175 protein-coding genes, 4 tRNA genes and 2 pseudogenes (1 of these 181 cut by a window edge) are annotated in these 230,686 nt (G+C 28.7%); 56 read left to right on the top strand and 125 right to left on the bottom strand.

The genetic code is table 11. The annotated features are described in order from the left end of the window. Both fbp and MPF13_RS12700 read left to right on the top strand, forming a co-directional pair. A protein-coding gene (fbp, locus tag MPF13_RS12705) for a class 1 fructose-bisphosphatase (RefSeq protein ID WP_249983049.1) crosses the window boundary here: on the top strand, positions 1-44 show its final stretch. Its footprint begins 967 nt before the window's first position; the window shows 44 of its 1,011 coding nt (coding positions 968-1,011); its start codon lies off the left edge, out of view; the stop codon is at positions 42-44. Between the two features lie 112 nt (positions 45-156). Further along, complete coding sequence (locus tag MPF13_RS12700) at positions 157-765, top strand: superoxide dismutase (protein WP_249983047.1); 609 nt, start codon at positions 157-159, stop codon at positions 763-765. Between the two features lie 68 nt (positions 766-833). On the opposite strand, the gene MPF13_RS12695 is transcribed toward MPF13_RS12700, so the two are convergent. The 37 genes from MPF13_RS12695 to MPF13_RS12515 form a co-directional block, all read right to left on the bottom strand. Beyond that, positions 834-3,176, bottom strand: coding sequence for a glycoside hydrolase family 2 protein (locus tag MPF13_RS12695; RefSeq protein ID WP_249983045.1), 2,343 nt, complete (start codon positions 3,174-3,176; stop codon positions 834-836). Positions 3,177-3,187: 11 nt separating this feature from the next. Continuing rightward, positions 3,188-4,711, bottom strand: a complete 1,524-nt coding sequence (locus tag MPF13_RS12690) for a sulfatase family protein (protein WP_249983043.1) — start codon at positions 4,709-4,711, stop codon at positions 3,188-3,190. A gap of 3 nt (positions 4,712-4,714) precedes the next feature. Further along, entirely contained in the window at positions 4,715-6,139 is a 1,425-nt protein-coding gene (locus MPF13_RS12685) for an arylsulfatase (protein ID WP_249983041.1), read from the bottom strand. 126 nt (positions 6,140-6,265) lie between these two features. Then, entirely contained in the window at positions 6,266-9,004 is a 2,739-nt protein-coding gene (locus MPF13_RS12680) for an outer membrane beta-barrel protein (protein WP_249983039.1), read from the bottom strand. A 61-nt stretch (positions 9,005-9,065) separates the two neighbouring features. Continuing rightward, positions 9,066-11,579: an alpha-amylase family protein gene (locus tag MPF13_RS12675; RefSeq protein ID WP_249983037.1), complete on the bottom strand. Its 2,514-nt coding sequence runs from the start codon at positions 11,577-11,579 to the stop codon at positions 9,066-9,068. Positions 11,580-11,585: 6 nt separating this feature from the next. Further along, complete coding sequence (locus MPF13_RS12670) at positions 11,586-13,046, bottom strand: arylsulfatase (protein WP_249983035.1); 1,461 nt, start codon at positions 13,044-13,046, stop codon at positions 11,586-11,588. Between the two features lie 11 nt (positions 13,047-13,057). Next, positions 13,058-14,617: a sulfatase family protein gene (locus tag MPF13_RS12665; RefSeq protein ID WP_249983033.1), complete on the bottom strand. Its 1,560-nt coding sequence runs from the start codon at positions 14,615-14,617 to the stop codon at positions 13,058-13,060. Between the two features lie 98 nt (positions 14,618-14,715). Then, positions 14,716-15,207, bottom strand: a complete 492-nt coding sequence (locus tag MPF13_RS12660; RefSeq protein WP_249983031.1) for a hypothetical protein — start codon at positions 15,205-15,207, stop codon at positions 14,716-14,718. Positions 15,208-15,218: 11 nt separating this feature from the next. Beyond that, positions 15,219-16,934, bottom strand: coding sequence for a RagB/SusD family nutrient uptake outer membrane protein (locus MPF13_RS12655; protein WP_249983029.1), 1,716 nt, complete (start codon positions 16,932-16,934; stop codon positions 15,219-15,221). A 12-nt stretch (positions 16,935-16,946) separates the two neighbouring features. Next, positions 16,947-20,084: a SusC/RagA family TonB-linked outer membrane protein gene (locus MPF13_RS12650; protein ID WP_249983027.1), complete on the bottom strand. Its 3,138-nt coding sequence runs from the start codon at positions 20,082-20,084 to the stop codon at positions 16,947-16,949. 277 nt (positions 20,085-20,361) lie between these two features. Then, on the bottom strand, positions 20,362-21,738 hold the full coding sequence (locus MPF13_RS12645) for a sulfatase (protein ID WP_249983025.1): 1,377 nt from the start codon (positions 21,736-21,738) through the stop codon (positions 20,362-20,364). Between the two features lie 8 nt (positions 21,739-21,746). Beyond that, positions 21,747-23,321, bottom strand: a complete 1,575-nt coding sequence (locus MPF13_RS12640) for a T9SS type A sorting domain-containing protein (protein WP_249983023.1) — start codon at positions 23,319-23,321, stop codon at positions 21,747-21,749. A 57-nt stretch (positions 23,322-23,378) separates the two neighbouring features. Next, positions 23,379-25,199 carry an alpha-1,3-galactosidase-related protein gene (locus MPF13_RS12635; protein WP_249983021.1) on the bottom strand — a complete coding sequence of 607 codons (1,821 nt, stop codon included), beginning with the start codon at positions 25,197-25,199 and terminating at the stop codon, positions 23,379-23,381. A gap of 119 nt (positions 25,200-25,318) precedes the next feature. Further along, complete coding sequence (locus MPF13_RS12630; protein ID WP_249983018.1) at positions 25,319-28,696, bottom strand: T9SS type A sorting domain-containing protein; 3,378 nt, start codon at positions 28,694-28,696, stop codon at positions 25,319-25,321. Positions 28,697-28,805: 109 nt separating this feature from the next. Then, positions 28,806-32,036 (bottom strand): glycoside hydrolase family 2 TIM barrel-domain containing protein, encoded by a 3,231-nt coding sequence (locus MPF13_RS12625; RefSeq protein WP_249983017.1) that lies wholly within the window; start codon positions 32,034-32,036, stop codon positions 28,806-28,808. Between the two features lie 108 nt (positions 32,037-32,144). Then, the gene (locus MPF13_RS12620) at positions 32,145-34,553 is read right to left on the bottom strand and encodes a glycoside hydrolase family 2 TIM barrel-domain containing protein (protein ID WP_249983015.1); all 2,409 of its coding nucleotides are present in this window, start codon (positions 34,551-34,553) and stop codon (positions 32,145-32,147) included. Positions 34,554-34,580: 27 nt separating this feature from the next. Beyond that, positions 34,581-36,086, bottom strand: coding sequence for a sulfatase family protein (locus MPF13_RS12615; RefSeq protein WP_249983013.1), 1,506 nt, complete (start codon positions 36,084-36,086; stop codon positions 34,581-34,583). Between the two features lie 6 nt (positions 36,087-36,092). Further along, positions 36,093-37,628: a sulfatase gene (locus MPF13_RS12610; protein WP_249983012.1), complete on the bottom strand. Its 1,536-nt coding sequence runs from the start codon at positions 37,626-37,628 to the stop codon at positions 36,093-36,095. Then, positions 37,625-39,151, bottom strand: coding sequence for a T9SS type A sorting domain-containing protein (locus MPF13_RS12605; RefSeq protein ID WP_249983010.1), 1,527 nt, complete (start codon positions 39,149-39,151; stop codon positions 37,625-37,627). Before MPF13_RS12605 ends, MPF13_RS12610 begins: the two co-directional genes overlap by 4 nt. Positions 39,152-39,156: 5 nt before the next feature. Then, complete coding sequence (locus tag MPF13_RS12600; protein WP_249983008.1) at positions 39,157-41,820, bottom strand: hypothetical protein; 2,664 nt, start codon at positions 41,818-41,820, stop codon at positions 39,157-39,159. A gap of 11 nt (positions 41,821-41,831) precedes the next feature. After that, positions 41,832-43,376, bottom strand: a complete 1,545-nt coding sequence (locus MPF13_RS12595; RefSeq protein WP_249983006.1) for a sulfatase family protein — start codon at positions 43,374-43,376, stop codon at positions 41,832-41,834. Positions 43,377-43,483: 107 nt separating this feature from the next. Next, positions 43,484-45,412 carry an FAD-dependent oxidoreductase gene (locus tag MPF13_RS12590; protein WP_249983004.1) on the bottom strand — a complete coding sequence of 643 codons (1,929 nt, stop codon included), beginning with the start codon at positions 45,410-45,412 and terminating at the stop codon, positions 43,484-43,486. A 181-nt stretch (positions 45,413-45,593) separates the two neighbouring features. Beyond that, positions 45,594-47,135, bottom strand: a complete 1,542-nt coding sequence (locus MPF13_RS12585) for a sulfatase (protein ID WP_249983003.1) — start codon at positions 47,133-47,135, stop codon at positions 45,594-45,596. A 5-nt stretch (positions 47,136-47,140) separates the two neighbouring features. Beyond that, positions 47,141-48,562, bottom strand: a complete 1,422-nt coding sequence (locus MPF13_RS12580; RefSeq protein ID WP_249983001.1) for a sulfatase — start codon at positions 48,560-48,562, stop codon at positions 47,141-47,143. Positions 48,563-48,653: 91 nt separating this feature from the next. Continuing rightward, positions 48,654-50,189 (bottom strand): sulfatase family protein, encoded by a 1,536-nt coding sequence (locus MPF13_RS12575; protein WP_249982998.1) that lies wholly within the window; start codon positions 50,187-50,189, stop codon positions 48,654-48,656. Between the two features lie 8 nt (positions 50,190-50,197). After that, positions 50,198-51,082, bottom strand: coding sequence for a sialate O-acetylesterase (locus tag MPF13_RS12570; protein WP_249982996.1), 885 nt, complete (start codon positions 51,080-51,082; stop codon positions 50,198-50,200). A gap of 187 nt (positions 51,083-51,269) precedes the next feature. Continuing rightward, positions 51,270-52,163, bottom strand: a complete 894-nt coding sequence (locus MPF13_RS12565; protein WP_249982994.1) for a sialate O-acetylesterase — start codon at positions 52,161-52,163, stop codon at positions 51,270-51,272. 6 nt (positions 52,164-52,169) lie between these two features. Then, complete coding sequence (locus MPF13_RS12560) at positions 52,170-54,476, bottom strand: beta-galactosidase (protein WP_249982992.1); 2,307 nt, start codon at positions 54,474-54,476, stop codon at positions 52,170-52,172. An 8-nt stretch (positions 54,477-54,484) separates the two neighbouring features. Beyond that, complete coding sequence (locus tag MPF13_RS12555) at positions 54,485-55,921, bottom strand: family 43 glycosylhydrolase (RefSeq protein WP_249982990.1); 1,437 nt, start codon at positions 55,919-55,921, stop codon at positions 54,485-54,487. Between the two features lie 2 nt (positions 55,922-55,923). Then, the gene (locus tag MPF13_RS12550) at positions 55,924-57,738 is read right to left on the bottom strand and encodes an alpha-1,3-galactosidase-related protein (protein ID WP_249982988.1); all 1,815 of its coding nucleotides are present in this window, start codon (positions 57,736-57,738) and stop codon (positions 55,924-55,926) included. A 14-nt stretch (positions 57,739-57,752) separates the two neighbouring features. Beyond that, positions 57,753-59,219 (bottom strand): sulfatase family protein, encoded by a 1,467-nt coding sequence (locus MPF13_RS12545; protein ID WP_249982987.1) that lies wholly within the window; start codon positions 59,217-59,219, stop codon positions 57,753-57,755. Between the two features lie 26 nt (positions 59,220-59,245). Then, positions 59,246-60,796, bottom strand: a complete 1,551-nt coding sequence (locus MPF13_RS12540) for a T9SS type A sorting domain-containing protein (RefSeq protein WP_249982985.1) — start codon at positions 60,794-60,796, stop codon at positions 59,246-59,248. A gap of 138 nt (positions 60,797-60,934) precedes the next feature. Further along, entirely contained in the window at positions 60,935-63,772 is a 2,838-nt protein-coding gene (locus MPF13_RS12535; protein ID WP_249982983.1) for an outer membrane protein assembly factor BamB family protein, read from the bottom strand. Positions 63,773-63,929: 157 nt separating this feature from the next. Continuing rightward, positions 63,930-64,109: a hypothetical protein gene (locus tag MPF13_RS12530; RefSeq protein WP_249982981.1), complete on the bottom strand. Its 180-nt coding sequence runs from the start codon at positions 64,107-64,109 to the stop codon at positions 63,930-63,932. Between the two features lie 22 nt (positions 64,110-64,131). Beyond that, entirely contained in the window at positions 64,132-66,759 is a 2,628-nt protein-coding gene (locus MPF13_RS12525) for a T9SS type A sorting domain-containing protein (RefSeq protein ID WP_249982979.1), read from the bottom strand. Between the two features lie 286 nt (positions 66,760-67,045). Further along, entirely contained in the window at positions 67,046-68,338 is a 1,293-nt protein-coding gene (locus tag MPF13_RS12520; RefSeq protein ID WP_249982977.1) for a T9SS type A sorting domain-containing protein, read from the bottom strand. Positions 68,339-68,500: 162 nt separating this feature from the next. Beyond that, positions 68,501-72,631, bottom strand: a complete 4,131-nt coding sequence (locus MPF13_RS12515; protein WP_249982975.1) for a hybrid sensor histidine kinase/response regulator transcription factor — start codon at positions 72,629-72,631, stop codon at positions 68,501-68,503. A gap of 262 nt (positions 72,632-72,893) precedes the next feature. Here MPF13_RS12515 and MPF13_RS12510 point away from each other — a divergent pair. Together MPF13_RS12510 and MPF13_RS12505 are read left to right on the top strand one after the other, a co-directional pair. Beyond that, a tRNA-Gly gene (locus MPF13_RS12510) sits at positions 72,894-72,965 on the top strand. Positions 72,966-72,986: 21 nt separating this feature from the next. Next, positions 72,987-73,072: transfer RNA gene (locus MPF13_RS12505), tRNA-Leu, on the top strand. Positions 73,073-73,342: 270 nt separating this feature from the next. Here the strand turns inward: MPF13_RS12505 and MPF13_RS12500 are convergent. The 10 genes and pseudogenes from MPF13_RS12500 to pdxA form a co-directional block, all read right to left on the bottom strand. Beyond that, positions 73,343-74,049, bottom strand: a pseudogene (locus tag MPF13_RS12500) (LytR/AlgR family response regulator transcription factor). Positions 74,050-74,064: 15 nt separating this feature from the next. After that, a complete protein-coding gene (locus MPF13_RS12495; protein WP_249982973.1) occupies positions 74,065-74,382 on the bottom strand; it encodes an Hpt domain-containing protein in 318 nt (105 codons plus the stop codon). Between the two features lie 34 nt (positions 74,383-74,416). After that, positions 74,417-74,824 carry a response regulator gene (locus MPF13_RS12490; RefSeq protein WP_249982971.1) on the bottom strand — a complete coding sequence of 136 codons (408 nt, stop codon included), beginning with the start codon at positions 74,822-74,824 and terminating at the stop codon, positions 74,417-74,419. A 124-nt stretch (positions 74,825-74,948) separates the two neighbouring features. Then, positions 74,949-75,398 (bottom strand): Lrp/AsnC family transcriptional regulator, encoded by a 450-nt coding sequence (locus tag MPF13_RS12485; protein ID WP_249982969.1) that lies wholly within the window; start codon positions 75,396-75,398, stop codon positions 74,949-74,951. Positions 75,399-75,489: 91 nt separating this feature from the next. Next, entirely contained in the window at positions 75,490-76,827 is a 1,338-nt protein-coding gene (accC, locus tag MPF13_RS12480) for an acetyl-CoA carboxylase biotin carboxylase subunit (protein ID WP_249982967.1), read from the bottom strand. 85 nt (positions 76,828-76,912) lie between these two features. Continuing rightward, positions 76,913-77,392 (bottom strand): acetyl-CoA carboxylase biotin carboxyl carrier protein, encoded by a 480-nt coding sequence (accB, locus tag MPF13_RS12475; RefSeq protein WP_249982965.1) that lies wholly within the window; start codon positions 77,390-77,392, stop codon positions 76,913-76,915. 24 nt (positions 77,393-77,416) lie between these two features. After that, on the bottom strand, positions 77,417-78,412 hold the full coding sequence (locus MPF13_RS12470) for a beta-ketoacyl-ACP synthase III (protein ID WP_249982963.1): 996 nt from the start codon (positions 78,410-78,412) through the stop codon (positions 77,417-77,419). Between the two features lie 154 nt (positions 78,413-78,566). After that, positions 78,567-78,761, bottom strand: a complete 195-nt coding sequence (rpmF, locus tag MPF13_RS12465; protein WP_036826951.1) for a 50S ribosomal protein L32 — start codon at positions 78,759-78,761, stop codon at positions 78,567-78,569. Between the two features lies 1 nt (position 78,762). Further along, positions 78,763-79,299, bottom strand: coding sequence for a YceD family protein (locus MPF13_RS12460; RefSeq protein WP_249982961.1), 537 nt, complete (start codon positions 79,297-79,299; stop codon positions 78,763-78,765). 71 nt (positions 79,300-79,370) lie between these two features. Then, entirely contained in the window at positions 79,371-80,405 is a 1,035-nt protein-coding gene (gene pdxA / locus MPF13_RS12455; RefSeq protein ID WP_249982959.1) for a 4-hydroxythreonine-4-phosphate dehydrogenase PdxA, read from the bottom strand. A 59-nt stretch (positions 80,406-80,464) separates the two neighbouring features. Here pdxA and MPF13_RS12450 point away from each other — a divergent pair, with 59 nt between their 5' ends. Further along, positions 80,465-81,049: a riboflavin synthase gene (locus MPF13_RS12450; RefSeq protein ID WP_249982958.1), complete on the top strand. Its 585-nt coding sequence runs from the start codon at positions 80,465-80,467 to the stop codon at positions 81,047-81,049. Here the strand turns inward: MPF13_RS12450 and MPF13_RS12445 are convergent. The 3 genes from MPF13_RS12445 to MPF13_RS12435 all read right to left on the bottom strand — a co-directional run bounded on the left by MPF13_RS12445 (position 81,039) and on the right by MPF13_RS12435 (position 82,423). Further along, positions 81,039-81,218, bottom strand: a complete 180-nt coding sequence (locus MPF13_RS12445) for an Fjoh_0651 family PID-CTERM protein (RefSeq protein ID WP_249982956.1) — start codon at positions 81,216-81,218, stop codon at positions 81,039-81,041. The two genes, MPF13_RS12450 and MPF13_RS12445, sit on opposite strands and share 11 nt — an antisense overlap. 95 nt (positions 81,219-81,313) lie before the next feature. Further along, a tRNA-Ile gene (locus MPF13_RS12440) sits at positions 81,314-81,387 on the bottom strand. 64 nt (positions 81,388-81,451) lie between these two features. Continuing rightward, on the bottom strand, positions 81,452-82,423 hold the full coding sequence (locus MPF13_RS12435; protein ID WP_249982954.1) for a polyprenyl synthetase family protein: 972 nt from the start codon (positions 82,421-82,423) through the stop codon (positions 81,452-81,454). A gap of 126 nt (positions 82,424-82,549) precedes the next feature. On the opposite strand from MPF13_RS12435, the gene MPF13_RS12430 reads away from it, so the two are divergent. The 5 genes from MPF13_RS12430 to MPF13_RS12410 all read left to right on the top strand — a co-directional run bounded on the left by MPF13_RS12430 (position 82,550) and on the right by MPF13_RS12410 (position 89,794). Continuing rightward, positions 82,550-83,149, top strand: coding sequence for a TetR/AcrR family transcriptional regulator (locus MPF13_RS12430; protein WP_249982952.1), 600 nt, complete (start codon positions 82,550-82,552; stop codon positions 83,147-83,149). 9 nt (positions 83,150-83,158) lie between these two features. After that, positions 83,159-84,568 (top strand): TolC family protein, encoded by a 1,410-nt coding sequence (locus tag MPF13_RS12425; protein WP_249982951.1) that lies wholly within the window; start codon positions 83,159-83,161, stop codon positions 84,566-84,568. 7 nt (positions 84,569-84,575) lie between these two features. Next, complete coding sequence (locus MPF13_RS12420) at positions 84,576-85,748, top strand: efflux RND transporter periplasmic adaptor subunit (protein WP_249982949.1); 1,173 nt, start codon at positions 84,576-84,578, stop codon at positions 85,746-85,748. A 10-nt stretch (positions 85,749-85,758) separates the two neighbouring features. Then, positions 85,759-89,244, top strand: a complete 3,486-nt coding sequence (locus MPF13_RS12415; protein ID WP_249982947.1) for an efflux RND transporter permease subunit — start codon at positions 85,759-85,761, stop codon at positions 89,242-89,244. Between the two features lie 76 nt (positions 89,245-89,320). Beyond that, entirely contained in the window at positions 89,321-89,794 is a 474-nt protein-coding gene (locus MPF13_RS12410; RefSeq protein WP_249982945.1) for a regulatory protein RecX, read from the top strand. 104 nt (positions 89,795-89,898) lie between these two features. Here the strand turns inward: MPF13_RS12410 and MPF13_RS12405 are convergent, their stop codons facing one another. Next, a complete protein-coding gene (locus MPF13_RS12405) occupies positions 89,899-90,420 on the bottom strand; it encodes a nuclear transport factor 2 family protein (protein WP_249982943.1) in 522 nt (173 codons plus the stop codon). After that, positions 90,420-91,028 carry a hypothetical protein gene (locus MPF13_RS12400; RefSeq protein ID WP_249982942.1) on the bottom strand — a complete coding sequence of 203 codons (609 nt, stop codon included), beginning with the start codon at positions 91,026-91,028 and terminating at the stop codon, positions 90,420-90,422. Before MPF13_RS12400 ends, MPF13_RS12405 begins: the two co-directional genes overlap by 1 nt. A gap of 210 nt (positions 91,029-91,238) precedes the next feature. Between MPF13_RS12400 and MPF13_RS12395 the strand changes: the two genes are divergently transcribed. Together MPF13_RS12395 and MPF13_RS12390 are read left to right on the top strand one after the other, a co-directional pair. Continuing rightward, on the top strand, positions 91,239-91,850 hold the full coding sequence (locus MPF13_RS12395; RefSeq protein ID WP_249982940.1) for a thioredoxin family protein: 612 nt from the start codon (positions 91,239-91,241) through the stop codon (positions 91,848-91,850). A gap of 90 nt (positions 91,851-91,940) precedes the next feature. Continuing rightward, positions 91,941-92,426 (top strand): ABC transporter ATPase, encoded by a 486-nt coding sequence (locus MPF13_RS12390; RefSeq protein WP_249982938.1) that lies wholly within the window; start codon positions 91,941-91,943, stop codon positions 92,424-92,426. Positions 92,427-92,435: 9 nt separating this feature from the next. On the opposite strand, the gene MPF13_RS12385 is transcribed toward MPF13_RS12390, so the two are convergent. Next, positions 92,436-92,822: a pyrophosphohydrolase domain-containing protein gene (locus MPF13_RS12385; protein WP_249982936.1), complete on the bottom strand. Its 387-nt coding sequence runs from the start codon at positions 92,820-92,822 to the stop codon at positions 92,436-92,438. Positions 92,823-93,004: 182 nt separating this feature from the next. Here MPF13_RS12385 and MPF13_RS12380 point away from each other — a divergent pair, with 182 nt between their 5' ends. Further along, on the top strand, positions 93,005-93,211 hold the full coding sequence (locus MPF13_RS12380) for a hypothetical protein (protein WP_249982935.1): 207 nt from the start codon (positions 93,005-93,007) through the stop codon (positions 93,209-93,211). 6 nt (positions 93,212-93,217) lie between these two features. On the opposite strand, the gene MPF13_RS12375 is transcribed toward MPF13_RS12380, so the two are convergent. From MPF13_RS12375 to MPF13_RS12365, 3 genes are all read right to left on the bottom strand, one after another. Beyond that, positions 93,218-94,135: an ion channel gene (locus tag MPF13_RS12375; RefSeq protein ID WP_249982933.1), complete on the bottom strand. Its 918-nt coding sequence runs from the start codon at positions 94,133-94,135 to the stop codon at positions 93,218-93,220. An 18-nt stretch (positions 94,136-94,153) separates the two neighbouring features. Then, positions 94,154-94,915 (bottom strand): hypothetical protein, encoded by a 762-nt coding sequence (locus MPF13_RS12370; RefSeq protein ID WP_249982931.1) that lies wholly within the window; start codon positions 94,913-94,915, stop codon positions 94,154-94,156. Positions 94,916-95,148: 233 nt separating this feature from the next. Beyond that, positions 95,149-95,706: a DNA-3-methyladenine glycosylase I gene (locus MPF13_RS12365; protein WP_502924446.1), complete on the bottom strand. Its 558-nt coding sequence runs from the start codon at positions 95,704-95,706 to the stop codon at positions 95,149-95,151. 99 nt (positions 95,707-95,805) lie between these two features. Between MPF13_RS12365 and MPF13_RS12360 the strand changes: the two genes are divergently transcribed. After that, positions 95,806-96,237: a DUF6146 family protein gene (locus tag MPF13_RS12360; RefSeq protein ID WP_249982928.1), complete on the top strand. Its 432-nt coding sequence runs from the start codon at positions 95,806-95,808 to the stop codon at positions 96,235-96,237. Here MPF13_RS12360 and MPF13_RS12355 read toward each other — a convergent pair. Then, the gene (locus tag MPF13_RS12355) at positions 96,230-96,724 is read right to left on the bottom strand and encodes a dihydrofolate reductase (RefSeq protein WP_249982926.1); all 495 of its coding nucleotides are present in this window, start codon (positions 96,722-96,724) and stop codon (positions 96,230-96,232) included. The two genes, MPF13_RS12360 and MPF13_RS12355, sit on opposite strands and share 8 nt — an antisense overlap. A gap of 298 nt (positions 96,725-97,022) precedes the next feature. Between MPF13_RS12355 and MPF13_RS12350 the strand changes: the two genes are divergently transcribed. Further along, positions 97,023-97,319, top strand: a complete 297-nt coding sequence (locus MPF13_RS12350; RefSeq protein ID WP_249982924.1) for an isoamylase early set domain-containing protein — start codon at positions 97,023-97,025, stop codon at positions 97,317-97,319. A gap of 71 nt (positions 97,320-97,390) precedes the next feature. Here MPF13_RS12350 and MPF13_RS12345 read toward each other — a convergent pair whose 3' ends face one another. The 5 genes from MPF13_RS12345 to MPF13_RS12325 all read right to left on the bottom strand — a co-directional run bounded on the left by MPF13_RS12345 (position 97,391) and on the right by MPF13_RS12325 (position 102,422). After that, complete coding sequence (locus MPF13_RS12345) at positions 97,391-98,215, bottom strand: thymidylate synthase (RefSeq protein WP_249982923.1); 825 nt, start codon at positions 98,213-98,215, stop codon at positions 97,391-97,393. Positions 98,216-98,326: 111 nt separating this feature from the next. Further along, on the bottom strand, positions 98,327-99,730 hold the full coding sequence (locus MPF13_RS12340; RefSeq protein WP_249982921.1) for a NupC/NupG family nucleoside CNT transporter: 1,404 nt from the start codon (positions 99,728-99,730) through the stop codon (positions 98,327-98,329). A 17-nt stretch (positions 99,731-99,747) separates the two neighbouring features. Then, positions 99,748-100,359 (bottom strand): bifunctional nuclease family protein, encoded by a 612-nt coding sequence (locus MPF13_RS12335; RefSeq protein WP_249982919.1) that lies wholly within the window; start codon positions 100,357-100,359, stop codon positions 99,748-99,750. Between the two features lie 338 nt (positions 100,360-100,697). Next, positions 100,698-101,654, bottom strand: a complete 957-nt coding sequence (locus MPF13_RS12330) for an electron transfer flavoprotein subunit alpha/FixB family protein (RefSeq protein WP_249982918.1) — start codon at positions 101,652-101,654, stop codon at positions 100,698-100,700. Between the two features lie 21 nt (positions 101,655-101,675). Continuing rightward, positions 101,676-102,422, bottom strand: a complete 747-nt coding sequence (locus MPF13_RS12325) for an electron transfer flavoprotein subunit beta/FixA family protein (protein WP_249982916.1) — start codon at positions 102,420-102,422, stop codon at positions 101,676-101,678. Between the two features lie 374 nt (positions 102,423-102,796). Here MPF13_RS12325 and MPF13_RS12320 point away from each other — a divergent pair, with 374 nt between their 5' ends. The 4 genes from MPF13_RS12320 to MPF13_RS12305 all read left to right on the top strand — a co-directional run bounded on the left by MPF13_RS12320 (position 102,797) and on the right by MPF13_RS12305 (position 108,767). Further along, positions 102,797-104,302: a phosphoethanolamine transferase gene (locus MPF13_RS12320; protein ID WP_249982915.1), complete on the top strand. Its 1,506-nt coding sequence runs from the start codon at positions 102,797-102,799 to the stop codon at positions 104,300-104,302. Positions 104,303-104,418: 116 nt separating this feature from the next. After that, positions 104,419-105,396 carry a pyruvate dehydrogenase complex E1 component subunit beta gene (locus MPF13_RS12315; protein WP_249982913.1) on the top strand — a complete coding sequence of 326 codons (978 nt, stop codon included), beginning with the start codon at positions 104,419-104,421 and terminating at the stop codon, positions 105,394-105,396. A 172-nt stretch (positions 105,397-105,568) separates the two neighbouring features. Then, positions 105,569-106,102: an inorganic diphosphatase gene (locus tag MPF13_RS12310; protein ID WP_249982911.1), complete on the top strand. Its 534-nt coding sequence runs from the start codon at positions 105,569-105,571 to the stop codon at positions 106,100-106,102. 277 nt (positions 106,103-106,379) lie between these two features. Then, complete coding sequence (locus MPF13_RS12305; RefSeq protein WP_249982909.1) at positions 106,380-108,767, top strand: sodium-translocating pyrophosphatase; 2,388 nt, start codon at positions 106,380-106,382, stop codon at positions 108,765-108,767. 46 nt (positions 108,768-108,813) lie between these two features. Here the strand turns inward: MPF13_RS12305 and MPF13_RS12300 are convergent, their stop codons facing one another. The 6 genes from MPF13_RS12300 to MPF13_RS12275 all read right to left on the bottom strand — a co-directional run bounded on the left by MPF13_RS12300 (position 108,814) and on the right by MPF13_RS12275 (position 114,515). Further along, positions 108,814-109,662 carry a 5-oxoprolinase subunit C family protein gene (locus MPF13_RS12300; RefSeq protein WP_249982907.1) on the bottom strand — a complete coding sequence of 283 codons (849 nt, stop codon included), beginning with the start codon at positions 109,660-109,662 and terminating at the stop codon, positions 108,814-108,816. Then, positions 109,655-110,386, bottom strand: a complete 732-nt coding sequence (pxpB, locus tag MPF13_RS12295; RefSeq protein WP_249982905.1) for a 5-oxoprolinase subunit PxpB — start codon at positions 110,384-110,386, stop codon at positions 109,655-109,657. Before pxpB ends, MPF13_RS12300 begins: the two co-directional genes overlap by 8 nt. After that, positions 110,379-111,110 (bottom strand): 5-oxoprolinase subunit PxpA, encoded by a 732-nt coding sequence (gene pxpA / locus MPF13_RS12290; protein WP_249982903.1) that lies wholly within the window; start codon positions 111,108-111,110, stop codon positions 110,379-110,381. The genes pxpB and pxpA overlap by 8 nt, the downstream gene beginning before the upstream one ends. Beyond that, a complete protein-coding gene (locus tag MPF13_RS12285) occupies positions 111,111-112,337 on the bottom strand; it encodes an Nramp family divalent metal transporter (RefSeq protein WP_249982901.1) in 1,227 nt (408 codons plus the stop codon). Between the two features lie 92 nt (positions 112,338-112,429). Further along, positions 112,430-114,040, bottom strand: coding sequence for a phosphoenolpyruvate carboxykinase (ATP) (gene pckA / locus MPF13_RS12280; protein WP_249982899.1), 1,611 nt, complete (start codon positions 114,038-114,040; stop codon positions 112,430-112,432). A gap of 91 nt (positions 114,041-114,131) precedes the next feature. Next, positions 114,132-114,515, bottom strand: coding sequence for a DUF423 domain-containing protein (locus MPF13_RS12275; RefSeq protein ID WP_249982898.1), 384 nt, complete (start codon positions 114,513-114,515; stop codon positions 114,132-114,134). A 69-nt stretch (positions 114,516-114,584) separates the two neighbouring features. Here MPF13_RS12275 and MPF13_RS12270 point away from each other — a divergent pair, with 69 nt between their 5' ends. Further along, the gene (locus MPF13_RS12270) at positions 114,585-115,955 is read left to right on the top strand and encodes a saccharopine dehydrogenase family protein (RefSeq protein ID WP_249982896.1); all 1,371 of its coding nucleotides are present in this window, start codon (positions 114,585-114,587) and stop codon (positions 115,953-115,955) included. Here the strand turns inward: MPF13_RS12270 and MPF13_RS12265 are convergent, their stop codons facing one another. From MPF13_RS12265 to MPF13_RS12250, 4 genes are all read right to left on the bottom strand, one after another. Then, the gene (locus MPF13_RS12265) at positions 115,956-116,624 is read right to left on the bottom strand and encodes a tRNA1(Val) (adenine(37)-N6)-methyltransferase (RefSeq protein ID WP_249983083.1); all 669 of its coding nucleotides are present in this window, start codon (positions 116,622-116,624) and stop codon (positions 115,956-115,958) included. It lies immediately after the preceding gene. 129 nt (positions 116,625-116,753) lie between these two features. After that, positions 116,754-116,840 (bottom strand) — tRNA-Ser (locus MPF13_RS12260). Continuing rightward, a complete protein-coding gene (gene rimM, locus MPF13_RS12255) occupies positions 116,839-117,363 on the bottom strand; it encodes a ribosome maturation factor RimM (RefSeq protein WP_249982894.1) in 525 nt (174 codons plus the stop codon). Before rimM ends, MPF13_RS12260 begins: the two co-directional genes overlap by 2 nt. A 19-nt stretch (positions 117,364-117,382) precedes the next feature. Continuing rightward, entirely contained in the window at positions 117,383-117,919 is a 537-nt protein-coding gene (locus MPF13_RS12250) for a 30S ribosomal protein S16 (protein WP_249982892.1), read from the bottom strand. 318 nt (positions 117,920-118,237) lie between these two features. On the opposite strand from MPF13_RS12250, the gene dnaE reads away from it, so the two are divergent. The 6 genes from dnaE to MPF13_RS12220 all read left to right on the top strand — a co-directional run bounded on the left by dnaE (position 118,238) and on the right by MPF13_RS12220 (position 127,839). Further along, positions 118,238-122,575: a DNA polymerase III subunit alpha gene (dnaE, locus tag MPF13_RS12245; RefSeq protein ID WP_249982890.1), complete on the top strand. Its 4,338-nt coding sequence runs from the start codon at positions 118,238-118,240 to the stop codon at positions 122,573-122,575. Position 122,576: 1 nt separating this feature from the next. Further along, on the top strand, positions 122,577-123,194 hold the full coding sequence (locus MPF13_RS12240) for a hypothetical protein (RefSeq protein ID WP_249982889.1): 618 nt from the start codon (positions 122,577-122,579) through the stop codon (positions 123,192-123,194). A gap of 69 nt (positions 123,195-123,263) precedes the next feature. After that, positions 123,264-125,114 carry a hypothetical protein gene (locus MPF13_RS12235; protein WP_249982887.1) on the top strand — a complete coding sequence of 617 codons (1,851 nt, stop codon included), beginning with the start codon at positions 123,264-123,266 and terminating at the stop codon, positions 125,112-125,114. A 1-nt stretch (position 125,115) separates the two neighbouring features. Beyond that, positions 125,116-125,799, top strand: a complete 684-nt coding sequence (locus tag MPF13_RS12230) for a hypothetical protein (RefSeq protein WP_249982885.1) — start codon at positions 125,116-125,118, stop codon at positions 125,797-125,799. A 76-nt stretch (positions 125,800-125,875) separates the two neighbouring features. Further along, on the top strand, positions 125,876-127,189 hold the full coding sequence (locus MPF13_RS15665; RefSeq protein ID WP_249982883.1) for a D-arabinono-1,4-lactone oxidase: 1,314 nt from the start codon (positions 125,876-125,878) through the stop codon (positions 127,187-127,189). Next, the gene (locus MPF13_RS12220) at positions 127,189-127,839 is read left to right on the top strand and encodes an HAD family hydrolase (RefSeq protein ID WP_249982881.1); all 651 of its coding nucleotides are present in this window, start codon (positions 127,189-127,191) and stop codon (positions 127,837-127,839) included. The genes MPF13_RS15665 and MPF13_RS12220 overlap by 1 nt, the downstream gene beginning before the upstream one ends. 4 nt (positions 127,840-127,843) lie before the next feature. Here the strand turns inward: MPF13_RS12220 and gldA are convergent, their stop codons facing one another. The 6 genes from gldA to MPF13_RS12190 form a co-directional block, all read right to left on the bottom strand. Next, entirely contained in the window at positions 127,844-128,737 is an 894-nt protein-coding gene (gldA, locus tag MPF13_RS12215; RefSeq protein WP_249982879.1) for a gliding motility-associated ABC transporter ATP-binding subunit GldA, read from the bottom strand. Positions 128,738-128,784: 47 nt separating this feature from the next. After that, a complete protein-coding gene (locus tag MPF13_RS12210; RefSeq protein WP_249982877.1) occupies positions 128,785-129,555 on the bottom strand; it encodes a hypothetical protein in 771 nt (256 codons plus the stop codon). A gap of 73 nt (positions 129,556-129,628) precedes the next feature. Then, on the bottom strand, positions 129,629-132,361 hold the full coding sequence (locus MPF13_RS12205; protein ID WP_249982876.1) for a carboxypeptidase-like regulatory domain-containing protein: 2,733 nt from the start codon (positions 132,359-132,361) through the stop codon (positions 129,629-129,631). A gap of 23 nt (positions 132,362-132,384) precedes the next feature. Next, positions 132,385-133,260 carry a GLPGLI family protein gene (locus MPF13_RS12200; protein WP_249982874.1) on the bottom strand — a complete coding sequence of 292 codons (876 nt, stop codon included), beginning with the start codon at positions 133,258-133,260 and terminating at the stop codon, positions 132,385-132,387. Between the two features lie 90 nt (positions 133,261-133,350). After that, entirely contained in the window at positions 133,351-134,172 is an 822-nt protein-coding gene (locus tag MPF13_RS12195; protein WP_249982872.1) for a GLPGLI family protein, read from the bottom strand. Positions 134,173-134,175: 3 nt separating this feature from the next. Then, the gene (locus MPF13_RS12190) at positions 134,176-134,511 is read right to left on the bottom strand and encodes a hypothetical protein (RefSeq protein WP_249982870.1); all 336 of its coding nucleotides are present in this window, start codon (positions 134,509-134,511) and stop codon (positions 134,176-134,178) included. A gap of 124 nt (positions 134,512-134,635) precedes the next feature. Between MPF13_RS12190 and MPF13_RS12185 the strand changes: the two genes are divergently transcribed. The 3 genes from MPF13_RS12185 (at position 134,636) to MPF13_RS12175 (ending at position 137,558) form a co-directional block, all read left to right on the top strand. Continuing rightward, a complete protein-coding gene (locus MPF13_RS12185; RefSeq protein ID WP_249982869.1) occupies positions 134,636-136,210 on the top strand; it encodes a sensor histidine kinase in 1,575 nt (524 codons plus the stop codon). After that, a complete protein-coding gene (locus MPF13_RS12180) occupies positions 136,203-136,880 on the top strand; it encodes a response regulator transcription factor (protein WP_249982867.1) in 678 nt (225 codons plus the stop codon). The genes MPF13_RS12185 and MPF13_RS12180 overlap by 8 nt, the downstream gene beginning before the upstream one ends. A 63-nt stretch (positions 136,881-136,943) precedes the next feature. Then, the gene (locus MPF13_RS12175; protein WP_249982865.1) at positions 136,944-137,558 is read left to right on the top strand and encodes a deoxynucleoside kinase; all 615 of its coding nucleotides are present in this window, start codon (positions 136,944-136,946) and stop codon (positions 137,556-137,558) included. A gap of 307 nt (positions 137,559-137,865) precedes the next feature. Here the strand turns inward: MPF13_RS12175 and MPF13_RS12170 are convergent, their stop codons facing one another. Next, positions 137,866-138,432 carry an RNA polymerase sigma factor gene (locus MPF13_RS12170; RefSeq protein WP_249982863.1) on the bottom strand — a complete coding sequence of 189 codons (567 nt, stop codon included), beginning with the start codon at positions 138,430-138,432 and terminating at the stop codon, positions 137,866-137,868. 199 nt (positions 138,433-138,631) lie between these two features. On the opposite strand from MPF13_RS12170, the gene MPF13_RS12165 reads away from it, so the two are divergent. The 3 genes from MPF13_RS12165 (at position 138,632) to MPF13_RS12155 (ending at position 141,729) form a co-directional block, all read left to right on the top strand. After that, the gene (locus MPF13_RS12165) at positions 138,632-139,495 is read left to right on the top strand and encodes a sigma-70 family RNA polymerase sigma factor (RefSeq protein ID WP_018942691.1); all 864 of its coding nucleotides are present in this window, start codon (positions 138,632-138,634) and stop codon (positions 139,493-139,495) included. A 221-nt stretch (positions 139,496-139,716) separates the two neighbouring features. After that, positions 139,717-140,373, top strand: coding sequence for a ribulose-phosphate 3-epimerase (rpe, locus tag MPF13_RS12160; RefSeq protein WP_249982862.1), 657 nt, complete (start codon positions 139,717-139,719; stop codon positions 140,371-140,373). Continuing rightward, a complete protein-coding gene (locus tag MPF13_RS12155; protein WP_249982860.1) occupies positions 140,374-141,729 on the top strand; it encodes an exonuclease domain-containing protein in 1,356 nt (451 codons plus the stop codon). A gap of 38 nt (positions 141,730-141,767) precedes the next feature. On the opposite strand, the gene MPF13_RS12150 is transcribed toward MPF13_RS12155, so the two are convergent. The 10 genes from MPF13_RS12150 to MPF13_RS12105 all read right to left on the bottom strand — a co-directional run bounded on the left by MPF13_RS12150 (position 141,768) and on the right by MPF13_RS12105 (position 150,201). Next, positions 141,768-142,184: a CBS domain-containing protein gene (locus MPF13_RS12150; protein WP_249982858.1), complete on the bottom strand. Its 417-nt coding sequence runs from the start codon at positions 142,182-142,184 to the stop codon at positions 141,768-141,770. A 156-nt stretch (positions 142,185-142,340) separates the two neighbouring features. After that, positions 142,341-142,790, bottom strand: a complete 450-nt coding sequence (locus MPF13_RS12145; protein ID WP_249982857.1) for a GatB/YqeY domain-containing protein — start codon at positions 142,788-142,790, stop codon at positions 142,341-142,343. A gap of 18 nt (positions 142,791-142,808) precedes the next feature. After that, entirely contained in the window at positions 142,809-143,258 is a 450-nt protein-coding gene (locus tag MPF13_RS12140; RefSeq protein ID WP_249982855.1) for a retropepsin-like aspartic protease, read from the bottom strand. Between the two features lie 52 nt (positions 143,259-143,310). Further along, the gene (locus MPF13_RS12135; protein ID WP_249982853.1) at positions 143,311-144,102 is read right to left on the bottom strand and encodes an alpha/beta hydrolase; all 792 of its coding nucleotides are present in this window, start codon (positions 144,100-144,102) and stop codon (positions 143,311-143,313) included. A 93-nt stretch (positions 144,103-144,195) separates the two neighbouring features. Then, the gene (gene nqrF, locus MPF13_RS12130; protein ID WP_249982852.1) at positions 144,196-145,506 is read right to left on the bottom strand and encodes an NADH:ubiquinone reductase (Na(+)-transporting) subunit F; all 1,311 of its coding nucleotides are present in this window, start codon (positions 145,504-145,506) and stop codon (positions 144,196-144,198) included. Continuing rightward, positions 145,506-146,243 carry an NADH:ubiquinone reductase (Na(+)-transporting) subunit E gene (nqrE, locus tag MPF13_RS12125; protein ID WP_249982850.1) on the bottom strand — a complete coding sequence of 246 codons (738 nt, stop codon included), beginning with the start codon at positions 146,241-146,243 and terminating at the stop codon, positions 145,506-145,508. Before nqrE ends, nqrF begins: the two co-directional genes overlap by 1 nt. Positions 146,244-146,249: 6 nt before the next feature. Beyond that, the gene (locus MPF13_RS12120; protein WP_249982848.1) at positions 146,250-146,897 is read right to left on the bottom strand and encodes an NADH:ubiquinone reductase (Na(+)-transporting) subunit D; all 648 of its coding nucleotides are present in this window, start codon (positions 146,895-146,897) and stop codon (positions 146,250-146,252) included. Position 146,898: 1 nt separating this feature from the next. Further along, the gene (locus tag MPF13_RS12115; protein WP_249982846.1) at positions 146,899-147,645 is read right to left on the bottom strand and encodes a Na(+)-translocating NADH-quinone reductase subunit C; all 747 of its coding nucleotides are present in this window, start codon (positions 147,643-147,645) and stop codon (positions 146,899-146,901) included. A 2-nt stretch (positions 147,646-147,647) separates the two neighbouring features. Continuing rightward, positions 147,648-148,847, bottom strand: coding sequence for an NADH:ubiquinone reductase (Na(+)-transporting) subunit B (locus MPF13_RS12110; RefSeq protein WP_249982844.1), 1,200 nt, complete (start codon positions 148,845-148,847; stop codon positions 147,648-147,650). A 4-nt stretch (positions 148,848-148,851) separates the two neighbouring features. Continuing rightward, on the bottom strand, positions 148,852-150,201 hold the full coding sequence (locus MPF13_RS12105; protein WP_249982843.1) for a Na(+)-translocating NADH-quinone reductase subunit A: 1,350 nt from the start codon (positions 150,199-150,201) through the stop codon (positions 148,852-148,854). Between the two features lie 204 nt (positions 150,202-150,405). Between MPF13_RS12105 and MPF13_RS12100 the strand changes: the two genes are divergently transcribed. From MPF13_RS12100 to MPF13_RS12085, 5 genes and pseudogenes are all read left to right on the top strand, one after another. Beyond that, positions 150,406-151,623, top strand: coding sequence for a type IX secretion system plug protein (locus MPF13_RS12100; protein ID WP_502924420.1), 1,218 nt, complete (start codon positions 150,406-150,408; stop codon positions 151,621-151,623). 50 nt (positions 151,624-151,673) lie between these two features. Beyond that, a complete protein-coding gene (apaG, locus tag MPF13_RS12095) occupies positions 151,674-152,060 on the top strand; it encodes a Co2+/Mg2+ efflux facilitator ApaG/CorD (protein WP_249982840.1) in 387 nt (128 codons plus the stop codon). Beyond that, positions 152,006-152,353 (top strand): annotated as a pseudogene (locus MPF13_RS15710) (DUF3667 domain-containing protein); the annotation flags it as partial. The gene apaG and the pseudogene MPF13_RS15710, both read left to right, overlap by 55 nt. A 303-nt stretch (positions 152,354-152,656) precedes the next feature. Then, a complete protein-coding gene (locus MPF13_RS12090; RefSeq protein WP_249982839.1) occupies positions 152,657-153,178 on the top strand; it encodes a hypothetical protein in 522 nt (173 codons plus the stop codon). Between the two features lie 154 nt (positions 153,179-153,332). Continuing rightward, entirely contained in the window at positions 153,333-156,011 is a 2,679-nt protein-coding gene (locus tag MPF13_RS12085; protein WP_249982837.1) for a chondroitinase-B domain-containing protein, read from the top strand. An 82-nt stretch (positions 156,012-156,093) separates the two neighbouring features. Here MPF13_RS12085 and MPF13_RS12080 read toward each other — a convergent pair whose 3' ends face one another. After that, on the bottom strand, positions 156,094-156,798 hold the full coding sequence (locus tag MPF13_RS12080) for an NRDE family protein (protein ID WP_249982836.1): 705 nt from the start codon (positions 156,796-156,798) through the stop codon (positions 156,094-156,096). Positions 156,799-156,953: 155 nt separating this feature from the next. Here MPF13_RS12080 and pruA point away from each other — a divergent pair, with 155 nt between their 5' ends. Further along, a complete protein-coding gene (gene pruA / locus MPF13_RS12075; protein ID WP_249982835.1) occupies positions 156,954-158,579 on the top strand; it encodes an L-glutamate gamma-semialdehyde dehydrogenase in 1,626 nt (541 codons plus the stop codon). 65 nt (positions 158,580-158,644) lie between these two features. Here pruA and MPF13_RS12070 read toward each other — a convergent pair whose 3' ends face one another. Continuing rightward, complete coding sequence (locus tag MPF13_RS12070) at positions 158,645-161,932, bottom strand: zinc-dependent metalloprotease family protein (RefSeq protein WP_249982833.1); 3,288 nt, start codon at positions 161,930-161,932, stop codon at positions 158,645-158,647. A gap of 59 nt (positions 161,933-161,991) precedes the next feature. Here MPF13_RS12070 and lipB point away from each other — a divergent pair, with 59 nt between their 5' ends. Continuing rightward, entirely contained in the window at positions 161,992-162,696 is a 705-nt protein-coding gene (gene lipB / locus MPF13_RS12065; protein ID WP_249982832.1) for a lipoyl(octanoyl) transferase LipB, read from the top strand. An 80-nt stretch (positions 162,697-162,776) separates the two neighbouring features. Here lipB and MPF13_RS12060 read toward each other — a convergent pair whose 3' ends face one another. Next, entirely contained in the window at positions 162,777-163,829 is a 1,053-nt protein-coding gene (locus MPF13_RS12060; protein ID WP_249982830.1) for a nucleoid-associated protein, read from the bottom strand. 163 nt (positions 163,830-163,992) lie between these two features. Further along, a complete protein-coding gene (gene rnhB, locus MPF13_RS12055) occupies positions 163,993-164,592 on the bottom strand; it encodes a ribonuclease HII (RefSeq protein ID WP_249982828.1) in 600 nt (199 codons plus the stop codon). A gap of 83 nt (positions 164,593-164,675) precedes the next feature. Between rnhB and MPF13_RS12050 the strand changes: the two genes are divergently transcribed. Further along, positions 164,676-166,646, top strand: a complete 1,971-nt coding sequence (locus MPF13_RS12050) for a putative porin (protein WP_249982826.1) — start codon at positions 164,676-164,678, stop codon at positions 166,644-166,646. A gap of 23 nt (positions 166,647-166,669) precedes the next feature. After that, positions 166,670-166,906: a hypothetical protein gene (locus tag MPF13_RS12045; RefSeq protein WP_249982825.1), complete on the top strand. Its 237-nt coding sequence runs from the start codon at positions 166,670-166,672 to the stop codon at positions 166,904-166,906. A gap of 1 nt (position 166,907) precedes the next feature. On the opposite strand, the gene MPF13_RS12040 is transcribed toward MPF13_RS12045, so the two are convergent. Continuing rightward, positions 166,908-167,366 (bottom strand): GNAT family N-acetyltransferase, encoded by a 459-nt coding sequence (locus MPF13_RS12040; RefSeq protein WP_249982823.1) that lies wholly within the window; start codon positions 167,364-167,366, stop codon positions 166,908-166,910. Beyond that, on the bottom strand, positions 167,366-168,850 hold the full coding sequence (gene nhaC, locus MPF13_RS12035; RefSeq protein ID WP_249982822.1) for a Na+/H+ antiporter NhaC: 1,485 nt from the start codon (positions 168,848-168,850) through the stop codon (positions 167,366-167,368). The genes MPF13_RS12040 and nhaC overlap by 1 nt, the downstream gene beginning before the upstream one ends. 78 nt (positions 168,851-168,928) lie before the next feature. On the opposite strand from nhaC, the gene MPF13_RS12030 reads away from it, so the two are divergent. Both MPF13_RS12030 and MPF13_RS12025 read left to right on the top strand, forming a co-directional pair. Next, entirely contained in the window at positions 168,929-169,693 is a 765-nt protein-coding gene (locus MPF13_RS12030; protein ID WP_249982820.1) for a metal-dependent hydrolase, read from the top strand. Positions 169,694-169,695: 2 nt separating this feature from the next. Next, positions 169,696-169,950 (top strand): hypothetical protein, encoded by a 255-nt coding sequence (locus MPF13_RS12025; protein WP_249982818.1) that lies wholly within the window; start codon positions 169,696-169,698, stop codon positions 169,948-169,950. On the opposite strand, the gene MPF13_RS12020 is transcribed toward MPF13_RS12025, so the two are convergent. Together MPF13_RS12020 and MPF13_RS12015 are read right to left on the bottom strand one after the other, a co-directional pair. Continuing rightward, positions 169,947-170,585 carry a MarC family protein gene (locus MPF13_RS12020; protein ID WP_249982816.1) on the bottom strand — a complete coding sequence of 213 codons (639 nt, stop codon included), beginning with the start codon at positions 170,583-170,585 and terminating at the stop codon, positions 169,947-169,949. The two genes, MPF13_RS12025 and MPF13_RS12020, sit on opposite strands and share 4 nt — an antisense overlap. 13 nt (positions 170,586-170,598) lie before the next feature. Next, positions 170,599-171,798: an aminotransferase class I/II-fold pyridoxal phosphate-dependent enzyme gene (locus MPF13_RS12015; protein WP_249982814.1), complete on the bottom strand. Its 1,200-nt coding sequence runs from the start codon at positions 171,796-171,798 to the stop codon at positions 170,599-170,601. Positions 171,799-171,954: 156 nt separating this feature from the next. On the opposite strand from MPF13_RS12015, the gene MPF13_RS12010 reads away from it, so the two are divergent. Together MPF13_RS12010 and MPF13_RS12005 are read left to right on the top strand one after the other, a co-directional pair. Beyond that, complete coding sequence (locus MPF13_RS12010) at positions 171,955-172,413, top strand: Lrp/AsnC family transcriptional regulator (RefSeq protein WP_249982813.1); 459 nt, start codon at positions 171,955-171,957, stop codon at positions 172,411-172,413. A 2-nt stretch (positions 172,414-172,415) separates the two neighbouring features. Then, the gene (locus MPF13_RS12005; protein ID WP_249982811.1) at positions 172,416-173,042 is read left to right on the top strand and encodes a CPBP family intramembrane glutamic endopeptidase; all 627 of its coding nucleotides are present in this window, start codon (positions 172,416-172,418) and stop codon (positions 173,040-173,042) included. Between the two features lie 3 nt (positions 173,043-173,045). On the opposite strand, the gene MPF13_RS12000 is transcribed toward MPF13_RS12005, so the two are convergent. From MPF13_RS12000 to rsgA, 9 genes are all read right to left on the bottom strand, one after another. Continuing rightward, positions 173,046-175,004 carry a DUF3858 domain-containing protein gene (locus tag MPF13_RS12000; protein ID WP_249982810.1) on the bottom strand — a complete coding sequence of 653 codons (1,959 nt, stop codon included), beginning with the start codon at positions 175,002-175,004 and terminating at the stop codon, positions 173,046-173,048. Positions 175,005-175,009: 5 nt separating this feature from the next. After that, positions 175,010-177,016, bottom strand: a complete 2,007-nt coding sequence (locus tag MPF13_RS11995; protein ID WP_249982808.1) for a DUF3858 domain-containing protein — start codon at positions 177,014-177,016, stop codon at positions 175,010-175,012. A 13-nt stretch (positions 177,017-177,029) separates the two neighbouring features. Continuing rightward, on the bottom strand, positions 177,030-178,988 hold the full coding sequence (locus MPF13_RS11990; RefSeq protein WP_249982807.1) for a transglutaminase family protein: 1,959 nt from the start codon (positions 178,986-178,988) through the stop codon (positions 177,030-177,032). 9 nt (positions 178,989-178,997) lie between these two features. Continuing rightward, the gene (locus tag MPF13_RS11985) at positions 178,998-180,917 is read right to left on the bottom strand and encodes a DUF3857 domain-containing protein (protein ID WP_249982805.1); all 1,920 of its coding nucleotides are present in this window, start codon (positions 180,915-180,917) and stop codon (positions 178,998-179,000) included. Between the two features lie 100 nt (positions 180,918-181,017). Beyond that, complete coding sequence (locus tag MPF13_RS11980; protein ID WP_249982804.1) at positions 181,018-181,656, bottom strand: YceI family protein; 639 nt, start codon at positions 181,654-181,656, stop codon at positions 181,018-181,020. Positions 181,657-181,737: 81 nt separating this feature from the next. After that, positions 181,738-182,451, bottom strand: a complete 714-nt coding sequence (locus MPF13_RS11975; protein WP_249982802.1) for a tRNA threonylcarbamoyladenosine dehydratase — start codon at positions 182,449-182,451, stop codon at positions 181,738-181,740. Beyond that, positions 182,448-183,092, bottom strand: a complete 645-nt coding sequence (locus MPF13_RS11970) for a TatD family hydrolase (protein WP_249982800.1) — start codon at positions 183,090-183,092, stop codon at positions 182,448-182,450. The genes MPF13_RS11975 and MPF13_RS11970 overlap by 4 nt, the downstream gene beginning before the upstream one ends. A gap of 5 nt (positions 183,093-183,097) precedes the next feature. Next, entirely contained in the window at positions 183,098-183,550 is a 453-nt protein-coding gene (gene dtd / locus MPF13_RS11965; protein WP_249982799.1) for a D-aminoacyl-tRNA deacylase, read from the bottom strand. A 3-nt stretch (positions 183,551-183,553) separates the two neighbouring features. Beyond that, positions 183,554-184,519 (bottom strand): ribosome small subunit-dependent GTPase A, encoded by a 966-nt coding sequence (rsgA, locus tag MPF13_RS11960; protein ID WP_249982798.1) that lies wholly within the window; start codon positions 184,517-184,519, stop codon positions 183,554-183,556. Between the two features lie 101 nt (positions 184,520-184,620). Here rsgA and MPF13_RS11955 point away from each other — a divergent pair, with 101 nt between their 5' ends. Further along, positions 184,621-185,268 carry a hypothetical protein gene (locus tag MPF13_RS11955; RefSeq protein ID WP_249982797.1) on the top strand — a complete coding sequence of 216 codons (648 nt, stop codon included), beginning with the start codon at positions 184,621-184,623 and terminating at the stop codon, positions 185,266-185,268. Positions 185,269-185,324: 56 nt separating this feature from the next. Here MPF13_RS11955 and MPF13_RS11950 read toward each other — a convergent pair whose 3' ends face one another. From MPF13_RS11950 to MPF13_RS11860, 19 genes are all read right to left on the bottom strand, one after another. Continuing rightward, entirely contained in the window at positions 185,325-186,407 is a 1,083-nt protein-coding gene (locus tag MPF13_RS11950) for a bifunctional 3-deoxy-7-phosphoheptulonate synthase/chorismate mutase type II (RefSeq protein ID WP_249982795.1), read from the bottom strand. Between the two features lie 63 nt (positions 186,408-186,470). Continuing rightward, positions 186,471-187,322, bottom strand: coding sequence for a prephenate dehydrogenase (locus MPF13_RS11945; protein WP_249982794.1), 852 nt, complete (start codon positions 187,320-187,322; stop codon positions 186,471-186,473). A gap of 3 nt (positions 187,323-187,325) precedes the next feature. Then, positions 187,326-188,468 (bottom strand): pyridoxal phosphate-dependent aminotransferase, encoded by a 1,143-nt coding sequence (locus MPF13_RS11940; RefSeq protein WP_249982792.1) that lies wholly within the window; start codon positions 188,466-188,468, stop codon positions 187,326-187,328. Continuing rightward, positions 188,465-189,292, bottom strand: a complete 828-nt coding sequence (locus tag MPF13_RS11935; protein WP_249982790.1) for a prephenate dehydratase — start codon at positions 189,290-189,292, stop codon at positions 188,465-188,467. Before MPF13_RS11935 ends, MPF13_RS11940 begins: the two co-directional genes overlap by 4 nt. A 302-nt stretch (positions 189,293-189,594) precedes the next feature. Continuing rightward, positions 189,595-191,070 (bottom strand): aminotransferase class V-fold PLP-dependent enzyme, encoded by a 1,476-nt coding sequence (locus MPF13_RS11930; protein ID WP_249982789.1) that lies wholly within the window; start codon positions 191,068-191,070, stop codon positions 189,595-189,597. 1 nt (position 191,071) lies between these two features. Beyond that, complete coding sequence (locus MPF13_RS11925; protein WP_249982787.1) at positions 191,072-193,093, bottom strand: protein-disulfide reductase DsbD family protein; 2,022 nt, start codon at positions 193,091-193,093, stop codon at positions 191,072-191,074. Between the two features lie 258 nt (positions 193,094-193,351). Next, positions 193,352-195,757: a T9SS type A sorting domain-containing protein gene (locus MPF13_RS11920; protein WP_249982785.1), complete on the bottom strand. Its 2,406-nt coding sequence runs from the start codon at positions 195,755-195,757 to the stop codon at positions 193,352-193,354. Positions 195,758-196,092: 335 nt separating this feature from the next. Beyond that, a complete protein-coding gene (locus MPF13_RS11915; RefSeq protein WP_249982784.1) occupies positions 196,093-197,001 on the bottom strand; it encodes a glycoside hydrolase family 17 protein in 909 nt (302 codons plus the stop codon). A 23-nt stretch (positions 197,002-197,024) separates the two neighbouring features. Continuing rightward, positions 197,025-198,449 carry an MFS transporter gene (locus MPF13_RS11910; RefSeq protein ID WP_249982782.1) on the bottom strand — a complete coding sequence of 475 codons (1,425 nt, stop codon included), beginning with the start codon at positions 198,447-198,449 and terminating at the stop codon, positions 197,025-197,027. Positions 198,450-198,453: 4 nt separating this feature from the next. Further along, positions 198,454-199,902, bottom strand: a complete 1,449-nt coding sequence (locus MPF13_RS11905; RefSeq protein ID WP_502924445.1) for a glycoside hydrolase family 30 protein — start codon at positions 199,900-199,902, stop codon at positions 198,454-198,456. A 55-nt stretch (positions 199,903-199,957) separates the two neighbouring features. Then, the gene (locus tag MPF13_RS11900) at positions 199,958-201,232 is read right to left on the bottom strand and encodes a glycosyl hydrolase family 17 protein (RefSeq protein ID WP_249982778.1); all 1,275 of its coding nucleotides are present in this window, start codon (positions 201,230-201,232) and stop codon (positions 199,958-199,960) included. A gap of 39 nt (positions 201,233-201,271) precedes the next feature. Continuing rightward, positions 201,272-203,089 carry a glycoside hydrolase family 3 protein gene (locus MPF13_RS11895; RefSeq protein WP_249982777.1) on the bottom strand — a complete coding sequence of 606 codons (1,818 nt, stop codon included), beginning with the start codon at positions 203,087-203,089 and terminating at the stop codon, positions 201,272-201,274. 9 nt (positions 203,090-203,098) lie between these two features. Then, a complete protein-coding gene (locus tag MPF13_RS11890; RefSeq protein WP_249982775.1) occupies positions 203,099-206,557 on the bottom strand; it encodes a 1,3-beta-D-glucan phosphorylase, GH149 family in 3,459 nt (1,152 codons plus the stop codon). 54 nt (positions 206,558-206,611) lie between these two features. Continuing rightward, a complete protein-coding gene (locus tag MPF13_RS11885) occupies positions 206,612-207,910 on the bottom strand; it encodes a glycoside hydrolase family 2 TIM barrel-domain containing protein (RefSeq protein WP_249982774.1) in 1,299 nt (432 codons plus the stop codon). Between the two features lie 90 nt (positions 207,911-208,000). Next, entirely contained in the window at positions 208,001-209,662 is a 1,662-nt protein-coding gene (locus MPF13_RS11880; RefSeq protein WP_249982772.1) for a family 16 glycosylhydrolase, read from the bottom strand. 18 nt (positions 209,663-209,680) lie between these two features. Further along, a complete protein-coding gene (locus MPF13_RS11875; protein ID WP_249982770.1) occupies positions 209,681-211,729 on the bottom strand; it encodes a PKD domain protein in 2,049 nt (682 codons plus the stop codon). 11 nt (positions 211,730-211,740) lie between these two features. Then, positions 211,741-213,225, bottom strand: a complete 1,485-nt coding sequence (locus tag MPF13_RS11870; RefSeq protein WP_502924409.1) for a RagB/SusD family nutrient uptake outer membrane protein — start codon at positions 213,223-213,225, stop codon at positions 211,741-211,743. Between the two features lie 11 nt (positions 213,226-213,236). Next, positions 213,237-216,239, bottom strand: coding sequence for a SusC/RagA family TonB-linked outer membrane protein (locus MPF13_RS11865; protein ID WP_249982769.1), 3,003 nt, complete (start codon positions 216,237-216,239; stop codon positions 213,237-213,239). A 221-nt stretch (positions 216,240-216,460) separates the two neighbouring features. Beyond that, positions 216,461-219,250 carry a helix-turn-helix and ligand-binding sensor domain-containing protein gene (locus MPF13_RS11860; RefSeq protein WP_249982767.1) on the bottom strand — a complete coding sequence of 930 codons (2,790 nt, stop codon included), beginning with the start codon at positions 219,248-219,250 and terminating at the stop codon, positions 216,461-216,463. 373 nt (positions 219,251-219,623) lie between these two features. Here MPF13_RS11860 and MPF13_RS11855 point away from each other — a divergent pair, with 373 nt between their 5' ends. The 10 genes from MPF13_RS11855 (at position 219,624) to MPF13_RS11810 (ending at position 230,456) form a co-directional block, all read left to right on the top strand. Further along, positions 219,624-221,396, top strand: coding sequence for a helix-turn-helix domain-containing protein (locus tag MPF13_RS11855; RefSeq protein ID WP_249982766.1), 1,773 nt, complete (start codon positions 219,624-219,626; stop codon positions 221,394-221,396). Between the two features lie 189 nt (positions 221,397-221,585). Continuing rightward, a complete protein-coding gene (locus MPF13_RS11850; protein WP_249982764.1) occupies positions 221,586-222,839 on the top strand; it encodes a serine hydrolase domain-containing protein in 1,254 nt (417 codons plus the stop codon). 54 nt (positions 222,840-222,893) lie between these two features. Next, entirely contained in the window at positions 222,894-223,751 is an 858-nt protein-coding gene (locus tag MPF13_RS11845; protein ID WP_249982763.1) for an SDR family oxidoreductase, read from the top strand. Between the two features lie 77 nt (positions 223,752-223,828). Next, complete coding sequence (locus MPF13_RS11840; RefSeq protein WP_249982762.1) at positions 223,829-224,428, top strand: hypothetical protein; 600 nt, start codon at positions 223,829-223,831, stop codon at positions 224,426-224,428. Between the two features lie 7 nt (positions 224,429-224,435). Continuing rightward, positions 224,436-225,305, top strand: coding sequence for an alpha/beta fold hydrolase (locus MPF13_RS11835; protein WP_249982760.1), 870 nt, complete (start codon positions 224,436-224,438; stop codon positions 225,303-225,305). Continuing rightward, complete coding sequence (locus tag MPF13_RS11830) at positions 225,302-226,429, top strand: serine hydrolase domain-containing protein (protein ID WP_249982759.1); 1,128 nt, start codon at positions 225,302-225,304, stop codon at positions 226,427-226,429. The genes MPF13_RS11835 and MPF13_RS11830 overlap by 4 nt, the downstream gene beginning before the upstream one ends. Positions 226,430-226,491: 62 nt before the next feature. Further along, positions 226,492-227,733, top strand: a complete 1,242-nt coding sequence (locus tag MPF13_RS11825) for a S41 family peptidase (protein ID WP_249982757.1) — start codon at positions 226,492-226,494, stop codon at positions 227,731-227,733. A 2-nt stretch (positions 227,734-227,735) separates the two neighbouring features. After that, positions 227,736-228,365 (top strand): CatB-related O-acetyltransferase, encoded by a 630-nt coding sequence (locus tag MPF13_RS11820; RefSeq protein ID WP_249982756.1) that lies wholly within the window; start codon positions 227,736-227,738, stop codon positions 228,363-228,365. Positions 228,366-228,607: 242 nt separating this feature from the next. Further along, on the top strand, positions 228,608-229,765 hold the full coding sequence (gene xerA / locus MPF13_RS11815; protein ID WP_249982754.1) for a site-specific tyrosine recombinase/integron integrase: 1,158 nt from the start codon (positions 228,608-228,610) through the stop codon (positions 229,763-229,765). Next, positions 229,731-230,456 (top strand): toxin-antitoxin system YwqK family antitoxin, encoded by a 726-nt coding sequence (locus tag MPF13_RS11810; protein ID WP_249982753.1) that lies wholly within the window; start codon positions 229,731-229,733, stop codon positions 230,454-230,456. The genes xerA and MPF13_RS11810 overlap by 35 nt, the downstream gene beginning before the upstream one ends. Positions 230,457-230,686: the final 230 nt, after the last annotated feature.

Here is a 230,686-nt window from a genome sequence, read left to right as displayed (position 1 = left end):
TGGTTGAAGAATTAGAAGAATTTATGCAAAAATACGGAGAATAAATCTTCTTTATACTTCTATAAATTTTCAAAACGTAAACTTCTTGTAAGAATATCTATTTATAGTTAATTTTACAAGCGTAAAAAGAATACACTAACTTTAAAATATATAACAATGGCTTTTGAATTACCAGAATTAGGATACGCTTATGATGCGTTAGAACCAAATATTGATGCAAGAACTATGGAAATTCATCATGGTAAACATCATAATGGATATACAACAAAATTAAATGCTGCTATTGCAGGTACTGATTTAGAAGGAAAATCTATAGAAGATATTCTTACTAATTTAGATATGAGTAATGGTGCAGTAAGAAATAATGGTGGTGGATATTATAACCACTCTTTATTTTGGACAGTAATGAACCCTGAAGGTAGAGGATATTTATCTGGAGAATTAAAAGATGCTATAGAAGCAGCTTTTGGTTCTAAAGATGCTTTTATTGAAGCTTTTTCTAAAGCTGCAGCTACACAATTTGGATCAGGTTGGGCATGGTTATGTGTTTTACCAGGAGGTAAAGTAGAGGTTTGCTCTACACCAAACCAAGACAATCCATTAATGCCAGGTGTTACTTGTGGAGGAACTCCTATTTTAGGATTAGATGTTTGGGAACATGCATATTACTTAAACTACCAAAACAGAAGACCAGATTATATTGATGCATTTTTTAATGTAATTAACTGGAATGAAGTTGAAAGAAGATATGCTGAAGCTAAATAGTTTCTAAATAACTTATATAAAAAAAGCATCCTTTAAGGATGCTTTTTTTTTGCTTTAATAATTACTAATTAAAATGTAAACTTATTAGATTTTAAATTCTTTGATTTTGCTGAAACAGTTCCGCTTAAAGAATTACCAACTCTAATTAACGCTGTTGCAATACCTGCTTCTGCTTTTATAGCATCTGGATTCATTATTTCTACTTCTCCATTTAAGGTAACATCTATTTCTTCTGAAAACTCCGTATTTATTGTGCCATTTTCATCTACAGCTGCTATATAACAAAATACAACGTCATTAACACCTGCTTCTGGTTTTTTACCACTTTCATCAATCCAAATTTTTAATTTAGTAGGTTCTTTAGCTGTTTGCACTGTACTTACTGAAACTTGTTTTCCGTTTACAAAACCAATTGCTTTTAAAGTACCTGCTTCAAATTTTGGAATTTTAAACGTAAATGGGGGATGATTTAATTTATCTGTATTTTTTCCTGTATCTGGTTTTTGTGATGCAATTAATTTATCATTTAAATATAATTTTACTTCATCTGCATTAGAAAATACTTTAACATCTAATGGCGATTTTTCATTCCAATAAGTTGCAATTTCTAAAACATTACCAGCACTTACATCTTTTTGACTTTGGTAAAAATAATATCCAAACTTTGGCAATCTAAAAAGATCCATTACTCCAGAATATTCAATATCATCATGATACCCTCTGTTGTAATCATACATTACCCAATAACTATCTGAATAAGCAACAGTATGCATATTGTCATTGTGAGATTCTTGTAAATTATAAGCCATATTTAACAATCTTTGTTCACCAAAAGCTCTTGCTTGTCTACTACTTAATTCTGCACGCATATCATTAGGTAAATTATCTTGATTTAAACCTGCGTTTTTAGAATGGTATTCCCAATCTCCATATTCAGAAACAGAATAAGGTTTGTCTTTTAAATCATGTGGGTGTAATATTCTATGCTGACGTGCTTGGAAATAAATATCGTACACATCATCTTTCCAACCACAAGAATATACATTCTCTCCTGGATATTCTGCATGTGTAATTCTATTTAATTCTGCCATAAAAGGTATTGTCATTGCTTTGGTTTCATTTAATGAAACTTCCCAAGCTAAAACAGAAGGTCTGTTTCTATCTCTTCTAATTAGTTCTGTAGCAGACCTATAACAATACTCTCTAAAAGCATCTGTATCATTATAGTATTGCCATCCCATAATTGCATCTACCACAACTATTCCTAATTCATCACAAGCATCCATAAATGCAGGAGATTGAGGGTAGTGAGATAATCTTATATAATCAAAACCACCATCTTTTATCTTTTTTGCATCTCTATATTGAGCATTATCTGATAAAGCATATCCTATAAATGGATATTCTTGATGACGATTTACACCTCTTAAAAATGTTTTTTCTCCATTGATGTATAATTGATTTTCATCATCAAAAGTAAAAACTCTTATTCCGAATTTTGTAGTTTCAACATCAATTTCCTTTTCACCTTTAAAAACTTTTGTTTCTAAACGGTATAAATTAGGATTCTTTGGAGACCAAAGTTTTGCTTCATTTATTGAAAATGATTCTTTAATTTCTACATCACTTCCTCCTGCAATTTTCTTTGTAGAAGTTTGTTCTTGCACCAACACATTATCAAAGAAAATACTATTAACAATTTTAATTTCTACCTCTTCTTTTTCTTCATTAATTACGTGTGTTTTTACTGCAACTTCAGAAACTTCTTTAGATACTTTAGGATACGTTACAAAAACTCCACCACCAGCAACTTTGTTTGCTAAAACTGGATCAGAAATGTATACTTTTTCAGAAAAATGTAACCAAGCATTTCTATACAAACCACCATACATATTAAAATCTAAACGTTTTAATGGTTTGGGCCCTGTAATATCGTTATCAGTATTATCTAATCTAATAGCAACTACATTTTTTCCTTTATTTACATACTTTGAAATATCTACTTTTACTGGTAAATATCCTCCATGATGTTCTGAAACTAATATTCCATTAATCCAAATTTTAGAAAAATTCATAGCAGCTTCTAATTCTAAAAACACTTTTTTTGAAGAAGGATTTACTCGTACATCAAAACTTTTTCTATACCATGAAACTCCTTGCCATTGATTATTTACTACTTGTGGTTCTATGTTTGCTGTATGTGGTAAAGAAACATTAGTCCAAGATTTATCATCAAAAACAGTTTTGCTGTAAGCAATATCTGAAGAAGTTGTTTCTTTTAATTTAATAAATTTCCAATCTTGATTGAAATTAACTTTAGATTCATAATTATCTTCTTCGCAAGAAATTAAATTAAATGCAAAAATTAACAAGAATGAATATTTTAATAAATTTTTAAAACTGATTTTCATTATTTTGATTTTTATTTACTTTTTTTATTTTTTAATTGCTTTTTAAAAGCACTACTATACTTTTTATAACCAACCTCTACACCTTCTTTCATTTGTTTATATGCTTCTGGTTGTTCTTTTCTAAACCACTTTACTAGTTCTTGACCAGGCACTGAAGTAGGTTTATAAATACTACTAACAGGAGTCATTTGTTTATCTAACTCTAAAGTTTTATTTCTAAGTTTTTCTAAAACTTCTTTATACTCTATATTAGAAGCTAGGTTATTTAATTGGTGAGGGTCATTTTTTAAATTATAAAGTTCTTCTTTTGGTTTTGTAGGTTCAAAAAACGGTTTCTGATTTTCATTTAATTTACCTTCTTTGTACAGTTGTCTCATAATGTGAACTGCAGGTCTGTAAAACTCTAAATATGCTTGTTGAGCATCATAAGGAACTTCTGGCATATCATTTCTAATATAAGACCATTCTCCAGACGTAATTGCTCTTGATTTTTCTTCAATTTCATCCCATAGATCTCTAGCTCCATAAGCAAATTTTCTATCGAAATTCTTGTTAAAAATTGGTTGCCCTGTCATATAATCTGGCACTTCAATACCTGCAAAATCTATAATAGAAGCTGTAATATCTGTTGCTGAAACAACATCTTTTCTTACTTGAGCTCCTTTAAACTTTTTTGGATAATACATAATAAAAGGAATTCTTAAACCTGGGTCTTGTAAATATCCTTTTCCTTTAATATTACAACGTCCATTATCTCCAATAAAAATTACAATGGTGTTGTCTGCCATTCCTTTATCTTCTAATTCTTTAAAAATCATTCCTACTTCATTGTCCATATACTCTATTTGGTCTAAATATTTAGCCCAATCTAAACGTACTGCAGGATGATCTGCCATATATGGTGGCAAAGTCAACGTTTTTGGATTTACAGGGTGTTTAGATTCTTCTCTAACTTTATTCCACCAATCTCCTCTATGTGTTACCACTAATTGAATTTGCGCAAAAAATGGTTGGTCTTCTTTTTCGAAAGTATCATACTTATCAAACAAACCAAATTCTGTTTTACCATCCCAATTACCTATTGGTTTGTGTTTAAAATTTACATCAATTTTACGACCTTTTTTCATTACTGCATGATTTCCTAAAATGGTAGTATAACCAGCATCTCTTAATAATTTTGTAAAAGGTTTAAATTGAGTGTCTAAAGGAATTTTTCTATTACTTCTATGATGATGAGAGTTGGTTTTAACTTGGTGTGTACCAACCATCATTGCTGATCTACTAGGAGAACAAATTGGGTTTGTAACAAAGGCATTATCAAAACGAATACCTTCTGAAGCCATTTTATTTAAATGTGGTGTTTTAACATCTGGCATTCCATAAGTTTCTAAATCTGTACTCATGTCTTCTGCCATAATCCAAATAATATTTGGACGCTCATTTGTTACATTTTTTTTAGCTACTACTTCAGTTGTTTTTTTACAAGAAATAGTAATTAAAGCTAAACTTAGAATTGTAAATTTAATATACTTCATAAATTACTTTTTAAATACTCCTCCAGAATAAGGAAAATGTGGGTTCTTAATACTTTCTTTTTTTAAAATTTCATTTGCCTTTTTAACTAAAGCAGGGTGTTGTTTTGAAACATCATTTTTTTCTGAAATATCTGTAGACAAATCATACAATTCTGTATGGTAAGAATTTGCTATTCTTACTGCTTTCCATTTTCCAAAACGTGTTGCTTGTTTAAAACCTCTTACACTTCTACCTTCTTGAATTTCGAAATATAAGAAATCGTGTTTTTTCTGATTATCCTTACCTAATAATTCTGGTAAGATTGAAATTCCATCTGTTTTATTTGGTGATGTTGTACCTGCAACTTCTGCAAAAGTTGGCATAATGTCGTAAAAAGCACTTTGCAAATTAGAAGTAGTTCCTGCTTTTATTTTGTTTTTCCAATAAGCAATCATTGGTTCTCTTACTCCACCTTCATACAAATCTCTTTTACCTCCTTGTAAAATTCCTGAACTTTTAAAAAATTTGTAACTATGATGATTTTCTTTTGTTGAGCCATTATCACTCGAAAAAACAATTAAAGTATTATCTAACTCGCCACTTTCTTTTAATTTAGTAAACAACCTTTTAATTTGTTGGTCTAACATTGTAATTCTTGCTGCATGTCTTCTCTCTATTTCTGGCCATTCTTCAATTTTATCAAGATACAAATCTGTTTTGCTTAAAAAATATTCATGTGCATGAGGTGTTCTGTAAGACATGTATAAAAAGAATGGTTTTTCTGTAGATTTTTTATCTAAATAATCTAAGGCAAAATTTGTTCTAAATTCATCCAAACATTTATGATTGTTATAATTATAGAAAATTGAATCTTGGTTATTATTTACCCAATGAACTCGTTCATCTATTTCTTTACCATTTACATCTTTACCCCATTGTTCTTGCACTGCATAATCAAAACCTCTGCCTTTTGCCCAAGTAGATGTATCTTCTGGTACACCTAAATGCCATTTACCAATCATTGCTGTTTGATAACCTACGTTTTGAAGCATTTCTCCTATAGTTTTTTCCGATTTTTTAAGAGGAACTCTATCCCAATTACCATTAATATCTCCTTTATTTCCACGAATTGTAACATGACCTGTATGTAAACCTGTCATTAAAACTGCTCTAGATGGAGAACAAACTGCTGTACCTGCATAAAAATCTGTAAAACGCATTCCTTGAGAAGCTAAAGAATCTAAAAAAGGTGTTTTAATATCTTTTTGACCATAAGAACCTAATTCTCCATACCCCATATCATCTGCCAATAAAAATATTATATTAGGCTTTTTACCTTTATATACTTCTTTTTTTATAGTAGGGTTTTCTTTTTTTACAGAATCATTACAACTAGTAAATGCAAAAAAACTAAGGAATATTATTAATATAATGTTTGATAATTTCATGAATCCTTTTTTAAATCGGTTTGTTTTTACTTTTAATATTAATGTAAAAATGAAAAAAAAAGAATAGCTATGTGTTTGTATAAATGTAGAAAATGTATTTTAGAGTAAATTAAGCAATAATTTTTATTATTTCTTTTTCTTACGTTTTCTTTTACCTGTATTTAACTTGTAAGTATAACTTAATACTACATAACGTCCTAAACTTTGAAGATTTGTTTCTTCAAAATAATTTAAGGTACTTCTTCTAAAAACATCTACATTTTTGTCTAATAAATCTATTAAAACTAACTTTAAAATGTTGTTGTTTTTTGATAATGAATAAGACATTGCTGCGTTCCAAATAGGAATTTCTTGTTTAATAGAAAAATTGTTATCTGTATAAACAATATAATCTAATTGGGTATTTACATTAAACCTTTTTGTTACATCAAAATCTACCATTCCAAAATATTTTTGTGAAGTAAATTTTCTATTTAAATCATTTTCTATAGAAAAACTGGTATTATTTATTTTGTAGGTTGCTCCTGCTTTTAAATCTACTCTTCTTTTTCTATTATTTTGAATTAAAAAATTTACTAAATAATCTTGAGATACAACATTATTAAGTTCATAGTTTACAACAGAATTTACAGAGTTATATGAAAACCTGTTTTTAAGACTCAAACGAATTCCTAAACTATTTACTTTTTTACTAAAGTTTGCTAAAGCGTTAAATCTTGTTCTATTTCCGTTATTTTGATAACTAATTGTTCTAATATAATTATTATCTATACTTACATTTCTAATGATTGCATCAGAAGAAATAAGGTATTGTAACCTTCCATTAAAACTTAAAGATGAATTAAAATCATGCACATTAGCAATGGCTAAAAAAGAGTGTGTTTTTTCTGTTTTTAAATCTGGATTTCCTGTAAAAATTGCATACGGATTTATATCATTATAAAAAGGATTTGTTTGACTTGCTCTTGGAGCTCTAATTAACTTTCTATAAGTAAATCTATATTTTTTGCCTCTTTTAGGTTTGTATTGAAAAAAGAAATATGGATTTGCATACAATTCTTCTCTTTTAAATTGATGCTTATTTACCTCTCCAAAACTTCTGTTTAATGTTTGAAACTCTAAACCTGTAGAAACATTTAAGGTAGATTTATTATAACTATGGTAGAACTTTGTTTTAAAACTATTTTCAGAATATTTATAATTATAAGCTATAAAATCCTCTTCTGTTGTTGTTTTTACAGTTTTTCTGTTTTGATTGGTATTTTCTTTACCAGATAAGGTTTGAGATGAAGCTTCTGTATTAAAATAATGATTTCCTCCTAATGGTTCTGTATATTTAATTCTTAAAAATATATTTGCCGAATTTATATTTTGATTTCTATAAATATCATAACTAGTATTTGAAGTATTTGTGTTATTTATATTTCTAGTTATAAAAATATCTTGGTCGCTATCTTTATTATAATTATTTATAGTAGTTATAAAAACTGTACTAAAACTTCTTCCTTGTTTGGGTAATCTTTGATAATAATTTACATTTAAATTCCCGAATTTCTTTAAATTTTTATTTGATGAAATATTGTCGTTCGTAGTTACTAACTCATCAAGTTCGTTAAAAAAAGAGCCTCCTCTATTAAGAAGTGATGTTCTTAAATCTGAATAAAACCTCCCTTTAATTCTTAAACTTTTAGTTTTACTAGATTTATTGTTATAATTAAAATTTAAATTATGATTATCTGAAATATTTAAATAAGAGTTTTCTGAAGAATAATTAAAATTATTACTGTTTGAAAAAAATACTCTTTTGGTATCTGAAACACCATTGTTTTCTGATAAATTATAAAAATAATCTACATTAAAAGATTCTTTTTTCTTGAGTTCTTTACCATAATGAATACCTGCAACAACTGTTTTTAAATATCCATTTAAGTTTTTTTGCTGCTTTATAAAATCATCTTCCCCATTATCATCAGAATCATCAGAAATGCCATCTGCATTTTTTAAAAAACCTTGAATGTTAGAACCTGTTACATTAATATTATTAAATTTTCCTATTACAGATAATTGTGCTTTTGTATTAAATTGATTGTAATTTAGGTTACTAAAATATCTATTATCTAATCCTAAACCACCAGCAACCTTTCCAAAACCTCTATTTTTCTTAGATTTTTTAAGTGTAAAATTTATTACAATTTCTTTATTACCATCATTTACACCCGTTAATTCTGCCTCATCACTTTTTTTATCTATTACTTCAATTTTAGCCACAACATCTGCAGATAAATTTTTAAGAACTATAGATGGGTCACCACCAAAAAACTCTTTACCATCAACAAAAATCTTAGTAACAGTTGTTCCTTGAGCTATAACTTTACCTTCTTCTATTTCTATACCTGGAAGTTTATTTAATAAACCTTCTATATTATCATCATGGTTTATTTTAAAAGAATTGGCATTAAAACTAACTGTATCTTTTTTTATTTGAACAGGTACAACTGCAGTTATAACTACCTCATCTAACAATCCTATATCTTCTTTTAAAACTATATTTTTAAGATCTAGTAATTGATTTTTATAAATTATTTTTTTTGAAAATGTTTTAAATCCTAATAAATTTAATTGAAGAATTATAGTGTCTTTAGGAATATTATTTAAGCGAAAAAATCCTTTTTCATCGGTTGTTGTGTAACTTAAAAAAGTATTGTCTTTTGGACTAATAAGCGCAACAGAAACCATTTCTAAAGGCACTTTTTTTTCATCAGTTACAAATCCTTTTATACCAGACTGACTGTAAAAATTTAATGAAACACAAAATAAAAGTATAAATAATCTAAAATTTTTAGAATATTTTTTTGATGAAAACATGCTAGTTAGACTGCTCAAATTTTAAAAAGTTTAATAAAGAATAATATATTTTTAAGTAAAATTAATTCTTAATTACTGATACTCTTTTTTCTTTGTTTTCAATAATTAATTTCACAAAATACACTCCACTACTATATCCACTTAAATCTAATTGAATATTATTTTTAGCAACATAAATTTTATCTATTTGTTGTCCTAAGGAATTATAGATTGTTAAATTATTAATTATCTTATTGTCTTGAAATTTTATAATTCCAGATGTAGGGTTTGGAAAATATTTAAACTCATCTATAATTTCTTCATTATTAGAAAGAGAACTTGGTGTAACTTCTAGCAGTAAAACATCATCTCTTTTCATTGTAAAGTTTGTAGATAACTCTTTACCTGTTAATAAATTTTTTATAGAACTTATTGTTCCATTATCTCTCATAGATAAAGAAACTTGTGTACTTTCTTTACCCAAATTAACAATAGTTATAACTTCTTTTCCATTTTGTTTAGATATGGTTCTAGAAAAACACCCCTTAATATTTAAACTATTAGTTTCTACTATTTTTAAATTTGGTAATTCATTTTTATCAGAAAGTAAATCAAAAGCTTTGGTTTTAAAACTTGCTAAAGAAGAAGCTTGTAAAATAGTTCCATTACTTACATTTAAATTCATAGAATGATTTGCACCATATTCATTTTTCTTAAGACTTTCTGAGTCTATAATTATTGTACCTCCATTATCTAAATAGGTTTGCAAAGCATTAAATTCATCAACAGTTACAAATTCTGTTTTGTAAACCAAAATTACATTCCAATCGTTATTATTGTTTTCTTCTATAATTCCTTTTGATGCAAAACCAATTGGTGAACCATCAAAATACATAGATTCATATAAACTAAATACCTCATCTAAATGGTTGCTTTTATTAATTGCCGAAGTTTTAGAATAAAAAATTCTAATCGGTTTTTTTAATTGTTGAAAAGCGTAAATATCTTCTGCATTGGCATTTAAATCTAAAACAGTAGATTCTACTTCGTTGATAATTCTTGGTTGCTGATTGTTAGAACCTGCATAACCTTTTCCTGCATTATTTCTAATAGAACCATCTGCTTGTCTTGCCCAAAACCAAGTTTGAGAAACATTCATACCAGAAACATATGCTAACCAATAAGAAGCTCTTGCATAAGAAGGTTTTAAATACAAATCTCTAAATTTATTTGTAGATAAAAAATGAGATTCAGAATTGTAAATTATTTTATTAGGACTTACAGATTTCATAAAATCATAAGCCATACTCACCTCTCTCCAATGAAAAGAATAGTGTTCTTCCCATTCTTCTGTAGAGCCCCACATATAAGAATTCCAGCTTTTAGCATCATTACCAATAACTCCTGTTAATCTTGTTAAAGCTTCTAAATCTATACCACTATCTTTAGAATTATCTGACCAAAGGTGAGGCATAATTTTAATATGTGTTTTTGCATCTGGGTCATTTTCTTTTATCTTATTTTTTAAAAAAACAAACCAATCTGTTACCCTATACATATTAAAAGTCATCCAATCATACCAAATTGGTTTTCCTTGTAAATTTTGCTGCATAGGTATTTCTATAGTAACATCATTAAAACTTGCAAAATTTGTATTCCACAAAGAATTTAACTTACTAATTGTAGTGTGCTTATTAGATAACCAAGTTCTAAATTTTGCCTTAGTATATTCTGAAACTGGGTCAGATTCCCAAGTATTTGCTATAGAATTCCAATGAGGTTCATTTGTTAACATATACCCCATTTTAGTATAATTTTTACCAGCCATTAATGGGACACATCCATCCAATAAAAAACTTTGCATTTCTCTGGCTCCAGGATTATCTATATCATACGTTGTAAATAAAGTTCCACCAACTGTAAAATTATCATATTTGTCAAGTGCCCATTGTGGAGGCCCCTTGTGATTTAAAAAAACACTTCCAAATTTACCATTTGGTTTCGATTGTAATTCATTTATAACATTAGTTTTAATGTTACCTTGAGCATCAGCAACATCTGAAGAAGTCATAAAATATCCATCTTTATCTCCAAAAAAACCATTTAATTGAGTGGTAGATGGTCTCCAAGTATAATCAGATAAAAAAACTGGTGTATTATTAGACAACACTATATTGCCTTTTATACTAATGTTTTCCCAATCTATATTTGGAACCGGTTTACGAACAATTGTACCTGCTATAACTTGGTTTATTGTAGCAATTGCTTCATCTAACATTAAAATAACTTCTGAACGTTCAAAATCAGGGAGATCAGCAGCCATTTGAGCTGCGTTATCTTTATATCTAGTAACCAATTCAAAATGAGATGTATTTTCAGCAATATTATTTTCATCCCAATTAGCAAATTCTAAAAATACTTCTGCTGTTCTAACAGTAAGTTTCTCTTTAAAAACATCTAATCCTGCATTTTCTGCTTGGGTTATTTTTGCTTTTAATTCATTAATTTTAGTTATTGCAGTTTGTTCTAATTGGGCGTGAGCATAATTTGCCAACCCCAAAAAAAAGAAAATTATTATTGTTTTTAGGAATTTCATGCCCTATTATTTTTGTTTAAATGGAAATAATGTTGATTCTGTTCTAGAACTTATTAATAATTGTTTTAATTCTGAGGCAACCTCAGGATGTAATTTCACAACATTATTGGTTTCTGATACATCTTTAGACAAATCATAAAGCTCAAATGAACCTTTCTTTTTTCCTTTAGAATTTATATTGTGCCAAACACCTTTCCAGTTTCCTTTTCTAATGGCTTTTCTACCTCCTCTAATATTAAATTCCCAATAAAGATGACTGTGTGTTTCTTGATTTCCTTTTTCTAATAAAGTTGGCAAAAAAGAAATTCCATCAATATTTTTTGGATTCTTTGTATTTGTAATTTCTGTTATTGTTGGTAAAACATCCCAAAAAGTTGATACATGATTTGTAACAGTACTTTCTTTAATTTTATTAGGCCAAACTACTAAAAATGGTGCTCTAATACCACCTTCATATAAATCTCTTTTATAACCTCTAAACTCACTGTTACTATCAAAAAAATCTGGATTTGTACCTCCTTCTGGAGAAGGACCATTATCACTAGTAAACATAATAATAGTGTTTTCTGAGAGTCCTAATTCTTCAACTTTATCAATAATCTGACCTACATAAGCATCAATTCTTGTAATCATTGAAGCATAAGTTGCTAAAGGTTTTTCTACAGATGCATACTCATGAGGTACAATATCTGGACCATAATCTGACGTATATTTATTATCTACAGTATAAGGAGTTTCTTTAAACTTACCATCATACATTTTAAAAATAGAATCGTTTGGTGAAATTATTTCTGCATGAGGCAACACTAATGGAATATAGGCAAAGAAAGGTTTGTCTTTATTTTTTTGAATAAATTGTAATCTATGTTCTTGTATTTTATCTGGAGCATAGGTTACTTTATTTGTCCAATCATTTCCTTCTAAAGAATCTCTTTTTTGATTGTGATTTAAATATGGAGGATAATAACGATGTGCTAATTTTTGATCATTATAACCATAAAACTCATCAAAACCTTGATTGTTTGGATCACCTTCTCCAAAACCTAATCCCCATTTACCAAACATTCCTGTGGCATAACCTGCTTCTTTTAGAATTTCAGCAATTGTTATAGAATTTTTAGGCAAAGGCACTTGACCTTCTTTGTTTTTTTTAAACTCTCTATTACCTCTAATTGGTGTATGACCTGTGTGTTGACCTGTCATTAAAGTAGCTCTAGAAGGAGCACAAACTGCTGCTCCACTATAATGCTGAGTAAACTTCATTCCTCTTGCAGCTAACTTATCTAGGTTTGGGGTTTTAATAATTTTTTGCCCATAAGCACCTAAATCTCCAATACCCATATCATCTGCTAAAATGTAGATGATATTTGGTTGTTGTTTAACATTTTGTTCAACTTTTTTTTCTTGAGCACAAGAAAAAAGTATTGATGAGAATGAACAAACTAATAATAATTGCTTAAACACCATTAATTATTCTTTTATCTAAAAATTACTTCTTTTACTCCTTTTTTAAAATCTAATCCTCTTAACTTTTGAAAAGTTGCTTTCATTTCTGTTAATTTATCAGAATTAGTTTCGGCTAAATTATTGTGTTGTCCTAAATCCTCTTTTAAATTGTACAATTGTTCAAAAGGGAAATTACCTACTTCAATTCCTACTTTTTCTCTAAAGTTTTTTCCTTTATAAGCAGGGATATACAACCAATCGCCACTTCTTAAAGCTGTTTTACCTGTAGCTTCAATTACTAGATTATCTCTTCCTTTGTCCGAATTTCCTAAAAATGCATTTAAAACATTTTTACTATCTGTTGATGTTTCTTCTGTACCCACTAACTCAGCTATAGAAGCCATTAAATCCATTTGACAAACTACAGCATCTGAAACTGCAGGTTTAATTTTTCCTTTCCAATACGTAATAAAAGGAACTCTAGTACCAGCTTCAAAAATACTATACTTACCACCTCTTAAACCTCCTTTTGGATCGTGTTTTCCTAATTTTTCAACTGCATCATCATAATATCCATCATTTAAAACTGGGCCATTATCACTAGAAAAAACTATTAATGTGTTTTCTAAAATACCTTCTTCTTTTAAGGTTTTCATAAACTCTCCAATCATCCAATCTGCTTCTAAAATAACATCCCCTCTTGGTCCCATTCCAGATTTACCTACAAAACGTGGGTGTGGAGTTCTTGGAACGTGAGGTTGCTGCATTGCATAATATAAAAAGAATGGATTGTCTTTATGCGTCTTTACATAATTTTGAGCTTTTTTTAAGAAATGATCTGCCATATCTGTATCTACCCATTTTGCAGATTCACCACCTTTCATAAAACCAATTCTTCCAATACCATTTACTATACTATTATTATGTCCATGATGCCATTTCATGTCTACCATTTCTGGATTTAAAACCGCAGTTGGTTCTCCTTCAAAATTTTCTTTATAATTTACTTGAATTGGGTCATTTTTATCTAAACCAACAACATTACCGTCTTTAATATAAACAGTTGGTACTCTATCTTGAGTTGCTGCTAAGATGTATGATTTATCAAAACCTACTTCATTAGGACCAGGAGAAACTCTTTCATTCCAATTTACAATACCTGTTCCTAAACCTAAATGCCACTTACCTACAATTGATGTTTGATACCCTTGTTTTTTAAGCATTTTAGGTAATGTTTGTTGCTCTGTACTAATTAACAAAGGTGCTGTTCCTGGTAAAATTTTTGCTTTTTTATTACGCCAAGGATACATACCTGTTAACAAAGCATATCTACTTGGAGTACAAGTTGCTGAAGAAGCATAACCATTTGTAAACTTTATACCTCCAGTAGCCAAAGCATCTATATTTGGTGTTTGTAATTCTGTAGCTCCATAAGAACTTAAATCTCCATATCCTAAATCATCTAAATAAATAACAACAATATTTGGTTTTTGTTCAGACTTTTTCGCTACTTTTTTTTCAGATTGATTTTTACATCCAATTGCAAAAACTAGCGTAAAAACTAATAAAACATTTAATTTAATTATTTTCATTATTCTCTTTTTAGATTTACTTCTTTGAAGTTATATTTTCTTATTTATTTAAAAAAAAATAATCCCACCAACAAAGGTGGGATTATCAACTATTAAAATTAATCTACTGTTATAGTAAACTTCTTATTAACTTTCCATACTCCGTTTTCATTAACAGATTCTGATACTTCTTCATTAAAAGTGTTTACTAATAAAATTTCATAAACTCCTTTTTCTGTAAAAAGCACATTTGCGTGTTTATCTGTTGTAGAAGAACCAGCATTAGGTATTATGTATTTAGTGTAAACAGAATCAGTTTCTGAAATTGTTTTTGATAATAACTTTGTAGTAGCAGGTATTTTCCATTCATGTGAAACAACTCCTCTTGATAAGTCATAAAAAGCAATAAACTTATCTACACCTATTGTTTTTTCTGTTGAACTATAAATAGGTTCATTTGAAGTAGTATCTGTATTAATTCCTGGAGTAGACCACCATGTTAAAGATGAAACTTCATTAAAAGGAGGAACATAATCATTCTCTTCTTCACAAGCATTAAACACCATTGTTACAACTAAGAACAATGCAAATAATTTATATATATTTTTCATAATATAATTTTTTAATTAGAGTTTTGATTATTTAAAGTCTCACTTTGAGGTAAAGGTAAATATCCATTATAACCTGCTGCCCATGCTGCAGCTGCCTCTGTATATTCTGAAAACTGATTAGCACCTGAGCCTAATTGTATTAAACTATTATTACGCCTTGCAGTAGCTCCGTTTGTTTTTGTATAGGTATAATTTGCATAACCATAAACTTGAGTACTTAAATCTTGAAATCTTTGAGCTGCAACACCCCATCTTCTTAAATCTATAGATCTTGTAGAAAAACCTTCTAAAGATAATTCTAAAGGATATTCATTATACATTAATTGATCCATAAATGAAGCTTGATTAAAAGTTGTTGCATCTAATGGTAATAACCCCCATCTTGTTCTAATTTGATTTACTAAATCAACAGCTGCAGGAACATCTGTTTGCGCTAAACATTCTGCATACATTAAATAAACACCACTCAATCTATTAATAACAACATTTCTACCAGATTCCCATGGAGTAGTATTTGTATCAAATTCTGTTGTACCTGTTAAATGATTGGTATATTTTTTAAACATAGAAAATAATGTACCAGCAAATCCATAGGCTTGTGGAGATGTATAACCATAATACATTGAACTTTCGTCATTTACCAAAGCAATACTCTTAGAAGCTCTAATAGAATTGTTTTTTAACGGTTGTGTAAGATCATTATTAATGTGATTTCTTGGATCTGCAGGATCCATTTCTAAACTTTCTTGCATGTATTGGTAAGTTAACCAAGCAGAAGGAACTACCCAACCTTGACCACCAAAAGCTTTTTTAGCTTCTAAGTTTCTTCCTGGAGGAGCTGTTCTTCTTGCCAATCTATTTTGAAAAGAACGCTCATCAAAAAATGCATCTTCTGGTCTTAAATTATCAGCATAATTAATTTCAAAAATAGACTCTGAATTAAAGTCTCCACTACTTGGAAACATCTTATCTACATCTTGCTCTAAAGATAAACCATAAGCGCCATTAGTAACCACATCTTTAAAATATGGTATTGCTAAAGCATGCTCTCCTTGATATAAATGACTAGTACCTAAAATTGTAGCAGCAACTGCAGCATCTACTCTAGAAACTGTTTTACCTTGTGCAGGTAAGTTTGCATATGCGTATTCTAAATCTTCTCTAAAGAATTTTATTACTTCTTCTGAAGTAGAAACTGGTTTAGAAAACTCTTCTGCAGTTAAAGGAATACGATCTCTAATTATAATTTTTCCTTCATTAAAATTAGAATGTAAATAAAAATGCATTAACCCTCTAAAGAATCTAGCTTCTGCCATTTGTCTTGTCCATTCAGGATCAGACTTAAATTCAGCATCCATTCCATTTAATCCCTCAATTAATTGATTTGCTCTCCAAATTACTTGATATTTAGCATCCCATCTATCTCCTAATTCTCTATTATCTGATGTTACTCTTTGTTGGTACCAAGTTAAATATTGACCTGTAGGTCTTGTTCTTCTACCTGGATAAGCAATATCAGTTCTTGTAAACTCTTCTGCAATAGAAAGTACATATGTATGTAACATTGCAGAATAAACAGATGTTAAATTTGATTCTGAATCATCTAAATCTTTCCAAAAAGTACCCGTTGATAATTCGTTTGGGTTATTTTCTTCTAAATAACTTGAACAAGATTGCAAAATTCCAACTAAGAATACTGCAGCAAGGATGTATATATATTTTTTCATAATTTCTGTTTTTTAAAATTCTAAATTAAACCCTAATGAATATAAAGAAGTTAAAGGAAATCTTGCAGAATCTATACCTCTTCTTGTAACATTACCTCCAATTTCTGGATCAAAACCATCATAACCTGTAATTGTAATTGGGTTTTGAGCAGAAAAGAATAATCTAAACTTAGAAGCTCCAATTTTACTTGCTACTTCTTTTGGTATCGTATATCCTAAAGATACTAACTTTAGTCTTAAGTAATCTCCATTCTCTACCCACAAATCAGAATCTCCATTGTAATTTGGATGTCTTCCTTCTCTTTCAATCCAAAAAGGAATTTGAGATGTTGGGTTTTGAGGTGTCCACATATTAATTAAATCTTTGTGTCTTGTTCTTGCAAAAGCATCTGCTTTTGTAGCGTTTATTACTTCTGCACCTACAGACGCATACCAATTCATAGTAAAATCGAAGTTTTTGTAAGAGAAGTTTGTGTTAAATCCAATTTCAAAATCTGGTAATCCACTACCTGCATAATCACGGTCTAAATTATCAATAACTCCATCACCTGCATCAGGAATTCCATCATTATCAGTATCTACAGTTAACTTATCTATATACTTTAAATCTCCTGCTTTTGCATTACTATCTACATTTGTTTGATATTCTAAAAGTTCTGCTGCTTTTTCTGGAGTATGATCAGAAAGTACACCATCTGTTGGTTTTAACCAAAATGCTCCTGCTTCTCTACCTAATGTAAATACTGTTACTGGTGTTCCTAAAATGTTTGAGTTAGAATTGTAAATAATATCTACTCCATCAGACATTTTAGTAATTTCATTTTGATTTTTAGTAAAATTAATTCCTAAATTTAATCTACCATCTCCAATATTACCTTTATAGTTTAGTGCTAATTCTAAACCTTTATTAGTCATATCTCCAATATTTCTAATTTGGTCTTGATCTCCACTATTTCTAATAACACCTGCAGAACCTGGTAATCTAACAGGAAAAAGCATATCTTCTTTTTCTGTTAAATAGTAATCTGCACTAAAACTAAATTTGTTTCTTAAGAATCCTAAATCTATACCAACATTACTTGATACTGAAGTTTCCCATTTGATAATTGGGTTTGCAAACCCAGTAACTGCAGAACCTAAAGTTTGGTTATTATCTGTAGTATCGAATATATAATCTAATTCTCTTGTAATTGTTGCTGCATACTGATAATCATCAAAACTATCATTACCTGCAGTACCTCTACTTAATCTTACTTTAAAATTATTAATTGTTCCTTTTAAAGGTTTCCAAAACTTCTCACTAGAAACATTCCAAGCTAAAGAAACAGAAGGAAAAGTTCCCCATCTATTTTCAGATCCAAATTTACTTGATCCATCTCTACGTACAAATGCAGATACTAAGTATTTACCTTTATAGTTATATTGAGCTCTTGCTAAAAAACCTACATTTTTTCTAACGTAATTAGCTCCTGAATCTGCAACAGGATCTTGACTAGATCCGTTTAAAACCTTAATTGAATTATCTAAAACTCCATTTCTTGAAGCTGTAAAAGACTCAAAAGTACGCTCATCTGCAGACATACTTGCTAATAAGTTAATACTATGTTTACCTATTTTTTTCTTATAAGTAAAAAATCCATCTACACTAAATACGTTTAATCTAGAAGAAAATGCAGAAGTTCCACTAAATGTTGGATCAGACTCTACAATACCTGTTTCTAAATCTACTAACTCAAATTTAGATCTAAAAATATTACGATTTACGTTATCTATGTTTGTACCTATTCTTGTAGTAAAATCTAAATCTTTAGTTATTTTTCTAGTAGCACTTAAACTTAAGTTTAATTTATCATTTCTTTGATTATCTTCTCTTTTAATTGCTTGAGCTAAAGCATTTAATGGTGTAGTAACACCTCCATTTCCTTCTTCAGAAATAAATTGATCAGCAGTTAAATCTACTAATGGAAAATATGGTTTATAACGTGTTGCTAAAGTAATTAATTGATTTGGAGAACGATCTCTATCTTCTAAAATAAAACCTATACTTGAATTTATATTCCAGTTGTCTGTATTATAAGTTGTAGAAATTCTACCATTATATCTTTTAAAGTTAGATCCTATAAGTACCCCATCAATATTTTGATAACCCCCAGTAACATTGTAAGTAAAACCTTTAGTACCACCAGAAACTCTAATGTTATAAGATTCACTTTCTGCACCATCAACTAATACTAAATCTGAAAACACGTTATCATTAGATAACCAACTAGCTCTATTAGGACCAGGTGTAAAAAACGAAATACCTAATTGTTGTTTATAATTAGCTCTTGCAGTTTCAAAATAAAGTTGTTCTTCAGAATTCATTAAAGGAGTTCCAGAACCAAGTGCTTGTACACCATAAGAATGATCTAAACTAACAGCCATTTTACCTTCTTTACCTTTCTTAGTTGTTATTAAAATAACTCCTGCTGCACCACGTGTTCCATAAATTGCAGCAGAGGCTGCATCTTTAAGAACATCAATAGTTTCAATTTCATTACTTGCTAATCTTGGATCTCCTTCTTGAGGAATACCATCTACAACAAATAAAGGTGTGTTACTACCAGATAAAGATGTAATACCTCTAATTTGAATATTAGATTGCTCTCCTGGTTCTCCAGAATTTGCAGTAATATTTACCCCTGCAACTTGCCCTTGCATTGCAGAAGCAATATCTGGAGTTACAAATTGTTTAATATCATCTGCTTTTACTTGAGCAACAGAACCTGTTAACTCTTTCTTTTTTACAGCTCCATAACCAATTACTACAATTTCTTCTAACTCTTCTGTACTAGAAGTCATTTTTACATTGTGTTTTGGTCTTTGAATTTTAACATTTCTGTTTTTCATACCTAAGTATGCAAACACTAAAGTTTGGCCTATTTCTGCTTTTATAGTATAGTTACCATCAAAATCGGTAGAAGTACCATTTTGGGTTCCTTTAACTACAACAGATACTCCTGGTATTGGAGAATTATCTGCACTATCAGTTACGACTCCTTTTACTGTAATTTGTTGCGCATTTGCATTAAAACTACAGAACAATACAGCAAATAAGCTTAAAATACTGTATTTCGTAATCTTGTTTTTTAATAAAAATTTTATTTTCATGGGTTGACTTTTAATCGTTTTTATTCAATTTAGGTTTTAAGTTAATTGTTTCAATAGTAATTTAATTCATAATTTTTTAATGGTTATTTTTTTATTTAAAGTTAAATTTTGTTAAAATTCTAGTAATATTTTATCTAGACAGTATAAAATTGATGATTTTGTAATATTACTATGTAGATTTTAGTAAATTAAATGTACTTGATAGTAAATACACACACAATACATTGATTTAAAACAACTTAAATAAAACAACTACTGTTTTTAACATCAATAATTATTAATATTTAGGAATAAAATTCATTTCCCAATTCTTAATATCTTCTTTTAATTTAGTCTCAATTTCTAATCCTGTACCTATTAAATTGGTTTGCTCACTTATATCATTTTTAATATTAAATAATTGATATTTTCCTGAGTGATATTTTATCAATTTCCAATTATCTGAAATTACAGCAGCATATTGATCTTCATAACTTCTTAAAAAATACAAATTACGTTTAGCAATTTTATCGCCTTTTAATATTGGTAATAAACTAACTCCTTGTATTTTATCATTTTTATACTTTGTACCAGTTGCTAACTCCATTAATGTTGGGTATATATCTATAGACTGCACAGGTATATCTGTTTCTGAGTTAGATTTTGTAACCCCTGGATAAGAAATTAAAAGAGGTACTCTAGCTCCACCTTCACCTAAAGTATTTCCTCCTTTTTTACCTCCAGATAAAGGTGCGTTTGTATAAGCTCCTCCTTGATCTGAAAGAACAATAATTACTGTATTATCTTCTATACCTTTGTCTTTAATAGCTTTTCTAACTCTTCCTACAGATTCATCCATAGCTTCTACCATTGCTGCATGATGTGCATATTTACCTTTTAAACCTGCATCTTGATATTTCTTTAATAAATCTTTTCTTCCAACAGAAGGACCATGAACAGAATAATACCAAAAAGACAGCATAAAAGGTTCTGCTTTATCATAGTTTTCTATAAAATTAACAGCTCCATCTGTTAAAACATCTGTTAGATAATCTCCTTTTTTATATGATTTCATAAAGTTTCTAGGATCACCACTTTTAAAGAAAGGATAATAATAACTCTTTGGATGACCATGATCTGTAACACCAAACTCAGCATCAAAACCTTGATCTATTGGATATTTACCTACATGACCAACATGCCATTTACCAATAAAATAATTATAATATCCATATTTTTTTAACTCTTCTGCATAGGTTACTTCTTCTAATGGTAAGTAATTTCTAGAAGGTCTTTGCACAGGGTCTTTTGGCCAAATATTATAAGCTTCGTTTATAAATAATTCTTCTCCTGGAATGTGTCTAGAAAAACCAATTCTTGCAGACTCTTTTCCTGTTAATAAAGAAACTCTACTTGGACTACAAGTTGGTGTAGGGATATAAGCTCTTGTAAAATCTAAACTTTCTTTTTTAAATTGATCTAAATTTGGAGTTTTAAAAGTTGTATTTCTATAACCAATATCAGACCATCCATAATCGTCTACAAATAACAAAACGATGTTTGGTTTTTTATAAGACTTGTTTGTATTTGTTTTTGCTTGATTGCTTTTACATGAAAACATTAACGCAAAAACACCAAGATTTAAATAAATTAGAACCTTTTTATTAATACTCATTTTTAAATTTATTTAATAATTATTTTTTTTATGAACTGATTTCCATCAATATTAAAATGAAAAACATACATACTTTTTGACAAATTAGAAACATCTAAACTCATTATCTCTGTATTTTTCTCTTCTTTTAATACTAACTGACCTAAAAAATTGTAGACTTCTATCTTAGCTTTTAAATTACTTTTTATAGTAATAAATTTAGAATTCTCTTTTTGATATATTAAAAATGAATTATCCTTTAAAAAATCATCATTATTTAAAATTTCTGCTACATAAGAAGTCTGTAAAGGGTTTGGTGTATTTTTATCATCTCCTTTAATCCAAATAGGAGAATCATTAATATCACATCCTTCAAAATCATTTTCTCCTCCATCTGTAATTAAACCATCTGCTCTAATTTCTGAAGAAAAACCAGTATGTGTTACGTTTTCTAAAACTATTTTATATCTCCCTTTTGGGTTACCTAAAGAAACATAATCTTCTAAAGCTAAATAATAAACTGGCGCTAAAGAAGGTGATTTATAAGACTCATCATCTGGATTTTTTTCTTCTAAATGAATATAACCTCTTAAAGCACAAGGAACATGTCTTAACCTTGCACTTCTAACTTGTGCTTCTACTCCATAAGTTGCTGAGACATTTGCTATTACAGAATTTTCTGAAAATGTACCTTGATTATGGCCATTTATTGGATTACCATTTGAATCTGATTGACCTTTGCTTTCTGATAAAAAACCAAAATTAATTGAAACAACAGCCTCACAACTTGTTCCGCTAATATCTCTTACATCTACCATACCTTGGGTAATAGTGTGTGGAGATAGCATTACTGCATGAGCACCTTTTGTACAAGAAATATTTCTACCATACACATTATTTATAATTGGAGTCTTGTCTGTTACATATAAATCTGCCAAACCTTTAAAACCAGATTCTAATCTTAAAGTGACACCTCCTTCTCCAGATAAATTTCTAAATAGAACATCTTGAATAACTTGATTTTGAGTTAAACCATAGCCATAATGTGCTTTTTTAATATCTAGATTTTCAATAATACCAAAGGATGCAAATTTTGCTGGAGAACTTCCTACTGCTCCTGAAGAAACTGCATTAAATTTGGTAAAATTATCTAAAACCAAAAAATCTGATAACTTAAAGTTATTGGTATTCCCTAATTGAAAAGCTCTTATTCCTTCACCTGGATTTAATTCTGAAAAATCAAATGTAAATTTCTCACCATTTGTACTTTGAAAACTCCAATTACTTACATTGGCAAAGCTATTATCATATCCTGCTCTAAATAATGAATTTCTTGGTTCAGATTTAAAAACTACATCTGGATGCACTCTAATATGCACACCTGTTTTCATGTGTACTTGACTTAAAGTGTAAGTACCTGCATTAATTGTTAATACTCCACCACCTGCATTAGACAAACTATTAATCATAGATTGTAATGCTGATGTAGAACTAGATCCGTTTGGAAAAGTTGCTTGATTAGAAGTATTAATTGTTGGATTGTAAAAATAATTATCTGCAGGAAGCACTCTATCTATTGGCTGTTGTCCTAAAACAATGCTCATTGAAAATAGAAAACATAACAGCAATATCTTTTTAAAAGTCATCATACAGTTCTAAATTTACTTTACCCCTTTATTTCTTTTTACTTTTACAGAAGTACAGTTTTCTTTCTTATCAATACGTATAGGGAAATCGAAATTTTTATATTTATTTTTTTCAATGGTAACATCTTCACAATAATCTAAACTAATTGATGGTAATTTTGATCCTGTTGGGTAGTCTTTAACCATTTCTATAGTATTGTTAGTTATTTGAAGTCCTTTTACAGAAAAAGCTTGAGCTACATGACCGTTAAAACTTTTAATAATGTTATTACTAAAATTAATATTACGATGAAATTTTTTATCTCCAATTCTCTGACTTGGTGTAAATAAAGGAGAGGCTAATAATGGGTAAGACAAACCATTACCATAACCAATTGTATTAAAAGTATTGTTTCTAATAGTAATGTCTTGTACTCCTCCAGATTCGTACCATTTGTTATTATCTCCTTCAATAAGAATACCGTGCATTTGAGAAGAAAAATAGTTGTTTTCTACAAGTACTTTTCCTTTGGTAGTAATCAGCGCACTTCTTGCTCTATTTTCTCTGATAATATTTTTATTCATGTATAAATCAGGATACCAAGTAAGGTTCTCTAAAGATAATTTTCCTTCTGGCAATGCTTCTGGCATTTCTGTAACTGTAATTAATGTTCTTCTTTCGTTAAGAATTTCTACATCTTCAATTTCAGTTTTAAAAACAGGAAGAATTGTTTCTCTTGAAGTTATCATAACCTCATCTCCTTTTTCTCCGAAAAGAAATCCTATTTGTTGTACGTGACTTGTTTCACATAAAAAAGTTTTATTTCCTAAATACTTTACAACTTTTACATAAGCTCCATGAACATTTATACCATCATCTAGCATATGTTCAAACAAACAGTTTTCTAACTTAATTGTTCCTTTACATCCTAAAAAGTGGGTAGCATCTGCACGTGCTGCAATTGTTCTGCCATCTCTAGAAGTAACTATAAATTTATCTAAAGATACATTTTCACATCTTTCTGCAATTAAACCCATTCCTCCAGATTGTAGCACTGTAACATCATTTAAAAAATTATCTTTAGAGTTTGATAAATGAATACCTGGTGCTAATCTATTTGACCCTGGACTTTTACCATAAGTTGCAATAACGGTTCCAATTGGTGGCGTTTTTTTAGTATAATTAACAAACTTAATTGTATTCTTATCTAGCTTAATTACTTTTGATGCCTTTTTTGGTTGTGGCTTTAAATAATAACTTCTTGTTTGCCAAATAGGAGATCTTGTTTCTGAGTCAAAAGCTATATTTTGTCCGATAATATCTTGCCAACTATAATGGTTAAATAAAAGTTGATTGTTTTTAATTTCGAATCCAAATTTATTATTAGCTACCTCAACTACAAAAGAGTTTTCTTCAGTATTATTTTTAATAACTTTTAATTCATTTACAAACGATTTATCCCAATCAATACTAAAGTTTTTTAAGGTTGTGTTTCTAGAACCTTCAACAACAATTGGAGATATTAATCCATGAAACATAAATGTAGATCCATTACCATCTAAAGTAAAATTATCAAAATTATAAATTGGTAAAGCAATCTTTTTCATACTGTTATCATGATTGGTAACAGCTCTATATTCTTCATAGGCATTTTCTGGATAAAACTCATATTGCCCTTTTGGAAAAAATAATGTAATATTTTTCTTTCCTTCTAAAGATTTTATTAATTGATAGACTTCTAGTGTAACATCTTTACCTGGTTTTATACCATGATCTGCAACATTTATAGTTTGATTTTGTGCACTACAATTAAAACTTAAAAGTAACACAAACATGAAAGTGAAAAAGTTCTTCATAAACATAAAATTATAATTTCTTAATGTAAACCTAATCACATTAAGAAATTAAACTGTATTTCTGAGTATAAAGTATGTATTTATAGGTTTAAGTATTCTATTTACAACCCTTACAAGTTTTATTTAATAAGCAGTCTTTTACTTAATGTACCTAAAGTAGTTTTAACTTTAACTAAATAAACTCCTTTAGATAATTTTGGTATTGAAATTTCTTTAATTTCATTGGCTTTAAATGAAGTTTGCAATACTTGCTTACCAAGAACATTAAATAGTGAAACATTTGTTTTTTCTGCTTTTAAACCTAATATTTTTAACTTAGAATTGTTTAGTTGATAAATACTTACATTATCTATCATAGAATTTTTAGTAGATAATATTGAACTTTTGGTATGCAAATAAAAACGTCCAATTTCATCAGCATTATTGACTAAGTTCACTTTGTATTCTGTATTTATTTCACTTAACTCTATAAACTTATTTTCTAATGTATCTTCTAAAAACACTTTTAAGCCAGAAGGAATATTATCTGTTTCTAATTTAAAAACATGTTCTGAATTATCATTAACTTTAATACCTATTGGAACAATCAAAGTTTCAAAATCTAAATTTGGTAAAGCTTGAATTTGATATTTTTTCCCTTGATTATTTTCTAATAAATGTGTGTATAAAGAAAAACTATCTGTTATTCCTCCAAAAACTTCTCCATCATAACCTCTATCATAACCTTTAGTAGCATCTTCTATATAATAGATTTCTGCATATCTATGCGTTTTTCCATTTGCTACTGTTAATTTTAATTTAGTATTGGATGATTTTTGAAAAGTATCTCCACCAATTTCTTGATTAGATTTTGCAAAATTTAATGTTGTTTCTTTGTTTGCTTTTATAAAAAAGGCTTGTCCTGGTGATACTTTAAAATCACTTAAATTGTTAAATGTATTGTAAGTGTTTCCATTATCATTCCAAACATAAATTTCTTGCTCTGCTAAATCTCCTGTATTATCTTCTAAAAATTTCTTACTACTTATTTTAGCTGTATAAGGATTTCCTAATAAGTTAAATCCACTTCCATCATTTTTAACTAAAATATTTACTCCTGTTTCTTCTGTATTCATAGCTCCTTCAAAAGTAATTGTACCATTTGTACTTTTAACAATATAACCTTTACCTGCAGTAAAATTAGTTGTTGTACCATTAAAATAAGCCCAAGAATTGGTGTCTTCTAAGTAAGTAGCAATACCTCTTTTTCCTGATAAACTTGTAGCTAGCGAATTAGCATCTACCCAAGCTGTATTCAATATTTCTCCAGAAACTGGTGGAGAAACAGAAAACCAACCTTCTAAATTAGTTGCTGCTCCATCACTTGTAGTGTTTAATGTTCTTTTATAAATAGCATTACCTGAAGCTGTTCCTGAAATCTTTAATTGAGCTCCAGATTCTAAAACTAACCCATTATTAGTGGTAATGTTAGAATTTAGAACTAATGAATTTCCAGAATTTATAGTTAAGTTTTTTCCAGAATTTATAGTAATTGCTCCATCAGAAACTACACTAGAATTTATGGTAACATTACCCAGAATTGTTTTTAAATCTGACTGAACAGGTAATATTCCTCCCCAAGTATTAGCATTTTCCCAAACTCCATCAGAAAATGCATGAAGCGATTTTAAGGTTGATGTTTGCAATGGATTTGTTGTATTTTTTTCTGATCCTGGAATCCAAATTGGAGTTCCATCTACATCACACCCTTCAAAATCATTATCTTCTTCATTTGTAATAAAACCATCAGATCTAATTTCTGATAAAAACCCTGAATGTGTTAGATTGTCTACTACAACTTTGTATGTTCCTGCTGGATTATTAAAAGAAGTATAATTTTGAAGTGCTAAATAATAAACAGGAGCTAAAGCTGGAGATTTATAAGACTCATCATCTAAATTTTTAGTTAATGTTACATAACCTCTTAATGCACAAGGCACGTGTCTTAAACGCGAACTTCTTACTTGTGCTTCTAATCCAAAAGTTGCTGTAATATTTGCTATTACAGATTCTTCTGAAAAAGTACCTTGAGTGTGTCCATTAATAGGATTTCCATTTGAATCTGCCTGTCCTTTTGATTCAGATAGAAAACCATCTTTAATAGATACTACAGCCTCACAGCTTTCGCCAGAAATATCTCTAATATCTACTACTCCATGTGTAATTGTATGAGGAGATAACATTACTGCATGCGCTCCTTTAGAGCAAGAAATATTTCTTCCATATACTCTTTCTATTGTTGGCGAATTATCTTGCAGATATCTATTAGCAAGCCCCTCATAACCAGATTCTAAACGCAAAGTAACACCTCCTTCTCCAGATAGATTTCTGAATAGTGCATCTTGAATTACTTGATTTTGGGTTAATCCATATCCATAATGAGCTTTTTCTATAGATAGATTTTCTATAATTCCAAAACTTGGAAATTTTGCAGAATCTTGAATATAATCTCCACTTACATCTGGGTCTCCAACAGCTCCAGAAGAAACAGCGTTAAATTTTGTAAAGTTGTCTAAAACTAAAAAATCTGCCAATTTAAAGTTATTGCAATTACCTAACTGAAAAGCTCTTATATCATCTCCAGGGCTTAATTCAGAAAAATCAAAAGTAAATTTAGCACCTGTAGTACTTGTAAAACTCCAATTATTAACATTTGCAAAACTATTTGCAAACCCTGCTCTAAACAACGCATTTCTTGGAAGCGATTTAAAAACAACATCTGGATGAACACGAATGTGAACTCCTGTTTTCATATGTACTTGTTCTAAAGTATACGTTCCTGCATTAATTGTTAAAACTCCACCACCAGAACTTGATAAATTATCAATCATAGTTTGTAATGCAGATGTAGAAGTATCTCCATTTGGAAAAGTAGCAGTATTTCCGGTATTTATTGTTGGATTATAAAAATAACTATCTGCAGGTAATGCTCTACTTAAGGGCTCTAATGAATTGTAAAATGTTATTTCATCAATAAAAATACTACCTTCTACTGCAGCAAACCCAGATCTAAACATTAAATTTATTTCCTCTGTGGTTGTTGTCGCATTTTTCCAAGTATCATGTGCATCTAAATCAAATATATAGGTTTTAAATTCAGAGTCATTTGCAGTAATAACAAAATTCATCGTTTTATCACTACTGTTGGTTGTTTGTGCTTTAACTCTAAATTGAATAGCATTACTTTCATTTTTTATAACAAGCCTAAGATAATTTTTTGTTGTAGGATCTATAGTTGCTGTAGCAGGATCTAATGTTAAGGTAGAATTATCGTTTTCTCGAACACATTTTAACGTATTTCTACCTGTTGAATTATCTAAGTCTGCAGATGTCATTTGATAACCAGCATCCCATCCTCCTTTTTGAGTTTCAAAATCAAAAGTTTGCCCTTGAGTTTGTACAACTAAAAAGAGACCTAAAACAACTACTAAATTCTTAAGTATATTTTTCTTTTTCATTTTTCCTTTTTTATTAAAAAACAGTGACTTTACTCAAAATCAACCAACTGATTGAATATTTAAGAGTAAAACCACTGTCTTTTTTTTATAAACTATTTAATTTATAGTTTTAGTTTTTGGTATTTAATATAAATTCTAACTCAAATTTTCCTGATGGAATTTCATATTTAGGCACAACTTCAGACAAAGTTCCATTAACACTCATTTGAATGGAATGAATATTCAATGTATAAAAACCTTGTTTTTCTAAATCGAAAGGATGTTTAGATTTTTGTATGTTTTTTTCTGAATAAGGCCAAATTGAAAATCCAAAAGTTGGAGCTCCAGAAATCATTAAATGATTCTTTTTATTTAATAATTTCAACCATCTTGTGTCAGAACGATTTCCGTTTTCTTGTGGTAAAATATAGTTGGTAAACAAATCATCTGTTTTAAAAGTAAACTCATCTACAACAGTTCCTCTTTTTCTATCTATATAATTTTCCCAAGGTCCTTTTCCGTAAAAAGTAGTTGTGTTATAAGTAGAAGAAACGCCCATTGTCATTCCAAACTTAATAAGATTTGGTAAACTTTCTTTGGCATCCATTTTTTGGTTTACTACAATCCTACCATCACTTAAAAAGTGATATTTGATTGTTAAACTTACTTCTTCTTTATATTTTTTTGATACAGAAACCGTAATTTCATTCTTCTTTTCAGCATCTTTTTTGAAAGATGTAACTTTTAATTTGTTGTTTAACGTTTCCCAATATTTACGCTGTTTTCTGAAGTTTCCACTACTTGCTCCACGCAAATCATTATCTGCAGGAGGTCTAAAAAAGTTCGATTTTAAAGGTGATACCAACTGTTCTTTACCATTTTTGATAAAAGAAATTAACTCTCCTGTTTCTTTAGAAACCTTTGCACTATATTTTTTTCCAAATATTTTTATAGTTGAAGCATTTTCTGAAAACTCTAATTTAGAGTTTGATGAAGACGCATACTTATTTGTAGCAACTTTGTCTTTGATTGATAACTGCTCTTTAGCTACTTGATAGCCTTTTGTTGCCCAAAGTGTATTTTGTTTTTCGTGTACAGAAATTTGCAACCAATATTCGTTTTTATCTTTAAAACGGATTTTTTTAAATGGAATATTTAGGGTTGATGATGAACTTGGTTTTACATCAAGATTTTGTAAAATTCCAGATTGAATTTCTTTTCCATTTTCAGAAATCGTCCATTTTACTTCATAAGCATTTAAGTTCGTTTCGTTTAAATGATTTACAGCTGTAACTGTTCCTTTTTTAAAATCTACATTTTTAAAACTAAATGGTTGATGAATGTATTTTACTTCCCAAGCGTGTGGATTTGGTTTTCCATCAGGAGAAAAAACACCATTGATACAGAAATTTTTATCATTTGGATAATCCCCAAAATCGCCTCCATAAGCATAGAAATCATTTCCTTTTTTATCTTTTTTAACCAAACCTTGGTCTTTAAAATCCCAAATAAAACCACCAATTAAATTCTTTTTAGAATTGATTAAATCCCAATATTCACCTAAATTCCCTATAGAATTCCCCATTGCATGGGCATATTCACACATAACAATAGGTCTGTTGATGTATTTGCTTTCAGACATTGCTTTTAGTTGATAAATCTCAGGATACATTCTACTCAAAACATCTACATAATAAGGATCTGTTGGATTAGCGTGTGCTTTTCCTCTAAACACTTTTTGTCCTTCTTCTCCTTCTTTATATTCAGGATGAGTAGGATCTCCTTGTGCGCCTTCATAATGTACAAAACGTGATGCATCATAATCTTTTACCCAACTAGCAGCTGCTGCAAATGCAGGTCCTGTTCCTGCTTCATTACCTAAAGACCAAGAAATTATAGATGGATGATTTTTATCTCTATCTACCATTCTCATTACTCTACTTAAAATAGGAATTGCCAAACTTGGTTGTTGTGGTGCATAACTTCCTAAATGATGATTTTCGATGTTGGCTTCATCCATCACATAAATTCCGTATTTATCGCACAGATCATAGAAATACGGATCATTTGGATAATGTGAAGTTCTTACTGCATTAAAATTGAATTGTTTCATCAATATTACATCATCTTCTAAATCTTTTCTGGTTAAAGCTTTTCCTCTTATAGGATGATGATCGTGTCTATTTACACCTTTTATTTTAGTCGGTTTTCCATTAATTAACAACTCGTTTTCTTTGCTAAAACTAATTTGTCTAAAACCTATTTTTTGACTTCTAGATTCAATAATTTTTCCTGAAGCATCTTTAACATCAAACACCAAAGTATATAAATATGGGTTTTCTGAAGACCATTTTTTAGGATTCTTAATTTGTGCTTCTAAAAAAGCAAACTTGTTAATATCTCTTTGATTCCATCTTTCAAAATGAACACTTTCTACAGCGCAAGTCATTGCTTTTGTAGTTACTTTATTGTTTCCTGCGTCATATAAATTTGCAGAAATAGTCCAATTTTTAAAACTGTTTTCATCACCTTTCATCCAAATATGTGGACGAATTTCTAGTTTTGCATTCTCTAACTTATCATCGAACTTTGTTCTCACAAAAAAGTCATTTAAAGAAACTTTAGGTTGTGCAATTAATAACACTTCTCTATGAATTCCGCTTAAACGCCACATATCCTGGTCTTCGAAATAACTCCCATCACTCCATCTAAAAACCTGAACTGCAACTCTGTTTTTTCCTTCTTCTAAAAACTCGGTAATATCAAATTCTGCTGCCAATCTACTACCTTGACTATAACCAACTTTTTTACCATTTACCCAGACATAAAATGCTGATGAAACTCCACCAAAATGTAAAACTACTGATTGATTATCCCAATCTTTTGGGATGGTAAAATCTCTATAATAAGACCCTACAGGATTATCTCTGTACTTTTCTATAAATGGAAATTGAGGTGGATGTGGTCCCAAATAACTATATTTTCTTTTCCCTCCAGTTTTAATATGTGGTGTAAATGGATAGATAATATTAGAATAAATAGGGATATCATATCCTTGTAACTCCCAATTAGAAGGCACAGGAATGTCTTTCCAACTTGCATCATTAAAATCTTTTTTGATAAAATCTTGAGGTCTTTCTTTAGAGGTAGGTACAAAGTTAAATTTCCAAGTTCCATTTAACGATTTTATTCTAGCATTTTCTCTATTACCTTCCAAAGCATCTGCATGTGTTTTGTAAGAATAACTCGGTACTCTAGAACGTAGTTTGTTTTGTTCGAACATTAATTCATTTTCCCAATCGTTTTGTGAAAAAATTAGTTGTGAAAATAGAAGTAATACAATAAGTGGGTTGATTTTCATTTTAATAAATTAATTGTTATAAATGTAAAAACATACTTAGACAAGTAATAAAATAAAATTATCTAAGTACAATCGTTTATTACCTTAAGTAGTTATTTTTTAGATATGTTATTCTTTTTTTAAAATTGTCTTTTCTTTTTTTATTTGATTGTTAAAAGCAATTAAACTAATGTCTTTTTTTGTATTTTCTACTTGTATAAGTACCAAACATCTACCGTTTTTTATAATTCCAGTTTTGGTATTGTTAAAATTTGATGCATCTGTAACATCTCCATTATCAATACCAATTATTTTGGCGTTTCCGTTAATTTTAAAATTAACTTTAGTGGGTATATGACTGACTAAAACTCCTTTTCTATCAGTTAGATTTACTTCTACTTGAATAATTTTTCTTGTAGTAATTTCTTTAGGAATAAATTTAAAAGAACTTGGTTTTTTTGATGTTCTTATAACATATTCACAAACCGGTTTTCCGTTAATAATTCCAACTGCTTTTAAAGTTCCAGGTTTATAATTAACATCTCTCCACTTTACAATCCAATTAGAGAAATCTTTTAGTTTTTTATTTCCAATTTTCTTTCCGTTTAAATATAAGTCTACAGAATCGCAGTTTGTGTATGTAACTAAATCGTACTTTTTGTTTTTTTCTAAATTCCAATTCGATTTCATTGGTGGAGAACCCCATCTACCTGAGGTAGAAAAATCATCTGCTTTTCCATCATAAACCGCAATTCTTACCATTGGTTTTTTAGACCAAAAAGCTTCATATAAATAAGAAATTTCTTTTCTAAAACCTGCTCTATCTAGCAACCCAGAATCAGAACCTAGTTTTGGAAAATTTCGAGATTCTCCTAAATAATCAATCCCAACCCATAAAAATAACCCCATATTATGGTTATTTTCTAACACATCAATCCAAGGTGCTTTTTCTATGTTTGCAAATCTTTTTTTAGGTGTACTATTAAAATATATATAACTTTCTGTGCTAACATAAGGTTTATCAGGATTTTGCAAACCAATTTCTTTCACCCATTGTTCACCATAATTCATAGCAATTAAATCCATTTCATTAGTAGTTTTTATAATGGCTTTAATTTTTTCTGATGGATCTCCATCTTTTCCTCTTTCCATTCCAGAAACAACAGGTCTTGTAGGGTCTAAAGAACGTACAAAAGCAGTATATCTTCTGAGTCCTTCAATTTGTTCTACAGTTCCTGGAGAATGATTTTCGTTACCAACACTCCAAATAATAACACATGGATGATTTCTATCTCTTAAAATGGTTGTTTTATAATTTTTCTGCCATTCAAACTCAAAAAATGGATCTGCAAAACCACTTGGATTAAAAAAAGTAGGATGTTTTTTTGGCGCCCAAACTAAAGAAGCATCAGAATTCCATTTATCTACAAACTCATTCATCACCAAAAACCCCATTTCATCACATAAATCTAAAAACTCCTTAGACATTGGGTTATGAGCAGTTCTAATAGCATTGCAACCAAAACTTTTTAACGTTTTTAATCGCGATTTCCAAATATCTATAGGAACTGCAGCTCCTAAAACACCTGCTTCATGGTGCAAGCAAACTCCTTTTAATTTTAAATTTTCTCCATTTAAGAAGAAGCCATTTTTAGGATGAAACTCTAGAGTTCTAATACCGAATTTGGAATTATAAACATCTAATACTTTACCATTTTTAGAAATGACACTTTTTGCAGAATAAGTTTTAGTGTCTTGCAGAGACCAAAACTCAGGTTTATTAATAGTTACTTGTTGATTAATTTTTGTTGTAGTTCTATTCTTTAAGTTCTTATTTGACTTTACAGAGCCAACTTTTAATCCTTTGGCGTTATAAATTACAGTTTCAATGCTAATACTCTCAGAATTACTATAATTTCTAATAGTTGTTTCAATATTTACAAGAGCTATATCTTCCGATATTTTTGGAGTAGTAATAAATGTCCCAAACTGATCAACAGCAATTTTATTAGTTTTAACTAACCAAACATTTCTGTAAATTCCAGAGCCTGAATACCACCTGCAATTGGGTTGTATTGAATTATCTACTTTAACTGCAAAAGTATTTTTCTCTCCAAATTTTAAGAAGGAAGTAATATTGTAATGAAAATTAGTGTAACCATCATTTTGGTTCCCTACATAATGTCCATTTATCCAAAGCGTCGAATTTTTATATACACCATCAAATTCAATCAAAAATTCTTTATCTGCATCTTGTTTAGCTATAACAACCGACTTTCTGTACCAACCAATGCCTCCTGGTAACCATGCATTTCTTCCAGAATTATTTTTACTAAATTCTTGTTCTATACTCCAATCGTGAGGTACATTTAAGGTGCGCCAATCTTCATCTAAATAATCTGGTTTTGAATATTCTCCTTTATTAGATAAATTAAATTTCCAGTTATTATTAAAATTTATTCTACTTCTAACCTCATCGTTTTGAGCTATCAAAATGGTGGTAGTAATAAAAAGTAATAAAGAAAATAGCTTTTTCATCCGTTTTAAATCAGCATAAATAATTGATTATTTTGTTTTATAACCTCCCTTTTTTAAACCAGGTTCGTCATACTTTTCTAATTGCTTAAATAATTCTGTTTGCATCTTTTTAGCAATGGCTGCATACTCTTTATCATAATAGAAATTTATCAATTCATCTGGATCTTTTTGTAAATCAAATAAATACGGTTTTTCTTTTTTATCAATCACCAATTTATATCTATCATTAACTGCAGAAACCCACCATCCACCAGATTTTGCAAAATAGGTAATTCTATCGCTTGTTATTTCTTTTTTATTATTTGTAAAATCATCAGAAGTGTCTAAACCATGAAACTTTGCATTACTTTTTACATTCATTAAACTTAAAATAGTTGGAACAAAATCTACATTTGTATATGCAGTATTTAATACTTTTCCTGAAGGAATTTTATTAGGATATCTTATTACAAACGGAATTCTAGCAGAACCTTCATAAGGCACGCCTTTGTTACGTCTATTGTGTTCAAAAAACATATCTCCATGATCTGAAGTAAACACTACAATTGTATTTTCTGATAAATTATTATCATCTAAAAATTGTAATATTCTACCTACAGAATCATCTATATGGCTTACCATACCAAAATATTGTTTCAATGCATTTTTTTCATTTTCAAATGATTTTTTTCCTACAGCCTCATTTTTATCATTCTTATTCATACTTCTAGCCCAAGATGGTTTTAAAGCTACATATTCTGGTGCCATAGTTTTAGGCGCTTTAATATCTAAATCTTGATACATAGTATTGTAAGGAGGCTTTGCATAATCTGGTGTATGTGGATCTGGAATAGAAAGCATTAGAGCAAAAGGTTTGTTTTTATCTCTTTCTAAAATTTCTAATGTTTTATCAGTAAAAAAGTCGGTTAAATGAATTACTTCTTCTTTTGGTAATCTTGCAGCAGCTTTTTCATTTATCCCTTTAAATTTTCCATTTTTTATATGAAAATAAGGAGCATGACCACCTCTCATCATATATCTATTATCCTCAAAACCTGCTTTGTATTCTATATCAAAAACATATTTTTTATGACCAGCTAAATGCCATTTACCTACATAAGACGTTGCATAACCCTGATCTCTTAAGATTGTAGCAAAAGTTGGAACATCTTTGCTAATATGCAATCCATTTTTTGGAGCTCCTGTAGCTTGAGGATATAATCCTGTAACCAATGAAGCTCTAGAAGGAGTACAAACAGGTGAAGCACAATAATAACTAGTTGCTATTGCCCCTTCGTTTGCAATTTTATCGATATTTGGCGTTTTAGAATTGTTTCCTTTTCCCCAAACAAAAGCTTGTTCTTCTGGTAATAACTTTTGATAAGCACTTAAAGTTCTAAAATTATGCTCATCTGTATGAATGATTATTAAATTTGGCTTCTCTTTTGATTCTACTTTATTCTTAGTAGAATTAGAAACTGTTTTTTGACCTTTACAACTTAAAAGAGCAATGATAATTATTGCAGTAATTGTTAAAATAATTTTTGATTTCATTTGATATTATTTTTTAAAAACGCGTGTTGCTTTTATGGTTGGATCTTGATCTGCATCCACATAGTTTTTTGGCTTTTTATACCTTTCTTTACTCGCTTTTTTCCTTTTCTTAGGAATCCACTTTTTTAACTCTTTAATCTCTTTTTTATACCTTGAATCTTTAATTAAATTATTCCATTCATGGGGATCATTTACAATGTCATACAATTCTTCTTCACCAGATAAATATTTAATATAATGAAGTTTTTCTGTTAAAACTGATGTTCCATTTGCTGAAACAGTAACACCAGGGTATTTCCAATTAGAAGAAGGATTTTTTAATAATTTAGAAAAATCATGTCCATCTAAATTATCTTTCTTAGGCAAATTTGCTAAACTGATTAACGTTGGATATAAATCTAATAAACTTACAGTTTTATCTGATATAATTGTCTTTTCCATTCCTGGGAGCTTCACAAAAAATGGAGGTTTTACAGCTTCAGACCACAAAGTATTTTTTAAATAACGTTGTTTTTCACCTAAATGCCATCCATGGTCTCCCCAAATGACAATAATAGTATTGTCTGCATAACCACTTTTTTCTAAAGCATCCATTACAATACCTAAACACTTGTCTACATAACTTACGTTTGCCAAATATGCTCTTGTAGCTTCTTTACTAAGATTGTGTTTTTTAATCCACTTGTATTCTGCAGTTGGTTTAAATTTCTGCTTTCCTTGGGCATTTGTTATGTCTGCTAAATCATCTTCTTTAATTATTAAATCTTCTATTTTATTGATATCATACATATCAAAAAACTCTTGAGGAACAAACCATGGTAAGTGTGGTTTTATAAAACCAACTGACATGAAAAAAGGCTTGTCAAAATCTCTTTGTAGTTGTTTTCTTGCCCAATCTGCAACACCAAAATCTACCGTTTTTTCAAATTTATCTTTTGTTGGTCCCCAACTAAGTTTTGCTTTTTTCTCTTTGTATTCTAGTTTTACAACTCCATTAATTGCTCCTGCTTTAGAAGATGTAACATATTTATTATTTACAGCATCTTTATTATATCTTCTAGCTCTTGAAAATTCATCAAAAGCCCAAGCACCAAAATCTGTTTTTCCATTTTTTGTACCATGTTTATGAAACATTTTTCCATTAGATAACGTATGATAACCATTTAATGAAAAATATTCTGGTAAAGTTGGATTTTTCTGAACTAACTCTGAATATAACATGTCATGTGAATTCGCATAAACACCTGAAGTGCTAGGTAAAAATCCAGATAAAATTGCTGAACGAGATGGCCCACAAATTGGGGCTGGAGTAACTCCATTTTTAAACACCACTGCTCCACTTTTAGTTAGTTTATCCATATTTGGAGTGATGGCTTGTTTGTTCCCTTCAAGTGGGCTTACCCAATCATTCAAATCATCAATAGCAATAAAAAGAATATTTGGTTTTTGTTGTTTTTGGGCAAATGCTGAAAATCCAATAAGGCTTAAGGTTAAAAAAAGAATGGCAATTTTCAGTTTTTTTATACTATTTAAACAAATCATATTTTTTGCAATTTTATGTTTATTGATGGTTTTGATGAATCTTCTTTAATTTTTAGAAAATAAACTCCAGTTTTTAGGCTTCTTACATCTACTTTAATGGCCTTATTATTTCTTAGAAACGAAATATTATCCATTCTTTTTCCTAAAATATTATATAGGGTAATACTTTCTACATTTGGAAGATTAATATGTACAAAATCTTTAGTAGGATTAGGATATAAAATGAATTCTTCTAATAAATTACTACTATTTACAGACAATGAAGACTCACAATATGGCCAAGAATTTTTAGTAGTATCTGTATTATCTTCAGTTGTTAACATGGTTTTAGATTGATATTCAAAACCATTTTGAATAACATTAGAAAAATTCACATTAAAAGTTCCAGCACCAGTTCCTGTAGCTGTATTAATAATAGCAGCAATTGCTGGAGCATTATAACTTTCTCCATCTGGATTATAAGTTGTAGAAACTAAATCTCTTATTGCTTTGTCACAAGGTAGGTATTTTACTCTCCACCAATTTAATTGTGCATTTACACCATAATTAGCAGTTACATTTGATACAATACAATCATCAGAAAAAGTACCTGCTGGGTACCCATGCTCATCAAAACCTTTATCAATTCTTACTGCAGTTGCACAATCTGTTGTTGTTACATTCTCTACATCTACTTTACCATTTGTCATTGTATGAGGAGAAATCATAAGCGCAGAATTACAATTTGATCCTGAAATATTTCTTCCAACAATATCAAAAATTCCTAAATCATGAGTTTCTTCATGCAATTCTACAATTTGTAAAGAACCAGATTCTATTCTTAAAGTTACCCCTCCATTTCCAACCAAATCTTTAAACAAAATATGTTTACCAATTCTTACTTGCGCAATTCCATAGCCAGCATGTGCTCTGTTATCGCTTGCATTTTTAAAAACTCCATTTTGTGGTCCATAAAATTGACCATTGTAATCAGTAAACCCAAAATTAGCAGCATTAAAAATTGTATTGTCATCTAATAAATGAAAGTTGTCAATTAAAAAATTATCAACATTTAACATTAAAAAAACTTGTCCTCTTAAATTTTTAGAAATATCTGGAACTCTAAAATCTATTGTAAACTTACCTCCATCACCTCTAATGCTAACATCTTTAACTGTTGCACTTTTTTTACCAAATGAAAAAACTCTCCAATTACCAGAATCTGGAATTATAGGTTTAACTATAGCATCTTTATCAAATACCAAATGGACTTTAGATTTCATATTAATATTACCCAAATAATAAGTACCAGCAGGAATTATAATTTTACCTCCATTTGCTAATGCTGTAACATTATTAATGGCAGCTTGCATTGCACTTGAATCATCTAGGGCGTCATTACCATTAGCACCAAAGTCTGTAACTAAATTTTTTGTAACACCATTATTCCAAGTTTCTGTATAGAAATCGCTTTCATTTTGTGAATACAAAGAAAAATTGAAACAAATAATAACTGCTAATAAAATCTTTTTTAGTCCAATCACTTTTTTTAATATTTAATATCTATAAACTGCAAAGAACCCGCTAAAACTTTGGTTTCTAACTTATTATTTTTGATTTTAAGCACATCATTACTTAAAATATCTTTAGCTGATTTTGGTTTTCTATTTTGAAACGTAATGGTTACATCTCTATCTTGAGGCTCAATATAACCTTGATCCATTAAAATAATTCTTGTATGATTTTCATCAATTTTAATAGCAGACCAAGCAGCACCTTTAACAATTATTGGTAATTGTTTAGCACCTTTTTCTACTTGATTTTTTAATGTTGATTGATATTCTTTAGCTGATACAAACTCATTGTTTAAATACCCTTTTTTACCATTACTAACACTAAAAGGAATGTTCTTTTTTACTAACATTTCTTTAGATTCAATAGGAGCAATTGGCACCATTCCATTTGGAGTTTCAGGCATATAATTTAACCACCTGTAATGAACACCTAAGGCTATTTTAGAAAAATCATTTTCAGGAATATTTGTTCCTGCCCAATGCATTTGGCCAACAGAAAAAACTGCATTTTCATCATCCTTTTTATATTGATTGATACTGTGATGTGTATCTACAGAATGTACCAATTTTTCATCTACATCTTTTATCAAATGCCAAGAACCAATAGATTGTATATTTTCTTTTTCTACTATAGGTAATACACCAGATTTCATCATTGCAAATAAAATATTAAGACCTGGTTCTTCAACAAATCCGCCATTAAATAAAACTCCATAACGTGCTCCATAAGCAGCCATCATAACCCCTTGCCTTAAATAAGGTGAAACAGAGTTTTGACCTCCAGGAGTTAATGGTCTCCAACTTGTAGGATTATCATCTATCAATCGCATTGTAAAATCGTTGATATATCCACCTGCAAACATTCCTACTCTACCTGCTAAATTTAAATCTTGAATTCGATTACTTGTATCTTCTGAAGCTGGAGCTAAAAAATCACTATATTTCCCTGAGAAAAACATTTCTTTCCAAAGAGGTAAGTGTGATGTTGCTGCCCAAAACATATTTTTGTATCTAAAATATAATTTTGCTCTATTATTTTTACGAATTGCTTTTGCCAACCTTGGCATATATTCTTTTACAAAATGAATAACTCTTGGATCATCTACCTTATCCATTTCTGCATACACAAATCCGTAACAAGTTGTAGGAGCAACTCTTAATATTTCTTCTAAAGTTTCTATTTGAATGTAAAAAGGATCATTTCCATGACCAGCCCAAAAAGTAAAAGGTTGTCCTTTTGCTTCATAGTCTTTTGCCATTTGAATGATGTCTTCTCTAGAATCCTGATATTTTCCTCTTTTGTCTTTTTTTAGTGCAATTTTTCCTAATTTCTGAACTAAATGTGTTCTATCTGTAGATTCTTTAGGCGATTTTTGAATAACAAATTTTATAGAATTTCCATCAAGTTTATCTAGTTTAGAATCTAAATCTGCTTTGGTAACCATTACCCAAGGTTTATCAGACTTTTGCTGATAATTAGGCATTTTAAAATTAAGAACTTGTTTATAGAGTTTGTCTAGATTCTTTTCAACCGCTAACATGCTACCTTGTTTTTGGTATTTTGTTTTGTGCCAATTGTTTTTTGATACATTATAAAAATCTACATTGTTACCTCCATCTACTGTACCTGTAGCAATTAATTGATTGGTTTTAGATTCATACACAAAATTGCTATACACACCTTTACCATACCTTTCTCCACCAGTATTTTTTAGTTTTCCTTTATGATCTAAAACAATTAAAATACCTCCATGCTGAAACATAATTTCATTTCTTTTTGGTAAAAAAGTACCTTGAGAATGTGCATAACGTTGTGTCTGCTTTCTGTTTCCTTCATATTCTGCTATGACATTAAAATTAGCATCTAGTGTTGTGAAAAATGGTCTAAACTTAGTATCACCAAAAAACAAAATATCATCTTTATGATCTTTATTGATATCTGCAATTTCAATATCTGTAACCATTATTTTAGACAAAGATTTTAAATCGTTTTTCTTATAACTTACTTGTTTAATAATTGCTTTGGTTTCTGGATTTAAAAAGCCCATAAATTCCCATCTGAATTTATCGTGCACATAAGTCATTAAAAACAACGTTTCTTTAGAGGAATCTAAGAATTTACCTGATTCTATTTTTCTAACAACTCCTTTAATTTTAGTTTTTGAAACTAATTTTCCTTGAGTATTTAATTCATATAATTGGTAGTTGTTTCCACCCGCAAAAATTTGAATTTTATCATTGTTTTTTACAACTGCAATTTCAGATAAACGTGTTTTTTGTTCTGGTGAATATTTCCACAATAATTTTCCATCACTGTTGATACAATACACAATTCCATTTCCTGCAACTGCTAATAAATCATCATTGCCATCATTATTGATGTCTTCTGCTAAAATTTCAAAAATTACTGATGGGTTATCAATTTTAAAGTTCCATAATTCTTCGCCTTTTAAAGTATAAGCAGCTAAACTTGAACTTAAACTAGATAAAAACAAAACAGGTTCCTGATTAATTTCAGCAACTACAGAGTTTCTAATATTGTTTGTCTTTGTTGAAAAATTTTGAGCATTGGCTGAAAGCGAAAAGAAAACAATTGCTAACAGTAATATTTGACTTTTATATATTTTTATATTCTTCATCTTAAATTATTTTAGTAGTTAAACGCTTGTTTTCCTTTAAAATGAGGGTCTTTATAAACTGTCATTTGTTTTTTAAGCTCTTGCAACATTTTAGATGAAATATCTTTATAACCTTTTTTATTGTAAACATTATACAACTCATTAGGGTCTTTCTTTAAATCGAATAACCAAGGCTTTTCTTTTTTTGATAAGATTAATTTATAATTATCAGACACTGCTGTTACCCAAGTACTGGTATTTCTTGTATAAGTAATCCTTTCTGAAAAAACTTCTTTTTGATTGTTTTGTAAAACCTTACTATCATCTATTCCATGTGTGTTTGGTATTGGTTTTGCATCCATTAATGATAATATTGTTGGCGCAAAATCTGCAGTTGTATATGCTTTATGTATAACCTTACCCGCTTTTATTTTTTTTGGATATTTAATCAAAAAAGGAATTCTTGATGATGACTCATAAGGAACACTTTTATTTCTTCTTTTGTGTTCAAATAACATATCACCATGATCTGAAGTAAAAACTACAATTGTATTTTTTTCTAGGTTATTGTCTTTTAAAAACTTTAAAATTCTACCAACACTATCATCAATAGATTTAACCATACCAAAATAATTTCTCAAATAGGTTTGATTAAATTCCTTGGCTTCATTCTTATTTTTAGGGGAACCAGATTTTGGTCTTTCAATATCTGTTATTACCCTCATAGTTTCAGGAATTTCAAACTTCATGTTTTTATACATAGAAGTATATGGTTCTCTTGAAACATTTGGTGTATGTGGATCTGGAATAGATAACATTAAACAAAATGGCTCGTTTTTATCACGCTCTAAAATTTCTAAACTTTTATCCGTTAAGAAGTCAGTAAGATATTGCAAACCGTCTTTAGATTTTCCGTTTTTATCTAGCTCTCTAGATTTTTTTCCGTTCACAAATTTTAACCTACCGTCTTTTAATTCTTTGATGTAAGGTGAATGTCCATTATTAATCATAAACCTATTATCTGTAAAACCGAATTTACGTTCTGGAATAAAACAGATTTTAGATTTCTTATCATTAGCTAACTCTTTTTTAGAGCGTCCTTCTAAATGCCATTTACCCACATAAGAAGTAGCATAACCATCTCTTCTTAAAATTTCTGCGAATGTTACAATATTATCTTTTAAAGGATTATCATTTTTATCTGCACCAGTTGCATAAGGGTATAAACCTGAAACAAAAGATGCTCTAGAAGGAGTACAAACAGGAGATGTAGAATAGTAACTAGTGTAGATTGCACCTTCTTCTGCTAAAGAATCTATAAATGGAGTTTCTATTTTAGCATTTTCTCCCCAAACTAAAGCTTGGTCTTTAGATAATAATTTTTGATAAGCACTTAAAGTTCTAAAATTATGCTCATCAGTTTGTATGATTATTAAATTAGGTTTCGGTTTAACCTTCTCTTTAAGAATTGGTTTTGAGTTTTTTTCGTTACTATGTTTATTAATTTTTATAAAGCTTAAAAAACATAGAATTATAAAAAGGAATAATACTTTTTGAAATAAATTAGTTGTTTTCATTTTATCATTATTATTTCTAATAAGACTAAATAAAAATAAAAAGTTTAATCCAAAAGAATAAGATTTTACAAAAAATCTTACTCTTTTGTTAATATTTGTTACTAATTTTAATAACATCTTATCTCGTACATTCTTATATTCTCTTTACCATGTGTGTTTTTTAATTTTAAACGAATTGCTGTTGCTTTTACTTCATTAAAATTAATTTTTACCAAACGTGTAAGGTTGTATTCTTTTTTACCAACTTCTTTCCACTGACCATTAACTCTTGCTTCTACAGTAAAATCTTTAACCAATTCTGGTGGAACTGCAGTAACTTGGTTTTTGTTTTTAGCAGGGTTCTTATGCATCATCATATTACGTTGCAAATTGGTATCGAACTTCATTTCTACACTTGTAAATTTTTGAGGTCTGCTCCATTCTAATTGCAATTCTGCATTTAATCCTGATGATTGCCAATGATTAATTTTATCTACTAAATCTCTACCTACACCATTTGTTAAATTTTTTACATCTCCTGAGCTTGTAGAAGAAGCAAAAATTAAACTCGCTGATTTTGCTTTATCATTTTTATCTTTTGCAGGTCTGTTAGGAAAATAAGAATCGTCTCTTAACAATTGCTCTTGCAGTTCATTAATATTTTTTTGATATAATTTTCTTGGTGAAACTCCTTTTTCTGCACACATTGCTCCTGCAGTACCTACAGCTTGTCCCATCATACAACAAGTACCAATAATTCTTGTTGATGAAAGTGCCATATGGGTTACACTTACATTTCTTCCTGCAAATAATAAATTTTCTATGTTTCTAGAATACAAACTTCTAAAAGGTACTTGATATACTTCTTTAAATCTTGAATGAAAATAACTTGCTGGTTCATCTAAATTTTCAATTCCTCCAGGACAATGTTCATCTAAAGACCAACCACCAAAAGCAACAGCATCATCAAAATGTCTTGCTTCTAATAAATCTCTTTCATTTAAAATATAATCTCCCATAAATCTTCGAGATTCTCTTCTACCAGGAATAGAACCAATCCAATCTAAAGCAACATTTTCAGCTTCAGGAAAATCTCCTGAGTTTTTAACATGATCCCAAACTCCGTAAAAATGTGCTAATAATCTGTGACGAATTTCATCTCTTTCACCAATAATATCTACATCACTACTTAATTCTACCCACCAAAAACCTTCTTTAACTTGTTTTATTTTTCTGTGTTTATCTTTTAATGCTTTTTCTGCATCAAAAGGAATTGCATAATCTGGAGCATGAAAAGGCACAGGTTTTCCCATATCTTTTGTAGACATCATAATACAATCTCCCATTACCCAACCATCTGGTTCATCTGGTGCAAATTGTTCATTAAATTCTGCTTTACCTTCACGTCCTTGTCTAAATTCTGCTCCTGCACTTGCAGCCATAAAACCATCTCCAGAGCAATCAATAAAAATTGGGGCTTTAATAGTAAAATCGGTTTCTGTTGTTAATTGACGACAAACAACTGATTTGATTTTATTTTTAGAAACCTCTACATCTAATGCAGTTGTATTTAATAATAAGGTTATATTTTTTTCACGAATTACATAATTGTACAAAACATGATCCCATACATGATAAGATTCTTGTGGATTGTAATGCCAGTTTTCTATTAATAATTCTTCTACAATTCCTGTTTCTCGTTCAATTTTATGTTTATTCGATAAATTTTTTACACCATTTACAGTTACTCTCATTTCACTAGAAGCATTTCCTCCTAATACAGGTCTATCTTGTACTAAAACAACTTTTGCTCCATTTCTGGCAGCAGAAACCGCAGCAGAAATACCAGACATTCCTCCACCAATAACAGCAACATCAACCTTTAAATTCTTTCTGTGAATAGGGTCTTTTTTTAAAGTCTTTTTCAGTGCTTCTTCTTCTTTAAATAAAAGGTTTTTACTATTAGAGGTTTGTGCAGAAATATCGCCCATAATTGGAAATAAACTAGCAGCTACAACACCTTTTGTTCCTTTTTTAAAAAAATCTCTTCTTTTCATTGTTACTATTGTTTCATTTATATGATAAATTTAAAGCAACTTATATGAATTAATGTTTCTAAAAATAAATTTAATGTGTTTGTTAGTTTATCTAAAACTATAAAGCATAAAAAAACACCTCAATATGAGGTGTTTATAAAAACATTAATACTAAAGTACAAAGTTTGCTCTTTTTTATAATCTAAAACTTAAGAATAGAGTTTGGTGGTAAAGGAACTTTATTTTCTTTTCTCCAAGTAACCAATTCTCTCAATAAATTCTGAGTTGTTTTTAACTCAATGTTCGATAAATTTTTAGATTCTTTAGGATCTTTTTTTAAGTTGTATAATTCTAATTTTCCATCTGCTAAAAACTGAATTAATTTATAATCTCCTTTTCTAATTACTGAGCAAGTACCGTGTTTAAAACGACTAGCTAAATGCCAAAACAATGGTCTTTCTTTTAATTTTTCATCATCTTTAGAAAACAAATCTGTCATTGAATTCCCATCTAAAGTTCCTTTAAAATCATTAACATTTGCTAAATTCATTAAAGTAGGAAAAACATCTAAACCACTTACAGCAACTTCACTTCTTCTTGGAGTAACTTTCTTTGGCCAGTTTACAAACATTGGCACTTTAATTCCACCTTCATAAATATGCCCTTTTGCTCCACGCATTTGTTTATTGGCACTTGCCATACTATGGTAACCATTGTCTGAAGTAAAAATAATTACAGTATTTTCTCTTAAATTATTTTTATCTAAATAGTCTGTTATACGTTTAATATTATCATCTACAGACGAAACCATGGTTGCATAACTTGCAAAATATTCGTGTTTCTTCTTTTTCTTATTTGCTCCTTGGCCAGTTACAGTATCTTCTGCTTTCTTTAAAAAATATTCATACTGTTCTTTACTTCTATACCTAATTGGCCTATGTACTGCATAATAATTTAAATTGATTAAAAAAGGCTCGTTTTTATGCTCATCCATAAATTCAATAGCATCATCTGTTAAACGATCTGTTAACCAATTATCTGTTGGTTTTTTGTCTATAAATGGATTGCTAAAAGGTGCCCAATAACCACCTGCAACACTTTTATAACCACCTTCTTCTAAAGCTGGATCTCCTCTAAAAGTCCCGCCAACATTTTTTATAAAGCCTCTTCCTTCTGGATAATATTGTTTTATATCTGGTTTTTTATGAGCTTCTACCCAAGTATAATCTCCAGGGTTAGGTTGCTTTAATTTTTCTTTTAATGGATACTCTTTTGCCAATTCTTTCTTAGGATAAGGACCAACGATATGCCATTTACCTAAATGAATTGATTTGTAACCTTCTTTTGCTAAAGGTTCAGCATAAATTGGATGCTCTTTTCCAACAGTCCATCTTGAAAAAATATTTTCTTGATCATCTCCTTTTTCTAAAACAGGTACTGTATATACACCTGTTCTAAAAGATTGTTTTCCTGTAAAAATTGCAGTTCTAGATGGTGAACATGTTGGATACATATAAGCATTATCTAACACCAAACTATTATTTGCTAAAGCATCAATATTTGGAGTTTCAAAATATTTAGAGCCATTAAAACCAACATCTGCATATCCTAAATCATCTACTAAAACAAAAATGATATTTGGTTTCTTATCATTTTTAATTGCTTCTTTTTTTGATTTTGTACAAGAAATAAAGAAAGAAAAAACAATAAATGCTATGTATAAAAATTTTGTATTAAAATTCATTTAAGTTATTTTAAAATTCTTTTTAATTCTTTTCTAAACTTTTTCAAAACTTCTTTATTAGAAGAATTCTTAGCTATATTTTTCCATTCATTTGGGTCGATTTCATGATCGTATAATTCTTCAAAACCATCTGAATAAACTGTATATCTGTATTTTTTACTTCTTAAAGAATGAATTCCTTTAGATTTAGATGTTAGCACATATTCTTTTAATTCTTTTTCTGGTTTACGAACTAAATCATAAATACTAGCACCTTCATTTTCTTTGTTTTCTGGTAAGTTTGCCATTTCTACTAAAGTAGGATATACATCTAATAAAGAAACAATAGAAGTACTCACTTTTCCTTTTCCACCTCTTGGATCAAAAATTAACAAAGGTGTTTTTGCAGAACGTTCCCATAATACATTTTTAGACCAGTGTTCTTTTTCACCTAAATGCCAACCATGATCTCCCATTAAAACTATAATTGTATTTTCTGCATACTTACTTTCTTTTAAACCATTTAATAAATGACCCACACAAGCATCTGCAAAAGAAATATTTGCCATATATGCCCTTACAGCTTCTTTCCATTTACCGTTTTCAATAATAGATTTATGTACTCCTTTTTTAGCCATGTTATTTCCCATTCTACCAACATCATCTAAATCATTTTTTAAAGTTTTAGGTAGTTTAATTTTATCTAAATCATACATGTCAAAAAACTGTTTTGGAGCAAACCAAGGCAAATGAGGTCTAAAAATTCCGCAAGCTAAAAAGAATGGCTTGTCATGCTCTTCTTCTAAGAATTTTGCAGCATAATCTGCAGATTTAAAATCATTATTATCTTCTAAAGTTACATCTACTCCATACCAATCAAAAGAACGTAAAAAAGAACCTTTTACTCCATATTCTTTTAGATTTAACCCATGAGAATGTTTGTTTTTCTTATCAGGATAAGTACCTCCTAAACCACCTTTTCTTTCTTGTTGAAAAGATCCTGGGTCACTTCCTGGTTTTGGATTTTTTCCATTTCCTCTTGGGCTATGAAATATTTTTCCTGCTGCTGCAGTTTTATATCCATTTTTTTCAAAATATTGAGGAATTGTTACTGTATTTTCAAAACCTTTAACATCTCTAAAATGTTCTTTATTTCCATAAACACCAGTGGTTGAAGGCCTGTAACCAGACATGATACTTGCTCTTGATGGATTGCATAAAGGAGCAGAACAATAGGCGTTTTTAAAGATGGTACTTTTACTTGCTAATGCATCAATATTAGGAGTAATCGTTTGTGGATTACCACCAAATGCACCTACCCAATCATTTAAATCATCAACCATAATAAATAAAACATTTGGTTTTGATTTATCGTTTTGACTAAAAGTTGAAAATGTAATTAAGGATAAAGCTAAAACACATATAATTTTGATGCTCTGAGTTTTCATACTTACGTTATTTATTTTTTAACGAAGTTCGCTCAAAACATCAAAAAAATTGTATTTTTTAGTACATAAAATGTATTTAATAGTAGAAAAACTATTTCTTAAACTGGTCGTACTCAGGATTTATTTTTGCGTTTTTAAACCTTGGTCTGTCTTTCCATAAATTATAAGTAGCTTCTAACTGTTTTGCATCTTCTGGGTGCTGACCTTTATCACCTGTTTTTACAATCCAATCTTCTAAAACAGTTCTATGCTTTTTTAAAACATCAGCATATGCTGCGTTTAAAGCTAAATTATTCATTTGATGAGGATCTTTTTTCAAATCATATAATTCTTCTGATGGTCGTTGTCCAAACCAATGTTCTTCTTGATAAAGAGTTAATTTACCTTCATTATGTAACTTCTTTAAATCTTTTACAATAGGTTTATTATCTCTATAACCAGCTTGCATCATAGGTCTATCTAAAAAGTAATTTTTGATGTACCTATAATCTTCAGATACTACAGTTCTAATTTTATCTATCGTATAATCACATCTATCTCTGGCTCCTACAACATATTCATTTTCATTATAATTTGTAGAAAATAAATTTTGCCCATCCAAGTAATTAGGCATTTCAGCTTTACCTAACGCTAAAGTTGTAGCAGAAACATCTAATAGAGAAACTAAATCTTTTCTAACATTTCCTGCTTTTAAAGCAGGATGATTTCCTTTTATAATTAAAGGAATTAGCATTCCTCCTTCATAACAAAATTGCTTGTGTCTTAAAGAGGTTGGACTACCATGATCTGAAAAGAAAAAGATAATAGTATTTTCTAATTCTCCATCAGCTTTTAATTGCTTTATTATTTTTTCTAGAGTCACATCAGAACCTCTGTTTGCATTATAATGCAGAGTCCAAGCTTTTCTTTGTGATGGTATATTTGGAAAATATGGTGGTAATGGAACATCATTAGTTGCTAGTTTTTCTCCTTTTCTTACGTATTTATAATCCTTTTTTCCTCCCATAATTTGAACTTGCCCAAACCAAGGTTGATTTTTATCTTTTCTAGCATTCCATACATAATCTTTAACGGTCATATAGTCAATTGCAACATTACCTTGCCAACCGTTCATACCTGCTTTGTAATTTTCTTTGGTACCTACATCATACAAAGCTCTTCTATCATAGTGAAAATTGTAATCGTCTTTACCACTATTAAAAGTAAAATATCCAGCTTTTTTCATCAACTCAGGAATCGTTTTCATTTCATTTGGCAAATGAATTTGAAGTTCTTTTGGCACAATAGAATCGTTTGTAAACCTACTAGATCTATGGTTATGTGTACCTGTTGTAGTTTGATAAACACCAGTAATTAATGCAGATCTTGCCGCAGAACAAACTGGAGCAGTTGCATAAGCTCTTTTAAAAAGTACACCATCTGCAGCCAATTTATCAATAACTGGTGTATGACCTATATTTATAGAATCACCATAAGCTCCCATAAAAGGGGATAAATCTTCAGCAATGACCCATAAAATATTTGGCTTTTTAACCTGTTTTTCCTTTTGACTACAAGCTATAAAAGTAGCGACTAACATTAAAAACAGTACGATTTTTGATGTTGTTTGTAAAGTTCTATTCTTCATTTTTATATTTATTTTTTTAATAGTATTTGTAATTTATTAGCAAAGGCAATTCCTAGTCTTTTTTGTCCTTCTGTTTTGTAATGTAAATTATCTGAGTGTTTTGGAAAATCATTCCAAGGTTTACCAAAAGTCGTTTCTATAATTGCAACTTTATCATCTGCTTTAGCTACTGTTAACATAGCTTCTCTAACTTGTTTTGGTCCTGTTTTATACTTTCTTGGTAAAGGATTTACTTGACCAATAACAAAAGGCATTTCTTTAGATGACAACTTTGTTCTGTAAGCCGCAATTAAATTTGTTAAGTTTTCTTGATAACTTGTAGCTGTAATTTCTTTATTGGTATCACTCTCTCCTTGCAACCAAAGAGCACCCAAAATTTTAAACTTTATTCCTTTTTCTTTTAAATTATTTAAATTTCTTTGGATATTGTTTATATGCGCAGAAAATAACTTTAGTTTTTTTCTAACCTCTCCTCTTTCTGACGCATTCGATTTTTCTTGATTCCAATTTGGATTCCAAGCACCATATAAGGAAGTTCCTCCAACTGCTTTTTTTATCAATAAAAATTTCTTTTTAGGGAACTTTTCTGCCAATGTTAATCCTACAAATAACTCTGGCCCAAAATGTTTATCAAAATTATATTTTTTCCCATTTAAGGTATAATATGATAATGGTTTTGCATCACCTTTAGAAGAACTTAATAAAACCCTATCTGATATTTTAGCAATTCTTTTTTTGATACTTTCATCTAAGGCATCATAATTTCCATGGCCAACCATATTTGATTGTCCTGATAATAAAATTACTTGTACTTCATTATCTTGTGCATCATTTTTTGTTACTGCACAAGCAATAAAAATTATTAGAATAAATAAATAAGTAAGTCTTTTCATATTATTATTTTTAACTATTTAACCAACTCAAAACTTTATCAATTACTACTTTTTTGACCTATTTAATGATCTTCAGAATTTTCGAAACATTTTTACAGAAGCATTATGCTTTTTAATGTTTCTACATCTTTTTCATTTCTCTTATTTGCTCTTTTGTCTTTTAAGCCTCATCTTTAAAACAATCAGATTATCTTAATAATTTTTCTTTTATTTCAAAAAAAGCTTTTGCAAATGCAATACCTAAACGTTTTTGTCCTTCTGCATTGTAATGCACATTATCACTCCATTTAGGAAAATCGCTCCAAGAAGTATCTTTAGTGGTTCTAATTAATTTTGAATAATAATCTTGAACCTCAAATTTTTCCATGTTTTTTCTTACCAAATCTGCACCACCTTTTACTCCATATCGTGAGTTAATTTGTCCAAATACAAATGGTAATTCTTTGTCATCAAATTCTTTACGATAAGCGTAAACCAAGGACCTTAAATTGTTTTTATAATTTTTTGCTGATACTTCAGAGATAGCATCATTTTCTCCCTGCATCCAAAATAAACCAATAATATTATACGATTTTTGAGTTTTTTCTAATTCTTTTAAATTTCTTTTGATGTCTGAAATATGGAGCTCATAAAGTTTCATGTTTTGCTTTTTTTCTCCTTTTTCCATCATTTTTGCTTTATCAGCAGTCCAATTTGGGTTCCAAGCACCATGTAAAGAAGTACCTCCTTGAGATCTTTTAATCAACAAATATTCTTTGTCAGGATTTTTCTCTGCAAGTGTTAATCCTAAAAGTAATTCAGGTCCAAAACGTTTTAAAAATTTATATTTTTTGCTAGGTTTATTCTTATAATAAGAAAGTGGCTGTGCTTTTTTACCGTTAAAACTTAAAGAAACTCTATGTGCAACTTTTTGTATTCTTAGTTTAATTGTTTCATCTAAATCATCATAATCTCCTGCACCTGCCATGTTAGATTGACCTGCTAACAGTAAAACTTGAACTTCATTTTTATCTTGAGATACAATCATATTAGAAAACAAGATAAATGCACAAAAAACAACAATAAACCTAACTAACTTCATTTTTATTTATTTTTTTGATGTAATTTCTACAAAAAACACTTCATGTGGTTTTAAAACAGGTTTTGAAGAAACAGTAATTCCTTTTATTAAATCTTTACATACAATATTATTATTATCATTTAAAGAAATAGAAAGAGTTGCCTCTGATTTACCAACATTAACAACAGAAAGCACATGATTTCCTTCCTTATTTTTTACCACTCGCCAAATACAACCTTTAGTTCCCATTGAATTTTTCTCTTCAATTTTTATTTGAGAGAGCAATTGTTTTTCCTTTAAAATATTTAATGCTTTTGCTTTTATTTTAGAAATAGCATTCAATTTAATAATCGTTCCTTTTGATTCTTTTAAAGGTAATAAAGTGTTTCCATATTCGTTTTTCACTAAACTTTCATCATCAATAATAATAGTTCCTCCTTTATTTAAATACGATTGAAGAGCTTGTAATTCAGTATTTGTAACAAAAGGAGTTTTATGAATCATAACTACATCCCAAGAGTTATTGTCTTGTTTTTTAATGATGTTCTCTGTAACAAAACCTAATGGAGTTCCTTCAAAATTTAAACTTTCATACAATTTAAAAAGATCATCCATATGTTCTTTTTTGTTAATTGCTGATGTTTTAGAATAAAAAAGACGAAGCGGTTTTCTTTGTCTTTGAATAGACATTATTTCTTCTGCATAAGAGTTTAAATCTATTAATGTTAATGCAACTTCATTGGTAACTCTTGGTTGCTGAATATTAGAACCAGCATATCCTTTGTCTTTTAAAGCTTTTTTAGAAATAGAACCATCTGCATTTCTTGGCCAATACCAAATTTGACTTGCTGTCATTCCATAAGAATGTGCTAACCAAAATGTTGCTCTTGCATATGATGGATGTAAATCCAATTTTCTTGATCTAACTGTAGACAAATAATGTAACTCTGAGTTAAAATTAATTTTCATTGGGCTTACAGATTTCATAAAATCAAATCCCATACATAATTCTCTCCACTCAAAAGCATAATGTTTTTCCCATTCATGAGCTTTACCCCAAATCTTGGTATGGTCTGCTCCAGAATCATTACCAACAATACCACTTAAATCCGTTAATGCTTCTAAATCTATTCCATGAACTCTTTTGTTTTCTGTCCAAAGACTTGGCATAATTTTAAGATGCACTTTTGCATCTGCATCTTGTTTGGTAATTTCAGATTTTAAGAACGTGTACCAATCTGTAACTCTATCCATGTTAAAAGAAGTCCAATCAAACCAAATTGGAGTTCCTTTTAATTCAATATCAATTGGAATATCAATTTTTACATCGTTAAAATCTTTAAAATTGGTATTCCAAACAGCATTTAAGTTTTCTATTTTCTGATGTTTTTCTGATAACCAAACTTTAAATTTACTAATTGTAAAATGAGAAACACCTCCAGATGCCCAAGGCAGTTTTTTTCTTCTAGAATCTTTATAGGTGTAAAAATGAGGTTCATTGCACAACATATAACCTAACTGTGTAAACTTTTTACCAGCCATTTTTGGCACAACAGCACTCAATAATTTTTGCTGAATTTCTCTTGCTCCTGGATTGTCTATATCATATGCAGTATAGGTGTCTTCACGCATACTAAAGTTGGGTCCATATTTTTGTTTAGACCATTTTGGAACTCCTTTATGATTCATAAAAATAAAACCTAATGAACCATCTGTTTTCTCATTTAACAAGTTCATTCTATATTTATGAATTGTTCCACTTTCATCAGTAACATAAGAGGGCGTTAAGAAAAAACCATCTTGATTTCCATGAAATTCTGTAAGCTCTTTGATTTTTGGTTTCCAAGTATAATCTGCTAAAAATACAGGACGATTTTTATAAGTTAGTTGGTCTTTTTCTACTGAAACTTTTGTCCAATCTACTTTTGGAGTTGGTTTTCTAAAAGTTTTTTTAGCTATCAAAGATTTAATTTCTATAATAGCTTTATCTAACATTAAGTTTACCTCTTTTCTCTCAAAATCTGGCAATTCACTTGCCATTTTAGAAGCTTCTTTTTTAAAAGAAGGCACCAATTTAAATAAATTAGCATTTGGCTCTATGTTTTTTTCATCCCAATTGGCATACTTTAAAAACACTTCTGCTGTTCTAATAGTTGTTTTTTCTTTTAAAACATCAATCCCTTTTTTATTAGCTTTTTTAACTAATTTTTTTAATGTTTTAATTTTAGCGTTTGCTTCTTTTTCTAAAATTTGGGCACTTGTACTAACTGTAACAAACATTACCATTAAAAATGCTATAGCTTTTATGCTATTAATTGCTTTTTTTAAACTCATAGTTTTTATTATTTAATACTTATATATTCTATTTCCCAACTCCCTTTTTTTTCTCTAACAGCAGGTTCTATTCTTAGTTGTTTTAAAAATGTTTTTAAGTTTTCAACTTTTGAAAGATCAATTGTATAACTTAAAAATTCGTTACTATTTGGTACTATATCAATAAATACACTTTGCTCTTTTTCCCAGTAAATCTTATTATCTAACCAAAATCGTTTACCTTTTTCAATATCATAGGATGCTATTGAAACTCTTGCTTGAGTAGCTTCACTTTGGTTTTTTAATTTGATTTCTAAAGTATGATAGTTTGTGAGGTTTGTTAGTAACCACATACTACTTTCAATGGTTGTGTTTTTGGATACTTTACCTTTAATACTTCCGTTTTTGTTCCATTCTAAATGAGGTCCTTTAACGGTTTTCCAGCCCATTTCAGAATGAGAAAACGTCCAAGTGCGTCCATCATGAGGATATTCTTTGTCTCCTTTTGGAATTTTTATCGTTCCGTCTTCATTAAAGTATAATGGTTTTAACGAAACGCCTCGATAAAACAAACTAATATCTTTATTTTCCATAATCACATACCATTGTCCATTCCATTGAAACACATTATTATGCCCTCCTTTTAGAAATTTCCCTTGATAAATATAAGGTCCTCGAAGGTGTTTTGACATGGCATAATTTGATCCCCAAACCAAGTAATAATTATCGCCTTTTTTAAAAACAGTAGATTTATCATTTGTAAATTTTTTCTTTCCGTCTTTTGTTTTTACCACAATAGGCTGTGGCTTATCTGCAAGGGAAATCATATCATCTGCAAGTGTTACAGCATAGTAAGTTCCTGCAGAAAAAAACATGGTATAAACTCCGTTTTCTTCATAAACCTCAGGATCGTATGGATGTCCTTTTATGATGTCTTTAGGCAATAATGGTTTTCCGAGAACGTCTTTAAATGGTCCTGTAGGTGAATCGGAAACCATAACTCCTGTATCTATATTTTTGTTGGAAAAATACCAATAATATTTATCGTCTTTTTTTATAATATCTCCAGCCCAACAATTAGAATAATTACCTATATAAGTATCTTTTGGAAAGATATTACTTTCGTGTTTCCAATCTTTTAAATTGGAAGTTGACCAAATCTCCCACCTATCCATTCTCCAAGTATCAACAGTATTCCACGACTCGTCATGACCTCCAAAAAGAAAAAGTCTTCCGTTATCAATTATTGTATGAGGATCAGTAAATCCATGATCTGGAAACATATTTAAAATAGTAAATGGCTCATGAGAATATTTCTCTAGCTTATTTCCTGCTCCTGCCATATTAGATTCTCCTTCTAATAAGACTACTTGATTAGGTTCTTCTACTATTTTTTGGACACGCTTTTTACAATTGAACAGTAACAATACCGTAAAAAGAAGAAGTCCAAATTTGGAGTTTCTCATAATTATAGATTATTAAACCCTTTATTTTTCTTAATTTTTAGTGTTTTGCTTGAATTATCATCTGCTTTTAAAACATTCTTATGATTACCTGAGTAAGAATTTTTTGTAATTTCTACATTATCACAATGAATTAAATCAAATAAATAAGCATTTGGAAATTGAGCTTTAAAAGTGGTAGTTTGTTTGATGGTATTACCTTTAATAGTTAAGCCATCTACTCTATCTGCCCAAATAATTCTATTGCCAAAAGTTTCAATTTTATTGTTTTCAAAAGTGATATTTCTATCGTAAGTAATGGTTTTATCAAAAGTTTTACCTAACCTTGGAGACACCTTTAAAATAGCATGTTCCATACCTCCATAGGCACAATCTACAAACCTGTTGTTTCTTATAATTACTTCTTCTACATTACCAGATTCAAACCAATAAAAAGTTTCTCCTCTTAACATGATAGATGACATCATAGATGATAAATCATTGTCTTCAATAATTATTTTCTTTGGTGTTTTTATAATAATATTTCTTGCTCTGTGATCTCTAATCACATTTTTACGCATTGTAAAAGTTGGATTCCAAGTTTTGTTTTCTAGAATATCTCCTGTTTTTAAATCTGAAGGAATTTCATTTGCAAACGTTAAATCTGTAAAATAATCATTAATTACTCTAACTGAAGTAACTGTATTTGTTTCTGCTCTTTTTGGATTTGGTTGCTTTATAAACCAAATTTCATCATCAACACCAGCAAATTCAAATCCCATTTGCTGATCGTGTTTTAAAGCAACTCTCACAGTTTTATTATCCAATATTTTATTTACCTCAACATAGGTTCCATGTACGTTTGTTCCATCATCATACATCCCTTCAAAACGACAACCTTCAATTAAAATATCTCCTTTACAGTTGGCAAAATGGGTTGCATCTGCTACTATAGACATTACTCTGTCTGAACCTTCTCTTATGAAAATTCCTGAATTTAAAATTTTAATATCTTCTGATCTTTCAAACAAAAAACCCATACCTAATGCATGATGAATTGTAACATAATTAAACGTTACATTTTTAGAATTCTTCGTTAAAAAAGCAGGTGCATATCTGTTGCTTTTTTTATCACCTTTAGATTGAAAAACTGAACCAACTCTTGGATATTTTTTTAAGCCTTTATCATAAAAACGTAAAATTCCATTTGGACGTTTTTCTACATAATTAGATTTTAAACCTTGATCCCAAGCACCATAATCTACTGCTTTGGTTTCTTTATCATGAGACAATGAGCTACCTAATGAAGTAAAATTAAAATGATTGATTCCTGGAAATTCAATTCTACCTTTTCTTAATTTCCAAGAAAACCCTTTCTTATATGGCTTTAATTCATACCAACCTTCTTTTTTATTGATAGCAGTAACATCTCCTTGAAATGAAAAAGGAATATCCCAATCTATGGTAATATTCTGAACTTTTATGTTGTTAAGATTTGTAAAGTAGAAAGGTAAAACTTGCCCTCTAAAAATGAACTCAGAGTTATTTCCTTCTATTTCTACAGAATTGAATTCTTCGAAATTAAAAATGATTTTCTTAAAACCATTTCCATGATTTGTTACATATAAATACTTACCAACAGCATAATCTGTTTTAAAAAAATAGTTTCCTTTTTCGAATACGAGTTTAATGTCTTTGGTTTTTGCATTTTCAATAGCTTCTCTTACTACCAAAGTCATATCTCCTTTTACATGCTTAATATTTATGATTTCTGTTGCATTAAACCCAACTGAAATAAATAAGATAATAACCGTAATTATTTTAAGTGTATTGCTTTTCATTTTTTGTTTTTTATTTACAAATTAACTCCAGAACCTTGTAAAGATGCATCATGACCCCACATTATATTCCAAGGATCTTTTGTTTTTGTCTGAAACTGTTTCATTTTATTTTTCATGGTTTCAAAAACCTCTCCAAATTCTTTTTGTGTTGCTAAATTATTTAACTCATCTGGGTCTTTTGCCAAGTCATACAATTCAAACTCAGGTCTAAAGAGATAATCTTGTACTTTTTTTGGTCCAAAATTTTCAATTTTATTTCTGTAAATCCCTTGCCATGTAGAAGAAGCCCATAAATCTGAGGCGAATGGATATTCTAATCTCCAAGCGATATTCCAAATTAGTTTGTAATTTTTACTTCTAACCACTCTCATTGGGTAATACATTGTTATCTCATGAAATGTGTGTGATGCATAAATTTCATCCCATCCTTCAGGATTTGATTCTTTAATAATAGGATTGAAAGACTTACCATGAAATTGCTCTTTATTGTAGTCAATTTTTGCCATGTCTAAAATAGTTGGCGTTAAATCTACCCAAGAAATCATTGCATTATTTGTTGCGTTTTTAACTCCTTTGGTTGGGTCTTTTATAATACAAGGCAATTTAATTCCTGGTTCGTGCACTGTAGTTTTTGCACCTGGAAAAGCCATACCGTTATCAGAAATATAGATAACAATTGTGTTTTTATCTTTACCTGTGTCTTTTAACATTTTCATTAACTTACCAAAACCTTGATCTATTCTTGAAACACTTTGGTAATATTGTGCAATCTCTTCTCTACTTTGTTTAGTATCAGGTAAAAAAGAAGGTACTAAAACATCTTCTGGTTTATAAGTAATTTCATTTACACCTGTGTAACCTCCTTTTTTATTTCCAAATGTATTTGGTGTATCCCAAGGATCTGGTTCAAAAGGATGACCTCTGTGAGGATCATCTGTACAAAAATATAAGAAGAAAGGTTTGTCAGATTTTAAAACATCTGCACAAACTTCTGCCATTTCTACAGTATTTCTAGGGTCTGCTTCTAAAACAGTATTAAAATGATATACTTTTTCTGGAGCAACATGATATTTACCAATTCTTGCAGTTTCATAACCTTGTTTTTCCATGATAACAGGTAAAGAGGTTTCTCCTTCATATGTACTAAAGTGATGATAATCATGCACATGACCATAAGAACCAGTTGCATGACCAAATTTACCAGAAAGAATAACAGATCTACTTGCTGCACAACTTGCACTTGTGCAATATGCATTATTAAACTTAACTCCTTCAGATGCTAATTTATCTAAATTTGGTGTTTGAATTACTTTGTTACCATAAGCACCAATTGCATCTGTACCATGATCATCTGCTACAAATAAAATGATATTGGGTTGATTCTTTTTTATCTCTTTTTGTTTTGGTTCTTGCGAACACCCTATTAACAAAAAGGTAATAAGAGCTAAAACTAAGTAGTTATTTTTCTGAATTATTTTCATTCTATAGGTTTCTTTTAGTTAGAGTTTTATTTGAGTATTATTTTTTTGATGACATAAGAATCATCAATTAAGCATTTTACAATGTACATTCCTTTTGCTAAATTTGATAGATCTAATTTAACAACTGAAGTTCTTAACTTATCTAATTTTATAACTTCTGTACCTGATAAAGTAAAAAGAGCAACACTTTTTAAACCTTCTACATTTCTAAAATAAAGAGAATTTGAAGTTGGATTTGGATACATATTAAAAAGACTTTCTTTTAAACCTTTATCTGAATTTGATAAAGTACTACAATCTATTGTTAAGTATTCTGCAGGAATTATATCTTCTTGATATAAAAAACCTGTTCCATTTATTGGTTCTTCTACAATTACAGTTTTTACTCCATTAGTACAAGTGTAATTTGCATCTGCTAAAACAGAGGCTATAGATGCCCCAACATAAACTTTAGTTTCGTTTTCGTTAATGTAACTTGCAACAGTTGTAGGAGGTGTAATTTCTGAAGGGTAATAATTAAAATGTTTCGATTTTATTTCTGCTTTTTCACCATAGGTAGCAGTTACATTTTTTATTCTTACCTGCTCAAAAGTACCCACAGTTAACCCAATTGTTTGATCATATTTATTTGAGATAAAACCAGCTTCTACTCTTACTGCAAAACCTGCACTAATGCTATGAATCCCTTCTGCATCTACAGTTCCATTATGCATTGCATGTGGAGATACCATTAGCGCAGAATTACCATTAGTACATGAAATATTTCTTGCCACCATTTTGTGAATTCCACCTATTCTTTTTACTCCACTAGATAAATTACTTCCTTGTAAATTATTTAACCCTGTAAAACCTGTTTCTAATCGTAAAGTAGCTCCTCCTGTACCAGATAAATCTTTGAACAACATATTTTCCGCAGATTGTGTTTGTACAACTCCATAACCATAATGTGCATTTTGTACATCTATATCTTTAACTACACCATTTTTTGGAAACAAATAAGATCCATTATAATCATCTCCTCCTGTGGTTACCGCAGAAAATTTTGTATAACTATCTAAAACATTAAAATTTGCTATTTTAAAATTCGTCACTTTTTGACAGTTTACCACAGCAACATTTGGGTTGTTGTTATTAGTTAAATCTACTGTAAACCTATTATTAGAAAGACTCGTTATTGAAATATTTTGAATTGGGTTTGTATTGCTGCCTAACTTAAATATTGCATAATTTTTTAATTTACCATCACTTGGTATTTCATAAAAAGGTCTGATTACAGCATTTTCATCAATTTTTATATGAACATTCGATTTTAAATTGATATCTCCAAGACTATAATTTCCTGAAGGGATTGTTAATACACCTCCTCCGTTTGTAGAAATATCATCTATTGCTGTTTGAGTTTTGCTACTATCATCTGTTGCAAAATTGATATCTACATTATAATCTGTAACTAAATTTTTATGATAATTTGCATTAGCAATGGGTGTATAAAAATTAGCTTCATTATCTATTTGAGAAAAAGATAAAACTGATTTTAATAGTATAAAAATTAAGATGTATTTATTTAAAATATTCATTTAAAAACATTCATTATTATAAAAAAAACCGAAAATTATAGTTTCGGTTTTTTATAATTAGTTACTGTAAAGTTCTCTAACAATACAAGAGTTATTGTTTTTGAGGATACATTTATTGTATCTAAGAATAATTTATTATTACAAGGCCTCTTCTAGTTCAATATCTATAAAACGGAAAGCACCTAAAGGAATATTTATTTTTACTGAAGAACTTTGTTTTTTAAACTCTTCTTTATTTAAAATATCTACAATTTTTTTAATCTTAATATTATTAAAATTTACAATAGCAGTACTTTTTTCTGGGTTTATATATCCATTATCTATAATAGTTAACCTAAGGTGTTTTGGTGCAGTTTGAGCAACTACCCAAGCAACATCTCCAGAAACTGTAATTGGTAATTTTTTAGAACTTTCTTTAATCTCTTTTTCAATTACTTTGTAGTATTTATCTGCTTTAAAAGTTTGCTTACCGTCTGCAGAATAATAATTTCTACCATCAGTAATATATTCTTTTAAGATGTTTTTATAAAAAGGATGTAAATTATCTATTAGTTTTTTTCTTACTACATTTTTCTGTGCAAAAACGCCTTCTTGTGTTGGTGTTATTAAAACCAATCCATTTTTATAAGGTGCTAAAAAATTTAGTCTTCTATCTTTTACACCTGCTGCATATCTAGAAAAATCCCATTCTGTTACTGGGGCTCCAGGCCAAGAACCATTTAATCTACTCAACACAAAAGGGTTTTCTTTTTCAAACTTTTCATCATAAAAAACGCTCCATTTTACATTAGAACCATCATCTATAAAATGATGATCTGGATCTTTCATACTTAGATGAATTGGAGAAAAACTTAAAATTTCATTCCTTTTAGGCACATATAAAGCTCCTTTTCCAATCAACTCCCAATAAATACTCATATACTGTTGGTCTATTGAAAAATTGTTAATGAATTGGGCTCCATAAGATGTATGAAAAATTAACATTCTTAAAAAGTGATTTGGTAATCTTTGGTAACCCAATTGTCTAGATCTATCAAAAGATGTATTATCTGGAACAGCTCTTGTTCCCCAAGAATTTACAACTCCACTAGACCATAAACCTAAACGTCCTGCCAAACTTAATTCCATAGATTTGTCTGTAGTTTCTTCCATAGAAGGCACAAAAACATCTGCAAATTCTCCAGACATTAATCTATCCCACTGCTCTAAATAACAAGTACCCAACCAAGCATTGTGTTTGTTTCTTAAAAAGATATTAGCATTTTTATTTTTTGCATATTCTGCTAATGGATATACTAAATCATTTACCAAATACTTTGCATTTTCTGTATGATCTTCCATTTCTGGATAAATCAAAACAGTTTTTTTATTTTCGCTATTGGCTTTATCAATAACTCTTTTTGTAGTATTAATATGAAACATATAAGGATCATTTCCATGACCTGCCCAATATGCTACTCCAGAAGTTCCTTCTAATTTTTTTGTTATTTGATTGTATGATTCATCACTTGTTAATGTGTATCTTTTTCTTCGATCTCTAGATTTTTTATATTTTTCATTTGGAACATTAGACCTATCCCAATTTTCAACATTTCGCATATTTAAAGAATTAAAAAAATATGGATTTTGGTACTCTTTGAACAATTTTTCTTTAAGACTTACTAAATTTGATGGTATTTTTTCTGTCATCAAATACACTTTTTGAGATTGGTTTTCAACAACAGGTTTTGTATATTTTTTTAGATTGTTTTTAATCTTATTTGTATTTTTTATTATAGTCGTTATTTTTCCTTTAGGAACTAAATTTTTAAAACTATTTTTCCAGTTAGAATTATCTAAGTCAATAATATGGATTGCACTACCTCCACTCTGACTACTTGCTAAAATTACTTTATTTGAGTTAGGTATTTTACATATATCATTATACGCATATTTACCTACAATTCTTTCTATACTTTTATTTGATTCTCCTGGTTGATACAAATGAATTTTGCTACCCACTCTTGTAAAATAAGTGTTTTTTCCTTTTTGAAATACAACCTCTGTGTGAGCAATATCGTATCCAAAAGAAATTTTTGAAATTTTATCGGATAAAAATTTACCACTTTTAGTGTTATATGTTGTAACCAACATATCATTTACATGTGCAGAAGCTCCTAGTACAATTTCTTGGTAACCATCATTATCAAAATCAACTAGTTTAAAATCGCCAATTGGCCTAATTCTTAACTTGCCTTTAAAAGATTTTCCTTTAGTTATTTTTTTACTTTTAAAAGGCTTAATTTCTAAAGGGTTAAAAAAATACAAGGTACCAACTGTTTGCATATGGTTGTTTGTTCCTAAAACCACTAAGGTTTCTTTTCCATCAGGATTTTTAATTGTTCTGATAAAATTTGACATGCTAACATTTTCTTTTGGTATTTTTTTACCACGAAATTCTCGAAGTCTTTCTTTTGAATAGGGTTTAGAGTTGATTTTTTTTACAAATTTTCCATTTGCACTTAAATAATAAATAGAATTATCAAAACCACCAGCTACAACATAAGTATTATTTCCTTTTTTAATTGCAGAAACAGCAAACATTGGTGCATCATTTTTTTTAAAACTCCACTGTAAATCTCCTTTAGAATTTAAACAATAAATACTACCATCTGCATTTGCTGTTAAAATTTCATCTGAACCATCATTGTCTATATCTCTAATATATACATCATGATTTATAAAACCAGACAATGTGTTTTTCCAAAGAATTTTTCCTTTATTAGACAATCCAATTAATGTGCCCTCATAACTATTTGCAACAATAAAAGAATTTCCATTAGACACAGCTGTTCTTACTTTTAATATTGTTAAATCTGTATCTATACTTACTATGGCTTTAGTATCTTTTACAACACTTGTTTTCTTTGAAGAACAATTAAAACTTATTAATGCGATAAAAATTACAAGCGTATATTGTTTAAAAAAATGATTCATTTTAGTATTTTTTTATTCTTGATATAAATTTCGTGATTTTAATATTTCAAATTGTATCTGTAAATATATTTAACGTACGTTAAAGTAAAACTAAGTTTTATGAAACAAAAAAAGCGCCACAAAAATGTGACGCTTTTTAAATTTATTTAATTTATTATTAAAACCCTTCTCCTGGTGCTTCTGGACTTTGAGCTTGCGCTTTTTGAGGATTTAAAATCATATAAGTACCCAAAGCAGTTAAAGCTGCATATTTTCCGTAATTACCAATCTTCTTGATAGCTTCTTTACGAGAAATGTCTTGTGTTTTATCTTCTTTATTTTTTATTGAATCTTTCATTATATCTAAATTTTTCTCGTTATTACTCTAAAATTATTTTCTTACTTATTTTACCTGAAACAGTTTCTACATTTACAAAATAAACACCTGCTGCTAATTTTGGTAAAAGAATATCTTTTGCACCATTAGCTTCGAATTTATTAGTTAAAACTTGTTTTCCCAGAACATTAAATAAAGAAACAGATGCTTTACCATTTGGTAAACCTGCTACTCTTAAAGTAGATGCACTTAACTTAAATATACTTACTCCATTTAACTTAACACTATCATCAACACTTAAAGCAGATGATCTTGTATGTAAATAAAATCTTCCAACTCCATTAATTGCTTCTGTTAAAGTAATTTTATACTCACTATTTACCTCATCTAAACGTGTAAAAGTACTTGCCACTCTATCTTCTAAATAAACATTTAATCCTGAAGGAATATTTAATGCTTCTGCAGTAATTGTAACTTCCTTACCTGCTTCAGCTTTTAACCCAACAGGAATTATATTCGTTTCAAAATCTGAATTTGGAAATGATTGCACTTGATAAGATTCATTTAGGTCTCCTTCTAACATTTGAGTATAAATTGATAACTTTTGAGAAGTTCCTTTAAAAACTTTACCTTCATAACCACTATCAAATCCTTTAGTTGCATTATCAAAATAATATACTTCTGCATACCTTTTATTAGCCCCATCAGTAACATTTAAAGTAATTTTTCTTTCAGAACTTTTTTGAAATGTATCACCTCCAATTTCTTGGTTACTTTGCTCAAACTTAAGTGAACCAGCAGCATTAACTTGTACAAAGAAAGCTTGACCTGGTGCTAATTTAAAATTCATAGCAGTTGGTTTAGAATTATACGTATTACCATCATCATTCCATATCCAAACTTCTTGAGAAGCCAATTTAGTTGTGTTATCTGTAATAAATTGACCACTATTTACTAAAGCAGAATAAGGGCTTCCTAATAAATTAAAACCATTACCATCTTTAGTAACAGCAACTTCAACTCCATCTTCACTAGAATTAATTGTTCCTGTAAAAGTTATATCTCCTGCAGTAGATTGTTTTATAATATACCCTTTACCTGCTTGAAAAGTAGAACCTAAAGCTGCTACATTAGTATCATCATTTTTTAAATAAGCCCAACTATCTCCGTTTTCTACATATGTTGCTAATCCTCTATTATTACTTGCACTAGTTGCTAAACCATTAGAGGTTGCCCATGCATTATTTATAGACGCACCAGAAAAAGGAGGAGACATAGAAAACCAGCCATCTAAAGTAGCGTCTCCACCATTTGCAGCTGGTAAAGTACGAACAAAACTAGCATTTCCTGCTGAATTACCTTTAACTATTAATTGAGCTCCATGTTCTAAATTTAATGTTCCATCAATTTGAATATCTGAATTTAATGTAAGAGAATTTCCTGCTTTAATTGTTAATGTATTACCTGTAGTAACTTCTATAGGTCCATCTGAAACAACCGCAGAATTAACATCAATATTATTATTAATTGTTTTTTTATCTCCTTGATTTGGAACTGCACCTCCCCAAGTTCCTCCAGTTGCCCAATTACCAGGTGTTGTAGATGCTGATACTGGAAAAACAGCAGAAGTAATTTTATCTATTTGAATAATATCTCCATTTGTTAAATTAGAAGTACCTCCTCCAGCATCATACCCAATACCTATCCAGTTAGTAAATGCATCTGATGCTGCCGTAATTGGAATATCAAAAGTAAGTTGTTCCCAAGTATTTACTGCTGTAGAAGTATTTTGCGTAGCTGTTTTATTTTGACTAGTAGCACCATCTAATTCTTCTGTTTTTATTCTTGAAATAATATTGATACTGTTGGCTGTATTCTTTTTTACCCACATCTTTACTTGTAGAATTGTACCAACTGGAAAATCTACACCTCCATATGTTTTTTGAAAAGAACTAAAAATAAAATAACCAGCTGTAGCATCTCCTGTCCAAGTTAATTTAAGATTATTAATACCATCTTTAGCATTTGCTGAAGCTTCAATCTCTAAATCAACAGGTTGAGAAGCAGTATCACTAAAAATAGCTGTACCTGAACCATCTTCAAAACTTGGGCTTTGTACAAATTCTGAATAATTCTTATCAGAAGTAACAAATTCTATTTCATCAACATAAAAGTTACCTTCTCCTGCTGCATAATTTCTTCTAATTAAAATATCTAAATTATTTACTGTCCCATTCCAATTTGTTGTAGATGACATATCTATAAATGCAGTTTTCCAAACTCCATTACCAGGAGTTCCTGCAGCTATAGTATAAATTGTATGAGAAAGTTGAACAGTATTTGCTGCGTCTTTACTTCCTTGAACTCTTATATCCGTTCCAAGAGTTTCATTTTTGTATCTTATTTTTATATACTTATATGTATCTGCATCAATTCCGGCAGAAGTTCCTAATCCAAAATTGGAGTTATTACTATCTCTTGTTAAAACTAAAGCCCCATCTCCTTTAACTCCTTCTGTTTGACTATGAGTAACAGGTCCTGCAGCTCCATAAGCAACACTCCAACCTCCTAGATCACTAGTACTAAAAGTTTCTTGTCCATTCATATTAAAACTTACAAGTCCTAAGACTGCAAGTAACATGAATGATTTTTTAAGTATTCGTTTTTTCATAATTGTTAAATTAAATATTTAGTTAATTGTTTTTGGTAAAACTAAACAAGAAGTTTAGTTTTTATTTCTTAAATATTACCTTGTAAGTACACTAAATTACCTCCTATGTGTACTATATTAATATTTTACACTTGATTTTAAATTATTTCTCAAAAAAAGCAAAAGACATACTTCTTTATATTTATAAATAATAATGTACAGTATAATACTTTACTTATATTCCTTATTTTTAACAATCAAGTTTCAACTTAGCATGAAACTTGATTGTTAAAACTGTTGTATTGATTTATTTAATTACAACTTTTGTGGTTTTAGATTTGTTCTCAGAAAATATTTTTAACATATAAACTCCTCTTGGTAAATCTGAAACTGATAACTGCAAAATATCTGAATTGTTTTTTGCAGACTTTACTTTTGCTCCTAAAATATTAAACAAACTAATTTCACTATTTATAGGGCTTTTTATATTTAAAATATCGTTAGCTGGATTAGGGTATACAGATACACCTTGTAAAATATTAGACTCTAAATTTGCTGTTGCTGCTGTTATGGTTGCTGTCATTTGATCAAAATAAACAATATCTCCTGCAACTAAATTGGTAGCAGCTCCATCTATATGATCTAAAGCAAACCAAAATAAAATTCCATCAAACTCTTCTACATTTTTTAAATCGAAAGTTAATTCTTCCCAATCACCAGAAGTATTTGTTGTAGTAACAGATGCAATTGGTTTTGTTGCAGTATCTACACCACCATCTGTAGTTTTTACTCTAGATGACACTGAATAAGGAGTTGTTCTGTTAGATTTTACCCACATTTTAATTTGAATATCAGAATTTGCAGGAAACTTAGTAGTATATTTTTTTTCATAACTAGTAAAAGTCCAAAAAGGTTTATCAGGATTTGCAGTATACTCCTTTTTTAAACTTTGTGTACCATCATGAAATACTGTAGAAGTAATAGATCTAGTAGCAAAAGTAACATTACCACTTAAATGAGATACCCCAGTAGGACCATCAAAACTTGGGTTTAGAATAAATTCTGAATAAGTTTTAGCTGGTGCAGAATTTTGAAATTCAATTTCATCTAAATAAAAATTACCTTCTCCATCTGCGTAATTTGCTCTAATTAAAACATCGAAGTTATCAATTGTATTATCCCAATTAGTAACTGCACTCATATCTAAATACATTGTTACATACTCTGAAGAGTTTGGAGTAATGTTAAATATCGTATTCGGAATTTTTAAATCTGAATTGTCTGCTGGTTGAGCTCCTTGTACTCTTAATTGTGTACCATTGGTTTCATTCTTAAATCTTATTTTTATGAATTTTTTAGTACTAGCATCTATACCTGCAGGATTTAAACCAAAGTTAGAATTATTATTAACTCTAGTTAAAACTAGAGCCCCATCTCCATTTACACCTTCTGTTGTTGAATGAGATACAGGATCTGCTGAACCATAGGCAGAACTCCACCCTTCTAGACCCGAACTAAAGGTATATGTTTGAGCATTTAATGCAAAAGCACAAAAAACCAATAGTAAAAAAACGTTTTTTCTAAGTAAATTTTTTATCATAATAAGCTGTTGTTTAATTATTTGTTTTCAAATTAACTAAACATGTTAAGTTTTTTTGTATCTAAAAATAAATACATTGTTGTTTTTAGTAAATATCAACAGAAATAAAAAAAAAGCGTTACTAACTAATTAGTAACGCTTTAATAATATTAAATAGAATTTTTATGAAAAATTCTTTTCACTTTCAGAAGCATATTTACTTGGAGAAACATTGTATTTTTCCTTAAATATTTTGGTAAAATGAGTTCTGCTTTTAAAACCAGTCATAAGAAAAACTTCGTTTACAGATAGTTTTTTTTGCACTAGAAACTGTGCTGCTTTTTTAAGTCTATACATTTTAATCAACTCAAAAGGAGTTTGATTGGTAAGTACTTTTACTTTTTGATAAAAATGAGTTCTGTTTAAATATAATTCTTTTGCTAATGTATTAATATCAAAATCTTGATTGTCTAGATTTTCTTCCATAATACTATATAGCTTTTCTAAGAAAGCATTATCATTTCTATTATTTTTATTATTTTCTTTAGTTAATGGTATACCTACTTGGTACCTTTCTCTTAATTGTTTTCTGTTATTTAATAAAGCTTCTGTATTTGTTATTAAACGTTGAACATTAAAAGGTTTTTTAATATAAGCATCTGCACCATCTCTAATACCTCTTACATGATCTTCTATATTTGTTAAACCTGTTAAAAGTATTACTGGAATATGACTTGTTTTTAAATCTGATTTAATTGCAATACATAAATCTAAACCATCTAAATGAGGCATTTGAACATCACTTATTACAATATCTGGCCAATCATTTTCTAAGGCATCTAAACATTCTTGACCATCTCTAAATACTTTTACTCTAAAATATTTGGATAAAATACCTGAGACATAAGTTCGCATTTCTAAATTGTCTTCTGCATAAAAAACTAAAGCATCAGAAAACTCGCCACTTACATCAATTGTAGTTAGAGCTTCTTCTTGTAAAAACTGTTTGTCTACTACAATTTCTTTTTCCTTTGGAAGTTCTATCGTTTTTTTATCAAAAATTTCATCTTCTTCTACTTGTTGCTTAACTATTGGCAACTGAAACCCTATAGTTGTTCCTTCATTTACTTTACTGCTTACATTAATATAACCATAATGCATTTCTACTAGCTTCTTAGAAAAAGCCAAACCAATACCAGAACCTGCTATATGCTCTTTTTGAGTAGATTCTGATTGATAAAATCTTTCAAACACATGTTCTAAATCTACTTCATCTATTCCCATTCCTGTATCTGTTACAGATACATATAAGTCTTTTTCATCACTACTAAACTCAATCTTTATTGTGTCTTCTGCTTTTGTATATTTAAAAGCATTGTTAATTAAGTTATTACAAATTTTCTCAATTTTATCTTTATCTGCAGAAACTATAATGTTTTTATCTTTTGCAATAAGTTCAAATTTCTTTTGATCTTTACTTGCCAAAAACATAAAATCATTTGCTAATTCTTGTATAAATTCGTTAAAATTAAATCTAGAATAATTCATTTTTAGAAGGTTTGCTTCTGCTCTTCTAAAATCATGAACTTGCTCTACTAATTGTCTTATTTTTTTTGTTTGACGTTTTACTAACCCAAGTTTTTCTGAAACATCAAAGTTATTTTTATACCTATCTAACAATACTTCTACAGGGCCATTTATAAGGGTTATAGGAGTTTTAATTTCATGAGATATATTTGAAAAGAACCTTAACTTAGATTCATTTAAATCTTTTACAGTGTCTTTTTCTAATTTTTCTATAACTACTTTATGATTTAAAGATTGAATTTTTGTAATTGTAGATATTACCAAATAAAGAATCAAAATGATTGCCAATAGGTATAAAAAATATGCTGTATTTGTTTTCCAAAAAGGAGGAATTATAGTTATTGATATTTTTTTAGGAGCAGTCCATTCATTTAAAGAATTAGAAGCCATAAAACTTAATTCATAATTTCCTGCTTGTAAACCACTGTAGTTAATTGTATTATTATTTGAAGATGTTTCTACCCAATCTTTATTTATTGGAGATAATTTGTATTTTATTAGATGATTTTTTGGGTTAGAAAAATGCAAACTAGCAATATCAAAAGAAAATACATTTTCATCATGGTTTAAATTTATTTCATTTAACTCAAACAAACTTTTATTTAAAATTACCCTATTGTTTATTGTATCTCCTGGATATATTTTTTTATTATATAATTTAAAATTTTCTAATAAAACATTAGGTAAAGCTTCATTACTCGTAATTTTTTCTGGATTAAAATAACACAAACCATCTAACCCAGAGAATAAGAATGTTCCATTTTTTAATTTTTCGGATGTAAACCAAAAATCTTCAAAAGGTAAACCATCAACTAAATTAAATCTTCTAAAAACCTTACTTTTTAAATCAAATTTATTTAATCCAATATTTGTAGAAATCCATAAACTATTTTCGTTATCATAATTTATACTTTTTACAACATTATTAGAAAGACCTTCTTTTTCTGTATAGGGTATAAATTCTAATTTATCTTCTTTTTCTTCTACTTTACAAATACCTCCACTTTCTGTTCCAACCCAAAGTTCTTCATTAGGTAATCTTAGAACAGAAGTTACAAAATTGCTTGATAATGATTTTTTATTTTTTTTGTCATTTAGAAATTGAGAAATTTTTATTTTATTTAAATCAGTATCTTTTTTATTATCTAATCTAAATAATCCATCAGAATCTGCCCCAATCCATATAAAATCTTTTAAAGGATCTGAATATACATATCTAGCCAAAGTAATTTTATTTGAAATAAAATATGGGTTTTCATTTAAGGATTCTAATTTTATAACATCATTAAATTTATCTATACTTAATTTAAAAACATCTTGTGAGCAACCAATCCAAATATTACCATATTTATCTTCAGTGTAAGATCTAAATGGTAAAGCCTTTGTAGCTTCAAAATATTTACTATCAATTTTTTCTAATCTTGTTTCACCCTTTTTTACTCTAAAAAAACCTACCCCAGTTATTTTAATCCAAGTATTTTTTTTAGAATCTACAAAAACTGATGAAACATTTAGTAAATACCTTTTAGAAATATTAAAAGGTAACTCTTCAAACTCTTCTAATTCTGTATTAAATAATGCTATACCTCCAAAGGTTGCAGTAAGAAACACTCTTTTATCATCTAGAGCAGATATATGAGTAATACTGTTTGAAGCAATTCCGTTTTTATAACCCATTTCTATACGATACTTTTTAAATGGGTTTTCTTTAATATTAAATTGATATAATCCTTCGTTAAAAGAACCAATCCAAATATTATTATTTGAAGAAAAAATACTACTTATTCTAAGTCTATCTACATCATCATTAAAATATTTTTTTTGTAATTCTTTTACATTATTACATGCAATTAAAGATTTTACATTGTTTATTTTTACTACTCCTTTATTTAAAGTTCCTAACCATAAATCTTCATTATCATCAATACATAAATTATTAAATTGATTTTCTAATAATATTTTATTGGTAAGGCTAAATTTATTGTTGTTTGAATCATAACATAATACTCCAACACCAAATTGTAGGTTTATTAAAAATAAAGATTCACTAATACCAATAATAGCATTTGAGTAATTAACTTTTTGTGATAAAATTTGCTGAAAACTATTTTTAAGAGTATTAAATAAGTATAAACCATTTGAAGTAGCAAATATTAAATTCCCGTTTTCTAATTCTATTACATCTAAAAATATTAGTTCTTCAGAATCATTTATTAAAGGTATAAATTGATTTAAAAGTTTATAATTTTCATCAAAAAGAAAAACACCATCTCCTTGTGTTAAACAAAATATTTTGTCGTTTTTCTTATTTATATAAATCTTTCTAATAATGGGTCCATTATTATTTTTTCCTATTAAACTATTAGCATAAATTTTTTCAAACTTTTCTTCAGATGATTTATAAACTGTTAAACCTTCATCTGTACCAATCCATAAGTTTTTCTTATTATCTTCAGAAATTGCTCTTACTCTATTACTTGTAAGAATATCTTGATCAATATTATTTTTAAATGTTGTTAGTTTATAACCATCATATTTATTAATCCCTTCATAAGTACCAACCCATAAAAACCCATTACTATCTTTTAAAACTGAAGTTACTCCATTATGAGCTAACCCATCAGAAATTGTAATTTTTTTAACATTTGCAAATTCATTTTCTTGTGCTTTTACACTAGAAATTAAAACTGCAAATAACAAAAAGAAAGAATAATATTTATTTACCATACTTATATAAAAAGGAACAAATTATTTTAAATAATTTATAATACTTAAAGGAATGTAAAATTGTATAATTAAATTGAAATTACATAAATTAATTTGAAATAAATTCACTTTAAAAGAAGAAGTTCATCGTTTTGAAAAAAAAATTACTTTTTTTCAAAAAAAAACACAAAAACATTTGCAGTAACCATAAAACGTATTATATTTGCACCGCTCTTAAGAAATGTAGGAGGATAAACACTAAGTTCTATAAAAAATAATGACTGCGAAAGTAGCTCAGGGGTAGAGCATCACCTTGCCAAGGTGAGGGTCGCGGGTTCAAATCCCGTCTTTCGCTCTATACTATAAACATACCAATGCTGAAGTGGTGGAATTGGTAGACACGCTGGACTTAAAATCCAGTGAGCAGTAATGCTCGTATGGGTTCAAGTCCCATCTTCAGTACAAAAACCGTAACAATTAATTGTTACGGTTTTTTTTGTTTACATACTTAAAGTTTAGAGCACAAAAAAAGAGCTGATGAGAATCAGCTCTTTTTATATCAATCTATAAATCCCCCAACTTATGATTGCTTACTTTAATTAAACCCAAAACTATGTATTAACAATAACATAATTACACTACAAATATAGTATGGATTTAAACTTTAGAATTGGATTTTCGATTGATGAGTACTAAATATCGGCGAGTGACAATGAAACGTCGTTAAATGAATTAAAGCAGATTTAATCTTTTCATTAATTCACTCTTATTAGATCTACTAATTGGTATTACACTCTTTTTAATTAAAACACTATTATCTTCAATATCTATAATTTGTGAAGTATTAATAATAAATGATCTATGTATTCTAAGAAATAAAGATGAAGGTAATTTATCTTCTATTTTCTTTAATGTAGAATGTACTATGTAGTTTTTCTTTTCTGTTTTTATACTAATATAATCTCCTTTTGCTTCAACAAAATAAATATCTGGAATATTAATTTTAACTAGTCTTCTATCTACACTAACATAGATAAATTTAACATTTTTAGTTGGGAAATCTTCTTTAACAGCTACATTAGCTTCTTCTAAATGAGAAAGTTTTAACAATGATTTATCAAACACCTATCTTTTGTAATTGGTTTTACTAAATAATCTATTACACATTCGTATTCAAAATCTTGTAATGCAAAGTTTTTATCTGAAGTTGTTAGAATAATTTTAGGCGGAGATTTAAGTGTTTGAATAAAATCAAACCCAGAAAATGAAGGCATATGAATATCTAAAAATATTAAATCTACTTCATTAGAATTCAAATATTTTATAGCTTCTATTGCAGAACTAAATTCCTCTTTCACAGAAACTTGCTCAGAAACACCACATAACTGCTTTATAATTAATCTTGCAGTTTCATCGTCATCAATAATTATACTATTCATATTATTATAGAGGTATTATTCAACCTTTAAATATACATGAATTTTATTTAGAATTTTTACAAAATCTGGATATAATTTTATGTCTTGTTTTTTTAAATCTTTTTCAAAAGTAGATGTTAATTCTAGTCCCTTTTTAAAACCTAAAATACTAATTTTATGCTTTATTTTGTGAACATTATTAGCTGCTTCAGTGTAATTTTTATTTTCAAAATTTTCATTAAAAAGAGAATATTCTATAGGAAATTCTTTTTTTAAAACACTTATTATACTTTTTTCAAACTCAAGATCTCCTCCCGAAAGTTCTTTAATATAATTTAAATTAGGTTGTTCCATATTAATTTTTAATTCCTTAAAATAAAGTAAAATATTATTTAATAAGCTCATTACGTTTCCAATATTTTAATAATGACTTTACTTTTTTTGAGTATTTAGAGTATTGTGCTGGCTTTGTAAAATATCCAGAAATACCATAATCGTAACATTTCTTAAGTTCTCTATCATCTTCAGAATTAGACATAATGATAATAGGAATGTTTTTAAATTCAATTTTAGATTTTAACTCTTTTAATAATTCTAATCCATTCATCTTAGGCATATGCAAATCTAAAATGATAATATTAAATTTATTTTCTATTTTATTTAAAAAATTCAAAGCTTGCCTTCCATTTACTGCTTCTACTATTGAACAAGAAAAACTAATATCAGTACAAACTTTTTTAAATTTCATTCTTTCTATTTCATCATCATCAATAAGTAAGATAGAGAGGGATTTCATCTTTTTAAATATTTACAAATTATTACATTGTAAAAATGAAACAATAAAATTTAAAAAAAATATTTGTTAGTTTATTTGTTTAAAAGCCTCGTTAAATGGTATATAAGCTTTGTTAAAATATTTCTTATATATGTAATTGCCTATCAATTTGTTGATTTAAAGAAACAAAAGTTTCAAACTTTTTAACTCCTTTTATTACCTTTATTTTTTCATCTAACAACTTCATTAAAGACAAATCATCTTTACAAAATACTTTTACTAAAAGCGAATAATTACCTGTAGTATAATGACATTCTACAACTTCTAACACCTCTTTTAACCTTTTTATTACAGAAGATAAAACTGACGATGTTTCTAAATGAATCCCAACAAAAGCTGTAGTAGTATAACCTAAAGATTTAGAGTTAATTTTCATATAATAACCATCTATTAAGTCAGATTTTTCTAATTTTCTTAAGCGCTGATGGATTGCAGCACCAGAAATACCTATATCTCTTGCAATACTTAATATTGGTGTTCTTGCATCTTTTACTAAACTTCTAATAATTTTCTTGTCAATTCCGTCAATTTTCATGTATAATTATTTAACTATAAATATAAAAAAAATAGAGAATACATATTGTATTCTCTATTTTAATATAAATTTTAAACTAAATTTTAGTTTTCTATTTCATTTCGAAATCTTCCATAAATTTAGTAGTATAGTTTCCTGCTACATAATCTGGATGATCCATTAACTGTCTATGAAAAGGAATTGTAGTTTTAATACCTTCAATTACAAACTCATCTAAAGCTCTTTTCATTTTATTAATTGCTTCTTCTCTTGTTTGAGCAGTAGTAATTAACTTAGCAATCATAGAATCATAATTTGGCGGAATCATATATCCTGCATACACATGGGTATCTATTCTAACACCATGACCTCCTGGAGCATGAAAAGTTGTAATTTTTCCTGGAGCTGGTCTAAAATTATTATGAGGATCTTCTGCATTAATTCTACATTCTATAGAGTGCATTTGTGGAAAATAATTTTTACCAGAAATTGGCACACCTGCAGCTACTAAAATTTGCTCTCTAATTAAATCGTAATTAACAACTTCTTCTGTAATTGGGTGCTCTACCTGAATACGAGTATTCATCTCCATAAAATAGAAGTTTCTATGCTTATCTACTAAAAACTCTACAGTTCCTGCACCTTCATATTTTATAAATTCTGAAGCTTTTACAGCAGCTTCTCCCATTCTATTTCTTAAATCATCAGTCATAAAAGGAGAAGGAGTTTCTTCTGTTAATTTTTGATGACGTCTTTGAACAGAACAATCTCTTTCAGATAAATGGCAAGCTTTTCCAAATGAATCTCCAACAATTTGTATTTCAATATGTCTTGGCTCTTCAATAAGCTTTTCCATATACATATCGTCGTTACCAAAAGCTGCTTTAGATTCTTGTCTTGCAGAATCCCATGCCTCTTTTAAATCTTCTGATTTCCAAACAGCACGCATACCTTTACCTCCACCACCTGCAGAAGCTTTTAACATTACTGGGTAACCTGTTTCTACAGCTAATTTTTGGCAAGTTTCAAAATCTTCAATTACACCTTCACTTCCTGGAACACATGGCACACCTGCAGCAATCATTGTAGATTTTGCATTAGCCTTATCTCCCATTTGGTCAATCATATCTCCTGTTGCTCCAATAAATTTTATATTATGCTCTTCACATAATCTAGAAAATTTGGCGTTTTCAGATAAAAAACCATAACCTGGATGAATTGCATCTGCATTTGTAATTTCTGCAGCTGCAATAATGTTAGACATCTTTAAATATGATTCTGAACTTGGAGCTGGACCAATACAAACTGCTTCATCTGCAAATCTTACATGTAAGCTTTCTTCATCTGCTTTAGAATAAACAGCAACAGTTTTTATGCCCATTTCTCTACAGGTTCTAATAACACGTAATGCTATTTCACCTCTATTGGCAATTAATATTTTTTTAAACATCTTTTTAAAGTTTAGATTAGTTAGACAATTTGATTACTGATTTATAGATAATTACCTAAAAACCTTTAAATCTAATGATCTAAAATTAAGATGGGTCTACTAAAAATAATGGTTGATCAAATTCTACTGGAGAAGAATCATCAACTAACACTTTAACAATTTTACCTGAAACTTCAGATTCTATTTCGTTAAATAACTTCATTGCTTCAATAACACACACTGTGTCTCCAACAGCAATTTCAGAACCAACATCTACAAAGTTTGGTTTATCTGGAGCTGGTTTTCTGTAAAAAGTTCCAATAATAGGAGATTTTACAGTTATATATTTAGAATCATCACTTTCAGACTTTGGTGCTGAAGCTTCAACTGCAGCTACTGGTTGTTGTGCTATTGGAGCAGCAACTTGAGGCATTGGTGCCATTTGAGCAGCCTGAACTATAGTAGTTTCTGTTTTTCCAGAACCTGTTCTAATAGTAATTTTCACATCTTCCATTTCTAACTTTACCTCGCTTGCGCCAGATTTTGCTACAAATTTTATAAGATTTTGAATTTCTTTAATATCCATACTTCTTAATGTTTAGTTGTTTATTTATGAATTGTAAGCCCATTTAATATAAGCGGCTCCCCATGTGAAACCACCACCAAATGCGGCAAAAATTAAATTATCTCCTTTTTTTAATTGACTTTCATAGTCTGCTAATAAAAGTGGTAAAGTTGCAGATGTTGTATTTCCATATTTATGGATATTCATCATTACTTTTTCTGCAGAAACCCCTACTCTTTTAGCAGTTGCCTCTATAATTCTTTTATTTGCTTGATGAGCTACTAACCATTGAATATCTTTTTCTGTAAGATTATTTCTAGTTAACATTTTTGCTGCAACATCTGCCATATTAGAAACTGCATATTTAAATACAGTTTTTCCTTCTTGGTAAACGTAATGTTTGTTCTCATCTAGCGTTTGTTGAGTTGTAGGCATTAAAGAACCACCTGCTTCTATTCTTAAGAAATCTCTTCCAACACCATCACTTCTTAAAAATTCGTCTTGTAATCCTAATCCTTCATTATTTGGTTCAAATAATGCAGCTCCTGCTCCATCACCAAAAATAATACAAGTTGCTCTATCTTTATAATCTATAATAGAAGACATTTTATCTGCTCCTATTAATAATACTTTTTTGTACCTACCAGATTCTATATAACTAGCTGCAGTAGACATTCCGTATAAAAAACTAGAACATGCAGCTTGCAAATCATATCCAAAAGCATTTACAGCTCCTATTTCTGAGGCTACATATGCTGCAGTTGATGCTACAGGTAAATCTGGAGTAGCCGTTCCAACAATTACTAAATCTATTTCTTCTGGGTTGATATTTGACTTTTGCAACAATTCTTCTGCTGCTTTTATAGCCATATATGAAGTACCTAAACCTTCACCTTTTAATATCCTTCTTTCTTTGATACCAGTTCTACTTGTAATCCAGTCATCATTAGTATCCACAAGGGTTTCTAACTCTTTATTTGTTAAAACGTATTCAGGAACATATTTCCCAACAGCTGTAATTGCTGCAGTAATTTTTGTCATAATTTTTATTATTTTCCTTATGGTTAGGAAAATCAAAAGTAATAAAATTTATTACACTTTTATGAGTAAAAACTATCAAATGAGACAACTTTTACTTAAAAAACGCAAAAAAACCCTCAATTAATGAGGGTTTTTAAATAACTTTTGATTTCTACTATGCTTCAGCTGCTGCAGATTCTAATACTACTTGACCTCTGTAGTATAATTTACCTTCATGCCAGTGAGCTCTGTGATATAAATGCGCTTCTCCTGTTGTAGGATCTGTCGCTATTTGTTGAGATGCTGCTTTATAGTGCGTTCTCCTTTTATCTCTTCTAGTTTTAGATATCTTTCTTTTAGGATGTGCCATTTTATGTCTTTTTTTCTGTTATTAAATTCTTTAATTTATCCCACCTTGGGTCTGTTTCTTCAACAGTTTTTACTTCTTTTATTTCTAATTCTTTTAATTTATCATAGGCTTTAGAATTCATTGTTCCATTTATAACTTGAGGATGAATTCTTTTATTTGGAACTGATAAAACTATCATTTCATAAATAAATTGAGCAACATTAAATTCATAAGCTTCATGAGGTAAAATTAAAATTTCCTCATTATCATCATTAAACTCTGGTCCAAAATTCACCACTAAAGGTAAAACTGCTTGAATATCTTGATTATAAAGTTCATTTGTTAAATCACAAGGAATTTCTACATAACCTTCTGTGGTAAAAACCAACTCGAACAAAGTACTTTTTTTAATAAAGTTTAACGATACTTTAATTGATGAGTTTTCAAATTCATCATAATTAAAGGCTTCAAAGAACTTATTATCAATCTCATATTCAAATAAATGAGTTCCTTCTTTTAATCCTACAAACTGTATGTTGAATTTCTTTAAGTATTTCATTACCAAACATCAATTGAGCGTGCAAAGATATAAAAAAATATTATTTTACAATCTTTTCTTTAAAAAGTTTTTTACTTTACTAAAAGAGTATTTTTAGAAAGCTCTTTATATTCCTTTTTTGTTTTAAAAACTTGAATAGCAGTAAATAATGCTTCCTTAAATGACGAAGGGTTTGCCTTATTTTTTCCAGCAATATCAAAACCTGTTCCATGATCTGGAGATGTTCTAATTTCACTTAAACCTGCAGTATAATTTACACCATTTCCAAAAGATAATGCTTTAAATGGAGCTAAACCTTGATCATGATAAGTTGCTAAAACACCATCAAACTGCTTGTATGTTTCTGAACCAAAAAAACCATCTGCAGCATATGGACCAAATACTAATTTTCCTGATTTTTTTATTTCTTCTATAGTAGGACTTATTATTTCATCATCTTCTACCCCAATAACACCTTTATCTCCACAATGGGGATTTAAAGATAACACAGCAACTTTTGGTTTATTTATACCAAAATCTTCAACCAACGAAGTATACATCGTATTCACCTTTTCTAGAATCAATTCTGGAGTAATTGCTTCAGATACTTTAGATATAGGAATGTGCCCAGTAATTAAACCTATTCTTAATTCTTCTGTCATTAAAATCATTAAACTTTTTCCATCTAAATTAGCTTCTAAATACTCTGTATGACCAGGGAATTTAAAATTTTCTGACTGAATTGTTTCTTTATTAATAGGTGCAGTTAGTAAAATATTAATCTTTTTTTCTTTTAAAAATTTAACAGCTGTTTCTAAAGATTTTGCTGCATATTTTCCAGATATTTCTGTAGCTTTTCCAAATTCTATAGCTACTTCTTCTTTCCAAATATTTAAAACATTAACCTTATTATGGTTTATTTGGTTTAAAGAGGTGATTCCATGAACCTGTGTATCTAATTTTAAAGCTTTTTTATGAAAAGAAACAACTTTTGTACTTCCAAAAAGTAAAGGAGTACAAAAATCTAACATTCTTTTATCTTGAAAAGTTTTTAGAACAACCTCTAAACCTATACCATTTAAATCTCCTATTGAAATACCAACTATAATTTTATCAGATTTATCCATACTTACTCTTCTATTATTCCTATTTTTGAATAATACAAAAGTAACTAAATTTTACAGATATGTTTACCGGAATTATAGAAACACTTGGCTCAATTACAAACCTTATTAAAGACCAAGATAACATACACTTAACTATAAAGAGTAATTTTACCCATGAATTAAAAATAGACCAAAGTGTTGCTCATAATGGAGTTTGCTTAACGGTTGTAGACATTAATAATGATGAATATACTGTAACTGCAATTAAAGAAACTTTAGACAAAACCAATATTGGTAGTTTATCTAAGTCTGATTTTGTAAACCTTGAAAGAGGCATGAAATTGGGTGACAGGTTAGATGGACATATTGTTCAAGGCCATGTAGATCAAACTGCTACTTGTGTAAATATTAAAAAAGAAAACGGAAGCACTATTTTTACTTTTAATTACGACCCTAAAAATAAAAACATCACTATAGAAAAAGGCTCTATAACAGTAAGTGGAGTTAGTTTAACAGTTGTAAACTCTAAACAAAACGAGTTTAGTGTTGCAATTATTCCTTACACAATAGAAAACACAACGTTTAAATACATTAAAAAAGGAGATATAGTAAATTTAGAGTTTGATGTTATAGGTAAATACGTAAGTAGATTAACTAATCTCTAACCTTCTTTACACCGTAAAAAATACCTGAAATTATTAGAAAAATTAAACCTCCATTTATAGGTAAACCAGGTGGAGGTGGAGGAGGTGCAGGTGGTGGTACAATTTGACCACTAACTACACAAGTAAATGCAAGCATTATTATTAATGCTAAATATTTTTTTTCTTTCATTTTTATCCCCCCAGATTAAAATTTTGAAACTATTTTATGTCTATTTACATTGCAAATATAAGAATTTATATAGTAAACAAACATTTAAATAAAAGTGGTCCCACTTGGGCTCGAACCAAGGACCCTCTGATTATGAGTCAGATGCTCTAACCAACTGAGCTATGGGACCAATTATTTGGCTGCAAATGTACTGTATATTTTTATATTATTAATACATTTTTTTAAAAAAATATTTACACACTTCTATTCATTAACCAAAGTCCGAATTTTTTTAACCCTTGTTTACTTTCTTCAGAAATATTCATTGAAGATAATGTACTGAAAGCCTTATCAGTATAATTTTTAATTTCTTCTTTTATTAATAAAGGGATGTCATTTAATTCAAATATCCTTGTTACTTCTGTTATTTTAGTTGAATTATCTTCTAGTTTATGACTGAAAAAATACAATAATTTATCTCTATCAACTTCATTTGCCACTTCTAATGATTTTAAATAAAGAAAGGTTTTTTTATTTTCTATAATATCCCCTCCTATTTGTTTTCCAAAAGTTTCTGGATTACCAAATGCATCTAAAAAATCATCTTGTAATTGAAATGCTAATCCTAAGTTTAATCCAAAATCATAAATTAAATCTGCATCTTCATCTGAAGCTTCAGCTACGATAGCACCCATTTTTAATGCAGCTGCTACCAATACAGATGTTTTTAATCGAATCATATTAATATACTCTTCAATAGTAACATCATTTCTTGTTTCAAAATCTACATCTAATTGCTGACCATCACAAACTTCTAATGCAGTTTTACTAAAAATTTGAGCTAATTTTTGAAATATTTTAGGCTCATAATTTTCAAAATATTGATATGCTAAAATTAACATAGCATCTCCAGAAAGTATCCCTGTATTCACATCCCATTTTTCATGAACAGTTACTTTACCCCTTCTTAAAGGAGCATCATCCATAATATCATCATGAATTAAAGTAAAATTATGAAACACCTCTACAGCTAAAGCAGCTGGTAATGCGTTTTTATATTCTCCAGAAAAAATATCTGCTCCCATTAACGTTAAAATAGGTCGTATTCTTTTTCCTCCTAATTTTATAATATAATCAATTGGTTCATATAAGTTTTTAGGCTCTCTAACCCACTCTTTAGAATCTAAATAATTGATAAAGTCTGCTTGATAATGTAAAATATCCAAATCTCTAATTTTTTGTAAAAATAATGTAAAGAAATTTCTCTTTTAAAAACAAATGTTAAAAATATTTAAAACTTTGGAAACTTTTATTGTTTCTTAAGTTTCCATTTGTATATTTGCACCCGAATTATGAGAAATAAAATTTTACAAAAAGCAGGAGACATGTTTTTAAGCTTAGGCTTTAAAAGTGTTACAATGGATGATATTGCCACAGAAATGGGAGTATCAAAAAAAACTATTTACAAATACTTTTCTAATAAAGTTAAACTTGTAGAAGCTGTTATTGAAGAATTTCAAATTAAAATTGACGAAGAAATTTTAAGGGTAAAGAACAAAAACCTAAATGCAATTGAAGAAGAATTTGCTGTAAAAGCAATTTTTAAAGACATGTTTAAGAACGCAAAAACTTCTCCAATGTTTCAACTAAAAAAATATTACCCTCAGATTTTTGAGAAATTAATGGAAAGAGAAGTTTGCACTTTTGAAGAGTGTAATCTAGATAATTTAACAAAAGGAAAACTACAGGGTTTATATAGAGAAAACATTAATAATAATTTAATCTCTAAATTTTATTTTACCCTAATCTTTGAAATTTATGAAACAGACATTGCAGAAAAAAATATGCAAACATTAATTAACTTAGAATATAAAGTATTAGAATATCACATAAGAGCTATTGCAACCCCTAAAGGAGTTGAAGAATTAGAAAACCAATTAAAACTGAAATAAACAAACCTCATGAAAAAAATAATTTTGGTATGCTTAAGTACCTGTTTTTTCTTAATAACTAACGCACAAGAAAAACCCAAAAAACTATCTTTAAATGAAGCTATAAAATTTGCTATTGAAAATAGCTATAATACAAAAGCATCTAAAAACGATATAAAATCTGCTGAAGAAAAAGTTTGGGAAACAACCTCTACTGGTTTGCCTCAAATTAGTGCAGCCGTAGATTATCAAAACTTTTTAAAACAACCTGTTTCTCTTCTTCCTGCAGCTGCTTTTGACAACACAAGTGCTGTTGTAGAAACTGTTGAAGATTATTTTGGACTAACAGCATCTAGTACCCCTTCTGTACCAGAAGGCTTTTTGCCATTAACTTTTGGAACCAAACAAAACATTAATGCTTCTGTAACTTTAAGACAATTATTATTTGATGGATCTTACTTAGTAGGTTTACAAGCCTCTAGAACGTTTCTTAAAATTTCTAAACAGGCTAATGAAAAGACTGAGTTACAAACTAGAGAAGCAGTAATAAATGCTTATGGAAATGTTTTAGTAACAGAAAACAGCATTGTCATTTTAGAAAAAAACATTAAGGTTCTTAAGAAAAATTTAAATGATGCAAAAAAAATCTACGAGAATGGTTTTAATGAAGAAGAAGATATTGAGCAGTTAGAGATTACTTTAGGTAACTTAAAAAATCAATTAAACAGTGTTTTAAGAATGAAAGTTATTGCATATCAAATGCTAAACATTTCTTTAGGAACACCAATTGAAACTAAAATAATACTAACAGACTCTTTAGATTCTCTTGCAGAAAGCAATATAAATTTAGGCTTAGTTTCTGAAACTTTTAACTACTCTAACCATATAGATTTTAAAATAGCAGAAAACGACAGAGAATCTAAACGCCTTTTAATGAGATTAGAACAAAGTAAGGCTTTACCAAGTTTAAGCGCTTTTGTAAATTATGGAGCACAAGCTAATTCTGATACTTTTTCATTTTTAAAAAGCGATCAAAATTGGTACAACTCATCACTTCTAGGTGTTAGTTTAAACATTCCTATATTTAGTAGTTTTGGTAGAGCTTCAAAAACTAAACAAGCAAAAATAGCCTTAGAAACTGCAGATTTTAGATTAGAAGAAACTAAACAAAGGTTAAATTTATTAGCCAGAAAAGCTAAAAGCGAATACCAACTTAGTATCGAAAATTATAACACTGCAAAGAAAAACGTTGGTTTAGCAGAAAGAATAGAAAAAAAACAGAGAATTAAATTCTTTGAAGGAATTTCTTCTAGCTTTGATTTGCTACAAGCACAGAATCAACTATACTCTCAACAACAAAATTACATTCAATCTATGTTAAATGTAATTGCTAAAAAAGCAACATTAGAAAACGCATTAAACTTACCAATCAAAAAATAATCAGGCAATGAGAAAAATATATTCATTATTAATAATTACAGTTGTTTTAATTTCTTGTGGAAAAAAGGAAACAACATCTATTGAAGAATTAACTACTTCAGGAACTCTAAAAGAATTAACAGCTAAAAAGAAAGAATTATCTGCTAGCTTAGAAAAAATAAATAAAGATCTTGAAGTAATTAATACAGCAATATCTAAAAAAGACACTGTTAAAAAACTTCCATTAATAACAACCTTTACAGCAAAAGAAGAAATTTTTAAACATTATCTAGAAATTCAAGGAAACGTTAAAACAAAACAAAATATTTTAATATACCCTGAAATGCCAGGAATTTTAAAAAGTATTTCTGTAAAAGAAGGTCAATTTGTTAGAAAAGGGCAAGTTTTAGCTACTATTGATGATGGTGGTTTGAGCAATCAAGTAGCTCAATTAGAAGCTACAACTCAACTAGCAAAAACTACTTACGAGCGTCAAAAAAGATTATGGGAACAAAAGATTGGTTCTGAAATTCAGTTTCTTCAAACAAAAACAAATTACGAAGCTCAAAAAAACACTTTAGAGCAACTTAAAAGTCAACAATCTAAAGCTGTAATTAGAGCTCCTTTTTCTGGTGTAATAGATGATGTTGTAAAAGAACCTGGAACAGTACTTGCTCCTGGTCAAGGATCTGAAGTATTTAGAATTGTAAATCTAAACAACATGTATATTGAAGCTGAAGTACCAGAAAGATATATAGCAAGTATTAAAAAAGAGAAGGCTGTAAATGTAAATTTCCCTGTTTTAGGTAAAACAATCAAAAGTAAAATAAATCAAGTTGGTAGCTTTATAAATCCTAACAATAGATCTTTTAAAGTTGAAGTTCCAGTTTCTAATAAAAGCGGAAATATAAAACCTAATTTAACCGCTAAACTTCAAATTAATGATTATACAGATACGAATGCAATATTAATACCACAAAGCATTATCTCTGAAAATGCAAACGGAGACCAATATGTATATATCATTAAAAATAAAAAATCTAACAACGAAGCTGTTGCTGAAAGGTTAATTATAAAAACAGGAAAAACTCAAGGAGATTTTATTGAGGTTTTAGAAAACTTAACTGCTGGTATAGAAATTATTAAAGAAGGTGCACGTAGTGTAAATAACGGACAAACAGTAAAAGTTATCAATAATTAAAATTCTAAAGATGGCTAAACAAAAAAAACAAGTAGATAAAGAGTTTAAACTATCATCTTGGGCAATTGGTAATAAAACAACCATTTATGTAATAATGGCTGTTCTTTTCTTCTATGGTATTTCTGCTTACCTAAGTATGGCAAGAGAAAACTTTCCTGAGGTAAAAGAAACAAAAATATACATAAGTACTGTATACCCTGGAAATACAGCAGAAGATATAGAAAAACTAATTACAGACCCATTAGAAGATAAAGTAAAAACAGTAAGTAATGTTGTTGAAGTAACTTCTACATCTCAAGAAGACTATTCTATGGTTATTATTGAGTTTGATGAAAACATAACTGTAGAAAAAGCGAAACAACTTATTAAAGATGAAATTGACACAGAAACTTCTAATGAAGATTGGCCAACATTTAATGGTGCTAAAATAGAACCAAATGTTTTTAACCTTAGTTTGTCTGAAGAAATGCCAATTTTAAATGTAAATATATCTGGAGATTATCCTGTATATAAACTTAAAGAATATGCAGAGTATTTACAAGATGAGATTGAGGATTTACCAGAAATTAAAAAGGCAGACATTAGAGGTGCTCAAGAAAAAGAAGTAGAAGTAGCTGTAGACATTTATAAAATGATGGCTGCTAAAGTTAGCTTTAATGATATTACTACAGCTATTAGTAATGGTAATGTTACAATGTCTGCAGGTAATTTTATTACAAGTGGACAAAGAAGAACAATTAGAATTATTGGTGAAATTGATAAACCTTCTGAACTTAATGATTTTGTAATAAAATCTGAATTTAACAACCCTATTTACCTTAAAGATGTTGCAACAGTTTCTTTTAAAGATAAAGAAAAAACTACGTATGCAAGAGAGTTAGGTAAGCCAGTAGTAATGCTCGATGTTAAAAAAAGAGCAGGAGAAAATATGGTTGCTGCATCAGAAAAAATTAGAGAAATTGTTTCAGAAGCAATTAAAAATAATTTTCCACAAGATTTAAATGTTACAATAACAAATGACCAATCAGACAAAACTATTGGACAAGTAGATGACCTAGTAAACAATATAATTTTTGGAGTCTTTTTAGTTGTTACTGTACTAATGTTTTTCTTAGGATTTAAAAATGCAGTTTTTGTTGGATTTGCAATTCCTATGTCTATGTTTATGTCTTTAATGATTTTAAACTTACTAGGCTACACAATGAATACCATGATTCTTTTCGGATTAATTATGGGTCTAGGAATGTTGGTAGACAATGGTATTGTTGTTGTAGAAAATGTTTATAGGTTGATGGATGAAGAAGGCATGACTAGAATTGAAGCAGCAAAAAAAGGAATTAGCGAAATTGCTTTTCCTATTATAATTTCTACTGCTACAACTGTTGCTGCTTTTATTCCACTAGGTCTTTGGCCTGGAATTATGGGAGATTTTATGATGTTGCTTCCAATTACTTTATCTACAGTTCTTGGTTCATCTTTATTGGTTGCTATTTTCTTCAATTCTGTATTGGTATCTCAATTTATGAGTGTAGAAGATGTAGATATGCCTTTTAAAAAGATTATCATTTTAACAAGTGTAATGACTGTAATAGGAATCTTAGTTTTAATATCTGGTAGTGCATATAGTGCTTTAGGAACGCTAATGATTTTTACTGCAATTATGTTATGGATATACAGACTTTTCCTAAGAAATTGGGCTAATAGTTTTCAAACAAAAGTTTTACCTAGATTAGAAAGATGGTATGAAAAAAGGTTAACAAATGCGCTTTCTGGTAAAAAACCATATGTATTGGTTGTATTAACTTTTGTTTTATTAATTGCTTCTTTTATGGCTTTTGGTTGGTCTCTTGACACACAAAGAACAAGTGTAGAATTCTTTCCAGATAATAAACCAAACCAAATTATTGTTTATATAGAATATCCTGAAGGAACTGATATTGAAAAAACAAATAACATCACCAAGTTAATTGAAGAAAAAGTTGCTGACGTTTTATACAGTGATGATTATATGGATGGTAACCATAACTTTATGATAGAAAGCCTTGTATCTCAAGTTGGTGCTGGTGCTGGAAACCCACAAACAGACATGGGTTCTGCAGCAGAAATGCCTAACAAAGGTAAAATTACAGCTTCTATGCGTGAGTATAAATACAGAAGAGGTTTAGATAGTGAGTTATTACGTCAAAAAGTACAAACAGCATTAGTGGGTATTTATCCTGGAGTATTAATTTCTGTAGAAAAAGATGCAAATGGACCACCTGTTGGATCTCCAATTAATATTGAAATAGAAGGTGATGACTATGCTGAATTAATTCAGACTGCTCAAAGAATGAGAGACTTTATTAATACCAAAAGTATTTCTGGAATTGATGAATTAAAAATTGATGTAAATAGAGATAAACCAGGAATGCAAGTAATTGTAGATAGAAAAAAAGCTGGTGAATTGGGTGTTAGTACAGGACAAGTTGGCCAACAATTAAGAGCTTCTATTTTTGGTAATAAAGCAGGAGTTTATAAAGAAAAAGGAGATGATTTTGATGTTTATGTACGTTTTAAAAAGGAAGACAGATACAACTCTAGTGCACTTTTTAATCAAAACATAATCTTTAGAGACATGGCTTCTGGTAAAATTAAAGAAATACCAGTTTCTACAATTGCAAAACAAAAAAACAACTCTGGGTTTAGTGCTATTAAGCATAAAGATTTAAAAAGAGTGGTAACTGTTTATTCTGCTTTGGCTCCAGGAGAAACAGATGCTGGTGCAGTTGTTAGCAAAATTCAAGCAGAAATGAAGAATTTTAAAGATTTACCTAAAGGGATTAAAATTGATTATACAGGTCAAATTGAAGAGCAAAACAAACAAATGGCTTTCTTAGTTGGAGCGTTTTTTACAGGATTAGCTTTAATTTTCTTTATATTAATTTTCCAATTTAACTCAATTTCTAAACCTGGTATTATTATGCTAGCTATTTTCTTAAGTTTTATTGGTGTATTTGGTGGATTGGTAATTTCTGGAAATGCATTTGTTATTATGATGACAATGATGGGTATTATTTCTTTAGCAGGTATTGTAGTTAACAATGGTGTTGTTTTACTAGATTATGCTCAATTATTAATTGACAGAAAGAAGATTGAACTTGGTTTAGATGAAGGAGAATATTTAGATAAAGAAACATTATTTAAAACAATTGTAACTGCAGGTAAAGCTCGTTTAAGACCAGTATTATTAACAGCAATCACTACTATTTTAGGGTTAATTCCTTTAGCAATAGGTTTAAATATTAACTTCTTTACATTATTTAGCGAGTTAAATCCGCATATTTATTTTGGAGGTGACAATGTTGTTTTTTGGGGACCATTAGCTTGGACCGTTATTTATGGACTATTAATAGCAACGTTCTTAACTTTAATTGTTGTACCTATTTTATTTTACTTAATTACTCAATTTAAGATGTGGTTAAAATCTAAAACAACTAAAAAAGAATTAGCTTCTTAAAATTACATAAAAAGTTTTTTTATAAAAAAGGGATGAAATTTATATAGTTTCATCCCTTTTTGTATTTTCGAAAATAATGAAAACAAAAAAGTCCTTTACTGTTGATGAAATTAAGCGAAAGCTAGAAAACTACTGTGTTTATCAAGACAGGTGCCACAAAGAAGTGGAACAAAAAATGAGAGAATACAACTTGATAACAGAAGCTAAAGAAATGATTTTTTTAAGTTTAATGAAAGATAATTTTTTAAATGAAGAACGTTTTGCTAAAAGTTTTGCAAGGGGTAAATTCAGAATAAAAAGTTGGGGAAAACAACGAATTGTTAGAGAACTAAAATTTAAAGATATATCTGCCTACAATATTAAAACTGCTTTAAAAGAAATTGATGAGGAAGAATATTTAAATACAATTTATAGAATTACCGAAAATAGAAATGAGGTAATTAACGAAACAGATATTTACAAAAGAAAGAAAAAACTAATAGAGTTTTTAATGAGAAAAGGTTTTGAAGCAGATTTAATTTATAAAACAGTTAATGAAGTTGTTTCTTAACTCTAATAATTGGCAAACAAGTTTAGCCCTGATTGAATGGCATGTTTGAGCTCTTTTGAGGAACGAAAAAAGCGAGTAATGAAAGCAGGAAAAAGCTACTAAAACTACTTTTTATATCTACTTAAAAAAATTGAATCGTTTTTTTTCTTTGCTAAAATAACTGCTTGTACATCATCATTTGGTATTTCTACAGACAAAACATAATGTTTAATTAACCAATTACCATTCTTATTTTCTAATACTCCAGAACCTCTACAAGTACCCATCCAAGTATCTAACAACTCATCAAACCAAACAAAATTTCTATCATTATTTACGTAAACATTTCTTTCTAAAGCAGTAAAACTCCATGCTTTACCTTTATCAAAATAAGGTTTGCTAAAAGACTCGAATTCAGTTTTGGTCCAGTTCTCTGTTGCGTCTGTACCAATAAATACAGAGACGCTATCCATTTTACCAAAATAATCTTGATAATTTGCTTCTGATGCTGCTAAATGCCAACCATCTAAAACCTTATTAACCTTTTCTTTTATTGTCGATTTAGATTCTAAAGGTTTAATTTCAATTTTTGATTTACAACTAAAAAAAGAAATTGCTAGTACTAAGATTAATAAGAAGTTTTTCATTATTTATTTTTTTTGTTCTTATTTAATAACTCTTCTCTTTTTCTAGAGTTTATAGTTTTTATGGAAACACTATCCATTTTTGTAGAATCTATACCCACAAAATTTATATCTACATCTATTGCATCTTCAAAATTCTTTTTAGACAAAATGGTATTTATTTTAGAGTTTAAAGAAGAAAAAGCAGCTATAGTTTTATTTATTTGTGCATTTACTTCTTCTGATGTTATTGCAGGTATTAATGTTAAATCTGCCAACCTTAAAGTTTCATTATGCAAAACATTTATTCTTGCATGCAAAGAAGGAATATTGAATGTATTAGGAATTTCATTATCTTTTAAACTTGCCACTAAATCTCTTAACTCTAAAGCATTACTCATTGCTTCATTGGGCGAAACTTTTTCAAATTTCTTAATAAAAGAAGTAGCTGTTTTTAAATCTTGCCAGTTCTCTATTTCTTTTTCAAATTTATGATTTACATTCTCTAAACGTGTATGCTCTACAGCATTACTAAGTTTAGGAATTACTTGATTTTTGTTTTGAGTATCATTATTTTTATTTCCGCAAGAAAATAATACTGTAACCAAAAATAAATATACTAACTGTTTCACGATTTAATTTTATTGATGTAAAAATACACTTTTTAAAAGCATCTAAAATTATTTTAAGAAAATTGTAACAATCACTTTTACATTTCTAAAAGATTTGTAAGTATTCCGTTTTTTTTCGTCTATTTATTTGTTTAAGTTTTATTGTTATTTGTAACATAAGTTACAGGTTATTTTAATGATAAAAAATACCTTTGTATAAAATTATTAGAGATGAAAGAAATCATTGAAAAGAGTTTACATAACTCATTAACATATCAAGAATTTAGAGATTTAGTTGGTAATTTATTGACAGAAAATAAATCTACAGGTCATACACAATCTGAAGCCTTAACTGGTTATAGTTTATTAAATGACAGAAGAATGAAACGTTTAGATAAAACTATTAAAATTTCTGAGCAAACTGTAACTGCAATTAATACTTTAAAAGAGCCCCAAACTTGGTTAGTTATTGCTGAAGGTTGGTGTGGTGATGCTGCTCAAAATTTACCTGTTATTAATAAAATTTCAGAAACTAGCGATTTAATTAATTTTAGGGTTGTATTAAGAGATGATAATGATGATTTAATGAACTTGTTTTTAACTAATGGGGGTAAATCAATACCTAAATTAATTGCACTTGATAAAGATAATAATGTAATTGACACTTGGGGACCAAGACCTACTGTTGCTACTAAAATGGTTGCAGATTACAAAGCAGAACATGGAGTTATAGATGCTAAGTTTAAACAAGATTTACAAGTTTGGTACAATAAAGATAAAGGACAAAGCTTACAAAATGATTTTGTAAATCTTGTTGAAAATTTACAAGCTAAAGAAGTTTAATAAAAAAGGATTACATATTTAAAAACCGCAAATTAATAAATTAATTTGCGGTTTTTCTTTTCTGTATATTTGCATCGAAAATTAAATAAAATGTTTGTAGAATACTCCTTAATTCCTGAAGATGCTAAAGTTTGGATTTATCCATCTAGCAGAAAATTTTATACAAATGAAATTGAAGGAATTGAAAATAAAATTAAGACCTTTATTAGTAACTGGAAATCTGATGATGAAAATTTTAAGGCTTCTTATCAATTCTTATACAATCGTTTTATAGTTTTGTTTGCAGACGATGAAAATACTACTTTGACAAACGCAGATATTGACGCTTCTGTTTCTTTTATTTTAAGTCTACAACAAGAATATGAAGTAGAATTATTAGATAAAATGAATGTTTGTTTTAAACAGGGTGAATTTGTACAATACAAAGAACTTAAAGACTTTAAAAAACTACTAAAAAACAAAGCTTTAACTGCAAAAAGCATCATTTTTGACAACTTAATTACTACAAAAGTAGATTTCGAAAATTATTGGGAAATTCCTATTGAAGATAGTTGGTATAGTAGATTTGTAAAGTAAAATTCTTTTTTATTTATTTAAAATATCTGCAATATTTGGCTTAAAATAATTAGGCCCTTTTAGTACTTTTCCATCTTCTCTGTATATTGGACTTCCATCTTCACCCAATTTACTCATATTACTACGTTGTATTTCATTAAATACCTCTTCTATTTTATCTTGCATTCCATGTTCTATAATGGTACCACACAAAATATATAACATATCTCCTAAAGCATCTGCAACTTCTACTAAATCATTATTATTTGCTGCTTCTAAATATTCTTCATTTTCTTCTCTCATTAATTTATATCGAAGCAAATTCCTATCTTCTCCAATATGAGCTATTGGTTCTTGATTCATATTTAATTTAAATGCTGTATGAAATTCTGTTACTGCTGCTATTTTGTTTTTCATGAATATACTAAGTTTATTAATTAGTTTTAGAAGTTAATCTAAAAACGATGGTGTTCATCATTTAATTTGTAATTTTGAAAAATCATTTTTTGGGATGATTTTAAACAGACAATATATAGAAACTTTTTGAAGAATAAAGTTTTACTATTTGCTATTAATTCACAACTTATAAAGAATAAATTATGTTTTTGAGTGCTTATTTTACAACAGGAAGAATCGTTTTTATGGTTTTCTTTGTTCTTGCTTTTGTTGCATTAATGGTGTATAGCTATAGAAAAGACATTAAAAACCATGATCGTTATTATAAAGGAGCAGGAAAAAAAGTTTTAATTTACGGAACTATAATAATTGCTGTTTTTATTGCAATACGTGTTTTATTTGGCAATTAAAATGTTTTACATTTTTTTTACTTCACTTAACTTTTCATGATCTAAAACAGTATAACCTTCTTCATCAAAACTTGCTGAAGAAACATATTTTACTCCTGTTTTTAATTTGGTAAAATCGTAAGAATATATTTGATACACTTTTTGTGCAAAAGATTCTTCATGATAATTTATTAAAATATAAAGAAAAGCATCTAAGTTTTCTATCTCTTTATTTGTGTAATTAAACAACGGACTTTTTTCATCAATCTCATGAACAACTGTCCAAATTGTAGGCAAATACATTACTTTGTTTCTTTCTAAGTTTAATGTAAAAAAGTTACGTTTAAAATCTCCTTTTCCATCTTTTTCTGTAATAGATAAAGTAACCTTAATTTCGGGTTCTATCATTACAGTTTTTCTACTATTCATTAAACGAAACATAATTGCTCTTCCTTTTTTAAAATCTCTTAATATTAAGTTTTCACTAAACTTAAGGTTTGCTTTAGGCTTAGAAAATCGTCCATAAAGTAACCCAGTTATAAAAGAAAAACTAAGTAACCCAATCATTGCTTCAAAAGCCGCAATAAAATTTGCCAACATTCCTTTAGGAGCAATTCCTCCATAACCAACTGTAGTTAAAGTTTGAGCGCTAAAGAAAAAACCGTTTAGCAAATCTTCTATAAAATTTCCTTTAGGTTTTGTTATTTGTTCTATACCAATTCCTACGTATATAAAACCAAATAAAATATTTACAATTGTGTAAGAAAGAATAATTAAAAAGAAAAACTGAAACCAAGAAATATCAATAAAATAAGTGTATAAATCACTTATACTTTTCTTTCTGTTTATATGAAGAACATTGCTACTTCCATCATCATTTATAATGTCTTTAGCATTCTTTTTAGAGTTATAACCAAAACCAGGGTCTTTCACTTTTTTTGCCATTTTGTAAAAATACAATTTTTACATCTGGATTTTACGAATGTTTTTTAACCTTTTCCAAGCTAATTTATGTCTTTGAGTATAAAGAACAAAGCAACCAACATCTAACAAAAAGTAAAACAAACTAATGCCACTAGGTGGATTATTACTTGGTAAAAAATCGATAACTCCAAATGCTGTATCTGGCCATTTCCAACAACCAAAAGCTGTACCTCCTATTTCTAATATAGCTACTAAGAAATACATTGAAAAGAAAAATAATCTATCTTTTGGTCTTTTCCATAGAATTAAAAACACAAGACCTGTCATAACAAAACCAAAAACATCGTTAAAAAATACTAAATAGGTTATAGCTAATAATGATATTAAAACTGAAAAAAACTGTTCTACTGTTTTATGATTCTTTTTTACAACAGAAGCCTTACTAAACCTTAAAACTCTAGCGTACAAAACTCCATGACCAAAAGGCACATATAATGGCACATTAGACAATCTATATGTGTACATATTAAGGTAAACAGAAAAAAAGTATTCTCCTAAAAAACCTAAAATTACACCATAAAACATTAACTCTTTTACTTTAGGAGTAGCTCTATATATCATTGCAACAAAAGCAATAATCATTATAACATTTAATATAAATTGTAAATTATACTCTTTAAAACCTACACTTGTTCCATCAAAATAAAGAATAAATACTGCAGCAATAAACAAACCTGCTTCTCTTAAAAAAACAGTTATTATGTTAATTAAATCTTTTTTTGAAACCTGCTTAATTTGCATATAATTAAGTTTTACTTTTTGTTAAAATAGATTAGCTACACTTTATAAAATGTATTTTGAGTATTATAAATTTGCAATTCTCTTTTGATTTTTAAACCTGTTCGATGATAATTTATGACGCTGAGTATATATAAAAAAACAACTTACATCTAATAAAACAAACCTACCAATTTCTCTATTAAAAACAGATAGTATCTTCTTTAATTCTTCTTTAGGAACATTTAAAATTAACATTAATTAGGGCATTTAAAACAGTTTGTAGTATGATCATTTACCATACCAACTGCTTGCATATAAGCATAAATTACTGTAGAGCCAACAAACTTAAACCCTCGTTTTTTTAAATCTTTTGATATTTTATCTGATAAAGGCGTAGTTGCAGGAACTTCTTCTCTTTTTTCAAATTTATTTACAATTGGTGTATTATTAACATAGGCCCAAATAAAATTAGAAAAGGTACCAAACTCTTTTTGCACTTCTAAAAATAATTGTGCGTTAGTAATAGCGCTTTTAATTTTTAATTTATTTCTTATTATACCTGCGTCTTTTAATAAAGAATTGTATTTATCTTCAGAATAATTAGCAATTTTGTTGTAATTAAAATCATCAAATGCTACTCTAAAATTTTCTCTTTTATTTAAAATTGTTATCCAACTTAAACCCGCTTGAAAAGTTTCTAGAATTAAAAATTCAAACAAAGTGTTATCATCATAAACTGGGGTTCCCCATTCTTCATCATGGTATTTTTTATACAACTCACTATCTGTAACCCAAAAACATCTTTGTTTCATCATTTATATTTAAGTTTGAAAAATAATGTTAAAAGAATTAAAAATCAATCTATTTTAAAATATTTTTTGCAACTTTACTATTCCACAAAACTACTGATTATGAAACTATTAAAACAAATTCTTATCTTATTTTCTTTTGGATTGGTAATTTATGCCTGTGGCTCATCACCAATAAAAAACAAAAACATTGAAAAAGAAGAACCAGTTGTTATTGCTAACGATAGTTTAGAATATCAAATTATTATAATTGATTTAGGTTTTACATCGTTTTTAAATTCTGTTGCACAACCAGAAGGTTACTACTCTCAAAACTATTTAGAAGCTAGAAATAGAGTTTGGGTTTTAGAATGGAATAATAGAGTTAGAAATCCTCTTCAATTTAATTCTAATATTTACGAAAACAATATTGACTATCAATCTAATATAGATTATGGATATGAAGTAAATTATAAACTATTTAATTACTTTTTATTTGCCCAAAGAAAATATAAAATGAGCTTAGGTGGTGGCTTTAGGCCTAGAATTAGATAGCTTTCTTTGAATAACTTACAAAGCTGTAATCATAAATATTTTTTTCATCAGCTACAAAATCTTCTCTTTTAGATTCTTCCCAAATATTTAAATCTATTTCTGGAAAAAAAGCATCTGCTTCAAATTTATGATGCACTAAGGTAATATCTAATTGATCTGCTAAATCTTTTTCTATAGTTTCCTTATATATTTGAGCTCCTCCAATAATAAAAATATCATCGTCATTTTTCACCATTTCAATAGCTTCTTCTAAACTATGAGCAATTAAACAACCATCTTTAAAATAATTTTTATTTCTTGTAATAATTATAGTTGTTCTGTTTGGCAATGGTTTACCTATAGACTCAAAAGTATTTCTACCCATTAAAATATGATGACCAGAAGTTCTTTTTTTAAACCTTTTTAAATCTGCTGGTAAATGCCATATTAAATCATTGTCTTTTCCTAAAGCGTTGTTTTTTGCAATTGCGGCAATAATTGTAATCATAGTCTATATTTTTTAACAAAATTAAATAATTCTATCATTATTTGACGTTTTTCCTTGTTTTTAAGATGTTTTTTTATTCTTTCGAATACGTTTTCGCACTAAAAACACTGAAAATCAAGCTAAAAGAAACATTCGTTTTTTTAAATAAAATATAATTTAGTGTCCCTTTTTTTTATAATTATCAATAATTTATGTTTCCATTTTAACAAACTCATAATTCTTCAAAATTGTTACAAAACTATCTTTAATATCTTTATTTACTTCTCTACTTTTACTTAAAATTTTGAATACAATAATTATGGCAATTAAAAAACAATTTTTGAAAAGCAAACCAGTTTGTAAAGTTACTTTTACTGTACCTGCTGAAGAAGCTAAAAGTGTAGCAGTAGTTGGAAGTTTTAATGAGTGGAATGAAAAATCTACTCCATTAAAGAAATTAAAAAATGGATCTTTTAAAGGAACTGTTGATTTAGAGTCTGGGAGTTCTCATGAATTTAGATACTTAGTTGATGGTACTTATGTAAATGAATTAGAAGGAGATGGTTTAGCATGGAATGATTATGCTGGAGCAGAAAATAGTGTATTAAGCTTATAACATATAATGTTATGAAAAGATAAAAAAAGAGCTTTCAGAATTTATTTGAAAGCTCTTTTTTGTTCTAAGAATTACACTGCTACCTTACCTTTAATATGCGGGTGAGGATTATAATCTTGTAATTCAAAATCATCAAAAGTAAAATCGAAAATACTTTTTACTTCTGGATTGATTTTCATTTTTGGTAATGGTCTTATATCTCTAGACAATTGTAAGTCTAATTGTTCTTTATGATTGTTATAGATATGCGCGTCTCCAAAAGTGTGAATAAATTCACCTGCTTCATAACCACAAACTTGAGCAATCATCATTGTAAATAATGCATAAGAAGCAATATTAAAAGGAACTCCTAAAAATATATCTGCACTTCTTTGGTATAATTGACAAGACAATTTACCATCTGCAACATAAAACTGAAAAAAGGCATGACAAGGAGGTAAAGCTGCCTTACCATTTGCTACGTTTTCTGAAAAAGAAACAGAAGTATCTGGTAAAACAGATGGGTTCCAAGCAGAAACTAACATCCTTCTAGAGTTTGGATTACTTTTTAAAGTTTGTATAACATCTTCTAATTGATCTATTTCATCACTGTTCCAATTACGCCATTGATGTCCATAAACTGGTCCTAAATCTCCATTTTCATCTGCCCATTCATTCCAAATTCTAACACCATTTTCTTGTAAATATTTAATATTTGTATCTCCATTTATAAACCACAGTAGCTCATAAACTATAGATTTTAAATGTAGTTTTTTTGTTGTTACCATTGGAAATCCCTCACTCAAATCAAACCTCATTTGATACCCAAAAACACTTTTTGTACCTGTTCCTGTTCTATCTCCTTTTTCGTTTCCGTTTTCTAAAACATGCTTAACTAAGTCATGATACTGCTTCATATTCTTTCTAATTTTAGTGGTAACTAAAATAAAAAAAGCTTCAACCTAAATAGATTGAAGCTAAAAATTATATTATAAAGTTATCAACTTTTTTTTGATAACCTAAAGATTTTATCCAATAATCATTCCTGCAATTGTAGCAGACATTAAAGAAGCTATTGTACCTCCAATAAGTGCTTTCATACCAAACTCTGATAAAACTTTTCTTTGTCTAGGTGCTAATGAACCTATACCCCCTATTTGAATACCTATAGAGGCAAAATTTGCAAAACCACATAACATGTATGTAGCCATAATTACAGATTTATTGTAAGTTAAGTGTGTTGCACTTGCAACATTTTTTAACTCTGCTAATTGTATATAACCAACAAATTCACTAGCGGCTAATTTTATTCCTAATAATTGTCCCATCATAGAAATATCTGCAGATGGCACACCAATTAACCACATTAAAGGTGCAAAAATAGAACCTAAAATAAACTCAAGAGATAATGCTTTGTATGCAGTATTTTCAGCAATTATTCCATTTAAAGTTGTTACATCTCCTACCCAACCAAGAATACCATTTAACATAGCAATAATTGCCACAAAAACCAACAACATTGCACCAACATTTACTGCCAATCTTAAACCTTCTGTAGTTCCGTTTGCAATGGCATCTAAAATGTTTGTTCCTATTTTTTCTTGTGAAACGCTTACATCTGTATTTACTGCTTCTGTTTGAGGGAATAATATTTTAGAAATAACAATTGCTCCTGGAGCTGCCATTACTGATGCTGCTAAAAGATGTTTTGCAAAAACTAACTCTAAAGTTTTGTCTCCACCTCCTAAAAAACCAATATAAGCTGCTAAAACTGCCCCTGCAACTGTAGCCATACCTCCTATCATTACCAAAAGCATTTCTGACTTATTCATTTTTTCTAAATAAGCTTTTATTAGAAGAGGTGCTTCTGTTTGACCTAAAAATATATTTCCGGCTACAGAAAGACTTTCCATACCAGATATTCCTAAAAATTTAGATAGTACAATTGCTAAAATTTTAACTACTTTTTGAATAACCCCTAAATAAAATAATAGAGAAGTTAAAGCTGAAAAGAAAATAATAGTTGGTAATACCTGGAAAGCAAAAATGTATCCAAAAGTATTCATATCTCCGACTATACCTGCAAATAAAAATTCACTTCCTGCTTTAGTATAATCTAGTATTTCTATAAAAATACCCCCAACAAATTCAAAAATAGCTTGTATAAACTTTACTTTTAATACTCCTATAGCTATTAACAATTGTAAAGAAAGACCTATTGCAACTTTTTTCCAATCTATTGCTTTTTTATTAGCACTAAAAAGAAATGCAATTACAATTAGTGTAAACATACCTAAAACTCCTCTCCAAAGAGTACTTAAAGAAAAACCTTCACTAGGTAATATTTCTGTAACAGTTTTTGCTGTTTCTGGAGTTTGTGAAAAAACTGAAACTGATAACAAACAAAAAAAGGCAATTAGTATTTTTTTCATAATGTAATTTTGTAATATTAAGAGCGCTTACTTATTTCGTCTCTAATTTTTGCAGCTAACTCATAATTTTCATCAGTAACTGCCTCATCTAATTGATTATTTAATTCTGTTAAAGAATAATCTGAAAAAGAAGGTTCTTTTTTAACTCCTAAGCTTTCTAAATCTATAGAGTCTTCTTCTGTTTCTTCTGTTTGATTTAACTCTAATTCATCTTCAATTTTAAGAAATACACCTGCTTTTTCTAAAATATTTTCGTAGGTATAAATTGGTGCCTGAAAACGAACTGCAATTGCAATTGCATCTGATGTTCTTGTATCTAAAACCTCTTCTTTACCTTCTCTTTCACAAATTAGGCTAGAAAAAAAGACACCATCTACCAATTTATGAATAATTACTTCTTTAACAGTAATTAAAAATCTATCTGAAAATGTTTTAAACAAATCGTGAGTAAGTGGTCTTGGAGGTCGTATTTCTGTTTCTAAAGCGATTGCTATAGACTGTGCTTCAAAAGCTCCAATTATAATTGGCAAAGTTCTAGATCCTTCTATTTCGCTTAAAACTAAAGCATATGCTCCACTTTGAGTTTGGCTGTAAGAAATACCTTTTATAGTTAATTGAATTAAACTCATAAATTTATTTACATAAAACTAAAAAGTGTTTTCTAAACTTTTAAAGTTGTTTTTTTAACTTTTTAGAGGGCACAATTTACTAAAAATAATAGCTTCAAAACTTATATTTCTTTAAAAATAATGATTTTATATTATAAATTTTGCGTGAAGGATTGGAGCATTTGTTTGAGCTCTTTTCTTTTATTGATTGAAATGAAATAAAAGAAAAAGCGAGTGCGTAATGCCTGACGAAATTATTAGTTTTTTATAACTTAATTGATAAAAAAAACCTACCAATTAAATAATTGATAGGTTTATAAATTTTGAATTGATAATAATTTGGGCACGCCCAAAAAATATTACGAAGCTTTAAACGCTTTTAATTTTTCTATTAATTTAGGTACAACTTCAAATGCATCTCCTACTATACCATAATCTGCAGCCTTAAAGAAAGGTGCTTCTGCATCTGTATTAATTACAACTTTTACTTTTGATGCATTTATACCTGCTAAATGTTGAATTGCTCCAGAAATTCCGATTGCAATATATAGGTTTGAAGCTACTGGTTTACCTGTTTGCCCAACGTGTTCTCCATGTGGACGCCAACCTAAATCTGATACTGGTTTAGAACATGCAGTTGCTGCTCCTAAAACATCTGCTAATTCTTCTACCATACCCCAGTTTTCTGGTCCTTTTAAACCTCTACCAGCAGAAACAACTATATCTGCATCTGCAATTGTTACCTTACCAGTAACTCTTTCTATTTTTTCTGATTTTACTGCTGCATCTGCAATAGTAGCGTTAAAACTTTCTGTTGTTCCAGAAACTGAATTCTCATGAATTCCAAAAGAATTTTTAGCAATACCAATTACTTTCTTGTCTGTAGATATTACAGTATTTGAAAATGCTTTGTTTGAAAATGCTTTTCTTTTAACAGTAAATGGACTTGTACTTGATGGAGCATCTACTACATTAGAAGCATAACCTGCTTCTAAATTTACAGCTACTAATGGTGCTAAATACAAGCCATCTATACTAGAATCTATTACTAATACAGTTGCATTTTCTGCATTTGCTACTTCTGTTACAACTGCTGCATATTGTTTAGCGTTAAAAATATTTAAAGAATCATTATTTACTGAAACTACTTTTTCTGCTCCATAATTATATAATTCTGATGAATCGTTTACATTTATTGTTAAAGCTACAACATTAGTACCTAATTGTTCTGCAACTTTATATCCATAAGAAACTACTTCAAAAGCAGATTTCTTAAATTTTCCTTCCGAAGAATCGGCAAAAACTAAAACAGACATATTTCTTAATTTTTTATATTATTATATAACTTTTGCTTCATTATGTAATAAGCTAATTAACTCATCTACATTGTCTGCATCTACTAATTTAACTGCTCCTTTTGGTACAGGTTTTTCAAAAGATTGAATACTTGTTGATTCTTCTCCACCAATAGCTTCAACAACTTGTAAAGGTTTTTTACGAGCCATCATAATACCTCTCATATTTGGTATACGTAAATCTTTCTCTTCTACTACTCCTTTTTGCCCTCCTATTACTAAAGGTAAACTTGAAGATAACGTTTCTGCTCCACCATCAATTTCTCTTGATGCTGTAACATTATTTCCTTCAACTTCAATTCCTACACAACCATTTATGAAATTAAAATCTGTTAAAGCAGCTAACATACCAGGAACCATTTGTCCATTATAATCTGCAGATTCTTTACCAGCTAAGACTAAATCATATTCGCCATTTTTAACAACTTCTGCTAATTCTTTTGCAACCTGAAATCCATCAGTAGGATTTACATTTACACGAATTGCATTATCTGCTCCAATAGCCAATGCTTTTCTTAAAGTAGGTTCTGTTTCTGCTCCACCAACATTTACAACTGTTATAGAAGCTCCTTGTTTTTCTTTAAACCACATTGCTCTTGTTAAGCAAAACTCATCAAAAGGATTAATTACAAACTGAACTCCATTTGTATCAAACTTTGTATCATTTTCTGCAAAATTAATCTTTGATGTGGTATCAGGAACGTGACTAATACAAACCAATATTTTCATAAAATTCTATTTTTATTCTTTTGTTCTTGGCGAAATTACATTTTTTTTTTAAAAAATACTATGCATGCATAGTATTTTTTTGATATTATTTTACTTTTTTACAATAAGTAGACCTATTCATTTAATAAAATGCAAAAAAAGTGTGTTCTTTACAGAGAAAATAAAATTATTACGATAATAAACTTATAAAATAGAAACTCATTATTTACATAAAAAAAGAATTAATTGGATTGATCAGGTAAAAGGACTAGGAATTATCTTAGTTGCATATGGTCTTAATTTTCCTATTATAGAAGATTATATGTATAGTTTTTTTCAACTTTTAATAATGTATCCTATACTTTTATTCATCAATAAATATTTACCTATTTTATATGGAAAAAATTAGAGTCTATAAAAAAGAAATTCAATTTCATTTACTTTTAAATATACTAATAGCAACCTTTATAACTTTTGCTTGTTATATACACATTCCACTTGGTGATAAAAAAGGAGTATTTATGTATGTTGTTCATTTTATATTGCTTCAAATTTCAATTTTTGGTTTTACATATTTTTTAAGCTTAATTAGAAAATTATTTTTAATTGTATTTCCTATTCTCTTTTTTATAAATTCTTGTTTGGCTTTTTGGGTGTACACTCAAGACATTAGTATTGATATTGGCATGATACAAGCAATATCTGAAACAAAATTAGATATTGCTATAGACACTTTAAGCTGGCAATTTATTCTATATATTTTATTGGTATTAATTGTTATAAGCTTTACTTTAAAATACTATATTAAACTAAAAAGAAATACTGTTTACTCTCCATTAATAATTATAAGTATAATTGGTGTTTTAACTTTTTTTCTTGTTGAAAATTATCGTTTTGGAGCTTTTAAAAGGAAACTACCTTACTCATCATTTTTTAGTATGCAATCATACTTAAGTAAATCTGACTTAGTTTTAAAAAATGCCAATAAAAATTTAAAAAGTAATGAAGAAAATCTACATATTATTTTTGTTTTAGGAGAGTCTGTAAGAGCAGATCATCTTTCTTTAAACGGTTATTTTAGAGAAACAAACCCTCTTTTATCTAAACAAAAAAACTTAATCAGTTTTAAAAATATTTATACACCTTTAACTTATACTGCCATTAGTGTTCCACAAATATTAACAGATAAATCAGTTTTAGATACAGCAAATGTTGCAACTAGTATGTACTCTGTTTTAAATAATGCATCTTTTAAAACAGAATGGATTGGAAATCAATCTTTAGAAAAAAGTTTTAAAGACATTGTTTATACAAACAAAACAGTAAAAGTTATAGACCAATTTCATTCTGTTTTAAGTCTTAATAAAGAAAAAGATGCTGAATTATTAAACAATACAACTTTAAACAAAAAGTTTGATGGCAATAAAATTAGTACTATTCATATGATTGGGAGTCATTGGTATTATAATAGTAGAGTTGATGAAAATTATATAAAATTTAAACCAATAACATCAAGTAAATATTTAGGTTCATCAACTACATCAGAACTTATAAATTCTTATGATAACACCATATTATATTTAGATGAATTTTTAAATAGTACAATTGAAACTTTAAAAAAATCTTCAAAAAAAACAATTTTAATTTATCTTTCTGATCATGGAGAAATACTAGGTGAAGATGGTAAATGGTTTCATGCTCAAAATCATAAATCTTCACAAAACCCTGCTATGTTAATTTGGTTTTCTGAAAAATTTAAAGAAACAAATGAAGATAAAATAAGTAAGCTGATATCTAAAAAAACAGATACAATTTCTACAGATTTTCTGTTTCACACTATTTTAGATATATCAAAAATTAAAGGTTATAAAGTTATTAAAGAATTAAGCTTATTTAACTAAAAGTAAGAATTTGTGAAATAGACTAAATAACTTCTATAAATTATGCTTTTTAGCTATCTATTTTCTCATAAATTCGTACTTTTGCTTCTCAAATTAATAATTACAACAAATACTAGATGAAAACAATTCAATTCAGAGAGGCTATTTGCGAAGCCATGAGTGAAGAAATGCGTAGAGATGAGAGCATTTATTTAATGGGTGAAGAAGTTGCAGAGTATAATGGTGCATACAAAGCATCTAAAGGTATGTTAGATGAGTTTGGTCCAAAACGTGTAATCGATACTCCAATTGCTGAACTTGGTTTTGCTGGTGTTGCAGTAGGTTCTGCAATGAATGGTAATAGACCTATTGTAGAATATATGACATTCAACTTCTCTCTAGTTGGTATTGACCAAATTATTAACAATGCTGCAAAAATCAGACAAATGTCTGGTGGTCAATTTAATTGCCCAATTGTTTTTAGAGGACCAACGGCATCTGCTGGTCAATTAGGAGCAACACACTCACAAGCATTTGAAAACTGGTTTGCAAATACTCCAGGTTTAAAAGTAATTGTACCATCTAATCCTTATGATGCAAAAGGTTTATTAAAAGCTGCCATTAGAGATGATGATCCAGTAATTTTTATGGAATCTGAACAAATGTATGGTGATAAAATGGAAGTTCCAGAAGGAGAATACATTATACCAATTGGTGTTGCAGATATAAAAAGAGAAGGTACAGATGTAACTATTGTTTCTTTTGGAAAAATAATTAAAGAAGCTTATAAAGCTGCTGATGAATTAGCTAAAGAAGGAATTTCAGTTGAAATTATCGATTTAAGAACAGTACGTCCTATGGATCATGCTGCAATTATTGAGTCAGTTAAAAAAACAAATAGATTAGTAATTCTAGAAGAAGCATGGCCATTTGCAAGTGTTTCTTCAGAAATAACATATAGAATTCAAGATGAAGCATTTGATCATTTAGATGCTCCAATTAAGAGAATTACAACAGCAGATACTCCTGCTCCATATTCTTCAGTATTATTTAACGCTTGGATACCTAATCATACAGATGTAATTAAAGCTGTAAAAGAAGTTTTATACGTTTAATTATATCTATTAAAATTAAAAAAAGCCTTTTTCTTTTGAAAAAGGCTTTTTTTTTATGATTATGATAAAAAATATACAACCGAAAACCATTGCGTAAATTATACTTTAAAAAAAACGGATAAACCTTATATATTCATTATTTTTACATCCTATTCAATATAAAAAGAAGACAATGAGTAAAGAACAAAAAAAACAAGTAACTTTTGATGTACTTATAGAAATACCTAAAGGAAGTAGAAATAAATATGAATATGATTTTGCTTTACACAAAATTAGATTTGATAGAATGCTTTTTTCTTCAATGATGTACCCTGGTGATTATGGGTTTATACCTGAAACATTAGCATTAGATCAAGATCCTTTAGATGTTTTAGTATTAGGACACCAACCTACTTATCCAATGGTTGTAATGGAAGTTAGACCAATTGGAGTTTTTTATATGACTGATGAAAAAGGACCTGATGAAAAAGTAATATGTGTACCAGTTTCTGATCCAATTTGGAGTAACAAAACTGATATTAAAGATTTAAATCCACATAGATTAAAAGAAATTGAACACTTTTTTCAAGTATATAAAGATTTAGAAAAGAAAAAAGTTGATACTGGTGGTTGGGGAGATGCTGCAGCAGCAGTAAAAATTTATAACGAATGTGTTGAACGTTATGAAGAAAGTGAGCATAAAAAGAAAAGAACTTTTACAATATAAATTCAATCAAAAAAACATCTTATTAAATAAGATGTTTTTTTTTTTGCTTTTAATTAATTTAAATCTTAAAGCATTAATTATAGTTATTAAAAATTTGATAACTATATCTAAATTCAATAACAATAGTAAATAAAACTGACATAAGTCATAGTATTAATATAATAATTTAAAGGGGATCAAATTACATAATCTTTAATTTAGATAGCCTTTTTTTGTCACATTAATTTTATTACTTTAGCTTGTCAAAAAATTTAAACTTAAAATTAACTAAACAAGTATGGAATTAATCGTAAAATTTTTACCTCTTTTTGGTGTTGTAGCCCTTCTTTTCGTTTTTCTAAAAAGCGGATGGGTTTCTAAACAAGAAGTTGGTGATGAAAAAATGTCGCGTATTGCAAAAAATATTGCTGAAGGAGCAATGTCATTTTTAAAAGCTGAATACAAGGTATTGGCAATTTTTGTTGTAGCTGTAGCTATCTTATTATTTTTTAAAGGTTCTTCTGAAGAAGGATCTAGTGGAATGGTAGCTCTTTCATTTATAATTGGTGCTATATGTTCTGCTTTAGCAGGATTTATTGGAATGAAAGTTGCAACTAAAGCTAATGTTAGAACAACACAAGCAGCAAAAACATCTTTAGGAAGAGCTTTAGAAGTAGCTTTTGCTGGAGGAGCAGTTATGGGGTTAGGTGTTGTTGGTCTTGGTATTCTAGGACTTAGTGTTTTATTTATTGCTTATCAAGCTATGTGGCCTGGGTCTGAGAATTTAACTTTAGTTTTAAATGTTCTTTCAGGTTTTTCATTAGGAGCTTCATCAATTGCATTATTTGCAAGAGTTGGTGGTGGTATTTATACAAAAGCAGCAGATGTTGGTGCAGATTTAGTAGGTAAAGTAGAAGCTGGTATTCCAGAAGATCATCCTTTAAACCCTGCAACTATTGCAGATAATGTAGGTGATAATGTAGGTGATGTTGCTGGTATGGGTGCTGATTTATTTGAATCTTATGTAGGTTCTATTATAGGAACTATGGTTTTAGGTGCTTTTATTATCACTCCAGATTTTAATGGAATGGGAGCAGTTTATTTACCTTTAGTACTTGGAGCTGTAGGTATTTTAATGTCTATATTAGGTTCTTTCTTTGTACGAGTAAAAGATGGAGGTAATCCACAAACTGCATTGAATATAGGAGAATTTGGTTCTGCTGGTTTAATGGTAATAGCTTCTTACTTTATTATTGAAAACATGTTAACTGGTACTACTAGTTTACCTCATGGTTCTTTAGGAGTATTTTATGCAGTAATTGCTGGTTTAATTGCTGGTTTAGCTGTTGGTAAAATAACAGAGTATTATACTGCTACAGGAAAAAAACCTGTACTTTCTATTGTAGAACAATCTGAAACTGGTTCTGCTACAAATATTATTGCTGGTTTAGGTGTTGGTATGATGTCTACAGCTATTCCAATTATTTTAATTGCAGCTGCTATTATTGTGTCTCATCATTTTGCTGGATTATATGGTATTGCAATTGCTGCTGTAGGTATGTTAGCAAATACAGGTATTCAATTAGCAGTAGATGCTTATGGTCCTATTTGTGACAATGCAGGTGGTATTGCTGAAATGGCAGAATTACCAAGTGAAGTTAGAGAACGTACTGATAAATTAGATGCTGTTGGTAATACAACTGCTGCTGTTGGTAAAGGATTTGCAATTGCTTCTGCAGCTTTAACTGCTTTAGCTTTATTTGCTGCTTTTATGAAAACTGCTGGTGTTACTGCAATTGATGTTTCTCAACCAAAAATTATGGCTGGTTTATTAATTGGAGGTATGTTACCATTTGTATTTTCTGCATTATCTATGAATGCAGTTGGTAGAGCTGCAATGGCTATGATTGAAGAAGTTCGTCGTCAGTTTAGAGACATTCCTGCTTTAAAAGCTGCTTTAGAAGTTATGCGTAAATATGATTCTGATATGTCTAAAGCTTCTGCAGAAGATAGAGCTATTTTTGATGCTGCAGATGGTGTAGCAGAATATGATAAATGTGTAGATATTTCTACAAAAGCATCTATTAAAGAAATGGTATTACCTGGTTTATTAGCTATTGCTGTACCAGTTGCTGTTGGATTTATTGGTGGTGCAGAAATGTTAGGTGGAGTTTTAGCTGGTGTTACAACTTGTGGTGTTTTAATGGCTATCTTTCAATCTAATGCTGGTGGAGCTTGGGATAATGCAAAGAAAACAATTGAAGAACAAGGAAGAAAAGGAAGTGAAGCTCATAAAGCAGCTGTTGTAGGTGATACAGTTGGAGATCCTTTTAAAGATACTTCTGGTCCTTCTTTAAATATTCTTTTAAAATTAATGTCTGTAGTTGCTTTAGTAATTGCTCCAAGTATAGCAATGAATAGTAGTGCTGTTTCTAACCATAATGAAACTAAAAAAGAAGTTAAAGTTGAAATTAAACAAACTTCTGGAGATTTAGCAATGGCTACAATTACTACAACAAAAACTATTGATGGTAAAATAACTGAGGAAATTCAAAAAATTGAAGGAACTGTTGCTGAAATTGAAAAGAAAGCTAAAGAAGCTGGAAATATTGTTTCTGTAAATGTTGAAAAAAACAAAAAAGAAATAAAAGAAACTGTTGAAGTTATTGTTGAAACAAAGCAATAATTTTTTTATAATTCTTATAAAAAGCATCCAAAATTGGATGCTTTTTTTATGCTTCTAAAACAAAGTTAAAACTATCATTTGTAGTTTTTTGTGCTAATTGATTTATTGCACTTTCTTTAAGTTGTAAAATTCTTGGATAACCTCCTGTTACTTGGCAATCTCTCATTAAAATTATTAATTTCCCTGAGGGTGTTAACTGAATAGTACCTGGCAAAACTGCTGAAGTTAAAATTTGAGGCAATTCATTTTTAATAGATTCTCTTAATCTATATCCCATTCTATTATTATCATTTGAGATTGAAAATAAATTATTAAAAAGAAGTTGTTTTTGAGTATCATTTAACAAATCAAACTCAGGCCCCTTATAACATTGTATATGTCTTATATTAAAATGAGATTTTAATACTTTAACAGAAGTGTTACTAGAAACCAATTTATGAGTAATTTCATCTATAGGAAGAATTTCATTTTTCTGAATAACATTATTTTCTGTAATTTTCTGATAAAAACTTCTACTTTTTAGTTTAATTTCAGTTTTAAATCCTCCTAAAACAGCTAAATAACATCTTACTCCAAAATGAACACTTCCAAAAGACAAAACATCATTTTTAGAGATAATAATTCTAGTATTTAATAAAACTGATTGGTTATTAATTTTTGGCGAAAAATTACCTCCAGAAATACAAATAACAGTATCAGATAAAAATTCAAGTTTTGCACCTCCAAAAGTAATTTCTATCAATGCAGCATCTAAAGAATTTCCCAAAATACTATTAGCTATATTAGCAGAATAAGTATCCATAACTCCAGAAATAGGTACCCCTAAAGAGGCAAAACCTATTCTTCCTTTATCTTGAATGGAACTATAAAAACCAGCTTTTAAAACTTTAATCATCTAATATAGATTTTGAAAGTTGATAATCTCCATTTACTATTTCTTTTTCTATTAGATAAAACTCATTTTTAGAAATTGATAAAAACTTAATCTTATCTCCTGCTTTTGCAAAACAAGGATTTTGGTTTTCTATATTAAAAAAATCAATTGGCGTTTTTCCAATGATATTCCAACCACCAGAAGATTCTGTTGGATATACACCAGTTTGTTGCCCACCAATTGCAACAGCTCCTTTTTCTACCTTTAACCTTGGATTTGATTTTCTATCAACAAATATTTGTGGATTTAATCCTCCTAAATATAAAAACCCAGGCAAAAAACCTATAAAGAAAACTGTGTAAATTTTTTCTGAATGTAATTTTACAATTTCTTGTTTTGTAAAGTTTGTTTTAAGTGAAATTTCCTCTAAATCTATTCCAAATGCAGAATCATAACAAACAGGGATTTTCCATAAATAATTTAGTTCTTTTTTAACCTGTAATTTAGTTTTATAAATGTTTTTTAATTTACTTTCTAATATTAAAAAATTACTCCATTCATCTATTAACCTAATTGTTAAAGAATTATAACCAACTATTAAATCAGTAAAAAGAACATCTAAATTGTCTTCTATTTTCTGTTTAAAATTTAGAATGTCATTTAAAATTTCTTCATCAATAATAGCATCCCATTCAATTAGAATAGCTTTTTTGCCAAAAGGTTTGAATGTAATTTTTTTATCCAATTTTAATTCCTTTTTTTAATAATTCTTTAGAGAGTGTTTTTAAAATTTCTAAAGAATGTTTATTATCTCCATGAATACAAAAAGTATCTACTTTTATAGGCTTATCAATATTAGAAATCGTTTTTACTTTCCCTTTTAACGCCATTTCACAAACATGATTTAACACATTTTTTGGATTAAATATTAACGCTTTTTCATTACTTCTAGAAACAAGTGTTAAATCCTCATTATAATTTCTATCAGCAAAAGCTTCGTACTTAATTTCAATTTTATTTTTTAATGCTACTTTTTCAATTTCTGAATTAAAAGGAACATATAAAAAAACATCACTCATATATTTCTTAATTGTATTTATAAAAAGTATTGCAGATTTTTCATCTACACTTATTAAATTATACAAAGCTCCATGTGGTTTTATATGATGCAATTTTTGATTGAATTTAGACAATCTTTCTAAGAATAAATCTATTTGATTTTGAATACTTTTTTTTAAATCTTCATTTGAAATATCTATAATTTTTCTTCCAAAATTTTCTTTATCAGGAAAAGATGGATGAGCTCCAATTAAAACATTATTATCTATAGCTAAATTAATACTAGAGTCTATAGAATTTTTATCACCAAAATGACCTCCACAAGCAATATTGCAAGAGGAAATAAATTGCATTAATAAATGTTCGTTTTCTACACCTTCTCCAACATCACAATTAATATCTATTTTCATTTAAAAAACATTAAAGACTTTTAAGATTCCTTTTAAACCTAAAAAAATGGTTATTCCTAAAATTACAAAACCAAAAATATTTTGAAATTTACTATTTACAAAACTTCCTAAGACCACTTTTTTATTCATTATCCACAATAAAGCTCCAGCAATTACTGGTAGTAACATTCCGTTAGCAACTTGAGCAAATTTTATAATTTCAATGGGTTTTATTCCTATTGAAGAAAATAAAACTCCTATTAACAAAATTGCAATCCAAACCAATCTAAATTTTTTAGATTTTAATCCACCTTTCCATCCTAAACAACCTTTGGCTACATAAGCTGCTGCAAGTGGAGCTGTAATTGCAGAAGTTATTCCAGCAGCAAATAATCCTAGAGCTAAAAAATATTTAGCGAATTCTCCATATAAAGGAGCCAATCCTTTAGCTAAATCTGCAGCATTATTAATATTAGTAACTTGAATTGAAGCTGCAGAAATTATAATTGACATAGATACTAAGCCTCCTAAAACAATAGATATAAAAGTGTCTTTTTTTGCTAATTTTAAGTCTTCTTTTTTGTACCATCTTTCTTTAACTAAAGAAGCATGCAAAAATAAATTATAAGGCACAACTGTAGTACCTATTAAACCAATTATTGTGAGTATACTTTTATCTGGAAATTTAAGAATAAACATTCCTTTTAAAATTTCTAAAACATTGGGTTTTGTAACAATTGCTGTAATTAAAAAAGAAACACTCATTATTAAAACAAGTGAAACCAACGTTTTTTCTAAAAACTTATAATTACCAATATACAATAACGTAAAGGCGATTACACCTATAATTATACTTAAAACATTAACACTTATAGACCCCAAATTTATAATAGTTTCACCTAAAACTGTTTCTAAACCTAAAATTCCTCCGCTAATATTTCCTGCTTCATAAGAAGCATTACCAACCACAACTGCAGCCAATATTAAAAAAGTTAATAACTGTTTTAAAAGTGGGTTTTTAATTTCCTCTCTAATTACTTCAGACAATCCTTTTTGAGAAATAATACCTAATCTAGCAGCCATTTCTTGCAACACAATTGTTGCAATTATAGAAAGTAACATTGCCCAAAGTAAATTAAATCCGAAATTTACTCCTGCAAGTGTACAAAGTGTAACAGTTCCTGGACCAATAAATGCTGCTGCAATTAAAGTGCCTGGTCCTATATTTTGAAACCATTTTTTAATCATAAATAAAATTCTAAATTTATTTCTGACTAAAGATACTTTTTTAAAATAAAAAACACCTCAAAAAGAGGTGTTTTCATAAAAACAAAAAACTACTAAAATGCATAACGTTGTGGACCTCCTCTTCGGATTTCTTCGTTTGCAAACTTTTCATACTTTTTAAAGTTATGTCTAAAAGCGTTTGATAATTTAAAAGCTTCTTTATAATAAGCCTCATCATCATTCCAAGTTGCTCTAGGGCTTAACAATTCTGTAGGAACTCCAGGACAAGTTCTTGGTTGTGCTACTCCAAATACAGAGTGAATATGATAATCTTCGTACGTATAATTTCCTAATTTACCTTCTAAAACAGCTGTAATCATTGCTCTTGTATACTTTAATGGCATTCTTCTACCAACACCATATTTCCCACCAGACCAACCTGTATTAATTAACCATACATGTACCCCAGCTTCTTGCATTTTATTACTTAACATTTCTGCATATTTTGTAGGATGTAATGGCATAAATGGAGCTCCAAAACAAGCTGAAAAACTTGGAGTAGGCTCATTAACTCCAGCTTCTGTTCCTGCAACTTTTGCAGTATAACCAGAAATAAAATGATATGCTGCTTGACTAGGTGTTAACTTAGATATTGGAGGTAAAACTCCAAAAGCATCTGCTGTTAAAAAGAAAATGTTCTTTGGGTTTTCTCCTATTGAAGGTGTTTTAATATTTTCTATGTGATTAATAGGGTAACTAACTCTTGTATTTTGAGTAATTGAAGTATCTGTAAAATCGATAACTCCATTTTCATCCATAATTACGTTTTCTAAAATTGCACCTTTTTTTATTGCTGCAAAAATTTCTGGCTCTTGTTCTTGTGATAAATTAATCACTTTAGCATAACAACCTCCTTCAAAATTGAAAACTCTATTTTCTGATGTCCAACCATGTTCATCATCTCCAATTAAACTCCTTTCTGGATCTGTAGATAATGTTGTTTTTCCTGTACCAGATAATCCAAAGAAAATTGCAGTATCTCCTTCTTTACCAACATTTGCAGAACAATGCATTGGTAAGGTGTTTTTATAAACTGGTAAAATAAAATTAAGTGCAGAAAAAATTCCTTTTTTAATTTCACCTGTATAACCTGTTCCTCCTATTAATGCTATTTTTTTACTAAAATTTAATATTGCAAAATTGTGTTGACGTGTTCCATCAACTTCTGGGTTTGCCATAAATCCTGGTGCATTAATTACTGTCCATTCTGGAGAAAAATTTACCAACTCCTCTTCTCTTGGACGTAAAAACATATTGTAAGCAAACATATTGCTCCAAGGATATTCATTTACTACTCTAATATTTAATTTATAATTTTCATCTGCACAAGCATAACTATCTCTTACATAAATTTCTTTTTCAGATAAATAATTGACAACTTTATTATAAAGAGCATCAAATTTTTCTGATTCAAAAGGAATATTAATATCACTCCACCAAACAAGGTCTTTAGTTACTTCATCTTTTACAATAAATCTATCTTGAGGAGACCTTCCTGTAAACTCACCTGTATTTACTGCAATTGCACCTAAAGATGATGCTACACCTTGTTCATTTTTAATTGTTTCTTCATGTAACTCGTCTGAAGTTAATTGATAACGAACTTTTGCATTTTTGATTCCTAGACTATTTAACGAAATCGATTTCGTACTTGTATCTACCATATCAATGTTTTTTAATTATAGTTGTAATTATTATGAGGCAAAATTAAGCAATATTTCCTTATCGCTTTAATTATTATATAAAAATTATCATTTATTTATTTTTTAACGATTTATTTACGAATATGATAATTAAATAAATCCAACCAGATATAAAAGTAAGTCCCCCTAATGGCGTTATAAACCAAATTGAATTAGCTGTTAAAGTTGTTAAATGGATTAGATAAATTGATCCAGAAAAAAGGAATATCCCTAAGAAAAATAAAAAAGAAATTCTATTCTTTTGAGATTTTGAAAACCCATTATAAGTATTAATGAATAATAAAACAATTACGTGATACATTTGATAACGCACTCCAGTTTCAAAACTAGATAATTCTGAAACAGTTAACGTATCTTTTAAAGCATGAGCTCCAAAAGCACCTAAAACAATTGCTAACATTCCTAAAACACAAACAAAAATTAAATTTTTAAACATTTTTAGTAGTTTTTGTTAAATTTTAAACAAAAATAGTATATTCGTTTTTTACAAAAATAGGTTTTATAGATGAAAAACATTTTAATTATTGGTGCAGGAAAATCGAGTTCTTATTTAATTAAGTATTTACTTGAAAAATCTGATGAAGAAAATTTACATTTAACTATTGGTGATATTTCTACAGAAAATTCTAATAAACTTATCAATAATCATAAAAATGCAGAAAGTGTTGTTTTAGATGTATTTAATGAAGAACAACGTAAGTATTTTATCAATAAAGCAGATATTGTAATTTCTATGTTACCTGCAAGATTTCATCTTGAAGTTGCTAAAGATTGTATTACTTATAATAAAAACCTAGTAACTGCTTCATATATTTCTAAAGAAATGAAAGAATTAGATGAAAAAGTAAAAAGAAAAGGTTTGGTTTTTATGAACGAAATTGGGGTTGATCCTGGTATTGATCATATGAGTGCAATGCAAGTAATTGATAACATTAGAAATAATGGTTCTAAAATGTTATTATTTGAATCTTTTACTGGTGGTTTAGTTGCACCTGAAAGTGATGATAATTTATGGAACTATAAATTTACTTGGAATCCAAGGAATGTAGTTTTAGCAGGTCAAGGTGGAGCAGCTATGTTTATTCAAGAGGGAACTTATAAATACATTCCTTATCATAAATTATTTAGACGTACAGAGTTTTTAAATGTAAACGGAAGTGGAAAATTTGAAGCTTATGCAAATAGAGATTCTTTAAAATACAGAAGTATATATGGTTTAGATAATATACCAACTATGTATAGAGGTACTATTAGAAAAATTGGTTTTTCTAGAGCTTGGAACATTTTTGTTCAACTTGGTATGACAGATGATTCATATACTATAGAAAACTCTGAAAACATGAGTTATCGTGATTTTGTAAACTTATTTTTAGCTTATTCTCCATCAGATTCTGTAGAATTAAAACTACGTTCTTATTTAAAAATTGATCAAGATGATGTAATGTGGGAAAAATTAGTTGAACTTGATGTATTCAATCCAAATAAAAAAATTGGGTTGAAGAATGCAACTCCAGCTCAAATGCTTCAAAAAATATTATCAGATTCTTGGACATTAAAAGAAGATGACAAAGACATGATAGTTATGCAACACATATTTGGGTATGAGCATAAAGGAAAAAAACATCAAATTGAAAGTAGTTTGGTTGTAATTGGTGAAAACCAAACTTATACTGCAATGGCAAAAACTGTTGGACTACCTGTTGGTATTGCTGCTTTAAAAATACTAAAAGGCGAGATTAAAACTCCTGGAGTACAAAGACCAATTACAAAAGAAGTTTACGAACCTATTTTAAATGAATTAAAAAATTATGGAATAAAATTTACGGAAAAGAAAGTTCCATTTTTAGGATACAACCCAAACCATATAACTGGTTAATTACATTTTTAAATAAAAGTCTTTAGTTAAATTAATATATGCTTCTGTATATTGATGACGTTCTATTTCTATGGTTAAATTTTCTTCGATGATGTTATTTTCTTTAAAAGAAAACTCTAACAAAATTCTTTTAATTTCAGAAGTTGGGTTTCCTTTTATTCTACAAATCTTATTTAAAAACAACTGTTTTTCTTTTGCCAAAGCAATAAAATTTTCTTCTTCTCTAAAAGGGATAATTGTTGAAAATTTTCCGCTTGCAGATAATATTTTAGAAACTCCTAATAATAATTCTTCAAAAGATAAAGAAGTTGTAAAACGTGCTTTATTTCTAGCTTCATCATTAGTTTCAAAATTATCAGTATAAAATGGCGGATTAGAAACTATTAAATCATACGTTTCTTCTTCTTCAGCAATTTCATCAGCAAATTCCTGAAATGTAGCATTGTAACAATACAAACGATCTCCCCAATCAGATTCTTCAAAATTAGCAACAGTTTGCTCGTAAGCATTTTCATCAATTTCAACAGCATCAATAGTCATAGCATCAGAACGTTGTGCAATCATTAAAGAAACAACTCCTGTACCAGATCCTACATCTAAAATAGTATCAGGAAAATCTTCTACAGAACACCAAGCACCTAATAAAACTCCATCTGTACCAACTTTCATAGCTGTTTTATCTTGATGTATTGTAAACTCTTTAAACTTAAATGGTTTAGACAAAATATCTTACTATTTTAAACTAAAAATTCTGTGCATTTTAACACAGAACTTTCTTAAATTAATATTATTTTTTTGCAGAAAGGAAGGGATTCGAACCCTCGATACCATTACTAGTATACTACCTTTCCAGGGTAGCTCTTTCGACCACTCAGACACCTTTCTAAATATACAAAGCTATTAGACCTTCTGGTGTTTCAACTTGTATTTCTTTATTTTCTCTATCCACTTTTTTAATAAAATCATCTATCATCGGAATAAAGATTTCTGTTCCATTTCTATCAATTTCAAAAAGTGGTTGTGCTGCTTTGTCATTTATATGTACAATCTCACCAACTTCACCAAAATTTGCATCAACTACAGTAAAACCAATTACTTCATGAAAATAAAACTTGTCGCCTTCAAGTTTAGGCAACATTTCTAAAGGCAAATAAACACCACATTTTAAAATTGAATCTGCCTCTTCTTCAGAATACACATCTTCAAACTGTACACGTAACTGATTACCTTTATGCAAAGAACTTTTATCAATAAAAAATGGAACCAAATTTGCGCCGAATTCGACGTAAACTGATTCCATATTTTTGTACAACTCAGGTTCATCTGTATCTAATTTGATAACAACTTCACCCTTAAAACTATATTTTGTTACGATTTTGCCTAAATAAAAACAATCTTCTTTACGCATACTCGTAGAACTTTATAATTTACTCAGCTGCTTTTTCTGCTGCTTCATCAATAGTTTCAGCTGCTGCTTCAACTTCTTCAGTAGCTTCTTCAGCAACCTCTTCCACAACTGGTTTAGCTGCTTCAATTCTTGCTTCGTTTACTGCTTTTTCTGCTGCAAGAGCTTTAGCTTTAGCATCAGCTTGTGCTGCACTTAAACCTTCTTCTTTAGCAGAAATTTTAGTTGCTTTTTCTTCTAACCAAGCTGCAAATTTAGCATCTGCTTGCTCTTGAGTTAAAGCACCTTTTCTAACTCCACCAGCTAAATGATTCTTTAACATTGCACCTTTGTAAGATAAAATGTTTTTAGCAGTATCTGTTGGTTGAGCTCCATTTTGTAACCATTGTACAGCTTTATCAACGTTTAAGTCAATAGTTGCAGGGTTCGTGTTTGGGTTGTAAGTACCTATTTTTTCTAAGTATCTACCATCTCTTTTTGCACGAGCATCAGCAGCAACAATCCAATAGAATGGCTTACCTTTTTTACCGTGTCTTTGTAATCTAATCTTTACAGACATAATTTGTTAATTTTTTGAGGTTCTCGACCTCGATTATTAATAATCTTACCATCTCGTAGTAAGTGGGCGCAAAAATACAAAACCTTTTTTAATCTAAAACACTAATTTTCAATAATTTTTAGGGCGTTTTAACAGGCTTTCACTACTCGCTTTTTTTCATCCTTCAAAAAGAGCTCAAACAAACCGTTCAATCCTTAACGCACTCACTAACAATCAATAAACAATCGTTAATAACTTCTACTTAAAAAATCCATCAAAAAAAACTATTTTTACATGTTCGTTTAAACAACTAAACGCTGCTACAAACACTTTTTTTTCATGTACTTAATTTTCGATACAGAAACCACTGGTTTACCTAAAAGTTGGAACGCTCCAATAACAGACACAGATAACTGGCCAAGGTGTATTCAAATTGCATGGCAATTACATGATGAAATGGGAAATGTATTAGAACACAATGATTTTCTAGTGCAACCAGATGGTTTTAACATTCCTTATGATGCAGAAAGAATTCATGGAATTTCTACTGAATTAGCAGCAGAACAAGGAATTAGTTTAGATGAAGGTTTGCAACTTTTTAACGAAGCTTTAAAAAAAACGAAGTTTATTGTTGGTCAAAATGTAGGTTTTGATATTAATATTATGGGATGTGAATTCCATAGATTAGGAGTTGAAAATAATTTAACTTCTCTCCCTCTTTTAGATACATGTACAGAAAAAACTGCTACTATGTGTCAAATTCCTGGAGGTCGTGGAGGAAAATTTAAACTACCGACTTTAACAGAATTACACAATCATTTATTTGGTGTTGGTTTTGGTGAAGCGCATAATGCAACTGCCGATGTTGAGGCAACTACGCGTTGTTTTTTAGAATTAATTCGTTTAAGAGAATTTACAAAAGAACAATTAGATGTTGACGAAGATTATTTTAAAAATTTCTCTGAAGCAAACCCAAAACCAATTCAGGTAATTGGTTTAAAACACATCAATCTAAAAAAGGAAAGTGATAAAATTCGCCAACGCTTAGAAAAGTTAAAAGGTGTTGAAGAAACAAAATCTACTTCTGATGGTTTAGCTGAATTAAAAAACGTTCAGTTTGCTCACTTACACAATCATACACAGTTTTCTGTACTGCAATCTACCATGCAAATTGGTAATATTGTAAAAGCAGCAGCTAAAGATAATATGCCTGCAGTAGCAATGACAGATACTGCAAACATGATGGCTTCATTTCATTTTGTTAGTGCAGTTTTAAACCACAATAAATCTGCAGAAACTCCAATGAAACCAATAATTGGTTGCGAGTTTAATGTTTGTGAAGACCATAAAAACAAGTCTCAAAAAGACAATGGTTATCAAGTTGTTTTATTAGCAAAAAACAAAAAAGGGTACCATAATTTAGCAAAAATGTCTTCTATAGCTTTTGTGGATGGTTTCTATTATGTTCCAAGAATTGATAGAGAAGTTATTCAGAAATACAAAGAAGATATTATCGTATTAACAGGAAATTTATATGGTGAAGTACCAAGTAAAATTCTAAATATTGGAGAAAAACAAGCTGAAGAAGCATTGCTTTGGTGGAAAGAAGAATTTAAAGGTGATTTTTATATTGAGTTGATGCGTCATAATCAACAAGATGAAAAAATTGTAAATGAAACTTTAATAAAATTCTCTAAAAAGCATGATGTTAAAATTGTTGCTACTAACAATACTTATTATCTAGAAAAAAAAGATGCAAATGCACACGATATTTTATTGTGTGTAAAAGATGGAGAAAAACAAGCTACACCAAAAGGTAAAGGACGTGGCTACAGATATGGTTTACCAAACGAAGAGTATTATTTCAAATCTTCTGATGAAATGAAAGCTCTTTTTGCAGACTTACCAGAAGCCATCATTAACATACAAGAAATTGTAGATAAAATAGAAATTTTTACGCTTGCTAGGGATGTTTTATTACCTGCTTTTGATATTCCTGATGAATTTAAAGATGCAAAAGATGAAGAAGATGGAGGAAAACGAGGTGAAAACAACTTCTTAAAACACTTAACTTTTGAAGGTGCTAAAATTCGTTATGGAGAAATTACAGAATCTATTAAAGAACGGTTAGATTTTGAATTAGAAGTAATTGAAAAAACAGGATATCCTGGTTATTTTTTAATTGTTGAAGACTTTATAAGAGAAGCAAGAAAAATGGATGTTGCTGTTGGTCCTGGTCGTGGTTCTGCAGCTGGTTCTGTTGTTGCTTATTGCCTTTGGATTACAAATATTGATCCTATTAAATACGATTTACTTTTTGAGCGTTTCTTAAATCCAGAACGTGTTTCCATGCCCGATATTGATATTGATTTTGATGATGAAGGTCGTGGACGAGTTATGGATTATGTAATTGATAAATATGGTGCAAATCAAGTAGCACAAATTATTACTTATGGTACAATGGCTGCAAAATCTTCTATTAGAGATACAGCCAGAGTTTTAGATTTACCACTTTTTGAAGCTGATAGAATTGCAAAACTAATTCCAGGAATTAAACTAAAAAATATTTTTGGAGACGACCCTAAAAGTTTAGGTAAAGTTGCAGGATTAAGAGCAGAAGAAAAACAATTAGTAGAAGAACTAAAAAGCATGTCTTTTGGAACAGATTTAGTTTCAGAAACTATTAACAAAGCTACTATTTTAGAAGGTTCTGTCAGAAACACAGGTATTCATGCATGTGGCGTAATTATTACTCCTGGTGATATTACCAACTATGTTCCTGTTGCTCTTGCAAAAGATTCTGACATGTATGTTACCCAATTTGATAACTCTGTAGTAGAAAATGCAGGTTTGTTAAAAATGGACTTTTTAGGTTTAAAAACATTGACTTTAATTAAAGACACTGTTAAAATTGTAAAAGCAAAACATGGTGTAGAATTAGATCCAGAAAACTTTCCTTTAGATGATATAAAAACCTATGAACTTTTTCAAAGAGGAGAAACTGTAGGGGTTTTTCAATATGAATCTCCTGGAATGCAAAAACACATGCGCTCCTTAAAACCAACGGTTTTTGCAGATTTAATTGCAATGAATGCTTTGTACAGACCTGGACCAATGGAATATATTCCGAGTTTTATCAACAGAAAACACGGAACAGAAGACATTGAGTATGATTTACCTGCCATGGAAGAATATTTGGCAGAAACATATGGAATTACAGTTTACCAAGAGCAAGTAATGTTACTATCGCAAAAATTGGCAGATTTTACCAAAGGTGAAGCCGATGTTTTACGTAAAGCAATGGGTAAAAAACAAATTGCGGTTCTAGATAAGATGAAACCAAAATTCATTGAACAAGCAGCTGCAAATGGTCATGATGAAGAAAAATTAGAAAAAATTTGGAAAGACTGGGAAGCCTTTGCAAGTTATGCCTTTAACAAATCTCACTCAACTTGTTATGCGTGGATCGCTTATCAAACTGCATATTTAAAAGCACATTATCCTGCAGAATATATGGCTTCTGTACTTTCAAATAACATGAATGATATTAAATCGGTTTCGTTCTTTATGGAAGAATGTAAACGAATGGGATTAGTTGTTTTAGGTCCAGATTTAAATGAATCTTATTTAAAATTTTCTGTAAATAATGAAGGTGCTGTACGATTTGGAATGGCAGCTGTAAAGGGAGTTGGAGCTGGAGCTGTAAGAGCAATTATAGAAGAGAGAAAAGAAAATGGAAATTATACATCTATTTTTGATTTAGCAAAACGTGTAGATTTAAGAGCTGCTAATAAAAAATCTTTTGATAGTTTAATTAAAGCAGGTGCTTTTGATTCTTTTACTGATACACATAGAGCTCAATATTTTGCTACTGATGAAAAAGGATTGACATTTTTAGAACGCGCCATGAAATTTGGAAGTAAACATCAAGAAAACCAAAATTCTGCACAAGTTTCTATGTTTGGAGAAACCTCTACTGTTCAGTTTCCAGAACCAGATATTCCTGAATGTGAAACCTGGGGAACCATGGAACTTTTATCGCAAGAAAAAGAAGTAATTGGTATATATATTTCTGCACATCCTTTAGATGATTTTAAAAATGAAATGATTTTTTGCAACGCTGCATTAAAACATTTTAAAGATGATTTATCAAAATATGTAGGAGCAAACTTAACTTTTGCAGCAATTATTACAGATGTGCAACATAGAGTTTCTAAAGCAGGAAAAGGTTGGGCAATGTTTACTATGGAAGATTATGGAGACAGTAATGAATTTAGAATTTTTGGTGAAGATTACTTAAGAATGAAACACTTTTTAGTGCCAAATTCTTTCTTATTTGTTAGAGCAACCATTCAACCAGGTTGGACTAATAAAGAAGGGGTTACTGGAGAACCAAGATTAAAATTTACAGAAATGAAATTATTACACGACATTATGGATGAGTTGTGTAAAAAAATTACCATTAAAATACCTTTAAACGAAATTAAAGCTGATACAATTTTAAATTTAGAAACCATTCTTAAAAATTCTCCTGGTAAACAAAATTTACATTTTACTATTTGGGATGCTAAAGAAAAGATTGAAGTAAGTTTACCTAGTAGAAATACCAAAATTAATATTTCTAATGAGTTATTGGCTACATTAAAAAGCCAACAAATAGATTTTAAATTGAATTAATATGATATTTTTTTATAACGGTAAAAAACCATCAAAAGGTTTTGGTATTGCAAATAGCATTCTACTTTTAGTTGTTTTATTAGCTGTTATTTTCATGTTTTCTTTATTAGATAGTTTTGATGATTTCGAAAAATATTTTATAGAATTACTTATAGTCCTAATAATTGGAATAGGAATGTTTTATAGTTTCTTTAGAAAAAAATCAAAACTGCATACATATAAAATTGAAATTAAGGATAATTTCTTAAACATAGACTCTATAAAAATTCCGTTAGAAAATATTCAACTCTCAATATTCAAGAAATCTAATAAGTTTTGTAGATATCATCTTTTTGATGAAAAAGGAGTTCTATCAATTTATTCTATTTATAAAGATGACTTATTAGATTATATTTCTAAGAATCATCCTAAAAAAACTATAGAGTCTACAGAAATTTCATCATCAAAAAATGGAGAATACGTAAAAGTAAACACTAACATTGAAAAACTGGAATATAATTTAGAAACCGGAAATTTTTCCATAGAAAAAGAAGGTAAAGTTGTTAAAAAACTTACTCCAGAATTATATGTTTATGATCCTAGATATAAACAAGGAATCCCTTTTAATAAAAGAAAATAAAACGACCAAAATTCAACAAAATAAGTAAATAAATTATAAGTTGAATTTGTATCTTTGTTTAAAAAGTTAATGAAAAACCTTTACCCTAAATTGTTACTTCTGGTAACAATAATTCTTTTTTCATCTTGTGAGTTTAAATTTTCTGAAGATTATTATAATGAAATTGAAGTTTTAGACCCTTCAATTTCTTTTGTTTTACCTAATTTTTCTACTGGAGAAACAATTACAAAACCAAAATATATTGAATATAGCTTTACATCAGTAAAAAATACTTTAAACCATATTAATTTTTATGTTGATAATAAATTTATCACCCAAAACTATAATGAAGATGACAGCTTTTTCTTAGATATAACAAATCTATCTCAAGGAAATCATACTCTAAAAATAGAAATAATTATCAATTCTAACACTGGGAGTTTAGCTGAATTAACAGTAGGAGAAACTTATGTTGCATCTCAAAATTTTAATTTTGATGTAAACAAAGAAGCAATTCCATTAAATATAAATTCTGTAGAACTTATAGATGGCTCTATAAAAGTTAGTTTTGACTCTTATGAATTAGTAGACGAAATAGAACGTTCTATTTCACCTTATTTGAATATCGAAAATGATGGAAATTACAACAGCATTATATTAACCAAACAAGATGTTGCAAACGGATATTATATTGATACAAATTCTATTGGAACAAATATTGAATACAAAACACTTATTGAAAATTATTACAATAATGTATCTAGTGAAACAAAATCTATAACAATACCAGATACTTTTAATTTTCAATTTGAGTTTATAGATGATAACACCACAAAAATAAAATGGTCTAAACATGCACTTTACAACAACATAAGTAGTGTAGATTTTCATTTAGGTGTTAATAACATCTATACTTCTCTTGATGTGAATGGTGGTGAAAAACTATTATCTACTGCAATCAATTTTGGGTTTGAAGAAAGCTATTCTCTAAATTTTAATTCAAAAAATGGTTATAATTCTAATACTTTATATCTAAAAGTAAATAGAGGTGAAAAATTTGAGACTCCTGATTATTATTCTTACAGAAAATTTGTTCACTTACCAAAGTCAAATAAAATTTATGCTTTATTAATAGAGGCTACACAAAATTATCCTGCTAATAATCAAGTAAAAATTATAGAATTTAATCCTGATACTTTTGAAATTACAAACACAACAATAGTAACAACCACCACCAATTATTTTGGTGATTTAACGGTTGATAAAAACGAAAACTTATTATTAGATTTAAATTCTAAATCTATGGTTATTGATGGTAATTCTCTTTCTAAAATATCTGAGCATCACATAAATGATTACTCTGAAAGAGAATATGGAAGTTTAGTTAGATATCGAGAAAACACTTTGATAATAGACAATATAAATACTTACAACACTGTAAAAATATATGATATACCTTCAAAAAAACAACTTTTATCAGAAAGAAAATCAGAGTTTTTTGGGATAACTTTAAATGGAAAATATTTTAGTTTATTAGACAAAATTTACAAAAAAGAAAATGAAACTTTAACCTTAATTCATCAAACAGATAACAATTCTAATATCATTGGTTTTCAAGAAAACTCTCAAAAAAACACCATTTACTTTAATTCATATAACAGTAAATTATCTGAGCTTAACACAATAACAAATACAAGTACTGAACTTTCAATTTTTGACAACTTAAATCCAAGATATTTCAACTTTTTAGAAGACCAAAATAAGTTTTTAGTTTTTACAAAATCTTATAACTCAGACACAGAACTTCACATCATTGATGCTGCAACAGAAGTCAGAAAATCAATTAAGTTATATAATTCTAGAATTAATGGACAAGACTATTTTTTCTTTAACAATACGCTTGTTTCTATAAGAGGATTTTACATAAAAGACTATCTGTAACATGAAGAAAACAATAACAGTAATTGCTTTTATTTTAAGTATAAATGCATTCTCACAACAAGGAAAAATTTTTATTGAAACAAATTACAATTCTTTTTCGCATTCTAGTTTGTCAGATTTTCAACAAGAATTTAAAGCAGATTTAGCTCCAATCACATTAAAGACTGTAGATGATTTTCCTGCAAATATAGGTTTTACTTTAGGGTATGAAATTGTAGACTCTAATTCTGCATTATTCTTAAGTTATAATTCAACTGGAGGCAAAATATCCTATTCAGATTATTCTGGTATTGTTAAAATTGAAGAATCACTGAGTGCTATTACATTTGGTGCAATCTACTTTTTAAATCTTTCAGAAAAAAAAGATTTTAGAATTGGGTTTAGAGGATTTTCTATGTTTTCTCGGTTCAATTTAAATAGCTTTTCAGAAATCTCAAATAATATCCAACAAGATAATTTCGATTTTCAATCTACTGATTTTGGACTTGGAGCTCAATTAAACTATGAATATCCTTTATCTTTTTTGATTTTAAAAGCAAACATTGGTTTTGATATTACTTTTGGAGGAAAATTAATATTTGACGATAATAATGAAGCATATTTAACTAACAATTCTAACAACAAAGTAACCACAGGTTGGTCTGGTTTAAGATCTGGTATTGGAATTGCAATTCCAATAAATTAAATAAATACTTAATTGCAAAACTTGTTCTAAAAAAAGATTAATGTCTATTTTTGTAACATCAATTTTAGTAAATTAAGTGAATCAAAATAATAACGGTACTTGGGTAAGTTGGAACGAAAATCTTACACACAATTACAAAACGCTTTATAAAATTTCTTCTGAAAAAGAGTTACAAGATATTGTACGAAATTCAGAAAAAATTCGTGTTTTTGGAAACAAACAATCTTCTTCTGATATTGCCTCTGGTGCAGCTACTTTAATTGATATTAAACCTTACAATCAAGTTTTATCATATTCTGATTCTGAAAAAACTATTACTGTACAATCTGGAATTATTTTAGGAGATTTAATAGAAGCTATTGAAGCAAAAGGTTGGTGTATACCATGTTTACCAGATATTAATACAATAACAATTGGTGGTGCTTTAGCTACAGGAACTCATGGTACAAGTGGAAAATTATTAAGTGAATATATTAAAAACTGTTCTTATATTTTAGCAGATGGTTCTATAAAAGAAATATCTGCTAAAGACCAATTAATGGATGCTTTTAAAGTTTCTTTAGGTGTTTTAGGAGTATTATCTACAGTTACTTTTCAATGCGAATCTATTTACACTCTACACATAAAAGAAGGTCCTGAAAATGATAAAGAGTGGTTACCAAAAATAAAAGAACGTTTAAAAAAACATGATTTTCTTAGAATTTTATGGTTACCTCATACCAATAAAGGATATGTAATAACAGGTGATAAAATTAATCCTGAATTAAAAATTAAGGAGGAATTAGGCTCACCTTTTTTAAGACATAGAAGAAAAGCTTCAAAAATATTATATAAATACACACATATTTTTCCATGGTTTACAGCCATTGCAAATAAACTTTTATACAAAGGTTTTTTTAGTAGAACTAAAGAACACAAAGGTTCCTTATACCAAGCAACTGTTACAAAATCTAGAGGTTCTACATTAGAATTAGCAGAATGGACAATTGGTTTAGAGGAATTTCCTAAAGTTTTTGAGGAATTAAAAACTGTAATCAACAAATGGTCTAACAAATCATTTATTCATATACCAATGGATATTCGTTTTGTGTATAAAGACAACTCTTGGTTAAGTTATGCTTATAAAAAAGACACTGTTACCATGGGTTGTGTTTCTAGAAATGCAGCTTCTGCAGATAGTTATGAAGCATTTAAAAGTATAGAAAAAATATTTTTAAAACATGGAGGTAAACCTCATTGGGCTAAACGTTTTAAAGCCAAAGATTCAGAATTATCAAACGTATATGAAAAATGGGACGAATTTAAACTTTTAAGAAAAAAACTTGACCCAACTAATAAATTTTTAAACCCGTATTTAACGGAATTATTCAACGAAAAAACAAACAATTGATGGCATTACCTAAAGGATTTTTATTTGATTTTGATGGAGTTATTGTAGATAGTTTTAAAAGTCATTATTCAGCTTGGACATCTGCTTTTAAAGAATTATTTAACCAAGATATAGAGCCTTTTCCTACAAGTTGTATAGGAAAAACTCCAAGAGTAATTTCTAATCATTTTTGCAGTACAATAGGTAAAGAAGAACAAACTGACGCTTTATACTTATTAAAAGAAAAACATCTAAATTCTCATTTTACAATTCCTACTTTGTTACCTGGTATTCATGAAATCACTACCTATTTATCTAAAGAAAATATACCTTATGGAATTGCTAGTAATGCAACTAAACAGTTTTTAAAAAACAGTATAGAACATTTAGACTTAAACTTTAAAACTGTTTTTGGTTTTGAAGATTACGAAAAGCCAAAACCATCTCCAGAAGCTTATATAACTTTAGCAAAAGCATTAAAATTTAAGGAAGAAGATTTTAAAGACATTTGGGTTTTTGAAGATAGTTTAACAGGTACAAGTGCTGCTAAACAAGCAGGAATGACACCTATTGGAATTACAACACAATATTCTGGTGAAGAATTAACTAAAGCAGGAAGTGTTATGCTTTTTCCTACAGTTTTAGAGGCATATCAATATTTAACAAATTAAATAACTAAGCAGTTACTTCTCTAAATAAGGTTTCTAAATTCTTGTTTTGTGTATTCAATCCAAGAATTTTTAAACCGTTTTCATGAGCAAAATCAAAAACTGTTGGTCTCATATCTTCTTTACTCTCAAAAGTTATATACCAAGTATTGTCATAATTATTTTTATACGAAATTACGTTTGGCAATCTACTAATAAACTGTTCTTCAATTTTATAATCAAAAGTAACAACAATTATTTGTTGGTTTCCTTCTTTTAAATCAGCTAATTTTTTATCAACTAAAAGTTCTCCTTTTTTTATTATAATTACTCTATCACAAACAGCTTCAACTTCTTGCATTATGTGCGTAGAAAAAAGTACTGTTTTATCTTTACCTAATTCTTTAATTAACGCTCTAATTTCTACTAATTGATTAGGGTCTAAACCTGTTGTAGGTTCGTCTAAAATTAAAACTGAAGGATTGTGCAATATAGCTGCTGCTAAACCAACTCTTTGTTGGTACCCTTTAGATAATTGGTTTATTTTTTTATTTGCTTCTAATGTTAAACCAACTTTTTCTATGCAAGTTTCTATTTCACTTTTAGCAATTTTAAAAATTGAAGCTTGAAATTGTAAATACTCACGTACATACATTTCTTTGTATAAAGGATTGTGCTCTGGTAAATATCCAATAGATTTTTGAGCTTCTATAGGATTTTGTATAACATTTACATCATTTACAATTACTTCTCCTAAATTAGGTTTTATAAAACCTGTTAAGATTTTCATCATGGTAGATTTCCCTGCTCCATTTGGACCTAAAAAGCCAATAATCTGTCCTTTTTCTGCAGAAAAAGAAATAGAATTTAAAGCTTTTTGAGTGTTATATAATTTTGAAACTTGAGAAACTTTAATAGACATACAACAAAAATGAATTGATTTTATTTAATAACGAAACTATGCAAACTTTAGTTTGAAGAAATTGAATTATTAAACCTTATTTTTCTAATATTCTTCATTCTTAACCAAGCTATTTTATGTCGCTTTTTATACAACCACAAAGTTCCTAAATCTAATCCAAAATAAAAGAAACTTATTCCACTTGGAGGATTAAAACTAGGTAAAAAATCAAAAACACCCCAAGCTGTAGAAGGCCATTTCCAACATAAATAATTGGTACCTATAATTTCTAAATAAGCAACTGTAATGTACATTGTTAAATAAAATAGTCTTTCTCTAGGTTTATTTCTTAAAATTAATAAAGTTGCAGCTGTCATTACAAAACCAAAAACATCATTGGTAAAAACTAAAAACGCAGTTGCATAAATTATAATAAATATGGTAAAGAATTTTTCAATCTTTTTACGATTTTTTATAATAGATGATGCTTTAGAAAAATAAAGAACACCTACGTAAACTAAAGCATGACCTGGAGGCACATAATGTGGTACGTTTCCTAATCTATAAGTATACATACCCAATACTATAGAAAACAAATATTCTCCTACAATTGCTATTAACACTGCATAAATCATTTGTTCTCTTACTCTTGAATTAACTTGCCAAAAAGTAATAGCAAACCCAGTAAGCATACTAATATTTGCAAAAAGTTGAGCGTTTTCTGTTAAATTTACTATGATATAACTATCTAAAAATAGGCCAAAAAAGATGAACGCATATAATGCACCTAAACTTTTAAAGGTTGCATAAAATGAAGAATTGGATGCTAATAAACTCATTTTGTAAAAGTAAATAAACAAAATAAAAATGGCTCAATAAATTGAGCCATTTTTATTTATATAGAAAGATTTACTATAATTGATAAATCATTCTAAGAGTTAAAAACCTTGGTTGTATAAAATAATCTACAGTGTTTACAGAAAAACTACCAATGCTTGCATTACTTTGAGATCTAGTATCTAATAAGTTTGTTGCTTTTAATTGGTATTCCCATTTACTATCTTTATTAGATCTATAAATTAAAGAAGCATCCCAAAAATCGAAACTGTTTAAAGTATCTGTACCATCACTTAAACCAGAATATTCATATTCTGTTCTAAAAGTTAACTTTTCCCATATATAAGCATCAAATTGAATAGAAGGAGTGTTTGTATATCTTTTAGTATTTCTTTCTCCTAAATCACTATTTTGTAATCTAAATGTATAGTTTAAAGTTACATTTGGTGCTTTAGTAAAATTGGTACCAAAACTAGATCTATAAGTTTGAGTAAAACTTTTATTATTAGACACTTTGTTATTAACTTCTTGAGCATATTTACTATAAGACAAACTTGTGTTTAAAGAAGCTCTATATTTTCTAAATGTTTTTTGAAAACGTCCACTAAAAGTTAAAGATTCATTTGCAAATTGAGAGTTTTCTGGAGATCTAACACTTACTACACTTCCAGGGTTAAACTGAGCATTTGTGGTAACCTGATCCATCCTTTTATTGTAGTTTATAAAAGCAAATACATTTGTATAGTTAAACATATTAAAACTAAAATAACGTAAGTTAACATTATGAGACAATGCATTTTCTAACTCTGGATTCCCAGAAAAAATAGAATTATAATTATTTAAAACTAATCCTTTAGCAAATTGATTTACGTCTGTAAACTGAGTTTGCATTCTATATGTTAAAGAAATATTTTCGCTTTGTTTTAAACTAATTCTCATATTAAAATCTGGTAATAATCTAAAAAAGTTATCTTTAGTATTTATACTAAATTGATCATTTTCTACATTATAAATATGAGCTGTAAAACCAGGTGTAATGGTAAATTTCCCTGTTTTAAACTGATAATGTGTTCCTAAATAAAGATCTGTAAATTTATAGTCTATATTATTAATGTTTTGCGGATCTACAAAACCATCTGGTAATAAAGACTCTACAGGAGTTGGATTGAATTCTGAACCATCATCTAATCTTTGAAAAATATCAGAATCAAAACTTTGTTTGCTGTAAATTGTTCCTAAAGTAAAGTTGATATTACTTTTATCATTTAAAACATTCCAATAATCTAACTTTGCATCTATTTGCCCTGTTTTAACTCTTTTACCTTGATTAATATTATAACCTGTTTGCAAATTATCTAAACCTAAAGCATCTCCTGTATTAGAGTAACTAGCCTTATCTTCTAAAATAGCATTATATAATGGATCTTCATCTTGAATTAAAGATTGTGCAGAAAAAGCAAAAATATTTTTTTCATTTAAAGTATAGTAATAATTAAAATTCTGATTAATACTAAATGGTGTTCCACTTTGTTCTTGTTTGATAACACCTAAGTTTGATGAGAAAAAATCTTGATCTTGACTATCTGTTGAGGTTCTTGCATAAAAATCATAATCTAATTGATTATTAACATCTGGCTTATAATTTGCACTCAGTTTAAACAAGCTAGTTGTTGTATTTTGAATGGTATTATTGGTTGTAGTTTCATCTGGAATACCCAAACTTGGGTCTGTATAAAGTACAGAACTATTTTGTAGTGTTTGAATTTTACTATTACTAAAAATTGCAAATCCACTTAAATCTAATGTCTTTTTAGGCGAATAACTAAAGTTTGTTGCCAATAATTTAGAGTCTATAGAATTGGCTCTGTTATTTTGTAATGTTAAAAAACCTATGTCATTATCTCCTAAACTAATATTTGTACCACTACTTGCACTCGGGCTTCTAAAACCTCCAGAAAAATTTCTAGCATCTCTTCTGCTAAAAACTAATTCTCCAATATTGTTTAAGTCTCCAATAACATTTACACTATATTTTGGACTATAATAAAACAACTTTGGTTGTAAAACATATAAAGACTCTCTATCAGAATCTCCACCTCCAACTGTTACATCTCCAAACCAAAAATTCTTTTTCCCTTTTTTTAATTGAATATTTAAAGCAATATTATCTTCGTTGTTTTGAACACCTCTAAGTTGATTTACTTCTCCATAATTCTTTAAAACCTGAACTTTATCAATTGCATTGGCTGGTATATTTTTTGTAGCCAATTTTGTATCGCCATCAAAAAAATCTTTACCATCTACCATAAGTTTTCCAACCTTTTTCCCTTCTACCTCAATCTCTCCTTCATCATTCACTTCCATTCCAGGAATTTTCTTTAAAACATCTTCTAATTTCCTTTCAGAACCATTTTTAAAAGAATCTGCATTATAAATAATGGTATCTCCTTTTATAGTTACTGGCATTTTAGAAACAATATTAATTTCGTCTAAAGTATTATCGTAAGCTAAAGTTACATTTTTTACAATATTTTTATCTTTTGTTTCTACTTCAAAATCAGCTGTTTTCATACCAACATAACTAATTTTAATTGTAAAAATTCCGTTTCTATCTAAGTCTAATTTATAATTTCCTTTAGCATCAGTAAAACCATAAGATGCCATTTTTTTTGTAGTTTTATTAATAGCTAAAACATTAGCCATTTCTAAAGCTTCACCAATACTGTCTTTTACAACTCCTGTAAGTTTAATTTGAGCATTGGTAAATAATGTAACCATGAAAATGGTTAGAACTAGTAATTTTTTCATAAAATATTTTTTATTTATTAAGATTAATGACGTCCTCTACCATTTCCTCTACCTCTTCTATTTCTAAACATTTCTCTCATTTCTTCCATTTTCTTTTTTACAGTAGTTGTATAATCTTCTCTTTTAATTTTTTTTCCTTTTGTTGGTGCTTTAATTTCTTCTTTTTCTGAAGGATTAATTACAATTTCTGTACATAAAACTGTAGTTCTACCAGAGTTAATTTCTAAAATTAAACCTGGTAATCCCCAATATTCTCCAGGACCATTGCTTACAGGAATCTGTGGAGTATACCAAGCAGTTACAACTATTTGTTTTGGCATTTCAATTTCTTCGGTTACTTTAACAACATTAGAAGAATCCTTTTTTGCATCATTTTTCTTTTTATCATCTCTTCTTCTCATGTTAGAAAAATCTAAAGGATCTACCTCTTTAATTAAAGTAGCCTTAAAACATGTGTAGTTACCTATTTGTTTGGTTTCACTTCCTAATTCCCATTCTGGAGTTTTCATTTCATCAGAAACTAAAAACTTTTTTCCAAAAAACTCTGTAGATTCTAATGCAACTTTATCTTTAGTGTTTTTATATTTTACACCACTTCCACCCATCATTCCCATAAATCTACTTCCACCACCAACATTTGGAGCAGCCAATTTTGCATCTTCTTTATATATTGATGAAGTTTTATTAAAAGTTAAAATAAATGTTTTTTCTAACATCGATTTCATTCTTTCTGCAATTTGTTTTTTTCTGGCTTCTGTCATTTTAGGACCTCCAGGTCTACCAAAATTAGTCATGTCTATTGTAGTTTTAGACATATAAGTTGCTTTTCCTTGAAAATCTTTTTGTGCAAAAGTTACAACAGTAACAAATGTAAAAATGAATGTAAATAATGGTTTCATGCGTTTTTAAGTTTAATTTTTAGTAAAATAAATCTAATTACATTAGATAAGACTTAAATAAAACCTAAAAGTTTAATTTTTCTTTAAAAATTATCCTCCAATTCTAATTTCTATACCATTACCGTTTTTAGATTTAAACCTTTCCATCATTTCTTTTGCCTTAGCCTCACTAATTTTATCATACTTTTCTTGGGTTACAACTTTCCCCTTTTCTGGCTCTATTATTTTTATTTTTTCTGATGGATTTATTACAATTTCTGTACAAACAATTGTTGTTGTTCCATCATTTATTTCTAAGATTAAACCTGGTAAACCTTGATAATCTGATGGTCCATTACTTATAGGAACTTGAGTTGTATACCAAGCAGTTGTAACAATTGTTTGCATTTTCTTTTCTTCTTTTGGCACACCATTAACTAAAGACATATTTACGTTTTCTACTTCTCTTGTAAAAGTAGCTTTGTAGCAAGTGTAATTACCAATATTTTTAGTTTCTGAAGATAATTGCCATTCGTAATTTGGTAAGGAGTCTTTTACTAAAAAAGCTTTTCCCATAATTTCTGTTTTATTGGCATATCTTTTTTCTTTAAGGTTTTTATAAAAAGCACCTGAATTACCAGATCCAAAAGACATTACTCTAACACCTCCCATTTGTGGTTTTGGGGCATTAAGTTTTACTTCTTCTTTATAAATTGAAGTAGATTTATCGAATTCTAAAACAAAAGTTCTCTGACTCATTTTTCTTATTCTAGCTTCTATTTCTTTTTTTTGAGCATCAGACATTGTCGATTTTTCTCCTCCAATTTTAAAATTAGATTTTCTGCTAGTTTTATAAGTAGCTTTACCCGAAAAATTTTGAGCGTAAGCAGAAATTGTAACAAACAAAATTGATAATGATATTAGTTTTTTCATTTTTTATAATTTATTTAAAGTTTTAATTGCTTTTTTAGAAAGACTTATCAATCCATCTACATTTTCAGAAATCCCTTTAATTGAAAAACTGTATTGTTGCTTATTTTTAGCGCTTTTGTTTAATTCAAACCCTATAGAAATTGTGTCTGTTTTTTTATTTTCAGAAAATATATCTTTTATATCTTTCCAATTAATAGTTTTAAATTCTTCTGGAGAATCAACTGAAAACTTTAAACTTTTTACAGTACTTTCTATAAAATGCATTTCTGCTACAGGTTTTTCTTGAGCATAAAAAGTTGAATAAGTAAATACAAACAGAATTAAAAATAGTTTCTTCATAATTTTGATTTAGTTGGTTTTTAACGATTACAAATATCTTACAGAAATAAAAACATCTTAGTTAATGAGTGTTAACGAGTGTTAACCAAGTGATTTTATAATTTTTACTGATTATCTTTGAATTATGAATACCAAGAAATTTCAATGGATTTTATATTTTATAACTGCAACAATTGTTACCACAATTGCTGTACAGTTTTATTGGAATTATAAAAACTACGAAGAAAACAAACAACAAGTTACCAATGAAATTCAGTTAAGTTTAGACAATGCAATAGAAGAATATTTTTCTAAATTGGCAAAAGAAGAAATTACTACTATAATAAATATTAATAGTAAAAAATCTGATTCTAACTACATTAGTAATATAAAATTCGATTCTGTTTTTAATAAATCTAAACAGTTTCAAAAAATAAAATCTATTATAAAAAAAGATACATCTGCTAAAAAATCAAAATTTGAAATTACCAATATTTCTTTTACAACAGATGATAATGAAGACTTTAGAAAAACAGATTCTATACTCTTAGATTTTGCCAAAGGTTTATCTGAAAACAAAAAACCTGAAATTAAGATTTCAAAAAAAGTTTTACATAATAATCATACTGGTATCAAATATTTTTCGGGTAAAAAATCTGCAGATAGCATAAAATTAATTAAGAGTTTAAAACCTATTTTTCTATCTGTAACTTCAGAAGTTATAGAGTACAAACAGTTAGATTCTTTAATTGAAAATCAATTGGAAAAGAAAAATATTCCGTTAAAATTTGTTTTTAATCACTATAAGCATGACACGCTTTTTCATGCTTCTCAAAACTCATTAAATACAGAGAGTTTTTTAAACAGTATTTCATCAAAATCTACTTTTTTAAAACAAAATGAAGAGTTTAAACTTCAATACAACAACCCTAATTTAGAAGCTTTAAAAAGAAGTTCTACAGGTATATTGTTATCGCTTTTATTATCTGTTTTAATTATTTCTTGCTTGTTTTATTTACTAAAAGTAATCAATCAGCAAAAAGATTTAGCAGCTATAAAAAATGATTTAATCAGTAATATTACCCACGAGTTTAAAACCCCAATTGCAACAGTATCTACAGCAATTGAAGCTATTGAAAACTTTAATGCTTTAGAAGATACTGCCAAAACAAAAAAATACATTTCTATGTCATCCATTCAGTTAAAAAAATTGAATCAGATGGTAGAAAAACTATTAGAAACTGCCACCTTAGACAGTGAGCAGTTAATGCTAAAAAAAGAATCTATAGATGTTGTAGATATTGTTGAAAGATTGGTAAACAAACACAAGTTACTAACGCAAAATAAAGAACTAATTTTTACAACAAATACTAAACCTATTTATGCTAATGTAGATGTATTTCATTTTGAAAATGTAATTTCTAATTTAATTGATAATGCCATAAAATATGGAGGTAACAATATTGAAATAAACATAAACGCAATTTTAAGTACATTAGAAATTTCTATTGCAGATAATGGAAAAGGAATTGATAAAACCCAACAAGACAAGGTTTTTGATAAATTTTACAGAGTACCAAAAGGAAATACTCATAACGTTAAAGGCTTTGGAATTGGATTGTACTATTGTAAAAAAATTATTGAAAAACATCTTGGTAAAATTACTTTGTCTTCAAATAAAAACAACACCATCTTTAAAATAAACATTCCAAATGAATAAAATAAAAGTTCTTTTAGCTGAAGATGAAGCAAGTCTTGGAATGATTGTAAAAGAAAGTTTAGAAACTAGAAATTTTACTGTTTTTCATGCTTTAAATGGAGAAGAAGCATCTAAAATTTATCTAGAAGAAAAACCAGATATTTTAGTTTTAGATGTTATGATGCCTTTAAAAGATGGTTTTACTTTAGCCAAAGAGATTAGAAAAACAGACAAAACAATACCTATTATTTTTTTAACAGCTAAATCGCAAACATCAGATGTTTTAGAAGGGTTTAATCTTGGAGGAAATGATTATTTAAAAAAACCTTTTTCTATGGAAGAATTAATTGTTAGAATTAAATCTTTATTAAATAGAATAACATTAAAAACTAATGTTGAAGAATTAGCAATTGGTAAATACCTTTTTAACTACACCAAACAAACATTATTATTTGCAAATGAAAAACAACAATTAACAAGTAGAGAAGCTCAATTGCTATACCATTTACAAGAAAAGAAAAATCAAATTTTAGATAGAACTTTTATTTTAAATAAATTATGGGGTAATGATGATTTTTTTAACGCACGTAGTATGGATGTTTTTATAAGTAAATTAAGAAAAAAATTAAAAAGCGATTCTGATATACAAATTATAAATGTGCGAGGTTTTGGATATAAATTAATTTGTTAAGCCATTTCTGTCTATATTTTTTACTATTTTAGCATCCCTTTTAATCTTATTAGAATTTAACTTATGCACGTTGCAATTGCAGGAAACATTGGCGCAGGTAAAACTACGCTAACCAAACTATTAGCCAAACATTACAAATGGAAACCACATTTTGAATCTGTAGATGAAAATCCTTATTTAGATGATTTTTATACAGAAATGGAACGTTGGTCTTTTAACTTACAAGTTTACTTTTTAAATAGTAGATTTCGTCAAATATTAGAATTAAGAGAATCTGGAAATAAGATTATTCAGGATAGAACTATATACGAAGATGCTCATATTTTTGCTCCAAATTTACATGCCATGGGTTTAATGACAAATAGAGATTATAGCAATTATAGTTCTTTATTTGAGTTAATGGAAAATTTAGTAAAACCACCAGATTTATTAATTTATTTACGTGCAGATATTTCTACTTTGGTAGGTCAAATTCATAAAAGAGGAAGAGATTATGAAAACTCTATAAGCATTGATTATTTAAGTAGATTAAATGAACGTTATGAAGCTTGGATATCTAAATACACAAAAGGTAAATTACTAATAATAGATGTAGACAATTTAGATTTTGTTGACAACCAAGAAGATTTAGGCTATATAATTGATAGAATAGATGCTCAAATTAATGGGCTTTTCTAAATAAAAAACTTATTAAAATTCAAAAGAGACCGTTTTCACGGTCTCTTTTTTTGTGATAAAAATATCACTAATGATAGATTGTCCCCCAACTCTCTATCAAGTCTTTAAGTTAATCATTTTTTTGCAGAATTTACCATTTCTTGACTAATATAATAGTCGGAAATTGTACCTGGATATTTCATTAAAAAAATATCAGCAATGTCAAACGTAAGTCTAATCATGCCAATATCATCTAGTATTTTGTTCTTTAGAACTTTAGGGACCTCATGGTTTGTGAGGATTTTCTTAAAAGAATTTTTCATATTTTTTACAGCTCATCATAAATTTTTAAAACCTTTGCTTTTGCTCTTTTAATTCTCATTTTAACTGCACTTTCACCAACTTGTAAAGCTTCCATAATTTCTTTAATTTTCATATCATCTTGATATTTCATTAATAAAATCATTTTTTCTTCTGGCTCTAATAAAGTTAAAACTTTTGCTAATTTATCAGACTTTAAATCTAATAATGTAGCATCATCAATTTCTTCAAAAGCATCATCCTTAATTTGATCTGTAACAACCGTAATTTTTTCTTTTTTCTTATAGGCATTTCTTTGAACATAATTTACACAAAAATTGTATGTAAAAGAATATAACCATGTAGAAAACTTAGAATTACCTTTAAAGGTTCTTAGCTTCACAAATAGCCTAACAAAAACATCATGTGTTAAATCTTCTGCTTCTTCTTTACTTTTAGAAAAACCATAACATTTATTAAAAACAACTTTAGAAAATCTGTCATATAATTCAGCAAATAATTTAGCATTATTTGTTTCTATAATTTTAAAGACTAAATCTTCGTCTGTAAGCTTTTTTAATACAAGTGTTTTCAATTCGGTTATATTTATGACACAAATAAATACAATAAGTCACCTCAAAAAGAAAAAAAAAGTTTAGCTGTAATATTTAATCGTTGAATGGTAAAAAAAGAGCATTTAAAAAAAAATAAACTTTTTTGTAACATTTATTTAAACTCTAACGTATAATTAAATGTGACATCATATTAATCCTTAAATCTACCTAGATAATTAAATGAGACAACTTAAAATTACCAAGCAGGTTACAAATAGAGAAACTGCATCATTAGATAAATATTTACAAGAAATTGGAAAAGTAGACCTAATTACTGCAGATGAAGAAGTAGAATTAGCTCAACTTATTAAAGCCGGAGACCAAAGAGCTTTAGAAAAATTAACAAAAGCCAATTTAAGATTTGTTGTTTCTGTAGCAAAACAATACCAAAACCAAGGATTAACATTACCAGATTTAATTAATGAAGGTAACTTAGGTTTAATTAAAGCTGCAAAACGTTTTGATGAAACTCGTGGTTTTAAGTTTATTTCTTATGCTGTTTGGTGGATTCGTCAATCTATTTTACAAGCATTAGCAGAACAATCTAGAATTGTACGTTTACCTTTAAATAAAATTGGTTCTATTAATAAAATTAACAAAATGTACGCTTTCTTAGAACAAGAAAACGAGCGTCCTCCTTCTGCAGAAGAAATTGCTAAGAAATTAGACATGACTGTTAATGACGTAAAAGAATCTATGAAAAATTCAGGACGCCATGTATCTATGGATGCTCCATTAATTGAAGGTGAAGATTCTAATTTATACGATGTATTAAACTCTGGTGAGTCACCAAACCCAGATAGAGTTTTATTACACGAATCTTTAAGAATAGAAATTAACAGAGCCTTAGAAACATTAACTCCAAGAGAAGCAGATGTTGTAAAATTATACTTTGGCTTAGGAGAACACCAACCAATGACTTTAGAAGAAATTGGAGAAACTTTCGATTTAACTCGTGAGCGTGTTCGTCAAATTAAAGAAAAAGCAATTAGAAGATTAAAACATACTTCTAGATCTAAAATATTAATGACATACTTAGGTTAATCATTACATATCATAAAAATTAAAACTCTCAAATTCATTTTTGAGAGTTTTTTTTTGAAGCTATTTCCTGCTTTACGTTATATCTTTTTCTCATTCTTCAAAAAAGGATGCCACTTCAATCAGGGCTAAACCTATTTAAAAATTATTCGCTTCATATTCTTTTATCAACTAACCATTTAATTACCTTTGCAAAATAAAAACCACAACACAATAGTAACCTAATGAGTAATTTAATTGCACCTTCAGTTTTAGCAGCAGATTTTGCTAACCTACAAAGAGACATAGAAATGGTAAACAATAGTGAAGCAGATTGGTTTCATATTGATATTATGGATGGTGTTTTTGTACCAAACATTTCTTTTGGAATGCCTGTTTTAAAAGCAATTGCAAAACATGCAACTAAAACAATTGATGTTCATTTAATGATTGTAAACCCAGATCAGTACATACAAACTTTTGCAGATTTAGGTGCAGATGTTTTAACGGTACATTATGAAGCTTGTACCCATTTACACAGAACAATACAAGCAATAAAAGCTGCAGGAATGAAAGCAGGAGTTGCACTAAACCCACACACACCAATAGCAGTTTTAGAAGACATTATTGAAGATTTAGATTTAGTTTGTATTATGAGTGTAAATCCAGGTTTTGGAGGACAGTCTTTTATAGAGAACACATACAAAAAAGTAAGTCAGTTAAAACACTTAATCGAGTTTACAGAATCTTCTTGTCAAATAGAAATAGATGGTGGAGTTACAAACAAAAACGCTAACAAATTAATAGAAGCTGGAGCAAATGTTTTAGTAGCTGGTAGTTATGTTTTTGGAGCAGAAAACCCAACAGAAACAATAGCAGATTTAAAAAATATTATTGCATAATTGCTATATACAGTAATAGACATAGAAACAACAGGAAATGGATATAAAGGTTCTAAAATAACCGAAATATCCATTTTTGTTTTTGATGGAAAAACTGTTATTGATGAGTTTACTTCTTTAGTAAACCCAGAGCAAAACATTCCTCCTTTTATTACAAATCTTACTGGTATTACAAATGCTATGGTAAGAAATGCTCCAAAGTTTTATGAAATAGCAAGAAAGGTTGAAGAAATTACAAAAGACACCATTTTTGTGGCTCATAATGTAAATTTCGATTATAACATTATACAAGAAGAATTTAAAAACTTAGGGTTCGATTTTAAACGAAAAAAGCTATGTACTGTTCGTTTGTCAAGAAAGATTATTCCTGGTTTAAATTCTTACAGTTTGGGTAATATTTGTTCTGTAGAAAATATTGCAATAAATGGTAGACACAGAGCAAAAGGAGATGCTGAAGCTACTACAGAATTATTTAGAAGATTAATTGAAAGAGATAATAATTTTACAATTAATTCTTTTTTAAATCCTAAATCTAGACAAGCAACTTTACCTCCATTATTAGACAAAAAAGTAGTTGATAACTTACCAGAAACATTTGGCGTATATTACTTTAAAAACATAGAAAAAGAAATAATTTATGTTGGTAAAGCCAATAATATTAAGCAACGAGTTATCAGTCATTTTTACGATAAAAAGAAAAAAGAGCAAACAATGTGTTTAGAAACTGCAGATATTTCTTACACAAAAACGGGTAGTGAATTACTAGCTTTATTACACGAATCTGCAGAAATAAAACACATATACCCTAAATTTAATAGAGCACAAAGAAGAGCAAGTGAAGCTGTTGGTTTGTTTTCTTATGAAGATCAAAAAGGAATTATTCATTTGGCTACAAACAGGTTAAAATTAATTCCAAATCCATTAATGAAATTTTACTCTATTGGAGAAGCAAGAACTTATATAGAAAACCTATGTTCTGAGTTTGAATTGTGTCCAAAATATTGTCATTTACAAACCAATGTTTCAGGTTGTTTTCATTATCAAATAAAAGAATGCAAAGGTATTTGTTGTAATAAAGAATCTGTTGAAGATTATAATATTAGAGTACAAAAAGCCATAAAATCTATTGGTATTGGTGCTGAAAATTTAGTATTAAAAGAAAAAGGTAGAACCGAAAACGAAATTGGTTTTGCTCTTATTTTAGATGGAATTTATCAAGGTTTTGGGTATTTAGATATAGCACAATCAAACCAACTAAAAAACCCTGAAGATTTTCAGTTCTTTATTCAACCACAAAAAGATAATAGAGATATTCAAAGAATATTAACTGCTTACATAAAGAAAAGAGAAGCTTAACAAGCTTCTCTTTTACTAACTAACCAATATAAAAACCACTATAATTTCGCGACCAGATATTTTACTAAATCCCTTGTAGTAACTATTCCTACTAACTCAGAATCTTCAACCACTGGTAAAGCGTGAAATTCTTTTCTTGTAAGTAGATCTGCCACATCTTTAATAGATGTATAAGGCGGAACTGCTATTATATTCTTAACCATAACTTGCTCTATAGAAAATGTATTATATACATAACTTTCTATTGAAGTTTCATCATCATTTACATCTGCATAACTTACCCTTTGTAAGTCTGTGTAACTTAACATACCAATGATTTCTTTTTCTTTTACTACAGGAATATGTTTTATCTTATTATCAATAAATAATTTTTCTGCAGTTACTAAATCGTCATTAATACTTAATGTAACTAAATCAGTTGCCATTATTGTCGAAATAGGTTCTTCTTTTCTCATAATGTATGGCTATAAATTATACTACAAATTACAGTATAAATAAGGAGTAAAAAGATGATTTTTATCAGTTAATAGAAATAAATATCAAAAAAAAGCTGAGTATTTCTAATTAGAAATACTCAGCTTTTTTTTTAAGTTTATAAAGAACTAATATTACTACATTAAATTCTTTTTTACTAAAGTAGAAATTAATTTTCCATCTGCTTGTCCTGCTAACTCTTTAGAAACAACCCCCATAACCTTTCCCATATCTTTCATACCAGAGGCACCTAAATTTTTAATTGCTGCTACAACAACTTCTTCTACTTTATCTTCAGATAAAGCTTCTGGTAAAAACTGCTCTAAAACAGCAATTTCTGCCAATTCTGGAGCTGCTAAATCTTCTCTTCCTTGTTTAACAAAAATTGCAGCACTATCTTTTCTTTGTTTAACTTGTTTCTGAATTATTTTAGTTTCTTGCTCTTCTGTTAATTCTTCTTGAACTCCAGTTTCTGTTTTGGCTAATAAAAATGCAGATTTTACTGCTCTTAAAGCTTGTAAAGCAACAGCATCTTTTGCTTTCATTGCTTCTTTCATTTTATCCATTACTTGTTTTTGCAAACTCATATCTATATATTTTATTTATTATTTCTTTGTTTTTTTTAAATACAACACATTCTTGTTATAATCTATAAATGCTTTTCCTTTTTGTAAAATATCTGCCCCAATAATTCCGTGAACTTCTTTAGCATTATGTTGTACTAATGCAGTATTTACATGGGTTAAATTGAATAGCACTAAATGACATTTCTTTGTTTTCCAATCTCCAATTTTTAATACATTATCATCAGATTGAAGTGTTTCCATATCTATAGCACCTGCACCTGCTGCTTTTGTTTCGCTTTCTTGAGCTTCTAAATTAAAATGACTTATTAAATCTAATCCTACACAAGAATTAGAGGCTCCAGTATCTAAAATAAATCGTCCTTTTACACCATTTAAAGTTGCTTTTAACTCTAAATGATTTGTAGCCATTTTTTTTAGTTTTATTTTAAAGTACTTTTTTTTCTTTAAAAACTTTTCTATTCGTTTCATTAAATCAATCTTTCTAACAATCAAAAATACGATTTATTAAATACAACAAATACTAACGATTTAATATTTCTTTTAACTTCTTTTTATATACATCATATTCTTTAATATTATGATGAGTACCTCCTTCTATTTCAATAAATTGATTTTTAGATGATGAGTTTAGCTTTAATAACTTTTTTGATTCTTTAAAAAAAGTTGTTTTATCATTATTACCATGAAAAACAGTTATAGGAGTGGTAACTTTTTTGATATACAAATCTGTTCTAAATTTATATTTAAGCAAGAATACAGGTAGTAAACTATATTTATACTTTACAGCACACTTAAAATTATAAAAGGGAGCTTCTAAAATTAGTTCTTTAGGTTTATGCGCTGAAGCTACTTTAGTTACAAATGTTGCTCCTAAAGAAAAACCATATACTACAATATGCTTTTCTTTATAATTCTTTTTTAAATATTCATAAACAGATATTGCATCAGAATACATATTTTTTTCACTATAGTTTCCAGTACTTTTACCATAACCTCTGTAATCATAAACTAATACATCATAATTATAATCTAATAAATAAGAAACCCTGTTACCCCACTTTGTTAAATTACCTTTGTTTCCATGACAAAATAAAACAACTCCTTTAGGGTTTGTTAACTTAAAATGAATGGCATTAATTTCATTTTCTTTATCCGTTTTTATAAAGACTTCTTTAAATGAATTTGAAAAATTGTACTTAAAATCCTTCGTTAATTTATCACCTCCTTTAAATATCAATTTTTCTTGAAACAAATAAAGTACAACAAATATTATTACACTAACAACTACTAGTAAAAAGAAAACATTAAGCATTAAAAAAATTTAATATGAGCGAAATTACTAATTTCAGTTCAATAAAAAACCGATTCATTTCTGAATCGGTTTTTAAAATATTTAGATTGAAGTTTATCCTCCAAAATCATCAAAACGAATGTTTTCGTCTGCAAGACCAAAATCTTCACCCATTTTCTGAACAGCGTTGTTCATTAATGGTGGTCCACAGAAATATAACTCTAAATCTTCTGGTGCATCATGATGGTTTAAGTAGTTTTCAATTACACAGTTGTGAATAAATCCTAAGAATCCATCTCCAGCTTCATCATTAATATCTTTTTTAACTTTCCAGTTATCTTCCTCTAAAGGATCTGATAATGCAATAAAGAATTTAAAGTTTGGAAAATCTTTTTCTAAAGCTCTAAAGTGATCAATATAGAATAATTCTGCTTTAGAACGTCCTCCATACCAATATGTTACTTTTCTACCAGTTTTTAATGTTCTGAATAAGTGATATAAGTGAGATCTCATTGGAGCCATACCAGCACCACCACCAACATATAACATTTCTGCATCAGATTCATTAATAAAGAATTCTCCATAAGGTCCAGAAATAACACATTTATCTCCTTTCTTTAAGTTAAATATATATGAAGATGCAACTCCAGGATTCACATCCATCCATCCACCTTTAGCTCTATCAAAAGGAGGAGTTGCAATACGTACATTTAACATAATTTCTCTTCCTTCTGCAGGGTAAGAGGCCATAGAGTAAGCTCTTTCTACAGTTTCAGTATTTTTCATTACTAATGGTCTTAAGTTAAACTTATCCCATTCAGCTTCAAACTTATCTGCAACATCATGCTCTTCTGGGTGTGCAGTAATATCCATTTCAGAATAATTTACTTCACAAGGAGGAATTTCAATTTGAATATAACCACCTGCTTTATAACCCATATCTTCAGGAATTTCTACTACAAACTCTTTAATAAAAGTTGCAACGTTATAATTTCTTACAACTACAGCATCCCATTTTTTAATTCCAAAAATTTCTTCTGGAATAGAAATATCCATATCTTGTTTTACTTTTACTTGACAAGATAAACGAGCTCCATGAGCTAATTCTTTACGAGTAAAGTGAGGTATTTCTGTAGGTAAAGCTTCACCTCCACCAGCATTTACATGACATTCACATTGAATACATGTTCCTCCACCACCACATGCAGATGGTAAAAATATCTTTTCGTTTCCTAAAGTAGATAATAAAGATCCACCTGAAGCTACTTCAATAGTTCTTTCTCCATTAATGGTAATTTTTACAGGACCAGATGGAGATAATTTTTGTTTTACAAATAATAACAATGAAACTAACAACAATGTTATTACTAAGAATGCAGCTACTGTAGCTACAATTGTTCCTAATGTACTTGCGGCTAACATCATTATTTTATAGTTTCTTTAGTGTTATTAGCTAATTCTTTTTTCTTCACGTCTTTAGCTTTTACTTCTTCTTTAATCTCTTTAACAGCTTCTGTTTTTGGAGCTTCTTTAGCTTCTTCATCACCACCTGTTAACATTCCACCAAAACTCATAAATCCAATTGCCATTAAACCAGTTACAATAAACGTTATACCTAAACCTCTTAATGGAGCAGGAATGTTAGAGTATCTAATTTTTTCGCGAATTGCAGCAATTGCTAAAATTGCTAAAAACCATCCAATTCCAGATCCAATACCATATGTTGTAGCTAATCCTAATGTAGCAATTTCACGAGATTGCATAAATAAAGATCCTCCTAAAATTGCACAGTTTACTGCAATTAATGGTAAGAAAATACCTAATGAATTGTATAATGAAGGTGAAAACTTCTCAACGATTATTTCTACCAATTGTACCATTGTTGCAATTGTTGCAATAAAAAGAATAAATGATAAGAAACTTAAATCGTATTCTGCATATTCTGCACCTAACCAAGATAAAGCTCCTGGTTGTAATATGTATTGATCTAATAACCAGTTTAAAGGAACTGTTACTGCTAGTACAAAAATTACTGCTGCTCCTAAACCTACTGCTGTAGTTACTTTTTTAGATACTGCTAAGTAAGAACACATTCCTAAAAATGTAGCAAATACCATATTATCTATAAAAATTGACTTGAAAAATAATTCTAAATGTTCCATATCTTTTTAGTTATCTTCAATTAATGCTTCGTTTCTACTACGTTGAATCCAGATGATAATTCCAACTACTATTAATGCCATTGGTGCTAATAACATAAATCCGTTATTTTCATATCCTATAGCATATAATCCTGTTTTTTCAATTGGATCTCCTAAAACTTTAAATCCTAATAAAGTACCAGAACCTAATAATTCTCTAAAGAAACCTACTAAAATTAAGATTACACCATAACCAATTGCATTTCCAATTCCATCTAAGAAAGATCTCCAAGGTCCGTTTGCTAAAGCAAAAGCTTCAAAACGTCCCATAATAATACAGTTTGTAATAATTAACCCAATAAAGGCTCCTAATGTTTTACTTAATTCGTATTGAAAAGCTTTTAGAACTAAATCAACAATAATTACTAATGTTGCAACAACAATTAACTGTACAATAATTCTAATTTTTGAAGGAATAATGTTTCTCATTAAAGAAATTACAACATTTCCTATACCTAACACAAACAATACAGATACTGCCATTACAATAGAAGCTTTTAATTCTGCTGTAATTGCTAAAGCAGAACAAATACCTAATACCTGAATTGTAATTGGGTTATTATCTGCAAATGGGTCTGTGATTAATGCTGCGTCTTTTTTTGATAAAAGTCCCATATTAATTTGTTTTTAAAGTGTTAAAGTAAGCTACGTATTTTTTCAACTCAGATTTAATCATTGCTGAAACTCCATCACCAGTAATTGTTGCACCAGCTATAGCATCTACTTCATTATCTGTTTTGTCTTCGTTCTTTGGATCGTTGTTAGATTTTGAAATTGCAATTCCTTTAAAATCTCCATCTTTTAACAAATGTTCTCCAATAAAATCATCCATAAAGTAACGTTGTTTAATGTTTGCACCTAAACCTGCTGTTTCTCCTTTATGATCAAAATATGCTCCTTGAACAATCATATTTGCATCCATGGCAACATAACCCCAAACTGCATCCCAAAGACCTTTACCTCTAATTGGAGCGATGTAAAATGTTTTACCTTCTTTTTCTCCAATAAATAAAGGTAACTTTCTTATTTTACCTTCTTTAGCTGCTGTTTGTTCTTTTTTAAGATCTATTAAATAAGCATTTGCATCTTCAGAAACTTTTGTTCCTTCAATAACCAATTGCTTTTTAATATATTTTGAAAACTCTGCTGCAACTTTATCTTTAGAAACAAAGATTGCACTAGTTTCATCGTTTTCATTTACGCCCATTGCGTATAATATATTTTGTTGCTTCTCTATACGTTTGTTCTCATCAATAGTTGGTTTCAACGCTGATGCGAAAAACGCTAGTATAGCTCCTACTACCACCACCATTCCTGTGGCGAATAATATTGTATATAAATTACTATCTGTGTTTTTAGACATAACTAGGCAGTTTTGGCATTTAAACGTTTTTTTCTTCTTTTTACATTTCCTTGAACCACATAATGGTCAATAGTTGGAGCAAAAACATTCATTAATAAGATTGCTAAGAATACTCCTTCTGGATATGCAGGATTAAATACACGAATCATAATAGAAATGAAACCGATTAAGAAACCGTAAATCCATTTTCCTTTATTAGTTTGTGATGCTGTTACAGGGTCTGTAGCCATGTAAACTGCTCCAAATGCTAAACCACCAATCATTAAGTGTTCCCACCAAGATGTGTTCATTAATCCGTAAAACTTACTAGATTCTGTAATAATATCTGCTGCAACAATTTGATTAAAAATGAATCCCATTACTGCTGCTCCTAAGAAAGTAGAAACAATTATTCTCCAACTTCCAATTTTAGTAAAAATTAAGAATGCTGCTCCTAAAAGTATTAAGAATGTTGATGTTTCTCCTACAGAACCAGGAATGAAACCAAAAAACATATCCCATTGATCGTAAACTGGTGTAGCATTTTGTGCGTAACTTCCTAAAATAGTTTCTCCAGAAATTGCATCTGCAGTTCCTGTTCTATTTACAGCATCATATACCCAAACTTTATCTCCAGACATCCAAGTTGGATATGCAAAAAATAAGAAAGCTCTAATAGTTAAAGCAGGGTTTAGAATATTCATTCCTGTTCCTCCAAAAACTTCTTTACCAATTACAACTCCAAAAATTACTGCTACTGCTAACATCCATAAAGGTGTATCAATAGGAACAATTAAAGGAACTAACATACCAGTTACTAAGTAACCTTCTTCTACTTCATGACCTTTAATGATAGCGAAAATAAATTCTACTCCAAGACCAACTGCATAAGATACAATTACTAATGGTAATACTTTTATAATTCCAATCCAAAGATTATCAAACGTAAAAAAGTTAGCTAAAACATCTGCTCTTAAAGTAGCATCTATTGCTGCATGGTGTTGATAACCTGCATTAAACATTCCAAAAATCAAACAAGGAACTAAAGCCATTATAACCGTATTCATGGTACGCTTTAAATCGTCTGCCGCTTTTATATGAGTTCCTCCGTGAGTAACTTCATTTGGTAAATATAAAAAGGTATGGATTGCGTTAAACGCAGGAGCCATTTTTGTCCCTTTATATTTTTCTTTTAAATTATGTAAATTTTGTTTTAAGCCCATAATCTTATCCTAATTCTTCTCTCATTAAATCTAAACCTTCACGAATTATTTTTTGGTGAGGTTGTTTAGACACACAAATAAATTCTGTTAGTGCAAAATCTTCTGGAGCTACTTCGTAACCTCCTAAAGCTTCCATTTCATCTAAATCTTTATACATAAATGCTTTTAATAATTGCATTGGATAAATATCTAAAGGAAAAACATCTTCGTAAGAACCAGTAACAACAAATGCTCTATGCTCTCCGTTTGTATTTGTATTTAAATCGTATTTTTTCTTAGGTGTTAACCAAGAAAAAGTTAACGCTCTAGATGTAGAAATCTTGTTAAAAACTGGAGCTGTCCAACCAAATAACTCATAATCATTTCCTTCTGGAATTGCTGTTATTTGATTATCATAAAACCCTAAGAAATCATCTTCATTAACTTCTTTACCAGAAAGTACGTTTCCGCTAATTATTCTAGTATTATCGTTTTCTAAATTACTAGCTGTTACATCACTAATTGTTGCACCTGCAATTGCAGTTACATATTGTGGTTTGCTAAATTTAGAACCTGTTAAAGCTACAGTTCTTGTAGCATTAAATTTACCAGTTAATAACAACTCTCCAATAATTACTAAATCTTGTGGAGTTACTACCCAAACAACTTCTCCTTTATTAATTGGATCTATGTTTGCTATTTGTGTACTTACATTTCCTGATGGATGAGGACCAGAAACTTTATGAACTTCTACACCTGATAAATTAGCTAAAGGCGAATTAGAACTTGCTCCTACTGAAACATGTACTTTACCTTCTGTAAGTTTAGAAACTGCTGTAATTGCTGCTTGCAATTCTGCTTCTTTACCTGCTAAAGTATAATCTAAATCAGCTGCTAAAGGTGCACTTGCATAAGCAGAAACAAAAATAGCTTTAGGTGCTTGATTTGGATTTGCAACTACATCATAAGGACGTTGTTTTACAAATGGCCAACAACCTGAAGCAAATAAATGATTCTTTACTTCTTCTGCAGACATTGATGCTGCATCTTTAGTGCCGAAATCTTTATACTCTTGTGTTGAATCTGCAGAAATTTTAACTGCTAATACTTTTCTTCTTGCTCCACGAATAACCTCAACTACTTTACCAGAAACTGGGCTTGGAAATAAAATGCGTTCGTCACTTTTTGAATAAAAAAGTACTTCTCCTGCTTTTACTTCTGCTCCTTCTTTTGCAACAAGTTTAGGTGTAATTCCATGGAAATCTTCTGGCTTAACTGCATAAACACTACTTAAAGATACTGAAGTAGTTGTTTTTTCTGCACTGCCAACAAGCTTAATGTCTAAGCCTTTTTTAATACGAATGTCTTTTGACATAGTAAATTGGAATTGTTAGTTATCTTAAAAAATCATGCAAATTTAGGTTTTTTACTATTTATGACTCATATATTTTAACTTTTATCTTAGCTATTTTTAATTATTTATAACAATTCTAAATAATAATATTAACAGAAAACGTTATAGTTATAAATTTTGGCTTAAATATTGATAAATCAAATAAATGAATACTATTTTTGTAACATGCATATGAAATTTACAATTGCTTTTTTTATTCTTTTTTGTCTAAATTTAAGTTCACAAAACATAAAATCTATACAATTAAGACCAACTCAAGAAAATAATTTTTCTGCTATAGTTCCTTTAGGTACTATTCTAGAATTATCTTTTGATGACTTAGATGCTGACAGCAAAGAATATCAATACAAAATAGAACACATGACTCATGATTGGAAATCGAGCAGATTATCTTCTAGTCAGTACATAGATGGGTTTGACCAAAACACAATTATCGATGTTACAAACTCATTTAACACTTTTCAAAATTACACCCATTATTCTGTAAAAATTCCGAATATAAATACAGTTATTACTAAAAGTGGTAACTACCTTTTATCTGTTTTAAATTATGATGAAGAAGTTATTTTTACAAAACGTTTTGTACTCTATGAAAATGCCACTACTATTGGTGTAAGCGTTGAAAGAAGTAGAAATACAAAAACATTAAACACACAACAAACTGTTCAATTTTCTGTAAATCATCCCAATTTAACTATTAATAATCCCAATCAAGAAATTAATGTTGTTCTTTTAAAAAACAATAATTGGAATGAAAAAATAGTAAACCTACAACCTACTTTTTTTAAACAAAATCAACTTTTATATACATACACCAACAAAACAAATTTTTGGGGAGGAAATGAATATTTAAATTTTGACAATAAAATTATACGAAACAATAGTTTAAATGTAGTTAGAGTAGTTAAAAAAGATATTTTTCATCATTATTTATATCCCTTTAAATACAATCCTTTTAGAGAATACAAATACAACCCAGATATTAACGGTCAATTTGTAATAAGAACTTTAGAGGCAGAAGATTCTAAAACTGAAGCAGATTATGCAATGATGCATTTTTCTATTTTAGCTGATGAACCTTTTATTGATAAAAAAGTATATATATATGGTGCATTTAATGATTTTGAAATTACTGATGAAAATGAGATGATTTACAATGCAGATGAAAAAACATACCTTGGTAGCATACTTTTAAAACAAGGTTTTTACAATTACACATTTGTAACTACAGACATTAACAACACTGTTAATATAAAAGACATTAATGGTTCTTTTTATCAAACAGAAAACGAATACACTGTTATTGTTTATTACAAACCTTTTGGTAGCTTTTATGAACGTGTTATTGGAGTTGGAACAGGTTTTTTTAATCAGAATAGATAGTCTTAAAAATCATTTGTAGTTTAAAAACAAAAAAACTACTTTTACTTTCAATGATAAATCAAATTACAAAAGGCATAAAAATCTCTGTTGAAACTAAGTACAATGGTACAAGTTTTAGAAACCAAATGAGATATCATGTTTTTATATACATAATTACTATAGAAAACAGATCTTCTGAAACTGTAAAACTAACAGATAGGTTTTGGCAAATATTTGACACACTAAATGAACCTGAATTTGTTAGTGGTGAAGGCGTTGTTGGACAAACACCAATATTAAAACCTAACGATTTATATACTTACAGTTCTGGATGTTTCATAGAGTCTGATATTGGAGCAATGAAAGGTTTTTATACCATGATAAACACAGAAACCTTTGAGCAATTCAAAGTTATAATTCCTACTTTTCAACTTTCAAATCAAGCAATATTAAACTAACTAAATCTAAAAAAAAGACTATTATAATAAAAGATCCCAAATGTTTAAATTGTGGGCATCCTTTTAGTGGTCAAGAAAAATTTTGTCCTGAGTGTGGACAAGCTAACAAAGGGAATAAAATTACATTCCTAAGCTTTATACATGAAGTTTTTAATGGTTTATTTAATTTTGACGCAAAGTTTTGGAGAACTATAATACCCCTCTTATTAAAACCTGGACTTGTTTCAAAAAAATATATTGAAGGAAAAAGACAACGTTATACAAATCCTTTTCGTTTTTATTTAACAGTTTCAATCCTCTTTTTTTTAATTCTAGGGTTAAGCAAAAATATAGACAAATTTAAAGAGCTTAAAAACGGAAGCACAAAAAAAGAAGTAAACTTAATAGATATAGATGGTGCTAAGAAAAATGCAAAAGACATTAATTTAGACTCTCTAAGAAATACTTTAAATGCAGACCTAAATAAAGCATGGATACCTATAGATTCTATAAAAAGAAAACAAATTATAGATGATGTTATAAAAGAAGCTAAAGATACTACCAAAACAACCAGCAAAAACAAAATTAATTTTGGAGGTTTAAGAATTGATGATTTTATGAAATTTCAAAAGAAACATCCAGAATTAAGCATTGATGATTCTTTAGATAGTCTGAAACATAAAAAAACGTTCTTAAACAGGTTTATGTACAATAGAGCCAAAATGATTAATTCGTTTGTAAATGAAGAAGAAAGTCAAGAACAATTCTTAAATCAAATGCTTTCTTATGGTTCTGTTGCTTTATTTATATTTCTTCCATTTTTTACAATTTTTTTAAAGCTTTTTTATATTAGAAGAAATTACAACTATGTAGATCATTTAATTTTTGTTTTCCACACACAGACAGTATTCTTTATGCTTTTATCCATCTATTTTCTTTTAGAAATTTTTGGAGTAAAACCCCAATTATGGATTTTTACAATTCTTTTTTTATTATACCTTTTTATTGCAATGAGAAAATTTTACAATCAAGGGTATTTTAAAACTTTTATTAAATTCATCTTTTTAAACATTTGTTATTTCATCATTTCTTCTATAGGAATATCTATTGTATTGCTTATTTCATTCGCTTTATTTTAATGCTTGTTTTTTTAAAATATTTAAGAACTTTTTTTATTCTCTAAAATAAAAAACAAACTACTTGTTTTCAGTATTTTAATTTAGTACTTTTGGTTTACCAAATTGGTTTACCAATTATTCATACAAACAATACAATTAATTAATCCTCCCAAAAATGAAAAAAAAATACTTTTTTGTAGCGATCGTAATTTTGTTATTTACGCAATTTTCGAACGCTCAAAACAAAACTTATCAAATTGATGATCCTGAAGATCTAAGAAATGTAATTTACAAAGCAGGTGATGTAATTATTTTAAAAAATGGTACTTATACCACAGATGAAAGAATGATATTTCTTGGTTCTGGTACATCAGATAATCCCGTAACTTTTAGAGCAGAAACACCTGGAGGTGTTATTTTTACAGGTGGACCAAGACTAACAATTGGTGGAGAATCTGATGGAAGTGAAACTGCAACTGGAGAATATTTAGTGGTAGATGGTTTTCATTGGAAAGGGGGTTATGGAGCAAGTAACTTCATTGAATTTAGAAACGGTCAAGATTTTGCACATTACAGTACAATTCAAAATTGTGTTATTGATGGTTTAGCTCCAGATCCAGATGATTTAGCAGAAGATTTAGCAGATGAGCAAATTACAAAACACAGATGGATAGTATTATATGGTACCTACAACAATGTTGTTAACTGTTCATTTTTAAATAAAGTTACAGCAGGAGCAATAATTTTAGGAGAATACTCTTACAATGCTTTTCCTGAAGTTCCAGATGGAGCAGCAGAAATAAATAATAGTTGTGCTATTGTTGGTCATACAATAACAAACAACTATTTCTACAATTTTGAAAAATTGACAGAAAAATATGGAAGAAAAGCTAATGGAGACGAATTATCTAATGCAGGTGATAGCGAAACTATTAGAATAGGTACAAGTTCTTATCAAATGGTTAATAGTAATGTTACAGTAAGTAACAATTATTTTGTTCAATCAGATGGTGAAAACGAAATCATTACAAACAAAAGTAAAGGAAACACATACACAAACAACACGTTTAGAAGATGTAGAGGGTCTTTAGTTTTACGTCATGGATCAAATGCAACTTTAAACGGTAATTTCTTTTTAGGAGAAGATGTAGATGGTACAGGAGGAATTAGAATCTCTGACAGTAACCACACTATTACAGACAATTACATTCAAGATTGTGTTACTGTAGTTAATTTTGCAAAATGGAATAATGGTATTACATTTATTGGTGGAAAAGCTGATGCAGATGTTGCTTGTACTTCAGATGATGTTTCTAACGGATACCAAACAACTGAAAATATTACACTTTCTAATAATACAATTGTAAACACAAATGCACCACTTTTTTACAATGTAAACACAGACAATAATAAAGATGTAAAAGGTATAGTATCTAACAACTTAATTTATTTTGCTGATGGAGACCCAAATACAACAGCTGTAATTTCTGGTGATACTGAAACCTCTTATTCATCAATTGGAGAAACATTAACTTATTCTGGTAATGTATTTAAAGGAACAACTTTGGGTGCAACAAACACAGGTTTTTCTGAACAAACAGGAATAACTGCTACAGCAAATGGAGAAATTTTTACTTTTTCTGGAACAGGATCTGAAGGAAAAGGTGCAAATATTGGATCTCGTACTCCATTTACAGATAGTAATGTTGGAAATGATGGTGTAGGTGCTTGTTTTGTAGATCATTTAGGTAATGCTATTGCAACACCAACTTGTAACTCAATTGTTATTGTACCAACAGAAACTTTAAATGTAAGTGCTTTAGCTACATTTGGTGCAGACACAGCAAGTAGTGATGTTATGGTAACTGCAAATGTTGGTTGGACAGCAGTTTCTAATGATGATTGGATTTCTATTGATATTACTTCTGGCACTGGAGATAAAACAATATCTGTTACAGTAACTAAAAACACAGAAACAACTAATAGAACTGGTACTGTAACCTTTACACAAGTTCCTGGTGGAGATGATATAGAGAGAACTTTATCTGTTACACAAGAAGGAGCAGATTTAACAGATTTATATAGTTTAATAAATACAGGTACAGGTTTATCTACAGATAAAGTTACAGTTCATTCTTTTTCTAAAGAAAACTCATCTAAAAATGAATTAGCAATAAAATCATTAGATAAAGACCATGATACAGAGTGGACTGCAGATGATGGTAGTGTTCTTTCTGGTGATTACAAAGGTGATGGTGAATATGTAATTTATGATTTAGGAAGTGAAGAACACTTAAATTTAATTCAATTTAATACAACTAGTAAAGGAGATGCTTTTGGTGTTCAAATTTGGGTTTCTACAACTGGTACAGATGCTGCAAACTTCACTAAAATTTTACCTACTTCTGGAGATTTATTATTTACAAAAACAAGCACTACAGAATTTAATCAATATCAAGTAGATGTAGATGCACGTTACGTAAAACTAATTGGTTTTGGTAGATTTAATAGTGAAGGAAACTCTAGAAAAAGTGCTTGGACCGCTATTACAGAAATAGAGTTTTACGGGCCATCAAGTTTATCTACAAACAACTTTTCTTCTATAGAAGAGTTAGGTATTCAATTGTATCCAAACCCTGTTAAAAACAACAAACTATTTATTAAAAGAGATTCTAACGATTTTAATACAATAAACATTTATTCTTTATTAGGTCAAAAAGTTTTAAATGTTCAATTAAGTACTTCAAATTCTACTGAAGAAATTAATTTATCTTCTTTAAAATCTGGATTATATTTTGTTGAAATTAGCAATGGAAAACAAAAAGGAATTAAAAAAATTATAGTTGGCGAATAATTATTAGACAACTTTAAATAATAAAAAAAACAGCTATCTTATAAGATAGCTGTTTTTTTTTATTTTCTTTTAAAAAGGAATTTTAAACATTAGATAACTTCTCTAGTTTTTCTACAAAATCAAAATAAGAAATAGCAACTTTAGATTCTTCTTTAATAACTGAAGTAACACTAACAGTTTCAACAAAATCACGTTTCATTTTTATTGAAGTTTCTGGAGTTCCTAAGTTTTCACTTTTATGAAATTTTAAAACATTCTCTTGTTTAAATATTTTATTTTTTTGCAACCAATCTTTAAACCATTGTTTTCTTAATTGCTTCATTTCAGTTGTATACAAGGTAGATGAAGACCATATTTTTGGCTCTTGATTTAATTTGTTAAAATGTTTCTTTTCTCCATCCCAAACTAATTCATAAGTTTCTAATTGTAAGCCCCAATCAACTAAAATTAATGTAAAAGGTTCTATATCTAAAAAATCGAATTCCTCAATAAAAGAAACACCATTTACAGCAGATAAAATATTCTTTACTATAATACCTCTACTCATTTTATAGCTGCTTTTTTTAGTATGGTTTTTAAAACCACCATTTAATAAGCAAACCAATCTCTTTCTATCACTTAATCCAATCCAAGTTCCTCCAGCTAATTTATCTTTAGGATATGTTAAAGTAACACCATTTTCTATATACTCTTTTGGTTTTATTGTAGTTCTTAAAGGTGTTTCATCTCTATTAGAAGTTAATATAAAATCATTATTTCCTAAAGGAAGATAGGTTACTGTACACATATTTTTAATATATATTTATGATAAATTTCATATTATGTAGTTTTTATTGAATTTAATACAACAAAAGACATCAAATATCAATCAAATTTATTGAAACAAAAATTGTAACTTTGTTACTTTCAAAATTAGTCGATTAAATCTAAAAAACATACAATATGGCAAGAGGATTTTTTAATGTTCCTAAAGCAGTAAATGAACCAGTAAAAGGTTACGCTCCTGGTTCTCCAGAAAGAGAAGAGTTATTAGCAATGTACAAAACAATGTATAATAGCAATATTGATGTGCCTATGCATATTAATGGTGAAGAAATTAGAACTGGAAACACCAAAAACATAACACCTCCTCATGATCACAAACATGTTGTTGGACAATATCACACAGCAGACAAATCTCATGTAGATACTGCAATTTCTACTGCTTTAGCAGCAAGAGAAGCTTGGTCTAGTGTAAGTTGGATGGAAAGAGCTTCTATTTTCTTAAAAGCTGCTGAATTATTAGCAGGACCTTATAGAGCAAAAATGAATGCTGCAACTATGATTGCACAATCTAAAAATGTACACCAAGCAGAAATTGATGCTGCTTGTGAAATGATTGATTTCTTTAGATTTAATGTACAATACATGACAGATATCTTTAAAGATCAACCTGCTTCTGCTCCAGGAATTTGGAACAGAGTAGAATATAGACCTTTAGAAGGATTTGTGTATGCAATTTCTCCTTTTAACTTTACTTCTATTGCAGCAAACTTACCTGCTTCTGCAGCTTTAATGGGTAATGTTGTTGTTTGGAAACCTTCTGATCATCAAGCATATTCTGCACAAGTAATTGTAGATTTATTTAAAGAAGCTGGATTACCAGATGGTGTAATTAATGTTGTTTATGGAGACCCAGTTATGATTACAGATACATGTTTAGCTTCACCAGATTTCTCTGGATTACACTTTACAGGATCTACATTTGTTTTTAAAGAATTATGGAAACAAATTGGAACAAACATTCATACGTATAAAACCTATCCAAGAATTGTTGGAGAAACTGGAGGTAAAGATTTTATTTGGGCTCACAATTCTGCAAATCCTTTACAAATTGCAACTGCTATTACTAGAGGAGCTTTTGAATATCAAGGTCAAAAATGTTCTGCTGCTTCTAGAGCTTATATTCCTGCATCAATTTGGGAAGAAGTTAAAGGTCATTTAACAGCACAAGCTTCAGAATTAAAAATGGGATCTCCAGAAGATACAAATAACTTTGTAAACGCTGTAATACATGAAGGTTCTTTTGATAAAATTGCAAGTTATATTGATGCTGCAAAAGCAGACGAAAATGCTGAAGTAATTATTGGTGGAAATCATGATAAATCTGTTGGTTACTTTATAGAACCAACTGTTATTTTAGCAAAAACACCAACTTACGCAACAATGACTACTGAGTTATTTGGACCTGTAATTACTATTTACGTTTATGAAGATGCTGAATGGGAAGCTTCTTTAAAATTAGTTGATGAATCTACAGAATACGCTTTAACTGGTGCTGTTTTATCTACTGATAGATATGTTGTAGAAAAAGCTTCTAAAGCTTTAGAAAACGCAGCTGGAAACTTTTATATTAATGACAAACCAACAGGTGCTGTTGTAGGACAACAACCATTTGGAGGAGCAAGAGCTTCTGGTACAAATGATAAAGCTGGATCTGCTCAAAACTTACTAAGATGGACATCTGTAAGGTTAATTAAAGAAACATTTGTAACACCTACTGATTACAAATATCCTTTCTTAGGATAAAAAAATAAACACTCAATAAAAAAGCCAAATCAATTTGATTTGGCTTTTTTATTAAATTATAAAATTTACTTTATTATTAGTTTTTTTACTATTTGTTTATTTCCATTAGTTACTTTTAATAAGTATAAACCTGAAATTGCTTTTTCGAAAAATATTTTTTCTGAGAAATTTGTAACTGAATCTTTAAAATTCTTTTCATCAATCAATCGCCCTCTAACATCAAGTAATTGTACAGAAACTTTTTCAGAATTTATAAGTTTTAAGTTTAAAGTAAACTCACCATTTGTAGGGTTTGGATACAAACTAAATCCTTCAAAAATAGCATTATCTATAGACGCTGTATTATCTACAATTACAGTATAATCTTCGGTTTCTCCCCATTCTGTTAAATGGTCAGAATCACAAGGTCCATCTCCATAACCATCAGTTGGGTCATCATATTCAATAACTACTCTCATAGTTGTACTACCAAATGCGGCATCATTAGGTACTGTTATAGAAAAACTTTTAGTACCAACATCATCTAACAAAGTGCCTAAATCATATCTTTCTGTGTCTTTATCAAATTCAAAATCTTGGTTCCAATCTATAAAAACAAATACATGATCTTGGTACCCTCCTGTATCTAAAGTTACACTTATTTGATATGTATCTCCTCTTTTAACGTTAGTTTCTTCTGATGTAAAATCTTGGTAACCATCTACCAAATCATTACCAGATGTATTGTTAATTGTGTTAAACGTTACATTAGTAATATGTTCTGTACCTCCTATCTCGTCTGTAAAAGTTGAAGCACAATAAGATGGAGTTAAGGTTGTAAAATTAAAAGGGCTTGTAAAACTTCCTTCTCCACAACTATTTTTTGGTTTTACTCTCCAGTAATAAGTAGTGTTCCCTTCTAAACTTGTTAAAGAAAAATAGTTTGTAGTTACATTTGAATTTGAAATTAACGATGTAAATGCTGCGTTTTTAGAAACTTGAACATCGTAACTAGAAGCATTAATATCTGAATTCCATTTTAATTCTGTATTAATTTTTACTCCCGTTAAATTATTAGCAGGTGAGGTTAAATTTAGAATATTAAAACTAGAATTTGTAACATTTAGCTGAACATCTATACTCTGATTAACACTTGTTGAATTTCCGTTTACACTAATAGTATATGCTTGTGCAGTTGCTCCATTTAAATTAGATACTTGCATTGTTACTGTACCATCTGCATTAATAGTAGTTGGATTAAAAGTAACTGTTGAACCAGATGGTTGCCCAGAAGTAGTAAAAGTAACATCTTCAGAAAAAGAATTTACAAAGTCTAAATCTAACACATAACTAGCAGTTTCATTTCCTGTATTACAAGCAGATTGTGTACCACTTGTATTAGAAATAACAAAAGTTGGAACTGTAGAATTGATGGTGAAATTTGTTGAATTTACATTATAAAATATATTGTCTGCCGCTTCAACCATAATTCTAGCTGAAGAAGATACATTGTTAGGTACAACTATATTTTCAGATCCGTCATTTGGTGTATTAGCTTTAATTGTAATAGGAAAAGTCAAACCTCCATCTGTAGATAACTTAATATTAACTAATTGACATCCTATTGGGGCTATATCTGAAGTTCCTTTACTCCAAGAAATTGTTTGTGTTGAACCTACATCCCAAGAAACACTAGTACTAGGTGTAGAAACAGTAAAAGGAACAGCATCTACTACAGTTACTTTCATATTATCTCTTGCAGTACTTCCTCCTCCTGAATGGTTATCTCTAACAGTAAAAGCAAAATTAAGATCTCTTGCAACAGAAGGTAAAACCTCCCAAGTTGTAGAAGTACTTCCAGATAAAACTGTTGTTAAATCTGGCATATATCTATTAGGAGTTGTTTTTGATGGTAAAGATCTAAACATTGGTCCTCCAGAATTTGTAGATATTGGAGACATTGTTGCTATTTCATTATCTGTTTGCTCCCAATTATACGTTAAACTAGACATTCCATCTGCATCTGTTGCTACTCCTTTTAACACAAATGGTGTAGATTTTGGTATGCTATAATTAGCACCTGCATTTGCAGTTGGTGCATTATTATTTGTATTTACTAAAGTTGCACAACTAGCAGAAGACTGAATAGTATTCCACATTTCTGCTATACTTATTGCATGAAAATAATCATCACTTTGACCTTGTACATTAGGAGAACAAATACCTGCATACCCCATAATTGTAGAAGCACTTCCTGGTTCTACAGCAGTTGCATTATTTCTGTTACAAGAATTATTCTGAGTATGGTTTGCTCCAAATTGATGTCCCAATTCATGAACCACAAAATCAATATCATATGCATCTCCAATTGGTTGACTTCTTCCTGTTACTCCTCTAGCTTTTTGACCAGTGAGACACACAACACCTCCACCTGCTAAACCATCTCCACCAATACTAAAAACGTGCCCAATATCATAATTAGCATCTCCAATTTGAGTATCACAGATAGATTGTACTTCATCTATCATAGCATCTGGATCTCCATCTGTAATATTATCTGTAGCTGCATCTAAAAACACAACCTTGTCATTATTACCTACAATTACCATTTTTACTGATAAATCTCTTTCAAAAATACCATTTACTCTTGTCATGGTTGTATTCATTGCAGACAAAACTGCTGCTTTTTTTACAGCATCTGTAGCCAGTGTAGACACTCCTTGATTTGTTAAATGAAACTGAGCATACTCTCCACTACAAACCAATGCTAACCTAAATACTCTAAGTACACCATCATTAGCATTTCTCATTAAATTATTTTGAGACACACCCATTTTAGACAATTCTTCTACTTGACAAGTAAAATCGTCTTTATTAACATCTAAATTCTTTCTTTTATAAACAATTAACGATTTATTGTTTTTGGTATATGGATCTATATACAAGGTTTCTTCTACCCCAGAATAAACTACTGCATGAAAACCATCTAAACCAATACTTATTTTTGCAACTGCTGAAGGATCATCTATTCCTTGTGCTGAAAAAGATTTTATTGATGGATACTTTTCTGATAAAGTAGCATCAAAATTTGAAGTTTCTTTTATTATAAAGTTAGAAAAACCTCCTTTAGTATTTGGAAGTTTAATAGTTCTTTTTTCTGTTTTAGCTTTAGAATTTACAAAAGAACTCAATTTCTTTTCATCTACAGAAACAAGTTGATATTGTTTAGGGAAATTTTTCTTTTTATGAATTTCATTTTCTTGAAATGCAACAGTACTCTTATCTAACTTCATTAAAAAGTCTTGAGCACTGACTCTCTCTACAAAGAAAAAAACAGCTATAAAAATGAGTATTAGGGGTAATTTAGTTTTCATAATTATACATTTTTGAATCTTCCAAATATAATGAAATAATTATCTTTGTAGTCGAAATTATGAATAGAAACATACTATTAAAAGACTTATCTGTAAAAGATTATAAAGAAACTTGGGATTATCAAACAGAATTACTACAAGAAATTGTAGACGTTAAGATTGATAACCGAAGAAACAACAATCAAAAAACAACTAAAAATCACTTTTTATTTGTAGAACATCCCCATGTTTATACGCTTGGAAAAAGTGGTGATTTTAGTAATTTATTATTAAATGAAAAGCAGTTAGCAGAAAAAGGTGCTACTTTTTATAAAATTAATAGAGGTGGTGATATTACGTATCATGGTCCAGGGCAAATTGTGGGTTACCCTATTTTAGATTTAGAAAACTTTTTTACAGATATTCATAAATACTTACGTTTTTTAGAAGAAGCTATTATTTTAACAATTGCAGAATATGGTATAAAAGGAACTAGAAGTGAAGGTGAAACTGGTGTTTGGTTAGATGTAGGAACACCTTTTGCTCGTAAAATTTGTGCAATGGGTATACGCTCTTCACGTTGGGTAACCATGCATGGTTTTGCATTAAATGCAAATGTAAATCTAGGTTACTTTGACAATATTATTCCATGTGGAATTAAAGGAAAAGCAGTAACTTCTATGGAAGCTGAATTGAACCGAAAAGTAGATTTGGAAGAAGTAAAAGGTAAAATATTAAAGCATTTTAAAACGCTTTTTGAAGTTGAAGCGTTTGTAGTTTCTTAAAAAAGTCATTGCGAGTTTACGAAGCAATCTGTAAAATTTAACAAACAGATTACTTCACTATGGTTCGTAATGACAAATAATTACTTTTCTTCGTTAAAATACACTTTGTAATATTTCATCTTCTTTTCTTCATCATAACCTCTTTCTAGATATTCTGAAGCAGCTTCTGGAGCATCTACATCTAATTTAATATTAATGTTGGTATCTAACTTAATTTCTGTTTTAAGTTTGTTTTTTTCTTTCTTTAAAACAACACCAGAAACATCAAAATTATTTCTTATTAAAACATCGTTTAAATTTTCGAAGTGTTTTTTATAATCATCAAATAATTCTTTGTGTTTATCTTCTTCAAAAACTTCGTCTTTAAAAGTGGCATAATCTACAGCTTCATTTTCTTTAAAATAATCTACAGTATTTGCTAAGAAATCTGCCTGTTCGTGCATTCCTAACTCTGGCTTAATTACTTCTTCTGAAAACTCTTTACACATTTCTAAATAGTTTTGTGTGTGAGAATTATAATCGTCTGCAAGTTTTACAGATAAGAAATTTTTAATCCAATATTGTGCATCGTAATTGTTATTATCTACAGACATAACAACTGTACCTTCTGCATCTGATGTATTTAAAATTAAGCAACCTTTGTCTATTCTTTTTGTAGATATTCCTTTTTGAACTACAACATCCCAACTATCATTATCGTCTAAATATGTTTGAAAAAAATCGACTTTATTTTCTATTTTAAAAACTCCAATTGCTTCTGTTAAAACGTCTTTGTATTCTATACCTTCTATAAAAACAACAATTACATCTCCAGTTTTTATTTGTGCAGAGTTAGATTGTTCGTATAAATGATTTACAATATTTTTAGAGTATTCTATAAAACTACTTTCTTCTTTAAAAACTTCTGAAGCGTAATTATTTAATTCGTTTAAACGTACATCTGCATGATGTGTAAATCTGTAGCTTTGAGTTAAAGAACCAAAAGGTTTTAGTAAAAAACTTTTCATTAAATCGTAACTTTCTTGATCGAAACGAATTAATTCTTCAGAAAAAACATTGCTTCCGCTATTAAATTTATTAGCGACTTTATGTAATATACATTTTGTGATTTCTGCTCTTGTTTTTTTAATCATTGCTTAGAATTTTGAGGCGTAAAAATAGATGATTTTTTAAATAGTTGGCTAAAAATTCTAAAAGTTTATAAACAAGTTTAGCCCTGATTGAAATGGCATCCTTTTTTTATTTTTCATAAAAAAAGATATAATGGAAAGCAGGAAATTGCTTCTAAAAAGAAAATTACAAATCTAATTTTATTTGTTCTGGCAATAACTTAAAAGTTTTTCTATGGTATTGTGTTGCTCCAAACTTACGAATTGCATTTCTGTGTTCTTTGGTTGGATATCCTTTGTTTTTTTGCCAATTATACATTGGAAATTCTTGATGAATTTTAGCCATATATTCATCTCTATACGTTTTTGCCAACACAGATGCTGCTGCAATACTTAGGTATTTTGCATCTCCTTTTACAATTGTTTTGTGTGGAATATCTTTGTAATCTTTAAATTTATTTCCATCTACAATTATAAATTCTGGTTGGGTTTTTAGCATTTCTATAGAACGATGCATGCCAGTAATAGAGGCTTGCAAAACATTAATTTTATCTACCTCTTCTTGCCAAACAAATGAAACACCAAATGCAATGGCATTTTCTTCTATAAAAGGACGCAATTCATCTCGTCTTTTTTCTGATAATTGCTTAGAATCGTTTAACAATGGATGTGTAAAATCTTTTGGTAAAATAACTGCTGCAGCTACAACTGGACCAGATAAACAGCCTCTACCAGCTTCATCTGTTCCTGCTTCTAAAGTAAAACCACTATAATTTGATGCTAACATTTTACAAATTAACAGTTTTCGTGATAATTATTAACGATTATTTTCGTTAAATTATTTTACATTTGCCATTGCAGAAATCATTTATGAATAAATCGTTTTTTTTACTATCAATTCTTGTTTTTTTATGTGGAAACACTGTGTTTTCTCAATTTACAATAAAACCTGGTGGACAAACTGGAAACAGTAATTATACAAATAGAAATCTAAATGATTCTATTAAAAGTTCTGGCGAAATAACTGTTACACTTTCTGGAAAAACAAAGTATACAGATTACAAAATTTTTTCTCATAAAAGAGATACATCTTATATAGACACAACTTTAACGATTAAAAAAGATTATAAATTTAATTATTTAAGAACAGATAATTTTGAATTATTAGGTTTTCATAACCAAGGACAAACTTTTACAAGTTTAGGATATGATTTTAGCAATTTAAAGTTGTTTCCAGATATTGGTTTTACTGCTAAACAGTTTAGTTATTTAGATATTGATGAAATAAAATATTACGAAGTACCTACACCAACTACTGAAATTACTTACAGAACAGGTTTACAACAAGGGCAAGTTTTAGATGCCTTATTTACGGTAAATTTTTCTAGAAGATTAAATGTTTCTCTTTCTTATAAAGGTATTCGTTCTTTAGGTGCTTATAGAAGATCTTTGGCTAGTCATGGAAATTTTAGAGGAGCTTTTCATTATACAACCAAAGAAAACCAATATGAAATTAGGGGTCATATAACATCTCAAGATTTTTTTAACGAAGAAAGTGGTGGTTTACCACAAACTGAAATTGATAAGTTTACAAGTAATGATGATAACTACTCTACAAGAGCTAGATTAGATGTTAACCTACTAAATGCAGAAAACCAATTTGACAGTAATCGTCTTTATTTTGACCATAGTTTTAAGTTGCTTTCTAGCAAAGACACTGTTAACAATAAAGATTTTAGTAATTTAAAAATTGGACATGTTTTTACACATGAAACCAAGAATTACGATTTTATTCAAACTACTTCTACAACAAGTATTTTTGGTTCTGAAAACTCTTCTGATGCAAGCAATACAAAAGCAGAAAGCATAATAACAAACAACGAATTTAATTTAGAATTCAATTCTAAATACGTACTAGGAAAGTTTAAACCAAAAATTAACATTACTAGTTATTCTTATGGATATGATTCTATTTTAAATTCTAATAGTAACATATCTAAAACCAAATTAAAGGGAAATGCTATATCATTTGGAGCAGATTGGAATGCAAAAATTAAGAATTTTCAATTAAATGCTTCTGGAAACATTAGTCCTGGAAGTGGTAGATTATCTGGTAATTTTATTCAAGGAGATGCTTTGTATAAAAAAGACAGTCTTTTTATGGTAAAAGGAAGTTTGTTGCTAAGTTCTAAATCTCCAAACTTTAACACAATACTACATCAAAGTAAATATGATGATTATAATTGGCAAAATAATTTTAGCTCTGTTAATACTAGAAACTTAGGATTTTCTTTAACCTCTAAATGGTTAAATGCTGATTTAAATTTTACAAACATAGACAACTATACTTATTTTGATCAGAATAACACACCACAACAATTTGCAGATCAAATTGCTTATTTAAAAGTGAAAGCAAATAAAGAATTTAAATATTGGAAACTAGCTTTAGACAATACTGTAATGTATCAAAATGTTAGTAGTGGTAGTTCTGTTTTTAGAGTACCAGAGTTTGTTACAAGAAATACCTTATATTATACTGATTATTGGTTTAAAGGAAAACCAATGTTGGTAAATATTGGAGCTACCTTTAAATATTTTACAAAGTATAAAATGAATGCTTATAATCCGTTATTAGCAGAATTTACTTTACAAGATACAGAAGAAATTGGTTTTCCTACTGTAGATGTTTTCTTTAATGCACAAGTAAGAAGAACTCGTTTGTTTTTTAAAATTGAAAATGTAACTTCTAGTTTTACTGAGAAAAATTATTTCTCTGCTCCAAATTATCCTTATAGAGATTTTACAATACGTTTTGGTTTGGTTTGGAACTGGTTTATATAATTTAATTCATAAATCCCTTAAAAATGAAAGAAAGACTTAAAAAAAATTGGAAACTCTTTTTAATTGCAAGTTTAACATTAGGTTTATCTCCTTTTAGAGAACCTCATATTTGGGGAAAAATTAAATGGATTTTAGGTGGAAATGCTTTTTCTGGAGAACATGCAATGAAAGGGCAAGATTGGTTTGATGTTTTATTACATGGTACACCTTGGATTTTGTTAATCATATCTGGTGTTTTAAACCTTTCTAAAAAGAAATAAACTAGATATTTTCTTCTATTTCAAATTCCATTTCTGGTAAAAAACGTCCAGGAACACTACTCTCTATTTGTGCTATAATTTTAAAACCATGTTTTGCATAAAATGCTTCTGCATTTGGGTCTGAAAGCACGTTTATAATTACACAACTTTCTTTTTTACATTTTTCTATTGCATGGAGTAATAACTTTTTTCCTAAACCTTGTTTTATAAATTTAGGAGATATAAACAAAAATTCTAAAATACTTGTTCTAATATTTACTCTGTTAAGAATGTAAAACCCTACAATATCCTTATTAATAAGATATTTATAAATAGTCCATTCATCAAACATTTTTTGAGTAATGGTTAAATCATCTCTCCAACTTTCTATTTGAGTATTAGAATACCCCCAAAAAGCTTTGGATTTTAATGCAATTTCTGTTAATTTTTTAGCATCAGAAATATGCGCCTTTACAATCATTATTTTTTAGCTAATTGTTTAATTTTAATATTAAATGCAGCAAAAAGTAATGTTGTAAAAGGGCTTAACCAGTTAAAAATAGCATAAAAGAAATACTCACTTACTCCTACCCCTAAAACTCCAGATTGATAAGCTCCACAAGTATTCCAAGGAATTAAAACAGAAGTTACTGTACCAGAATCTTCTAAAGTTCTACTTAAATTTTCTGGTGCTAATCCTTTTTCTTCATATGCTTTTTTAAACATTTTACCAGGAACCACAATTGCTAAATATTGATCTGAAGCTGTAATATTTAAAGCTAAACAACTTGCAACAGTACTTGCAAACAAACCAAACACAGTTGATGCTAAGTTTAATAATGCTTTACTAATTCTAGACAAAGCTCCTATAGCATCCATAATTCCACCAAAAACCATTGCACAAAGTATTAGCCAAATTGTACCTAACATTCCACTCATTCCTCCTGCAGAAAACAAATCGTTTAATTCTGCACTTGTAGTTTCTACTGCAGAATCTACAGTAATTGCATTCATAACACCTTTATATGCAGAATTTACAGTTAAAGTATCTGCTCCTGCTACACTCATAACAATATCTGGTTGAGCAATAACAGCAGTTATACCCGCTAATAATGTTCCTGCCAACAAAGCAATTAATGGTTCTGTTTTTTTAACAATTAAAAAGATTACAAAAGCTGGTACAATAAATAACCAAGGAGAAATATTAAAAGCAGCATCTATTGCTGCCAACTTATCTGAAATATCAGGAGAACCTGTTGTTTCAATAGAAAAACCAATAATTATAAAAACTAACAGAGTAACCAAAATTGTTGGCACTGTTGTAATAGACATGTATTTTATATGCGCAAACAACTCTCCTCCTGCCATTGTTGGTGCTAAATTTGTAGTATCAGAAAGAGGTGACATTTTATCACCAAAATAAGCTCCAGATAAAACTGCACCAGCAGTCATACCTGCAGAAATACCTAAAGTATTTCCTATACCAATTAATGCAATACCAACTGTAGCAGATGTTGTCCAAGAACTACCAGTTGCAATCGAAATAATTGCACAAATAACTACTGAAGCTGCTAAAAATATTGTTGGATTTAATATTTGTAATCCATAATAAATCATAGAAGGAATAATACCACTTATTAGCCAAGTTCCTGCTAATGCACCAACCATTAGTAAAATTAAAATTGCACCAGTTGTAGACTTAACATTTTCTGCAACTTCTTCTATCATTTGTTTGTAAGACACTTTATTTCTAAAGCCAACAAAAGCTGCAACTGCTGCTCCCATTAATAAAATAAACTGATTACTTCCACTCAAAGCATCATCTCCATACACAAAAAACACATTGTAAAACAGCATTCCAATTAAAGCAAAAATAGGAATTAAGGCTTCCCATATATTTAATTCTTTGTTTTCAATAATGTTTTCATCTTGTGGCTCTCTAGGAGATATGTCTTGGCTTTCCATTCTAAAAATTTTAGTTCTGTAATGTTACGATTTTACAAAATGTTATGCAAATGAAAATGGTTGCTTACATTTGCTATTATGGATTCTTTAACTCAAATTGTTCTTGGTGCTGCTTGTGGAGAAATTGCACTTGGTAAAAAAATTGGAAATAAAGCACTTTTATTTGGTGCTATTGGAGGTACAATTCCAGATTTAGACGTTTTTATTGGTCGTTTTTTATACGGAAACGAAATACAAGCCATGGCTTTTCATAGAGGTTTTATGCATTCTATTCTTTTTGCAGTTTTGGGTTCATTTTTATTTGGGTTGATAACATACAAACTTTATAATTCTGGAATAAGAAAAGAAACAACTTCTTTGCATAATTGGATTTGGCTTTTCTTTTTATCAATATTTACACATCCTTTGTTAGATTGTTTTACTCCTTATGGAACGCAACTTTTTACACCTTTTTCTAATTACAGGGTTGCATTTAATACTATTTCTGTTGTAGATCCTTTATATACTATTCCGTTTTTATTGAGCTTAATAATTATGATGTTTTTTAACAGAAACAGAACAAGAAGAACTTGGTGGCTAAAAACAGGAATTTATTTAAGTTCTGCTTATATGATTTTTACAATATTTAATAAAATTTACATGGATTCTGTCTTTAAAAAATCCTTCGAAAAAGCAAATATTAATATCAATCGTTTTTCAGCTCAACCAACAATTTTTAATAATATACTTTGGTATTCTGTTGCTGAAACTGATACTCAATATCATTTAACTTTTTATTCTTTATTTGATAAAAGCGATACAGCTGATAAGATTATTACAGTTGAAAAAAACACAATTTATTAGATATGGCTGATAAAAATTTACAGACATTAATTTGGTTTAGTAATAATTATTTTAACATTTCTAAATCAGAAAAAATAGGCACTTATAAGTATACAGATTTACGTTATCCTATCTTAAATCCTGATGATGCAAATACTTCCGTTTTTAACTTCACCATTTACATGAAAAATAATGAATGGGATATTTTACCTTTTAATGGAAACCTTCCAAAAAAGGAAGATTTCCAAGAATTTAAAAATAGAATTGAGGGAATTTAATTGCTATTTAAAATATCTAATAATATTGGTTTTAATCCGCTAAAGAAAAACTCTACAGCTATTACCATAACTATTAACCCCATTAACCTCATCATTACATTTATACCTGTTTGCCCTAAAATTTTTATAATCTTAGACGAACTATATAAAATAAGGTATGTTAAAAGAATTACTACAAAAGCAGCAATAATTAAAACCCCTTTTTTTTCTAAAGAATCTGCATCTTCCATCATAACAATTGCATTTGTTAATGCTCCTGGACCACAAATCATTGGTATAGCTAAGGGAGTTACAGAAATATCATTTACATAAGTTTTTATTTCAGAATCTTTTAATTTTACTTTTCCAAGTCTAGCTTGTAGCATATCCATTCCCATTAAAAAGAAAATAACACCACCTACAACTCTAAAACTATTTACTGATATACCAAAAAAATTAAAAAGTAGTTGCCCTGAAAAAGCAAAAATGATAATTGTTATAAAACTTACTATAGAAGCTTTTTGAGCTGTTTTTGTTCTATGACTCTGATCTAAATCTGCAGTCATTGTCATAAAAATAGGCATTGTTCCAAAAGGGTTTATCAACGTAAAAAAAGACGTAAAAGATAAAATCCCGAAAGTAATTACTTCATTCATCCTCTAAAAAATCTTAAAGAACACCAACTTGCTTCATACAATCTTTCATCATTTTATAAGTTCTTTCAATATCATTATCTAAGCCAATTGAAAAACGAATTAAGCCATTTGAAAGTCCCATTTCTACCTGTTCTTCTTCTGGTATTTCTGATGAAGTAGAAGTCCCTGGTGCAGAAAATAATGTCTTGTAAAATCCTAAACTTACTGCTAAATATCCTAAATTTTTCTCTTGCATTAATTCCATTAAAGCGTTTGCTTTTTCTAAAGAACCTGTTTCTATAGTTAACATTCCACCAAATCCATATTCTGCATTCATCATAGATTTAAACAAGTTATGAGAAGGATGAGATTCTAACCCAGGATACACCGTTTTTAAACCGTCCTTTTCAAATTTTGAAGCTAAATAACTTGCATTATCACTATGTTGTTTCACTCTAATATGCAAGGTTCTCATATTTTTTAAAATTGATGATGAACGTAAAGAATCCATAGAAGAACCTAACAACATACTTGCTCCATCAATTACACTTTTTTGAGAATTTATAAAATCGGTGCTTGCACAAACAACACCTCCCATTGTATCTGAAGAACCGTTTATAAATTTGGTTAAACTATGTATTACAACATCTGCTCCAAATTGTGCTGGAGAAATTGAAAGTGGCGAAAATGTATTATCTACTACTAATTTTAAATTGTATTTTTTTGCTAAAGCTGATAGCGCTTTTATATCTGCAACTTCTAATAAAGGATTACTAACAGACTCACAATAAATCATTTTAGTGTTTTTTGTGATTGCTGCTTCTACAACATCTAATTTTGTAATATCAACAAAAGACGTTTTAATTCCCATTCTTGGAGTAAAATTCTTTAAAAAAGCATACGTACCTCCATAAATAGTTCTACTAGAAACTACATGATCTCCATTACCACAAATCTGTAATATAGTTGGTGTAATTGCCCCCATTCCAGATCCTGCTACATTTGCGCTTTCTGTTCCTTCCATTGCTGCCAAAGCTTCTCCTAAATATAAATTACTTGGTGAAGTATGACGTGAATACAAATAACAACCATCAGAATTTCCTTCAAAAGTATCTAACATTGTTTTTGCTGATAAAAAAGTATATGTAGATGAATCTGATATTGATGGATTTACGCCTCCAAATTCGCCAAAGTATTGTAAATCTTGAATATTATCTGCTGGTTTAAATTTCATAATTGATAGTTTTATTAATAACAAAAAAACGACTTAAAAGAAAATATATCAATACTTTACATTTATTACAGATTATTTTTCTATTTTTAATCAATATTATAGTTTTAAAAACTAATATTACTTTTTAAAGTGTAGCTTTATAGAAAATTTTAAATTATGACTTTAGATTCTGTTGATAGAAAACTCATTAATTTACTACAAAATGATAGTAAACAAACTACCAAACAATTGTCTTTACAATTGAATCTTTCTGTAACAGCGGTTTATGAAAGAATTAAAAAATTAGAAAAAGAAAATGTAGTTAAAAAGTACGTTGCCATTATAAATAAAAACAAAATTGAAAAATCTTTTTTAGTTTTTTGTCATATAAAACTCATTCAACACTCTAAAAAACATGTTACTACTTTTGAACGTGAAGTTTTAAAATTAGAAGAAGTTTCTGAATGTTTCCACGTAAGTGGAGAGTATGATTATATTTTAAAAATTTATGTAAAAGATATGGATGAATATAGAGATTTTATGGTTACAAAATTAACTGCAATTTCTTACATTGGTAGTACTCACAGTACTTTTACAATAGAAGAAGTAAAAAACACAACTGCTATTAATATTTAAAAATGAAATCTAATCGTTTAAAATTTACAGAATTAATAATCATCTTTTTAATGATTCCTGTGAGTTTTGTTTTTAGTTTTTCTCCAATTATAAAACTAACAATAGGTCTTTTTAGTTTTAGCTATATAATCTATATTTTAATTAAAGTTGAAAAAATTAAATTCAGAATTCAGAAAAATATTAACTGGAATTTTTTTTGGCTTTCAACAATAATTAAATTTCTTATTATAATAATTGCAACTACAACTTTTGTTTACTTTACAGATAAAACTAACCTATTTACTGTTGTTTTAAACAAACCTATTTTATGGATTGTAATTTTAATATTTTACTCTCTATTTTCTGTGTATCCACAAGAACTTATCTATAGAACATTTTTCTTTAAAAGGTATCAGTCTTTGTTTAAAAATGCGCATATTTTTATTCTATTAAATGCCCTAATTTTTTCTTTAGCACATTTATTATTTAAAAATACTTTAGTAATATTTCTTACATTTTTAGGCGGACTCTTTTTTGCAATTACTTACAATAAAACAAAATCTACTTTACTAGTTTCTATTGAACACGCAATTTACGGTTCTTGGTTATTTACAGTAGGCATGGGAAACATGTTAGGTTTCCCTTCTTAAAAATTACTCTTTTATTAAAACAATTTTTTCAGTTTGCTTTTTTACCAATTGACTGTAAAAATCTTTTAATGCTGAATAGTAAGTTGGACCAACTTTACTTCTGTTAATTGAAAGTGAAGAAATAGCTTGAATTTTAGCTCCATTCAAAACAACTTTAAATTTAAATACTCCTAAATTTTCTGGTAATCCAATTGCCATGTTTTCTGGTAAGGTTTCTACTTTATAACCTTCAGGAATTTTAATAAATACTCTTTGATTTATTTTCCAAGGAGTTATAAAATCTACAGGAAATTTTCTGTCTTCTGATTTAAATGGATTGGTTTTTTGTGTTAAAAACAATAATGGTTCAATATATATTTTCCCATTTATTTCTTCTAGTAAATCTTCACTTTGAAATTTAATATTTCTAACTATTGGTTTTCCTATATCTGTTTGATTTAAAAGTTTAAAATCATCTATTTCTAATTGAAATTGTTCTTCTAATTTAGAAATTAAATCTTCTTCTTTTATATGATTATAGTTACTTCTATAATTTAAAGCTTTTAAGTTAGAAAATTTTGATTTTAAATACCCTTCAACAATTTGATCATTATTTATCTTAATAGACAGAAAATTATCTTCTAAAGCATTTTTTGAAGAAGTTAATTTAACCCAAGATGAGTTTCCGTTTTTTGTTACCTTTCTTCCATTCCAATTTAATACTCTTTCTGGTAATAAATTTGGCAAGCTATAAGGTTCTGTAGCATCTAATAACACATAAGATCCATCTGTAAACTCTACCATTGAAATAACGTAATTAAAACCATCTAAAGTAGGAAAAAAAGGAACTCCATTATCTCTAGAACTTACTAAAACTGGGTTTGCATCTAAGCCAGCTTCTCGCAACATAGAAGTTAGCATTAAATTAATATCTGCAACATTTCCAACCCCTTCTTTATATGCTTTTTTTACACCATTCTCAGTATATTTACTATAAAAACCATTCCATTTTACTTTAGACTTTACATGGTAAAAAATTGCAGCAATTTTGTCAAATTCTGAAGTTGTATTAGCTAAAATATTTTGTAAATCATTATTAAAATAACTTTTTTTACTAAGTTCGTCTCCAAAAGAAATGGCTTTATAAATTCTTTTACTTACACTATTCCAAGAATTAGAAAAAGTAGTATAAGAACCTCCAATTCTAAGCGTATTAACTTCTTTCAATTCAAATTTAATTCCTCCTCTATAATTATCAATATTGTTAATAAAAGGTTCATCATCTTTTAGAGCAGGTATATGATTAGCTTGATATGAAAAAATATCAACTACATAATTTAAACCACTAATTTTACCACTCTTAGATTCCTTTGTCATTTTTACAGAATAATAACCTTTAGATGTTTTACTAAATTTAAAAAATTCTGGTATTTCTATCTTGTAATTTAATTTATTAACTGGTATAGCTTCTTGAAAATCTAAAACACTAATAGAGCTACTGTAAGGAGAAATAATTTTATATTTAATATCTAAAACAGAACCAATTTTAACATTAGGCATTGCTATTTTTTTAAAACTATAATAAATGTTTTTCTTTTCTTTAAAAATGCTTTTTTTTGACAATTTTTCTTGTTCAATTTTACCATTTACCAAAGAAAAAGTTATTCCTTTTATTGAGCTAACACTTTGTCTATCTCCACTTTCTGGTGTTAAATATGCTATTGATTTGTTAGCAAATTCAAAACCATGTTTATTATAAATTTTTATTCTTTCATGGATTTCAGTCACTAATTGAAAACCTGTGCTAAAATCATACTGGTAAAACGTTCTTCTTTTTTTATATAGATATGCTGCAGATGCTGTAGAATCTATAGGATGAAATTTTTCTTCTAATTCTTCTTTTGATACTTTTCCAAATTTAATTTCTTGACCAAATAAATATAGCTGGTTAAATAAAATTAATAATACAATTAACTTTTTCATTTTTTTTACTCTTTTATTAGAACAATTTTTTCTGTTTGCTTTTTTACCAATTGACTGTAAAAATCTTTTAATGCTGAATAATATTGTGGAGCAATTATACCATTGTTAAATTGCAATAATGATATAACACTTATTTTATTGCCTTTTTGAATTATTTGATATTTAAATACACCTAAACCTTCTGGAAGACCAATTGCTAATGGTTTTGGTAATTGCTCAACTACATAACCTTCTGGAATTATAAAAGAAGAAATATTTTTTTCTTTCCATGGAGTAGCAAAATCTACAGGAAACTTTCTATCTTCTAACTTAAATGGATTTGTTTGATTTGATAAGAAAAATAATGGAATTATATATAATTTTTCATTAATCTCTTCAATTACATCTTCACTTTTAAACTTAATATCTCTAACTATCTGTTTTCCTAAATTAAATTTATTATTAACTTTATAAGAATTAATCTCAAAATTATATTTTTCTTCTAATAAAGTTATTAAACTTTCGTCTTTAATATGATTTCTTTTTTTTCTAAAATTTAATGCAGCTAAATTATCAAACTTAGTTCTTAATAATCCTTCAATATTTATATCTTCAGAAATTTTAATCATTAAATTATTTTCTATTAAAGAATGTTTAGTAGGAGTTAGCTTAACCCAAGTTGAAATTCCTTCTTTTGTAACTTTTCTTCCATTCCAATTTAAAACTCTTTCTGGTAAAATATTTGGTAAACTATAAGGTTCTGTAGCATCTAATAACACATAAGATCCATCTGGAAATTCTACCATAGAAATAATATAATTAAAACCATCTATAGTTGGAAAAAGAGAAACTCCATTTGCTCTAGTACTAACTAATACTGGATTAGCGTTTAAACCTGCAAAACGTAGCATAGAGGTTAACATTAAATTTATTTCAGCAACATTACCTGTTCTATCTTTAAAAGCCTTTCTTACCCCTTTTTTAGTATATTTACCATATTGACCATCCCATTTTACTCTATTTTTTACAAATTGAAAAACTCCCATTAATTTGTCTGAAGGAGTACTTAAACGATTAAGTATATTTTCTAAATCATTTTTAAAATAACTAGATTTTTGAATTTCTTCACCAAAAGAGGCAGTTCTATAAATTCTTTTTGAGACTCCTTTCCAAGTATTTGCAAAATATTGAGGTCTAGCATTTGGTATCTCTATCGAATTTAACTCAAAACTAATACTACTTTTAAATTGATTGATTGAAGATACAAAAGGCTCTTTACTTTCTATTGCAGGTATACTATCTTTAGACAATTCATAGTGTTTAAATTGTAAATCTATTGATTTCTCATACTTAGTAGTGTTTGTACCTACACCTCTATTTTCTTGTCTATAACTATAATTAATTCTTTTATGTTTAAAAGATTCATTAAAAAACATTTGTAAATATCCTTTACTATGGGTTTTATACACAAAATACTCAGGAATTTTAATTATAACATCAATTTTTTTTACGGGGATTTCGTGTTGAATTTCAATTTCATCTATATATTGAAAATATGGTGAAGTTTTTCTATACTTATATTCCACAACACTTCCTTCTTTTATATTTGGCATTGCAAAACTTTTTGAAAACCAATTTTTTGTCAACTCGTTTTCAAATATTTGCTTTTTTTGCAATTTATCTTTAACAATTTTCTTTCCAACTAAATTATAGGTATAAGCTTTAATACCAGTAACAGACTCATCTGTACCTCCTCTTTTAAAAAGTTTAATTTCCTCTTTACCAAACCTTGTTGCTTTTTTATTATAAAACTTTATTCGGTTGTGAACTAATGTAACTAGCAACCATCCTTCACTAGAAGTATACTCTACAAAAGTTTCTTTTTTTTTAAATAAATATACAGCATCTGCTGTAGAGTCTAGAGGGTAAAATTTTTCTTCTAATTCAGCTTTTGATACTTTACCAAAAGTATAGTCTTGAGCAAAGAATGAAATATGAATTAATAAAAAAAATAATAATGCATTTGTTCTCATAATAGATTTCTAATTACTCTTTTATTAAAACAATTTTTTCAGTTTGCTTTTTTACCAATTGACTGTAAAAATCTTTTAATGCAGAATAATACTGTGGAGCAATTATACCATTGTTAAATTGTAAAATAGAAGTAACTCTAATTTTATTACCACTTTGCGTTATTTGATATTTAAATACTCCTAGGTTATCTGGCAAACCAATTGCTAAAGGTTTTGGTAATTGTTCTATTTTATAACCTTGTGGAATACTAATAAAAACTCTATTACTTTCTTTCCAAGGTGTAGCAAAATCTACAGGAAACTTTCTATCTACTAATTTAAAAGGGTTTTTATCTACTGTTAAAAACAAAGATGGTTCAATGTAAATTTTACCATTTATTTCTTCTATTAAATCTTCACTTATAAATTTTACATTTCTAACAATTGGAGTTGTTATTTTATCTTTATTTACAACTTTATAATCGTCAATTTCAATATTATACCTTTCTTCTAATTTAGTAATTAAGCTTTCATCTTTTATATGGTTATTATTTTTTCTAAAATTTAATGCACTTAGGTTAATAAATTTTGTTCTAAATAACCCCTCTACAATCATATCATCTGAAATTTTAACCATTAAATTATTGTCTTCTATTGCGTGTTTTGTAGAAGTTAATTTAATCCAAGAAGAAATCCCTTCTTTTGTTACTTTTCTACCACTCCAATTTAAAGTTCTAGCTGGTAAAATATTTGGCAAACTATAAGGTTCTGTTGCATCTAATAAAACCGATGTTCCATCAGTAAAATCTACCATAGAAATTACATAATTAAACCCATTTAATGTTGGAAATAATGGTACTCCGTTTTTTCTAGTACTAACTAAAACTGGGTTTGCTTTTAAACCCGCAGAACGTAACATAGAGGTTAGCATTAAGTTAATGTCTGCTACATTACCTACTCTTTCTTTAAATGCTTTTCTTACTCCTTTTTCTGTATACTTACTGTTGTTACCATTCCATTTTATTTTACTCTTAACAAACTGAAAAACAGCTGCAACTTTTTCCTTTTCAGAAGTAATATTCCCTACAATGCTTTGTAAATCATCTTTATAATAGCTCTTTTTATTTAGTTCTTCTCCAAAGCGAGAAGATTTAAAAATTTGCTTACTTACATCTTCCCAAGAATTAGAGAATGTTTTAATACTACCTTGTAAGCTTGAAAAATTTGTTTGTGTTAATTCAAATTTCATACCTCCTCTATAGTTATAAATACTACTAATAAAAGGTTCATCATTTTTTAAAGCTGGTATATTATCTCCTTCAAACCCAAAAACATCAATTCTATAATTTAAAGAGCCAATTGTACCATTCTTTGCTGTTTTTTTCATTGGCACATTATAAAACCCTTTAGATCTTTTATTAAATATAAAGTATTCTGGTATTTCAATATTATAATCTATTTTTTTTACTGGAATTCCAAATTGAAACTGTAAATCATCAATTGAATTTGTGTAAGGTGAAATTAATTTATACTTAAGTTCTATTACAGTACCTATTTTAATATTTGGCATTGTAATTTTTTTAATACTATAAGATTTATTTTTCTTTTCTTTAAAAATACTCTTCTTAGTCAATTTATCCTTAACAACTTTACCATCAACTAACGAAAAACTATATCCTTTTATTGATGAAACTGATTCTGTTTCTCCAGAATCTGGATTATAATAAGCAACCGATTTTGTTGCCATTTCAAACCCTTCTTTTGTATAAATTTTAACGCGCTCATGAATTTCAGTAACCAACTGAAAACCAACACCATTTATATAAGAATATGATGTTCTTCTTTTTCTATACAAATAAGCTGCATCTGCAGTAGAATCTAATGGGTGAAATTTTTCTTTTAGCTCTTCTTTTGATACTTTTCCAAATTTATAATCTTGGGCAAAAATTGTAAACTGACTTATTAATAATACTAGTAGGGTTAACTTTTTCATTTTTTGTTTTTATTTTTTTACAATTGCAATTCTTAAATTTTCATATTTAGCAATAGTTCTTCTAAAGCTTCTGTATAATTTATAATCTTCTTTGGGGTAAACACCATCTTTTATCAACATAGATTTATCGTATTTAAAAGTAGTTTCATCAATTTTTGTAAATGTTACCTTATAGGTTCCAAATTTTGAAGTAAGTAATTTTTCTGATGGCAATACAGATAAAATATATCCTTCAGGAATTTTAATTTCATAAGAATCTACATCCTTATATCCTCTAGATATTTTTAATGGTAATTTTCTATTTCTGTATCTTTTAGGCACAAAACTGTTTTTATTAAAAACATTTACTCTAAATAAATATTCTTGTTCATTAACAGATGCGTAGTTTTTTATAGCAATTTTTAAATCTTCTTTAAACTCTATATTTTCTTTATCATTTAGTAAATTTATGGATTCAATTTCTAAATTATTATTATATCTCCAAACACTAGACTTGTATTCTTTTATAAGTTCTTCTTCAGAATAGGTTTGGTATTGATACCTATCTCCATATTGTATTCCTTTAGAAACTCTTTTTAAATTAGCAGACAAACTTCCATTTTCATCAAGAATAATTTTAGCTTTTGTTTCCTGCAAATTTGTTTCGTTTTTATAAGCTGGTGTTCTTTTTATAACACCTCCTTCAGGTGTCATAACAAGTACATTTCTATCATCAGTAAAATCTCCTAAAAAACCAAATGGAACTGTTTGACTGGTACATTCTAACCAAACGTCATTACCATTGTTAGGTATATTTAAGATTACATGATTTCCTTGTGCTAACGATGCAAAATCATTTTCAAAAGAAACTCTATCATTTGGGTTTGCTTCTACATGAACATAATTAGAATTTACACCAACAACTTCTAAAAGTGCTTTTGTGTAATTTGTTAAACCTTTACAATCTCCATAACTTACTTTATCTACTTCATTAGCTGAAATTGGCTGAATACCACCAATACCAACTTGCACACTTATATATCTTGTTTTATTTTGCATATATTCATATACAATTTTTGCTTTTTCTATAGGATCTTCAACTCCTTTTACTAAATCTAAAACTATAGCTTTAGTCGCTTCTTCTAAATTGGTTTTCCCATTTAAAATTTTGCTATTCATCCAAGAACCTAATTCATTCCAGTTTGAGTATTTTCCACTAATTCCATCTGTTTGAAAGTTTTCTGGAACTACCAATAACATTGGCATAATATTTTCATAAGAAACACTGTTTGACTCATATTTTACAGATGGTTGATCTTTTAAAACTGAATATAATTCGAATTCAGAAAAAGTATTTTCTATTGAAAAACCATCAAAATTCTTTTCTTTTCTGTTGATAACAATCTGACTAGGATTTAATAATTTATATGTGCTTTTTTGTACAGAAATATAATAACCACTCATTGGATACCAACCAGGTATAAAAGCAGTTGTAGTTGATCTGTATTCCGATTCAAAAACAATGGTATAAGGATAAGAAACTGGAGTATAATCTAGATACTTTACTCTTGAGTCTGAATATAAAGTACCTCCATCTACAGCACTAACGTCTAGAAATTTACTTTTAGAATATTTTTTTATTTGATTACCAAAAGCATCATATATATATGCAGACAGTTTTGTTATTTTAGTATCATTATCATAACCTTCTGCCATATAAGCATACCTATCTCCTAATTTATTTAAAACGGTTACAACTTTTCTTTTTTTTACAACCATTTCATCTACACTTTCAATAGTAATTTCTATAGAATTGTCTCTTATAACTGCATTGGCATCCTTTTTTAATTCTACAGGAATAAAAAGAGAAGCGTAATTATTTTTTTGACTAAATGTAGAAGATATTGATAATAATACTAGTAATATTGTTAGGTAGGGTAACTTTTTCATATATTTTTTTATAGCCTACCAAAGATAAAAAAACTACAAAAGAAAAAGGCCTAAAAACAATATTTTTTAGACCTTTATAAGAATTTGAATTAATTCTAAATTATGCTTTTGTTTTTACTTCAAAAGACATTTCTATAATATCATCTACAAACTTATCTTTTAACTCTTTAAAGAAAGATTTAGATTTGTATTTTACATTAAAATCGGCTCTATCAACATTAAAAATTTCACTTTTAAAAACAGTTACTCCATTTTCTGTAGAAATTGTAGCAGGTATTGTAATGCTCTTTGTAACATCTTTTATTTGTAAATTTCCTGTTACAGCAAGTTTTCCTTCGGTTTCTACAACATTAGTAATTACAAATTTTGATGTTGGATAAACAGTTACATCAAAAAAGTCTGCATTTTTTAAATGTCCTTCTATTTTTCCTGCTCCCTTAGAACCTTTCATATCAAGATTTGTAATTGTATTCATATCAACCACAAACTCTCCTTGTGTTAATTTACCATCTTCAATTAAAATTCCTCCACTTTTTAAAGCTACAGTTCCATCATGAGCTCCTCCAGGTTTTGTTCCTTTCCAAGTTAAAATTGATGTAGCAACATCTACATTGTTTAAAGTTGCTGCTTTTACCTCTACTTTAACAGCTTCTTTAGCTTCTACTTTATCTTTTTTTTCGCTTTTACATGCTGTTAACACTGATGCAAAAACAACTAATGATAATACTATTTTTTTCATTTTATTAAATTTAATTATTTACAAATTGTAATTTATTTTCCATGGCAAATATATGTTTAATTTTTTAAGAAAAACTAATCTTTACTTTTTTATAATAAAATTAACAACATGAGCTGCTGCTTGTAAACCAAAAAGCGCTGGCATATAACTAATTGTACCATAATAAGATTTTTTAAAATTTGTACCATCAGTTATTTTTACACTTTTAGGTATTTGAACCTCATCAGAATACACAGCTTTTACACCTTTATCTACTTTTCTTTCTTTTAATCTTTTGCGCAAAACTCTTGCCATGGTACAATTTTTAGTTTTGCCAATATCTTTAACTTTTACTTTGGTTGCATCTAATTTTCCACCTGCACCCATAGAGGATATAATTTTAACTTTTTTTCTTCTTGCTGCTACAATTAAATTGACTTTGGGTGTAATACTATCTATACAATCTAACACATAATCAAATTCTTTTGTTACAATTTCAAATGCTCTTTCTGGCGATAAAAATTCTTGTAATAAAGTTAATTCTATATCAGAATTTATGTCTTTTAATCTTTCTGCTAAAACTGATACTTTTGGTTTACCTATGGTAGATTGTAAAGCTGGTAATTGTCTGTTTATGTTGGTTTCGTCAAAAACATCTCCATCTACAAGAGTCATTTTATGTACACCAGCTCTTGCTAAAAATTCTGCAGCAAAAGACCCAACACCTCCTAAACCTACTACTAAAATATTTGCTTTTTTAAGTTTTTCTAAGCCTTCTTTTTCTACTAATAATTCAGTTCTTTCTAACCAACTCATTTTGTAAATATTCTTTTAAAATTTTGTTTTATTTGATTTTGAAGTATTACTACTTTTACGTTTCTTATATCAGCAATTTTCTGATAAATATCTTTAACATTCACATCAGAATCATCTGTTTCTATTAAAAATGATGATAAGTTAATTTGACGTAAAGTTTCTTCAATTTTTTTATTTTTTAAGACTAATTCGCCAAAAGACAACATAAAATTATGATCTATTAAACTCTTAGCTAAATGTATGTTTTTATTAAAACCATGTAGCATCCAAAATTGTTTTGGTTGTAATTCTTTCTTTATGGCTATAATTTCCTGAAATGCTTTTACACAATGAATTATTAGCGGTTTTTTATACTTTTCTGAAAGTTCTACTTGTTTTAAAAAAACTTCTTTTTGTAACTCTAAAGCTACACCTTTTAATTTATCTAAACCACATTCTCCAATTGCATAACAATTAGCATGTTGCAACTTATCTTCTACTATTAAAAGCTCTTTATTATAAGTGTTTTTATTGATAAACCAAGGATGGATACCTATTGAAAAAGGTGAAGAAAAATTAACTGAATTTGGGAATTTATTTTCTATCTGAAGTACTTTTTCGTCACTTAAAGATTTATGTGTATGAACATCATAAAAAACCATAAAAACTATTCTTTAGTTTTAGAATCAATTATAATTGTTATAGGACCATCATTTAAAAGTTCTACTTTCATATCTGCTCCAAACTCTCCTGTTTGTACTTTCTTACCTAGTTCTGTTTCTAAAGTATTTATAAAGCTTTGGTATAAAGGAATTGCAACTGGCGGTTTTGCTGCTTTAATATAACTTGGCCTGTTTCCTTTTTTGGTCGATGCATGCAAAGTAAACTGACTTACAACAATTACATCTCCATTTACAGTTAGTAATGAATTATTCATCACATTATTTTCGTCATTAAAAATGCGAAGGTTTAACACTTTTCTTACCAACCAATTAATATCTTCTTGTGTATCTTCATCAACAATACCTAAAAGTATCAACAATCCTTTTTGGATGTCTGCAACTTTTTTTTGATTGATAGTTACACTTGCTTTAGAAACGCGTTGAATTACAATTTTCATAATTTATTCATTATCATCTTCATTCCAAATATCTGTTCTGTAGTGTTCAGATCCTTCTTCTCCTTCTAAAATTTGCAAGTAACTTTTATAACGAGACCAAGATATTTCTTCGGTTTCTAATCCTTCTTTTACAGCACATTTTGGTTCTTTTAAATGCAAACAATTATTAAATTTACAATGTTGTTTCATTTCAAAAAACTCAGGAAAATAGTCTCCAAGTTCGTATTTATCAATATCTACAATACCAAATCCTTTTATACCTGGTGTATCAATAATTCTTGCATCAAAACTTAAATCAAACATTTCTGCAAATGTAGTTGTATGCTGACCTTGTTTGTGCTGATCAGAAATTTCTTTTGTTTTTAAATCTAAAGTTGGTTCAACTGCATTTACTAAAGTAGATTTTCCTACACCAGAATGTCCTACAAACATAGATGATTTACCAACCATCATTTCTTTAATTTTATCTACATTTTTGTTTTGTGTCGCAGAAACCTCAATACATGTATAACCAATTGCTTCATAAATATCTTTTAGGTATAAAACTTCTGCTCTTTGTTCTATTTCATAAGAATCTATCTTATTAAAAACTAAAACAGTATCTATTCTATAAGCTCTTGTAGAAACTAAAAAACGATCAATAAAAGTTGTAAATGTTGGTGGATTATCTATCGTAATTAAAAGAAAAACCAAATCTAAATTTGCAGCAATAATATGCGTTTGCTTAGATAGGTTTACAGATTTACGAACAATAAAATTATCTCTGTCTAAAATCTTTTTAATGACACCTGTTTCTTCATCACCTTTTTTCTCTAAATCGAAAATCACTTTATCTCCAACTGCAATTGGATTGGTACTTTTAATTCCTTTTATTCTGAATTTTCCTTTTATTCTACATTGATAAAAGACACCTTCATCAGATTTTACCTGATACCAACTTCCAGTAGATTTGTATACGATTCCTGTCATTATTACAAAGATGCAGAAATTTTAAATAATAATGTAAACGAAGTTGTATTTGTTAAGTAACAATTTTTATATTCGCTTTATTATTAACCCAAAAAACAAATATGAAAAAGAATATTTTCTTAATTGCATTATTTATTTCTGCTACATTTTTAGCACAAACTAGTCTTTATGAAAACCCTCAATTTGATGAAATTGCTAAAAGTCATAAAACAATAGGAATTTTGCCTTTTAAAGCAACTGTTAAACTTAGACCTAAACAGATGGAAAAAATGACCTCTGAACAGTTTAAAAGATTAGAAATTAATGAAGGTAAAAGTATACAAACCGCAATGTTTTCATGGTTTTTGAGAAGAAAGAAAAGAGGAAAATTAACTTCAATAGAAGTTCAAGACCCATCCAAAACAACTGCATTATTAAAAAAGAAAAATATTACACAAGAAAACTTAACTGATTACACACCTGAAGAATTGGCAAAAATATTAGGTGTTGATGCAATTATTTCGGGAACTTACAACACCAACAAACCTATGTCTGAAGGAGCTTCTGTAGCTTTAGGAGTTTTAATTGGTTTCTGGGGAACTACCAACAGTGCTGTTGTTAACATGAATGTACACAATGCTGCAGATGGTGTTCTTTTATGGAATTATAATAAAAAAGTAAGAGGATCAATAGGAAGCAGCCCAGAGGATTTAATAAATGTTCTAATGAGAAAAGCTTCTAGAAGACTATCTTACACCAAGAAAAAATAAACAAATAAAAAAACCGCCAATTGGCGGTTTTTTTATTTGTTAGTCATCTTTTAAGACTATCCGTTGATAATTTTTTCTTGATGGTTGATAGATTCTTGGTGAATTGCTTTAAACATTTTTAAAACAAACTCTTCACTTAAACCTTTGCTAGTTCCTTCTAAAACCATATTTCCTAAAATCTCATTCCAACGTCTAGACTGTAAAACAGCAACGTTTTCTTCTTTTTTAAGAGATCCAATTTTTTCAGCAACTTCCATTCTTTTACCTAATAAATCAATTAATTGGTCATCAACCACATTAATTTGAGCTCTTAAGTTTTCTAATGGTTCTCTGTAACTTGTTGCAGATTCTGTAGTTTTTTTGATTTTTAAATCTCTCATTATCTGCTTTAAAGTATCTGGAGTTACTTGTTGTGCAGCATCAGACCAAGCATTATCTGGGTCAAAATGAGTTTCAATCATTAAACCATCAAAGTTTAAATCTAAAGCAACTTGAGAAACATCTTGAATCATTTCTCTGTTCCCTGTAATATGTGATGGATCACAAATTAATGGTAAATCTGGAAATTTATTTTGAAATTCAATAGCTAATTGCCAGTTAGGATTGTTTCTGTATTTAGATTTATCATAAGTAGAAAATCCTCTATGAATTGCTCCTAAGTTTTTAATACCTGCAGTATATAATCTTTCTATACCACCTAACCATAAAGCTAAATCTGGGTTTACTGGATTTTTAACTAAAACAATTTTATCTGTACCTTCTAAAGCTTCAGCAATTTCTTGCATAATAAATGGAGATACTGTAGAACGTGCACCAATCCATAATAAATCTACATCTTCTTCAATTGCTAATTTACAGTGAGCAGCATTGGCAACTTCTGTACAGGTTTTCATACCTGTTTCTTCTTTTACCTTTTTTAACCAACCTAACCCTAAAGCTCCAACACCTTCAAAATTTCCTGGTCTTGTTCTTGGTTTCCAAATTCCTGCTCTATAATAGTTTACATCAGAATCTTTTAATTCGTGTGCAATTTTTAAAACCTGCTCTTCGGTTTCTGCACTACAAGGCCCTGCTATTACTAGTGGATGCGCTAAATTCATATCATCCAACCATGTTCTTAATTCTTTTGTATTCTTCATTTTAATAATTAATTTGTGTTGAAATTTCTCGACTGCGCTCGAAATGACAACGATTTTGGCTTTTTATTTTATGCCGTTTAAAATTTGTTTTATATAATTTGTATTCTCCATTTCGTTAAAAATTTCAGAGAAATTATCTTGTTCCATCAACTCTTTAAAATGTTGTAAATTGTTAATGTAATCTGTTAACGTATTAATTACGTTATCTTTATTTTGTTTAAAAATTGGTGTCCACATTGCTGGCGAACTTTTTGCCAAACGAACTGTAGATCTGAAACCTGAACCTGCCATATCAAAAATATCGCGTTCATTTTTCTCTTCATCAATTACTGTTTTACCTAACATAAATGCACTAATGTGAGATAAGTGCGAAACATACGCAATATGCTTGTCATGAGACACAGGATCCATATATCTAATACGCATTCCAATTGCCCTAAAAAGTTCTAAAGCTTTTTCTTGAAGCTTAAAAGTTGTCTTTTCTACTTCACAGATAATGTTCGTTTTTCCAACGTATAAGCCAGATATAGCTGCTGTGGGTCCAGAATTTTCTGTTCCTGCAATTGGATGACATGCTAAAAAATTTCTTCTTCTTTTATGATGTTCAACAACTTTACAAATTTCTTCTTTTGTTGATCCAGCATCAACAACTAATGTGTTGTCCGATATTTTATCAAGAATTGTTGGCAATAATTTTACTGTTGCATCTACAGGAATTGATACAATTACCAAGTCTGCATTTTCAAGATCATCTAGGGTTGCTTTTTTGTCTATTAAATTTAATTCTAAAGCCTTGTTTAAGGTTTCATCTTTTCTACTAATTCCGTGAATTACAACTTCTGGATTGTGATTTTTAATATCGATAGCAAAACTACCTCCAATTAAACCAATACCAATCATGTATATATTTTTCATAACTTATAATCTTGATATTGCTTCTTTAATTACTTCTTCTGTTACACATAAAGAAAAACGAATGTATCCTTCTCCTTGTGAACCAAAAATGGTTCCTGGTGTTATAAAAATATCGTTATCATATAAAACAGCATCTGTTACTTCTTCAGATTTTTTCCCTTCAGGGATTTTTGCCCAAACAAACAATCCTGTTGCATTTTTACTATATGTTGCATCTAATTTATCTGCCAATTGCCAAATTAACTTTCTGCGTTCTTCGTATATTTTATTCTGAGTAGAAAACCACTCATCTGACAATTGTAATGCTTCTATAGCTCCTTTTTGAATTCCGTAAAACATTCCAGAATCCATATTAGATTTTACTTTTAAAACTTCATTGATAAAAGTTGCATTTCCTAAAAGCATACCAACTCTCCAACCTGCCATGTTAAAAGTTTTACTCAAAGAATTTAACTCTAAAGCAATATCTTTTGCTCCTTCTACTTGTAAAATACTAATAGGATTATCGTTTAAAATAAAACTATAAGGATTGTCATTTATAATTAAAATATTGTGCTTTTTACCAAAAGCAATTAATTTTTCGAATGTTTTTAAAGTAGCATCTGTACCTGTTGGCATGTGTGGATAATTTACCCACATAATTTTAACATCTGTTAAATCTAAACTTTCTAATGCTTCAAAATTAGGTTGCCAATTGGTAGCATCACTTAAATTGTAAAATAATGGTTCTGCTCTTACTAGTTTAGTAACAGAAGTATATGTTGGATACCCTGGATTTGGGATTAAAACTTTATCGCCTTCATTTAAAAAAGCCATAGAAATGTGCATAATTCCCTCTTTACTTCCCATTAAAGGCAGCACTTCATTCTCTGGATTAGTATCTACAGAAAATTTGTTTTTATAAAAAGTTGCAATTGCATTTCTTAATTCTGGTAATCCTTGATAAGATTGATACTTATGTGCATTAGCATCAGTTAAACTTCCTTGAATTGCTTCTAAAACTTTTGTTGGAGGTTTTAAGTCTGGAGATCCAATTCCCATATTGATAATTGGTTTTCCTGCAGCTACTAAACCTCTAACTTCTCTTAGTTTTTTAGAAAAATAGTATTCTTGTACTGTATCTAATCTTTTGGCAGCTTTAATCATTTTCTACCGTTTTTATAGGTTCCTAATATTTTAAACTCTTCTGCCATTATTTCTATAATTGCTTCAGCTTTTTTATAATCTTTATAATCTTCAAAAGTAATATCTACAAAAAATGAATATTTCCAAGGAGTTTCTATTACAGGTAAAGATTGAATTTTTGTTAAATTCATTTTACAATCGCTTAACACATTTAAAATAGCTGCTAAACTTCCTCTTTGGTGATTTAACTGAAACTTTAAAGATGCTTTGTTAATCTTGTCAAGTCCATTTTCTGGCTCATGAGTTTGTACAATTACAAACCTTGTAGAGTTGTCTTTAATTGTTTGAATTTCGTCTTCTAAAATATCTAAATCAAAGATTTCTGCAGCAATTTTAGGTGCTATAGCAGCAATTCCAACCAAATTTTCTTTTGATATTCTTTTGGCTACTTCTGCAGTATCTACATCTTCTACTAACTTTATATGAGGGTAACTTTTAAAGAATTCTTTACATTGTAATAACGCCATTGGATGTGACCAAACCTCCTTTATATCTTCTATATTCTGCCCTTTTAAAGCCATTAAATGATGGTGAATATTTAAGTATTCTTCATCTGTAATGTGCAAATTGTGCTTATCAATTAAAGCATAATTAGGAATAATAGAACCCGCAATTGTATTTTCTAAAGCCATTACTCCATAATTAGCAGATCCATCTAACAAACTATCTACCAAAACATCAAAAGACATGCATTCTTTTAACTGAATTGCTGATCCATAAAAGTCGCGAGCAACTTTATGATGGTTTGAGCCTTCTGCTCCTTGTATTGCAATAACTTTATTCATTTTTTATCAAAAAAAAAGCCTCGAAGTAAATTCGAGACTTTATATATTTTATATGTTTTTTAACAACATGATACAAAGTCTCTCCTCTTATTGTAAAAATAAAAGTAAAAATAGAAACGTGTAAAATTGTTATTTAACATCTTAATTCTCTTGTTTTGAGCAACAAATCTAAAGATTATATCGACATAAACAAATTATATATGTCTTTTTATATAAGAATTGACATATTAATAAAATATGTTTAAAATGAAACTTCATTTTTAAAAAATTCTTTGACTTATTAACTTTTTAGAGTTTATTCTCTAAATTTCGAACCATTTTTTGACCAATTTCTTTTCTATTGGTGTTATTGTTTTGTGTGTATAATCGTTTTTAATTGCTTCATATTGATAGTCTTTAGACCATTCTTCGATATTATTTGACAATTCTTTTAAAGATTTACAAATAAAATCTATTTCTTCATTGGAAGTTGTTGGATGAACTGATAAACGAACCCAACCTGGTTTTTCGGTATTACAACCATGCAAAATTTCGTCTTTTATTCTGTTTGATGTTTCTTTATCTACATTTAATAAAAAATGTCCATAAGTACCTGCACAAGAACAACCTCCTCTAGTTTGAATTCCAAATCTATCATTTAATAATTTTACCACTAAATTAAAATGATACTTTGTAAAATAGAATGAAAATATGCTTAATCTTTCTTTATTATTAGGTGCTAAAATTTTAACGTCTGGTAAACTTTCTAAAGTTTTAAACAAAACTTTATTAATTTCTTCTTCTCTTTTTTTGATGTTATTTACACCCATTTTGTCTTTTAACTGCATAGACAATGCAATTCTTATGGTTTGTAAAAAACCAGGTGTACCACCATCTTCTCTTGTTTCTACATCATCAAAATAATCATGCTCTCCCCAAGGATTTGTATAACTTACTGTACCCCCTCCTGGGTTATCTGGCACAGTATTTTTATACAAACTTTTATTAAAAACTAATACTCCAGAACTTCCTGGACCTCCTAAAAATTTATGAGGAGAAAAAAAGATTGCATCTAAATATTCATCTTCGTTTTCTGGATGCATATTTATATTTACATAAGGTGCACAACAAGCAAAATCTACAAAACACAATCCTTTATAACTATGAATTAATTTTGCAATTTCATGATAAGGAGTTTCTATACCTGTTACATTAGAACAAGATGTTATTGAAGCTATTTTTATTTTTCTATGTTGATGTTTTTTTATGCTTTTTTCAAACTCTATAGGGCATAATAAACCTTCATTATTACAAGGTACAACTTCTACATCTGCAATAGTTTCTAACCAAGAAGTTTGATTAGAATGATGCTCCATATGACTTACAAAAACAATAGGTTTTAAGTCTTCTGGAATGGTTGTATTATTCTTTAAATTCTCTGAAACTTTTAAACCTAAAATTCTCTGAAACTTATTTACAGCTCCAGTCATTCCTGTACCTGTAGTAATTAAAACATCATTATTATTTGCATTTACATGACGTTTTATAATATTTCTTGCTTCATGATAAGCCAATGTCATAGCTGCACCAGAAGTAGACGTTTCTGTATGTGTATTTGCAACAAAAGGACCAAAATCATTTAATAATTTATCTTCAATTGGGGCATATAATCTTCCACTTGCAGTCCAATCTGTATAAATCAATTTTTGTTCTCCATAAGGAGATTGAAAAGTTTGATTTATACCAATAATATTTTTTCTAAACTGATTAAAGTATTGTTCTAAATTTAACTTTTCCATATTATTTATTTTTATTGTTAAACACCTCTAATCCACATTCTAAAAATTGTGCATATTCATTTTCATCTGGTGTATAGCCAACTGCATTATTTAAAATTTTGGTTCCCTCAGAATTTAAAACCACATAATAAGGTTGAGAATTTGTTTTAAAAAATTGCGTTTGATAATTTGCCCATTTATGACCGTAATTTTTCAGTTTTCTGGTTCCTCCATTAACACGATTTACCAAAATTTGCTCATTTTCTGGAAGTTCTTTCTTATCATCTACATATAAAGAAATTAACACAAAATCATTTCTTAAATAATTGTCTATTTTAGGAAGTGGCCAAACATGTTCTTCCATTTTTCTACAATTTACACAAGCATATCCTGTAAAATCTAATAAAATTGGTTTGTTTACTTTTTTAGCATAAGCAATACCAGTTTTTAAATCTTTAAAACATTCTAAATTATTAGGACAATCGTTTGGATAGATAAAACTATAACCTACAGGTGGTGCTAAACCACTAAGTAAAGTTAATGGCGTAAATGTTTTTGTTTCTTCTTTTACCATAAAGCCAGAAGCTAAATAAACTACAAAAGAAGCTACTAAAACACCTCCTGCAATTCTAGAAAATGATAATTTTTTAATTGGAGAATCATGTGGAAATTTTATTTTACCAAATAAATACAATGCTAAACCTGCAAATATTAGAATCCATAAACCAAGGAATGGTTCTATTTTTAGGATGTTCCAATGTGCAACTAAATCTGCATTTGATAAGAATTTAAATGCTAAAGCCAACTCTAAAAATCCTAAAATAACTTTGGTAGTATTTAACCAACCTCCAGATTTTGGTAAGGCATTCATCATATTAGGAAACATTGCAAACAATGCAAAAGGCAAACCAAGAGAAACTCCAAAACCTGCCATTCCAGAAGTTAATTGCCATGCACCTCCATCTGCTGTTAAAGAACCTGCTAAAAGCGACCCTAATATTGGACCTGTACATGAAAATGATACAATTGCTAAGGTTAATGCCATGAAAAAGATTCCTACAAAACCACCAGAAGATTCTCCTTGTGTTGTTTTGTTTGTCCAACTTGCTGGTAATGTTAGTTCATAATATCCGAAGAAAGAAAAAGCAAAAAACACAAAAATGACAAAGAAGATAATGTTTAGCCAAATGTTTGTAGAAATTTCGTTTAAAATGTCGGGATTTACAGAATCTAATAAATGAAAAGGAACACTTAAAATTACATACACTGCAAAAATAAAGAAGCCATATAACAATGCTTTAGAAACTCCTGAATTGGAATTTTGTCCGTTCTTTTTTGTAAAAAAACTAACCGTTAATGGAATCATTGGAAAAACACAAGGTGTTAATAAGGCTAACAAACCACCTAAAAAACCTAATCCAAAAATACTCCAAAGAGATTTTCCTCCTTTTTTTATTTCTGATGAGTTGGTAGTTAATTCATCTTTACATTTTATTTCTGAGACTGTTAATCCATCAGAATTCATTCCGTATAAAAGATTGTTTGTAACCTTATCATCTATAACTACATTATTATTTGTTGTATTAGCATTTACAATACTGTTAGATAGGTTAAAAACTAAATCTATTTCTGTTGGCGCTAAACATTTAGAATCGTCACAAACCATAAATTCTACTACACCATTAACTACATCTATACCTGAAGTAACTTTTATTTTTTGTTTAAATACAGCTGTATTTTCAAAGAATTTAATTTTCATTTGAAAAACAGGATCATCAATTGTATGTCCTTCTGGTTCTATTGTTTTACCTATTAAAGAAGTTCCTTTTGGTAGTGTATAATAAAAAGTTGTAGGTATTGGACCGTCTTCTGGAACATTTTGAGCATATAAATGCCATTTTGCATCAAGTGTTGCTGTTGAAACTAAAAGATATTCTGCTTCAGAAACTTTTTCTACGCTTGTAGACCATTTAATTGGATCTTCAATTTGAGAAAATAAATTTATGCTTAATATTAAAAAAGCTACAGTAAAAAAATACTTCATAATTTTAATTATATGAACAAAATTATTCTTTTTTTATCACTAATAACTGTTAGTTAACTTTTAGTTTTTGTGTTAAATCTTAAAATTTTCTTAATTTTTATTGAATTTTAACATCTAACTTTCTATTCTTATGCTACAAGCTTTATTAATACTGATTTTACTTTAACTTATTTTTTAATGTTTTGTACTAGATAAATAAAAAATAAAAAGCTCAAATATTTAAAATATTTGAGCTTTTAAATTATAAAATATTACTTTTTACTGTTTTATGAATCTAGAAGTTCCTACAGAATTATCTATATTATATCTTAGTAAGTAAATACCTTTTTTTAATAAAGAAACATCAATTAATACATTTTTATCATCTGTATTTAATGTTTTAACTTTTGCGCCTAAAACATTATAAATTTCAACTTTTTGAATATTTGATTGAGAGTTTAGATTTATAAAATTTGTTGTTGGGTTTGGATATATTTTTAGACTAGCCAATGCAAAAGTATTTGTATTTAAAACACTTCCGTTAGAAAAATAAATATTATCAATATAAACAGGGTTAGTTGCACCTGTTGCACTTAATACTAATTGCCCTATGTCATTAAAATTAATACCTGCAGTAATTGCTGTAAAATCTGAAAAAGGAATACTTAAAGTCCCCCAAGAACCTGTTGTTACTGCTTTAACAACTTCTGCTTCTGTATTATCATTACCCCAAGTACCATCTCCATTATAATCTACTAATTTCACTTTTAATTCAGTAGCATCACTTGTCCAATAATTTAAATTTATATGTGTCATAGAAGATGCATCAATTGGTGCTGAAGGTTCGATTCCTGTAAATGTAAAACTTGAATATTTTTTTACTGGGTTACTAGCAATAGTTTCATCTTCTAATACTGTAGATTGTCCCCAACCTGGATTCCAAGTAGAAGTTAAATCTGTATAAGCGTCACTAAAAATAGAAATTACATCTGAAGCTGATTTTGTTGGAGCTGTTGGAGCATCTGTAGGTGCAGTTGCTGTATTTCCACCTCCATTTGAAGCTTCTTTTGTAAAGTAAATATTATCTAAGTAAACTGCGTTTGTTGCACCTGTTGCGCTTAACACTAATTGACCAATGTCATTAAATTTAATTCCTGCAGTAATTGCTGTAAAATCAGTTAAAGGGATTGTTAAAGTTCCCCAAGAACCCGTTGTTACAGTTTTAACTACTTCTGCTTCTGTATTATCATTACCCCAAGTACCATCTCCATTATAATCTACTAATTTTACTTTTAGCTCTGTAGCATCACTTGTCCAATAATCTAATTTTATTGATACCATAGCTGATGCATCTATTGGAGAAGAAGGCTCTATCCCAGAAAACGTAAAACTTTCATATTTTTTTACTGCATTTCCTGCAATAGTTTCATCAGATAATACTGTTGATTGCCCCCAACCTGGATTCCAAGTAGCAGTTAAATCTGTATAAGCATCACTAAAAATTGAAATTACATCTGAAGTTGCAGCTGTTGGAGTTGCTGGAGCATCTGTAGGAGCAGAAGCTGTAGAACCACCTCCACTAGTAACCTCTTCTTTAGAAAAGTAAATATTATCAATATATACTGCATTTGTTGCTCCTGTTGCACTTAGTACAAATTGACCTAAATCGTTAAATTTAATTCCTGCAGTAATTGCTGTAAAGTCTGAAAATGGTATACTTAAAGTTCCCCAAGAATCTGTTGAAACAGATTTAACAACTTCTGCTTCTGTATTATCACTTCCCCAAGTTCCATCTCCATTATAATCTACAAATTTTACTTTTAATTCAGTAGCATCACTTGTCCAATAATTTAAATTTATATATCCCATAGTTGATGCATCAATTGGAGAAGAAGGTTCTATTCCAGAAAATGTAAAGCTTTCGTATTTTTTTACTGCATTTCCAGCTATAGTTTCATCAGATAAAACTGTTGATTGCCCCCATCCTGGATTCCATGTTGAAGTTACATCTGTATAAGCATCACTAAAAATAGAAATTACATCTGTTGCTGCTGCTGTTGGAGCAGCTGGAGCATCTGTAGGTGCAGAACCAGAACCTCCAGAACCACTACCTCCTGCTGCTGCAGTTCTATTTGCAGTCCAAGTTACATTGTCAAAATATGTAATTGTGTTTGTTGACCTTGCAGACCATTCTGGAAAAATAACAAATTGATCTATGTTATGATTTTCTCCACTTGAAATAGCAGAAGAAATATCATAGGTTAAAGTTTCCCATTCATTTGTTTTTGTATTTGGTTTTGTTAATTGAAAAACTGTACCACTTGTAGAATTTACAAATTTTACAGTAACATCACTAATAACAGATTTATAAACACTAACACTAATTGTTGTGTTAGAAGCTTCTAATATCCATTCTCCTAAAACTGCATGTTGAACTTCTGTTCCTGCCCATTGTTGTCCTGTAGATAAAGCAGTAAATTTAGCAACAGTTGCTGATGCATTTACACCACTAGCATCTGGATTTGCAACAATTTCTAATGCTGGATTTGAATCATTTTCAAATACATTCCATTTAGTTGCGTCACTTCCTGCAGTTCCGGTTTCGAAGGTTATCTCAAATGTTTCTTGTTGAGAAAAACCTAATGAGGTTATCATTAAAATAATTAATAAAGTAATTTTTTTCATAATTGAATTGTGTTTAATAGTTACTATACAATATTAACCCTAATGTATCCTATATTAACATTTAGCACCGCTACAAAAAACATACAACTAATAAAAAAATCTAAAAAAGAACTTTAAAGTCAATAAAATTAACACCTAAGAATAGATTGGTTGCTCTAAAAAACAACATCTAGTTTTTAACAAAACACAAGCTTGTATAGGTAATGTATAGTGATATATTTTTATGTTAAGGCTAAAAAATATTAAGTATAGTTTTAAAAACATAAAAAAACTCTATAAACAAAATTATTTATAGAGTTACCATAACAAGTTTTAAGGAATTATAAAACTGTATATTAATATTTTAGATTTTCATTTTTATCCCATAAGCCCCAATAAGCACCAACATCTCCTTCTGCTCCTACTTTCCAAGATTCATCAAAAGATGAGAAATAAAACACATCAATATTACTTTTTAATGCCCATTCTTGAGTATTTATAAAATATTTCATAGCATTTTCTTCAGAAGAATGTGCTCCTCCTTCACTACTTCCTTTATTTGGCCAACCAGTTTCTGTAATTATCACTTTTTTGCCTTTGCTAACTGAACTAGCTTGATTTACCATGTTTTGCATATGAGTTAACGAATAATCAAAAGGACAACCTTCCCAAAATGGATAACAGTTAGATAAAATTACATCACAAACATCTACTAACTCTGGATACATAGAAAATTTGTAATAAGCATCTACATAACCAACTTCTATATTTGGTACAGCATTTTTTACTCTTTTAATATAAGTAGTTAATTCAGTAATAGATAATTCATTTCTATACAAAACCTCATTTCCTACAGCTGCAATATCTACACTTCCTTCTTTAGATAATTTAATTAATGCATCAATTTCTTCTTCATTTTTTTCTAAATCATCTCCTAACCATGCACCAACCATTGTTTTTAAACCATGCTTTTTTGCTATTTTAGGAATGTGTTCATTTCCTTCAATACAAGAAAAAGATCGAATCCATTTTGTATATGGTTTTAAAATTTCAATTCTTCTTTCTACTTGCTCTTCTGTTATTGTATCTCCTGGTTCTTGCCCATCTTCATACATACTAAAACAAATACCATGCATACCTTTGTTTATAGTACTTCTCCAAAGGTTTTTTAATTCTTTTATAGAATATTCATTAAAATCAATTCCTAAATTATCTGGTTGAGAACTATATTTTAATTTTGGATGATACTCTTCTCTGTAAGACATCTCTAATGTTTTTTAGTACTTTACTATTTTATTTCTGACTTTCTTTTTTCTAATTCTGCACGTATTTCACTTGCTCTTTCTTCAGACACATCATAATTACGCATTATATACATAGCAGCAACAGTACCAATTGTTGGAAAAAAGCAAAAGAATGCATGCAAACCATCTACTGCTCCTTGTTGTGCAACTGTTGGTAAGTCAGAATTAAAACCAACTAACCAAATAATTACACCACTTAATGCTCCTGCAATTGCATATCCTACTTTAACCATCCACCAATAAATTGCTCCAAAAATACCTTCTCTTCGTTTTCCTGAATTTAATTCATCAATATCTATAACATCTGCTGTCATAGACATCATAATTGTAAACAAGCTTCCAATACCAAATGAGAAAAATGGTAATGCAAAAATGTACATCCAAGGTTTGCCTGGGATGAATAAAAAATATAACATTACATAACCAAAAATTGAGATACTTTGACAAATCATAAATGCTTTTTTCTTACCAAATCTTTTAGAAAGTTTTGTTACTACAGGTATTACAATAAATGTGGTACCAATTGCACCTAGAGCACCAAATAATGCCACCCAAATACCAGCTGCACCAGCATCTCCATTAAAAAGTTTATAAACTATTACAAAAAATGTAATAGAAGAAACAGCCATAAAAGCATTATAAATAAAGAAAGTAGCTCCACATAATTTTCTGAATTCTTTAATTTTAAACGCTTCTTTAAAACTGGTTAATATTTTTTTAAGACTTCCTCCAATATTAGAGAAACTTAATGATTCATAATCTTTATCTAAAGTAGATTCACTCTTTATAAATAAAGCTGGTACAATTGCACAAAATGCACAAGGTATTGCTACCCAAATTGCAAGTTCTCTTGCAGCTACATCTGCAGAAGGAAACCATTCTGGATCATACATTATAATCCAAAACAATGGAGCAATAACCCAAGCCCATTGACCAATCCATTGTGCAACCGCCATTATATTGGTACGTTCATGAAAATCGTCACTCATTTCATAACCCATAGCTACATAAGGAACACTAAATAAAGTTAATCCTAAATAGAAAATAATAGACCAAAAGAAAAAATACCAAAAATTATATTGAACTGTATTTTCTTTAAATATTTGCCACATAAATACATAAGAAATTCCCATTACAAGTCCACCAATTAGAACATAAATTCTACGTCTACCCCATTTAGATTTTGTGTTGTCAGAAATAAACCCCATTAGAGGATCTGTAATTGCATCAAATAATCTGGGAAATAAATAAATCATTCCCCACATTAAACCTGTAAATTTTAAATCTTCTACCAATACAACCATAAAGATTCCTAAAATTGCAGGAAACATTTGATTTGCAAACATGCCTATTCCAAAAGCAATTTTTTGTCCCATTGGTACCTTAGAAGCTATTTTTATATCTGACATATTCTTATTTTTTTACGGTTGGTATTACTACTGTTTGCAATGCTTGAGCATCTATATTTATAAGTGTTTCTTTACTTTCTAATTGTAATTTGAAACTCTTTTTAGTTTTGCCTTCATTAAAAACAATGATTGCAATAGAACCATCTGGATTTTTTGCTGCTGTTACTTGTAATTCTTTATCATAATTCTCTAAATCAATAACTTTTGCTTCTGGTCTTATGTATTTGCTAAAGTGTGCCATTGTATAATAAAGTGGTGTAAAATACACCTCATCACTTTCTGTATCTACAATTACAGGAGCTAAGCACCAATTTTCAAACCAATTAGGACCTCCTTGTTTGTCTAAAACCATATTCCAATCTACCCAACCATCTACCCAGTTGTTAAGACAGCCTATAATATCTCTAGCATATCTGTTTACTGGTGCATATTTTGGATGTAAATGTTTGTCCTTATCTGGAGCCCAATCCCACCCCCAATCTGTGGCTTCTTTTTTCCAATACCAAGCGTCATCTTGCCAAACTGGAATTTGAGAATCTACACAAGCTTCTGCTTGAATGATGTATTTATTAGGTGCTTTGTTATGCGCATATTGTAATTGGTCTGGAAAAATTTCATATGTACTTGCATACCAGTGAATTGCTGTTCCGTCAAAATATTTAGAAGAAGCTTCATCTTTATACATAGAATCTACCCATTCATTTAAGTGTTCTCTATTTTGATCGTAACCTAAAATTTTAACATCATGTCCATCTGCTTCTAATTTTGGTCCTAAATGATTTTGAACAAAGTTTGTCATTTCATCAGGTGAATAATGCATGCTCTCCCAATTATTTCCATTTCCTAATGGTTCATTTTCTACTGTAAAACCCCAAATATCAATTCCTTCTTTTTTGTAAGCTTCAACATATTTAGAGAAGAACAATGCCCAAGTGTCATAGTATTTAGGTAATAATTTTCCACCAACCCATTTGTTATTATCTTTCATCCAAGGAGCAGCAGTCCAAGGTGATCCAAAGATTTTAAATCCATCTGTAGAAGCTTTCATTGCATCTTTTATAAAAGGAATTAAATCATCTTTATCATCTTCTATTGTGAAGTGTTTTAACTCGATATCATTTTCCACAGGTGAATAAGAATATTGAGAAATTGAAAAATCGCAAGAATTCATATGACTTCTTGTTAAAGAGTAATTTGCGCCTTCACTAGAAAAATAAGCTTGAATAACAGTATCTCTTTTCTCTTTACTTAATTTGTTTAATAAATAAGCTGAAGATTCTGTAAATGCCCCTCCAAAACCTGTAATAGTTTGAAATGTAGAATCTGGATTAATTTTTATTATAGAAGTATTTTTGACCTCAACAAAATCTGTAAGTTTTGTTAATTTATTTCCTGCTTCAGAAGTTTCATAAACATTAACAACCAATGTGTTATCTTTTGGATTACAACTCATCATTAGTAATAACAGTAATAGTGAAAAAAAATAGTTTGCTTTCATTTGTATTATTTTAATGTTTATAATCTGTGTTGGGCACCAAAACATCTTTCATTAATGCTTCTTTATCTCCTTTATATGTTTTTATTATAGGATTTCCATTTCTTGTTAACCCTTTAAAAACTCCTTTATCTACTAAATCCCAAATAGGATATTTTGCTTCTCCTTTTAAGTTTATCAAACCAAAATGATTTTCTGAACCTAGAGGATTATTTGCATCTTTCCATTGCTCATCAAATGCTTCAAAATAGAAACAAGAAATCCCTTGTTTATTTGTCCAATTTCTCATATGTTTATAATACAAACCTTGTTTGTATTGATCTGTAGCTCTAGAACCATTTTCTCCATAATGTCCACTAGAAATTGTTGCCCATCCTGTTTCTCCAATATGAATTGTTTTGGTAGAATCTATACTTTTAACAAAATTTGAAACCTCATTAAAAAGTTCTTTGGATTTTTCTAAAGCACGTAACATTGCATTGTCTATCTTTTCTAAGTCTGATAAATTTTGCTCGTTCTCAGGAATTTTCCAGTAATCTGGAGCATAATGCGAATAATGATATGGATACGTGTGCATAGAAACATAATCTACAGCCTTAATTAAATCTTCTAAATCTTTAACTCTATAACTTTCATCTCCACCTCCCCAAGAAGAAAAATCATCTGAACTTGTTATCCATAAATCTTTAGACAACTCTCCTTTTTGCTTTAAATTTTGTAAGTGATTTACCCATTTTAAAATTACACTTGGTTGCACATAATAGCTAGTTGCCCATTTTACCATTGCCTCATTTCCAACTGCAATAACTTTTACGATATCTGGATATTGGTTTGCCAAAGCAACAGCTCTTGCAATCTCTCCTTCATTTTGAGGACTTTCAATATTATGATCTGGTTCTAAGCCTGTCCAAGCATTTAAACAATCTATCCAAGCACCTAACATTACATACATATTAAAACTTGCGTCTTCTTTTTTTAACTGACTAATTGCTTTTAAAATATTAGCTGCATGTGGTAACTCTGGCTGAACATTATAAGTTCTTATGATGCGAATACCCATGGCATGCATCAATTTTAAATCTTCTTTTAGCTGAGTAATTGTAGGTTGTAACTCTCTTGATTTTTCTCTGTACCCACCATATGAAATTGCTAAATAATCTGAATTCCCTAATATATCTTTTGCAGTCATTTCTACTTTAGTTTCTTTTTTTATTTCTTTTTTAGAAGTACATCCAAAACCAACAATTAATATTAAAACCGTAAGTATTGTTTTTAAAAATGATTTCATAATTTTTAGTTTTTGATATTTTATCCTATTGTTTTTATTTTAATTTTTATACGTTAATCCATATCCAAATGGATACAAAGGTTTTATATTATTATCCCAAAAATTGGGTCCGTATTTTCCTTTAAAATCTGCTAATGAGTTTGGCCATGAATGAGGTAATTTCCCTTTAAAATTATAATCACCAAAAAGCACTTCTGCTACACCATCTCCTTCAGAACCTGGTAACCATGCAGCAACAAAAGCATTCGATTTTTTTATTTGATTAGTAACTACTAAAGGTCTTCCAGAAATTAAAACAACAACTGTTTTTACATCTTTATCAGCGTATGTTTTTATATACCTTTTATGTTCTTTTGTTAGATTTAATGTTAGTTTATTAGATTCATGACCAACATCTCCAAAAAACTCTGCATAAGGAACTTCACCTACCACAATAATAGCAACATCTGCATCAAAATGTTTAGATGTTGCATTTTTATCATAGACAACATTTCCTGTTGATTGCTTTTTAATTCCATCTAAAATTGTGGTTGCTCCTTTATAGTTTTCTTTAGTTCCTTGCCAATTAATTGTCCATCCACCAGATTGTAAACCACTGTTATTTGCATGCTCACCAACAACAACAATTTTATTTGTTTTTTTATTTATGGGTAAAACATCATTGTGATTTTTTAATAAGACTAATGATTCTCTAACTGCCTGTTTTGCTACTTTTCTGTGTCTAAAACTTCCTATTTTTGAAATAAAGTTTTTATTTGGAAAAGGATTTTCAAAAAGACCCAATCTAAATTTTTGACGTAAAATTCTTTTTACAGCATCGTTAATTCTACTCATTGAAACAACATTAGAATCGATTGCTTTTTTTACTTCTTTTTGAAAGTAATTTAAATCACCATCAACAGCCATAACCATATCTACACCTGCATTAATAATGTTGTTTTTTCCAAATCTTGAAAAGCCTTTCCAATCTGAAACTACAATACCATCAAACTTCATTTTTGTTTTTAGAGTATCTGTTAAATAAGCTTTATTAGCATGCATTGCTGCTCCTTTAATTGTATTAAATGAAGCCATAACTGCACCCACTTTTTCATTAACTGCAACTTTATAAGGTGTTAATAGTTTTTCTATTATTTCTGTATTTGTTAAAGAAGTTTCACCACCTTCAACTCCAAATTCTGTAGCTCCATCTCCAATAAAATGTTTTGCAGTTGCCATAACAGTTTTAGAATTTGAGAGATTACCTTGATGCCCTTTAATTGAAGCCTTTGTTAATTTAGATGTTAACTCTGTGCTTTCTGAAAACGCTTCATATACTCTTCCCCATTTTTCATTATATGGAATTGCAACACATGGAGAAAAAACCCAATTAAAGCCAGTTGCCTGAGCTTCTAAAGCTGTAATTGCTGCTATTTCTTTAACTAACTTTTCATTTGCTGTTGCACCTAAACCTATATTATGAGGAAAAATAGTTGCACCGTTAAAAGTATTCTGCCCATGTACAGCATCTACACCAAATAACAACGGAATTCCTAACCTTGTAGAAAGTGCTTCTTTTTGTAATTTGATAAATTTATTTTGCCATTCAATTGCAGTTTCACCAGGATTTACACCTTGAGTATGAATTACAGAACCTATAAACTTTGTAGCAACATCATTTTTAGAAATATCCCAAAAATGTCTTACTTGTGTCATTTGTCCAATCTTTTCATCAATAGTCATCATTTTTAAAAGTGAATCCACTTTTTTTTCTATGATGATATTTTTATCCTCTTTAACATCTACAGTTTTATTACAACTAATAACTGTAAATATTAAAGGGATAAAAAATCTATATTTTTGAACTTTTTTGAACATTGAATGCTATTATATTTTTACAGAAACTTCAATTTTGTCTATAGTACCTGTTCTTTCAAAAATTAATTCTGATGTGCTTTCATCAAGAATTAACTCGTTTATTTCTTTTGTAGAATTGTCTGTGAAAAATATTTTCACCTTTTCACTACCTATATTTTTATACACAATTGGTACTTGACAATATGTAAAACAAAGCGAACCTTTGTTGATTTCTATTGATTTCGCTTCCTTATTAATTGCTGTGTATGTAAAAACTTTTGAACCTGTAACAAACTCACTTGCTCTTAATAATCTTGGGTTAAAGTTTATTTTCCCTTCTTTTACAAACACACCTAATTCACCAATTCTACTTAACACATCTTCTTTAACTTGACCTGTCATTCCTGGTTGTTGAGCTCCTTTTCCTCCTGGAGTATGAGAATATGGATCTGTTGGAAAAGCGCCATACAATTCTGGTGATTTATGCACTCCTATTCCTGCTTGAATTTCGTAATAGTGGTCTAATAATTTTCCTATTAAAGCTTCACTTTCATTGTTTTTTACCGCCAACAAACAGTTTTCTTGAACCGCTAATAACAATTTAGAAACCATGTGCCAATAAATAGAACCTAAACCTTCATAACCAAAGAAAGTTCCTGAACGACCTGTAAATGCCTTATGATTAAAAACTTCTTCGAATATTTCTAAAACAAATGCAGATTCTTTTTCTACTAAAGCTGAATATTCTTTAGGAAGTTTTTTAAATGTTTCTTCTAATCTATTTGCATTATTAAAACTTGCATTGAAATGGTATTTACCAGAAATATCTTTATTGATTATTTGAGAATTATTATCTGCTACTAACTTTGATAAAAGTTCAGACTTATCTACAGATGATTTAGAAATGACATTCTTCTTATCAAAACGTGGTAAATCTTTATTTGGATATAAAATATAACTGTATTGATCTTCTCTAAACAATGCGCTATTTTTCATTCCGTCTAAAACATCTAAAGCTTCTTTTGGCGATAAACAACCAGCACTTAACACAGCTACCTGACCCTCTAACATTTCTGGCAAGTAAGAAATAGATACTTCTGTATCATTTTCTATAGTCATTAAATTGTATGAATGATATAAATTATCTGTACGTTTATTTGCTTTAATTGTGTGTTGTATATATTGCTTTGTAATGTTAAAAAATGCTAATAATTCTGATTTAGAAACAGTCTTTCTATCACTAGAAAAACTATTCTCATAAATTGCCATTCTATAATTACTTCCAGCTTCACCTAAACCATCTAAAACCGTTTTTCTATCCTTATTAGAAACACTTCCAGTAAGAATATTTACATTCTTATTAAAAGTGGCAACTACTTGGTTAAAAAACGTTGCTAATTCAGTAGAGATTTGCACTTCTTCTGTGGTTGATTTACCAACTACTTTTTCAAAGAAATTTAAGAATCTGTTTAGATAATTTAATGTTACCATAGAAACTCCATTACCCACTAAAGCGTTGTTTGCATCATTCCATTCTGGACGTTGAGTATTTAACCAAATTCCACCTTCAGGTATAAAATTTGACACTTTTGCTAAAACAGTTGCTAATAACTTTTCAATTAAATTTACTTTGTAAATAGATTGATTTTTATCTCTTAACAAAGCACCATCTGCTCCTAATTTTTCTCTATTTACATCAATAACTTCTTGAGCTCTGTGATCAAAATCTATAGTATCTTTAGAGTTTTTAAGAATACTCTTATAATCTTTTATTTTGTAAGGCACATTTGCATAAACAAAAACATCTTCTGCAAAACGTTTTTCTAATTGATTTGGATAGTGATTCTCTATAAATTCTAAGAATTTTAATAGATAAATTATTTGATGATCTCCCCAATAACCTATATAAGACCAAGGGTCATTTTCTTCGATAACTTCCCAATCAAAACCATCTTTTGTTACTCTATAAGGGTTGTAACCATCAAAAGTAGTAGCGTTTAAAAACTTATGAATCATACTCTCTATAAATTGTGGGTATGAATGTGCTAAAGCTTCCCAGTTCTGAAAAATATCTCTCCAATTACCCTCGTAATCTAATATTTTAGAACCATCAATTTCGCTTCTTGTGTTTATTGAAAATTTGTTCCAAGGTCTACTTGGATCTCCATGTCTTCTACTAAATTTTAGCGGCAAATATTCAAAACAAAGTCTTTTAAAGTTTTTATCATCATCATTTTCTGCTATTTCAAGAATGACTTTAAGCTTGAATAATTCTGGTAAATTATTTAAAACCTCCTCTTTTAATTTTACAACTTCCTTATTTGCTTTAGCAATGTATTTTATAAAATCTTCTTTTTCGATGTTGTAATCATCATCAAAAATTCCACCTCTCATTAAGTTAAAAAGTGTGTTTGCAAAATGCCTTGTATTGGTTAAAGAATCGTTTGTTAGTTGTAAACCATCTGAAGCACCTGTTAAAGCAATTAGGTTTTTTGTACCTAAATCTATATCTGTATTTACAATTTCTTCTAAATTAGTATCACTTTTAATTGCTTTAGATATTCTTTGAATATCACCAATAGTTTGATTTACATTGGCAATAAAACTCCATTCTTTCTTTTCATTTGCTTTCAAAACAACATCAGCACTAATAAAATATGCTCCTTTTTCTGCTTTTACATCAACTTCTTGATGAACTTCTAAACCTCTTCTAAAATTATTTAATTGTAAAGAAGACAATAAATATGTTGGATTTTCTATACCTAAAGACCAAACTATATTTGCTTTTAAAGCCTCACTTGGTTCTGCTTTATCAACAATAATGGCACTTAATGCATAAATACCCAAACCAACTTCTTCTTGTAACTCACTCTTTTTGTATGCATCTACTAAATTAGATCTAGAATTTTGTAAATCTGTAGTAACATCAGATGGAATAATATTTTGCAATCCGTCTAAAAATGAAATCTCAATTATATCATCTGAATTGTTTATTAAAGTTGATTTTTTTACAAAACCAAATTGATCTGTAGAGTTCCATTGATATCTAAAAGTAACCCCTAAATCTTCATTGATTTCTTCGAAAATCACTTTATTTCCGTAGTTATTTTTATAGAGGTTTTGTTTTATTTTATATAAACCTATTTGTCTTTGAGAAAATGGTTCCCATAAATACGTTTTGCCTTCTTTTGTAACCTGAAAAATTGATTTACTTCCTGTTACATCTGCAGATTCTGTAATTTTATCGTCTGTATAATAAGGAAATAATGAATATTCGCTGTTTTTTCTTCCTGCAGTTAATCCACCATTACTAGATATAAACATCCAGTGATTTGAGTCTGAAACGATACTCATAAAAAATGGTCTCATTTCATTACTGTTGGTAATTTTATAATAAACTTCGTTTTCAAAATTTATCATTTCACCTTTTACTTTATGAGTTTGAAAGTCTGCTTTATTATCGCCTAAAAAAATAGTCTTTTGTGTCATCAATATTTTATGCTAGAAACCTCTAATTAAACTTTAAAGAGGTTTTATTATTAATTATTTTTTGGTTGTAATTGTTAATGCTTTGGTTAGTGCATTGTTAATGTTAATCTTATTAAAATGATTTATTATTTTATGTTGATTTGATTCTTTGTTTAGCGGATTTAACTTGTGCACTTCTTGTAAAGCATAATAAGCTGCTCTTGGTTTTAATTGATAAAATCCTTTTTGGTCTGTTTTACCTTTTGCACAGATACCAAACCACTCTTCGTTCATATTGTCTTTACCTTTTACAAAATCTAAAGCATATCCTCCATTTGCCCAAGTAGAAACTGTGTCTTGCACATTTAAATTATAGTCTTGTTTGTATTTCCACCAACCATCACTAAACTGAAAAGTAAACCCACCAATTGAGTTTTGTGCTTTTTTTAAACCATAGGCATTTTGGTAAATTTCTTTCCAATTTTCTACCATGTAAAATGCCTGCATTTTTTGATCTTCTTTATTCTCTATAGCATTGTATGCATCTGCACCAAACTCTGTAAATAAAATTGGCTTATTCAATTTATTTTTAACGGTTTCAAAAGCAACATCAAAAGATTTTCCACGATACATATTTGTACCATAGATGTCTACATCTTTACATTCTTCTGCAACAATATCTATGTATAAAACATCTCCATTGCAAATTGCTACTGGATGGTTTTTATCTAAACTTTTAATTTTAATAGCGGCTTTGTTCATTAATTTATATAAAGCTCTACCTCTAGTTTCTCCTATCTTTTTCTTTTCATTTTCATCATCTGGAAAATCTTCTGTTTCTGCACCACTCCAAAAAAGACCGTAATTATTTTCATTTCCTAAAAGATATAAAAGCAAACCTGGTGTATTTTTATATTCTTTTGCCATTATTTCAATTTCACTTAATAAAGCTTCTTGAGCATTTTTATTATCATAGTCTGTTGCTGGTATCCATTTTCCATTATGTGAATATCCATACCTACCAAAAGAATGATTTAACATGGTGTAAATACCATACTTTTCATAGATATATGTAATCCATTTAGGCTGAATACCTGTGTAGACTCTAATAGTGTTAACACCCATTTCCTTTAACAAGGTCATTTCATTATGCAATGCAGTTTTAATAAAAGCATCTGGTTTTTGCCAAATACTAAAAGCATAATTGGTTCCTATTGGAAAATAATCCCAATTCATGCCATTAATTATAAAATTTTCACCCTTTACAATTAATTTCATTCCAAGTTCATCTTCATAAACCTGTACCTCTTTTTTTTGAGTACATGAAGTAAAGTTTAAAGCAATAAGAAATATGCCAACTAGAATATTTTTCATAGTTAAAATTTTAGAATGAAATTATAAGGTTTATAAAAAACAAGGTCAGCAATCAGAATAACTGACCTTGTTTAAACAACTTAAGCTGTATTATTGATATACTTTTACGTAATCAATTTCCATAGTATCTTGAGTAAATGCTGCATCTACAGTTCCTCCTAAAGAACCACCCATTGCAACATTTAATATTAAAAAGAAATCTGCATTAAAAGGTAAATCTGCACTATTAGTTAGTTCATAAAAAGGTGCATCATCTAAATAAATTTTAATTGCAGTATCTGTCCATTCTACAGTATATAAATGAAATTCTGAAGAAGCATTTGCAACAGATGTAGTTTCTCCATAACTAGCATTCGCAGATCCACTTGTGTTCCACCAATGGCAAGTACCTAATGTAGTATTCTTGTCTGCTCCTGTTTGTTCCATAATGTCAATTTCACCACATTGTGGCCAACCAACAGTAGGAAAATTAGAACCTAACATCCAAATTGCAGGCCAAGTACCTTGAGCTGAAGGTAACTTTGCTCTAACTTCAATTCTACCATAAGTAAACTTACGTAAACCTTGAGATTTTAATCTTGCAGAAGTATAACCACCACTTCCATCAGCTTTCGCTGTAATAATTAAAGAACCACCTTCTACTTTAGCGTTTTCTGCTGTATTTGTATACGTTTGTAATTCTCCATTACCCCATCCACCAGCACCTAAATCATAGGTCCAGTTTGTTGGATCTGGTGTTCCTGGTGTATTAAAATCATCTTCCCAAACTAAGTTATTATAAGTATAATTTGCTCCTTGAACCGGTTTTGTAGAAGTAAATTTATGATACCAAGCAAAACCATCTCCTGCCTGAATAATTCTTACAATTAGTTCATCATTAGAAATTGAAATAATATCATAAGTTCCAGAACCTACTAACCATCCCATGAATCCACCATCAGAAATTTCGAAAGTTGTACCTCTATAAGGATTTCCATTATAAGAACCTTCTGTAGCTGCTTTTGAAGTTGAAGGACCAAAAGAAACTGTTTTTACTCCAAACATAGAAGTAGCAACTGTTTCATCATGACATTGATCTCCTCCTACACCTAAATCTCCTGCATATGTTCCAGGAACAAATGCTGGACCAACAGTTTGCTCAAAAGTAAGCCCATTTGCTGTTCTTGTAAATACAAATTCATTATCATACATACATCCTTTTTCAGAATCCCAAGCTTTAATTCCATTCCACCAAGCTTCATATGCAAATTCTCCATTTCCATAATCATCAGTTACAGGACCTAAACCTACGTGTGTATCTTTATCTGCTTGCCAATACCATTTTTTACTATCGCCAATATTTGCACCACTTAAAAAGTTTTCTGCTTCTTCATCTGAGAAAGAACTAAAAACTTCTACATCTATGGTTTTAGTAGAAGAAATACCACCAGTACCATTTGCTTTAACAACAACTGTATAAATATTTACACCAACTTTAGAAAATCTTTTTGATAAAATTCCTGAAGGTGATGCAGATGCAATTCCGTCAAAATAATACACATAAGAAGATGCATTACTTGCAGTTGCAGTAAAGTTTACAGAACCACTTCCATCTCCATAAGGATTATTAGTATCTGCACCAACAATTTCTGCTGTAATAACTATATCTGAAGGAGAAATTAATGCTCCAAATTCGTATTCATTTTCTTGACACCCATAAAAAGCTGTCATTAAAGAGAATAGAATTATATAAATATTTTTAAAATTTTTCATATTATAAATCTTTTAATTTTAGTTAGTTAAGGCTAATTCATCATAATAATAAATAGAATCATCACCTGAATTTCCAAAATCGAAGAATATTACTATTCTATCATAGGTTATACTTGCTGATGCAGAAGAAATATCAAAAGTTAATTCTTCCCAACCATTTACAACAGATGTTGTTGCATCTACTTCTACAAATTGAGTATTATCTGCAGAATTTTCAATTTTAAATCTTACAGTTGCACCAGATTTAGGAGAGTACGTTTTAACAGTTACTTTACTGTAATTTGCTACATCTAAAGCTGCTCCATCAAAAAATGCTCCTGCCCAAGTTTCTGCTCCTGCAGATTTTACCAATTTAGCTACCATACTAGTTGTATTTTCTCCAGATGCATCTGGATTTGCAACTACTTCTATTGGGGCAATATTACCAAAGTCTGTAAATGCTGGTGCAGTACCTTCAAAATCTTGAAAAACTACTGCTGGGTTAGATCCACCTCCAGTATTATTTACCAAAGTAACCTCATCATAATAATACACAGTGTCATCACCTGAATTTCCAAAATCGAAGAAGATTACCAATCTATCATAAGTAAATGCTGTATTTGCACTTGAAATATCGAAGCTTAATTCTTCCCAACCATTAGCAACAGTTGTAGTTGCATCTACTTCATGAAATTGAGTATTATCTGCAGAATTTTCCATTTTAAACCTTACAGTTGCACCAGTTTTAGCAGTATAAGTTTTAATAGTAATTTTATTATAATTTACAGGATCTATTGGTGTTGCAACATCAAAAAATGCTCCTGCCCAAGTTTCTGCTCCTGCAGATTTTACCATTTTAGCAGTTAATGAAGTTGAATTTATTCCTGAAGTATCTGGGTTAGCAACTACTTCTATTGGAGCAATATTACCAAAATCTGTAAATGCTGGTGCAGCACCTTCAAAATCTTGAACAATTAAAGTAGAAACTCCACTAGAAGGTGGTTTATGAAAGTATAGATTATCTATAAAAACAGAACCTGACCCAACAAATTTAAATTGTTTTAAATCTGAAATAACCAATCCTTGATCTGTGAATTCTGATAATGGAATTTCAAAACTATTCCATTGATCTACTACTAATTGTTTTGTTACAAAATATTCTGCAGAAGTAGAACTAATTGGATAAATATCAATTGATGTAGCATCTGCTGTCCAAATATCTATATGAAGAGTTTCCATAGAAGACGCATCTTGAACATTATTTGCAAAATCTATACCTTGATAATTTAAATTGCTATACTGAATCATTGCATCACCTGCTAAATCAAAAGCAGTATAAATAGTTTGTTGCCCCCAATTAGGATTGTAATCTATATCTGTAATATCTGTATAAGCATCACTAAATAAAGAAATTACATCTGCATCATTTCTTGCTGGAGGTGTACCTGCAGAAGCAATTGGTGCTAAAATTTCTGTTACTTCAAAATCTACAGTGTATTCTGTAGTTTCAATTGCACCACCCATTGCAACAACTTTTACAGAATATGTACCTGCAGTTGCATATTGGTAAGATAAAGCTTCACCAATATTTGCTGTTGCTACAGGTTGATCTACACCTGTTTCTCCTGAATAAAACTCATAAGTAGCAGCAAATTCAGCAGTAGCAGTTACATTTACTTTTTTTGAAACTGCAGCATCGTTTTCTATTGTAGCTATCAAATTTTGAGGAGCTTTAAAAGAAACAACCAAATCTTGAGTTGCTTCAACAGCATCTCCTTTAGAATTATAAGCTATAATTTTAACATTATAAGATCCTTCTGCATAAGTATGCTGAACATTTTTACCTGGTTCAATACCTTCTGCAATTGGAGACGAATCTCCAAAATCAACATCAAACATTGTTGTACCATCTGCAGTTGGTGTTATAGTTACCAACCCAGAATTATCTTGAGTTAAGTTATAAGTAGCAGCTACATTTGATGGAGGAGCTATATTTTCTAAGAAGTCTAAACTTCTATCTTCTTCTGTACAAGCACTAACAATTAAAAATATAATTAATGCTTTATATATTGTTTTAAGTTTTTTCATACTTCTCTAAATTAGTATTGTGGATTTTGTGACCAATTTCCTTGTGAAAATTGTATTTCTTCTAAAGGAATTGGGAACACTTCATTTTTACCAGTTGTAAAACCAGAAATTTGAGCTCCTCTACCTGTTCTTACTAAGTCAAAAAATTGATGACCTTCTCCAACTAATTCAACTCTACGTTCTTTATAAATTGCAGCAGTTAAATTAGAACCTGTAGTTGTAATGTTATTGTTTGCATTACCAAAAGCTCTTTCTCTTACTCTGTTAAGGTAAATTTTAGCTTTAGTATCATCTGGAGTAGATTTTCTATTGTTTGCTTCTGCTGCCATTAATAATACATCTGCAAAACGAATTGCTCTGTAATTATTTGGATTTGTGATATTTAAATCTCCTGCTGCATCTGCAGTTCTAACTCTAGGAATATATTTTCTATTAAAATATCCTGTATGTTCATATCCTGTTGTATAAGAAGCTCCTGTAGATTGTGCCCATGCTTCAATGTCTAAAATTGCAACATCTTTACGATTGTCTCCAGCTTCAAATTCATCTACAACTTCTTGAGTTGGTACATTAAAACTAAAACCTGATGTAAATAAAGTTCCTTGATAACCTCTTACTCCTTGAAAACCTACAGCAACATTACCTTCACTACATTGCAAGCACCCAAATCCTGCTCCTTCTATATCTGTATACTGAACTTCAAATACAGAACCTGTTCCATTTTCGCCAGCAAATTCAAATATTTTATTGTAATCAGATTCTAAAACATAACCACCATTATTAATTACACTTTCTAATATTGATGCTGCTTCTGAAAATTTATCTTGATATAGATATACTTTACCTAATAAAGCTTCTGCTGCTCCTTTTGTTGCTCTACCCGTTTGTGGAGCTGTATATGATAAATTGGCAACAGCAATTTTTAAGTCTGCTTCAATTAAAGCATAAACATCTGCTTTTGGTGATCTTGGAATTGTTTTTTCATCACCTAAAACAAATCTTCCTTCTGGTTTAATTGGAATGTCTCCAAACCATTTTACCAATTCAAAATTGTAATAAGCTCTTAAAAAATAAGCTTCACCAAGAATTACATCTTTCCCTGTAAAATCTGTTTTATCTTTAAATTCTATTATATATGCTGCTCTATTTACACCACCATACATCCAGCTCCAAAGATTTTGCAATTGCGCATTTACAGGCGTATGAATCATATCATCTACTTGTTGATAACCTGGAACATCTGTTGCACTTTCTCCACCACAAAGTGTGTTATTAGAAGCAATTTCTCCCATTAAAACATTAATAAATGTTGATTGTAAAGGATCGTAAGCTGCTACTAATGCATTGTAATAATCTGCTTCAGAATTGAAAAAAGATTCAGAATCTTCTGCATACAACTTTGAGTTGTTTAAATAATCATCTGAACATGAGCTTAAGATAAATAAGCTTGCCATAAAGATGAATCCTAATTTTATTTTTTGTTTATAATTTCTCATCTTTTATATTTTTAAAATGTAACATTTAAACCTAATAAGAACTGTCTTGCAGATGGGTAATTACCATAATCAATACCAGCACCTATTGCACCACCATTAATTGTTGGATCAAAACCAGTATACTTTGTTAATGTAAATAAGTTATTTACAGAAGTATATAATCTTAGTTTAGACAAACCTACTTTTTCTAACAAGTCAGCATTAAAATTATAACCAACTTGCAAATTTTGCATACGTAAGAATGAAGCATCTTCTACAAAGAAATCTGAAAATAATTTATTGTTTGTTGCGTCATTTGTTACTCTTGGAACTGAGTTACTTGTACCAGCACCTGTCCATCTATCTAAATAATAAGCTGGTTTGTTTACATTAGGTAAAAAACGTTCAAAGTTTCTAACCATGTCTTTTCCTATTTCTGCATATAAATAAGTTGTAAAATCCCAATTTTTATAAGTTGCAGACACATTGAATCCCATATAAAAATCTGCTTGAGGATTCCCAATATTTACTCTATCATCAAAATTTATAACCCCATCATTGTTAGTATCTTTATATCTAATATCTCCTGGAGAAGTACTTGAAGCACCTAAACCTGATTGAGAAGGATGTGCATTAACTTCTGCTTGAGTTTGAAAAATTCCATCTGTTACTAAACCATAGAAATAACCAATTGGTTGACCTACTTCCATTCTTGATGGAGCTGGATTTCCAATTGCAAAAGAACCACCTTCTAAGAATGCACCACTTTCTACTTCTGTTACTCTATTTTTAACGTAAGTAACATTATAAGCTAAGTTTAAACTAACATCTTCTTTTGCAATAGCTTTATAATTAATAGACAATTCTCCTCCTGTATTTTTAGAAGTACCTGCATTTACAGTTGGGTTTCCTGCACCTGGAGCACTAACTCCTAAAAGACCAGAAACTGGAAAGTTTGTTATTAATAAATCATTTCTTGTTTCTTCAAAATAATCTGCTACAATTGCAATTTTATCATCAAATAAATTAATATCTAAACCAATATCTAATTTTTCTGCTGTTTCCCATTGAGCTAAAGGATTAGACAATGCTCCTTGTGCAGTACCATCTACTAAAGCACCATCAAAAACATAGGTTCCTTCTCCATTTAACAAAGATCTATATAAGTTATTACCAACTTCATTTCCTAAGCCTCCATAACTTGCTCTTAATTTTAAGAAACTTATTGTTTCATTATCTTTTAAGAAATCTTCATCAGAAATTTTCCAACCTGTAGTTAAAGCCCAAAATGTATCAAACCTTAAGTCTTCTGTAAAAGCAGAAGAACCATCTCTTCTTACTAAACCTGAGAATAAATATTTTCCTTTATAATCATATTGAATTCTACCAAATAAAGAAGTTAACCTTTTATCATTAGAACCTGTGTTTATACTTCTTTGATCACTTTGAGAATTTGTTAAACTAATATCTGCAAATTCGTATGCATTATTTGGTACATCAAAACCTGTTGCATAAATACCGTCAAACAAATCATTTTGCACACTTGTACCTGCTGTAAATGTAGCATTATGATCTTCTGCAAATGTTCTATTATATGTTGCAAAAGTTTCCCAAGTTACAGAAGTTGAAGTAGCTTTAAATTGATAAACAGAACTTTGTGTTTTGTTATATACTTTACTAGATCCATAATCTTGAATTGGTGTAAAAGAACGTTGTTTTTCGTTGTAAATTTTATACCCAACTCTAGATGTTACATTTAATCCTTCAATAGGTTTGTATTCTAATTTAAAGTTACCTTCAATTCCATTTCCATTATTTTCTCCATAAGTATTTTGTAATAATGATAATGGGTTTACAACTTCTATTCCTAAAAAGTTAGTTGTATCATTTTCATCTAAACCAAAAGTAGGAGCATAATTTAAACCATTAAATAATAGAGAACTATCAAATCCTTGAGAAGCACTTGTATAGTAATTTGCATTTAAAGAGAACTTTAATTTTTCGCTTATATCTACACCTAAGTTTACTTTAATATTATTTCTTATGAAATTAGATTTTTCTTTAGCAATAATACCATCTTGTTCTGTACGAGAAGCACTTACAAAATATCTAAAGTTTTCTCCACCACCAGACAAACTAAGGTTGTGGTTCATTAATAAAGCATCATTAAACAATTGATCTTGCCAATCTGTACCTTTACCTAAAGAACCTACATTACTAAAAGGTAATGTTTGTCCACTTGCTCCATAAGCTTCATTTAAAAGTAACTCGTATTCTGTAGCATTTAAATAATCTAACTTTTTAGTAGTTTGTTGAAAAGCTGCATACGTATCATACTTAATAGTTGCTTTTTTATTTTTCTTACCAATTTTAGTTGTTACTAAAACTACACCATTTGCACCTTTAATACCATAAATTGCAGCTTGTGCATCTTTTAAAACAGTTATAGACTCAATATCATTTGGATTGATACTGTTTAAATTACCTTCATAACCATCTACAATAGTAAGAGGTTGGTTGTTTGAGTTTGAACTTACCCCTCTAATTAAAATATTAGTACTTGCTCCTGGTGCTCCAGAAGAAAGGTTTACAGTAACACCAGATGTTGTTCCTTGTAAAGCAAGGGCAGCATCTACAGGTTTTAATTCATCAAGAGTTTCTTGTCCCACAACAGATACTGCTCCAGTAACATCTTTTTTCTTTTGACTACCATAACCAATAACTACAATTTCATCTAAAGCTTCTGCAGCTTCATCTAAAGAAACATTAATAGTTTGATTGTTAACTACTACTTCTTTTGCAGCATATCCTAAATAATTAAAAACCAAAGTTGCGCCTTTGTTTACCTTTGAAAGATTGTACAAACCATCAAAGTCAGTTTCGGTACCAACTACAGTTCCTTTAATTATTATACTTACTCCAGGTAATGGATCACCTGTTTTAGCATCTTTAACAACACCTCTTACATTAATAGTTTGTGCAGAAGCACAAATACCTATAAATAAAAGGAGTAATAATGTGAATTTTTTTCTCATGAATTAAGGATTTATTATTTGATTATAAAACTATAGTTAAAATTTAGTTAAATGATAAAAACAGCCACTACAAAAAACATACATCGTAAATAAAACAAGTAAAAATCATCAATTCCCTAATAAATACAAGGGTTTTAACATGTGTTAAAAATTACCGTAAAATGATACTATTTTAACTCTGTATAGGTAATGTTGTGTATTAAAAGCTGTTTGTTTGGGTGTTATATTTCTAAAATATAATTTGTTAAGTTAGAATCATGAGGCAACTCCATCTTTTTTCTTAATCTATACCTTTTAACCTCTACACTTCTTGGAGAAATATTAAGCAAAGGAGCTATTTCTTTAGAAGATAAATTAAGCCTTAAATAGGCACATAATCTCAAATCATTTGGGGTTAAATTTGGGTGCTTGTCTTTAACTTTTTTAAGAAAATTTTTATCTGCGTTATTAAATGCTTCTTGAAACATTTTCCAATCGTCTGTATTGTTTAAGTTCTTATCTATTATCTTAATAACTTTAGCAACATTTTTTTCTCCACCAGATATCAATTCTAACTTTATAGTGTTTAGAAAATCATTCTTTTTAATAATATTCATTGTAGATGTTGCTAGCTCTCTATTTTTGCTTTCAATATCATGTCTTAACTTATCATTATTTAACTTTATGATTTGCTGAGAACTCTCTAATTCTTTTAATTCTAGTTCTTTATTTGCTTTTTCTAACAATTCTTTACGCTGTTTTCTATAATATCTTTTAGAAGCAACATGAACTAAATAAAGAGCAAATAAGGATAAAAGCACATAAATAGTAATAAAAGTATTTGAAATATACCAAGGCTTATCTATTACAAAACTAAAAGCAGCTTCATTATTACTTAATTTACCACCTACAACTGCCCTTACTTTAAATGTGTAGCTACCATAAGAAATGTTTTCAAAAAGAACAGATTTTGATTCTGATGGAACACTCCAAATTTTATTTTGCCCCAGTAATCGATACTGATATTTTATACTTGTAGTACTGTTATAATTTGGTACACTATAGAAAAATTCAAAATTATTTTCTTTAGAAGTAAACTCTTTTTTTGTTGACAAACCTACACTTGTCTTAGGCATATCTAACACAAAATTATTCACTTTGTTAATTTGGATATTATTTTCACTAGACTTAACAACTTTATTTAAATTAACAACTAAATACCCATTAGTAGCACCAATTAAATAGTTTTCATTGTTTAAATGAATTATATTTTCAAAACCTGGAGCAGATCTTAAAACAGTTTCTGATATTGGAATACTTTTTATAGTTGGCTTATTACTTAATTTACCTGGTATTAAATATTTAATATTTTCTTTTGAAAAAGACCAAAGAACATTGTTAGATTTATTAAGCACTAAAACACTTGATAAGTAATTATCACTATCTATTAACTGACTAAAAACACTATCTTTTTTAAATGTTTCGTTTTTATCATCATACAAAAACACGCCATTTTTACTAGAATAAAGCATTTTATTTTTATAAGAAATTAACGAAGAGTGAAGCCCTTTGGTAATTGATTGTTCTAAACTAACACTTTCAACCTTTTGCAAATCATTATCTAAAACAAGTTTAAAAACCCCTTTGTACTCATGATTTACAAATATTTTATTATTGTATTTTACAAAAAACCTACTTGAGTTATTAAAACCCGTTATTTTATTTCTAAAACTCCATGTGTTATTTTTCTTTTCTAAAACATATAAACCATCATAACATCCTTGAAGAATTAAATTATCACTTATTCTACTTAATTTCCATGTACCTTCTTTGTTAAAAATTAACTTAGATTTATTTGCATTGATAATAAAAGTTCCAGAAGTATGACCGCAAAATAACTTACCATCTATTACAGATAAACTCCATACCTGACCTTGAGTATCTTCTACCAATTTAAAACTTTCTTTAGAGTTTTTTTCTCTGTAAAAGAGCCCTTGATTGGTACCTAAATAGAGCGTATTATTAAAAACAATAGAGGCGTAAATTGTACCAATAAAATCGTTATTATTATAAATTTTAAAAGGTGAAGTACTATTTATGGAATTGACTCCATTATCTAAACCCAACCAAATATTATTATCAATATCTTCAAATACTGATAAAACTGTATTATTATTTAAACCAGACTTTTGTGTAACTTGATAATTTATCTCTCCATCACTGTTTAGTAAAATAAAACCATCAGAAATTGTTCCAAGAGCATAATCATTGTTTTTTAAAAGTTTAGCACTATAAACTGTAACATCTTTCAACTTTGCCTCAGAAGGCGTTTCCCACCTAACAATTTCACCTTCATCTAAAAAGTAAAAACCTGCTTTTTGAGTTAAAATCAACAACTTTTCATTTTTCTCAAAAATTTCTACTACTATATTATTTCTTAATACTTTATGATCAGATATTAATTTAGGAACACCATTTTCTATTTTAAACAAACCTTTATTAGCTTCTTGAAAATAAATGACATCATTTACTTTAGATAAAGTAATTATTCTAAATTCAGACTCAATGATTTTTACTTCCTTAGAATCTAAATTATATAAATAAATTCTTTCTAAAGATTTAAAGAGAACCCAACCATCTATTTCTATGATACTCCATATTTGTTCATCTTCTAACATTTTAATATTCTCTTTCTTGGCTATTGAGTTGTAAACTAAATTTCCATAAACATTTTTAGTCCAAAAACCAAAATCCATATAAAAACCAGTAAATACTTTATCTCCTAAAACCTTAACAGATCTCATTACTGTTTCATTGGGTGTAGGATACAATACCCAATCTGCTCCATTAAACTCTAACAAACCTTTATTATTTGCTACATAAATAAATTTTGCCTCAGATTGTGATATAGCCCAATTTTGATTTTCTGCCTTATAATCTTTTGCAGTATATGTTGCAATAGGTGGCAACTCTTGAGCTAAAGTTGTAACAGAAAGTAAAAAAATAAAAATCAGCGAGAATAATCTATACATTTTAATTTGTGTATTGTTTGGTTACTAATTTACATTAAATACTATTAAATAAAGACATAAAACACATTTTGTATGGTTCATGTATAGGTAAATTGAATAGTTTGTAACAAAAAATAATTTATCAATATTAAAAGCGAGGAGTAAAAAAGAATTATAATTATAAAATAAAAGTCCTAGGATAACTTTTCACACAAGTTGAACTAAAATATAAAATCTTATATTTAGACATCAATTTAAAACAGGTTAATAATTAAATAAATTATTGTTTTCTTGTTACAAAAGATAGATTTTATCGTTATCATAATGTAACATGTATTTAAATTGAACAGAGATTTCAAGTTTTTAAATAAATTAGAAAAAAAGTTATTGAAAAATGAAAAATAACAAATCCATTGCAGTTTTACCTTTTGTAAACATGAGCAATGATTTAGAAAATGAATATTTCAGTGATGGTATAACCGAAGAAATTATTAATGCTTTAACTAAAATTGAGCATTTAAAAGTTATAGCAAGAACATCATCTTTTGCCTTTAAAGGAAAAAATATAGACTTAAGAAAAGTTGGTAAACAATTAAATGTTTCTACCATTTTAGAAGGTAGTGTAAGAAAAGATAAGAATAGAGTAAGAATTACTGCACAATTAATAGATACAAGAGAAGGCACCCATTATTGGTCTAAAAATTTTGATAAAGAACTTTTAGATATTTTTAAATTACAAGATGAAATTAGCTTATTAATTGCCAATGAAGTCAGAAATAATTTTGGGCATTTTGATATACAAGATCATTTAGTTAAAAAAACAACTAATAGTATTGATGCATATGAACTTTTTTTAAAAGGACGTTATTCGCAACTACAATGGACACCAGAATCTTTAACAATTGCAATTAATTATTATGATAAAGCAATTGAAGCAGACAAAAATTACGCTAAAGCTTATTATGCAAACTTACAATGTTATGGTTTATTAGCTACATGGGGATTTATGCCTTATGAAGAAGGTATAGAATTAGCCATTGGAAATTTTTTAAAAGCTAAAGAAATTGACACTAAATTACCTGAATACCCACTTTCTTTTGTTGGTAAAAGTTATTGGGGAGAATGGAATTTTAATTCTACTTATTCTCATATAAAAAATGTTTTAGCAATAAACCCAAATCACATAGATGGTTTAGAAGCAATGGCAGAATTATTTACTGCAAATGGTTTTTTTAAACAAGCTTTATTTTATGCAAATAAATTACTAGAACTAGACCCTTTATCAGCAAATAACCTATACACAATTGCTCATATTTATTATTTCAAAAAAGAATATGAAGTAGCTTTAAACTATATTAGAAAAGCAGTAAATTATAGCCAAGACTTAGAACTTGCAAATCATTTACATTGTTTATGTTTAATTTGGTTAAATAGAAAACAAGAATTTAATGACGCTGTAAAAAATCAAAAAACTGCAGATTTACATCAATTATTATTTAGTGTTATAAATGAAGGAATTTCAGAAATACCTAAATATCAAATTGAACAATGGACTAATTCTGATAAAGAAGACACACAATTGGCTCCTTTAAAATTGTTTATTCTTGCAAATACCAACCACAAAGAAATTGCTTTTAATCTATTAAAAATATATATAGACCAAAAACGTGGACAAATAATAAACTTCAGAAATGAACCCTTGTTAGAAAAACTAAAATCTAATAGCAAGTTTATAACTTTACATCAATCTAATCTTTCAATAAAGGATTTAGATCCTCTTGTAAAAACTAAAATTGGTTCTAAAACCACCATAGAAAAAGCAGAAAAAGAAAAATTCAAAATAAAACTGTTAGATTATTTTGAAAAGAATAAACCATATTTAAATGCTCAATTAAGTTTAAATATTTTGGCTGATGAAATAGATTTACATCCAAACAAACTTTCTTTTTTTATAAACGAAATAATGGGCATAAACTTTAACGAGTTTTTAAATAAATACAGATTAGAACATTTTAAAAGCATTGCATTAAACCCAAAGTTTAACCACATTACTATTTTAGGATTGGCTTATGATAGTGGTTTTAACTCTAAAAGTGTATTTAACACTTACTTTAAAAAGACAGAAAGCACAACTCCAAGTCAGTGGGTTAAGTCTCAAAAAAATTAAACCTCAAATTACTTTTTTTTAAATCTTTAAAACACAAAATATTTACAACTATATATTTTGTGTTTAACTGCTATTTAAAAATTCATCTTCCTTTTTTAAAGTGTTCTAATTTATAAATTAGAACGACTGACACTTACTTATACTTCAATTTTGCAGTGTTAAAATTTAAAATCAATTAAAAATATAATTATGAAAACACTTAATAATTTTATGATAGTTCTAATACTATCAATATCAACTTTAATGATGTCTTGTAACAATGAAGACAATATAGCAAACCCTCCTTTAGATGGTATCAAAACAAATGAAGATTTAACCGAATATTTAGAAACCCTTTTAGACTCAAAAGATATTCCAGGTTTTTCTGTGAATATAAATATTGGCAACAATATCGCTTTTCAAAAATCTTTTGGATATGCTAACATTACTAACCAAATTCCATATACAAATCAAACCTTAAATAATTTAGCATCAACAAGTAAAACTTTTTTGGGTGCAGCAACTGCAAAAGCAATTGAGCAAGGTTTATTTACTTTAGAAACCAATATTAATGATTTATTACCTATTGATATTGTAAATCCTAAAAACCCAAATGGAATTATAAAAATTAAGCACTTAGTTACCCACACATCAGGTATTATAGATGTTCCACAAACATACATAAGTAGCAATTATTTCATTTTAATGGGGCAAAATATAGACACAACTATTGGCAACATATTGGTAAATGATTTAGGTATTCAGCAAATGGAACAAATAGATTTAGATGAATATTTAGTAGAAATTTTTAGTGAAGATGGAGATTTATACAATTTAGATAATTATTTAGATACAGAACCTGGAGAAACTTGGGCGTATTCTAATGATGCAACATCATTAATGGGTTTTATAATTGAGCATGTTTCTGGTATTTCTTATGATGAATATGTAGCTAATTACATATTAAATCCTTTACAAATGAATAACTCTACTTTTAATTTAGAGCAAGTAGATTTTCAAAATATGGCCACTTTATATTATGATACAAACACACCTTTTCCAAACTATGCAAATCATGGATATGTAGAAGGTGGTTTATACAGTAACAATAATGATATGAGCAAATATTTATTAGAAATGATGCGTGGAGCAAGAGGAGAATCTGCAACCTTATTTTCTAATCAATATTATCAATTATTATTTGGAGCACAATTACAAAACGGAATTGTACCTACAGATTTTGCAGAAAACCATGGTTTGTTTTGGTATATGAAAGATGATTATTTAATGCATGGAGGAAATAGTTTAGGTATTTCTTCTCATATACAACTTAAAAAAGATGGTACTGCAGGGTTTGTAATCATATCTAATATGGATGGAACATTTGTTGGAAATGAAGTAAAATGGACAGAAATAAAAGTATTAATTACAACTGCAATTGAAGAATATATTTCTAATAATTAAAACACTTAAAGGAATTAAAAGAGTGTAAACATTCTCAAAATTCAATAGATTATCATGAAAAATAGAAAAATATTACTTGCAGGAGCAACTGGTTATTTAGGCAATCATATTCTAAAAGTTTTAGACAAAAACAAAGAACAAACTAGAGTACTTGCTAGAAACACTAAAAAACTAGAAGCATTTTCAGAATCGCATATTGAAATTAAAATTGCAGAAGTTACCAAACCAGAAACTTTAATAAATATCTGCAATGATATAGACATTGTCATTTCTACTATAGGAATTACTAGACAAAAAGATGGTTTAACTTATATGGATGTAGATTATAAAGCCAATAAAAATTTGCTAGATGAAGCTATAAAAGCAAAGGTTAAACATTTTGTTTATGTTTCTGCAATTAATGGAGATAAGTACAAGCACCTAAAAATATTTGAAGCTAAAGAAAAATTTGTATCCGAATTAAAGTCATCTGGATTACAGTACACTATTGTTAGGCCCAATGGTTTTTTCTCTGATATGAAAGACTTTTTACAAATGGCTAAATCTGGGAGGGTTTACTTATTTGGTAAAGGAAATCAAAAATTTAACCCTATTCATGGAGAAGATTTAGCACACTTTATTTATGGTTTATTACATAAAAATTTAAAAGAAATTTCTGTTGGTGGTCCAGATATTTTAAGCTTAAATGAAATTGGAAAAATGGCTTTACAAGCTAATAATAAACCTATAAAAATAACACATTTACCAGATTGTATTAGAAAATTTACAATTTGGAGTTTAAGAAAATTTACCAGTGTAAAAACATATGGACCTATAGAGTTTTTCTTAACACTAATGGCAAAAGATAATATTGCACCCCAATATGGAAATAAAAAGTTAATTAACTTTTTTAATAATTCTTCTAAACAATAAGTACTGAAATATAATTCAGAACGATTCACTTTAGAATCTGCAACATATTTGCAGCGTAAAATTTTAAAAACAAAAAAATGAACACAAAAACAAGAAGTAAAAAAACTATGAACAAATTAAATTTAATTGCGTTAATTCTAATCTCATTTGTAACGCTTAATCAAAATGCACAAGAAACTCCTAATAGAGAAAAATTTATTTTCGAATTTAGTGTTGGAGCAGGATCAATAAGTTTAGAAAACAGCGAAGGAACTCAAACTTTTGACAAATCTGAAGGAACTATGATTTTCCCTGATTTAAAAGTAGGATATATGGTAAAAGAAAATTTAGCTATTACAGCTTCTTTACCTGGGTCTATTTATAGTTTTGAAGGAAATGACAGACATTTTGGGGGAGTTCTAACAGGAGTACAATATTGGTTTTCTAACAAATGGTGGTTAAATGGTGGTTTAGGATTAGCTATAGATTCTCCAGCTTTATATGATATTAGTGATATAAATGATGATTGGAATTTTGGTAAAATTGTATCTGTTGGTGTAGGTTATGAGTTTTATCAAAAAGAAAACTTTGCAATGAACATTCAAAGTAAAGTGTTAATGGGAAGAGTTAATCTAGACAATAACCAACATAGAGATGCTGTTTCTTTTGGATTAAGTGTAGGGTTTAACTGGTTTTAATAGCAAAATGAAGTCCAAAATTAGAAATACAGAGAGAACACAAATATTAAATTTATACTATCAAGAATTAGATAATTTAGATTTAGATTTTGAACTACAAACTGTTGAAACATCTTTTGGAGATACTAATGTTATTATTTTAGAAAACAATAAAAAACCCCCTTTAATATTGGTGCATGGCTTTTTTGGTTGTGCACCATTTGCAATACAAACTATAAGAGGATTAGAAAAGCATTTTAAAATTTATGCTATTGATATTTTAAATGAACCCAATTTAAGTGATGCGTTTCATTTAAATCCTTTTAAAAAAGACCATAGTAAATGGTTTTACGAGGTTTTATCTCGTTTACAAGTATACAATGCTTATTTTGTAGGAATTTCATTAGGTGGTTATATTGGCTTTAAAACGTTAACAACAAATTCTAAAAGAATTAAAAAAGCATTTTTAATAAATCCAACAGGAGTTATAAAATGGAATTATTTTAAAGTAGCATCACACTTATTAATTCCTTTAATATGTTATAAAAATTTTAATAACGATAAATATTTAAATAAAATATACAACAAGCTATACCCAACAATAAATGATTTATCCTTAAAATATTTATCAAAAAAAATACAAACTAGTAATTTAAGTTCTTATAAATTTCCATTAATCTCAGAACAAGAAGCAAGTTTAATTAATACACCTTTATACATAATTGCTTCTGAAGATAATTTTATTTACAATGGAAAATTATTGATTAATAAAGCAAAAAAAAGATTCCCTTCTTTAAAAGAAGTAGTCTTTTTAAAAAATGCAAAATATATTTTATCAGATAAAGAAAACAAAATTGTAGTTAATTATATTTTAGAAAACACAAATTTTGAAAAATGAAAACAAAAATATTATTAATAGCATTTTTAACATGTTCAGTATTTATGAATGCTCAAAATAAACATACATTTAATATAAAACAGATTTTTGAAAAAAACACCTTAAATAAAAAAGTACAAAATGCTTTTTTAAAAGTACATTCTAAAAATATAAATATAGAACTAGTTAATGGTACGTTTTCTAATGGAAATAAAGTAACACTAAATAATCCTTTTTATACTGCAAGCATTGGTAAAATGTTTACAGCAACTGCAATTGCCATTTTAAAGGATAAAAATTTATTATCGTTTAAAGACAAAATAAGTAAGCATTTATCAGAAGATATAATAACTAATTTACACGTTATAAAAGGTGTTAATTATTCTAATAATATTACAATAGAAAATCTTTTACAACACACATCTGGACTGCCAGATTATTTCGAAGATCAAACAATAGATGGCTCTCCAAACGTAATTAATCAACTTTTTATAAACCCCAATAAAACTTGGTCTTCTATAGAGTGTATTCAGTTTACAAAAAATAAAATGAAACCTTTATTTACACCTGGTAAAAACTATCATTATACAGATACAGAATATGTTCTTTTAGGCTTAATTATAGAAAAAGTTAGTAAATTAAAATTACATGATTTTATAAAACAAAATATTTTTAAACCCTTAAAAATGAATCATTCTTATTATAATTTACTGTCTAAGCCAATAAACAAGACCAATACAATTGCAGAAATTTTTGTAGGGAATTTTGAAATTTCGAATTTTAAAAGTTTGTCTGCAGATTGGGCAGGTGGTGGAATTGTTTCTACAACTTCTGATTTAATTACTTTTCAAAGAGCGCTTTTTAATAATAGATTATTGAAACCAGAAACATTAAAATCTATACAAAATTGGGTTTCAGAAACCCAAGGAATGTACTATGGTTTTGGGCTAAGAAAAATTGTTTTAAATGAATTAAGTCCGCAATTACCAAAACTAGAATTAATAGGACATTCTGGTAGTACAGGTTCTTTTTTATATTATTGTCCTAATTTAGACATCTATTTATCTGGTACATTAAATCAAACAGAAGCAACTAAAAGTTCAATTTTGTTAATAGCTGAGATCTTAAAAGAATTAAACAAGTAACTAAACTTTTATTTTTTTATCAATTTATATAGACACAATAACAATTTTTATAAATTTATCTTATGAATAAACATAAAAACACAAAGATTTATTTTTTTATTGGGTTTTGTATCTTATCGCAATTAATAATTGCCCAAAAAATTAATTGGCAAGAAGATTTAAAAATATACAGTGCTAAACTAGAAGAAAAACATATCGATTTATATCATAAAATTAATAAACAAGAATTTAAAAAATCTACACAAAAAATTTTAAATCTTTCTAAAAAAGGCGATGATTATAAGACTATAATTGAGTTAATGAAGTTAACTAAAAAAATTGGTGATGGACACACAGCAGTATCTTTAAGAAATTTAGATGTTCATCAATTTCCTTTTGAAATTCAGCTTATAGAAAACAAATGGAGAGTTGTAAAAACGCCTTCGTCAAAAAAAAATATTTTAAAATCTACGTTAATAAAAGTAGATGGAATTCCTATATCAGAAGTTGCTTCCAAAATTTCTGAAACTGCACAATTTGTAGAGAATAAATATTCTAAAACTGTAAGAACTGCAAGCTATTTAACTATAAGTGAATTGTTGTATCATTTAAATATTATCAAAACTAAAAAAATAGCACTTTTTACTTTTTTAGATGAAAACAATAATGAGTTTAAAGTTCAATTTACAGCCTTAAAAAACACTGAACTAAAGCAATTAGATTATGCTACATTAGAAATTGGAGTACCAGAAATAGAAAAACCTAAAAATCCTAAATTCAATTTTTTATGGTTTGCTCCTATCAAAAATAAAAATGCAGTGTATATCAATTTTAAAAGTTATCCTAGTTTTGATCAAATGCAAAATTTTGGAGATAATTTAGTAAAATATATTGCTAAAAACAACACAAAAAACCTTGTAATTGATTTACGTAAAAATGGTGGTGGAGATTTATATGTGGGTGTAATTTTAGCTTATGTATTAAATTTAGCAGATTCTGTAGATTGGAAAAACGGAGTTTATTTACTAACATCAAACGTTACATTTTCTGCAGGCACAAGTAATACTGCTCTTTTTAAGCAATTGTTAAATGCAAAAGTTGTTGAGCAACCTACAGGTTCTAATCCTACAGGTTATCAAGATATGGGTCAATTTAATTTACCAAACTCTAAGTTAGTTATTACCTATTCTAAAAGAAAATTTAAATTATCAGATAAAACAACACAAGGCATTCAACCAGATGTTTTAATTTATCCAAAATGGTCTAACTATGTACTAGGTAAAGACGAAGTACTTGCACACATTATTAACAATTTAATGATATAAATATGGCTGCACCAAACTCAACCACAATATTCCCTTTAAAAGGATATAATAGATTATGCTTTTTAAAAAATATAATTAAAAATCCTAATATTATTGTAGGTGATTATACCTATTATGACGATTTTGAAGATGTGTATAATTTTGAAAAAAATGTAAAATACCATTTCGATTTTATAGGAGATAAACTCATAATTGGTAAATTTTGTATGATTGCTTCTGATGTATCATTTATTATGAATGGTGGCAATCATTTAACAGCATCTACCTCTGCTTATCCTTTTGCTATTTTTGGTGAAGATTGGCAAAGTGCAATGGATCATAAAACATACCCTACCAAAGGAAACACAATTGTTGGTAATGATGTTTGGATAGGTAATGATGTTACAATTATGCCAGGAATTACAATTGGAGATGGTGCAATTATTGGTGCAAAATCTGTAGTTACAAAAGATGTTGCTCCTTTTTCTATTATTGGTGGAAATCCAGCAAAAGAAATAAAAATGCGTTTTAAAGCAGAAGTAATTGAAAAATTATTATTGATAAAATGGTGGAATTGGGACGTTAATAAAATAACAAAACATTTAAGTTTACTTACTTCAAACCCAGAAAATTTATTAAATACTGAACTCTAAATTAAGACTATAAGCTTTTAAAACGTTTGTATTATAAAAATAGTAAACAACTATAACAAAAAATAAAATCATTAAAAATTATGGCAAGTAATATTTATGTGTTTTAAACTAAAAAAGTAAAAGATTCTAAATATAATTAAGTATTAACAAACAAAATTTAACTAACTCTTTTTTGATAAGTTTAGCACTAAAAATTAATTATCTCATTAAATTTCACTAAATTTAAGTGCTATTTAAAAAGAATGAAAAATTTACCTACTATATTTTTAGAACATAAAGTTCATAGAAAAACCGCACAACTTCTTATAAAGTTTGATTACAACGAGTTTTTAATAAAAAACGTTAAAAAAATTAATGGAACAAAATGGAGTTACACTCTTAAGTCTTGGTACATAAAAGACAGTGAAGAAAATTTAGCTTTGGTTTTTAATTTTTTTAAAAACATAGCTATAATTGACACTCAAAAACTTGTTAAAAAAGATGTTTTTAAAAGAAAACTAAACAACGAAGAAAAAAAGTTATTAAATAATTTTTATTTATACCTAAAAGGAAAAAGATATAGTAAAAGTACTATACAAACTTATACTTTTTTCATAGCAGATTTTATAAATTTTCACACCAAAAAAGCCTTAGAAGAATTAACAAATAGAGATGTTGAGTTGTTTATTGAAAAAGTTTTTGTAGAAAGAAATTACTCTATTAGTTCTCAAAGACAATTTATAAGTGCATTAAAATTATTTATTGTTTTTCAGCCACAAACAAAGATTAGTAGTTTAGTATTAGAGCGACCAAAAAAATCTAGGAAATTACCTAATGTAATTTCACAAGAAGAGGTTCTAAATATCATTAAAGTCACTCAAAACCTAAAACATAGAGCTATAATTGCTTTAATTTATTCTTGTGGATTAAGAATTAGTGAGTTAGTAAATTTAAAACTCAACGATTTTCATATTGAAAGAAAACAATTGATTATAAAAAATGGTAAAGGAAGAAAAGACAGGTATGTTAGTTTAGCAGACAGTTTTCTTCCATTGCTATCTAATTATTATCATTCTTACAACCCAAAAACTTATTTTGTAGAAGGTCAAAAAGGAGGAAAGTATACAGCAGATAGTGTAAGGCAGTTTCTAAAAAAGAGCTGTTTAAAAGCAAATATTAACAAACCAGTAACCCCACACACATTAAGACATAGTTATGCAACTCACCTGCTAGAAAATGGAGTTGACATTAGATATATACAATCTTTATTGGGACATGCAAAACCAGAAACAACCATGATTTACACACATGTAAAACGTAAAGATTTAATGGAAATTCAAAATCCATTAGATGCTGCTTTACAAAAGATAAATAAATTGGATAATAATGAACAAAAACTTTTATTATCCGGAAGAATTTAACCAAAAAAATGTATTTTTAAATACTTATAACCCGTTGTGCATAATAAAAATGAACCTACTCAAAAAAATAATATTTCTCTTTTTAATTAACTTTTCTTGTTTTAGTCAAAAAGACAAGAATGGAAAATTAGATTTTAAATTTTTAGATAAATGCACGAATAAATTTGTAGAAGCTGAATTTGAAACTGACTCAATTCCAGGATTAAAAAATGGAGTTTCAGTAACTTATTATACAAAACGTGGAAATTGGATTTCTCAAGGTTTTTATTCAACTATAATTAATGAAAATTCTATTGACACAATCATAATTCCTAAAATTCTCTTTTCATTTGGAAATGAACTTCATTCAAAACGCTGGAAATATCTAAATTGTGAAAAACCTTGTAATGGAATTGAAACTGACTTTTATGAAAACGGAAAGAAAAGAATTGTCGGAAACTTTGAAAATGGAAAACCACTTGAAATAAAAGAATATCGAGAAAATGGAACACTTGTAATTCAGACTTTTTATGAAAATTTAACTTTGAAATATAATCGTATAAATTATTACGACCACAAAGAAAGGTTAGTAGAATATGAAATTTATGAAAATAAAAGGAAAAAAACTATAGTGAAAACATTTAGCAAGGACGGAAAACTAATTAGAAAAGAAACAGAGAAACACAATATTGAAAAAAATAAGTGGAATTAAAATTACTATGCACAACAACGTGTATATTCAATTGCTTGCTTTTAGCTTACTTGGGAAAATCCTATCGGATTTTCTATTCAGTAATTATTTGCTAAATTTAATACTTAAACCACGCAACTGAAACATACACAAAACCGTTGTAAATAATGCGTGAAAAAAATTAACGAAAATGAAATATGCTGAATTTAATATTGGAAATAATAAAATAGAATTCTTGAATTCTGTATTCG

It is taken from the genome of Polaribacter sp. Z022, assembly GCF_023555495.1.
Taxonomy (GTDB): domain Bacteria; phylum Bacteroidota; class Bacteroidia; order Flavobacteriales; family Flavobacteriaceae; genus Polaribacter.
Note: the sequence above shows the minus strand (reverse complement) of the source record. Positions and strands in the feature narration are given on the sequence as shown.

Coding starts and splice junctions, on each gene's coding strand:
- MPF13_RS12700 (WP_249983047.1), top strand. CDS start 157: ATGGCTTTTGAATTACCAGAATTAGGATACGCTTATGATGCGTTAGAA.
- MPF13_RS12695 (WP_249983045.1), bottom strand. CDS start 3,176: ATGAAAATCAGTTTTAAAAATTTATTAAAATATTCATTCTTGTTAATT.
- MPF13_RS12690 (WP_249983043.1), bottom strand. CDS start 4,711: ATGAAGTATATTAAATTTACAATTCTAAGTTTAGCTTTAATTACTATT.
- MPF13_RS12685 (WP_249983041.1), bottom strand. CDS start 6,139: ATGAAATTATCAAACATTATATTAATAATATTCCTTAGTTTTTTTGCA.
- MPF13_RS12680 (WP_249983039.1), bottom strand. CDS start 9,004: ATGTTTTCATCAAAAAAATATTCTAAAAATTTTAGATTATTTATACTT.
- MPF13_RS12675 (WP_249983037.1), bottom strand. CDS start 11,579: ATGAAATTCCTAAAAACAATAATAATTTTCTTTTTTTTGGGGTTGGCA.
- MPF13_RS12670 (WP_249983035.1), bottom strand. CDS start 13,046: ATGGTGTTTAAGCAATTATTATTAGTTTGTTCATTCTCATCAATACTT.
- MPF13_RS12665 (WP_249983033.1), bottom strand. CDS start 14,617: ATGAAAATAATTAAATTAAATGTTTTATTAGTTTTTACGCTAGTTTTT.
- MPF13_RS12660 (WP_249983031.1), bottom strand. CDS start 15,207: ATGAAAAATATATATAAATTATTTGCATTGTTCTTAGTTGTAACAATG.
- MPF13_RS12655 (WP_249983029.1), bottom strand. CDS start 16,934: ATGAAAAAATATATATACATCCTTGCTGCAGTATTCTTAGTTGGAATT.
- MPF13_RS12650 (WP_249983027.1), bottom strand. CDS start 20,084: ATGAAAATAAAATTTTTATTAAAAAACAAGATTACGAAATACAGTATT.
- MPF13_RS12645 (WP_249983025.1), bottom strand. CDS start 21,738: ATGAGTATTAATAAAAAGGTTCTAATTTATTTAAATCTTGGTGTTTTT.
- MPF13_RS12640 (WP_249983023.1), bottom strand. CDS start 23,321: ATGAGCATTGTTTTAGGACAACAGCCAATAGATAGAGTGCTTCCTGCA.
- MPF13_RS12635 (WP_249983021.1), bottom strand. CDS start 25,199: ATGAAGAACTTTTTCACTTTCATGTTTGTGTTACTTTTAAGTTTTAAT.
- MPF13_RS12630 (WP_249983018.1), bottom strand. CDS start 28,696: ATGAAAAAGAAAAATATACTTAAGAATTTAGTAGTTGTTTTAGGTCTC.
- MPF13_RS12625 (WP_249983017.1), bottom strand. CDS start 32,036: ATGAAAATCAACCCACTTATTGTATTACTTCTATTTTCACAACTAATT.
- MPF13_RS12620 (WP_249983015.1), bottom strand. CDS start 34,553: ATGAAAAAGCTATTTTCTTTATTACTTTTTATTACTACCACCATTTTG.
- MPF13_RS12615 (WP_249983013.1), bottom strand. CDS start 36,086: ATGAAATCAAAAATTATTTTAACAATTACTGCAATAATTATCATTGCT.
- MPF13_RS12610 (WP_249983012.1), bottom strand. CDS start 37,628: ATGATTTGTTTAAATAGTATAAAAAAACTGAAAATTGCCATTCTTTTT.
- MPF13_RS12600 (WP_249983008.1), bottom strand. CDS start 41,820: ATGAAGAATATAAAAATATATAAAAGTCAAATATTACTGTTAGCAATT.
- MPF13_RS12595 (WP_249983006.1), bottom strand. CDS start 43,376: ATGAAAACAACTAATTTATTTCAAAAAGTATTATTCCTTTTTATAATT.
- MPF13_RS12590 (WP_249983004.1), bottom strand. CDS start 45,412: ATGAAAAGAAGAGATTTTTTTAAAAAAGGAACAAAAGGTGTTGTAGCT.
- MPF13_RS12585 (WP_249983003.1), bottom strand. CDS start 47,135: ATGAATTTTAATACAAAATTTTTATACATAGCATTTATTGTTTTTTCT.
- MPF13_RS12580 (WP_249983001.1), bottom strand. CDS start 48,562: ATGAAAACTCAGAGCATCAAAATTATATGTGTTTTAGCTTTATCCTTA.
- MPF13_RS12575 (WP_249982998.1), bottom strand. CDS start 50,189: ATGAAGAATAGAACTTTACAAACAACATCAAAAATCGTACTGTTTTTA.
- MPF13_RS12570 (WP_249982996.1), bottom strand. CDS start 51,082: ATGAAAAGACTTACTTATTTATTTATTCTAATAATTTTTATTGCTTGT.
- MPF13_RS12565 (WP_249982994.1), bottom strand. CDS start 52,163: ATGAAGTTAGTTAGGTTTATTGTTGTTTTTTGTGCATTTATCTTGTTT.
- MPF13_RS12560 (WP_249982992.1), bottom strand. CDS start 54,476: ATGAGTTTAAAAAAAGCAATTAATAGCATAAAAGCTATAGCATTTTTA.
- MPF13_RS12555 (WP_249982990.1), bottom strand. CDS start 55,921: ATGAGAAACTCCAAATTTGGACTTCTTCTTTTTACGGTATTGTTACTG.
- MPF13_RS12550 (WP_249982988.1), bottom strand. CDS start 57,738: ATGAAAAGCAATACACTTAAAATAATTACGGTTATTATCTTATTTATT.
- MPF13_RS12545 (WP_249982987.1), bottom strand. CDS start 59,219: ATGAAAATAATTCAGAAAAATAACTACTTAGTTTTAGCTCTTATTACC.
- MPF13_RS12540 (WP_249982985.1), bottom strand. CDS start 60,796: ATGAATATTTTAAATAAATACATCTTAATTTTTATACTATTAAAATCA.
- MPF13_RS12535 (WP_249982983.1), bottom strand. CDS start 63,772: ATGAATCATTTTTTTAAACAATATACGCTTGTAATTTTTATCGCATTA.
- MPF13_RS12530 (WP_249982981.1), bottom strand. CDS start 64,109: ATGAAAGATTCAATAAAAAATAAAGAAGATAAAACACAAGACATTTCT.
- MPF13_RS12525 (WP_249982979.1), bottom strand. CDS start 66,759: ATGAAAAAACGAATACTTAAAAAATCATTCATGTTACTTGCAGTCTTA.
- MPF13_RS12520 (WP_249982977.1), bottom strand. CDS start 68,338: ATGATAAAAAATTTACTTAGAAAAAACGTTTTTTTACTATTGGTTTTT.
- MPF13_RS12515 (WP_249982975.1), bottom strand. CDS start 72,631: ATGGTAAATAAATATTATTCTTTCTTTTTGTTATTTGCAGTTTTAATT.
- MPF13_RS12495 (WP_249982973.1), bottom strand. CDS start 74,382: ATGGAACAACCTAATTTAAATTATATTAAAGAACTTTCGGGAGGAGAT.
- MPF13_RS12490 (WP_249982971.1), bottom strand. CDS start 74,824: ATGAAATCCCTCTCTATCTTACTTATTGATGATGATGAAATAGAAAGA.
- MPF13_RS12485 (WP_249982969.1), bottom strand. CDS start 75,398: ATGAAAATTGACGGAATTGACAAGAAAATTATTAGAAGTTTAGTAAAA.
- accC (WP_249982967.1), bottom strand. CDS start 76,827: ATGTTTAAAAAAATATTAATTGCCAATAGAGGTGAAATAGCATTACGT.
- accB (WP_249982965.1), bottom strand. CDS start 77,392: ATGGATATTAAAGAAATTCAAAATCTTATAAAATTTGTAGCAAAATCT.
- MPF13_RS12470 (WP_249982963.1), bottom strand. CDS start 78,412: ATGACAAAAATTACTGCAGCAATTACAGCTGTTGGGAAATATGTTCCT.
- rpmF (WP_036826951.1), bottom strand. CDS start 78,761: ATGGCACATCCTAAAAGAAAGATATCTAAAACTAGAAGAGATAAAAGG.
- MPF13_RS12460 (WP_249982961.1), bottom strand. CDS start 79,299: ATGAAATACTTAAAGAAATTCAACATACAGTTTGTAGGATTAAAAGAA.
- pdxA (WP_249982959.1), bottom strand. CDS start 80,405: ATGGATAAATCTGATAAAATTATAGTTGGTATTTCAATAGGAGATTTA.
- MPF13_RS12450 (WP_249982958.1), top strand. CDS start 80,465: ATGTTTACCGGAATTATAGAAACACTTGGCTCAATTACAAACCTTATT.
- MPF13_RS12445 (WP_249982956.1), bottom strand. CDS start 81,218: ATGAAAGAAAAAAAATATTTAGCATTAATAATAATGCTTGCATTTACT.
- MPF13_RS12430 (WP_249982952.1), top strand. CDS start 82,550: ATGAGAAATAAAATTTTACAAAAAGCAGGAGACATGTTTTTAAGCTTA.
- MPF13_RS12425 (WP_249982951.1), top strand. CDS start 83,159: ATGAAAAAAATAATTTTGGTATGCTTAAGTACCTGTTTTTTCTTAATA.
- MPF13_RS12420 (WP_249982949.1), top strand. CDS start 84,576: ATGAGAAAAATATATTCATTATTAATAATTACAGTTGTTTTAATTTCT.
- MPF13_RS12415 (WP_249982947.1), top strand. CDS start 85,759: ATGGCTAAACAAAAAAAACAAGTAGATAAAGAGTTTAAACTATCATCT.
- MPF13_RS12410 (WP_249982945.1), top strand. CDS start 89,321: ATGAAAACAAAAAAGTCCTTTACTGTTGATGAAATTAAGCGAAAGCTA.
- MPF13_RS12405 (WP_249982943.1), bottom strand. CDS start 90,420: ATGAAAAACTTCTTATTAATCTTAGTACTAGCAATTTCTTTTTTTAGT.
- MPF13_RS12395 (WP_249982940.1), top strand. CDS start 91,239: ATGAAAGAAATCATTGAAAAGAGTTTACATAACTCATTAACATATCAA.
- MPF13_RS12390 (WP_249982938.1), top strand. CDS start 91,941: ATGTTTGTAGAATACTCCTTAATTCCTGAAGATGCTAAAGTTTGGATT.
- MPF13_RS12385 (WP_249982936.1), bottom strand. CDS start 92,822: ATGAAAAACAAAATAGCAGCAGTAACAGAATTTCATACAGCATTTAAA.
- MPF13_RS12380 (WP_249982935.1), top strand. CDS start 93,005: ATGTTTTTGAGTGCTTATTTTACAACAGGAAGAATCGTTTTTATGGTT.
- MPF13_RS12375 (WP_249982933.1), bottom strand. CDS start 94,135: ATGGCAAAAAAAGTGAAAGACCCTGGTTTTGGTTATAACTCTAAAAAG.
- MPF13_RS12370 (WP_249982931.1), bottom strand. CDS start 94,915: ATGCAAATTAAGCAGGTTTCAAAAAAAGATTTAATTAACATAATAACT.
- MPF13_RS12365 (WP_502924446.1), bottom strand. CDS start 95,706: ATGAAACAAAGATGTTTTTGGGTTACAGATAGTGAGTTGTATAAAAAA.
- MPF13_RS12360 (WP_249982928.1), top strand. CDS start 95,806: ATGAAACTATTAAAACAAATTCTTATCTTATTTTCTTTTGGATTGGTA.
- MPF13_RS12355 (WP_249982926.1), bottom strand. CDS start 96,724: ATGATTACAATTATTGCCGCAATTGCAAAAAACAACGCTTTAGGAAAA.
- MPF13_RS12350 (WP_249982924.1), top strand. CDS start 97,023: ATGGCAATTAAAAAACAATTTTTGAAAAGCAAACCAGTTTGTAAAGTT.
- MPF13_RS12345 (WP_249982923.1), bottom strand. CDS start 98,215: ATGAAGCAGTATCATGACTTAGTTAAGCATGTTTTAGAAAACGGAAAC.
- MPF13_RS12340 (WP_249982921.1), bottom strand. CDS start 99,730: ATGAAAAAAATACTAATTGCCTTTTTTTGTTTGTTATCAGTTTCAGTT.
- MPF13_RS12335 (WP_249982919.1), bottom strand. CDS start 100,359: ATGAGTTTAATTCAATTAACTATAAAAGGTATTTCTTACAGCCAAACT.
- MPF13_RS12330 (WP_249982918.1), bottom strand. CDS start 101,654: ATGTCTGTTTTAGTTTTTGCCGATTCTTCGGAAGGAAAATTTAAGAAA.
- MPF13_RS12325 (WP_249982916.1), bottom strand. CDS start 102,422: ATGAAAATATTGGTTTGTATTAGTCACGTTCCTGATACCACATCAAAG.
- MPF13_RS12320 (WP_249982915.1), top strand. CDS start 102,797: ATGGAAAAAATTAGAGTCTATAAAAAAGAAATTCAATTTCATTTACTT.
- MPF13_RS12315 (WP_249982913.1), top strand. CDS start 104,419: ATGAAAACAATTCAATTCAGAGAGGCTATTTGCGAAGCCATGAGTGAA.
- MPF13_RS12310 (WP_249982911.1), top strand. CDS start 105,569: ATGAGTAAAGAACAAAAAAAACAAGTAACTTTTGATGTACTTATAGAA.
- MPF13_RS12305 (WP_249982909.1), top strand. CDS start 106,380: ATGGAATTAATCGTAAAATTTTTACCTCTTTTTGGTGTTGTAGCCCTT.
- MPF13_RS12300 (WP_249982907.1), bottom strand. CDS start 109,662: ATGATTAAAGTTTTAAAAGCTGGTTTTTATAGTTCCATTCAAGATAAA.
- pxpA (WP_249982903.1), bottom strand. CDS start 111,110: ATGAAAATAGATATTAATTGTGATGTTGGAGAAGGTGTAGAAAACGAA.
- MPF13_RS12285 (WP_249982901.1), bottom strand. CDS start 112,337: ATGATTAAAAAATGGTTTCAAAATATAGGACCAGGCACTTTAATTGCA.
- pckA (WP_249982899.1), bottom strand. CDS start 114,040: ATGGTAGATACAAGTACGAAATCGATTTCGTTAAATAGTCTAGGAATC.
- MPF13_RS12275 (WP_249982898.1), bottom strand. CDS start 114,515: ATGTTTAAAAATTTAATTTTTGTTTGTGTTTTAGGAATGTTAGCAATT.
- MPF13_RS12270 (WP_249982896.1), top strand. CDS start 114,585: ATGAAAAACATTTTAATTATTGGTGCAGGAAAATCGAGTTCTTATTTA.
- MPF13_RS12265 (WP_249983083.1), bottom strand. CDS start 116,624: ATGAAAGTTGGTACAGATGGAGTTTTATTAGGTGCTTGGTGTTCTGTA.
- rimM (WP_249982894.1), bottom strand. CDS start 117,363: ATGCGTAAAGAAGATTGTTTTTATTTAGGCAAAATCGTAACAAAATAT.
- MPF13_RS12250 (WP_249982892.1), bottom strand. CDS start 117,919: ATGTCTGTAAAGATTAGATTACAAAGACACGGTAAAAAAGGTAAGCCA.
- dnaE (WP_249982890.1), top strand. CDS start 118,238: ATGTACTTAATTTTCGATACAGAAACCACTGGTTTACCTAAAAGTTGG.
- MPF13_RS12240 (WP_249982889.1), top strand. CDS start 122,577: ATGATATTTTTTTATAACGGTAAAAAACCATCAAAAGGTTTTGGTATT.
- MPF13_RS12235 (WP_249982887.1), top strand. CDS start 123,264: ATGAAAAACCTTTACCCTAAATTGTTACTTCTGGTAACAATAATTCTT.
- MPF13_RS12230 (WP_249982885.1), top strand. CDS start 125,116: ATGAAGAAAACAATAACAGTAATTGCTTTTATTTTAAGTATAAATGCA.
- MPF13_RS12220 (WP_249982881.1), top strand. CDS start 127,189: ATGGCATTACCTAAAGGATTTTTATTTGATTTTGATGGAGTTATTGTA.
- gldA (WP_249982879.1), bottom strand. CDS start 128,737: ATGTCTATTAAAGTTTCTCAAGTTTCAAAATTATATAACACTCAAAAA.
- MPF13_RS12210 (WP_249982877.1), bottom strand. CDS start 129,555: ATGAGTTTATTAGCATCCAATTCTTCATTTTATGCAACCTTTAAAAGT.
- MPF13_RS12205 (WP_249982876.1), bottom strand. CDS start 132,361: ATGAAAAAATTACTAGTTCTAACCATTTTCATGGTTACATTATTTACC.
- MPF13_RS12200 (WP_249982874.1), bottom strand. CDS start 133,260: ATGAAACCATTATTTACATTCATTTTTACATTTGTTACTGTTGTAACT.
- MPF13_RS12195 (WP_249982872.1), bottom strand. CDS start 134,172: ATGAAAAAACTAATATCATTATCAATTTTGTTTGTTACAATTTCTGCT.
- MPF13_RS12190 (WP_249982870.1), bottom strand. CDS start 134,511: ATGAAGAAACTATTTTTAATTCTGTTTGTATTTACTTATTCAACTTTT.
- MPF13_RS12185 (WP_249982869.1), top strand. CDS start 134,636: ATGAATACCAAGAAATTTCAATGGATTTTATATTTTATAACTGCAACA.
- MPF13_RS12180 (WP_249982867.1), top strand. CDS start 136,203: ATGAATAAAATAAAAGTTCTTTTAGCTGAAGATGAAGCAAGTCTTGGA.
- MPF13_RS12175 (WP_249982865.1), top strand. CDS start 136,944: ATGCACGTTGCAATTGCAGGAAACATTGGCGCAGGTAAAACTACGCTA.
- MPF13_RS12165 (WP_018942691.1), top strand. CDS start 138,632: ATGAGACAACTTAAAATTACCAAGCAGGTTACAAATAGAGAAACTGCA.
- rpe (WP_249982862.1), top strand. CDS start 139,717: ATGAGTAATTTAATTGCACCTTCAGTTTTAGCAGCAGATTTTGCTAAC.
- MPF13_RS12150 (WP_249982858.1), bottom strand. CDS start 142,184: ATGAGAAAAGAAGAACCTATTTCGACAATAATGGCAACTGATTTAGTT.
- MPF13_RS12145 (WP_249982857.1), bottom strand. CDS start 142,790: ATGAGTTTGCAAAAACAAGTAATGGATAAAATGAAAGAAGCAATGAAA.
- MPF13_RS12140 (WP_249982855.1), bottom strand. CDS start 143,258: ATGAAACGAATAGAAAAGTTTTTAAAGAAAAAAAAGTACTTTAAAATA.
- MPF13_RS12135 (WP_249982853.1), bottom strand. CDS start 144,102: ATGCTTAATGTTTTCTTTTTACTAGTAGTTGTTAGTGTAATAATATTT.
- nqrF (WP_249982852.1), bottom strand. CDS start 145,506: ATGATGTTAGCCGCAAGTACATTAGGAACAATTGTAGCTACAGTAGCT.
- nqrE (WP_249982850.1), bottom strand. CDS start 146,243: ATGGAACATTTAGAATTATTTTTCAAGTCAATTTTTATAGATAATATG.
- MPF13_RS12120 (WP_249982848.1), bottom strand. CDS start 146,897: ATGGGACTTTTATCAAAAAAAGACGCAGCATTAATCACAGACCCATTT.
- MPF13_RS12115 (WP_249982846.1), bottom strand. CDS start 147,645: ATGTCTAAAAACACAGATAGTAATTTATATACAATATTATTCGCCACA.
- MPF13_RS12110 (WP_249982844.1), bottom strand. CDS start 148,847: ATGGGCTTAAAACAAAATTTACATAATTTAAAAGAAAAATATAAAGGG.
- MPF13_RS12105 (WP_249982843.1), bottom strand. CDS start 150,201: ATGTCAAAAGACATTCGTATTAAAAAAGGCTTAGACATTAAGCTTGTT.
- MPF13_RS12100 (WP_502924420.1), top strand. CDS start 150,406: ATGCATATGAAATTTACAATTGCTTTTTTTATTCTTTTTTGTCTAAAT.
- apaG (WP_249982840.1), top strand. CDS start 151,674: ATGATAAATCAAATTACAAAAGGCATAAAAATCTCTGTTGAAACTAAG.
- MPF13_RS12090 (WP_249982839.1), top strand. CDS start 152,657: ATGAAATTTCAAAAGAAACATCCAGAATTAAGCATTGATGATTCTTTA.
- MPF13_RS12085 (WP_249982837.1), top strand. CDS start 153,333: ATGAAAAAAAAATACTTTTTTGTAGCGATCGTAATTTTGTTATTTACG.
- MPF13_RS12080 (WP_249982836.1), bottom strand. CDS start 156,798: ATGTGTACAGTAACCTATCTTCCTTTAGGAAATAATGATTTTATATTA.
- pruA (WP_249982835.1), top strand. CDS start 156,954: ATGGCAAGAGGATTTTTTAATGTTCCTAAAGCAGTAAATGAACCAGTA.
- MPF13_RS12070 (WP_249982833.1), bottom strand. CDS start 161,932: ATGAAAACTAAATTACCCCTAATACTCATTTTTATAGCTGTTTTTTTC.
- lipB (WP_249982832.1), top strand. CDS start 161,992: ATGAATAGAAACATACTATTAAAAGACTTATCTGTAAAAGATTATAAA.
- MPF13_RS12060 (WP_249982830.1), bottom strand. CDS start 163,829: ATGATTAAAAAAACAAGAGCAGAAATCACAAAATGTATATTACATAAA.
- rnhB (WP_249982828.1), bottom strand. CDS start 164,592: ATGTTAGCATCAAATTATAGTGGTTTTACTTTAGAAGCAGGAACAGAT.
- MPF13_RS12050 (WP_249982826.1), top strand. CDS start 164,676: ATGAATAAATCGTTTTTTTTACTATCAATTCTTGTTTTTTTATGTGGA.
- MPF13_RS12045 (WP_249982825.1), top strand. CDS start 166,670: ATGAAAGAAAGACTTAAAAAAAATTGGAAACTCTTTTTAATTGCAAGT.
- MPF13_RS12040 (WP_249982823.1), bottom strand. CDS start 167,366: ATGATTGTAAAGGCGCATATTTCTGATGCTAAAAAATTAACAGAAATT.
- nhaC (WP_249982822.1), bottom strand. CDS start 168,850: ATGGAAAGCCAAGACATATCTCCTAGAGAGCCACAAGATGAAAACATT.
- MPF13_RS12030 (WP_249982820.1), top strand. CDS start 168,929: ATGGATTCTTTAACTCAAATTGTTCTTGGTGCTGCTTGTGGAGAAATT.
- MPF13_RS12025 (WP_249982818.1), top strand. CDS start 169,696: ATGGCTGATAAAAATTTACAGACATTAATTTGGTTTAGTAATAATTAT.
- MPF13_RS12020 (WP_249982816.1), bottom strand. CDS start 170,585: ATGAATGAAGTAATTACTTTCGGGATTTTATCTTTTACGTCTTTTTTT.
- MPF13_RS12015 (WP_249982814.1), bottom strand. CDS start 171,798: ATGAAATTTAAACCAGCAGATAATATTCAAGATTTACAATACTTTGGC.
- MPF13_RS12010 (WP_249982813.1), top strand. CDS start 171,955: ATGACTTTAGATTCTGTTGATAGAAAACTCATTAATTTACTACAAAAT.
- MPF13_RS12005 (WP_249982811.1), top strand. CDS start 172,416: ATGAAATCTAATCGTTTAAAATTTACAGAATTAATAATCATCTTTTTA.
- MPF13_RS12000 (WP_249982810.1), bottom strand. CDS start 175,004: ATGAAAAAGTTAATTGTATTATTAATTTTATTTAACCAGCTATATTTA.
- MPF13_RS11995 (WP_249982808.1), bottom strand. CDS start 177,016: ATGAGAACAAATGCATTATTATTTTTTTTATTAATTCATATTTCATTC.
- MPF13_RS11990 (WP_249982807.1), bottom strand. CDS start 178,988: ATGAAAAAGTTAACCCTACTAGTATTATTAATAAGTCAGTTTACAATT.
- MPF13_RS11985 (WP_249982805.1), bottom strand. CDS start 180,917: ATGAAAAAGTTACCCTACCTAACAATATTACTAGTATTATTATCAATA.
- MPF13_RS11980 (WP_249982804.1), bottom strand. CDS start 181,656: ATGAAAAAAATAGTATTATCATTAGTTGTTTTTGCATCAGTGTTAACA.
- MPF13_RS11975 (WP_249982802.1), bottom strand. CDS start 182,451: ATGAGTTGGTTAGAAAGAACTGAATTATTAGTAGAAAAAGAAGGCTTA.
- MPF13_RS11970 (WP_249982800.1), bottom strand. CDS start 183,092: ATGGTTTTTTATGATGTTCATACACATAAATCTTTAAGTGACGAAAAA.
- dtd (WP_249982799.1), bottom strand. CDS start 183,550: ATGAAAATTGTAATTCAACGCGTTTCTAAAGCAAGTGTAACTATCAAT.
- rsgA (WP_249982798.1), bottom strand. CDS start 184,519: ATGACAGGAATCGTATACAAATCTACTGGAAGTTGGTATCAGGTAAAA.
- MPF13_RS11955 (WP_249982797.1), top strand. CDS start 184,621: ATGAAAAAGAATATTTTCTTAATTGCATTATTTATTTCTGCTACATTT.
- MPF13_RS11950 (WP_249982795.1), bottom strand. CDS start 186,407: ATGAAGAATACAAAAGAATTAAGAACATGGTTGGATGATATGAATTTA.
- MPF13_RS11945 (WP_249982794.1), bottom strand. CDS start 187,322: ATGAAAAATATATACATGATTGGTATTGGTTTAATTGGAGGTAGTTTT.
- MPF13_RS11940 (WP_249982792.1), bottom strand. CDS start 188,468: ATGATTAAAGCTGCCAAAAGATTAGATACAGTACAAGAATACTATTTT.
- MPF13_RS11935 (WP_249982790.1), bottom strand. CDS start 189,292: ATGAATAAAGTTATTGCAATACAAGGAGCAGAAGGCTCAAACCATCAT.
- MPF13_RS11930 (WP_249982789.1), bottom strand. CDS start 191,070: ATGGAAAAGTTAAATTTAGAACAATACTTTAATCAGTTTAGAAAAAAT.
- MPF13_RS11925 (WP_249982787.1), bottom strand. CDS start 193,093: ATGAAGTATTTTTTTACTGTAGCTTTTTTAATATTAAGCATAAATTTA.
- MPF13_RS11920 (WP_249982785.1), bottom strand. CDS start 195,757: ATGAAAAAAATTACTTTATTAATTATTTTAATGATAACCTCATTAGGT.
- MPF13_RS11915 (WP_249982784.1), bottom strand. CDS start 197,001: ATGTCTTACAGAGAAGAGTATCATCCAAAATTAAAATATAGTTCTCAA.
- MPF13_RS11910 (WP_249982782.1), bottom strand. CDS start 198,449: ATGTCAGATATAAAAATAGCTTCTAAGGTACCAATGGGACAAAAAATT.
- MPF13_RS11905 (WP_502924445.1), bottom strand. CDS start 199,902: ATGAGTTGTAATCCAAAAGATAACACATTGGTTGTTAATGTTTATGAA.
- MPF13_RS11900 (WP_249982778.1), bottom strand. CDS start 201,232: ATGAAATCATTTTTAAAAACAATACTTACGGTTTTAATATTAATTGTT.
- MPF13_RS11895 (WP_249982777.1), bottom strand. CDS start 203,089: ATGTTCAAAAAAGTTCAAAAATATAGATTTTTTATCCCTTTAATATTT.
- MPF13_RS11890 (WP_249982775.1), bottom strand. CDS start 206,557: ATGACACAAAAGACTATTTTTTTAGGCGATAATAAAGCAGACTTTCAA.
- MPF13_RS11885 (WP_249982774.1), bottom strand. CDS start 207,910: ATGAAAAATATTCTAGTTGGCATATTTCTTATTGCTTTAAACTTTACT.
- MPF13_RS11880 (WP_249982772.1), bottom strand. CDS start 209,662: ATGAAAAATTTTAAAAATATTTATATAATTCTATTCTCTTTAATGACA.
- MPF13_RS11875 (WP_249982770.1), bottom strand. CDS start 211,729: ATGAAAAAACTTAAAACAATATATAAAGCATTAATTATATTTTTAATT.
- MPF13_RS11870 (WP_502924409.1), bottom strand. CDS start 213,225: ATGAGAAATTATAAACAAAAAATAAAATTAGGATTCATCTTTATGGCA.
- MPF13_RS11865 (WP_249982769.1), bottom strand. CDS start 216,239: ATGAGAAAAAAATTCACATTATTACTCCTTTTATTTATAGGTATTTGT.
- MPF13_RS11860 (WP_249982767.1), bottom strand. CDS start 219,250: ATGTATAGATTATTCTCGCTGATTTTTATTTTTTTACTTTCTGTTACA.
- MPF13_RS11855 (WP_249982766.1), top strand. CDS start 219,624: ATGAAAAATAACAAATCCATTGCAGTTTTACCTTTTGTAAACATGAGC.
- MPF13_RS11850 (WP_249982764.1), top strand. CDS start 221,586: ATGAAAACACTTAATAATTTTATGATAGTTCTAATACTATCAATATCA.
- MPF13_RS11845 (WP_249982763.1), top strand. CDS start 222,894: ATGAAAAATAGAAAAATATTACTTGCAGGAGCAACTGGTTATTTAGGC.
- MPF13_RS11840 (WP_249982762.1), top strand. CDS start 223,829: ATGAACACAAAAACAAGAAGTAAAAAAACTATGAACAAATTAAATTTA.
- MPF13_RS11835 (WP_249982760.1), top strand. CDS start 224,436: ATGAAGTCCAAAATTAGAAATACAGAGAGAACACAAATATTAAATTTA.
- MPF13_RS11830 (WP_249982759.1), top strand. CDS start 225,302: ATGAAAACAAAAATATTATTAATAGCATTTTTAACATGTTCAGTATTT.
- MPF13_RS11825 (WP_249982757.1), top strand. CDS start 226,492: ATGAATAAACATAAAAACACAAAGATTTATTTTTTTATTGGGTTTTGT.
- MPF13_RS11820 (WP_249982756.1), top strand. CDS start 227,736: ATGGCTGCACCAAACTCAACCACAATATTCCCTTTAAAAGGATATAAT.
- xerA (WP_249982754.1), top strand. CDS start 228,608: ATGAAAAATTTACCTACTATATTTTTAGAACATAAAGTTCATAGAAAA.
- MPF13_RS11810 (WP_249982753.1), top strand. CDS start 229,731: ATGAACAAAAACTTTTATTATCCGGAAGAATTTAACCAAAAAAATGTA.